This is a genomic window from Streptococcus sp. FSL E2-3494, from assembly GCF_038007085.1.
Classification (GTDB): domain Bacteria; phylum Bacillota; class Bacilli; order Lactobacillales; family Streptococcaceae; genus Streptococcus; species Streptococcus thermophilus.
The window spans coordinates 519045-749730 of the sequence record NZ_JBBOWN010000001.1; the positions used below are offsets into that span (position 1 = coordinate 519045).

Here is a 230686-nt window from a genome sequence, read left to right on the forward strand (position 1 = left end):
TGACGAAAAGCTAACATCTAGAGAGGACCGGATAGGTCCTTTTTTTATGTATGTTCAGTGTGATGAAGACACGCTTCTTAAAGTTGATAAAGTTTCTAAAACCGAAGCCCAAACGTTTGATGTCTTTGATCAACTTATTAGTCGCTTCAAGTTTCGCGTTTGAATAGTCCGTTTCTAGTGCGTTTTTGATGTATTGCTTGTGTCTAAGAAAAGTCCTAAAGACAGTTTGAAAATAATGATTGACCTTGCTCCTATTTTCCTCTATCAGTTCAAAGAACTCATCTACTCTCTTCTCCTGAAAGTGAAAAAGCAAAAGCTGATAAAGTGTATAGTAGTCAGTAAGCTCTTTTGAAAAAACTAGTGTCTTCGCAACAACTTCATGTGGTGCTAAAGTTTGGCGGAAAGTCTTTGAATAGAAAGAGTTGAGAGATAACTTACATCTGTCTTTTTGGAAGAGTCGCCAGTGATTTTTCAGGGCTCGATAGGGTAGTGACTTCTTATCGAACTGGTTCATAATTGCAATTCTTGTCTTTAAAAAGGCACGTCCAAGGTGCTGGATGATGTGGAAACGATCAAGAACGATTTTTGCGTTTGGAAAGAGCTTACGAGCCAGTGGAATATAAGCTCCAGACATATCCATCGTGATAAACTGTACCTGTTGTCGGACTTTCAGTGGATACTTCAAAAAGTAGTTTCGTATAGTAGTTTGGCGGCGATTATCAAGGATGGTTATGAGTTCGTTTGTCTCATAATTCTGCGCTACAAAAGCCAATTCCCCTTTCTTGAACCCAAACTCATCCCAGGACATAACAGCAGGGAGTTTGTCATAATGTTCCTTGAAAGTAAACTGATCAAGCTTACGATAGACAGTGGACGTCGACACGCGAAGTCTTCTTGCAATATCAGTTAGTGACACTTTCTCAGTTAGGAGTTGTGTAACTTTTTGTCGGACTAGATTGGAGATTTGGCAGTTTTTCTCAACGATAGATGTCTCAGCTACCGTGACACTTCTACAACTTTTACACTGGAAACGACGTTTTTTCAGACGTAGTAGAGTTGGCGTTCCCGCTTGCTCGAGAAGAGGGATTTTAGAAGGCTTTTGAAAGTCGTACTTGATCATCTTTCCATGGCAATGAGGACATGATGGTGCAGGGTAATCAAGTTTTGCTTGAATCTCGATATGAGTGTCAGTTTCAAAAACAAGTGAAATGTTGATATTTTGGTCTTTGATTCCGATTAATTCTGTGTTATTCTTAATAAGTCTCATAAGTTCTTCCTAATGATGGTTTGGTTGCTTTTCATTATAGTTCTTATGGGACTTTTTGTGTACACTCAAAAAGCTCTATAATCTCTACAGTAGTTTTACCCACTACAGAAATTATAGATCCAAAATCTGAAGCAAATGCTTCAGATTTTTTATGCTTAAAATTTTGAAAGTAGCAAAAACTGAGAAAGTTTTCTCAGTTACATGGGATTAGTCATTACTAGAATGGTAGCACCTAAGGTGAAAATATTCCATAGGATATGAAGCGAGATAGTTGCTGATAGATTTTCTCTTTTTTGGTAGACCATAGAGAGAGCCAATCCCATTTCAATATAGAGGAAGAGGGGAGCAAGGTTGGTGGGCATATGGAATAGGAAAAAGAGACTGGTACTCACTAAAGCAGTAACTATCGAATAAGGAGCCAACTAAGAGCAAACCGACTTACGAAAGAGTAGTTCTTGCAAGAAGGCTGTAGTCATCATGCTAATGGCTACTGGGAGGATAGACGTTGTCGTAAGAGTTCTTTGAAGTTCTGCATGGTAGTTGGTGTGGGTCAGTAGCATAAGATTACTCCCAATAACTCTCATCAAAAAATAAGAACAGCCCCCCAAGTAGTAAAAAGAATGCCTGATCGGCATGTCTAAACGCCAAATGTGATTGACGAAAGTTTTCAAAGTCTTTATTATATTCTAAAATGAAGAAATAGCGAGTCCTAAGGTAAAGATAATATAATGATTTTCCTAATTTATGTGAAAGAATGTAAAAAATTACAATCCTGTATTTTCTTAGGAAACTTCTTGTCACACAGACTCTTTTTGGATAAAATAGAAAAAATGGAGGGTATCATGACGCAATCAGGGAATCTTAAGTTTCACACACCAATTTTTCGTGTGAATAATAGACAAGAAAATATCGATTTTTACCAAAATACGTTAGGATTTAAGCTTTTGACTGAGGAAAATGCTCTTGCTGTCTTCACTGACTGGTCAGAACGTAACTCACTTTTTGTAATTGAGGAGTCTCCAGCTTACCGTTTCCGTGCAGTTGAAGGTCCTAAGAAAATTAATAAAGTGGTCATTAAGGTTTCAAATCCACTTGAGATTGAGTACCTTTTGGCGCGTGATGATAATCAAGCTAAGGCTATTTTCCAAGGGGAAAATGGTTACGCTTTTGAGACTATCTCACCAGAAAATGGTCTTATTTTGGTGCATGCCGAAGATGATTTATCAACTCTAAAGACAGTCGAGTACGCAGATGTTGAAGAAAAAAAAGATTTTAAAGGAGTTTCAGATTTTACTGTTCAGTCTTTGACTTTGAATGTTGTCGATACGGCTCAAGCGGCTTTTTTCTACGATAATCTGTTTGGCGAAGAATTGCCTTTATCTATCCACTTTGAAAAGGCAGAAGGTCCGGACCTTCAAGTAAGTTCAGATCAAACTTGGGATTTGGAAGTTCTAGAATTTAAGGTAGCTGAAGACTATGATTTGGCTGCCTTGCATGAGAAACTTGACAAGGAACAGTTCTCAAGTTATCTAGATCCTAAAGGAAGTCTACTCGCACTGACTGATATGAGTAATATTGAGGTTTGGTTAACAAAATAATGACTAATTTCAAACAAACATTGTTAACAATTACAGACTACATCAAGGCTGACATCTTCCCGGGTGCCAGCCTTGCACTCTATGACGGAAAGAATTGGCAAGAGTACTACTGTGGTACTCAGGATGGAAAGAATCCAGTAATTCCAGATTTAACCTATGATCTAGCTAGTGTCTCTAAGGTCGTGGGAGTTGGGACTCTTTGTATCTTCTACTTACAGTCAGGAAAACTGGATTTGGATGAGAAGTTCTCCACCTATTATCCTGAAGTAGCAGACAAGACGCTAACCCTTCGTCAGCTTCTTTCTCATAGTAGCGGAATTGATCCTTTTATTCCAAATCGTGATGAATTAGACCAAAAAGGATTGATTGCTGCAATAAATGCCATCAAAGTTAAGTCTGATAAACCATTCTTGTATACAGATATTAACTTTATTCTCCTGGGCTTGATGCTTGAGAAATTATTTGGACAAAGACTGGACAGGCTTTTTGACAGCGAAATTTTCCAACCTTTTGGTATGATTGACACACAGTTTGGTCCAGTTGACCTTGCTGTTCCAACTGTAGAGGGAATTCCGGGAGGAACTGTTCACGATCCCAAGGCTCGAGTGCTCAAAGAGCACACAGGTTCAGCAGGTCTCTTTTCAACCCTAAAGGACTTGGAAATCTTTGTTAACCATTATTTGAAGGATGATTTTGCTAAAAATCTGACGCAAAATATCAGTCAATCCAAGAAGGAGCGTAGTGTCGCGTGGGACCTTCAAGGCGATTGGATTATTCATACTGGTTATACAGGTACCTTTGTGCTTATCAATATCCCTCGTCAACGTGCGGGGATTTTCCTCAGTAATCGTACCTATTACAAGGATGAGAGGGCTCAATGGATTAAGGACAGAGATGCTTTGATTGAGATAATGAAGAAGGAGTTGGTTTGTGAAATGGTCGATCAAGGAAAATAATGATAAATTAAAAGTTCAATTAGAACCCCTCCGTAGTTATACGGAACACTTTGACTCAGGTATGATTCATAGGGCTTTGCCAATGGCTACACAGGTTCGTGTATTAATACATCAAACAGATAAGTCCAATTTATTGACTTCTGAGCACTTTTTCATCCGGCTGTTGTCGGCGCCGATCATTGTGCGATCGGGGGTGGGCGTATGAATTCATTGATTAGTTTAGAAAAAGTTAATTATAAAATCGCTGATCAACATATTTTACATGATATTGATTGGCAGATTCCAGCTGGGGCTCATATTACATTGACGGGACCATCCGGTGGTGGGAAAAGTACGTTATTGCGGATCATTGCGTCCATGATTTCTAAAACAAGTGGGACCTTGATTTTTGATGGGCAGCCGATTGAAAGTTATGACCCAACCATGTATCGGCGGCAAGTCTCATATTGTTTCCAACAACCGACGTTATTTGGTGAGACGGTGGCAGATAACTTAGCTTTCCCGTACCAAATTCGTAAGCAAGTCATGGATACGCAACGAGTGGTAACGGCGTTAAATAATGTTGGGCTGTCCGAACGAACCCTGCATCAGCCGATTATCGAGCTTTCCGGTGGTGAGCGGCAGCGGGTCGCGCTGATTCGCAATATCTTATTCTTACCAAAAGTGTTGTTATTAGATGAGGTGACAGCTGGTTTGGATGAAAATAATAAGCAAATCGTACACGCCTGGTTACGACAGTTAAATGAGCAGGATCACGTGACAACGATCATGATTACTCATGACGCGACAGAGATTGCTGCGGCAGATCAATTAGCGAAAGTGATTGCTGGCAGATTGGAGGTGCACGCATGAATTTAGCAGTTAATAATACGTCGCTATTTTTGGCAGCAATGTTAGTGCTCGTCGCGTTAGGAATTAGTTTGTGGCAGAAACTTGGCTTGGATAGGGACATCGTCATTGGTGTCGTGCGGGCTGTTGTACAACTATTTATCGTGGGTTACTTGCTAAAGTATATTTTCCGAGTCAACAATTTGTGGCTAACGCTGGCGATGATGGGCTTCATTATCTTCAATGCGGCTTGGAATGCGAAAAAACGGGGGGCGGGGATTGACCATGCATTAGCCATTTCGTTATTAGCCATTTTTGTTAGTACAGGGGTAACACTCGGCGTCCTCGTGCTATCTGGTGCGATTAAGTTTGTGCCATCGCAAATGATTTCCATTTCTGGTATGATTGCGTCGAATTCAATGGTCGCAGTTGGGCTGGCTTATCGCAGCCTCAATAGTCAGTTTCATGACCAGTGGCAAGGTGTGCTTGAATGGTTGGCGTTAGGGGCTGGTCTACTTGATGCTTCGATTGCCATCGTGCGTGAGGCGATTCGTACGGGGATGTCACCAACCATTGATTCGGCAAAGACTGTGGGTCTAGTCAGTCTGCCAGGGATGATGTCCGGTTTGATCTTTGCAGGGGTCAATCCAGTACGGGCCATTAGGTATCAAATTATGGTCACGTTCATGCTCTTATCAGCGACTAGTTTGGGGTCAGTCATTGCGTGCTATTTAGCTTACCGTAATTTCTATAATGAACAAAAACAGTTGAAGTAATGACTCCTGATTGCAGTCCCGCGGGGAGTCCTTTATGATGGAAGCTGAAATAAAACTTAATGCGGGGGTATTGATGTGAATGACGCAGCGGTTTGGGTTCCAGTTCCAGCAATGTTTTACTGGGGCTGGTTAGTACCACTCATATTTGGAACCATTTTTGGTTGGCGTTATCATCGCAATAAGGTTCGCCTAGGTAACGGTATTTGGTTTTCGCTATTTTTCTATTCTTTTTTAACCATGCTGGCGATTACAATTTTAGGTAGCAATATCCACTGGTTGATCATTATCAGTGGGGCGTTGTTTGTGTTGCTGATTCTGTTGATTGGGCTGATTTTTACCTTACAAGCTATCTTGCTCTTATGGAATGCGTGGATCATGTGGCGTCATGAGAGTCATACATTGGCGAATATGCTGACCTTGTACTTGGGACTGGGCATTCTGGTTTTGCCATTTTTAGGCAATCTGTTGAGTAGTCATGTGCCGCAGCCCGTGAGTTATTTTTTGACGGTATTTCCGAATCTGGTCATTTTTTACCTTGGTTTTTTGTTTTATAACTATCTGACGATGCTGACGATTTATCAATTCAATTGGCCCCGTCTGCGACAAGATTATATTATTGTGCTTGGGGATGGCTGGGCGGAGACGCAATCGAAGACGACCTTGCAAAATATGCAGTTTAGTAAGCAATTGATTGCACAGGGACCTGCTAAAAATCCACGCACGATTTTTGTTACAAATAATTACGGTAGATTGCAAATTTAATCCGAATTTTTTGACAAATTGGTCATTCATTGACAAAAGTGAACTAATTATAGGCAAGGACTGTTCTATTATTGAGGTTAAATAGATATGCAACAAATCGTACTCCCAATCAAAGACTCTAACGTCTTAAAAATGGTGCAAGACACCTTACCAGATAGTTTTCGGGCAGGTCGCCGTAACTACACCATCTTTCAAGTTGGCAAAGCCACCCTGCTGCGGGTGAGTGATGTGATGACATTAAAGAAATCCGATATCTATAATTCAGATGGCTCTGTTAAACACACGGCCTTTATTCATGATAAAAAGACGGGTAAAGCGAACACGTTATATTTAAAGCCCGTGCAACAAGACTTGCTGCAATATCATGATTGGCTAGTCCAAGAAAATATCAATTCTGAGTGGTTATTTCCCTCGACATCCCATCATAATCGACATATCACCGAGCAAACAGTTTTATAAAGTGATGGCGCGTGTTGGCGATCTACTAAGCATTAACTATCACTATCTAGGCACCCATACCATGCGCAAAACAGGCGCCTATCGCGTATACACGCAGTCGAATTACAACATTGGTTTAGTCATGCATTTATTGAATCACTCAAGTGAAGCCATGACGTTAACTTATCTTGGTTTAGATCAAGCTAGCCGGGAGACCATGTTAGATCAAATTGATTTTGGTTAAATATTTTAATTACAACTACAGCTATAGTTACACCTGTAATTGTAGTTGTAATTAAAATTTCCTTATCCTGAATACTGATCATAATTTTTGATTGAGATGATTACGATGAGGAATATATACGCACTCAGAATAAGTTGAGGTAGATACAGATACTATCTCAACTGATTTTTTTATGTGGTTAAGCTGACACCAGCTTGCCCCATGCGGGTAGCGTTCTGCATGACATGCTCCCACTGAAGGTGATCCTGCAATGATAAATTGCCCTGTCACGGCGTGACCCGCCGGAGGTTTTACAAGCCGGATAAGTGGCGCTGTAAAATAGCAGTTTCCCCAGAAGGAAGGGGAAACGCTACTGTCAGCGCTTGTCGATGACGCGCCTCGCAGAGCCTGTCCAAAATATCATTTTGGTATAACAGCTATACCAGATTTTTAACGGTGTTATCCTGGTCTTGGAAAATCTTTTTCGAGGAGGCATTTTTGATGGCGCATTTAAAGAAAAATACGCGTGGCGCAGTCCCTGGTTTAGCGGTCCATTTTGAACGTAAAACTGACCATCACACTAACAAAGAAATTGATGTGTCGAAAACCTATCTGAATCAAGAGCTCCTGGCTGATGGTTCTGATATGCTCTCACGATTCAATGCGCGTTTAAATGACGTTTATTGCATGCAAAGAGACGATGTAAAGGCGTTAGCCACTTGGATTGTCACTTTACCTGAAGAACTCGCAGAAGCGCCCTACGAGCAACAAAGCGCCTTTTTTGAAGAAACCACCAATTTTCTTAATGAACGTTATGGTCAAGAAAATACCGTGGCCGCTGTCATGCATTATGACGAAACAACCCCTCACTTGCACTATGCCTTTGTCCCCGTTGTTTTTGATAATAAAAAATCACGTTATAAAGTCTCGGCTAAAGAAGTGCTCACGCGCCATGATCTGCAAACCTTTCATGATGATTTAGATCAAGACCTAAAAAGGTGCTGCTATAATGACCAATAAAGTACGTATGTTGGGAGAAGATAGTTACATGGATACTAATATGATGGCCCTAGAACCAAAAGGTATTGATCCTGAGTATCGCTCTATACTTTTATCAATAAGACAGGATTGTACAAGATTGTAGACACATCAACTATTCCCCAAATCAATAATAAACACATCGAACCTTACTTATTATTAATTCCCAGCTTAGAAGAGCAACATAAAATCGGCTCATTCTTCAAACAGCTAGACGAGACTATCGCTCTTCATCAACGTAAGTTGGATTTGTTGAAAGAACAGAAAAAAGGCTTTTTACAAAAAATGTTTGTTTAGGGTCCATAATTATATAATGACCCCTAGGAAAGACTACTAAAACAGCCCCCATTATCTAATAATAGTTAGATAACGGGGGTTGTTTTTTTATAAAATGATATAATACTCCCTAGATAGGAGAAAACGTATGTCTAGACAAAAACGGTCGAGTAGACACTCTAAGAAAAGAAAGCTTGTCTCTTGTTTTTTTGGTTTACATGGGAGTGTTTGTACTTTTTTTAAAAGGATAGAAATACTGGAAAAAGATTGTAGAGCTATTAAAAAAAGAAAATGTGGCAGTTCTTGCTATCGAGCATGGCTATTCTATATTTTCAACAAAAGAAGAAGCTTAAGCAGAGTTGATCTACTGCTTAAGCTTTTTTACTTATTAAGGACTTTTCAACCGTAATGTGTTGGATACCAGCTTCTTCGAAGATTTGGCCGACTTCTTGATAGCCATTATTGAGATAGAACTTAAGTGCCCCTAGTTGGGCATGGAGAGAAATAGATTTGAAGCCCTGCTCTTGAGCGAAATCTTCAGCCTCTTTTAGGAGGATGCTACCCAGACCTTGACCTTGGTAGTCGTCGAGCACGGCCATGCGTTGGAGTGTAACTTGTGTCAAGTCTATGTTAGGAAGTAGTCGTACGGTTGCTGTAGCCTGGCCCTTGTCATCATAGAGGACAAAGTGAATGCAGTAGGCTTCATTGGCATCAATATCGATGAAGCGAGGAACTCCTTGTCCCTTAACGAAAACGGTGTTTCGAATAGCCACAGCATCTAGATAAGTCTCTGAAAGTGTATCTCTTGTATGTTTGATAATCATAGGAATAGTGTAGCAAAGATTATAGTCTATCATCAAGCTTTTGATAGGTTTTATGCTTTAATTTTTCGGCCGTTTGCATCTTGGATAGGACGGTTATTTTCAAATCCAAGAGTTTGAGAGAATTTTTCCACCTGTTCCTTACTAACAGTTTCTTGGCTTTTGAAGACAATCCAGTTAACGCCTTTAGTAAAAGGCGATGTTGTCAATGAGCCTTCAAAGTTGTAATAGTCCTTGTTTTCAGGATAGAAATCATCAGGTGAGATAGCCTGAGATAAATCCGTTTCAGTATTGGCGGCTTGAGGCATTTTATCCCAGATTAATTGCAAGGCTTGGTTTTTGTCTCCATAGTCATAGAGAGCTGAGACAACTGTGATTTTTCCATTATCCGTCTTGTAGACGAAATGCCCTTCGAGAGGATAGGTTTTGCCATTTATTTCATTCTAAGCTGGTGCGTGAAAATGGAATTGTTGCAACTTGTAAACTTCCTTACTAATCGTTATGGTATTCTTTGGATTTTTAAAGCTGACTTCAATGGTGTGACCGTTGTTCTTAACATGGGCTTCTGATTCTTGATTATTAAGGTTTAGTTCTGGAAAATCAACGTCCTCAGCTCCGGTGATATTAATGGGAGATTGTTCCTTACCCGTCTTGCTGAGTTCATAATCTTTAGAAAGGTCACCCCAATGTTCAGGACCAGTTATACCCGTATATCCCATTGGACCTCTTGAGACTTAGAGGTTTTACTTTTAGTTTCAGACTGGCAGGATACGAGTAGGATGGTAGCTGCTATAAGAGACAATAATCCAATTAGCTTAAAACTTTTCTTATTCATCTTTTCTCCCTATAGGCTGTTATTTTTGTCATGACTGCTAGTTGACCTGTTATTTGTAAACTAGCAGTCAGACGGTGACAGGGTGATATTTCTCTAAGGTACTTCTGAAAGTGAAGTGTTTTGAGATACCAAACGAAAATGCTTTTATTTTATAGCTAATCCGAGAAAAAGTCAAATGTAAATTATAGTAGATTTAGAAAAATATAATGAAAGCTAGTTTTTGGCAAAAATAAAAGAACCCGCTATTGCGAGCTCTTTTATTGTTTTATCCCAAAGCATCGTCCGTTGAAAGAACTTCGTGGAAGACACGTTGTGTCAATTCAGTTTTTTGTTCTGGAGTGAGGTATTTAGTGTTTACACAGTATCCAGAGATACGTACGATAACATCTTCACCGCTCATGATCTTTTTGTAAACAGCTGACAAGTCCATAACGTTCAAGTTAAGGTGTTGTCCACCGTTTTCGAAGTATCCGTCAAGGATAGTTACCAAGTTATCAACCTGTTCATCGAATGTTTTACCAAGGGCACGTGGAGAAACTTGAGTTGTAAGTGAGATACCATCTGCAGCGTATGAGAAGTCAAGGCTTGCAAGTGAGTTCAAGTTTTGCAACCAACCACCACGAGCCTTGTTAGATGGATTAGCACCTGGAGAGAAGAATTCAAGTTTAGAAAGGTTCACAGTACCATCTTCGTTAAGGTAAACACCTTTGTGGACCGGAGAGTTACCAGTTTGTTTAGAGTAAGCAACGTTAGAAGTGATTGTAAGAAGTGAAACTGTAGCTTCTGCATCTTTGTAGAGTTTGTGGCTACGAAGACGAGTAGTGTAAGCTTCAATCAACCATTCTGCCAATTCGTTTGAACGTGGGTCATCTTCACCCCAACGTGGGTATTCACCGATTGTTTCGTAGTCGTAGATGTAGCCATCTTCGTCACGGATTGTTTTAACTGTAGCGTACTTGATAGCTGCCAATGTATCAACAGTATTGGCAAAACCACAGATACCGAATCCCATGTTAGCACGTTGTTTAGTTGGCAAGAAGGCCATTTGGACAGCTTCGTAGTTGTACTTATCAGTCATGTAGTGGATGATGTTAAGGGCATCTACGTAAGTGTCAGTCAACCAGTCAAGAGATTTTTCTAAGTTAGCTTTAATAGTGTCAAAGTCAAGAACTTCATCACGGACTGGATCGATGTCAAATACTTTGTAGTCTTTATGAACATCGTCGTAACCACCGTTCAAACCAGTAAGAAGGGCTTTAAGAACGTTAACACGAGCACCAAAGTATTGGATGTTGTGACGTTGTTCTTCATTTTCTGGGTCAAGTGGTGATACACAACATGAGATACATGACATTTCACCATAACCGTCTTTAGCCATTGTTGTCACACCTTCGTATTGGATTGAAGAGTGTTTGTGTGACATTTTCATACAGTAGCGACGGAATGGATATGGCAATTTGTCAGTCCAGAGAACTGTCAAGTTTGGTTCTGGAGCGTTACCAATATTATCAAGTGTGTTCAAGAAACGGTAGTCCATTTTAGTAACACGGTGACGTCCGTCAGCACCCATACCAGCCATAGAAGTTGTGATGAATGTTGGGTCACCTGAGTAAAGTTCGTCGTAAGCTTTTGTACGTGCGAATTTTACAGTACGAAGTTTCAAGACAAAATCATCAACGAATTCTTGGATTTCTGATTCAGTGTAAGTACCACGAGCAAGGTCACGTTCTGAATATATGTCAAGGACGATTGGCACACGACCAAGTGAAGTAGCCGCACCATTGATAACACGACATACAGCCATAAAAGCAATGTTTGTCCATTGGATAGCTTCTTTAGTATCGAAGGCTGGACGACGAACATCTACACCGTAAAGGTCACCAAGGCGAACAACATCTTGAAGTGCTTGGTATTGAAGGTTAACTTCTTCACGAAGACGAATAGTTTCTTCGTTGATTTCTTCGATAGAGTTCCAGTCGTTTACTTTTTCTTGCATCAAGAAGTCAGCACCGTAAAGAGCAAGGCGAGCATAAACACCGATGATACGTCCACGAGAGTAAGCATCTGGAAGTCCAGTTACAGTGTGTGCGTGACGTGCACGACGGATATTTGATGTATAAGCACGGAAGATACCGTCATTTACTGTAGTTACATGTTTTGTAAAAATTTCGTGAACAGCTGGATCAGGTTCATAGCCATGTTCCTTGAGAGCTGTTTCTGCCATACGAATTCCGCCTTTTGGCATGAAATTCAATTTGAATAACTCATCATTTTGAATACCGTAGATTAGTTCGTCGTCTTTTGAAATATAGCCGGCAGGAATATCTGCAATTGATGTCGGACGAGTATCCATTGGGAAACGAGTTTCTTCGTAGTGAGCTTTAGTTTCTTCAATGATTTTTTTGATTTTAAGTGAGCGTTCAGTTGGTCCTGCAAGGAAGCTTTCATCACCATCATATGGTGTGTAGTTTGCTTGTACGAAGCGAGACACACTTGCTTTTTCTTTCCAGTCAGTTCCTTTAAAGCCTTCCCACGCTTTTTCAAAAACATCTGTGTTAGTTTTAACCGTTGCCATAGTTTGGATCTCCTATAGTACTTTCTAGAGAATGTAACAAAATCATCTGTTACATTCTCTAGAAGTATTATATCATACAGTAACCGCTTACATAACTTTAAAACTCCGTTTTTAGAGACATTCTTTTATAATACAGTTTTGAAAACAATAAATCTGTATTATAAATTTCTATTTTTTGATAGATTTTGGTATCATAAGGGGAGAATGCTTTGTAGTCCTAAAGTTTTATGTGAAAAGCTTTACAATGAGATAAATCTGAGAAAGGAGGCAGGGAGCCATGTTAGAGTTTCCTCTAATAAATGATACCAGTCGGAAAATCATCCATATTGACATGGACGCCTTTTTTGCTCAGGTTGAGATGAGGGATGACCCCAGTCTTAAGGAAAAGCCAGTTATTATCGGTCACGATCCTAGAAAAACAGGGGGACGTGGTGTGGTATCAACCTGTAATTACGAGGCTAGAAAATATGGTGTCCATTCAGCCATGTCTTCTAAGGAAGCCTATGAACGTTGTCCTAACGCTGTCTTTATCTCAGGAAATTATAGCCATTACCGAGAGGTAGGGATGCAAATTCGCGAGATTTTTAAACGCTATACCGACTTGGTTGAGCCTATGTCTATCGATGAAGCCTATCTTGATGTGACGATAAATAAGCTTGGTATCAAATCAGCGGTTAAGGTAGCCAAGTTTATCCAGTATGATATCTGGCAGGAACTCCATCTGACTTGTTCAGCAGGCGTTTCCTATAATAAATTTATCGCCAAACTCGCCTCTGATTTTCAAAAGCCTGCTGGTTTGACGGTGGTATTGCCAGAGGAAGCTCAGGACTTTTTGGAAAAGCTACCCATTGAAAAGTTTCATGGGGTAGGTAAAAAGTCAGTTGAACGTCTTCATGACATGGACATCTACACCGGTGCCGATCTTCTGAAAATTTCTGAGACAACCTTAATAGACCGCTTTGGACGTTTTGGCTTTGACCTCTTTCGCAAGGCTAGAGGCATTTCCAATAGCCCAGTAAAGCCTAATCGTGTCCGTAAATCTATCGGAAGTGAGCGAACCTATGGTAAGCTCCTGTATAATGAAGATGACATCAAGGCTGAGTTGACTAAAAATGCTAAACGGGTAGCGGAAAGCGCCCAGAAAGCTAAAAAAGTCGGTCGTATCATTGTCATCAAGGTTCGTTATTCGGACTTCTCAACCCTAACCAAACGTATGACCTTGGACAAATCAACCCAGGATTTTGACACCATCGATAGGATTTCTCATAGTATTTTTGATCAGCTGGAGGAAAATAGTAGTGGCGTTCGCCTGCTTGGTGTTACGCTGACAGGTTTGGAAGACCAAGAAGGTAGACAGTTAGACTTAGACGATTTGGCGTGATTCGTGATTATATAATAGTAGAGTTTTGACTTTTTGCGTTACTAGTTGACCTTAAAGCATCATTAGACCTGTGCTATCTTAATTAGTAAGTAATAGAAATGAGATAATAAAAGTAATGAAAAAGTTTTTACGTATCTGGGCTTGATTTTAGCAACATGCTTGGTTCTTGTAGCCTGTGCTTCAAATAAGTCAGCTGAAAAGAAAAAACGAATCAACTTCGACATAACGTGTCAAGGCTAATACTAAGACACCAACTCAAGTGTTTTCAAAGTTTCTCAGGGTAAGCCGTAATATGATTGGCAAGATTCAGGACTATAAACTGAAGGAAGTGAAAGTCAAGAAAGATGAAGCAACAGTGACTTTTACTTCACTCTCTGTTAGTTTCCATGGAGCTGAAGCTGCTGTTCGTACTCTCCTTATGAGTCCCTATGGTATTAATATTGACAAGTTGAAGTACTGGAACCAATCTGATAAGAGTAATGATGAAAAGGGTAAGGGCAAAGATCTCACAACAAAGTTCCTTTAGTGTGAAAACTTTAACGGTGATTTAACGCAATTTAAGGATATTGATAAAGAATTGTTCTGTATACCTTTGACAGGTTCAGATAATTTGGAAAGGAACTTCAATTTATCGAAGATAATGGGGTCAACTGGACTATCTCTACAAAAAATTATAAAGAACTTGTCGAGGATCTGGTTGACCATGCTGAATCAGGAAATAAAGCCGTTTACGCTGAACGTATCCATAAGGATTTGTCAGACTATCAACCTGAAGATAGTAGCGACTCAAGTAATAAGTTATCAGGTAAGGACAAGTAGTGTGGATAATAGATTATTTTTAGTTGTTTTCTCTCTTAGGATTATATAGGAGTGATAAGATGATAGTATTTCACATGAATATTAGACAATCAATATAATATAATGTAGTAAGTTAAAGATGAAAAGAGTTGTTACTGGTATGGTAACTTTTTTCTATCTTGTTATTTCTACCCTCACCCCTATAACCATTTTCTATCACCACTTAGGTTTTTATTATTAGACGAGTTGGGATAAATATGGTAAACTGTCATCACTTACTATTAATAAAAGTATTGAGGAATATAGATATGAAAAAATGGCTTGCAGGCATAGGGATTCTTGGTTTGTCGGTTTTGACTTTGGCAGCTTGTGGAAACAAAGGTGACAGTAAGGTATCTGGTGAAAAGCAGACGATTACTGTTGCGACTGACTCTGATACGGCACCTTTCACTTTTAAAAAAGGTGATGACTTCAAGGGTTATGATATTGATTTGGTAAAGGCTGTTTTTAAGGATTCAGACAAGTATGAGGTCAAGTTTGTAACGACGCCTTTTGATTCCATCTTGACAGGGGTGGATTCTGGACGTTATCAGATTGCAGCTAATGATTTTAACTACAATGAAGAGCGTGCACAGAAATATAGTTTTTCAGATCCAATTTCACGTTCTAACTATGCAATCATCAGTGCTGAGGGTACAAAGTATACTAGCCTAGACGATTTGTCTGGTAAGACAACAGAAGTGCTTCCTGGCACTAACTACGCTCAGTTGCTTGAAAACTGGAACCACGCCAATGCGGACAAGACACCAATTACAATCAATTACGCTTCTAGCTCGACGGGTCTTTCAACACGCGTTCAACACATTCAAGAAGGAAAAATTGATTTTATCCTTTATGATGCCATTTCGTCTGAGTACATTGTTAAAGATCAAGGCTATAAGTTGGCTGTAAACAAGCTTAAAGACGATATCGGTATGAAGACTGATGGTCTTGAATACCTTATTTTCTCAAAAAATAAGCAAGGTAAGGAACTCAAGACTTTTGTCAATAAACGTATCAAAGAGCTTAAGAAGGATGGAACCCTTGCCAAACTCAGTAAGGAATACTTCGGTGGCGATTACGTCAGTGATTTGAAATAAGACTGTTAAAAGTTGAGACTGCTGTCTCAGCTTTTTGACGTTAATAAAGCTGAATTATCAGTGATATGATTTCCTTATCACTTTGATAAGAAAAGACTATTTCACAGACTTTCTGAGTCGTGCTAAAATGAATATTATAAAATTTATGATAAGATATTTGAACGGTTAGCACTAGGCTAACCGACTTTTTTAGAAAGAAAGGGCGACATTGTGAAAAAGAGTATAGAAGCATTTAATCGGTCACCTTGGTATCTTCAAGTTATCCTTGGCTTGGTTGGTTTGGCAGTAGCTGTTGCTTTAGCCATTCCCTTATCATGGCTAGTGGAAATCCTTTGGGGCTATGTTTTGCAATTGGTTACAATTGTCTTCAAATGGATTTCATCTTGGATGCCAGCTGGTAAGCTCTTCTCATGGAAGGCTGTCTTCGATGCTGTCCCTAAGATTGTAGAACGCTTGCCTTTAACCTTGGGATTGACTATTGCAGGTGCCTTCTTCGGTTTGATTTTGGCCCTTGTCTTTGCGGTTGTTAAAATTAATCGAGTACGTATCCTTTATCCAATTCAAGCCGTTTTTGTGAGCTTCTTGCGTGGGACACCAATCCTTGTACAACTCATGTTGACTTACTATGGTATTCCACTCTTCCTTCGTTACTTGAATGGTGATTTCGGCTTAGATTGGAACATTAATGAGATTCCACCAGCTATCTTCGCTATTACAGCCTTTGCCTTTAATGAAGCAGCTTACATGAGTGAGACCATCCGTGCAGCGATTCAGGCCGTTGACGCTGGGGAAATCGAAGCTGCCCGTTCTCTTGGGATGACATCAGCACAAGTTTACCGTCGTGTCATCATTCCAAATGCGGCAGTTATTGCGACACCAAGTTTGATTAACAGTTTGATTGGTTTGACTAAGGGAACATCACTTGCCTTCAGTGCAGGTATCGTTGAAATGTATGCGCAAGCTCAAATCTTAGGTGGTGCTGACTACCGTTACTTTGAACGTTATATCTCAGTAGCTCTTGTATACTGGGCAATCTCAATCTTGATTGAGTACATTGGTCGTTCAGTTGAAAATCACATGGCCATTAAGGCTCCTGAAGCGACTGACATTTCTGGCATTGGAGGTGACCGCTAATGATTAGCATCAAAAATTTGACCAAGGAATTTTCAGGACAAAAGGTTCTCGATGGCATCGATATTGACATTGAAAAAGGTGAAGTTGTGGCTCTTGTTGGTGCCTCTGGTGCAGGGAAGTCGACTATCCTTCGTTGCTTGAACTATTTGGAACAACCTGATTCTGGTACTATTGCCATTGATGATTTCAAGGTGGATTTTGGAACAATTACCAAGGAGCAAATCCTTACCCTTCGCCGTAAGTTGGCCATGGTGTTCCAACAGTTTAACCTCTTTGAACGTCGTACAGCCTTGGATAATGTTAAGGAAGGTCTCAAGATTGTTAAGAAACTTTCTGACGACGAAGCTACCAAGATTGCTAAAGAAGAGCTCGCTAAGGTTGGGCTTTCTAATCGTGAAAATTACTACCCACGTCACTTGTCGGGTGGTCAAAAGCAACGTGTGGCTTTGGCTCGTGCCCTTGCAATGAGGCCTGATGTGCTCTTGCTTGACGAACCAACATCTGCCCTTGACCCTGAGTTGGTTGGTGAGGTTGAAAAATCAATCGTAGATGCGGCTAAATCAGGTCAAACCATGATTTTGGTCAGTCACGACATGAACTTTATTTATCAAGTGGCTGACAAGGTGCTTTTCCTTGAAAAAGGTCATATCCTTGAACAAGGAACACCTGATGAAATCTTTAACCATCCAAAAGAAGAGCGAACAAAAGAATTCTTCGCTTCTTATTCAAAACAATATCTTTAAGATGGGATTTTTGTTACAATAGAAAAGGTGATGGGATAGGACTACATTTCTAGTTCATAGTCAAAGTCCCACAAGGATGATTAGGAACTTTTGAATACTTCAAAGGCGACTAAGGAGTCTACTCGGTGACTGCCTTCTGTAGTTATTATTAATCGGATTCAGAGGTTGGAGAATGTTGTCTCAGCCTTTTCTATTTTTCACTTTAGGATGATTTATGTTATTAAATATTTTTAAATTTTATCTCTTAGGCCTTGTGATTGCTTTCTTTGTTTGTTTGGTTATTGGTGTCTTTTGGCTTGGATGGCGTGCCCTACGTCATTTAGACAAAACCGTTAAGGAGCGTCAGGGTGCCCTCTATGATGCTATTATGATATCGATGGTTTCGATCCCAGTATTGGCATTTGCTTTTATGGCGATTCTTATCGTACTTAATGCATAATGCTAGCTTTGTTGGCACATTAGGTGTAAGATATCTCTACAAGAAAATCATATAAGGAGTTACTCATGTACGATACAATTGTTATTGGAGCTGGTCCTGCGGGGATGACTGCAGCACTTTATGCAGCTCGTGCCAACCTTAAAGTGGCAACTTTGGAGCAAGGTGCTCCTGGTGGACAGATGAATAACACATCTGATATTGAAAATTATCCTGGTTTTGAAAGTATTTCTGGTCCAGAACTGTCCATGAAGATGTTTGAACCCTTGGAAAAATTGGGTGTTGAAAATCTTTATGGTATCGTGTCTGGTATCGAAGACAGGGGCAATTATAAAGTTGTCAAAACTGGTGACGAGGAGTACCAAACCAAGACAGTTATCATTGCGACGGGTGCTAAACACCGCCACATTGGTGTTGCTGGTGAAGAAGAGTACAACAGCCGTGGTGTCTCTTATTGTGCTGTATGTGATGGTGCCTTCTTCCGCAATCAAGACCTCTTGGTTGTTGGTGGTGGAGACTCTGCTGTTGAAGAAGGAATTTATTTGACACGCTTTGCCAATAGCGTGACCATTGTTCACCGTCGTGACGAATTGCGTGCCCAAAAAGTCCTTCAAGCCCGTGCCTTCACCAATGAAAAGGTCAAGTTTATCTGGGATTCCGTTGTTGAAGAAATCAAGGGTGATGACATCAAGGTTCGCAGTGTTGATATCAAGAATGTCAAAACTGGTGAGGTGACTAACCACGAATTTGGCGGTGTCTTTGTTTATGTCGGACTTGATCCTGTTTCAGATTACTTGACAGGCCTCGACATCACTGACCAAAATGGTTGGGTAATCACAGATGACAAGATGGCGACAAGTGTTCCAGGTATCTTTGCCATTGGTGATGTGCGTCAGAAAGATCTTCGCCAAATTACCACAGCCGTAGGGGAAGGTGCCATAGCCGGTATCGAAGCTTATAACTACGTGACTGCACTTGGTGATAAGTAACATAAATGGAAATTCGGGAGAATTTCGAGTTTTTTGTGTTTGTGTGATGATCTTTAGCTAGTCTAGCCTCCTTTGGAGTAACATCTATGTGTAGTTTTTTGTTATAATAGAGAAGTCTTACTAAAAGTCAGTAAAAACGAGGTGACCGACTTGCGTGTTGTAGCAGGTGATTTTGGCGGGCGTCCGCTTAAAACGTTAGAAGGCAAAACGACTCGTCCAACAACGGACAAGGTCAAGGGTGCCATTTTCAATATGATTGGTCCTTTCTTTGATGGAGGACGTGTTTTGGATCTTTTTTCTGGGAGTGGTAGTTTAGCTATTGAGGCTATTAGCCGTGGCATGTCGTCTGCTGTCCTCGTGGAAAAGGATCGTCGAGCACAGGCTGTTATTCAGGAAAATATCAAGATGACCAAGAGTGAGGAACAGTTCCAGCTTTTGAAGATGGATGCGGCGCGTGCATTGACACAATTGACAGGTCAGTTTGACTTGGTGCTCTTAGATCCGCCTTATGCGAAAGAGCAGATTGTGGCCAATATTACTCAGTTAGAGGAGCAGGGGCTCTTGTCTGAAGAGGTGATGTTGGTTTGTGAGACTGATAAGGATGTGGACTTGCCTGAAGAAGTTTCAAACTTTGGGATTTGGAAGCAGAAAACCTATGGTATCAGTAAGGTGACCGTTTACGTGCGTTAGCCTTTGGTAGGGAAATTGTAGAAAGGAAATGCTATGACCAAGATTGCTATGTTTACGGGGTCTTTTGATCCGATTACAAATGGGCATATGGATATTATTGTCAGAGCCAGCAAACTCTTTAACGAGCTCTATATAGGACTTTTTTATAATAAAAATAAGCAGGGCTTCTGGGATGTTGTGACTCGCAAGCGTATCTTGGATGAGGTTGTGGCAGATTTTCCTAATGTCAAGGTCATAACGGCCCACGATAGTCTGGCTGTAGATGTCGCCAGAGATCTTGGTGTAACTTATCTGGTTCGAGGCCTACGCAATGCGACAGACTTTGACTATGAGGCTAATATGGACTATTTCAATAAAGGTTTGGCGCCAGAACTTGAAACGGTTTATTTGATTGCTAGTCATGAGGTGACACCGGTGTCTTCAAGTCGTGTGCGTGAGTTGATTTATTTTGAGGGGGACATTAGCTCCTATGTTCCGCAAGCAGTTGTTAAGCAAGTGGAGGCCAAGCGTGGCAAACAAGACAAAATCTAAATCGCTATTAGAGAAAATGTGGCGTATTAAGTGGCGGTTATTAAGTATTTTTACGGTACTTTTCCTCCTTTTTGCCCTCTTTTTCCCGCTCAATAATTACTATGTGGAGCTTCCGGGTGGTGCTTTTGATACCAAGGAAGTCTTGACAGTGAATAAGAAAGCTGATGATTCTAAGGGCTCCTATAATTTTGTGGCGGTGGCTCAAACCAAGGCGACTTTGGCCTTGATGCTCTATGCTCAGTTTAATGATTTTGCAAAGCTTCAAACGGCTGAAGAGGCAACTGGAAATTACTCTGATGAAGATTTCATGCGCATCAACCAATTTTACATGGAGACTTCTCAAAACCAAGCGGTTTATCAGGGCTTGACTCTGGCTGGTAAGGAGGTTAGTTTGGAGTATATGGGTGTCTATGTGCTTCAGGTTGCTGATGATTCTAGCTTCAAGGGTGTCCTCAATATTGCTGATACGGTGACGGCTGTTAATGGTAAGACCTTTGATAATTCTACTGACATGATTAAATACGTTCAAGGACTTAAGCTGGGTTCAAAGGTCAAGGTCACTTATATGAGAGATGGCAAAGAAAAGACTGCTACTGGTAAGATTATTAAGATTGCCAATGGCAAAAATGGTATTGGTATCGGCCTAACGGACCATACTGAGATCAAGAGTCCTGAGAATGTTAAGTTTAAACTGGATGGTGTCGGTGGGCCAAGTGCTGGTCTTATGTTTACCTTGGCTATTTACGATCAGGTGTCTGGTCAAGACCTCAAGGCTGGCCGCAAGATTGCTGGTACAGGAACTATTGAAAAAGATGGGGCTGTCGGTGATATCGGTGGGGCCTATCTCAAGGTGAAATCTGCGGCTGATAGTGGCGCAGACATTTTCTTCGTGCCAAATAATCTAGTAACTAAGGAAATGAAAAAGGCTGATCCGGATGCCAAGACTAATTATCAAGAGGCCAAGGAAGCTGCCGAGAAACTGGGGACCAAGATGAAAATCGTCCCTGTTAAAACAGCTCAAGAAGCCATTGATTTTTTGAAAAAGACTAAATGAGAAGTGAGAGTAGGACAGACAGAAATCTATGATTTTGTCTCTGTCTTACTCTCTTTTTTAGACTAAAGTGTTATAATAGTCTGTATGAAAAAACGTTATAGAACAGTAAATGATTACTATCGCGAGATTTTTGGCGAAAAGATTTTCAAACTTCCTATAGATGCGGGCTTTGATTGTCCCAACCGTGATGGAACAGTGGCTCACGGTGGCTGTACCTTTTGTACAGTATCGGGGTCTGGGGACGCTATTGTAGCTCCTGAGGCACCGATTCGTGAGCAGTTTTACCATGAGATTGACTTTATGCACCGCAAGTGGCCAGAAGTTCATAAATATCTGGTTTATTTTCAAAACTTTACGAATACTCACGCACCACTTGAGGTTATCAAGGATCGCTACGAACAGGCTATCAATGAGCCTGGTGTTGTTGGGATCAATATCGGTACTCGCCCTGACTGTTTGCCAGACGATGTGATTGATTATCTGGCAGAACTCACAGACCGCATGCACGTAACGGTTGAACTTGGACTGCAGACGACTTATGAAGAAACGTCAGAGCTCATAAACCGAGCACACAGCTATGAACTCTATGTGGAGACGGTGAAGCGCTTGCGTGATCGTGCGCCCAAGGCTGAAATTGTATCACACCTAATTAATGGGTTACCGGGGGAAACTCATGAGATGATGGTGGAGAATGTTCGCCGTTGTGTGACTGATAATGACATTCAGGGGATTAAACTCCATCTCCTCCACCTGATGACTAATACGCGTATGCAAAGAGACTACCACGAAGGGGGTCTTAAATTGCTGAGTCAGGAAGAGTATGTGTCAATCATCTGTGACCAGTTGGAAATCATCCCTAAGGATATCGTCATTCATCGGATTACTGGTGATGCACCGCGAGATATGCTGATTGGACCTATGTGGAGTCTCAACAAGTGGGAAGTCCTTAATGCCATTGACAAAGAGATGGAACGTCGTGACTCATGGCAAGGGTGTAAAGAGTCGTTAGCAAGAAGGAGGAAAAAGCATGATTAAACGTCCCATTCATATGTCTCATGACTTTCTAGCAGAAGTGCTGGACGATGAGAGTATAGTTGTCGATGCGACCATGGGAAATGGTAATGACACAGCCTTTCTGGCTAGACTTTCCAAGAAGGTCTATGCTTTTGACGTACAGGAGCAGGCGCTTGGAAAGACCAGTCAACGCTTGTCAGACTTGGGAATTGAAAATACGGAACTCATTTTAGATGGTCATGAAAATCTGGACCATTATGTTAGGGAGCCTATTCGAGCAGCTATTTTCAATTTAGGCTATCTACCATCTGCAGACAAGAGTGTCATCACCAAACCTCACACGACCCTTGAAGCTATTGAGAAGATTCTTGACCGCTTAGAGGTGGGTGGTCGCCTAGCTATTATGATTTACTACGGTCATGATGGTGGTGATATGGAGAAGGATGCTGTTCTTGAGTATGTGATTGGTTTAGACCAGCGTGTTTTTACAGCCATGCTGTATCAACCTATCAATCAAATTAATACCCCGCCATTTTTGGTGATGTTGGAGAAATTACAATGATTACAGATATTAAAGAAAAACTTGCAGATATGCAGGCCAAATATATAGACAAGCAGAGTGCTGAAGATAACTTAAAAACGGTTTACAATTGCAAAACGACGAAAATCAAGAAGAAACTAGCCAGTCTTGAGGTTGAACGTTGCCATAAACTTTTAGCTAAGGAAGACGTGACTGCCATTGATAAAAAAATTCGCAAGCAAAAAGAACTATTTTCTAACTGTTGTCATAAGGAAGGTTAAGAGAAACTATGCATTTATCATTAGCTTTGCTTGTTCTTCTGCTTAGCTTAATCTTATCGAACGTTATCAACCGCATTTTTCCACGACTTCCCCTACCTTTGATTCAAATTATTTTTGGAGTGGGTATTGGTTTTCTTCTTAAGGGGGAAGTTTTTGAGCTTGAAACGGAACTTTTTCTAGCGTTTATTATTGCTCCCTTGCTTTTTCGTGAGGGCGAAGAGAGTGACATTACCAGTATTCTACGTAACTGGAAGCTCATTCTGTTTTTGATTTTTCCAGTCATCTTCGTCTCTACGCTAGGAATCGGCTATCTTGCTAAGGCCGTCTTGCCTGCTTCGGTGCCCTTGTCTGCCTGTCTAGCCCTCGGTGCCGCTCTTGGTCCAACGGATTTTGTTGCCTATTCCGCTATCTCCAAACGCTTCAGTTTTCCAAAGTGGATTAGCTATATTCTGCAGGGAGAGGGTTTGCTAAATGATGCCTCTGGCTTGGTCGCCTTTCGGGTAGCAGTAACGGCTTTGACAACGGGATCCTTCTCCCTCCTGGACGCGAGCTGGAATTTGGTTATCTCTGTAATTGGTGGTTTTTTGGTTGGCTTGATTACAGCTCTATTGAATCGTCTTTTTTTGACCATTTTAGATAATATGGATGCAGCAGATGTCACAGGTGCACTCTTACTAGAGTTAGTGCTACCGATTTCCTCTTACTTTGTAGCTGAGGAAATACATGTCTCTGGAATTATTGCTGTTGTTGTAGCAGGGATTTCGCTTGCTAGCCGTTTCAAAAAATCACCGTATTTGATGCCAAATTGGATAGTGTCTCCCATACGATTTGGGGAACCATTACCTTTGTTCTTAATGGTATGGTCTTTTTCCTTCTGGGGACGGAACTACCAACCTTAGCAACCCCAGTACTGTCTAGCAGTACTTATGATACGCTTTGGATGCTTCTTGCCATAGTCTTGTTAACAGCGATCATGTTTGGAATTCGTTTTGTCATGATTAGTGCAGTGCTTGCCCAAAGAGCTTGGCGGACCAAACGGTCACTGAAAAAAATATGGAAGGTTGCTACGATTTTGACTTTTTCTGGCGTAAAAGGAACGGTTTCGATTGCAACAATCCTTTTACTTCCGGTTGCTAATATGACTGCGCTAGAACACAGTCTCTTGACCTTTACAGTAGCGGGTGTTACACTATTGAGCTTCTTGATAGGTATTTTAATTCTACCTAGGTTAGCTACCGGACCAGCACATACGACCAACCATTACATGCAGATTGCTATTCTTAATGATGTGGTAAGAGAGCTAGAAAAAGACCTGAAGCAGTCTGCAAATCAAGGAGCTGTTTATGCTACCATTGACAACTATAACCAACGTTTGGAAGATTTAATCTTGGAGCAGGAATCAAATGATATCAAGGAAGAGTTAGCTAATATCCGTATCATGATTATGGAAATCGAGAGTGAGGGTTTGGAATATGCCTACAAGAAGGGGAAGATTTCAGAACTCGAATACAATCTATACCAACGTTATATCAAAGGCTTGGAGCGCCGTATCAACCGTGGTTTTGTTTCTAGTCTCTCTTATGCCTCTGCTGTTTTCGTTCTTGGTCTTCGTAGAATTTTGCACCTAGCTTTTACCTTCAAGTTTCGATTTGAACAAGAGGAGAATAGGCAAGGTCCTCGATTGACCGAGGAAAATCGTGATCATATGACTGAGCTTTATTTAACAAATACTGAGCAGGTTTTGGAAGCCTTGAGTAATCTGGAAGGTGTCTATAATTCAGATCTTTTGTCTTATTTGAAACGCAGTCGGATTCGAGAGGCTGAAATTATTCAATCTGGAGCCTTTGTCGAGCGGGTTATCACTCACTTAAATCCAGACTATGTTGACGAAATGTTGCGAGGCTATTTTTTGGAACGTAAGATTATCATCGAATATGAACAAGCTGGGCGTATTTCTAGTCGTTATGCCAGACAGCTTCGTAAGGAAGTCAATACTTTGGAGAACTATTCTCTCAAAGAAACAAGCAATACTTTGATATATGATATGATCAATCTAGCCCGAAGGGGAGCTTAAGAAAGAATTTAGAGTAGAAAAAGAAGCTAAGTTATTAATTTGGCTTCTTTTAATGTTTGCTTTTTTAATTATCGTGGTCAGGAAAGAGATAGCCCAATCCCTAGGCCTACTAGGATACCGGAAACAATCAGAGTTTCGGTAGGAATAGGGAATAGGGAGTAGGTCATAGATTGCATTAGCAATCATCAGCCCAATCAAGGCACTAATGAGGCTAGACTTATAATCTTTTTTCATGAAATTCTCAATTGTAAAGAAGATTAATAAGACAACTGGAAAGAGCGGCCATCGGACAATATCATATGTCTATGTGGTTAATCTTAGAATTTATTCGGTCAAAAAAGAACTGTTTTGTTATTGAATCGGTAAAAGTCAAAAGATTTCCTCACACAGTAAAACCTCTGACAAAATCTGTTTATATATAGTCGCTGCACAATTTATTTTATTCAAAAACGTCTATAGAACACCTTGTCCTTCCAGCCTTAATTTTGTATAGCGTATCTCAAATAAAAAAGAAGTAATGATGAAAGAACAAATCCCCCAGACTTATAGTCTAGGGGACTTGTTTCTTTAATGTTGTTCGTAAATTAGCCCTAAATCAAGCTACTTTATGACTGATCTCTATAAAAGAGGGTTAATGTAAAAACGATGGTCGTCAATTGGAATAATTTGAACAGGATTTTGATAGAAGTCAGCTAAGACTTCTGGTGTGATGACATCATTTTTGGGTCCTTGTGCTACGATTTTTCCTTGACGGAGTAGGAGAATATGGTCCATGTTTTCAGTGATTTCCTCAGCGTGGTGAGTGACGTAAAGAACCAGTGGAGCATGAGGAAGCGAGGTGATACGATCAATCTGACGCAAGAGTTTTTCACGAGCAAATAGGTCCAAGCCAACAGTCGCTTCATCAAGAATAATGATGTCAGGATCTTCCATGAGACTGCGAGCAATCAAACAAATTTGTTTTTCTCCTTGAGAGAGGCCATGGTATTTACGACCTATCAAATCCCCAGCACCAAGTGAGGTCAGCATGTCCTTGGCTTCTTGCAACTCCTTATCCCCATATGCCCTGTAGAGGATTGAGCTCTTGTATTTACCAGTAAGGACGATTTTTTCTGCAGTCATATGCTTAGGCAGACGCTCAGTGATGAAGAAACTGACAATACCGATATGTTTGCGAAGACCCGTGATGTCTCCATTACCAAAGGTATAGCCAAGTATTTCAGCATGACCTTCGGAAGGAAAGAACTCAGCTGTCAATAAGCGTAGAAGTGTTGATTTTCCTGCACCATTAAGTCCAAGGATAGCCCAGGTCTGGCCTTTTTCAACTGACCAGTTAAGATTGGACAAGAGTGTTTTTCCTTGGCGAGCCAAGCTGACATTTTCTAAGCGTATAAGTGACATAAGTCTCTCCTTCGATGATAAATTACTCTAATTATAGCATAAAATAGGAACCTATATTGGAAAATTGTGATATAATGAAAGTCAGAATTTTTTTTAGAGGAGAAGAAAAAATGGAAGACTCTAGCGGTCAGTCCTTATTATTTCAATTTATTTTATTACTAATTTTAACCTTACTTTCGGCCTTTTTCTCAGCGTCTGAGATGGCTTTAGTATCACTAAACCGTTCACGTGTGGAACAAAAGGCTGAAGAAGGCGACAAGAAATTTATTCGCCTGCTCAAGGTTCTTGAAAATCCCAATAACTTCTTATCAACTATTCAGGTTGGAATTACTTTTATCGGTCTTTTGCAAGGGGCCAGTCTCTCTGCTTCCCTAGGAGCAGTTATAGCGACCTGGTTTGGTAACGTAGCTTGGGCTAAAACAGCAGGTAGCGTGGTATCTTTGGTGGTCTTGACTTACATTTCTATCGTTTTTGGTGAGCTTTATCCTAAGCGTATTGCCATGAACCTAAAGGAAAATCTGGCCATCTACTCAGCACCTGTCATTATTGTAACTGGTAAGATTGTCAGTCCCTTTGTATGGATTCTTTCGGCATCAACCAACCTCTTGTCTCGTTTGACACCTATGACTTTTGATGATGCGGATGAGCCGATGACACGTGATGAGATTGAGTACATGTTGACCAAGAGTGAGGATACACTTGAAGCTGAAGAAATCGAAATGCTTCAAGGTATCTTTTCTCTTGATGAATTAATGGCGCGTGAAGTCATGGTTCCTCGTACAGATGCCTTCATGATAGATATTGAAGACGATACTCAGGAAAATATCCAAGCCATTCTAAAGCAAAGCTTCTCTCGTATCCCTGTCTACGAAGATAATAAGGATAAGATTATCGGTGTAATCCATACCAAAAACCTCCTTAAAGCGGCTTATGAGCTCGGTTTTGAGAATGTTAATCTTCGCCGTATCATGAATGAGCCCCTCTTTGTTCCAGAAACAATTTTCGTTGACGACCTCTTGGCAGCCTTTCGTAACACCAATAATCAAATGGCTATCTTACTTGATGAATATGGTGGTGTGGCTGGTCTGGTGACCTTCGAGGATCTTTTGGAAGAAATCGTCGGTGAAATTGATGACGAAACAGATAAAGCTAGTGTGGAAGTTCGTGAAATAGGAGAGAATACCTATATTGTTGAAGGATCTATGACTCTTAATGACTTCAATGAACACTTTGACACAGAGCTTGAAAGTGATGATGTTGACACTATCGCAGGCTATTATTTGACTGGTGTAGGAGCAATTCCCACTCAAGAAGTCAAGGAACATTACGAAGTTATCAACAAGGACAAACGTCTTGAATTTATTAACGATAAGGTTAAGGATGGTCGCGTAACCAAACTTAAGGTAATCATCACAGCTGCTCCAGAAGAAGCAGGAGAATAGAATTCACCAGCTTTAGATTAAAAAAGACTAGAGCTAAAAAGTAAGATAATGATAATTGAGCGCCTTCTTTCCTTTGGATTGAAAGTGCTTTTTATTATCTTTTTGATAAATATTTTTTAATATATAATTAGATTAAAAATATATGATAACCTCTATGCTATGCTTTATTATAAAAATAAAACATCTAGTTATTATTGACCTACGACATTTTTTTGAAGTAATTTAAACGGGTTTTGAAATTATGGTAGACTAAGAATAAAAATAAATAATATTTTGATTAAAACGCCTTTCTATTACTTTTTATGACAGAATATAAATTAACTGATAAATGATAAAGGAGAATCTTAATAGCTTCTAAAAAATCTCTATATTCTATACATAGTAGCTTACTTTTACTCACCCTTACTCTAGGAGACTTTCTACCAGTAACTTCTTTTGCAGATGCCGGCATTGCGACAATGATACTGTTCTTATGCAGCCAAAAACTGATACAGATACAAATACAAGTGAGGACCTCAATCACCTGAAGTTCCTTCAGTCAACGTTAATGGTTGACCTGTTGCTATTGTAACACCAGCAGCACCAGCTATAACGGCACCTGGTCAAACAATCCCTTCTAAACAAAATAGTCAGCTTGTTGTTGCCAATAATGACGGTACAACAAGTCTTGTTGTTCCATAAGTACAGGATTCAAAGTGAATGCTGACGGTACATTGACTGGTAAAGTATCAACTGTAATATTGACGCTTGTAGGAACATTCTTCCTTGTTCTTGCAGTTTTATTGGTATTCAAGAAACGTGCCTAATAGTATAGATAATAAAAAACCGGAAGAATCCAGTTTTTCCCTTTCTTCTTCTGGTATAGTATAGTTATATAGTAATTTTAGATGTATTATAGTATAACTTTTATCTTAAATTAGATAGACATGGAGCATGTTTCTGATAAAAGAGGTATAATAAAAAGTGTAAAAATCGTTTTTCAAGGAGGCTGACATGGCAGAAATTGATTACAGTCAGGTGACTGGACTTGTTCATTCAACCGAAAGTTTCGGATCCGTAGATGGTCCTGGTATCCGTTTTATTGTGTTTATGCAAGGCTGTAAGCTGCGTTGCCAATATTGTCATAACCCAGATACTTGGGCCATGAAGTCAAATAAGGCTGTTGAACGTACAGTTGAAGATGTCTTAGAAGAGGCTCTTCGCTTCCGTCATTTCTGGGGTGAGCATGGTGGAATCACTGTATCAGGTGGTGAAGCCATGCTTCAGATTGATTTTGTCACTGCCCTCTTTACAGAGGCTAAGAAGTTAGGGATTCACTGTACGCTTGATACGTGTGGCTTGTCTTATCGTAATACTCCAGAGTATCATGAAGTTGTCGACAAACTTTTGGCTGTAACTGACTTGGTTCTACTGGATATCAAAGAGATTGACCCCGAACAACACAAGTTTGTGACCCGTCAACCTAATAAGAATATCTTGGAATTTGCTCAATATCTGTCTGATAAACAAGTTCCGGTCTGGATTCGTCATGTCTTGGTACCTGGTTTGACAGATTTTGACGAACACTTGGTTAAGCTCGGCGAGTTTGTAAAGACCTTGAAAAATGTCGATAAATTTGAAATTCTTCCATATCATACGATGGGGGAATTCAAGTGGCGTGAACTTGGCATCCCTTATCCATTGGAAGGTGTCAAACCACCAACTGCAGATCGTGTTAAAAATGCTAAGGCTCTTATGCATACGGAAACTTATCAAGAGTATAAGAATCGTATCGGGGTTAAAACCTTGGATTAAAGAATAAGCTCTCAACAAGAGCTTTTTTATTTTGTTATTATTTAGGAAGCAATAAAAAGCAGGTAATTATGTTTCGTATTTTAAAAATTGATGATGACTTTGTTTACCTTAGTCATCCCGATGGGCGCTTGAAAAAATAGATCGTGCTCTTTTTGATTTTGATATAAATTTAGGGGATCGTGTTGAGGTCTATCAAGATGGAGAGTTGACAGTGGTTACTCCGGCGGAAGTTCAAATGGACTTGAGCCTTGAGGGAGATAAATCTGTTAAGTCTCATCTCTTACAAGGAATCTTAGATCTTTTCCTTGAGACCCTCAATATTTACAACAATCATTTGGGTGACTTGAAGAAGATTTCCACACAATTATTGATAACGCTTTTCATGGCTTGGAGCTTGTTGGGAGTTATTCTGGTTGAGCTTCTTCTCTTTGTGGAGTCAGTCATTGTGTTTGTATGGAGACTTTTGGTTCGACTTGTCAAATTAATGCGAATTAAAGATAATACTAAGGTCTTGATTGATGAGACGCAAAAACGCCATGCTAAGCGTGAACGTCAGAAAGCTCAAAGACGTGAGCAAGAAAGACGACGTCAAGAAGAGCAAGAAGAACGTGAGTATCTTCGTGAAACAAAACGTCAAAAGGAACTGATGATTGTTGAAGCAAGCCTTAGTCAGGAAGCAGAACGCGAGAGCCTTTCAACTAGTCTTGCTTTGGAGCAAGCAAGTGCCTCTAGTCAATCTGCTAGCGAAGCCTTGGTAGAAGAAAGCCAAGCAACTTCAGAGTCAGAAGCTGTGTCTGAATCAGCAACGTCTGAAAAATAGAACAAGAAAAAGAACCGAGATTAACAACTCAGTTCTTTTTATATGATAAATCACAAGAATAAGTGCAACATTTACTCGAACTCATCCTCTAGAGATTCACAAACAGTTCTGTAAGCTAAACATTTTCGTGGTCGATGATTGATATCATCTAAGGCCTTGTTCAAAACCTTATCAGAGATAGTAGCTAAATCTGTTTTCTTTGGGAAATATCCTCTTAGTAAGCCATTTGCGTTCTCATTGCTTCCTCTCTACCAGAGGATAGCATGCAAACTCTTTTCCCCTGTCTGAAGTGAAAGTTATAAGAGTCTCTTTTGGAAATAGCCTACAAAGTTGTTCGATGGCTGAAAATATGGCTTTGGTTGTTCTATCTGGTATCTTGGAAGCTAAGTAAAAACGTGTTTTTCGCTCTAGAAAGGCCACTAAACACCCCTTGTTTTTGCCTCTGGAAGACACCACAGTATCAAGCCTCCCAGTGACCAAAGGTCTCACGATTCCTGACCTCCTTAGGACGTTTGGCAATTGGCGTACCAATTCTAAATCTTCCACCTGTTTCTTTGGGTTGTCGACTGTTTCCTTTCCGACGAAGGACGCTCAAATCCAGATCAATCAAACCAGTATAGAGCCAGTTATAGATGGTTTTATAGGTTTCTATCTTTATTCAGTCGGTTATGGTAAGCTGGGAGTAGCTTATAGTTTTTCCTCGGGTTCTGTTTGTTTCGTTACTTACAGTTTACACCAATGAAACGCTATGAGTTTTTTTGTTGCACTATATTTTACAATCTATTATATGAGAAAAGCACCGTAGGTGCTTGTGAGAGGTGACTATAGCGTTTTTTCAGAATCACGAACAACGAGCAAGTCAACTTTTGCGTGACGGAGAATGTACTCAGAAGATGAACCGATAAGCAAACGCTCAAAAGTATTGAGACCAGTGGCACCAATCATAATAAGGTCAACATTTTCCTTATCAGGGATATCAACAGCCAAAAGGCTCTTAGGATTACCGAACTCAATAACTTTGCGAATCTTAGTTAAACCAGCTTCTCTGGCTTGACGTTCATAGTTAGCCAATACAGCTTTAGCCTCGTCTTCTAGTTTTTCATAGATATAAGAGTCGAAAGTCATAATGCTTTGAAGGGCGCGTGTATCGATAACGTGTACTAAAAGTAACTGTGCGTTATTACGTTTTGCAACGTGCACACCTTTGAGAAAGGCCAGCTCTGATTCGTGAGAACCGTCGATGGCTACCATAATATGTTTATATTGTTGAGACATAAGCTCTACCTCCTATCTTTAGTTTTATTATACTCCTTTAATCTTGAAAATGAAAATGTTGTTATGGGTTTTCTGAAATCTTTTTTGACTGCTTACTTTACGATACTATCAGTAATGGGAAGAGTTTGACCTTATCTAAAAATTGAATATTGTCTGAAAAAGAGGTATAATACAATCTGTTATTAGCTTCGTAAGAAACGAGATAATCAATGAGGAAGATAAATCTTCAGAAATGATGCCAAACGGCTAGGTCTAAGATGGTGTCAATGAAAGTAAAAATCCCCATCAGGTGTTGAATTTTCTTATTTTCTACTAGATGTATCTGCTTTAGTATCTTTTGAAAGGATTTACCTATGAAAACATTTGATAAATCATCAAAGTTGGAACACGTTGCCTATGATATTCGTGGTCCAGTTTTGGATGAGGCCAACCGTATGATTGCCAAAGGTGAAAAAATTCTCCGTCTGAACACAGGAAATCCTGCGGAATTTGGTTTTACAGCACCAGATGAAGTCATTCGTGACTTAATTATGAATGTTCGTAACAGTGAGGGGTATTCAGATAGTAAGGGGATTTTCTCAGCTCGTAAGGCTATTATGCAGTATTGCCAGCTTAAGGGTTTCCCAAATGTAGACATCGATGATATCTATATTGGTAACGGTGTGTCAGAGATGATTCCCATGTCTATGCAGGCCTTGCTTGATGATGGTGATGAAGTCTTGGTTCCAATGCCAGACTATCCTCTTTGGACAGCCTGTGTCAGTCTAGCTGGCGGTAACGCTGTTCACTATGTCTGTGATGAAAAATCTAACTGGTATCCAGACATTGATGATATCAAATCAAAGATTACATCAAATACTAAGGCTATTGTTATTATCAATCCGAATAACCCGACAGGTGCTCTTTACCCTAAAGATGTTCTTGAACAGATTGTCGATATTGCACGCCAAAATGATTTGATTATCTTTGCGGATGAGATTTATGACCGCTTGGTTATGGATGGTAAGAAGCACATTGCTATTGCAAGTCTTGCACCAGACGTTTTCTGTGTATCTATGAATGGTCTTTCTAAATCTCACCGTATTTGTGGTTTCCGTGTAGGTTGGATGGTTCTTTCTGGGCCTAAGAAGAATGTTCGGGGCTATATTGAAGGGCTTGATATGTTGTCCAATATGCGCCTTTGCTCTAATGTGCTCTCTCAACACGTAATTCAGACCTCACTTGGGGGCTACCAATCTGTTGATGAGCTCCTGATTCCAGGTGGTCGTATTTATGAACAACGTGAGTTTATTACAAACACAGTAAACGATATTCCAGGACTCACAGCTGTTAAGCCAGATGCGGGTCTTTACATCTTCCCTAAGATTGACCGCAACATGTATGATATTGACGATGATGAAGAGTTCTGTCTTCGTCTTTTGAAGAAGGAAAAGGTCCTCTTGGTTCCAGGTAAAGGCTTTAACTGGAATGAACCGGACCACTTCCGTATTGTCTACCTTCCTCGTGTAGAAGAATTGGCTGATCTTGGAAATAAAATCGAGCGTGTTTTGTCATATTATAAGCGCTAAATTCGTGAAAACTGGACAAAAAGACTTGTTCGGTTTTTATCTTGCTTAAAAAGGAGTCGTTTTTAGCTAAAATCCGAACGTTTTTCCTGAAAAAAGACATAATATAATGAATAGTAGAATAATAAATAATTTTCAGACAATTGTTTGCAATTTTTAGTTCAGGTATGCTATAATGATAGTGCTAGCGGATCTTAACGGATATGCTTGGTACAGGACCTGTGATTATTAAGATTATAAATAGAAAGTGAAGACAATAAAAATGGCAAATTTGCTTGATAAAACACGTAAAATTACTTCTATCTTGCAACGCTCAGTAGATAGTTTGGAAGGAGATCTTCCATACAACAACATGGCTGCTCAGTTGGCAGATATTATTGATTGTAATGCTGCTATTGTAAATGGTGGAGGTGCTCTCCTTGGTTTTGCTATGAAATACAAAACCAACAATGACCGTGTGGAAGAGTTTTTTAAAGCTAAACAACTTCCAGAGGAATACATACGTGGTATCAGCCGTGTTTATGATACTCAAGAAAATATCGGTATTGACAGTGACTTGACCATCTTCCCAGTGGAATTAAAAGATGATTTCCCTGACGGTTTGACTACAATTGCACCAATCTATGGTGGTGGTATGCGTCTTGGTTCTTTCATTATTTGGCGTAACGACCATGATTTTGTGGACGACGACCTTATCTTGGTTGAGATTGCATCTACAGTAGTTGGTTTGCAATTGTTGCATCTTCAAACAGAAAACTTGGAAGAAACGATTCGTAAACAAACAGCTATTAATATGGCTATTAATACATTGTCTTACTCAGAAATCAAGGCAGTTTCAGCTATCTTGAATGAGTTGGACGGTTTAGAAGGTCGTTTGACAGCCTCTGTTATCGCGGACCGTATCGGAATCACTCGTTCTGTTATTGTTAATGCTCTTCGTAAATTAGAATCAGCTGGTATTATTGAAAGTCGTTCGCTTGGTATGAAAGGTACTTACCTTAAAGTCCTTAACGAAGGTATCTACGACAAATTGAAAGAATACGAATAAAACATTGAATAGAAGTGAGGTAGGTTGAGGCTGCCCCACTTTTTTTAAAAGGAGAAGGTAATATGACAAAAGCATTGATTTCAATTGATTACTCTTATGACTTTGTAGCAGATGATGGGAAGTTGACGGCTGGTAAGCCTGCCCAAGCCATTGAAGATCGCATTGCTCAGGTAACGCAAGAAGCCTATGACAATGGAGATTATATCTTTGTGGCTATGGACCGACATGATGAGGGGGATACTTTCCATCCTGAGACTAAACTCTTTCCGCCTCACAATATTGCAGGGACAGCTGGGCGAGAACTTTATGGTAAGTTGGCTGGTGTATATGATGCCATCAAGGATGATCATCGTGTCTTTTGGATGGACAAACGTCACTATTCAGCTTTTTCAGGAACAGATTTGGATATTCGTTTGCGTGAGCGTCGTGTGACAACAGTCGTTTTGACGGGAGTTTTAACAGATATTTGTGTGTTACATACGGCTATTGATGCTTATAATTTGGGCTATGATATCGAGGTGGTAGAGAGTGCAACAGCCTCCTTGACGACAGAAGCACATGATTTTGCCATTGGGCATTTTAAAAATGTTCTTGGAGCGACAATTGTAGAGTAAGAGTTGGTTCTTACTCTTTTTTTGATAATTCCTCTCTATCAACTGATTAAGAATATGAATTAGTCAAGCGGATATATTCGTGTTAGACTAAAGGCATTGATTCATCTGAGAGGAGAAAAATGATGAAAATAAAACGATTATTAGGTTTTGTGGCTATCGCTGTTGCTTCTGTAGGTATTTTGGCAGCTTGTGGTAAGGATGCTGCTAAGGATCAGACGGTGGTTCGAGTAGGGACCATGGCTAAGAGTGAGTCTGAACAAGCACGCTGGGATAAGATCGAAGAAATCTTGAAAAAAGAGGGAATTACACTTAAGTTTAGCGAGTTTACGGACTATTCTCAACCAAACGTAGCCCTCAATAATGGTGATATTGATATTAATGCTTTCCAACACTATAATTTCCTTGATAACTGGAACTCGGATCATAAGACTGACTTGGTACCAATTGCTGAGACTTATTTCACAGCTTTCCGTGTCTATTCTGGTACAGAGGGTGGTAAGAACAAGTATAAGGATATTAAAGAGTTGCCAGAAGGTGCTACGATTGCCATTCCAAATGATGCCGTTAATGAAAGTCGTGCCCTTAATCTCTTGCAGTCTGCTGGCTTGATTAAACTTAGTGTAGGTGCAAATGACAAGGCTAAGTTGACTGATGTTAGTGAAAATAGCAAGAATTTAAATATCAGAGAAGTTGATGCTGCTCAGACAGCTGCCAACATTGATTCTGTCGATGCGGCCATTATTAATAATGACTTCGTTACAGAGGCTGGTATTGATCCTAAGACAGCTATCTACGTAGAGCCTGCTAGTAAAAATACCAAGCAATGGTACAATCTACTTGTAGCCCAAAAAGGTTGGGAAAAATCAGATAAGGCTGATGCTATCAAGAAAGTTATCAAGGCTTATCATACTGACGAAGTCAAAGGAATCATCAAGAAATCATCTCAAGGTTTGGATGAACCAGTTTGGTAAGAGAGGACGCTATGGAAAGAGCTATTTTTGCCGGAGGGTGCTTCTGGTGCATGGTGCAACCTTTTGAGGAGCAAGAAGGTATTCTATCTGTTCGCTCTGGTTATACTGGAGGACATGTACCAAACCCAACTTACGAGGAGGTATGTCGTAAAACGACGGGGCACACCGAGGCAGTGGAGATTATCTTTGATCCAGAAATTATTTCTTTTGCTGATTTAGTCGAAATTTATTGGGCACAGACCGATCCGACGGATGCTTTTGGACAATTTGAGGATCGTGGTGATAATTACCGTCCTGTGATTTATTATTTTGATGAGCGTCAAAAGAAAATTGCTGAACAATCTAAGGCTAATCTTCAAGCCTCAGGACGTTTTGACCGTCCAATCGTGACAAAGATTGAACCTGCGGAGACTTTCTACGAAGCCGAAGCTTACCATCAGGGATTTTATAAGACTAATCCTGAACGTTATGCGCAGAGTAGCACTATTCGTCACCAATTTTTAGAAGAAAATTGGAAATAAGTCATCATCGAGAGTAGGAAGTTATCCTACTCTCAATTCTTTGTCTGAAATCATAGGATAGTATCAGTTTTCCGTAGTTTACTATAAGAAAAGGATTACAGGCTATTGTATACTATTACTATATTAAGTCGAAATATATAAGAGGCAGAATAATGACTAAAAAATTAACGTTTCCTGACGGATTTTTTGTGGGGGTGGTGCTACAGCAGCCAACCAATGTGAAGGTGCCTATGATGCTGATGGGCGTGGGTTAGCCAATGTTGATGTGGTACCGATTGGTGAGGATCGCCTTTCGATTATTACTGGACGTCGCAAGATGTTTGATTTTGAGGATGGTTATTCTTATCCTGCTAAGGAAAGCATTGATATGTACCACCGTTACAAGGAAAATACTGCTCTCTTTGGTGAAATGGGCTTTAAGACTTATCGACTTTCTATTGCTTGGTCTCGTATTTTTCCTAAGGGTGATGAGGCTGAGCCAAATGAAGTTGGGCTAGCTTTTTACGAGGACCTATTCAAGGAATGTCACAAACATGGCATCGAACCCTTAGTAACTATTACGCACTTTGATTGTCCAATGCACTTGATTACAGAGTATGGTGGATGGCGTAATCGTAAGATTCTTGGTTTCTATGAAAATCTTTGCCGTACCCTTTTCACACGTTATAAAGGTTTGGTTAAGTACTGGCTCACTTTTAACGAAATTAACATGATTCTCCATGCACCATTTATGGGAGCAGGGATCTGTTTTGAAGAGGGTGAGAATGAGGAGCAGGTTAAATACCAAGCAGCTCACCAAGATTTGGTAGCTTCAGCTATGGCGACTAAGTTGGCTCACGAGATTGATCCTGAAAATAAGGTTGGTTGTATGTTGGCAGCCGGTCAGTATTATCCAAATACAGCCCACCCACGTGACTACTGGGCAGCCATGCAAGAAGATCGTAGTAACTATTTCTTCATTGATGTCCAGGATCGTGGAGAGTATCCAAATTATGCTAAAAAGCAGTGGGAGCGTGATGGTATTAAGCTTGAGATGACTGAAGAAGATTTGGAGCTTCTCAAAGAGCATACTGTTGATTTCATTTTCTTCTCTTATTATTCAAGTCGTGTGGCTTCAGGTGATCCAGAAGTTAATGAAAAGACTGCCGGCAATATCTTTGCCCCTATTAAAAATCCATATTTAGAATCTTCAGAGTGGGGTTGGGAAATTGACCCACTAGGCCTTCGTATTACCCTCAATGCTATTTGGGATCGTTACCAGAAACCGATGTTTATCGTTGAGAATGGGATTGGTGCTGTGGATACACCAGATGAAAATGGTTATGTTGAAGACGATTATCGTATTGACTACTTGGCAGCCCACATTAATACCATGAGGGATGCCATCAATGAAGATGGTGTAGAACTTTGGGGATACACAACCTGGGGTTGTATCGATCTTGTTTCTGCCGGAACTGGTGAAATGAAAAAACGTTATGGTTTCATCTATATAGACCGCGACAATGATGGTAATGGTAGCCTTAAAAGCTCTAAGAAAAAATCATTTAACTGGTACAAAGAAGTTATCGCAAGTAACGGTGCCTCTGTAGAATAGTGGATTTGAGCTGTGTGCTAGTCTGGGTTCAATTTTACGAATCTAGCAAGCACTGAAAGAAAATTGATCTCCGATTGAAGTCAGCCTTTGGACTGGCTTTTTTGTAAGGGGTAGAAATTGTAATGTTTTCTAAAAATGATATTCTTATTAAAGTTTGAGATGGAGAAAATTTGGGTAAAAAATCAGTTGTATTTATAGCAGAGCCATCTCTATATGGAAAAGTTAGAGCTGGATCTTTAGTCTTTACGTGCACACCAAGGGTAGTGGAAAATTTATGTGCTAAATGAGAATTTACCGACAGATTAGTTTTCCCTTATGAATAGTCGTTTGGCTGCTATTGATTCGGAAATTCTCAATTGCCGTATGTCTGCAGAAAGCTTTAAACAATTTTCGCTTCCGAGTACGTATATTCATTATACGACTTTTTTTCCGTTATGTGATTCCTGAGTTTGTTCAAGAAAATCGCGTTTTATATTTAGACTGTGATATGATTTTCACGCAGGATTTGTTACCACTTTTTGAAGTAGATTTAAACGGATTTGGCATTAGAGCTGTTGCTCTTGCCCATCAAAAAGAGCAAAATCTTCATCAAAGATGCTGAGAATGGGTATCTGGTCCCTTATAGCGAGACTATGGATGAGGATTTACTTGTTTCTCAGATGGCCGATAAGATTTTATTTGCCTTAGAAAGTGATCTTGAGTCTATGTACCAAGCCTCATACGACCTGGCAAAACATTATTTGAACCAGAAATGTTAGAAGCCTGGAGAAAGCTCTTGATACCCATACGATAACTGTTTTGAAAAAGCTGTATATTGGTAAACTGTAGTGACAAAAAAGTTGCTACAGTTTTTTTATCCTCCCAGCAAATTAGGCTAAATTATGGTAAAATAGAGGGTATTGAAAAATCATCATTTCACGAAAGGAAGCAAGATGAAAATTACGCAAGAAGAGGTAACCCACGTTGCCAATCTTTCAAAATTGAAATTCTCTCCAGAAGAGACAGCTGAGTTTGCGACAACCTTATCGAAGATTGTTGATATGGTGGAATTGTTGGAAGAAGTGGACACAACTGGTGTTGCCCCAACAACGACCATGGCGGACCGCAAGACTGTACTGCGTCCGGATGTTGCTGAAAAAGGGACTGACCGTGACCGTTTGTTTAAAAATGTACCTGAAAAAGACAATTACTACATCAAAGTACCAGCTATCCTAGAAGATGGAGGAGATGCCTAATGTCATTCAACAATAAAACCATTGAAGACTTGCACAATCTCCTTGTCTCTAAGGAAATTTCAGCAACCGAATTGACACAAGCGACCATTGACGATATCAAGGCGCGTGAAGAAGCAGTCAATGCCTTTGTGACAGTAGCAGAAGAAGCTGCCCTTGCACAAGCTAAGGCCATTGACAAAAAAGGAATCGATGCTGACAACCTCCTGTCAGGGATTCCATTCGCTGTCAAAGACAATATCTCTACTGACGGCATTTTGACGACTGCGGCCTCAAAAATGCTCTATAACTACGAGCCTATTTTTGATGCGACAGCGGTTGCTAATGCCAAAGCTAAAGATATGATTGTCATCGGGAAAACTAACATGGATGAATTTGCCATGGGTGGATCTGGTGAGACTTCTTACTATGGATCAACCAAGAATGCTTGGGATCACAGCAAGGTTCCTGGTGGGTCATCTAGTGGTTCGGCAGCAGCTGTAGCTTCAGGTCAAGTCCGTTTGTCTCTTGGTTCAGATACAGGTGGCTCTATCCGCCAACCGGCTGCCTTTAACGGGATTGTTGGCCTTAAGCCAACTTACGGAACGGTTTCTCGTTTCGGTCTCATTGCTTTTGGTAGCTCACTTGACCAGATTGGTACGTTCTCACAAACTGTTAAGGAAAATGCCCAATTGCTCAATGTTATTGCCAGTGAAGATGCTAAGGATTCAACATCTGCGCCAGTCCGCATAGCCGATTTTACTTCTAAGATTGGTCAAGACATCAAAGGCATGAAGATTGCTCTTCCTAAGGAATACCTTGGGGAAGGGATTGACCCAGAAGTTAAAGAAACCATCCTCGATGCGGCTAAGCACTTTGAAAAATTGGGAGCAACAGTCGAGGAAGTCAGCCTGCCTCATTCTAAATACGGGGTTGCTGTCTACTACATCATTGCTTCATCTGAAGCCTCTTCAAACTTGCAACGTTTCGATGGCATTCGCTATGGTTTCCGTGCGGAAGATGCCAAGAACTTGGATGACATCTACGTAAACACTCGTAGCCAAGGCTTTGGTGATGAAGTCAAACGTCGTATCATGCTGGGTACCTTTAGTTTGTCATCTGGTTACTACGATGCTTACTACAAGAAAGCTGGTCAAGTTCGTACCCTCATCATCCAAGACTTCGAAAAAGTCTTTGCGGATTACGATCTCATCCTTGGTCCTACAGCTCCAAGCGTAGCTTTCGATTTGGATACGCTCAATCATGATCCTGTTGCCATGTACTTGGCGGACTTGTTGACCACTCCAGTTAACTTGGCAGGTCTTCCAGGGATTTCGATTCCTGCAGGTTTTGCGCAAGGTCTTCCAGTTGGTTTGCAGTTGATTGGTCCTAAGTATTCTGAAGAGACCATCTATCAAGCTGCAGCTGCTTTTGAAGCTACAACGGATTACCATAAGCAACAACCCGTGATTTTTGGAGGTGACAATTAATGAACTTTGAAACAGTCATCGGACTTGAAGTCCACGTTGAATTGAATACAAACTCAAAAATTTTCTCACCAACCTCTGCTCACTTTGGGAACGAGCAAAATACCAATACTAATGTGATCGACTGGTCTTTCCCAGGGGTACTTCCTGTCTTGAACAAGGGTGTTGTGGACGCTGGAATCAAGGCCGCTTTGGCGCTGAATATGGATATCCACCAGCACATGCACTTTGACCGTAAGAACTACTTCTATCCTGATAATCCAAAAGCCTACCAAATTTCGCAATTTGACGAGCCAATCGGTTATAACGGTTGGATTGAAGTGCAATTGGAAGACGGAACAACTAAGAAAATCAGGATTGAACGGGCTCACTTGGAAGAAGATGCCGGTAAGAACACGCATGGAACAGACGGTTTCTCTTATGTTGACCTTAACCGTCAAGGGGTGCCATTGATCGAGATTGTATCTGAAGCCGATATGCGTTCTCCTGAAGAAGCCTACGCTTATTTGACAGCTCTCAAAGAAGTCATCCAATACACAGGCATTTCTGATGTCAAGATGGAAGAAGGATCTATGCGTGTGGATGCCAATATTTCCCTTCGTCCATATGGTCAAGAGGAATTTGGTACCAAGACGGAGTTGAAAAACTTGAACTCCTTCTCGAATGTCCGCAAAGGTCTTGAATACGAAGTGCAACGTCAAGCGAAAATCTTGCGCTCAGGTGGTGTCATTCGTCAAGAAACACGCCGTTATGATGAAGCCAGCAAGAGCACAATCCTTATGCGTGTCAAAGAAGGAGCAGCAGATTACCGTTACTTCCCAGAACCAGACCTTCCATTGTTTGAAATCTCAGATGAGTGGATTGAGGAAATGCGTACGGAGTTACCAGAATTTCCAAAAGACCGCCGTGCTCGCTATGTGGCAGAGCTTGGTTTGTCTGACTATGATGCCAACCAATTGACAGCTACGAAGGTTACTTCTGACTTCTTTGAAGCAGCCGTAGCCCTTGGTGGAGACGCCAAACAAGTCTCTAACTGGCTTCAAGGTGAAGTCGCTCAGTTCTTGAACGCAGAAGGCAAAACGCTTGAAGAAATCCAATTGACACCCGAAAACTTGGTAGAAATGATTGCTATCATCGAAGATGGCACCATCTCATCTAAGATTGCCAAGAAAGTATTCGTTCATTTGGCGAAAAACGGTGGCGGTGCGCGTGAATACGTCGAAAAAGCTGGATTGGTACAGATTTCAGATCCTGAAGTCTTGATTCCAATCATCCACCAAGTCTTTGCAGATAATGAAGCAGCCATAGCCGACTTCAAGTCAGGTAAACGTAATGCTGACAAGGCCTTCACAGGCTTCCTCATGAAAGCAACTAAAGGCCAAGCAAACCCACAAGTAGCCCTCAAGTTACTTGCCCAAGAATTGGCTAAGTTGAAAGAAGATTGATAAATAAAGAACCAGCCGAAAGGTTGGTTCTTTATTTGCAATATTTGTGTTAGACTAGTCAAGAAGTTTATTATAAATAGATTTTAGGAGTTACCCCATGAACAAATTCTTAAGAGTCCTTTTTATCCTCGTCATACTCGCCATGACTGGTGCTATTATTTTTCAGCTATTCTTCCCAACTTATATGGGAAGTCATTCGGGTTACGGCATTTCTGTCGGATGGCAGAGGGAGATTGGTATTTGGAACGTAACAGTTCTTGTCATCCTGATTACTGTTAATCTCAAGTACGATTGGTTTTATATGAGAGCTGTTCTAATGGCTTTGATTATTGGAGGTCTTGGGATTGGGACTAATCATTTCCTTAGCTATCTTCAATACCGTCACTCAGTCAACGCTATTGGTGCACTTGAAAATTATCTTTTAGTTCTTGGCTGGATTATAGGTTGGTGGCTTGAAAATTCCTCAAGAAAAAGAGTATAATTTTTCTGAAGTTATCTACTGATTTACGACTCCCTGTGTTATAATAAATAGGCATTATCATAATCGAGGAAAACACATGTCTAAACAATTAAAAGGGAGTCTGATGGTCTTGGTTGCTGGAATTGCTTGGGGATTTTCAGGAGTTTCGGGTCAATACCTGATGGCTCATGGGGTTAATGTTAATCTTTTAACGAGTTTACGTTTAATTCTAGCTGGGATTTTGCTGACAGCTTCGGTCTTTTTTAGGCAGTCAGACAAATTAGTTTCAGCATTTAAAGATAAGAAAACCTTAGTAAGTATCGCCTTATTTGCACTCTTTGGTTTGGTCTTGAATCAGTATGCCTATCTTAGTGCCATTCAGCATACCAATGCAGGGACTGCGACGGTCTTGCAGTATGTCACGCCAGTACTCATTCTGACTTTTGTGTGTGCTAAGAACCGTAGATTTCCAATGGTTTCAGAGTTGGTAGCGATTATCATGGCTATTGCGGGAACATTTATTATCGCAACGCATGGTCAGGTGACAGAGCTGGCCATTACGCCTATCGGCTTGTTCTGGGGCCTCTTTTCGGCAGTGACCTATGCACTTTATATCTTACTGCCTGCTAAGGCCATTGAAAAATGGGGCAGTCTGATTGTTATTGGCCTAGGCATGTTACTTGGTGGTTTGGTCTTTCCGATTGCTATCCAAGCTTGGAAGTATAAGCTTCCTTTGACCGGTGGAAATCTCTTAGCGCTTTTTGGTTTGGTCTTCATTGGGACACTCTTTGCTTACACCATTTTCCTTAAGGGGACGGCCATGGTTGGAGCTGTCAAAGGGAGTCTTTTAGCCTCGGTGGAACCCGTAGCATCGGTCATTTTGACCGTATTAATTATGGGTGACCGCTTCTTTGCCATTGATGTGGTTGGAATGATTTTAATTGTTCTTGCTGTCATCATCATATCGCTTAAGAATTTAGTTTCCCTAACAAAAGAAAAAATTCAGAGATAAGAATGGAGCCTGAGTGATTTTGGTTCTTTTCTTTATTGTTCTGTAAAGGTTGTTCTTAAAAAATAGGACTTAAGTTCCACACATAAACCTTAAAATTATGGTAAAATAAGAAGTAAACTAACACTTTGGAGAGAAAATGAGTATAGACGATTATAGGCCCCAGTTTATGGTGGAGGCTGTTTATGATTTGAAACCTGACCAGCTACGTGAACACGGTATTCGTACCGTCTTGGTCGATTTGGACAATACTTTGATTGCTTGGAACAACCCTGATGGGACTCCTGAGCTACGAGCTTGGTTAGATGAGATGACAGAGGCTGACATTCCAGTGGTTGTGGTCTCCAACAATAAACATAAACGTGTTGAACGTGCAGTTGCCAATTTCCATGTAGATTTCGTGAGTCGTGCCATGAAGCCTTTCACTAAAGGCATTAATGAAGCGATTGAACGCTATCACTTTAACCGTGAAGAGGTTGTAATGGTGGGTGACCAGCTCATGACTGACATTAGGGCTAGCCACCGAGCAGGTATTCGCTCGATTTTGGTTAAGCCTTTGGTGAAATCCGATTCTTGGGTAACCAAGTTTAACCGTTGGCGTGAACGTCGCATGTGGAAAAAGATTGAAAAAGCATATGGTCCAATGACCTTCAACAAAGGAATTTAATGGAAGAATTATTTTGTATTGGGTGTGGAGCCCAAATTCAAACAGAAGATAAAGAAAAAGCAGGTTTCACACCTGCTAGCTCTATTAAAAAGGTCGAGGAAACAGGTGAGCTATACTGCCAGCGCTGTTTCCGTCTTCGTCATTACAATGAGATTGTGGATGTCCATATCACTGATGATGAATTTTTAAAATTACTTCATGAAGTTGGTGATAGTGATGCCCTCGTTGTTAATGTTGTTGATATTTTCGATTTTAATGGATCAATCATCCCAGGCTTATCACGCTTTGTTTCGGGTAATGATGTGCTCTTGGTTGGAAATAAAAAGGATATCCTACCTAAATCCGTTAAAGACGGTAAGGTAACTCAATGGTTGACAGAACGTGCCCACGAAGAAGGGATGCGTCCTGTGGATGTCATGTTGACATCTGCTCAAAATCATCATGCTATTAAAGAACTGATTCAACGTATTGAAGCCCTCCGTAAGGGTCGTGATGTCTATGTTGTTGGTGTTACGAATGTTGGTAAATCAACCTTAATCAATGCCATCATCAAAGAAATTACTGGTGATAAGGATGTTATCACAACCTCTCGTTTCCCAGGAACGACCCTTGATAAGATTGAAATTCCATTAGATGATGGTAGCTATATTTTTGATACACCAGGAATTATACACCGTCACCAGATGGCGCACTATCTGTCAGCTAAGGACCTCAAATACGTTAGTCCTAAGAAGGAAATCAAACCGAAGACTTATCAGTTAAATGCAGGCCAAACCCTATTTCTAGGTGGACTAGGACGTTTTGACTTCATTGATGGTGATAAACAAGGTTTTACAGCCTTCTTTGACAATAATCTAAAGCTTCACCGTACCAAACTTGACGGCGCAGATGCCTTTTATGACAAGCACGTTGGAAGTCTCCTTATGCCACCTGGGCCTAAGGAATTGGCTGATTTTCCAAAACTAGTCCGTCACGAGTTCACTATCAAAGATAAGACAGACGTTGTCTTTTCAGGATTAGGCTGGATTCGTGTTCAAGGGAAAGCAGACCAACCAACCATCGTTGCTGCCTGGGCACCAGAAGGCGTTGGTGTCGTTGTGCGAAAAGCAATTATTTAAACCTAATGAAGCAGTTAAAAGTATAAAAAAGTCTTTTCAATGATCATAAAGTTTGCCTAGAGTTAAGCCATAAGCAAACAATGTGTTTTTCGCCCTGATAGTAATCTAAGCAACATACTATGTTACGTGGATTCGAAATTTTTGAAACTTTAAGCTCAAAAAATTAGCCATGGAACCCAAAGTTTACGAGCGACCCTATCATCTAAGAAAAACATCAAAAAATTAAAAAGGAATAAACATGTCACTAACATCAAAACAACGTGCCTTCCTCAAATCGGAAGCCCACACCCTTAAACCTATTGTACAAATTGGGAAAAACGGTCTTAACGATCATATCAAAACTAGCGTTCGTAACGCCCTTGATGCCCGTGAGTTAATTAAGGTAACCCTTCTTCAAAATACTATGGAAGATATCCATGAAGTTGCTGAAATTTTGGAAGAAGAAATCGGCTGTGATACAGTCCTCAAGATTGGACGTATCTTGATTCTTTACAAGGAATCTGCTAAAAAAGAAAATCGTAAGTTGTCACCAAATGTTAAAGCCATCCAAAAATAGTTGCTGACGTTACTTGGTGAAGGACAAATTAAGGTATAGAAACACTTTTAAAGCATTGAAGATGTTAAAAAAATCATATAATGCTTGAATAAGAGGAGACGAACATGGCATTAGATCTTGTAACCCCGTTTACAAAGGTTCAACTAGAGGAAGAAATTAAAGATACCGGCCGTAAGCAGGTTGGAATATTAGGTGGAAATTTCAATCCTGTTCACAATGCCCACCTGGTTGTTGCAGACCAGGTGCGTCAGCAGTTAGGTCTCGATGAAGTTCTTCTTATGCCTGAATTTGAGCCCCCTCATATCGATAAAAAAGAGACTATTGATGAAAAGCATCGCCTTAATATGCTTATGTTGGCTACTAACGGCATCGCAGGTTTGGATATTGAAACCATCGAGTTGGAACGTAAGGGAATCAGCTATACCTATGACACCATGAAGCTCTTGACAGAGGCTAATCCGGATACGGATTATTACTTTATTATTGGAGCTGATATGGTCGAGTACCTACCAAAATGGCACCGTATTGATGAACTTATCGAGATGGTTCAATTTGTTGGTGTACCGCGTCCTAAGTATAAGGCTGGAACCTCATATCCTGTTATCTGGGTTGATGTGCCCCTTATGGATATTAGTTCAAGTGCAGTCAGATCCTACATTAAGAAGGATCGTATACCTAACTTCATGGTGCCGCAGTCTGTACTTGCCTACATCAAGAAAGCGGGGCTCTATAAATGACCTATGAAAAATACCTTGACTTTTCTCGTGATGAACTCCTTGAAAAAGTTAGAACGGTTATGAGTCCTAAACGCTTTAGTCATGTTTTGGGTGTTGAGCAAGCTGCTATTGCTCTTGCTGAAAAGTATGGTTACGATACTGAAAAAGCTGGTTTAGCTGGCCTCCTTCATGATTATGCCAAGGAACTTCCAGACCAGGAATTCATAGAGCTAATCGATAAGTATGAGCTCGATCCTGAATTGAAAAAATGGGGAAACAATATCTGGCATGGCATGGTTGGGATTTACAAAATCCAAGAAGATTTGGGTTTAACTGATTCTGAGATTCTACGCAGTATTGAAATCCATACTGTCGGAAGTCATGAAATGTCAATCCTAGATAAAATTGTCTATGTGGCTGACTATATTGAGCATAACCGTAATTTCCCTTTGGTAGAGGAAGCTAGACAAGTAGCAAAGCAATCTTTGGATAAAGCAGTTGCTTTTGAAACAGTCCATACGGTAGAACACTTGGCGCACCAGGCCTTGCCGATTTATCCCAAAACTCTTGAAACCTATAATGCTTTTGTGAGTTACTTAAAAGATTAACAATTAATTACTGGAGAATACAATTGACTAAAGAAGAATTACTTGAATTGGTTGTCAAAGCTGCTGATGAAAAGCGAGCTGAAGACATCGTTGCCCTAGATTTGTATGGTCTTACTAGCCTAACAGATTACTTTGTTATTTTGAGTGCAATGAATAGCCGTCAGTTGGAAGCTATTGCCGACAACATCCGTGAGAAAGTTAAAGAAGCTGGTGTGGACGCTAGTCACATGGAAGGTGACAATAAGGGAGGCTGGATTCTTTTGGATCTTAACGACGTCGTTGTTCACATCTTTACAGAAGATGAGCGTGCACACTATAACCTCGAAAAACTCTGGCATGAAGCACTAATGGTAGATGTGTCAGCCTATTTGGCATAAGAAATTGAACTCAGTTAGCGATAACTGGGTTTTGTTGCTTAATTGAAAATCTAATGGAAAGAAAGGATAGGGTGTCGTGTTTAGTTAATTTTATAAACTTAACACGAGCTCAAAGCTATGAGAAAAAGAAAAACTTCCTTTGTATCTAGTGATACGGCAGAAAGTTTCCTATTTTCTCTCTGCTTTTAACGCTCTTTGTATCCTAGAAAGGATTTGAACCCGTCCTGTAATCGTCGGAAAATAGATAGCTTTGGCTTGGATCAGGATTCCAAGTCAAAGCTTCTAATTTTCATTCCAATTACAGACGGACTTGGTATCATGATTATGGCTACTTATGAAACTTTTGCGGCGGTCTACGACGCTGTTATGGATGACAGTCTTTACGATTTGTGGACGGATTTTTCCCTCCGTCATTTGCCAAAGACTATGGACAAAAAGAAATTGCTTGAATTGGCTTGTGGAACAGGGATTCAATCTGTACGTTTTTCTCAAGCTGGTTTTGATGTCACTGGACTTGATTTGAGTGCTGATATGTTGAAAATTGCTCAGAAGCGTGCGTCTTCTGCCAAGCAGAAAATTGATTTTATTGAAGGCAATATGTTGGATTTATCGCAAGCTGGCAAGTATGATTTTGTGACCTGCTACTCAGATTCAATCTGCTATATGCAGGATGAAGTAGAGGTTGGAGACGTCTTCAAAGAGGTTTACAATGCACTCAATGAGGATGGCGTCTTTATATTTGATGTACACTCAACCTATCAAACTGATGAAGTTTTCCCTGGATATTCTTACCATGAAAATGCTGGGGATTTTGCTATGCTCTGGGATACTTATGAGGATGCGGCTCCGCATTCTGTAGTTCATGAATTGACCTTCTTTCTCCAAGAGGAAGATGGAAGCTTTAGCCGTCATGATGAGGTGCACGAGGAGCGTACCTATGAGGTCTTGACTTATGATATCTTGCTAGAGCAGGCTGGCTTCAAATCTTTCAAGCTTTACGCCGATTTCGAGGATAAGGAACCGACTGAAACTAGTGCACGTTGGTTCTTTGTCGCCCAAAAGTAAGAGCTTATGACAGTTACAGGTATTATTGCTGAGTTCAATCCTTTTCATAACGGCCACAAGTATCTCTTGGATCATGCTGAAGGCATAAAAATTGTTGCCATGTCTGGGAACTTTGTTCAGCGAGGTGAGCCAGCTATTGTGGATAAGTGGATTAGAGCTCAGATGGCTTTGGAAAATGGAGCAGATCTCGTGGTTGAGTTGCCCTTCTTTACGGCAGTCCAGTCTGCCGATTATTTTGCATCTGGGGCTGTCGATATCTTGTCTCGACTGGGAATTGATAGTCTTACTTTTGGCACGGAAGAAGTCCTAGACTATCAGACTATAGCAGATGTCTATTCTGAAAAGTCAGAGGAAATGGAAGCCTTTGTGGAAAGTTTACCGAGTGACTTGTCTTATCCACAAAAGACGCAAAAAATGTGGGAAAAGTTTGCTGGTGTGGATTTTACTGGCAATACACCCAACCATATCCTAGGATTAGCCTATGCCAAAGCTTGTGCGGGTAAGGGCATTACGTTGAATCCTATCCAGAGACAAGGGGCTGGCTATCATTCCTTAGACAAGGAAGTATCTTTCGCCTCGGCGACCAGTCTACGTCTCCACAAAGAAGATAGTGATTTTGTGGATAAGTTCATGCCCAATAGCAAACTTTTTCAAACTTCTCCACAGGTCTCTTGGGATAATTATTTCCAATTGCTGGTTTATCAGATTCTTACAAACCCTGATTTGACCAGTGTTTTCCAGGTGAATGAAGAGATTGCCAGTCGTTTAAAAGCTGCTATTCGTGAGGTTTCTTCTGTTGAAGAACTGGTGGATAAGGTAGCAACCAAACGCTATACAAAAGCACGGGTACGTCGTATTTTGACCTATATCCTAGTCGGAGCTGTGGATAATTCTTTGCCTAAATCTATTCATGTGCTTGGATTTTCTCAAAAAGGGCAGTCTCATCTCAAATCTGTGAAGAAGTTTGTGGATACAGTGGTTCGGATTGGACGAGAACCTTGGGATATACTTACACAACAAGCGGATAATATTTATCAATTAGGCAACCCCGAACTTTCTGAACAAAACTTCGGACGCATACCGATTAGAGTAAAATAGTTTTATAAAAGGTCTACCTCTGGTAGGCTTTTTTACTTTCTGTAAATTATTTTCCAAAAGGTCAAATAAGATCAAACAAAACTATCGACCTTTGCTGACTAATGGTGTATTATGATTCCATAAGGATTTAGCTTCCTTATAAGATTGCAGGACTAGCTTAAATACTTGTAAAAAGGTAATTATAGCTTACCTGCAAAAAAATTACAATAAAGGTCAAAAAAGTCAAAAATACATTGACCAATACTGACCAATGTTGTACAATATAAACATAAGGAAATGAAATCCTTATGAAGGCTGTCAAAACAGTCCATATACCGATATGAAAAGATTGCAGCTTGTCTGCTTAAATTTTCATTAAAAAGTTCAGTAAAAGTCAAAGCTAAATTCTTGACCCAAGCATATGAAAGGTATATGATAAAGCTTAAGGAAAAGAGTTTCCTTAAGCTACAAGCATATTTCAGAAAGAAACTTGTAAGTTAGCTATTTTGAGAGATTCACAGAAAGAAGGTGGCTCTTATGCTGAATGATAATTAAATTAATTCAAGACTGTGAAAGTTCTCAGTCTTCTACCAAGAGCAAAACCGAAAATTATTAGAAGAGTAGTTGAGGCTCTGAAAATTTTTAGGGTTTTGGTCAGTAAAAGTCAATTTTTACACATTAACTAAAAAATAACACTTAAAAAATCACAAGAAAACACAGTATGAGGTGATTATATGAACAACAACTTTAATAATATGGATGATCTTTTCAATCAATTGATGGGTAACATGGGTGGTTTCCGTTCAGAAAGCCGTCGCTACATGATTAACGGTCGTGAAGTGTCACCTGAAGAATTTGCAATTTACCGTCAAACAGGTAAATTGCCTGGTAATCAAGGTGAAGCAGTGAACCCAACGCAACAACAGGGTAACGGACCTAAACAAGATGGTATTCTTGCTAAAATTGGTCGTAACTTGACTCAAGAAGCTCGTGAAGGTAAATTGGATCCTGTTATCGGACGTAACAAAGAAATCCAAGAAACTAGCGAAATCTTGGCTCGTCGTACTAAGAATAACCCAGTCCTTGTCGGTGATGCTGGGGTTGGTAAAACAGCTGTAGTTGAAGGTTTGGCACAAGCCATCGTTAATGGTGATGTCCCAGCTGCTATCAAGGACAAAGAAATCATCTCAATTGATATTTCTGCACTTGAAGCTGGTACTCAATACCGTGGTAGCTTTGAAGAAAACATTCAAAACTTGATAAATGAAGTCAAAGAAGCTGGAAACATTATCCTCTTCTTCGATGAAATTCATCAAATTCTTGGTGCCGGAAGCACTGGCGATGGTCAAGGTTCTAAAGGTCTGGCTGATATCTTGAAACCTGCTCTTTCACGTGGTGAAATAACAGTGATTGGTGCAACAACTCAAGATGAATACCGTAACACTATCTTGAAGAATCCTGCCCTTGCTCGTCGTTTCAACGAAGTTAAGGTCAATGCTCCTTCTCCTGAAGATACCTTCAAGATTCTTCAAGGTATTCGTGATCTTTATGAAAAACACCACAATGTTATCTTGCCAGATGATGTCTTGAAAGCGGCGGTTGATTTTTCAGTACAATACATTCCACAACGTAGCTTGCCAGATAAGGCTATTGACCTTTTGGACATGACAGCAGCTCACTTGGCAGCACAACATCCAGTAACTGATGTCAATGCTGTTGAACGTGAAATCGAAGAAGAAAAAGCTAAACAAGAAGCTGCAGTTGCTAAAGAAGATTACGAAGCAGCTCTAAATTCTAAGATTCGTATTGAAAAACTTGAAAAGGAAATTGCTAACCATGCAAAAGATCGCAAGGTGACTGCGACTGTAAACGATGTGGCTGAATCCGTAGAACGTATGACTGGTATTCCAGTATCTCAAATGGGTGCAACGGATATCGAACGTTTGAAAGATATGGGTAACCGTTTGCAAGCTAAGGTTATTGGTCAAGATAAGGCCGTTGAAGCAGTGGCACGTTCCATTCGTCGTAATCGTGCAGGATTTGACGAAGGTAACCGTCCAATCGGTAGCTTCCTCTTTGTAGGACCTACTGGTGTTGGTAAAACTGAGTTGGCTAAACAATTGGCCCTTGATTTGTTCGGTACCAAAGATGCTATCATCCGTTTGGACATGTCAGAATACAGCGACCGCACAGCCGTTTCTAAATTGATTGGTACAACAGCTGGTTATGTTGGTTATGATGATAATAGTAATACCTTGACAGAACGTGTTCGTCGTAACCCTTATTCAATCATCCTTCTTGATGAAATTGAAAAGGCAGACCCTCAAGTTATCACCCTTCTCCTCCAAGTTTTGGATGATGGCCGTTTGACTGATGGTCAAGGTAATACTGTAAACTTCAAGAACACAGTCATTATCGCAACTTCAAACGCTGGCTTTGGTTACGAATCTAACTTGACAGAAGATGCTGATAAACCAGAACTCATGGATCGTTTGAAACCTTACTTCCGTCCTGAATTCCTTAACCGTTTCGACGCAATTATTGAGTTCTCACACTTAGATAAGGAGGACCTTTCTAAGATTGTCGATCTTATGTTGAATGAAGTTAACAAGACTCTTTCTAAGAAAGGCATTGACTTGGCAGTTAGCGAAGCTGCTAAAGCCTATATGACAGAAGAAGGCTATGATGAAGTTATGGGTGCTCGTCCACTCCGTCGTGTGGTTGAACAACAAATCCGTGACAAAGTCACAGACTTCCACTTGGATAACCTTGATGCTAAACACCTAGAAGCTGATATGGAAGATGGTGTCTTAGTTATCAAAGAAAAAAAAGAAAAAGATGCTAAATAAAAAGCATAGGAACTCCTAATCCGATTAATGAAGCAGAGATGTTAGTAGACATCTCTGCTTTTTTCTTTTTTATTTAAGACTTTCCTTGGGTGCTACGGACGGAAGCGACTTTCTAACGGAATTCCATTCCTAAGATTTGAGCCTAAGTCTCAAATCTTCCGAGTGAGATAAGCAATATGGTTTCTCTCACCTTTAGCACAGCGGAAAATCTTGTTTTGGGTATTGCTATGACTTCCATGTTTATTCTTAATTTTAAAATGATATGAAATTATAATAATCTTATGATATGAATAGTTAAAAATACATTATATTTTTAAGAAAATATTGACAACGTATATGTATATATATAATATTATGGAAAATTAAATTTAGGTGAGGAATTCGGTAGTGTAAAATAAGTTGTGTAAACACAAAAAGGAATAAATCCGTTATAGTAGAGTTGCAAAACATTACTAGAAAGAGATTTATTCCTATGACTCAGTTTACCACAGAACTACTTAACTTCCTAGCCCAAAAGCAAGATATTGATGAATTTTTCCGTACTTCTCTTGAAACAGCTATGAATGATCTGCTTCAAGCAGAGTTATCAGCCTTTTTAGGGTATGAACCTTACGATAAATTAGGCTATAATTCTGGGAATAGTCGTAACGGAAGCTATGCACGGAAATTCGAAACCAAATATGGGACTGTTCAGTTGAGTATTCCTAGAGATCGTAATGGGAACTTTAGTCCAGCTTTGCTTCCCGCTTATGGACGTCGAGATGACCACTTGGAAGAGATGGTTATCAAACTCTATCAAACCGGTGTAACGACTCGAGAAATTAGTGATATCATCGAGCGAATGTATGGTCATCACTATAGTCCTGCCACAATTTCTAATATCTCAAAAGCAACTCAGGAGAATGTCGCTACTTTTCATGAGCGAAGCTTAGAAGCCAATTACTCTGTTTTATTTCTTGACGGAACCTATCTTCCCTTAAGACGTGGAACCGTTAGTAAAGAATGTATTCATATCGCACTTGGCATTACACCAGAAGGACAGAAGGCTGTTCTTGGATATGAAATCGCCCCAAATGAAAACAATGCTTCTTGGTCCACCCTGTTAGACAAGCTTCAAAACCAAGGAATCCAACAGGTTTCTCTTGTAGTGACCGATGGCTTCAAGGGGCTTGAAGAGATTATCAATCAGGCTTACCCATTAGCTAAACAACAACGTTGCTTAATTCATATTAGTCGAAATCTAGCTAGTAAAGTGAAACGAGCAGATAGAGCGGTTATTCTGGAGCAATTTAAAACGATTTATCGTGCTGAAAATTTAGAAATGGCAGTGCAAGCTTTAGAGAACTTTATCGCCGAATGGAAACCAAAGTATAGGAAAGTCATGGAAAGTCTGGAGAATACGGATAATCTTTTAACTTTTTATCAGTTTTCCTACCAGATTTGGCATAGCATTTATTCGACAAACCTCATTGAGTCTCTTAACAAAAAAATCAAACGTCAAACGAAAAAGAAGGTCCTTTTTCCTAACGAGGAGGCTCTGGAACGTTATTTAGTTACCCTGTTTGAAGATTATAATTTCAAGCAAAATCAACGCATCCATAAAGGATTTGGCCATTGTGCTGACACACTTGAAAGCTTATTTGATTAACATTCTTCAACTCTACTTGAGTGTTTACACATAATTATTGACAGTATCGAGGAATTCTTATTGAAAAAGAAAAAATGTTTATTTACTTTTTTTATGATTTTACTATCTATAGCACTAACAGGTTGTTCGGCTAGTAAAAACTTAATAAATACTGCAAAAAATATTTCAGAAGTCGTTACAAGTAAATCTTCAAGTTCTTCAACAACATCAAGCTCTTCAGGTTCTGTAAGTTCAAGTAATTTTAACCCTCAGGACACATCTGATGCCACAATTGAGAGTATTTCAACCTATAACGACTATCTAACGATGTATTCAAAAATTGTTGATGAATATCTAACGAATTATCAAAATGCTGTCGCTGGTACAGTACTAGATAATGCAAATACAATTGAGCAAATGAAACAAGAAACATTGAAATCTTTGGAAGAACAGAAGAAAGAATACGGTGCGATGGGAAACACGAAGATTATTGGTAAGGATAGTCTAGTTGAATGTTTGAAAAATTACCGTAATGGATTGAAGGAATATATAGTAAATATTTCAACCCAAATTCAATAATATAATTAAAGGAGATTAAATGAAAACAAAAACATTAGCCATAATAAATGGAGTAGTAGGATTAATCGGAGGAATCTTTCTTCTTTTTGCAATCTGGTTTATTTTAGGTGTAGCATCTTCGGGATCAGAAGCCGCGACTGGATTAACAACTTTGTTTGTATATCTTGTAAAGCTAGCACTACTAGTACTTGGAATAGTTGGTGCTGTATATTATAAAGGGGATACACCGGTAGGAACTGCTCCTAGTGTACTTTTGATTGTTGGAGGGGCGATTTCTCTTATTCCTTTCTTGGGATGGATTGGCGGAATATTAGGAATAATCTGTGGTTCATTGTATCTATCGAGCCTGAAAAAATTTCTTTAATATTTGAATATGAGAAAATCATTTCAAGGAGGGTAAGATGGATTTATTTTGGCCAATGTTTTTCCTTATGGCCATCATGGTAATTATCATGATTTTTGCGACAATTTCAGAGGTAATCAATAAAGTAGGTAATATAGCAAAATGGCTCGGTTTAGGTGCTATAGCTGGAAATGTGATAAATAATAAAATCAATTCAGACACTGCTATAAAACAAGGTAGAACTTGGAGGAAAAGTCGAAAACACCGTAATAACGGATTTTTAGATGATTTTGAAGAGTTTGTATCGCCATCTTATGAATCAGATGAAAAGCATGATTTGTCTGATGATGAAAGCTTTAGAGAATATCAGGAATTTAAAAAGTGGAAAGCAACAGAAAAAGGTAACTAGCACAGGCTACTTACCTTTATTATTTATCGTCACTTTGATATTTTTTCAAGTGTTCTTGGATGATGCTGAGTCGAGGTTCTAGGTCTTTTTGGAAGACGCGTGTTTTATAGTTGAGGTCTTGTTTGATGTCATCAAGCACAAGGTTTTGTTTCTTGATGATGTCAAGGTTGCGTTTGATTCTGTCCAGATCGTGAGAGATATTTTCTCGTGATTGGTTGAGGTCTAGGATCTCTTCTTTGATGTCTTCACGTCGTTTATGGGCGTAGTAGGCACCACAGGCAAGGGTTCCAAGAGCTAGAAGGCGTCCGAGTTTCATTCTGTTACCTCTTTAGCAATGCTGTCAGCAAGGTTTGCTAGAGCAGCGAAGTCAGGTTCATGCTCATCAAAGCTCATATGGATACCGTCGTCTGAACCGTAACGAGGTACTAGATGGATGTGGGCATGGAAGACAGTCTGTCCAGCTACTTCTTCGTTGTTGTTGAGAACATTCATTCCGATAGCTTTTGTTGCTTTTTGGACGGCACGGGCAATTTTAGGGACACGGCTAAAGACAGTCTCTGCGTTTTCAGCAGACATTTCTAAGATGTTGCGAACGTGTTCTTTAGGAATGACCAGAGTATGTCCTTTTGTAGCTTGGGAGATGTCGAGGAAGGCTAGAACCTTGTCATCCTCGTAGACTTTTGATGATGGAATTTCTCCAGATATAATTTTACAGAAAATACAATTATCCATAATAACGACCTTTCCATGAGTTTCTGTTATAATAGATTATATCATACCAAAGAGAGAAAAGATAATGCTTAAATTAGAAAAGGTGACGGGTGGTTATGCCAATATTCCCGTCCTAAAAGATGTCACTTTTGAGGTGGCTGATGGTGAATTAGTTGGCCTTATTGGTCTCAATGGTGCCGGAAAATCAACAACAATTAACGAGATTATTGGTCTCTTGACACCCTACGGGGGACAGATTGTTATTGATGGTTTGAGCATACAGCAAGATTCGGCTAGCTACCGTCAAAAGATTGGCTACATTCCTGAAACGCCAAGTCTTTATGAAGAATTGACGCTTCGTGAACATTTGGAAACTGTGCTTATGGCATATGGCCTTGATGTTACAGAAGGAATGGCACATGCAGACAAGTACCTCAAACTTTTTCGCTTAGATGAAAAGTTGGACTGGTTCCCGACTCAGTTTTCAAAAGGGATGAAGCAGAAGGTCATGATTATCTGCGCCTTTATTGTCAACCCAAGTCTTTTCATTGTTGATGAGCCCTTTTTGGGATTGGATCCCTTGGCGATTTCTGATTTGATTGAGCTTCTGGCTGAGGAAAAAGCCAATGGCAAGTCTATTCTCATGTCGACTCACGTTTTGGATTCAGCTGAGAAGATGTGTGATCGTTTTGTGATTTTGCACCATGGACAGGTCTTGGCACAGGGGACGATTGATGAGCTTCGTCAGACCTTTGGTGACAGTAGTGCTAGTCTTAACGATATCTATATGCAGTTGACTAAGGGAGAATTGTCATGATAGCTGAGCTTTTTAAGGAGCGTAGCAGACGATTCACCACCCGTTGTGCTAAGTATAGTCGCTACGTCTTTAATGACCACTTTATCCTGGTTCTTCTTTTTTTGCTGGGTTTTGTCTTGGTTCAGTATAGCCAGTTGCTCCGACATTTTCCAAAGAATCCATGGGCCATCATTCTTGGCTTACTTGTGCTTTGTTTTTTACTGCCTTTTTGGGGCAATATTGCCACCTATTTAGAGCCTGCAGACAAGCACTACCTCTTAGTTAAGGAAGAAGAGGTGCTAGACCATATTAAGAAGGCGACAGGGCGTGCTTTTAGATTTTGGGTACTCATCCAGACCTTGATTTTTATCTTGGTCGTCCCACTCTTTCTGGCCTTGGGTCTTCCAGTTTGGGGAGTTGTCCTTATAGCCGTGGCTATGGCTATTCTTAAGTATTTTATTTTCCAAAAGAAAGCACAACCTTTTTATAAGCAGTCTGGGTTGAATTGGACTGATGCTATTGCAGCGGAGAATAAACGACAACAATCAATCTTGAAGTTTTTCTCACTTTTTACCAATGTTAAGGGAATTACATCGAGTGTTAAACGCCGTGGCTATTTGGATGGCATTCTCAAGCGTACAAAGAAAGACAAGAAACATACGTGGTACAACCTGTACCTAAGAGCCTTCTTACGTTCAGGAGATTACTTTGCCCTTAGCCTACGCCTTTTTGCTTTAACACTTTTGGTTATTTTTTTGGTTCCTGAAAAATGGCTGGCTATGGTACTTGTGGTTGTTTTTGACTATCTCTTACTCTTCCAGCTCACAGTGCTTAAATCGCACTTTGCTTACCAAAGGATGGCCAACCTTATGCCAATTGGAAAAGACATGCAGGTGAGCAATCTTAAGCGCTTGATTAATCAAATTGTCCTTGTAATGACACTGATTCAGGCTCTTTGTCTCTTTGACCTTAAATTTAGCCTGATTTTGGTTGGAGTTATGCTAGTTTTGAGCCTTGTTTACCTACCAGCCAAGCTTAAGAAGATGATTGACTAATACCTATTAAATAAGTTAGAATAGAAGCAAAAGACTAAAGAAAAAGGAGATGCCTAGGTGACATCAACAGATAAAGATTTGAGCCTGACTCCTCTCAAAGGAAATAGTGGTAAGGCCTATATGGGGACTTATCCAAACGGAGACCGTGTCTTTGTGAAGATGAATACAACACCAATCTTGGCAGCTCTTGCCAAGGAACAGATTGCGCCCCAGCTCCTGTGGGCTAAGCGTCTGGGAAATGGTGATATGATGAGTGCACAGGAGTGGCTTGATGGTCGTATTTTGACCAAACATGACATGAACAGTAAACAGATTATCCAAATTCTTGGTAATCTGCACCGCTCTAAACACTTGGTTAATCAGCTCTTGCAGTTGGATTATCATATTGAAAATCCTTTTGATCTTCTACACGAGTGGGAGGAAAATGCTGCCTATCAATTGCGTGAGAATAGTTTCCTTCAAGATGTTGTTAGAGATTTGAAACGTCATCTTCCAGAGTTTCGTGCAGAGATTGCGACCATTGTTCATGGCGATGCGCGTCATAGTAACTTTGTTATTACAACCTCAGGATTGATTTATTTGGTTGATTGGGATTCTGTACGTCTAACTGACCGTATGTATGATGTAGCACAGATTCTTAGCCATTACATTCCTTTGGCTCACTGGCCACAGTGGTTGTCTTATTATGGTTACAAGAACAATGACCTTGTTTTGGATAAGATTTACTGGTATGGACAATTTTCATATTTGACACAAATTTCCAAATTCTTTGATAACCGTGATTTGGAACATGCCAATCGAGAAATTTATGAGCTGCGTAAGTTCAGAGAGACCTTGCACAGATATTAGAAAGTAAACATGCGAGTTAGAAAACGTAAAGGTGCAGAGGAACACCTAGCTAACCATCCTCAGTATGTTATCCTTGAGCCAGAAGCTGCTAAAGGTAAGTGGCACCAGATTTTTGGCAATGACAATCCTATCCATATTGAGGTGGGGTCTGGTAAGGGAGCCTTCATTACTGGAATGGCCCAACAAAATCCTGATATCAACTACATTGGTATTGATATCCAGTTATCTGTTTTGAGTTATGCCTTGGACAAGGTCTTGGCCTCAGGTGCTGAAAATGTCAAACTCTTGCGTGTGGATGGATCTGCTTTGACCAACTATTTTGAAGATGGTGAAGTGGACATGATGTATCTCAACTTCTCAGATCCATGGCCCAAGAGCCGTCACGAGAAACGTCGTTTGACCTACAAGACTTTCCTAGATACTTATAAGCAAATTTTGCCTAAAAATGGAGAGATTCACTTTAAGACAGACAATCGAGGATTTTTCGAATACAGTTTGACGAGTTTCTCACAGTATGGAATGATTCTTAACAAAGTGTGGTTGGATCTTCATGCAAGTGATTATGAGGGCAACGTTATGACTGAGTACGAGCGAAAGTTTTCAGAAAAAGGTCAAGCTATCTACCGAGTAGAGGCTCAGTTTAAAGATTAAATCTTGAAAATTCTAATTAAAATGAACGATTAGTCAGTAATGGGTTAATCGTTTGATATGGAGAGGTCGCATAGAGGCCGAGTGCGCACGCTTGGAAAGCGTGTAGTCCTTAACGGGGCTCGGGGGTTCGAATCCCCTCCTCTCCTTTTCAGAAATAGACAAAGTGTCCCTTCCAGAATAGAAGGGACACTTTTTGGGTAGAGTTATTCGAAAAATTTCGTTAGTCCCAAGGGCTCTGAATTCCTGCTACCCAACCAGTACAGAGGGCGCTTGTAATATTAAAGCCACCGGTGTGGGCATTGATATCAAGTACCTCTCCTGCAAAATGTAGGTGAGGGACTTTTTTACTTTCTAGGGTTTTAGGATTAATCTCCTTGAGGTCTACGCCACCTTTGGTTACAAAGGATTTGGCAAGTGACATTTTGCCCGTAATTGGAATTTCCATCCCCTTGAGTTGACTGATAAGATTTTCCAAATCTTTGGGATGGAGTTGTTTAATTTTGCTATCCGCCTTATCTCCTGCTAGAAATTCAGCGACACGCTCAGGCACTAGACCTTTGAGAGTGTTTTTAACAGATTTCTCGCGATTTTCCTCAAAGTAGGTCTTGAGATTTTCTTGGCATTGGTTAGGAAGAAAATCTAGATGAGCTATTTCACCGCCTTTGACAAAGCTAGATAAACGTAGGGCAGCCGGTCCAGATAGGCCAAAATGAGTGAAAAGAAGGTCATGAGTAATCTTGTGTTTTCCATAAGATAGCGTGACATCGTCAAGAGAAATTCCCTGTAAAGCCTTATGTGGAAAGTCGGTTAGGAGTGGACTTTCTGCAGCTTCAAGATCAGTAACATGGAGTTTGAAATGTCGGGCGATATCGTGACCAAAACCAGTTGAACCTGTTGATGGATAAGATTTTCCCCCAGTTGTGACGATGAGTTTATCACTAGTAAAAATCTGGTCTGCAGACTTAACTTGAAATTGTTCATCGACTTTTTTGACAGAGACAACTTCCGTATTAGTGAGAATAGTAGCACCTAGTTCTTGGATTTTATTTTCCAGAGCTTGGATAATAGTACGTGATTTATCTGTCTTAGGGAAAACACGACCGTGGTCCTCAACCTTGAGTTTGACACCATTGTCCTCGAAAAAAGCAATAATATCGTGATTATCAAATTGAGAAAAGACGCTATAGAGGAAACGTCCATTACCTGGAATACCTGCTAAGAGATCGTCCAGAGTTCCATTGTTAGTGACGTTACAACGTCCACCACCAGTACCAGCTAGTTTCTTACCGAGACGTTTATTTTTTTCAATCAGAAGGGTTTGTTGGCCATAAAAGGCTGAGGCGATGGTCGCCATCATGCCAGCAGGTCCCCCACCAATAACGATAGTATCAAAATATTCCATAGTTTTATTTTAGCATAATTTAAAAAGAGAAAATAGTTGGTAAATGGTCAGATTTTTTAGACAATTTATGTTAAAATAGGAGTACAATTTTAAATTAGAATGGTTACTAACTATGGAGGAAAATATCGTGTCTGAAAATAACATGAAACACCGTTCTTCTGTCTACGATAGCATGGTTAAATCACCTAACCGTGCTATGCTTCGTGCGACTGGGATGACGGATGATAGTTTTGAAAAGCCTATTGTTGGGGTTATCTCAACTTGGGCTGAGAACACGCCATGTAATATCCACTTGCACGGTTTTGGTCAAATTGCCAAAGAGGGTGTCAAAGATGCGGGTGCTTGGCCAGTTCAATTTGGTACAATTACCGTTGCAGATGGTATTGCCATGGGGACACCAGGGATGCGTTTCTCATTGACATCTCGTGATATTATTGCTGACTCAATCGAAGCTGCTATGGGTGGTCACAATGTCGATGCCTTTGTTGCTATTGGTGGCTGTGATAAGAACATGCCAGGTTCAATGATTGCTATTGCCAACATGGATATTCCAGCTATTTTTGCTTACGGTGGTACGATTGCACCGGGTAATCTTAACGGTAAGGATATCGACTTGGTTTCTGTTTTCGAAGGTATCGGTAAATGGAACCACGGAGATATGACTGCCGAAGAGGTTAAAAATCTTGAATGTAATGCCTGCCCTGGCCCTGGTGGTTGTGGTGGTATGTATACTGCTAACACAATGGCAACAGCAATTGAGGTTATGGGGATGAGCCTTCCAGGATCATCATCTCACCCTGCAGAATCAGCTGAGAAGAAGACTGATATCGAAGAAGCAGGTCGTGCAGTTGTAAAAATGCTAGAAATGGGACTTAAGCCATCAGATATCTTGACACGTGAAGCCTTTGAAGATGCCATCACAGTTACAATGGCGCTTGGCGGTTCAACAAATGCCACTCTTCACTTGCTTGCTATCGCTCATGCGGCTAACGTTGATTTAACGCTTGAAGACTTCAACGATTTCCAAGAGCGCGTGCCTCACTTGGCTGACTTGAAGCCTTCAGGTCAATATGTCTTCCAAGACCTTTACAATGTTGGTGGTGTGCCAGCCGTTATGAAATATCTTCTTAAGAATGGTTTTCTTCACGGTGATCGTATCACGTGTACTGGTAAGACTGTTGCAGAAAATTTGGAAGCTTTCGATGATTTGACACCAGGTCAAAAAGTTATCATGCCACTTGAAAATCCTAAACGTGCCGATGGTCCATTGATTATCTTGAAAGGTAACTTGGCCCCAGAAGGTGCTGTTGCCAAAGTATCAGGTGTTAAAGTGCGTAACATTACTGGTCCTGCTAAAGTATTTGACTCAGAAGAAGATGCCATCGAGGCAGTTCTTTCTGACGAAATCGTTGACGGCGATGTAGTTGTTGTACGTTTTGTAGGTCCTAAGGGTGGTCCTGGTATGCCAGAAATGTTGTCATTGTCATCAATGATTGTTGGTAAAGGACAAGGAGACAAGGTTGCCCTCTTGACTGATGGACGTTTCTCAGGTGGTACTTACGGACTTGTTGTAGGTCATATTGCTCCTGAAGCTCAAGTTGGTGGACCGATTGCCTACCTCCGTACAGGTGATATGGTTACAGTTGACCAGGATACCAAAGAAATCACTATGCATGTACCAGACGAAGAGTTGGCGAAACGTAAAGCAGAAACTGAGTTACCACCACTTTATAGCCGTGGTGTCCTCGGTAAGTATGCTCACATTGTTTCATCAGCATCACGTGGTGCGGTTACTGACTTCTGGAATATGGATAAATCAGGTAAAGCTTAATCACATACTATAAAACAAAATCACATCGTATATTTGTGCGATGTGATTTTTATGATTCTAAGTTTTAGGGTTTTGTGTGAGTTAGTAATGTCTATCCACTGTCTTCTTAATAAAAAACCGATTGGAAAAGTCCAATCGGTTTTGGTTTTATTTTCCGCCCCGAGGTGAGATACCTAGGGCAATACGGCCATAACGACTAATACGGGTCATCTTCCAGACTGGTGAGTAAGTGGTTTCTACTTTGACAGAATTAATGCCATCAATTGCTTTTAGTTTTTCAGCGATTTCATATGGCATGGTCTCTTCACAGCCACAGCCAGTATCGGTAAAGGTCATAAGGAAGTAGCAGTAACCATTTTCATCAATGTTGATTTCATAAATCAAACCAAGATTGTAGATATCTAGCTCAATTTCAGGGTCGAATACAGTAGTCATTTGTTCAATAATTTGCTCTAAGAAGGGCTGGGCCAAATCATTGATTTTGATATCATTACGGAAGTTTTTCATAGGACTCGTTCTTTCTATTTTGCTTTTGTTTATTATGGCATAATTTAGGGCTTTTTTCAATCCGGTTTGGTAATATGAGGCTATAGTGGGCTTTGGATTGGCAACAAAAAAACTCCAACAGTAAGACCGTTGAAGCTAATGTGCCTCTATAATAAGCAGTTTTGTAACGAGAGTTACGTGAACACTGTCAATAATTGGAGCAAGAATGAAAATCCCAAACCATGCAGAATTGTCCCACCATTCCTGAATAGGCAGATTCGGTAGCAACTACACTTACTATGGAAGTACCAATCAGTTAAGCCAAAGATTTTCCTTCTATAACATATTTATACCCAAAAATAGTTTATCAAAAGCCTGCCTTCCTATCTAAACTGTTTGAAAAATGAAAGGAAAAATAGATTCGTAAGTAATTTTTCAAATGTCCTGAATGACTTGTCAAATTGACAGACAGGTGTGATTATGATATTCTCATAGTAAGAAATTCCAAGAGGAAATGAGGCTATTATGAGTATTGAAATGACCGTCAGCGAGATTGCTGAAATCCTTGGCGTTAGTCGTCAAGCAGTCAATAATCGTGTCAAACAACTTCCAGAAGAAGATACTGAAAAAAATGCTAAAGGAGTTACTGTCGTTAAGCGTAGTGGTTTGATTAAGTTGGAGGAAATCTACAAGAAAACCATATTTGAAGATGAGCCAATTGATGAAGAAACAAAACAACGTGAGTTGTTAGAGATTCTTGTAGACGAGAAAAACTCTGAGATTGCTCGTCTCTATGCTCAGTTGAAGGCCAAGGATGAGCAGTTGTCAAACATGGACAATCAATTGCGTGTCAAAGACGTGCAAATTGCTGAAAAAGACAAGCAAATTGATCAGCAGCAGCAATTGACCTTGACTGCTATGAAGGATAAAGAAGAGCTTAAATTGGAGCTTGATGAAGCTAAGGTAGAGATTGACGAAGCCAAGGCTCAAGTGGAAAAAATCCAGATTAAACAAGAAGAAACTGCTAAAAAAGGTTTCTTTGGACGTCTATTTGGAAAATAAAAAAGAAGCTGAGACTCGGTCTCAGCTTTAACTATTGTAGGAGATTAAGATGGAAAATTTAGAAACATATATTGCCTTTGATTTGGAGTTTAATACGGTGGATGGCGTTAGCCATATCATCCAAGTGTCGGCGGTTAAAATGGGACAGCACAAGGAAGTGGACCAGTTTGATTCTTTTGTCTATTCGAATGTTCCTTTGCAGTCCTTTATCAATGGTTTAACAGGGATTACAGCAGATAAGATTGCCAAGGCTCCAAAGTTAGAGTCGGTTTTGGCAGAGTTTAAGGCATTTATTGGTAATACACCACTTATCGGTTATAATGCACTTAAATCAGATTTGCTTATTCTAGCTGAAAATGGTTTAAACTTGGAAGAGCAATATGCTTTAGATGTTTTTGACGAGGCTTTTGACCGTCGTGCTTCTGATTTGAACGGTATTGTTAACCTCAAGTTGACTAGTGTGGCAGATTTCTTTGGAATCAAGGGACACGGTCATAACAGCTTGGAGGATGCTCGTATGACTGCACAGATTTACGAGGAGTTTCTCGAATTAGATGAGAATACCAAACTTTTGGAGCAACAGGAAGAAGTCAGTAACAATCCTTTTGCTGCCTTAGGTTTGGGTGGCCTTTTCGACTAGGACTTTACAGAAGCTGTAAAGGGTGTAAAGAGTGATAGCTAACTTTTTCTGTAAGAAAAGAAAATCCTCTAGGGTTAGGGCTTGCATATTACCTTGCGTTATAAGGTAGAATCTAGGTATCAAGGGTGACCAAGGTCCTCCTTTGATAGAAAATCTTAAAAGGAGGTGACTGAGATGTCGCAGTTTTCAACAGGAGAGTTGGCTAAGGCAGCAGAAGTGTCTGTTAGGACTGTCCAGTACTATGATCAACGAGGTATCTTGACGCCGTCTGAAGTCACAGAAGGTGGTCGGAGAATCTATCACGAATCAGACTTGGAACGCCTGCAAGTTATTTGTTTCTTAAGAGATTTGGACTTCTCAATCAAACAAATCAAGAAACTCTTGCAAGAGGAGAATAGGGAACAGGTTTTAGAGCTTTTGTTGACAGACCAAATCGAGAGTTTGGAAAAGTCTTCGAAGGAAATAGAGGTCAAACTAAAACGTGCCCGTCACTTGCAAAAAGCAACTGCTAAGTGGCGTCAACTTTCACTGGACGATTTGTCAGACATTTCACGTCTTATGGAAAATCAAAAATCATGGCGTCATTTGCAGTTGAGAATGTATGGGAGTGTCGTTCTAACCTCCCTTCTTTATCTGATAGGTCTACTGATAGTTATTTATTATTTTAAGGATCCTAGAGGTTTGTTTATTGTCTGCCCTGCATTTTTAATAGCCATAAATTTAGTGGTGTTTCACTATAGAAAGCAGTTTGAATACCTCTGTCCTAACTGTCATAAGATCTTTGGTCCTAGTTTTAAAGAGTTTGCTCTTGCAAGTCATACACCAAGGACTCGTAAACTGACTTGCCCTCATTGTCATATGAAGGCCTACTGTCTGGAGTTGGCCAAAAGTCAAACAAAATGAGTTTTCGAACATAAAAACGCTTGGACTGGCACTGCACCCATAAAATGAGACACAAGAAAACACTCTTGTTGAATTCTGGTAAACTAGAAACAGGAGTGTTTTATTATGGTCAAAAAAGCATATTCAGTAGAAACTAAGCTAGCCTGTATCGAAATGAAGAAAGTAGATAAGTCAAATAAAGTTATCATGGATGCCCTCGGTGTCAAAAATGCTAGTCAGGTGAAGACCTGGTGGCGATGGCATCAGAATGATGAATTATACCGTTTCCACCAACCCGTGGGGAACCAATATACTTATGGTAAAGGGATGAAGCAGTTATCTGAAGTTGAACAGTTACGTTTGCAGGTAGATTTACTAAAAAAGTATCAGAGCTTGGTAAGAGAATCGACAAAGTAAGTTTTATCAAGCTAATTGAAGAGTATAAGAAAACTGGTCGCATGAGAGTTTTTCTCTTGTCCCATTATTGGGGTGCAGTATCTCTCTTGTTGTATATTATGGCTGAGTTGCTAAATGAGTATATAGATAAAGGAATCGTGAGATTCCTTTTTATTGTTTAGAATGGCAATTTGCCTGCAAAGGCACCCATTGATTTTTTAGTAGCTTCGTCGATTTGTCCAAGAGCATCGTTAAGGGCTTGAACAGTCATATCTTGAAGTGTTTCCACATCATCAGGATCCACAACAGCATCAGCAAAAGTGATGTTAACCACTTTTTTGTCACCAGTTAATTCAGCAACGACCAAGTCTTGGGCTGATTTTCCAGTGAAAGTTGTAGCAGCCAATTCAGCTTGACTTTTTTCCATTTGTTTCTGAAGCTTTTGTGCTTGCTTCATCATGTTTTGCATGTTCATCATAATAATTTCTAGATTCCTTTCATATAAAGGGTTTAGCCCCTTCTTGTTACTTTTTGATGCCTTATTTTTCCTAATAGAAGAGACAGTCGATACCTCAACTATTATACCATGTTTAGTTTGAATGACAAAGTGAGAGAGGGTCAAAGAGAATCCGTAATTATAAGAGAGTTAAGTTTGTTTACAACGATGGTATCACGAGGCTTTGTTAAAAAAGCTGTAGAAGCAATTACAGAATCCACAAATCCTTGAAGTTTTAAGACTTGTTATGAATAGTGTACAATGCTTAATTGTTAACCTAGTCAACATGTAATTGGAGATAGAAAAGGAGAGAGAAGATGACAATGCAAAAAAGAAATATTTTAGGGATGTCGGACTGCTTATAGTCTTGTGTATGAGTCTCTATACTTATTGTAATTTAAAATTTAACTCTGTTTATTATGCTCAGCATATCCCTCATAAGGAGGGGACAGAAACGGATTTAGTTATGTTGGTAAAGAATGTGGGGTGGATTTATACTCCTAAAATCGACAATATTATATATGATGATGGAACAAACGATATTATAAATACTAAAAGTAAATCTTTTCTAACAAAATCCTTAGGAAGCTTTTTATATGATAAGGATAATATGACTGTTGGTTTTAACAGTACGTTTAGATTTGAGGACGTCAGTTATTTTTCAGAAGAAGCAAAAAAATCAAGTTAATGAATCACAAATTAAACGAGAGATTAAGGAAGATTTTTCCTCAATCATGAAGGTTCATACAAAACCTTTTATCAATCTTCAATGGTTGTTTAATCTACTTTACCGAAGTAGGTTTAATTAGAGAATATAATCCTACAGAATATTTTTGTTGGGTTTATTGGCCTGGATGGCAGAGTGAAAAAAGCATGAGGGGTAATAGGTTTATTTCCTTGGTATTCATGACGGCTAACCTTTGAAAACACCTCGTTTTTATGCTACTATGAAAGTTGTGAAAAAACAGTTACAAGGCTTGACTCAGGTGGAGGTCAAGCAGCGGATAGATGCAGGTAAAACAAATTATTTTAAAGCAAAAGCTGGCTCCAGCAATTGGGAGATTTTTAGGCGTAATGTCTTCAACTCCTTTAATATGCTTAATTTTGCAATCTTTGTGGCCTTGATTGCTGTTCAGGCTTGGTCCAATCTATTTTTCTTCGGGATTATTGTGCTTAATGCCTTTACGGGGATGATGACAGAGTTGCGTGCCCGTCGCATGATTGATAAGCTCAATCTCATGAATCAGGATCAGATTCGTGTGGTGCGTGATGGACAGCTTGTTTCCATCGATCCTAAGGATATTGTCTTAGATGATATCATGCTCTTGTCTGCGGGTGAGCAGGTTCCCAGTGATGCAGTGGTTGTTGATGGAATGGCTGAGCTTAACGAGGCTATGCTGACTGGTGAGAGTGATCAGATTCTAAAGAAAGATGGGAAGGAGTTGCTCTCAGGTTCTTATCTTGTGAGTGGTCAAGTCTATGCTAAGGTCATTAACGTAGCCGAGGACAATTACGCCAACAAGCTTATGTTAGAGGCCAAGACTCATAAGCCAATCGTGTCCTGTATCCTTTATAACATGGACAAGATTGCTAAGTTTACGGGAAAGATTGTTATACCATTTGGGCTTGCACTCTTTTTCGAGGCTTACATGATTAAGCAGCTTTCTCTTCAAGAGTCGGTCGTTACCAGTTCAACAGCCCTTCTGGGAATGTTGCCTAAGGGAATTACCCTTTTGACTATTACATCACTTTTGACGGCTGTCATTAAGCTTGGGATGAAACACATCCTTGTGCAAGAGATGTACTCTGTTGAAACCTTGGCCCGTGTAGATGTGCTTTGTTTAGATAAGACAGGGACGATTACACAAGGAAAGATGACAGTTAAAGGTCTGGAGCTACTGTCAGAGCGTTTTACGAAAGAGGAGTTGGAACGTTTGCTTGCGGCTTATATGCAACATAGCAAGGATAAAAACGCAACAGCTCAGGCTATTCGAAATGCTTATGAGGGTCTGGAACATCATTATCAGGTAGGTGATGTTATTCCATTTTCAAGCAATCGTAAATGGGGTGCTGTGAGCATCAATGGGCTTGGAACTCTCTTTTTGGGAGCACCTGAGATGCTTCTTAAGGAGAATCCTAAAGAAGTCGATAAGGCTCAGGCGCGAGGGTCTCGTGTTTTGATTTTGGCTTGGAGTCAGTCAGGTATTGCCACAGAGACCATGATTTTGCCGAATGATATCGAGGCTTTGACCTTGCTTGAAATTGCCGATCCTATTCGTGAGGATGCTGCAGAAACTCTGGAATACCTGCGTTCAGAAGATGTGACACTTAAGATTATTTCTGGTGACAATCCAGTGACGGTTTCTCATATTGCTCATCAAGCTGGTTTTGCCGATTATCAAAGCTATATTGACTGTTCTAAGGTCAGCGATGAGGAGTTGGAGGCTTTGGCTGAGGATACTGCGATTTTTGGTCGTGTATCTCCGCATCAGAAAAAGTTATTAATCCAAACCCTTAATGCCAATGGGCATACCACGGCTATGACTGGTGACGGTGTCAATGATATCTTGGCACTGCGTGAGGCGGATTGTTCGATTGTTATGGCAGAGGGAGATCCGGCTACACGCCAGATTGCTAACTTGGTGCTAATGGATTCTGAGTTTAAGGACATTCCTGAAATTCTATTTGAGGGACGCCGTGTGGTTAATAATATTGCCCACATTGCACCTATTTTCCTCATTAAAACTGTTTATTCCTTCCTTTTGGGGCTTATCTGTATTGGCAGTATTGTTTTTGGAAAGGCGGAGTACCTCTTGGTCTTTCCATTCATTCAGGTTCAGATGACCTTGGCAGGTCAGTTTATCGAGGGTCTTCCACCATTTGTTTTGACCTTCGAACGTAATATTCGTCCTGTTGAGAAACATTTCCTCAGACGTTCGCTTCAGTTGGCTATTCCTAATGCCTTGATGCTGGTTATCAGTGTTCTTATTTTCCATCTGTCTCAGGTCTATCTTGGTATGAGTAGTACAGACATGCTGACGCTTTCTTATTATATGATGGGATCAACGGGTATTCTTGCCGTTATTCGTGCTTGTATCCCCTTAAATAAGGGGCGTGTGGCCTTGATTATCTACTCAGTCTTTGGCTTCTTAATCAGTTCCTACTATCTTCGAGATGTGATTGCAATCTCAACACTTAATAGCTACACATTGCCAATCTATCTGGTCGCAATGGCTATCTGTACACCGTTTTTCTTCTGGATTAGCTACAAACAAGGTGCTTTCCAAAAAGCACAAAGCAAAACTTAAGCTTGCTAACAGACTTTAGTTTTTTGATAGCTAAATAATAGGAAAATCCTTGATGGGCATTAGGTATGGTACAATAAAGGCATGAAAATAGTAGGGCACTTGACGCCAAAAGTCATTAAAGCTTTTAATTTAGACTACAAGCCTGGTGAAGACATCACGCAGTCTGCACAACGTAAGAAGCATATGGAAAAACATCGCCAGGAATTTAGTGATTTTGATGCCATCTATGAACGTATTCCAGAGATTATTGCTCATCCGGACTATATCGGTCGCCATCCTGATGGCCAGTCCTTGGAATACATCAAACGTATTGATGGTAATGTTTTAGTAGCGGTTACATTATGTGATAAACTTAATGTCCGTACCATGTTTGTGATTAAAGATTCTAAGCTGAAAAACTATCTAAATGCTGGTAGAGCGAAGAAAATGTGATATAACATGGGTAAGGAATAACAACGAGAGCGGAAGAGGTAGCCGCCGCACCTTCGGGACTGAAAGAGATGCAGGACTGTCACCCTGCCGTTGTTTATCAGCCCAAGAAGTCCCTTTCGGGGGCTTTTTTATTTTGTGTAGCTTAGGGGCAAGACTATCTCACTATCTGGATTAGGTATAGACTAAACCTATAGGAGAAGAATTGTCAAAATTAACAGAAAATTCTTGACATCTTTTTAAAAAGGAGTACAATAGTTAGTAAATCAGAAAGTAACTGGTCTTAGATTTTCAGGGAGCCTGCGGTGATTGTGAGTAGGTAATCGAGATGAGTGAACATTGGGCTGATTGGATGATAATGAGAAGGTAACACATATTCTTCTCGGTTGGCACCCCTTACCGTGCAACTCCTTGTTAGAGGAGATAGAGATGATGGTCGTTTTTTTGGAGACCATTAACTGAGGTGGTACCGTGTTAAACTAGATTTAATGCCCTCACAGAGTTTTTCTCTGTGAGGTTTTTTGCTTACTTTTATCTTTAAAGGTCTATTTACCTTAAAGGAGTATTATTTCATTATTCAATGAAAGGTTGGGTATTATGGATGCATTAAACGATATTCGAAGTGATATTGATAATATTGATAGTCAGTTAATTCGACTCCTGGCCCAACGTCAAATACTTGTGGAAAAGGCAGGGCGGCTGAAGCCAAAAGGAGATAAGTCCGCAGTCCGGGCGAATGATCGTGTTGCTCAAGTCATAGCTAACCGTCGCAAGGAGGCACTAGAGCTTGGCTTATCGCCAGATGTGGCTGAAAGTGTTTGGCGAAGCATGATTCAAGCCTTTATTGCTTTGGAAGAGAAAGTGAATAAAGAACACTAATGGTGCCGACACATCCTATAAAGGAGTCTTGTATCAGTCTTATTACTCTCGATAAACCAGTTTGAAAGGAAATACTATGAGAAAAATTTTACCAGCCGATACCTTAACACCAATCTTGGCTTATATGCGTGTTCAAGGGGAACACAAGGTTATCCTTGAATCTATTCCTCGTGAGAAGGAAAATGCACGTTTTTCTATTATTGCCTACAATCCGGTCTTTGAAGTAACCTTCAAGGATGGTGTTCTTTATGAAAATGGTAAGGCGATTGATCAGGATCCTTTCGAATACTTGGACCAAGTAACAGTCAAGGGCATCAAGTCTGACCTACCTTTCGCAGGTGGTGCTATCGGATTTGTAGGTTATGATATGATTGGTCTCTATGAAAATATCGGGGAGATTCCTGAAGATACGATTGGGACACCTGATATGCATTTCTTCATCTATGAGTCTTATTTGATTTTTGATCACAAAAAGGAAAAGGTTTATGTGGTTGAGGACAACATCTACTCTGACCGTGACAACGATGCGGTGCGTCAAGCTCTTGGTCAGGTGGTAACGATCCTACAGACTCAGGCGCCAAACGAGTTTACACCTCAGGCCTTGCAAGCTTTGCAATTTTCGAATCATATCGAAAAAGAGGTCTTCATGGATATGGTGGCTAAGGCTAAGAAACTCATTCGTGAGGGAGATATGTTCCAATGTGTGCTTAGTCAACGCTTTTCAGCGGACTTTGAGGGAGATCCTTTGGATTACTACCGTAACTTGCGCGTGACCAACCCATCAAACTACCTTTATTTCTATGATTTTGGAGATTATCAGGTGATTGGTGCCAGCCCAGAGAGCCTTGTTTCAGTGAAAAATGGAGAGGTGTTCACCAATCCGATTGCTGGAACTCGCCCTCGTGGCGCCAATGAGGCTGAAGATGCTGCCTTGGCGGATGAACTCTCACATGATGTTAAAGAAACTGCGGAACACCGTATGTTGGTTGACTTGGGACGTAATGATATTGGTAAGATTGCCAAAAATGGTACGGTCAAGGTGACCAAGTATATGGCGGTTGAGTATTTCCGCTATGTGATGCACCTTACTAGTGTGGTTAAGGGGCAACTCTTACCGGAGTTGACGTCCCTTGATGCTCTAAAATCAACTCTACCAGCTGGAACCGTGTCAGGAGCACCTAAGATTCGTGCTATGCGTCGTATCTATGAGCTTGAGCAGGAAAAACGTGGTATTTATGCGGGAGCTATTGGTTATCTGTCTGCGACAGGAGATATGGACTTTGCCATTGCTATCCGTACTATGATTCTCAAAAATCAAAAAGCCTATGTTCAGGCAGGTGCAGGTGTTGTCTATGACAGTGTTCCTGAAAATGAATTTTATGAAACGATTAATAAGGCGAAAGCTATGACAAGAATAGGAGATGTCCAATGATTTTACTAGTTGATAACTACGATTCTTTTACCTATAATTTGGCACAATACCTAGGGACATTTACAGAGGTGAAAGTCTTACGTAACGATGATGAGAAGCTCTATGAAGAGGCGGAAAAAGCTTACGGGCTAGTCTTTTCACCGGGTCCAGGTTGGCCAGCTGATGCGGGTAAAATGGAAGCCTTGATTAAGGATTTCGCTGGTAAAAAACCGATGATGGGAATTTGCTTGGGGCACCAGGCTATTGCGGAAACTTTTGGTGGTAAACTTGGCTTGGCTAAGAATGTCATGCATGGCAAACAAAGCAATATTACTTTTGAAACGCCATCGCCAATTTTCAAGGATATTGACAATGATGTCCCAATCATGCGTTACCATTCCATCGTTGTTGACCAAATGCCAGAGGGCTTTGATGTGACAGCCATCACAACTGATGATCAAGAAATCATGGCCATTCAACATAAGGAGCTACCAATTTATGGTTTGCAATATCACCCAGAGAGCATCGGAAGTCCAGATGGTCTCAAGATGGTTGAAAATTTTGTGAAAATTGTTGCAGGCTAGTTGGTTAGTCTTTTGACTAGATAAATCTAGGCTCAAAACATCTCCTCGTGCATCGGAAAATATTGAACCGTCTTTAGAAGGAAAACAGATATGAAAGAAATATTTCTACAAATCTCAAACCGACAAGACTTGTCTCAAGACCAAGTCCAAGCAGTCTTTGACCGCATTCTCAAAAATGAAGTCTCAGAAAGCCAAATCGCTTCCTTCCTTATGGGGCTTAAAATTAAGGGAGAAACATCAGATGAAATCACAGGTATCGTGCGTGCCCTCAAATCACATGCGACGGTCTTGCCTGAGACCTTCACAGATGCTATGTGTAACTGTGGTACTGGTGGAGACCAATCTTATAGCTTTAACATTTCAACAACGGCTTGCTTTGTCCTAGCAGCAGGTGGTATTCGTATGGCTAAGGCTGGTAACCGTTCGATTTCCTCTAAATCTGGTTCGGCAGATGTCCTTGAAGTCCTTGGAATCAACGTTGCGGCATCACCAGAAATCCTATCTAAAGCACTTGACGAGGTTGGTTTGGCCTTTATCTTTGCACAAACCATGCACCCAGCCATGCGTTTTATCGGTCCAGCTCGCCAAGCTCTTGGGATTCCAACGATTATGAACTTGGTTGGGCCACTGGCTAATCCGCTTGACCTTGAGACGCAACTCATGGGGCTCTATCGTGTGGAGCTGCAAGAGATTGTTGCTAATGCTATTCAACAGTTGGGAAGAAAACGTGCGGTTATTATCACAGGTCCTGACAATATGGACGAAGCTGCTCTCTATGGTACTAACACCTACACCCTTTTGGAAGATGGTCACATCAGCCAGCACACCTTTACTTATGAAGATCTGGGTATGGAAAAGGTTGAGTTGTCTGATATCACAGGTGGTGATGCCAAGGAAAATGCAGAGATTCTCCTTAGTGTCTTGAGAAATGAAGCTAGTCCTTATCTTGAAACAACAGTGCTTAATGTAGGTCTTGGTTTCTTTGCCAATGGTAAGGCTGGGACCATTAAAGAAGGTGTTGAGCTTGCTCGTCAATTAATTGCGGACGGATCAGCCCTAGAGAAACTTCGCAAACTCCAAGAGGTACAAGTATGAGTAAAGCTTTTCTTCCAACAATCCTAGAACAAAAAGAAAAAGAAGTGGCCCAGTTGGTCATGGAAGACTTACAGCCCTTGCGTCAGACCTATCGCCTTTATGATTTTCTCAAGTCAAATCAAAACAAGTTGCAAATTATTTCTGAAGTGAAGAAAGCCAGTCCAAGTATGGGTGATATTAACCTAGATGTGGATATTGTAGCTCAGGCCAAGACCTATGAGGAAAATGGGGCAGCCATGATTTCAGTTTTGACTGACGAAGTCTTCTTCAAAGGTGATATTTCCTATTTGAAAGAAATTTCGACACAGGTAGCGATTCCAACCTTGGCTAAGGACTTCATTATTGATGAGAAACAGATTGTGCGTAGCCGTAATGCGGGTGCGACAGTCATTCTCTTGATTGTAGCGGCCTTGCCAGAAGCTCGTCTCAAGGAGCTCTATGATTTTGCGACTAGCCTTGGCTTGGAAGTCTTGGTTGAAACGCATAATCTGCCAGAATTGGAAGTGGCTCACCGTATTGGTGCTGAAATTATCGGAGTAAACAACCGTAATTTGGTGACATTTGAGACAGATATCAATACCAGTCTTGAGTTATCGACGCATTTCAAGGATAAACCTGTTTATATTTCTGAGTCGGCTATTTTTACAGGTCAGGATGCTGACCTAGTTGCCCCATATTTTAATGGGATTCTGGTAGGAACTGCCCTTATGACGGCTGACAATGTAGCTAAAAAGGTCAAGGAGTTGCAAATTGACAAAGGTTAAAATTTGTGGACTGTCGACACCAGAAGCAGTAGCCACTGCAGTTAAAGCAGGTGCTGACTATATTGGTTTTGTGTTCGCCAAAAGCAAGCGTCAAGTGAGTCTTGAACAAGCTCACGAGTTGGCTAAAGGGGTGACAGGCCAGACAAAAATCGTTGGTGTCTTTGTTTCACCAATCCTTAAGGAACTGGAAGAAGCGATTAGTCAGGTTCCCTTAGATATCGTTCAGATTCATGGAACTTTTGATGAAGATCTGATTCCAAAGATATCAGTACCAGTTATTCGAGCAATTCAGATTTCGGATGGTGATTCTCAAGTCAAGAGCCAGGCGGGTTATCTTCTTTTTGATGCTCCTATTGCCGGCAGTGGTCAGACCTTTGACTGGCAACTCTTGGCTGACAAGCAGATTGAACAGGACTACTTTATCGCTGGTGGTTTGGCTGTGGATAATGTGGCAGAGGCCAAGGAAACCTTCCATCCCTATGCCTTGGATGTGTCCTCAGGTGTAGAGACAGATGGTTACAAGGATTTAAAGAAGATTAAAGCATTTATAGAAAGAGTGAAAGCATGACATATCAACAACCTGATGCAAAAGGATTTTACGGAAAATTCGGCGGTCAGTTCGTTCCCGAAACGCTGATGACAGCCGTTATTGAATTGGATAAGGCCTATCGTGAAGCCAAAGAAGATTCAAGTTTCCAAGCGGAATTGGATGACCTCCTTAAAAACTATGTGGGCCGTGAAACACCTCTTTACTACACCAAACGTTTGACAGATCATATCGGTGGAGCGCAAATTTACCTTAAACGTGAAGACCTTAACCACACTGGGGCCCACAAGATTAACAATGCCCTCGGTCAAGTCTTGCTTGCTAAACGTATGGGTAAGAAGAAAATCATCGCCGAAACTGGTGCAGGTCAACACGGTGTCGCAACAGCGACAGCCGCTGCTCTTTTCGACATGGACTGTACCATCTATATGGGTGAGGAAGATGTGAAACGTCAGGCGCTTAACGTTTTCCGTATGGAGTTGCTTGGTGCCAAAGTTTTCAGTGTTACCGATGGCTCACGCGTGCTTAAGGACGCTGTAAATGCTGCTCTTCGTGCTTGGGTTGCAGGTATCGAGGATACTCATTACATCATGGGATCTGCCCTTGGTCCAGCACCATTCCCAGAAATTGTTCGTGATTTCCAATCTGTTATCGGTCGTGAAGCCAAACGCCAATATGCAGAGATTTCTGGCGGGAAACTGCCTGATGCTGTAATGGCTTGTATCGGTGGTGGTTCAAATGCTATCGGCATGTTCTACCCATTTGTCAATGATAAATTAGTAGCTATGTATGGTGCTGAGGCTTCTGGTTTGGGACTTGATACTGAAAAACACGCCGCAACCTTTGCCAAAGGTCGCCCAGGTATCCTTCATGGAGCCCTTATGGATGTCCTCCAAGATGCTCATGGTCAAATAATGGAAGCTTTCTCTATCTCAGCTGGTCTGGACTACCCAGGGGTTGGTCCTGAGCACTGTTATTTCAACGAAATAGGACGTGCGACTTACGACTCTATCACAGATGAAGAAGCGCTAGAAGGGTTCAAACTGCTGTCACGTTTGGAAGGTATTATCCCAGCTCTTGAGTCTAGCCATGCCATTGCGCTTGCACAAAAAGTGGCAGCTAAGATGTCGCCAGATCAAAGCCTCATCGTCTGCCTCTCAGGTCGTGGGGACAAGGACGTTATGCAGGTTAAAGAACGTTTTGAAGCTGAAGCAGAAGGGAAATAAACCATGACAAAAACACTAACAAAACACCTACAAGCTATCAAAGACAGTAAACGCGGTATTTTCGTACCCTATATCATGGCTGGTGACCACGCTAAAGGTCTGGACGGCCTCTTTGAGACTATTACTCTCTTAGAAAATAGCGGTGTTTCAGCTATCGAGGTGGGTATTCCATGGTCTGACCCAGTGGCTGATGGTACCATTATTGAACTAGCAGGACAACGTAGTTTGGCTAAAGACGTGACTTTGACAGCTATCATCAAGAAGCTTCAAGAAAAAAAGACACAGGTGCCTTTGGTTATCATGACCTACATCAACCCAGTTTATCAGTATTGTATTGAAGCCTTTGTCAAAGATTTAGCAGAGACTTCTGTCAAGGGGCTCATCATTCCTGATTTGCCAAATGAACATGCTGACTTTATCACTCCTTATTTGAGAGACAGTGACATTGCTCTCGTGCCTTTGATCAGCTTGACTACAGGCATTGATCGTCAGAAACAGTTGATTGATGGTGCAGAAGGCTTTATCTACGCCGTTGCCATCAATGGTGCTACTGGTAAGACTGTTAATTACCGTGATGACCTTGATAAACACTTATCTAACTTGACTGCCTATGCAGACATTCCAGTTCTCACAGGTTTTGGTGTGTCAACAGAGGAAGACATTAAACGCTTTAATGCTGTGTCAGACGGTGTTATCGTGGGATCAAAAATTGTCCGTGACCTGCACGACGGTAAGGAAGAAGAAGTCGCTGAATTTGTTACATTCGGCTCACATTTTGAAAAATAGCAGATGATGCTCTCCAGAAATGGGGAGTATTTTTCATCAAAAATAAATCTACAAATGTAGATAAAATTCTTGACACCTTTCTATAATAGTGTTAAAATAAATCTACAAATGTAAACAAATAAAAGCATTCAGAAAGGAACTATTATGTTGGCAATTTCATCTGCAGAATGGGAAGTCATGCGAGTGCTCTGGGCTAAGGGGCAAGCGACTTCTTCAGAGATTATAGAGATTCTAGCTAAGAAGCTAGACTGGTCGGCTTCGACAGTTAAGACCTTGATTGGACGTTTGGCGGATAAGGGTTACCTAACCAGTCAGCGTCAAGGACGCGGGTTTATCTATCAAGCTAGCCTAGGTGAAGATGAGGCGAATTTTCAGGCTTTAGAGGCTGTTTTTGACAAGATTTGTTTGACCAAACATAGCGATTTATTGGGTCAACTCATCGCAAAGACACCAATGACGCAAGCTGATGTGGATAAGTTGCAGGCCTTGCTTTTAGCAAAAGCACCTGTGGATCAGGTGGTTTGTGACTGTGTGCCTGGCCAATGCGCTTGTGGGCATCATATGGAGGTGAATTAGAAAATGTCAAAAGAAACTTTTGTGGTTAATGGGATGACTTGTGCGTCCTGTGTGGCCAATGTTGAAAATGCTGTGAATAATTTGGATGGTGTGGACAAGGCTGTTGTTAATCTGACCACGGAAAAAATGTCTGTGGATTACTCTGGGAACAAGGTTAGTCCAGAAGCTATTGAAAAAGCTGTGGCTGACGCTGGTTATGAAGCCCAAGTCTACAATCCAGATACAGCTAAAAGTCAGGAAGAACGTGAAGAAGACAAAATCCACAAGGTGCGTGAGCGCCTCATTTGGTCATCGGTCTTCACCATTCCTCTCTTTTATCTAGCTATGGGGCCAATGGTCGGTTTGCCTGTGCCAAACTTCTTGTCTCCTCACCATGCAGCCTTGACCTATGCCTTGGTGCTTTTGATTTTGACAGTGCCCGTTATGTGGTTGGGTCGTTCCTTCTATAGTAATGGTTTTCGTACTTTGGCCAAGGGTCATCCTAACATGGACGCTTTGGTAGCCTTGGCAACTTCAGCGGCCTTTCTTTATAGTCTCTTTGGTACTTATCACATTTCTTTGGGGCATGTCCATCACGCCCACCAACTTTATTATGAGTCGGTAGCTGTTATCTTGACCCTGATTACTCTAGGTAAGTATTTTGAAACCCTCTCTAAAGGTCGGACTTCAGATGCTATCAAGAAACTCATGCACTTGTCAGCCAAGGAGGCAACCGTTCTTCGGGACGGTAAGGAAGTCAAGCTTCCTGTGGATAAGGTTGTTCTTGGTGACCATATTGTGGTCAAACCTGGGGAAAAGATAGCCGTGGATGGTCAGGTGATTTCAGGTAGCTCTGCGATTGATGAGAGTATGCTAACAGGTGAGTCCCTCCCTATTGAAAAATCTGTTGGTAAACCAGTGTTTGCAGGTTCTATTAATGGTCAAGGTAGCTTAATTTATGAGGCTGAAAAGATTGGTAAGGACACCTTGCTTTCCCAAATCATTAAATTGGTTGAAGATGCCCAACAAACCAAGGCACCTATTGCCAAGATAGCCGATCAGGTGTCAGCAGTCTTTGTTCCTGTTGTCATGGCTATCGCCTTTGTATCTGGCCTCTTTTGGTACTTTATCATGGGACAAACCTTTACTTTTGCCATGACTGTAGCAGTTAGTGTCTTGGTCATTGCTTGTCCATGTGCATTGGGACTTGCGACACCGACAGCTATCATGGTTGGTACAGGGCTTGGCGCTGAGCACGGTATTCTCTACAAGCGTGGGGATGTGCTCGAGCTAGCTCACAAGGCTGACGTCCTCGTTTTTGACAAGACAGGAACCATTACTCAAGGGAAACCTCAGTTGGTTTCTAGCTATACCTATGGCAATAGTGGAGTAGCCTTACAACTTTTGGCATCATTGGAAGCCAAGTCTGAACACCCCTTGGGTCAAGCAATTCTTTTAGCAGCAGAAAATGCTAACTTGGACGTGTTAGAGATGGACAATTTCTCAAGTTTGACTGGACGAGGACTTACTGCCAGCTATGCAGGCAAGACTTATCTAGCTGGGAACCAAACTCTTATGGCAGAGGAAAAAGTCGACTTGACTTCAGCACAAACTGATTTCCAAAACTTGACAGCTGATGGTGAAACTCCTATATTCCTAGCTGAAGATGGCAACTTAATCGGACTCTTTGGTGTATCCGATCAGGTTAAAGCAGATAGTGCAGATATGGTGGCGGCTCTTCATCAAATGGGCAAGGAAGTCATCATGTTGACTGGTGATAATGACCAAACAGCCCAAGCCATCGCTCAAAAGGTTGGCATCAAACGTGTCATCAGTCAAGTGCTTCCGCAAGAAAAATCTAGAGTGATTAGCGACCTCCAAGTAGAAGGAAAATCAGTCATCATGGTTGGTGATGGTATCAATGATGCCCCAGCCCTTGCGACTGCTGATATCGGTATTGCCATGGGATCAGGGACAGAAATTGCCATGGAAAGTGCGGATATGGTCCTTATGAAACCCAACCTCATGGATGTGGTCAAGGCTTTGAAAGTTAGTCAGGCGACTATCACAACGATTAAAGAAAACCTCTTTTGGGCCTTTATCTACAATATTTTGTCTATCCCAGTGGCTATGGGTGTCCTCCACCTCTTTGGAGGTCCCCTTCTTGATCCAATGATAGCAGGACTTGCCATGAGCTTTAGCTCTGTTTCGGTCGTTTTTAATTCTCTGCGTCTCAAGCGCTGCAAAATTTAAGTGTCAATTACTTACAACTCCCGCCGCTTAAGGTGTATTGAAAACTAATTAAAGAAAAGGAAGAAAGAAAAATGACAAAAACTTATAAAATCACAGGAATGAAATGCCAAGGATGTGTTAACACCGTTACTGAAAGACTCTCCGCTGTCAAAGGTGTAGACAAGGTCCAAGTTGACCTCGAAAACAAACAAGTCACTATCGAAGGGAAACCTTGGAAATGGTCTCTCAAACTTGCCCTAAAAGGCACTAAGTTCGAGCTTGGTGACGAAATTTAAGATAGGAATGAAACAGCTCTTAGGCTGTTTTTTCTGTCCATAATCTTTTTGAAAAACTCTTCCTTTTGTGATATGATTAGGGTAATTATGTTCTCAAAAAGGAGACTGTTCTCTCTTTAAACTGAGACTAGAAAATCAAGAAAAGAAAACGGTGTACCTATGTCTAAACAAACCCTTATCCTTCTCTATGGTGGACGTTCAGCAGAACGTGAAGTGTCTGTACTCTCAGCTGAGAGTGTTATGCGTGCAGTAGATTACACCGCATTTGAGGTTAAAACCTACTTTATCACTCAGTCTGGTGATTTTATCAAAACACAAGAATTTATAGAAACCCCAGGTGATGATGAGAAGCTCATGACTAATGACACAGTTGAGGCTAGTCAGGTTATTAAACCAAGCGATATCTACGAAGAAGATGCTGTGGTCTTCCCTGTGCTTCATGGTCCTATGGGTGAGGATGGTTCTATCCAAGGTTTCCTTGAAACCCTCAAGTTGCCATACGTGGGGACCAATGTTCTTTCATCAAGTGTAGCTATGGACAAGATTATGACCAAGCGTATTCTTGAAGTTGCTGGAGTACCACAGGTTGCCTACACAGTCTACATCGAGGGTGAAGATTTGGAAGCAGCAGTAGCAGAGACGCTTGAAAAATTGACCTTTCCAGTTTTTGTCAAACCAGCCAACATGGGGTCATCTGTTGGGATTTCTAAAGCTGAAAATGAATCAGAGCTTCGTTCAGCGATTGATCTTGCTCTCAAATATGATAGCCGTATCTTGATTGAGCAAGGTGTAGTTGCTCGTGAAATCGAAGTTGGTATCCTTGGAAATACGACTGTCAAAACGACTGATCCGGGTGAAGTGGTCAAAGACGTGGCTTTCTATGATTACCAAGCCAAGTACATTGACAATAAGATTACCATGGATATTCCAGCTCGCGTGCCTGTCGAAGTCATGACGCAAATGCGTGCCTACGCGGCCAAGGCCTTTCGTGCTCTAGGGGGTTGCGGTCTTGCCCGCTGTGATTTCTTCCTGACAGAGGATGGAGCCATCTACCTTAATGAGCTCAACACCATGCCAGGTTTCACTCAATGGTCAATGTACCCACTACTTTGGGAAAATATGGGACTCTCTTACTCAGATCTTATCAAGGAATTGGTAGCCTTGGGACAAGAAATGTTCGACAAACGTGAAAGTCATTTGATTTAAGAACGATGATTTATAAGACAGACATCTTAGTCTCGGAGAAATCTCTGAGATTGAGATGTTTTTTTCTTTATAGAAATCCAGATTGTATTTATATCTTTTCTTTATCACCTTGATAAAAAATACATATTATCCAAAAAAACTCAGCGGTGGTAGAATAAAGCTAACGTTTCAAATGACATAAAGCAATTCGTTCCTTTTTGATGAAGATTCACCTATCGTAAATATCGTCAGAGACGAGTGATGGTCAAAGGGCTAGAAGTAGATGTCAGTGGGTGCTCACGGATTTTTACACACCCTTTGTATCTTGTGGAATTGAACACAGGCTAAATTCCTAGAGCAAAGGATAAACTTCCTAGTGTGCCAGCACACGTCGTCAGTTTCCTATTTGCTTTATGAAATTTCACACGCCCTTTGTATCTTGTTTTGAGGAGGTAAGTTTTGGACTGGTCCATTGTTCAACAGTATTTGCCCTTCTATCAGAAGGCATTCTTTTTAACCTTACATATTGCTGTTATGGGGATTATTGGGTCCTTTCTTTTGGGCTTGGTGGTGAGTGTTATTCGTCATTACCGAGTGCCAATTTTGAGTCAGCTTTCGACGGCTTATATTGAGCTGTCTCGTAATACGCCATTTTTGATTCAGCTCTTCTTTCTCTACTTTGGTTTGCCTCGTATCGGTTTGGTTCTATCCTCAGAGGCTTGTGCTGTGGTAGGTTTGATTTTCTTGGGTGGTTCCTATATGGCGGAGTCCTTCCGAAGTGGTCTAGAGGCTGTTAGTCAGACCCAGCATGAAGTGGGCCTATCTATTGGCTTGACGCCGTTTCAAGTCTTTCGCTATGTGGTCCTTCCTCAGGCAGTGGCTGTGGCGCTTCCGTCATTTACTGCCAACGTTATTTTCCTTATTAAGGAAACATCAGTATTCTCAGCGGTAGCCTTGGCGGATTTGATGTATGTAGCCAAAGATTTGATGGGTCTTTACTACGAAACTGATGTGGCTCTAGGAATGTTGGTGGTGGCTTATCTCTTGATGTTGCTACCGATTTCTCTAGTCTTTAGTTGGATTGAAAGGAGGTTACGATATGCAGGATTCGGGATTTCAGGTTCTTCTTCAGGGGAATAATTTCCTACGTATCTTACAAGGTTTAGGCGTGACTATTGGAATTTCAATCGTTTCGGTTCTTCTTTCCCTTTTACTAGGAACTCTTTTTGGGATTGTCATGACTTCGAAGTCTAAGATTGTTCGGTTTTTGTCACGAATTTATCTAGAATTTATTCGTATCATGCCTCAATTAGTCTTGCTCTTTATTGTCTATTTTGGTCTTGCTAGGAACTTTAACATCAATATCTCAGGTGAGCTATCGGCTATTATCGTCTTTACCCTTTGGGGAACGGCTGAGATGGGCGATTTAGTGCGTGGGTCAATCACGTCGCTACCGAGACACCAGTTTGATAGTGGAAGGGCTCTTGGCTTGACCAATGGGCAACTCTACACCTATGTCATTATTCCGCAAGTCCTGCGTCGCTTGTTGCCTCAGGCTATTAACCTGGTGACACGGATGATTAAGACCACATCTTTGGTGGTTTTGATTGGCGTGGTTGAGGTGACCAAGGTTGGTCAGCAGATTATCGATAGTAACCGCCTGACTATTCCAACAGCTTCTTTCTGGATTTATGGTACAATTTTGATTCTTTATTTTGCCATTTGTTACCCAGTATCTAAGCTGTCTACATATCTTGAAAATCGTTGGAGGAATTAAGATGACAGAAAGCATTTTACAAATCAAGGATTTGAAAAAGTCCTTTGGGGACAATCAAATTCTCAAAGGCATCTCCTTAGATGTTAAGCAAGGTGAAGTCGTTGTTATCCTGGGTTCCTCAGGTTGTGGGAAATCGACTTTGCTACGCTGTATCAATGGCTTAGAGACTATCCAAGGAGGCGATATTCTCCTAGATGGTAAGTCTATCACTGGTAGTAAAAAGGATTTCCACCTGATTCGTCAGAAAATCGGAATGGTCTTTCAAAGTTATGACCTCTTCCCGCATTTGGATATCCTGCAAAACCTGATTTTGGGGCCAGTCAAAGCTCAAGGGCGTAACAAGAATGAAGTCATTGCAGAGGCTGAGAAACTCTTGGACCGTGTGGGACTTTTGGATAAGAAACACAGCTTTGCGCGACAACTATCAGGTGGTCAAAAGCAACGGGTAGCCATAGTCCGTTCCCTGCTCATGCATCCTGAAGTTATCCTCTTTGATGAAGTGACGGCTTCACTTGATCCTGAGATGGTTCGTGAGGTTCTGGAATTAATCAATGACCTGGCTCAAGAAGGATGTACCATGTTGATTGTAACCCATGAACTTCAGTTTGCGCGTGCCATCGCTGACCGTATTATCTTTATGGATAAGGGTGTCATCGCTGAGGAAGGTACTGCTGAAGAATTCTTCAATCATCCAAAGACACAGCGGGCTCAAGAGTTCCTCAATGTCTTTGATTTCAGTCAGTTTGGTGCCTATTTGTAACCCATTGTTTTTAGTGAAAGTAAATTATTTTAGGAGAGAATTATGAAACTAACAAAGAAAATTTTTGCCCTATTAGCCCTCGTCTTTGCCTTGGTGGCAGTGACTGCTTGCTCAAGTAACAGTAGCTCTGGTAAATCAACAGCCAAAGCACGTACTATTGAAGAAATTAAGAAGAGTGGTGAGCTTCGTATCGCCGTCTTTGCGGACAAGAAACCTTTCGGTTATGTAGATAACAAGGGTGCTTACCAAGGTTACGATATTGAACTTGGTAACCGTTTGGCCAAAGACTTGGGTGTTAAACCGAAATACGTCTCAGTAGATGCGGCCAACCGTGCAGAATTCTTGATTTCAAACAAGGTAGATATTACGCTTGCCAACTTTACAGTAACTGATGAACGTAAGAAACAAGTGGACTTCGCCCTTCCTTACATGAAAGTCTCAATCGGTGTAGTGTCACCTAAAGACAAGGTCATTAAGGACGTCAAAGAGCTTGAAGGCAAGACCTTGATTGTTACTAAGGGGACAACTGCTGAAACTTATTTTGAAAAGAACTACCCAAATATCAAATTGCAAAAGTATGATCAATATAGCGATGCCTACCAAGCACTCCTTGATGGTCGTGGCGATGCCTTCTCAACAGATAATACAGAAGTTCTTGCTTGGGCTTTAGAAAACAAAGGCTATGAAGTTGGAATCACATCACTTGGTGACCCAGATACTATCGCTCCAGCCGTTCAAAAAGGTAACAAAGAACTCCTTGACTTTATCAATAAAGACATTAAGAAACTTGGCGAAGAGAATTTCTTCCACAAAGATTATGAAAAAACACTTCACCCAACTTACGGTGATGCTGCTAAAGCTGATGACCTCGTTGTTGAAGGTGGCCAAGTGAAATAAGACCGACACCCTCTTAGAGAGGTAAGTCTTGCTTAATAAAAATAAACAACCACTCCTGCTTATATCTAGTCTAGCTAGAAGCAGGAGTGGTTTTACTTGTTTTTATAGTTTCTTTTGATCTTCCATTCAACGAAAAGGACATATATAAGAAAGCCACCCAACATTCCAAATACGATATAAGGTCTCAGACGATCAAACAAGGTCTTTCATTGACATAAGGGGATTTTGAACCGTCTTTTCAGGTAATACTTTTGTCCTTATCATCCACTAGTTTGTGGGATTTGCCATTATAGGTCAGATAATTGTCTTTACGAACATACATCTTCAAATAGTTGTAGCCATTCTTAGCGGGAAGGTCTGAAAGAAGGTGCTCCCTGGCATAAATTTCAATGAGGGTGCCGTCCATTAAAGCTTTCAATCTCATCAATGCGTGCATTTTTGATGAGGACATTTCCATCTTGAACAATCTCCCAATCAATCTTACTTCCCTCGCCACCTCTTTCGTAGGATATGGCAAGCTGATGGCTTTTAGATTGCCAAAGACCGTAGATATCGTCTTTATAAACGTCATGACCAAAGAAAATACCATAGATAATGACTACAGGTAAGAGGATTAGGAAATCTATGCCAAAAATGTTAGCTAAACGGTCTGTAAATTTATCCCAGCGTGCTCGCCATCCCGTTTTGCGTTTCTGTTGTTTCCGATATGCTTTTGTGGATGATATTTTCGATTGAGATTCTTTCGGTCAGCGTATTTTCTTTTTGTTTGGTGTCTCATTGAGCTTCTCTCTCCTCTTTTGCCGAGCCTCTATAATGATAAGAAATGAGCAAATACCAATAAGTATCAAATAGAAGGATTCAAAAACTTCATCTATAGTGGTTTTCCGTTGACCATAAGGGCTGGTGGAATCATCTTTCCAAGTGATGGACCTGTTTCCGGAGTCTATTCGTTTGTAGGACTCGCCATCATAGGTAATATAATTGTTTTTACGAAGATAGAAATCCATATAGCTGAAGCCGTTCTTGGTGGGGAGGTCTGTTAGGTAGCCTTCCACAGTGTAGAGCTCCATGTGAAGAGTTCCGTCATTAAGCCGCTTGACTGGGCGAGTTCTAGTAGCATAGATAATATTCTTACCATCCTGTGTGACCTGCCAGTCAATATTTCCTCGTTTCCGAATATGCTTACAGGAAGTCGCTAACTGATGATGATCAGACTGCCAGAGACCATAAATATTATCTTTGTTGACGGTATAATGATTGTAATAATATAAACCACCATATAGCAGTGCTAGTATTAATAAGATGATCAATCCAGATGTTGGCTCTAGTAGAACTACCATTCTCCAATTAAAGCGCTGGCTTTAGGTTCTTCAATACTTTGGCAGTCACTTATTCTGTCTTTTTCTTTGTTAGAGAAACTGATTGATTTTTTTCTTTGTCATGCCTAATCCTTTCATCAACCATTGTAACAAATTCATCTCCCAAGCAAAAGCTAGCCCGATTTGTGATATAATTGGGAGTGATTGAAGTCAAGAAAATCTTATTTCTTGTCAGACTTGTAAAAAATATAATAGAGGATTTTAAGATGAAACTGACACTCCATGAAATTGCCAAGGTTGTTGGTGCTAAAAATGATGTCACTGCCTATAAAGATGTCGCCCTAAACCAGATTGAATTTGACAGCCGTAAGATCACAGCGGGGGATCTCTTTTTGCCGCTCAAAGGTGCGCGTGATGGGCATGATTTTATCCAAACAGCCTTTGACAACGGTGCTATAGCGACATTCACAGAAAAAGAATTACCGGCTGATCAAGCCCACATCCTAGTCGATGACGCTCTTGAAGCCTTCCAAGAACTAGCTGCCTACTATCTTGAAAAGACTGGTGTTGATGTTATTGCTGTGACTGGTTCTAACGGTAAGACAACCACCAAGGACATGATTCATGACATTTTGGCAACGACCTACCGCACTTATAAGACACAAGGCAATTACAACAATGAGATTGGTCTTCCTTATACAGCCCTCCACATGCCTGATGATACGGAGAAAATTGTCCTTGAGATGGGGCAAGACCATATGGGAGATATTCATCTCTTGTCAAACTTGGCTAAGCCAAAAACAGCCGTTGTTACCTTAATCGGAGAAGCTCACTTGGAATTCTTCGGTAGCCGTGACAAGATTGCTCAAGGTAAAATGCAAATGCAAGACGGTATGCCTGATGGTAGTCTCTTGCTTGTGCCATGTGATCCAATCGTTGATCCTTTCTTGCCAAGCAATCTTGAAGTGGTACGCTTTGGAGATGGTGCAGAGCTTACAGTCTCTGAGTTGACGGAATACAAGGATCATCTTACCTTTTCAACAAAGTTCCTCGACGGACAAGTTACCTTGCCAGTCACTGGAAAATACAATGCCACAAATGCCATGGTTGCTGCCTATGTCGCAAAACACTTGGGTGTAACTGAGGAAAATATCCTCTCAGCTCTTGCTAACTTGCAACTCACAAAAAACCGTACCGAATGGAAAAAAGCGGCTAATGGAGCGGATATTCTTTCTGACGTCTACAATGCCAATCCAACAGCTATGAAGCTCGTTTTGGAGACCTTCTCAGCCATTCCTAAGAATGAAGGAGGCAAGAAAATCGCTGTCCTAGCTGATATGAAAGAACTCGGTGAACAGTCTGTACAACTTCATACACAGATGATTTTAAGCCTGACACCAGATGCTATTGATACGGTGATTTTCTATGGTGAAGACATTGCAGAATTGTCACAACTTGCCAGTCAAATGTTCCCACTTGGTCATGTTTATTATTTCAAGAAGACATCTGATGAAGACCAATTTGATGCTATGGTCAAACAAATCAAAGAAAGTCTAGGCGAATACGATCAAATCTTGCTTAAGGGCTCTAACTCTATGAACCTAGCCAAGGTTGTGCAAGAACTCCAAGCTAAGGATTAAGTTCTCTAACCTGCTCTCTAAGCAGGTTTTTGATTTACCCTGAAATTTGATATAATAGCAGGCATAGCAATTTCATCAGGAGAAGAGAATGAAGGATTTTTTGACAATGACCCCAACTCATCCCCCCCATATACCTCTGCCCTATTATTTGCTTATGCTCTTGGCGATGGTACTCTTGAGTTACCTGAGTTGGCTTTGGCATAACAATAATGTATGGCGTTGGACCTTTATCACTATTCAAGCCATTCAACTCTTTGCCCTCTACACCTGGTACCTCTGGCAAGGCTTTCCTCTTTTTATTAGTCTGCCCCTTTACCATTGCCGTATGGCCATGTTTGCTGTTCTCCTCTTGAAAAATAGTAGGACAAAGACCTACTTCGCTATTATGGGAGTCGTCGGAACCTACTGTGCATTGATTTACCCAGTATTTGATCCCTATGAGTTTCCTCATATCACAGGATTTTCTTTCCTAATTGGTCACTATGCCCTACTTGTCAATAGCCTGAATGTCATTTTTAACAGTTATAAAACCCATCCCATCAGCCTAGGACTGATCGTGGTGGCTACCTTCCTACTAAATCTAGGTCTGGTAATAGTTAATCAGACCATCGGTGGAAACTATGGGATGCTTAAACACACGCCATTTATTATGGGACCCCCCTTAGTTGTCAAATACCTTGCTGTTTCAGGAACTTTGATTATTCTTATGATAATTATGAAAAAGAGTCTGGAATATTTTGAAGATAAGTATTGAATAAATGAAGAAACACGCCATCAGAAAGCTGATAGCATGTTTTGTCATTTTATTTGTTTTATTCTAACACAAAACGCTTTCAAAATTGCTTTCACACTGTAATTTGGATATAATAAAAGAGTTATGCCTGCGAGAATTATTGCAAGCCTCGACAACAAATGTAGCTTTTAAAAGACAGAAATTTTCTGAAAGAAGTGCTACAACTATCTTACTTTTCAATCTGGTTAAAACCTATTACTGTCAGTAGCTATGGAACGTAGAAGTTTTGCGATTCCTAAGGAAGCTGCTAACGTTCGATACCACTAAGGAAAAGTACCAAAAAGATTATTTTTAAAGAAGAAAGAAAACTATGAGCATTCGAGACGAAATCAAAAAACGCCGTACTTTTGCCATCATCTCTCACCCCGATGCTGGTAAAACAACAATTACTGAACAATTGCTTTACTTTGGGGGTGAAATCCGTGAAGCTGGTACCGTAAAAGGTAAGAAGACCGGAAATTTTGCCAAATCAGACTGGATGGATATTGAAAAACAACGTGGTATCTCAGTAACCTCATCTGTGATGCAGTTTGACTATGCCGGCAAACGTGTTAATATCCTTGATACCCCAGGGCACGAGGACTTCTCAGAAGATACCTACCGTACTCTTATGGCGGTTGATGCTGCCGTAATGGTCGTTGACTCAGCCAAAGGTATTGAGGCCCAAACCAAAAAACTTTTCGAAGTTGTCAAACACCGTGGTATTCCTGTCTTCACCTTCATGAACAAATTGGACCGTGATGGACGTGAGCCACTTGACCTCTTGGAAGAGTTGGAAGAAGTGCTTGGTATTGCCAGTTACCCAATGAACTGGCCTATCGGTATGGGGAAAGCCTTCGAAGGTCTTTATGACCTTTATAATGAACGATTAGAGCTTTACAAGGGTAACGAGCGCTTTGCCAAGATTGAAGATGGTGATACTCTATTTGCCAACAATCCATTCTATGAGCAAGCTAAAGAAGATATCGAACTCTTGACAGAAGCAGGAAATGAATTCTCTGAAGAAGCTATTTTAGCTGGTGAATTGACTCCGGTCTTCTTCGGTTCTGCCCTTACAAACTTTGGGGTTCAAACCTTCCTCGATACCTTCCTCAAATTCGCGCCAGAACCACATGGCCATAAGACAGTAGATGGTGATGAGATTGATCCTCTTAACAAGGATTTCTCAGGTTTTGTTTTCAAAATCCAAGCCAACATGGACCCACGTCACCGTGACCGTATTGCCTTTGTTCGTATCGTGTCTGGCGAATTCGAGCGTGGTATGAGTGTTAACCTAACCCGTACAGGTAAAGGAGCTAAGCTCTCTAACGTCACTCAGTTTATGGCCGAGTCCCGTGAAAATGTCGAAAATGCTGTGGCTGGAGATATTATCGGGGTTTACGATACAGGAACTTACCAGGTTGGTGATACCCTTACTGTAGGAAAAAATAAGTTTGAATTTGAGCCACTACCAACCTTTACGCCCGAGTTGTTCATGAAAGTTTCTGCTAAAAATGTTATGAAACAGAAGTCTTTCCACAAGGGAATTGAACAATTGGTGCAAGAAGGAGCCATCCAGCTCTACACCAACTACCAAACTGGCGAATACATGCTTGGTGCTGTTGGTCAACTTCAGTTTGAAGTTTTCAAGCACCGTATGGAAAATGAATACAATGCTGAAGTCGTCATGACACCAATGGGTAAAAAGACCGTACGTTGGATTCAACCTGAGGATCTTGACGAACGCATGTCATCAAGCCGAAACATCTTGGCCAAAGATCGCTTTGACCAACCAGTCTTCCTCTTTGAAAATGACTTTGCCCTTCGTTGGTTTGCGGATAAATACCCAGATGTAACATTGGAAGAGAAGATGTAATGTACTAAGATTGCTTGGCTATTTCATAGCTTAAGCAATCTACACCACGTCCTATGGGACCGTGGCTAAGTCCCTTACTAACTCGAAAACGGAAAAAACATCGTTTCCGTTTTCTCATGTCGTAACACGATGACTATTTAGTTTTTGCAAATCGTTCATCTTTTGACGCTAGCCCCTATTAGGTGTCTAGCTAGCCGTCTCACTAACTGCGTCAGACGAATAATATCGATTCGTCTGACTTCGTGTCGTAATATTCCATAAAAACAAGAAAAACCATAGGACTACCAATTAAGAGGCTCTATAATTTCTGTAGTGGGTAAAACTACTGTAGGGATTATAGAGCTTTTTGAGTGTACACAAAAAGTCCCATAAGAACTATAATGAAAAGCAACCAAACCATCATTAGGAAGAACTTATGAGACTTATTAAGAATAACACAGAATTAATCGGAATCAAAGACCAAAATATCAACATTTCACTTGTTTTTGAAACTGACACTCATATCGAGATTCAAGCAAAACTTGATTACCCTGCACCATCATGTCCTCATTGCCATGGAAAGATGATCAAGTACGACTTTCAAAAGCCTTCTAAAATCCCTCTTCTCGAGCAAGCGGGAACGCCAACTCTACTACGTCTGAAAAAACGTCATTTCCAGTGTAAAAATTGTAGGAGAGTCACGGTAGCTGAGACATCTATCGTTGAGAAAAACTGCCAAATCTCCAATCTAGTCCAACAAAAAGTTACACAACTCCTAACTGAGAAGGTGTCACTAACTGATATTGCAAGAAGACTTCGCGTGTCGACGTCCACTGTCTATCGTAAGCTTGATCAGTTTACTTTCAAGGAACATTATGACAAACTCCCTGCCGTTATGTCCTGGGATGAGTTTGGGTTCAAGAAAGGGGAATTGGCTTTTGTGGCGCAGAATTATGAGACAAACGAACTCATAACCATCCTTGATAATCGCCGCCAAACTACTATACGAAACTACTTTTTGAAGTATCCATTGAAAGTCCGACAACAGGTACAGTTTATCACGATGGATATGTCTGGAGCTTATATTCCACTGGCTCGCAAGCTCTTTCCAAACGCAAAAATCGTTCTTGATCGTTTCCACATCATCCAGCACCTTGGACGTGCCTTTTTAAAGACAAGAATTGCAATTATGAACCAGTTCGATAAGAAGTCACTACCCTATCGAGCCCTGAAAAATCACTGGCGACTCTTCCAAAAAGACAGATGTAAGTTATCTCTCAACTCTTTCTATTTAAAGACTTTCCGTCAAACTTTAGTACCACATGAAGTCGTTGCGAAGACACTAGTCTTTTCAAAAGAGCTTACTGACTACTATACACTTTATCAGCTTTTGCTTTTTCACTTTCAGGAGAAGAGAGTAGATGAGTTCTTTGAACTGATAGAGGAAAATAGGAGCAAGGTCAATCATTATTTTCAAACTGTCTTTAGGACTTTTCTTAGACACAAGCAATACATCAAAAACGCACTAGAAACGGACTATTCAAACGCGAAACTTGAAGCGACTAACAAGTTGATCAAAGACATCAAACGTTTGGGCTTCGGTTTTAGAAACTTCATCAACTTTAAGAAGCGTGTCTTCATCACACTGAACATACATAAAAAAAGGACCTATCCGGTCCTCTCTAGATGTTAGCTTTTCGTCACCCACTACAGTTGACAAAGAGCCAATTAAGACTGTCCTATGGTTTCTTTTATTTTTCCGTATTGAGTAATCTGCCTAGGAATCGTTGCAGGGCGAAGAAAACAATAAGGCTTGCCAATGTTTCTCCTAGGAAAGATGAGCTATTGACAATGAATGAATAAAGATAAGGGCTTTGCCCTTTAGGAGCATAGCTTCCCCAAAAGATGACACCAGCTATAAAGTGGATGAGGTAACGAGCAGAGCTACCAAGCAGAATCCCCCCAGTGATATACATCAGAGATTTAACTTTATAGCCTTGTTTAATGGCTTTATCTAGGGCTGGCTTGACCACACCACTAATCCCAATAAGGCTAAAGGCGACAAAATACTCCAGAAAACCTTGTGTTAATGTTAGCCAACCACCGGCTGCTTGTCCCGTCGCCACTTGGAGAAGCCCCCAGATAAGGCCTCCCATAGCACCGGCTTTAAGCCCCCAGCGAAAACTGAGGAGAAAGATAGGCACCATTTTAAAGGAAAGGGAAATCCAAGGGCCTAGGGATATTGGCTGGGTAACTAGGTCCAGGATATAAGCAATGGTCGCCAAAAGGGCGATATCAATCATTGGTCGAATACTTGTTTTCGACATAAAAAACCTCCTATACCAATCGTCTTGATTGGCTATTTTTTTGCCACATCAAAACGACATCATAGAAGTCTATTTCAATCTATTTTGAGACACATCCCTACGCAGGTTCTAACCTGATCAGGTGGTAAGAGTTTAGGCGAGTCTTGAAGAAAAGATTCAAGCTAGCCATTCTCAGCAATTGCTCCTCTTGTGACTCTTTTATTGTACTACCAGAAACCAATTTCTGCAAGTGTATTAAATCTTAAAATGTGGTATAGTTAAAGCAAGAACTATCTTTAAAGTAAAAAAAGGAGCAACAACTATGGGAATTTTTTCAGGATTGCTTGGCAATGCGTCTAAGAAAGATAATGACAAGGTTGAGCGTCAATTGGAGAATATCTTGATTCCAGGTGAACAGGTGGACTTAGCCTATGTCCTTGTTCGTGACTTGATTGTCTTTACAGAGAAACGCTTGATTTTAGTAGATAAGCAAGGTGTTACAGGAAAGAAGACTTCCTATAAATCTATCCCTTATCACTCAATCTCTCGTTTCACTGTAGAAAGCTCGGGGAACTTTGACCTAGATGCTGAACTTAAGATTTGGATTTCATCAGCACTTGAGCCTGCAGAAGTGCTTCAATTTAAGAGCGATAATAATGTCTTTGAAATTCAGCAAGCTTTAGCAACAGCAGTGCTAGAGTGAAGAGGAGTTGACTATGTTTATTGAAAAGGAACTTGGTTACAAGCGTCACTGGATTAATATTGACTCAGACATTGTATCTGAGCAATCCTACCTTTATACTAAGTACGATATTGACCAAGAAACCGTAGAGTATGCCTTGGATAAAAATGAACAAGCCCACATGGATTACAACCGTGAGAATGGGACAATTACCTTTATCTATAATGTTCTGGCGCTTGAAAAGGACAAGGAATACTATGAGACTATCCCTCTGACTTTTATTGTACAAGATACGCGTTTGGTGACCATTAGTAACGAGGATAACGCTTATGTGATAAGAAAGATGCAAGACTATGTGGATAACCATGAGGATTTGTCTATCTACACGTTGCTTTTTGCAGGATTTGAGATGATTTCAAATGCTTATTATCCCGTTATTGAACGCTTGGATCAGCAAAAAGATGAAGTTAGTCGACGCCTAAGGCAGACCACGACAAGTAAGAATCTTTATGATCTTTCAGATTTGGAAATAGGCATGGTCTATTTGGTGACCGCAGCTAAAAAAAACCGTCTCCTTTTGGAATACATTAATGGGCATGCCATTTATCGTCGTTTCAATGAGGTCGAAAAAGAGCAGTTTGATGATGCTATGATTGAAGCCAGGCAGTTGGTTGCCATGACGGATCTTATTTCAAAGGTCTTACAACAACTATCAGGTTCTTATAATAATATCCTAAACAACAATCTGAATAATAACTTGAGTAATTTGACTATTATCGGGGTACTCTTGGGAGTTCTTTCCGTCATTACCGGTTTCTTTGGGATGAATGTTCCTATACCTTTTATGACTGTCAGTTCAGCCTGGATTTTCATCGTTTTTGGTAGTATCATTCTTTGTTTGGTCTTGGCCCGCTATCTGCGTTGGTTGGTTCATAAAAAATAATCAGTGAGTGAAACCGTCTTCTCAAATTGGAGGCGGTTTTAAAACATTATTTTCTGTCTTTTTATCCTTAAATATGATAAAATAGATAAGTTGTTAAATTAACGACTGTAAAATACAAGCAGATGCTTTATCTGCTCATCCAAGTCTCATAAGGTAGCTTCGCACTACCTTCAATAGAAAGAAGAATACTTTGAAATTTACAGATTTAAACCTATCAGAAGACATCCAATCAGCTGTTGTAGCTGCCGGTTTTGAACAACCATCACCTATCCAAGAGTTGACAATTCCACTTGCTCTTGAAGGTAAGGATGTCATCGGTCAGGCACAAACTGGTACTGGTAAAACAGCTGCCTTTGGTTTGCCTACCCTAGATAAAATTCGTACAGAAGAAAATACAATTCAAGCCCTTGTTATTGCCCCAACACGTGAGTTGGCAGTGCAATCTCAAGAAGAGCTTTTCCGTTTTGGCCGTGATAAGGGCGTTAAGGTTCGCTCAGTATACGGTGGTTCTAGCATCGAGAAACAAATCAAGGCCCTCCGTTCAGGTGCCCACATTGTAGTAGGGACACCAGGTCGTCTCCTAGACCTTATCAAACGTAAAGCCCTTAAACTTAACAATATCGAGACTTTGATTTTGGATGAAGCTGATGAAATGCTTAACATGGGCTTCCTAGAAGACATTGAAGCAATTATCAGTCGAGTACCAGAGAAACGTCAAACCCTTCTCTTCTCAGCAACTATGCCTGATGCCATCAAACGTATTGGTGTTCAGTTCATGAAAGATCCTGAGCATGTGAAAATCAAGGCTAAGGAATTGACCAATGTTAACGTTGATCAATACTTTATCCGAGTGAAGGAACAAGAGAAGTTTGATACTATGACTCGTCTTATGGATGTTGACCAACCTGAATTGTCAATCGTCTTTGGACGTACCAAACGTCGTGTGGACGAGTTGACACGTGGTTTGAAACTTCGTGGTTCCCGTGCAGAAGGTATCCACGGAGACCTTGACCAAAACAAACGTCTTCGTATTATCCGTGACTTCAAGAACGGCCAAATCGATATCTTGGTTGCAACAGACGTTGCGGCGCGTGGTCTTGACATTTCAGGTGTTACTCACGTCTACAACTACGATATTCCACAAGACCCAGAAAGCTACGTTCACCGTATTGGACGTACAGGCCGTGCAGGCCAATCAGGTCAATCGATTACGTTCGTTTCTCCAAACGAAATGGGTTACTTGGGCATCATCGAAAATTTGACTAAGAAAGGCATGAAAGGCCTTAAGTCACCAACAGCTCAAGAAGCCTTCCAATCTAAGAAGAAAGTTGCCCTTAAGAAAATTGAACGTGACTTTGCGGATGAAGCTATCCGTGCTAACTTTGACAAGTTTAAGGACGATGCTGTTAAATTGGCTCAAGAATTCACACCTGAAGAATTGGCGCTTTATATCTTGAGCTTGACCGTTCAAGATCCAGAGACAATGCCAGAAGTGGAAATTGCGCGTGAAAAACCATTGCCATTTAAACCATCAGGTGGTGGCTTTGGTGGTAAAGGTGGCAAAGGTGGCCGTGGCCGTGGTCGCGATAACAACCGTCGTGGTGGATACCGTGGCGACCGTAACCGTGATGATCGAGACGGTGGCCGTCGAGACTTCAAACGCAAGTCTAAGAATAACAGTCGTGACTTCGAAAATCGTGGCAACAAACGCCCACACCGTGCTTCAAGCGAAAAGAAAAATGGCTTTGTTATCCGTAACAAGGGTGATAAGTAAGAATTAAAATGCTCTAAAAAATAGAGCGTTTTCCTATACCTTGAATATACAATATAAGTACATAATAAAAACTCATAAGTTTTTCTATAACCAACCAGTGATTGATGCTCAACCAAAACTATTAATCAATCTTCAGTGGTTGTTTAATTTAATTTATCAAAGTAGGTTTAATTAGAGAATAAGATAGCTTAGAAGCATTTTGTAAGATTATTTATACCTAAAGATGAGTTTATCTATATTATGGCATTTACTGCGGATATAATTCAGGACACCTTTCAGGGTGTCTTTTTTATTTACTAAATTTGGAGTAATACTACTGATTTTAAAGCTTTTTAGATCATGTAGAATTACTCACGCGCGTGAGTTGTACTACTATGAGAGCAATATTCCAAATGGAAGTGATCTAACATTGGTTGATAATCAGATCATTCAGCTGTGAGAGAACAAACTTAATAATAAGGTGCGAAAATGTCATAACTGGAAAAACATCTTATGAAGTCTTATAAGAGGAAAGTATGCACTTAATTTGATAATTCAAGACCAAAAAACACACGGTTATTTTTCCGTGTGTTCTTTGATATAGGCCAATTTTTTCTCTCGGCTTTTTTTCTTAAAGAGTGCTTCGGCGCTCATGGCCTCTGGTTTGCTGGCGAAAGCTTCTGAGTAGAGGAGTTTAACTGGTAGGCGAGCTCTGGTATACTTGGCGCCTTTGCCTGCGTTGTGGGTTTTGAGGCGGCGTTCGACGTCTGTAGTATAGCCTGTATAGAGGGTGCCATCGGCACACTCAACCACATACATGTAGGCCTTGCTATCCTTTTCTGTCATCGATTAGGACTCACCCTCAGTCTTTTTTCCAAAGTAAATCTCAAAGATTTCATCGGTATAGTCACCATTTTCCTTGTGAACGAAGAGAGGTGGAAGAATTTTCAAGCCATCTGTCGAGCCGTCTTTAATGGCTTCAATCAGGAGCATATTTGCCTCACGTCCCATCTTAGGATAGATAAACTGGATGCGTTTAGGTGCTAGATTGTACTGGCGCATGGTGTCGATGATATCCAAAAAGCGGTCAGGGCGATGCACCATGGCAATACGTCCATTAGATTTTAGGGCATGACGAGCGACCTGGCAAATTTCTTCTAAATTCGTCGTGATTTCGTGGCGGGCCAAGAGGTAATGCTCTGACAGATTTTTCTTAGACGTTTCTGTCGCCTTAAAGTAGGGAGGGTTACAGAGGATAAGGTCCACCTGAGATCGTGGGGCATGGTCAAGCAAATTTTTTAGGTCGTCATTGACAACAGTCACCTGATCTTCTAATTGATTAAGAGTTACGGAACGCTTGGCCATATCAGCCAGGCGTTCTTGCAACTCAACCAAGGTAATCGGTGCCTCAGTGCGTGTGCTGGCAAAGAGGCCAACGGCACCATTTCCGGAACAGAGGTCGACGATTAACCCCTTCTTTGGAATTTTTGGGAATCGCGAGAGAAGGACACTATCGATAGAATAGCTGAAGACTTCCTTGTTTTGAATGATTTTTACATCTGTGGAGAAGAGTTGGTCAATGCGTTCTCCGTTTTTTAAAATTGGATTTGTCATAACTTTTATTGTAGCAAAAAACAGCTCCCAAAGGAACTGTTGCGAGTGATTACTCTAGGACACCGAAGGTATATCCTTGATTTTTGAAATATTCGATAATTTGTGGAAGGGTCTGAACAGTCAGCTCCTTACCAGCTGTATCGTGCATTAGTACAACTTTAACAGTAGTTTCAGGGAAATATTTCTGTGAACCGTCCATATAAGCCATCATGCTTTCAGATGTGGTTGGACGAACAGAGAGTGGTTCTGCATCTCCACAGAGCATGTTCCAGTCAATCCACTGGATACCTTTATTGGCAAGAGCTTGGTCAGTTGACTCTAATCCTTGCCATGACATATGACTACCAGGGTAACGGAAAATTCTTGTTTTGAAGTCCTTACCTAAGATTGCCTTGAAATTAGCCATAGTTTGGTCAACCTCAGAAATAATTTGACTTTGATTTGGAACACGTCCTGGATAAAGCAGATTGAAATTATGGCTAAGACTGTGGTTGGCAATGGCATGTCCTTCAGTAATTTGGCGTTTGAGGATGTCCCCATTTTCAGGTGTGATGGTATAGCCAATGTGGAAGAAGGTTGCGTGAACGCCATACTCTTTCAGAATATTCATGACTTGTGGTGTCAAAGTGGGATCAATCCCATCATCAAAGGTTAAAAAGACTACCTTACCCTTAACATCATCTGATTTCCCTCGGATAGTGTTATTAACGGCAGTGACATCATAGGCGTAGTCAGACTCCTCAATGCTGTGGTTACTACCTTTCTTGAGTTGTGTTTCATCATCTTCCTTAGCTTTTTCTGAAGATGAGCTTTTGCTATTAGCGACTTGTTCAGTCTTTTCAGCCTTGGCTACTTGTTTATATTTCGTGTTATGGCGTTGGAATAGGACAAAGCCTAGGATAGCCAGAACAGCCAAGTTTGCAATAATAAGGCAAAGATTAAGTGCCTTTCTATTTTTCCCTATAATCTCAAGACTTTTTTTTCATAGTTACATTATAGCTCAAACCATTAGAAAGTACCACACCATTTTCAATAGTTTACAAAGAAATTCGATGAAACTAGCGCTCCTTTTTTTGGTATAATAGAAAAAACTTGTAGAAAAAGAGGTAAAAACGTGTTTTACGCTTATTTACGTGGGCTTGTTGTCTTTCTTCTATGGATTATCAATGGGAATGCCCATTACCACAATCGCGATAAATTATTGAACAAGGACGAAAACTATATCTTGGTTGCTCCGCACCGAACTTGGTGGGACCCTGTTTATATGGCTTTTTCAGCTCGTCCTAAGCAGTTTATTTTCATGGCTAAGAAAGAACTCTTCAAGAGTCGTATCTTTGATTGGTGGATCCGTATGTGCGGAGCCTTCCCAATTGACCGTGAAAATCCTGGTCAAGAAGCTATCAAGTACCCTGTTAACATGCTTAAGAAGAGTAACCGTAGTTTGATTATGTTCCCAAGTGGTAGCCGCCATTCATCTGATGTTAAGGGGGGGGTTGCAGTTATCGCTAAGATGGCTAAGGTTAAGATTATGCCGGTTGTCTATCAAGGACCTCGTGAACTTAAGGGGCTCTTGACAGGTGAACGTGTGGATATGAACTATGGTAATCCTATTGATATTTCAGATTTAAAGCGTTTGAATGACGAAAATATCCAAGAGGTTGCTCGTCGTATCCAGTCTGAATTTGATCGCCTTGATGAGGAAGCTTTGAGCTATCAAACAGGCAAGAAACCCAATCCTTTGACTTATATTTATCGAGTACCTCTCGGTATTGTGGCTATCATTGCGGTACTTTTGACCATGGTTTTCTCATATGTAGCTAGCTTTGTTTGGAATCCTGAAAAACACCGTGCCAAAGAAACTCAGAAATAGGCTAATAACTCTGTCAGACATAGATCTGATGGAGTTTTTTTCTTTTTGATATATTTTTCAAGTTTTTTACGAATAAGAAAGAAAATGTATCAATTAAGGAGAATAGCGTGAAGGAAAAGATTCTAGCCTATGTCAAAGATAATCGTCTGTTTGTGAGTGTCATCGCTGTACTGATGGTGATTTTTTGCTTCTTTTTATGGATGACTTGTGGTGCCGGCAACAGCATGGAGGCGGAGACGTCTTATACAGATGTGACAGCTTTGTCAACGTCTTCATCCAAACAAAGTTCACAGTCTCTTTCTGAGGCGTCTTCCCAGTCAAAGACCGAAGGAAGTGAAAAAGTTAAGTCAAAAGTAACGGTAGATGTTAAGGGGGCTGTGGTCAATCCAGGTGTCTATACGCTAAAGGCAGGCGCTAGGGTGACAGATGTCATTCAGGAAGCTGGAGGAATGACAGAAGATGCAGACGCTAAGAGTGTTAACTTAGCCGCAAGCTTGTCAGATGAAGAGGTTATTTATGTAGCCAATAAAGATGAAAATGTTTCTGTCCTTGATCAAACAGGTACTGGTCAGGTCTCTGACAAAGGAGGGCAGGCTGTATCTAAGGATGGCAAAATTAACTTAAATACAGCGACCTCAGAGCAGTTGCAAACCATTTCTGGAATTGGAGCTAAGCGGGCAGAGGATGTCATTGCCTATCGTGAAAGTCATGGCGGCTTTCAGTCCGTAGATGACTTGAAAAATGTCTCAGGAATTGGTGATAAAACATTAGATAAAATCAGAGAGTCCCTCTATGTGGCTTAAAAAAGCTCCAATCAATCTTTTTTCCCTAGCGCTTTTAATAGTTGCTCTTTATTTTACTATTTTTGTATCTAATTTCTATGCTATTGGGACTTTTGTCTTTCTGATGATATGTTTTTTGAGGCATCATTGGAAGAATAGAGCAGCTCTAAAGTTGGTGGGACTTATAGGTGGTTTCTTTTTGGTCTACTTTTTATTTTTATACCATATAGCTATCATGCAAGATAAACAAGCTCCTGCTGAAATTCATCAGGTGACACTGGTTGCAGATACGCTCTCAGTTAATGGTGAGCGATTATCAGCAATCGGGAAGTCAAATGGACAAACCTATCAGGTCTTTTACCGGCTAAAATCTGATAAGGAGCAGCATTTTTTTAAGACTACGAGTCAAACGCTTGTTTTAAAAGGGAAAATAAAGTTGTCCTCGGCAACTGGTCAACGTAATTTTCAAGGCTTTGATTATCAGTCTTATCTAGCTAGTCAGGGCATTTATAGGATTACTCAGATTGAGCGTCTGGAACATGTCGTAACCCCAAAATCGATATCTCCAATAGCTTTTTTTCATCAATTGAGGAGGAAGGCTCTAGTTCATATTCAGACGCATTTTCCTAATCCGATGAGACACTACATGACAGGACTGCTCTTTGGGTATTTGGACAAGGAGTTTGATGAGCAGAGTCAACTCTACACTAGCTTGGGGATTATTCATCTTTTTGCGCTATCGGGTATGCAGGTTGGATTTTTTCTTGGCTGGTTTCGCTATGGACTTCTCCGTTTGGGGCTTCCCAAAAATTATATCCTTGCTATCTTATTACCTTTTTCGATTTTCTATGGCTTAATGACTGGTTGGACGGCTTCAGTCTTACGTTCTTTGATTCAAAGCCTCTTGGCTGAGTGTGGTATTAAAAAACTGAACAATATGGGCATAACGCTACTTCTATTTTTTCTAGTCTTGCCTCATTTTCTTTTAACGGTAGGAGGTGTTTTAAGTTGTTCTTATGCCTTCTTGTTGTGTTTATTTAATTTTGAGGAGATGCCGTCCTTTAAAAAGTCAATTTATATGAGTTTAGTATTGAGTCTTGGGACTTTGCCTTTTTTGACCTACTATTATGGAACTTCTCAACCATTGAGTTTGATTCTGACGGCAATCTTCTCTCTAGTTTTTGATAGCTTTCTCTTACCTGTCTTAACAGTACTTTTTACACTTTCAGGAATGGTAATTTTTTCTCAATTTAATCCACTTTTTGAATGGATGGAGTTCTTTTTGACTTGGGTACAATCTTGGGGAGTCCAGCCATTGATTTTAGGAAAACCTAGCTTGTTTCAGTTTGTCTCAATGATATTTGTATTGGTTTTGCTCTTTGATTTTTGGAAAAAGCCTCAGTTTAGAATATCCCTCTTGATGATTTTTAGTCTTTTGATGGTCTGGGTCAAACATCCTTTAATAAATGAAGTAACGGTGGTCGACGTTGGTCAAGGAGATAGTATTTTTTTAAGGAGTATGAAAGGTGAGACGGTCCTAATAGATGTAGGTGGCAAGGTGACTTTCGGCTCTAAGAAAAAATGGCAAGAGGGGAGCCAGACGAGTAATGCGGAGAAAACCTTAATTCCCTATCTACAGGCAAGGGGAGTGTCTCAAATTGACTATCTGGTTCTGACTCATACGGATACAGACCATATTGGTGATTTGGAGGTAGTGGCTAAACGGTTTAAGATTAAGAAAATTTGTGTCAGTGAGGGGGCTTTGACTAAGCCTAGTTTTGCCAAACGTATTCGATTTCTTAAATGTCCCGTTCGCACTTTAAAGGCTGGTGATAAGCTGCCTATGATGGGAAGTAACCTAGAGGTTCTTTATCCCAATAAAATTGGTGATGGTGGTAACAATGATTCACTTGTTCTCTATGGAAAGTTATTGGGAACCAGTTTTCTGTTTACTGGTGATTTGGAAAAAGAAGGAGAAGAGGAATTGATGGCTAGCTATCCAAATTTAAAAGTAAGGGTCCTCAAAGCAGGACATCACGGTTCTAAAGGCTCTTCATCAGAAGCTTTTTTGGATCAGCTAAAGCCATCACTTGCTCTTGTCTCAGCAGGTGAAAATAATCGTTATAATCATCCAAATGATGAAACATTAGAGCGATTCAAGGAACGTCACATTAAGGTTTTACGCACAGACCAGGATGGTGCCATTCGGTTTAAGGGATGGTTCCAACTATCAAGTGAAACTGTCCGATAATTGTTTGGATTCTTAATTTGTCATGCACCTCAATCTATGGTAGAATGTAAAGGTTAATATTCAAGTATAAGAAAGATTGAGCAGTATGCGTAAAATTATCATCAATGGTGGTAAGAAACTTCAAGGAGAAGTTACAGTATCAGGAGCTAAAAATTCAGTTGTTGCATTGATTCCAGCCATCATTTTATCTGATGGAGTGGTTACTCTTGACGGGGTACCAGCAATCAGCGACGTCGATAATCTAATTGAGATTATTGAAGTAATGGGTGGTTCTGTTAAGCGTGATGGCGAAACACTTGAAATCGACCCTCGAGGCGTTAAAGATATGCCAATGCCATTTAGTAAGATTAACAGCCTTCGTGCTTCATATTATTTCTATGGTAGTTTGCTTGGGCGTTATGGTCAAGCTATAGTAGGTTTGCCTGGTGGATGTGATTTAGGACCACGTCCTATTGACCTTCACCTTAAGGCCTTTGAAGCTATGGGTGCTAGCATTTTCTATGAAGAAGAAGCTATGCGTATTGCTATGGATGCCGGCCAACGTATCAAGGGTGCTCACATCTATATGGATACGGTTAGTGTGGGGGCGACTATCAATACCATGTTGGCAGCGGCTAAGGCTGACGGTCGTACTGTTATTGAAAATGCGGCTCGTGAACCTGAGATTATTGATGTGGCAACGCTTCTCAACAATATGGGTGCGCGTGTACGTGGCGCTGGTACAGAAGTCATCACGATTGAGGGTGTAGAGAGCCTACATGGTACTCGCCATCAAGTTATTCCAGACCGTATTGAAGCAGGCTCATACATTGCCATGGCGGCAGCTATCGGTAAGGGAATTAAAATTAAAAATGTTCTCTATGAACACCTTGAAAGTTTTATTTGTAAGCTTGAAGCAATGGGTGTTCGCATGACCGTTGAAGAGGATGCAATCTTTGTGGAAGAACAGGGTGATTTAAAACCTGTTGACATTAAGACATCACCTTATCCAGGTTTTGCGACGGATTTACAACAACCAATGACACCATTGTTGTTGAAAGCAAGTGGCCAAGGAAAAATCATTGATACGATCTATGAGAAGCGTGTAAATCACGTTCCTGAACTGGCTCGTATGGGTGCTGATATTCAAGTACTTGGTGGTCAGATTGTTTATAATGGTCCAACGCAACTTTCTGGTGCACCTGTGAAAGCTAGTGATTTGCGTGCGGGTGCTGCACTCGTTACTGCAGGACTTATGGCAGATGGTCAGACTGAAATAATAAACATTGAATTTATCCTTCGGGGGTATTCAAATATCATTGAGAAACTTTCTGATCTTGGTGCGGATATTCGTTTGATTGAAGATCAAGTCTAAGGTTTAAGGCTCTTTGTCAACTATAGTGGGTGACGAAAAGCTAACATCTAGAGAGGACCGGATAGGTCCTCTTTTTATGTATGTTCAGTGTGATGAAGACACGCTTCTTAAAGTTGATAAAGTTTCTAAACCGAAGCCCAAGCGTTTGATGTCTTTGATCAACTTATTAGTCGCTTCCAGTTTTTCGTTTGAATAGTCTGTTTCTAGTGCATTTTGGATGTATTACTTGTGTCTAAGAAAAGTCCTAAAGACAGTTTGAAAATAATGATTGACCTTGCTCCTATTTTCCTCTATCAGTTCAAAGAACTCATCTACTCTCTTCTCCTGAAAGTGAAAAAGCAAAAGCTGATAAAGTGTATAGTAGTCAGTAAGCTCTTTTGAAAAGACTAGTGTCTTCGCAACAACTTCATGTGGTGCTAAAGTTTGGCGGAAAGTCTTTGAATAAAAAGAGTTGAGAGATAGTTTACGGCTGTCCTTTTGGAAGAGTCGCCAGTGATTTTTCAAGGCTCGATAGGGTAGTGACTTCTTATCGAACTGGTTCATAATTGCAATTCTTGTCTTTAAAAAGGCACGTCCAAGGTGCTGGATGATGTGGAAACGATCAAGAACGATTTTTGCGTTTGGAAAGAGCTTGCGAGCCAGTGGAATATAAGCTCCAGACATATCCATCGTGATAAACTGTACCTGTTGTCGGACTTTCAATGGATACTTCAAAAAGTAGTTTCGTATAGTAGTTTGGCGGCGATTATCAAGGATGGTTATGAGTTGGTTTGTCTCATAATTCTGCGCCACAAAAGCCAATTCCCCTTTCTTTAACCCAAACTCATCCCAGGACATAACAGCAGGGAGTTTGTCATAATGTTCCTTGAAAGTAAACTGATCAAGCTTACGATAGACAGTGGACGTCGACACGCGAAGTCTTCTTGCAATATCAGTTAGTGACACTTTCTCAGTTAGGAGTTGTGTAACTTTTTGTCGGACTAGATTGGAGATTTGGCAGTTTTTCTCAACGATAGATGTCTCAGCCACCCTTACTCTCCTACAACTTTTACACTGGAAACGACGTTTTTTCAGACGTAGTAGAGTTGGCGTTCCCGCTTGCTCGAGAAGAGGGATTTTAGAAGGCTTTTGAAAGTCGTACTTGATCATCTTTCCATGGCAATGAGGACATGATGGTGCAGGGTAATCAAGTTTTGCTTGAATCTCGATATGAGTGTCAGTTCCAAAAACAAGTGAAATCTTGATATTTTGGTCTTTGATTCCGATTAATTCTGTGGTATTCTTAATAAGTCTCATAAGTTCTTCCTAATGATGGTTTGGTTGCTTTTCATTATAGTTCTTATGGGACTTTTTGTGTACACTCAAAAAGCTCTATAATCCCTACAGTAGTTTTACCCACTACAGAAATTATAGAGCCAGGTTTAACCGCTAGTGGTTGAGCCTTTTTCCATTTCTAAAACTGTGTTATAATACTATCATGGATATTTGGACTAGTCTGGGTGCTTTTGCCTTCTTTGAGTCGGAGCGCCTTTCTTTTAGACCACTCGTCTTTTTAGATCGTTTTGACTTACATGAGATTGTGTCAAATCCAGAGAATTTACAATTTTTCTTTCCTGCTACGCAAACTCAGTATGAAACAGATTGCCTCTTGGTACATTATTTCATGAAGGAGCCTTTGGGTGTTTGGGCAATTGTAGATCGAGAGTCTAATAAGTTGATTGGGATTGTTCGCTTTGAAAAGATAGATGTCCAGAAAAGGACTGCAGAGCTCGGTTATTTTTTGAATGCTTTATACTGGGGTAGAGGTATAATGACTGAGACAGTTACTTGTTTGTCAGATTTGGCATTGACAGCTATGGGAATGGAACGCATTATCCTTATTGCTCATTTGGAAAATAAGACATCGATTCGTGTGGCAGAAAAGTCTGGCTTTAAACTGGTGTCTCGTTTCAAAGGAGCAGACCAATACACCCGTACCATGCGAGATTATCTCCGCTTTGAGAAGGAGAAGAACTGTGAGTAAACATCAAGAAATTATGGATTATCTAGAGGCTTTGCCCATCGGTAAACGAGTTAGTGTGCGTAGTATTTCTAACCACCTGCAGGTTTCTGATGGAACTGCTTATCGAGCCATTAAAGAAGCTGAAAATCGAGGGCTAGTTGAAACGCGTCCTCGAAGTGGAACAGTTCGAATTGAAAAGAAAGTTCAAGTACGGCTTGACAAACTGACCTTTGCGGAGATTGCAGAGATTACAGAGTCTGAGGTGATTTCGGGTCATGAAGGTTTAGAACGTGTCTTCAGTAAGTTTTACATTGGGGCCATGACTATTGAGAATATCACCCGTTATCTAACAAAAGGCGACCTTCTCATTGTTGGAGACAGGGAAGATATCCAGTTATTAGCTTTAGAATACAATAATGCTATTCTGGTAACTGGAGGCTTTCGGGTTTCTGATAGGGTTAAAGAGCTTTCTCGTTTGAAGCAGTTTCCAGTCATGGTCACTACTTACGACACATTTACTGTGGCGACTATGATTAATCAGGCACTTTCGAATGTTCGTATTAAAACAGAAATTAAAACAGTTGCTCAAGTCTATACTAGACGAGAAGAATACAACTATATGACTCCAGAAATGACAGTCAAAGATTTTCAAAATTTGGTTAAACGGACTAACCTTGTTCGTTTTCCTATTGTGTCTGAGGATGACAGGGTTATTGGGATTGTGACCATGCGTGATGTGGCTAATCAGCTTCCGACCACTATGGCTAAGGCTATTATGACAAAACCGACAGTAACTCGTTTGGAGGCTAGCCTTGCGACTGTGGCACAAAAGATGATTTTTGAAGACTATGACATGATTCCTGTTGTGGATGACGAAAAACATTATCTAGGAACTATCACTCGTCGTCAGGTTTTAGAGGAACTTCAAGATAATAACCGTGGTGATCTCCATACATTTAGCGATCAAATGATAGCTAACCTTAATTGTGAAAAGAATGCCTTTAGTTTTGAGGTAGAACCGACCATGATTGATAATTCTGGGAACCTTACACAGGGTGTTCTTGTAGAAATGGTTAAACAGGTTGTTTACCGAACGATGGAGAAACAAGAACAAAATAGTCTGGTGTTTGAAGAGATGATGTTTTACTTTCTGCAGGCGGCTCAAATTGATGATAAGGTGAAGATTACACCCAGTATCATTGCGGAAACCAGACGCAGAGCTCATTTAGACCTTATGGTTACTCATGGCAATCATACGGTTTGTAAGTCAGTAGTAGTGGTCAAGAAAACTTAATAAGCCATTTAAAATTAAAGAAATAAAGAAAACGGAGAAAATAATGATTACACTGAAATCAGCACGTGAAATTGAAGCGATGGATAGAGCGGGAGATTTTCTTGCAAGTATCCACATTGGCCTACGTGATCTCTTGAAACCAGGAGTGGATATGTGGGAAGTAGAAGAGTATGTTCGTCGTCGTTGTAAAGAAGAAAATGTTCTGCCACTTCAGATTGGGGTTGAAGGAAGCATCATGGACTATCCTTATGCGACATGTTGTAGTCTTAATGATGAAGTAGCACACGCTTTTCCACGTCATTATATTTTGAATGATGGAGACCTCTTGAAAGTTGATATGGTCTTGTCAGAACCTATTGATAAGTCAGTGCTTGATGTATCAAAATTGGACTTTGATAATGTTGCCCAGGTAAAAAAATATACAGAATCATATGCTGGTGGTTTGGCTGACTCATGTTGGGCATATGCGATTGGAACGCCTTCTGATGAGGTTAAAAACCTTATGGAAGTAACCCGTGAAGCCATGTATCTTGGTATTGAACAAGCGGTAGTTGGTAATCGTATCGGGGATATCGGTGCAGCTATCCAAGAATACGCTGAAAGTCGAGGCTATGGTGTCGTACGTGATTTGGTCGGACACGGAGTTGGACCAACAATGCATGAAGAACCAATGGTTCCTAACTATGGCGTGGCTGGACGTGGTCTTCGCCTTAAAGAAGGAATGGTCTTGACCATCGAGCCAATGATTAACACAGGAACTTGGGAAATCGATACAGACCTTGAAACTGGTTGGGCTCATAAGACACTTGACGGTGGCCTTTCATGCCAATATGAGCACCAATTTGTAATTACTAAAGATGGTCCAGTAATTTTGACTTCTCAAGGGGAAGAAAGAACTTATTAATATGAAACGACAAGGCATAATGGCCCGTCTCCTAGATAAGCTTCAATGGCGCCCTTTTCAGGTTTATCTTAGTCATTATCGTAGTGCTGAGATAGATATTTCTAGCATTGCCGTGGCTTATTATTTGATTTTGACGGTCTTTCCGCTCATTGTCATTGCTGCCAATGTCTTTCCCTATCTGAATATTCATACGACTGATCTCTTGAAGTTTATGAATGAGCATCTTCCTAAGCATTTTTATGCACCTGCAGCTAATGTTGTTCAGGATATCTTCTCCACACCTTCTGGACGGTTGTTGGGAGTGGCCTCTTTGACGGGATTTTGGACCATGATTAAGTCCTTATCTTCGCTTCAAAAAGCGATTGACAAGGTATATGGTGCTTCAGAACACCGTGATGTCTTTATCAGTCATATCATTGGTGGACTCTTGAGTTTGGTTATCTTGTTTTTGTTAACCTTTGCGCTCATGTTATCTACAATTATTCAGTCGGTCCTTCGGGTAATCAATCAGACCTATCCTATTGGGTCTAACCTAACTCAACTGATTTTGAATAGTATTCAGCCCTTGAGTGTTGCAGTTGTCTTCCTGGGAATGATGGTACTTTATTTCATTCTTCCGAATGTAAAGATTCGAAAAATCCGCTACATCATGCCAGGGACTATCTTTACGACTTTGGTGATTGGGTATCTGAGCAATTTGTTTGGAACTTACGTGATTCATACCTTGAGTAGATTGGTTGATATCAAGCTGTTCGGATCGATTATGATTTTCATCTTCATGCTTTGGTTCATCTTCCTAGCTAGAATATTGATTTTTGGTGCCGTCTTTAATGCGACCTATCAGGAACTTAAACAAGGTGAACTACACAGTAGGAGGGGTGACGTACTTACCATAATTCAGAGTTTTTCTGGAGACGGTAGTGACAGCAAAAAAACAAAAAAATGATAGGGATAAGTCATAGAGCATAAAGAGAGCTTGGCTAAGCCCAGGCTCTTTTGATGGATTAGTTGGTCCTTGTTAGTAGAAAAACATCTCATTTATGGAGGAAAAGATGAAAAACAAAACTGTTCGTGATTTAACACATATTGCGATTGTGGCGGCACTTTACGTGGTCTTGACCATTGTGCCACCTTTCAACTTGATTTCGTATGGTCCTTACCAGTTCCGTATTGCGGAAATGTTCAATCTTTTAGGATTTTATAATCGCAAGTATATCATTGCTGTTACTTTGGGATGTGTGATTGCTAATTTCTTTAGTTTTAACATGATTGATGTGGTTGTTGGCAGTCTCTCAACGCTAGTTTTTGTTGGTTCAGGTGTTTATTTCTTTGACCGCTTTAAGAATCAAGATATTTTGGGTGGTCTCTTTGATAAGGCTCATGTTTATTTTGCCTTTTATTTCTCATTCTTCATGGTGACCATCGCTGCAGAGTTGACCTTAGTTGCTCAAGCGCCATTTTGGGCTACTTGGTTCACTGTCGCTTTAGGAGAACTGGCGTCACTCTTAGTTGGTGCGGTCCTTATCAAGAAATTAGCCAAAGTAATCGATTTTGTTTCTTAAATTAACGTCTGTAAAGGCGTTTTTTTCTGCTTTTATGTTAAAATGTTCCTATGGAAAAACGAATGAAAGAGCTGGTTGACAAACTTAACCAGTATGCAAAAGAGTATTATACCGAGGATAATCCATCGGTGTCAGATGCCGAGTATGATAAGCTCTATCGTGAGTTAGTAACTTTAGAGGCTGAACACCCAGAACTTGTTCAGGCGGATAGCCCTACGCACCGTGTGGGTGGCCTGGTTCTTGATGGTTTTGAGAAATACCAACATGAGTATCCGCTTTATAGTTTGCAGGATGCTTTTTCACGAGAAGAGCTAGATGCCTTTGATAAGAGGGTCAAGTCCGAATTTCCTAACGCTGACTATATGGCCGAGCTCAAAATTGATGGCCTTTCAATTTCTCTAACCTATGTGGATGGTATTCTTCAAGTAGGTGCAACGCGAGGTGATGGTTCTGTTGGTGAAAATATCACTGAAAATGTTAAGCGAATCTCAGATATTCCTCTGAAGTTGGATCAACCGCTTAATATCACCGTTCGGGGTGAGTGTTATTTGCCACGAGCTGAGTTTGAACGCATCAACACCCAGCGCCAGGAGAATGGTGAGGCCGAATTTGCCAATCCACGTAATGCTGCAGCAGGAACTCTTCGTCAATTAGATACGAAAGTAGTTGCTGAGCGTCGTTTGGCCACCTTCTTTTATCAAGAAGCTAGTCCCACTGAGCGCCTGACACAAAATGATGTCTTGAATGAAGTGGCAGAACTTGGCTTCTCCGTTAATCCACGCCGTATTGTGACATCATCGATGGATGAGATTTGGGACTTTATTCAAGCTGTTGGGCAAGATCGTGATCACTTGGCTTATGATATTGATGGAGTTGTTATCAAGGTCAATAGTTTGGCCATGCAGGAAGAACTTGGCTTTACCGTTAAGGCACCACGTTGGGCCATTGCCTATAAATTCCCAGCTGAGGAAAAGGAAGCAAAACTTCTCTCGGTTGATTGGCAGGTGGGTCGTACAGGTGTAGTAACGCCGACGGCTAATTTGACCCCAGTACAATTGGCCGGGACAACAGTTAGCCGAGCTACCCTACACAATGTAGATTATATTACGGAGAAAGACATTCGTATTGGTGATACCGTTATTGTTTATAAGGCTGGTGATATTATCCCTGCTGTTCTTCGTGTGGTAGAAAGTAAGCGTACAACACAAGAAGCGATGCCAGTTCCGAGTCAATGTCCATCTTGTGGTAGTGGTCTCTTACATTTTGAAGATGAAGTAGCCCTACGTTGTATCAATCCATCTTGTCCTGCTCAGATTAAGGAAGGTCTTATTCATTTTGCTTCTCGTGATGCCATGAACATCTCAGGTATGGGACCTTCAGTGGTTGAAAAACTCTTTAAAGCTGAATTGGTTAAAGAGGTGGCTGATATCTATGGTTTAAATAGTCAGGATTTCCTCCAATTAGAAGGTTTCAAGGAAAAATCAGCTGAAAAACTATATGCAGCTATTCAAGCATCAAAAGAAAATTCTGCAGAGAAACTGCTCTATGGTTTGGGAATTCGCCATGTTGGTGCCAAAGTTAGTAAGCAATTGCTAGAATCTTTTGGAACTATCAAGGAGTTGGCAAGTGCAGATGTCCAAGCTATTGCTGCTGTAGATGGTTTGGGAGAGGTTATCGCCAAGTCAATCCAGCGTTATTTTGCCAAGGAGGAGGCTCAAGTTCTTCTTAAAGAACTGGAATCCTATGGTGTTAATTTATCCTATCTTGGTCAAAAAGTAGCAGATGATGCCATTCTATCTGGTAAGACTGTTGTTTTGACAGGGAAATTGGAGCATCTTAAACGTAGTGAAGCGAAGGCAAAACTAGAGGCCCTGGGTGCTAAGGTGACGGGTTCAGTCTCTAAGAAAACAGATTTAGTGGTTGCTGGTAGTGATGCCGGAAGTAAGTTGGAAAAAGCACAAAGCCTAGGAATTGAAGTAAAAGATGAGGCTTGGTTGCTGGATTTATAGGAGTTCAATATGAAACAAAAACGTGCCCGCTTAATTTATAATCCAACATCTGGACAAGAAATTATGAAGAAAAATGTTGCTGAGGTCTTGGATATCCTGGAAGGTGCTGGTTTTGAGACATCTGCTTTTCAAACAACCCCGGATGAGAACTCAGCCAAAAATGAGGCCACTCGTGCAGCAGAAGCAGGCTTTGATTTGGTTATTGCGGCTGGTGGTGATGGAACAATTAATGAGGTTGTTTCTGGGATCGCCCCTCTTGATAAACGTCCTCAAATGGCTGTTATTCCCACAGGGACAACAAATGACTTTGCACGCGCCTTGAAGATTCCAAGGGGAAAACCTGTTGAAGCAGCCAAGGTTATTGCTAAAAATCAAACCCTTCAGATGGATATTGGTCGTGCCTATGATGATAAATACTTCATCAATATTGCGGCTGCAGGGTCATTTACGGAACTAACCTACAGTGTTCCTAGTCGACTTAAGACAGTCCTTGGTTATTTGGCCTATCTTGTTAAGGGAGCCGAATTACTTCCTCAAGTTAAGAAAGTTCCGGTCCGCATTACGCACGATCAAGGTGTCTTTGAAGGCGACCTTTCTATGATTTTCGTTGCCTTGACCAATTCAGTTGGTGGTTTTGAAATGATTGCTCCAGATGCTAAATTGGATGATGGTCAATTTACCCTAATTATGGTTAAAACGGCCAACCTCTTTGAATTGGTTGACCTTATTCGTCAGGTTCTTCAAGGTGGCAAGCACATCTACGATAAGAGAGTTGCTTATATCAAAACAAGTTCGCTAGATATCGAGCCTTTAGGTGAAGATCGTATGATGATCAATCTGGATGGGGAATACGGTGGCGATGCCCCAATTCACCTCCAAAATCTTAAGAATCACATTGAATTCTATGCTAATATTGATGAGATTTCTGATGATGCTATCACGCTTCCCGATACAGACAAATTGGCTCTCGAAGCTATTGTACAAAAATTCAGTACAGAAGCTGAAAAAATCGAAAATGATTAATATTAATCTTTTAAGCAATCTAGGTCAGGTTGCTTCAGATTGAAGACAAAGTCCTTAGAAGTTATACTTCTGGGGACTTTTATTGATTTGAAGGAGTATAATAAAAGAAAAAGGTATTTGATGTGGTAGGTTTCACAAGGAAGTCTTTGTTTATAATGCTCAGGTAGATTGTTATAAACACGGTTGGGCCTTGGATTTTACAGTTGAAGCAGATAACATCCATGATAGTCAGTTCTTTCCTGCTCTTTTAGCCAAGTTAGAGCCCTTCTCACCTGAATTCATTATTGCGGATTCAGGCTACAAAACACCTAGTGTTGCTAAGTTTCTTTTAGAAAATTGGATTATACCGGTATTCCCTTACACTAGGCCAAGAGGTAGGAGAGACTTTCTACGTCTTAAAGACTTTGTCTATAACAAGTATTCTGACTGCTATCTTTGTCTAGAGAACCAGGTATTAACTTATCGTACAACGACACGTGAAGGTTATAGAGAATATAAAAGCAATTCCAAAATTTGTAAGATCTATCTCTTGTTAGCGATTTGTACTGAAAGTCGCCGGAACCAAAAAGTTGTTGTGCGTCATATTTGGAAAGACGCCCTAGAAGTCTGCGAAGATATTCGTCATCAAAGTGGGATGAAGGAGCGGTATCAACACTGTAAAGAAACGATAGAATGGTTATTCGGAACATCTAAAGAATATCACAACTTGCGTTATACCAGAGAAAAAGGAAAGTCCAAAATGGAAGATAAGGTTGGGCTTACTTTGGCATGTTTAAATATCAAAAAATTGGTAAAAATGATGGTAGGAAAGACCTGGTATTTTATCTAAATACCCCAATATTATTCGATTATGGAAGAATTAAGTGTGAATATAAAAAGAGACAAACATCGTTTTTGATGTTTGTCTTTATTCTGACATCTCTGCAATTGCAGAGATGTTTTTGTTTGTCAGTCTTTGTATCCGCGTTTAGCTAGCTCGTGTACAAGTACAGCTCCCAAGATTGCAGGAACTAATTGCCCTAAGATAAGGTTAATAACGAGAGCGACATAAGGAAGTTTAAGTAGGGCACTAAGCCATATTGGTACTACTAAGGATGGAACGAGCAGGATTGGGAGTACGATAAACCAGCTAGATAGCTTAATTTTACGGATGAGGTAGATGCTACCAGTTGCTAAAAAGCTGGCACAGAAACCACCGACAACATCAATCAATCCCAGGCCACCAAAAGAGTTAGCAATAGCATTTGCGAGACTGAGTGGGACAACCAAAAATGGAAAGATATAGGTTAATCCATATAAAGCCGTGGCCAGACGCATCTGAACAGCACCAAAGGAAATAGCTTGAGAAATAAAGAGGATGGCGATATATAGGGCCATGATAATAGCTGAGAGAACAAGCTTTTGTGTAGGGTTAAGTTTATTTTTCATCATTTCTCCTTAGTTGGGTAAAGTAAAAGAGTAGTGGTTCTACTCTTTTTAGGGGGTTAGGTCTAGAGTTATTTTATAAGTCAATCTCTAAGACAATAGGTGTGTGGTCTTGGCGATCACCAGAGTCAATCATGTTTGATTTTGTGACCTTATCGGCAATACGATTTGAAGTCAACCAGTAGTCAATTCTCCAGCCTGTATTATTAATTTTAGATGTTTTGCTACGTTGGGCCCACCATGTATAGGCACCTGTAACATCACCATTGAGGTGACGGTAAGTATCTGTAAAACCTTTATTGAGGAGATTAGTGAAGCCAGCACGTTCTTCATCTGTAAAGCCTGGTGAACGACGATTACTTGAAGGGTTGGCCAAGTCGATTTCCTTGTGGGCAACGTTGTAATCACCAGTAGCAAGGACTGGTTTCTGAGCGTCCAATTCAGCTAGGTAATCCGCATATTTTTCATCCCAGATTTGACGTTCGAGTAGACGTTTGAGCCCGTCACCAGCGTTTGGTGTGTAGACCTGTGTCACAAAGAAGGTGTCAAATTCGAGAGTTATGATGCGTCCTTCACAATCCATGGTTGAAGGTGCTCCGATTTCAGGATAAGTGATGACTGGTGTCAATTCTTTTTTATACAAGAACATGGTTCCAGCATAACCTTTACGGGCAGGTTCAACAGATGAACGCCAAGTAATGACATAGTCAGGGAAGTAGTCTTCTAAGATTTGCAAATGCTTTTTAGTTGGCCCTTTAGCAGATAATTTTGTCTCTTGAATAGCAATGATATCCGCATTTTCAGTGACCAAAGTATCGATAACGGCGCGTGATAATTGAGCACGCGCAGAGTCACCGGTAAGAGCAGCATTTAGGGAATCAATATTCCAAGAAATTAATTTCATATGTACAGTTTCCTTCTTTGAATTGTTTTTTTCTATTGTAGCAGAAAATAAGATGTCAGACGAGTCATGGGATTGATAAGTGAAGATAGGAGGACTATACTTAACCTAGATGGAGGTGACAATCAATGAAAAAAATAAATATGCATTTATGATTTGTTTTTGGTTTTCTTCTTTGTACAAATCATTCTTAGTGTTATGATTTGGTGGTTACAGGGGCTAGTGCTTCCTCTTGTCGTTTTTCCAGGGATGAGTTTCTTCTTCCTGATTTATCCAAGGTATCTCTTACACTACAACCTTAATCAGTCTCCTACTGATCATGGGTTTCCTGATTTCCTTCTTTTGACTGAATCTGTCTGCTCTTATAAGTCTTTAATCCCCCTGCTAAGAGTAAGTTCAGGGACGTAAGCCAAAATCTGATGAACTACAACTGGCTTATTAGTTTGGCCTTATTGAAGTCTCGAAACATTATAAGTATATCTATACACTCTTAGAATACCTCGTAGCAATCGTAGTAGCCATTAGTCTGACTCTTGAACTATAAAGAGACTAAGTCATCTTTCACAGTGGCTAGCTTGATATTCGCATCAACAGAGGATACTATCACTTCATCTAGTGAAAATAATAAGCCAAACGAATCTAGCAGTGCAAGTATTGATACACCTGATTCTAATCATGCCAAGGAAGCCTAGACTGAAAATCTGAGTTGGTCCAATGACAGGGCTAGTCAATCTGCTAGTTTGATTGTTTCTTGGGGAAAGTAGATGAATAAGTCTAGATACAAAGAAATTACAAATGAATCCTCTTCTTTGCCTATCCGTTGGATGTAGGACAATAGTCTGTCTTTGGATGCAACCTATGGCTACAACTGGTAATAGCAATTCTGAGTATACCATTATTTCGGTTTATGAGAGATGGTGAAATGCTTCTGTTCACCACTGTTTCTTTACGACTAAAAAAGACGAAACGCCCATTGTTCTTTACTCACCAACTACTAATAGTAGCGTGTATTATGTCAAAAAAACAGAAAACGCAGACCTTAAATCAGGGGATGCAGATATTGTAAACAATTAAAAACTAGAAATTTAGCTGGATTTCTAGTTTTTAATTTGAAGATAAGTCAAGCTGTAATCAGTTCTTTTACAGTCATTCGTTCTTATGTTACCTTCTTGGCTAACATGGTCGCAAATTGAAGGGCGATTGGATTGCCATGCTCATCTAAACGGTGAAGGTGACCAAGATTTTCATTGTACTTGATTAATTCCCAGTCACTATAGTAGTTTTTCAACTCGCCTTCTTCAAAAGTAAATGGGAAAGGCATGGTACAAGGGTGCTCTTCTGTATCCATGGCACAAACAATTAGGTTGTAACCACCAATGGCTGTACGCTCTTGCATATTTTGGATAATAGCTGGAATTTGATTAGGATCTAGGAACATGAAGACCACTGTTGAGAGGATGAAGTCAAAGGTTTCAGACTCAGGAAGAGCAGAAACATTGATATCGTAGTAGCCAGCTCTAACATTGTAACTTTCTTCATCAGCAATCATTTGGATACGTTGTGTGGCTTCATTGTTAATATCAACGGCAGTAACTTCGTGTCCAAGTGATGCCAAATAAAGAGCGTTACGACCATGGCCACAGCCTAAATCAAGGGTACGACCAGGTTTAATATGTCCAGACTGGACGGCTTCAAGAACCTCAGAGTGGGCTTTAGTATCATACTTTTTAGCCATGTAGTCCTCTGGCTTGCAGTAGAAGGAAAGATAGCATTCTAAATTATCTGAAGCAGCAGCGATTCGATGCCAAGATTGTGGTTCGACAAAAGGAATTTCTGTTTCAGGTGTGAAGAGGTGCTCTGCAGTAATCTCTCCCTGTTCATCTAATTCATAAAAGTGAAGAGTTCCTGATAGAATAGTCAGTTTAGCCCAGGTTCCAACCTTAGTGTTATGTTTTTGAGTCACCATTTCTGGGAGTGTTGTGGCTGTCCAGTTTGGAAGGCGTTTGTAGCAAACAAGTTGCTGATCTATTATCATATGTTGAGTTCCTTTTGATAGGTATGGCTCTATTATAGCAAAAGTATGGAAAAAAAAAGGCCTAGTCAAACTTGAACTGCACCCCAAAAGTTAGATAGAGAAAGTCTAACTTTTGGGGTGTTTTTATTATGAAATTGATTTATGAAGATAAAAGTTCAAATATATGAACTGAGAAAGCTTCTAAAGCGACAGTTAATGGCTTAGAAGTCGAGTATGCTGAAGCAAAGGTGGCTTATGAAAAAAATCATAATAGTACTACCAAGAAATAGTCCTATAAGGAAGTTAGAGCTTGTCTCTAGTTTTTTGTAGAAAATTTAAATCTGTCAAGTTTTTTTCTTGACACATAAAAATGATATGGTATACTAGTTAAGGTAAAGAGGCAGTAAGTGCCTCCACCATAATAAAAAAACTAAAGAAAAGAGAAATTAAAAATGGCAGTAAAAATCCGTTTGACTCGTATGGGTTCTAAGAAAAAACCTTTCTACCGTATTAACGTTGCAGACTCACGTGCTCCACGTGATGGACGTTTCATCGAAACAGTTGGTACTTACAACCCACTCGTTGAAGAAAACCAAGTAACACTTAAAGAAGAACGTGTTCTTGAGTGGTTGTCTAAAGGTGCACAACCTTCAGATACAGTTCGTAACATCCTTTCAAAAGAAGGCGTTATGAAAAAATTCCACGAATCAAAATTCTCAAAATAATTTTTTAGCCTATGGATACCATTGAAAATCTTATTATCGCTATCATTAACCCCTTAATTACTTCACCAGATCAGTTGACCATCAAGATTATTGACGGTCCTGAGTTTTTGGAGTACCATCTTGATCTTGCCCCATCCGATATTGGGCGTGTTATCGGGAAAAAGGGACGTACTATTAAGGCGATAAGAGCGATTGTCTATTCGGTACCTACTCAAGGTAAAAAAGTTCGTCTTGTTATTGACGAAAAAGAGAAAGCTTAAGAGGTGACCCTAGGGTTGCCTTTTTTATATTTTGGTTATAGCTAGCAATCTTTGGTATAATAAGAGGGTTAAAGTGGTATTAGGCTCATAGAAAAACTAGTTTAATGGCTAAGTCAAAGCATTAGCTTAAAAAGGAGCAATTATGATTTATCAAGAAGCATTGGATTGGATTCATGGTCAATTAAAATTTGGCATTAAGCCTGGCTTGGAACGTATGGCCTGGATGCTTGAAGAACTAGGAAACCCACAGGACAATCTTAAGGCTGTGCATATTGTGGGAACAAATGGTAAGGGATCTACTGTCAATGCCTTACAAACGATTTTTTCTCAAGCCGGCTATGAAGTTGGAACATTTACCTCACCCTATATTATTGATTTCAAAGAACGCATTTCTATCAATGGTCAGATGATTTCAGAAGAGAATCTACTTGGCTTAGTTGAGCGTGTTAAGCCGGTGGTTGAACGTCTCCCAAAAGAGACAGAGCACGAAAATGCGACAGAGTTTGAGATTATCACAGTCTTGATGTTCCTCTACTTTGGGCAAGTCCATCCTGTTGATATTGCTTTTATTGAAGCTGGAATGGGTGGCCTGCATGATTCTACCAATCTATTTAGTCCTCTAGCGGTCATCTGTCCATCGATTGGCTTAGATCATCAGGCGGTCTTGGGCAATACTCATGCTGAAATTGCTACAGAAAAGGCTGGTGTTTTAAAAAATGGAGCGTCTTTTATTTATGCGACTGACCGTACTGACGTTCGAGATGTTTTTAAACAGAAGGCGAATGAAGAAGGTTCTAAGACCTATGAGTTGGGTAAAGATTTCACCGCTGAAGGGTCTAGCCATTCCTTTGATTTTATTTACAAGGAGCAGAGGTTGGAGGGTATAGCCTTGGCTATGGCTGGTCAACATCAGGTGGCAAATGCTAGTTTGGCTATCATGGCTAGTCTTTTGCTTCAAAAGGATTATCCTAAAGTAACTCCTGAACTCATAAAGGATGCACTGGCTCATGCTAGTTGGTTAGGTCGGACAGAGTTCTTGATGCCTAATCTTATGATAGATGGTGCTCATAATAACGAAAGTGTTAAGGTCTTAATTGATTTGTTAAGGTCAGAGTATGCGGATAAGGATATCGAATTGCTTTTCGCAGCTATTGATACTAAGCCTATTGATAGTATGTTGGCTCAGTTAGAGTCAGTCGGTGATTTGACAGTAACAAGCTTTGAGTATCCAAATAGTGTAAAATTGGACAAGTACCCAGTTACTTATAAACAAGTGTCAGACTTCCAGACATGGATTGAGGAACACGTGACTGCTAATGATGATAAACTTTATGTTATTACAGGATCTCTTTATTTTATTTCTCAAGTTCGAAAATGGATTTTAGAGCAGGAAAGTGCTGTTTAAGACTTGAAGGATAAGAATTAGGGGCGTATAATACTTCATGTGTTTTAAAAGTAAGGAGAAAAAATGTTACAACGTCTGAAAAACTTTTTAATAGGTGAACCCTTGACCCATGATAATAGCAGTGATGATCACTTATTATCTAAGGTTCAGGCATTAGCTATGTTGTCGAGTGATGCTCTATCATCTATCGCATACGGCCCTGAGCAAGTCGTATTGGTTTTGATGGCTGTATCAAGAGCTGCTATTTGGTGGTCTATCCCGATTGGGATTTTGGTTTTAGTCCTTTTGATTAGCCTTACCATTTCTTACAGACAGGTAATTAAGGCCTATCCACAAGGTGGTGGAGCCTACATGGTAACTTCGGAAAATCTGTCACCTAAATTTGGTTTGATAGCTGGAGGTAGCCTCCTAGTCGACTATATGTTGACAGTTGCCGTTTCAGTTGCCGCAGGTGCAGATGCCATTACCTCAGCCATTCCATTACTTCACCCCTATAATCTTCAAATCTCAATAATTTTGGTGCTTGTTTTAATGGTGTTGAACCTCAGGGGAATGCGTGAGTCGGCAAAGTCTTTGATGGTTCCTGTTTATCTCTTTATTGCCTCAACGCTGTTCCTATTAGGATATGGTTTCTTACAGATCTTAACGGGGCATATGCCTTATGCGGCTACGGCGCATTTAGGCCAACCGATTACAGGTGTGTCAGTGATTCTTATTTTAAGGGCCTTTACTTCAGGTTCGGCTTCATTGACAGGGGTGGAAGCTATCTCTAATGCAGTGCCTTTCTTTAAGAAACCTAAGTCTAAGAATGCGGCATCAACCCTCTTTATCATGTCAAGTATTTTGGGAATTATGTTTACTGGAATTACCTTTCTTAACTGGTGGACTGGTATTACACCTCATTCAGGTGTGACAATGTTGGCGCAACTGGCTAGGGAAATTCTTGGTGATTCATGGTTTGGCAGTATCTTATTTTATATTTTTCAGTTCTCAACTGCCATGATTCTTGCAGTGGCAGCAAATACTGGTTTTTCAGCCTTTCCGATGTTGTCCTTTAACATGGCTAAGAATAAATACATGCCTCATATCTATCTTGAAAAAGGTGCACGTATGGCCTACTCTAACGGTATCTTGACGCTGGCTATTGGGGCCATTACTCTCTTATTCATTTTCCGAGGAAATACGGAACGTTTGATTCCGCTTTATACAATAGGGGTGTTCGTTCCTTTTGCACTTTCTCAAACAGGTATGGTTGTTCATTGGAGTCGTGAATATGGTAAGGGTTTCTGGAAGCATTCTTTAGCTAATATTTTAGGTGCCTTAATTTGTTACGGTATTGTTCTCATTCTCATTCTCTTCCGTTTAGGGGATATTTGGCCATTCTTCCCAATTATTGCTATTTTGATGTGGATGTTTCTTAAGATTAAGAAACATTACGATGGGGTTGCTCAACAGTTGCGTATTGATGGCCCAGTCAAAGAACATCATTATCAAGGTAACATTGTCCTTATCTTGGTGGGAAATGTTACAAAGGCTAATATTGGTGCCATTTCTTATGCACGTTCTATTGGTGATAAGGTTATTGTTATGCACGTGTCTACTAAAGATACAGAGAATAAGGATAAGGAAATCGAACAAGAGTTTAAAAAATATTTCCCAGAAATCGAGATGGTTCATATCCGATCACCTTACAGCTCAATTACACAGTCAACTATTCAATATGTAGACGAAGTGGCTACTCAGGCTGATAAGGATAATGCGACTCTGACTGTTTTGATTCCACAGTTTGTTCCGAAAAAATCATGGCAAAATATACTTCACAACCAGACGAGTTTACGATTGAAATATTATCTCAAATGGCGTGAAAATATTGTCATTTCATCATATTCTTACCACTTAAAAGATTAAATAAAGACAAGCGAAAACGGTTCTCGTGTGACGGGGAGTTTTCGCTTTTTTGGTTAGAATTCAGCTAGACAATTTTATTTTTTGCAAGAAAAATCAAGCAAAATGAGTTATAATAGGTAGTATTATAAGGTTTCAAGAGGAAATTATGGAAAATCAAGAAAAAGTAGAACAAGCAGTCTATCAATTATTGGAAGCTTTGGGTGAGAATCCTGAGCGTGAAGGTCTTTTGGATACGCCAAAACGTGTGGCTAAGATGTATGCTGAGATGTTTTCAGGTTTAAATGAAGACCCGAAAGATCAGTTTACAGCGGTTTTTTCAGAGGTTCATGATGAAGTTGTACTTGTTAAGGATATTCCTTTTTACTCTATGTGTGAGCATCACTTGGTTCCTTTTTATGGCATGGCTCATGTAGCCTATTTGCCAAGTGGGGATAAGGTGACAGGACTATCAAAATTGGCACGTGCTGTTGAAGTGGCAGCCCGTCGTCCACAATTGCAAGAACGTCTCACAGATCAAGTCGCTACAGCGCTTGAAGAAGCCCTTAATCCTCGAGGGGTCTTTGTTATGGTGGAAGCTGAGCACATGTGTATGACTATGCGTGGTATTAAAAAACCAGGAAGTAAGACCATCACAACGGTTGCTAAAGGCATCTATAAAGAAGACCGTGAAGAACGTAAGGAAATTCTTTCTTTGATGCGTGATTTTTAGGAGTTAATAGGAGTTAAAATGTTTATTGGTAAACATGAAATTGCAGGTAAGGCCTGCATTATGGGAATCTTGAATGTCACCCCAGACTCTTTCTCAGACGGTGGGGATTTTGACACAATTGAAGATGCATTGGCCCAGGTTGAGCGTATGATTTCCCAAGGGGCTAGCATTATCGATGTAGGTGGTGAATCTACAAGACCTGGAGCGGAATTTGTAACCGAGGAAGAAGAGATTGCTCGTATAGTACCAATTATACAAGCTATTAAGGAAAAATATGATGTTCTTATCAGTATTGACACTTACAAGACAGCCACTGCCAGAGCTGCTCTTGAAGCAGGTGCAGATATTCTTAATGATGTCTGGGCAGGACTTTATGATGGTCAGATGCTAGCCTTATCAGCTGAAAAAAATGTACCGATTATCCTCATGCATAATCAAAAAGAAGAAAAATACAATGATGTCACAGAGAATGTCTGTACTTTCCTTAGTCAACGTACGCAAGCTGCCTTGGAAGCAGGTGTAGCTAAAGAAAATATTTGGATTGATCCTGGCTTTGGTTTTGCCAAGAATGTTCAACACAATATTGACCTGCTTAGGGGCTTGGACAAAGTTGTTGGACTTGGGTATCCTGTTCTTTTTGGGATTTCTCGTAAGCGTGTTGTGGATTTTCTCCTAGGTGGAAATATTCCTGCCAAGGACCGTGATCAAGGGACAGCTGCTTTATCTGCTTATGCTGTTAGCAAAGGATGTCAGATTGTCCGTGTCCATAATGTTGAAGCCAATCGTGATGTCGTTAAGACTATCTCAGGAATTTTATGAAATTAAAAAAAGCTCAAATCGAGCTTTTTTCTTAGTCTTGAATTGTCCAAACGCTGACAGATTTTTCAGAGACTGGGAAGTCTCCCCACCCGTCTTCGTCAATTGTTACAGTATCAGAGCAGTTTCCAAGAATATCATAGAAAGTTTGTCCAGCCCAATCACTTCCAATTTCCATAGATTTGTTGTTGGCAGCATCATTAGAAATGGTTACGGCTAATGGAGTACAGTCTTCATTACCAGAGCGTGTCCATCCAATACAGTTAGGGTCGTCAAAGTAGTCTGTTTGCTCTCCATAAGCCAAATCTTTACGAGCGTAAAGTAAGGTGTCTAGGACCTCTTTGAAACTTTCTTGAGCAAACTCACCATCAATGCCATAGTAGTCACCATAAAATAGGCAAGGAAGGCCGTCTTTACGAAGAAGGATGAGGGCATAGGCAGATGGTTTAAACCATTCTTCAACAGTAGATTCCAATGCTTGTCCACGTTGGGTGTCATGGTTCTCTACGAAGGTTACCGCATGCTCAGGGTGATTTTTGACCAATGTTTGTTCGAAAATAGTCGTCAAATCGTAATCTGCTCCTTTGAGGCTGGCATCATATAAATTGTAATGAAGGCGAACATCCACAAGATCAAAGCGGTTTTCAGTTTTTTCGAGATAAGTATTATTATCCTCTTCCTTGGCATTCCAAAATTCACCAAAAACATAGAAATTTTGACCTTGTTTTTCTTTGACGTCGCGAATAAAATTACGCATAAAGAAATAATCAATGTGCTTGACAGCATCCATTCGGAAACCTTGGACACCAGTTGTTTCGACGAACCAGTCAGCCCATTCGTAAATATTTTCTATAACTTCAGGATGCCTATAATCTAGGTTAGCAAACATAAGGTAGTCAAAGTTACCATTTTCATTGTCAACCAAGTCATTATGTGCCCAGCCTTTGTTGTCACCTTGGATAAGATAGATACCTTTTTTATTTCTTTTGGCATCAAAGTCAATCCCATTAAAGTGGTACCAGTGCCATTCAAAGTCGTTGTAAGCTTTCTGACGTCCGTCAAAAGTGAAATGAGTCCAACCCTCGATTTCAAACGGTTCGCTGATTACTTTGGTACGGTCCTCAGGGTCAACTTCTACCACATAAAAGGTTTCAAGTTTATCCGCGGCTGCCTTGTGGTTGAGCACAACATCGGCCATAGGGATGATACCAACATTTTTGAGTTGGTTGATGGCATTAAGGTATTCTTCCTTGAGACCATATTTGGTGCGTATGGTTCCCTTTTGGTCGAATTCCCCAAGGTCAAAGAGGTCATAGACTCCGTAACCAACATCATCTTTGTTAGTAGCTTTGAAAGCAGGTGGCATCCAAACATGGCTGATGCCAAGGTCTGCTAGATGTTGGGCATCTTCAGCTAAGTTGTTCCAATGCTGGCCGTCACTTGGGAGATACCATTCAAAGTATTGCATTGCAGTTTGATTTGTCATAGTTTCTTCCTTATTAGTTGACATAGTCTTGGTTTAGATATCAGGGAGTTTTTAAACTTCTGTGCCTTTATTTTACCAAATCAGAAGAATTACGCAATCGATTGTATGGCCGAAAAAACAATAACTTCAGATTTGTCTAAAATATCATACTAATTAGAGCCCAACTTTTCAACTTTTTTGTGCTAGAATAAAGATGAGTTTAGTCGTCTTAAGGAGAAAATATGGATAAAATTATTTTAAATGGTTGCCGTTTTTATGGCTATCACGGGGCTTTTGTTGAGGAGCAAACCCTAGGGCAAATTTTTGTGGTAGATCTGGAGCTGGTTGTTGATTTGACCAGGGCTTCACAAAGTGACAATCTAGCAGATACGGTTCATTATGGTTTAGTTTTTGAAGCCGTACAGAGACAGGTGGAAGAAGAAAAGTATATTTTGATTGAGCGTTTAGCTGGTGCTATTTGTGAGGACTTGTTTGATCAATTTGTGCCAATCCAATCTATTAAAATTCGAATTATTAAAGAAAATCCACCAATTAATGGGCACTATAGAAGTGTTGGAATTGAATTGGAGCGTAGTCGATGACAAAAGTTTATTTAAGTTTGGGATCTAATATGGGAAATCGTCAAGACTATCTTAAAAAAGCGGTGGAGTCATTGGATCGCTTGCTTGAGACGGAAGTTAAAGCAGTGTCCTCTTATTATGAGACGGCTGCTTGGGGATTAACTGACCAGGCTGATTTTTTGAATCTCGCTTTAGCACTTGACACTCAGTTGCCGGCTGAAAGCTTGCTGAGTGCTTGTCAGGCAATTGAGAAAGATTTAGACCGCGTTCGCCATGAGCATTGGGGCCCTCGAACTGTGGATATTGATATTCTTTTATATGGGCAGGAAATCTGGGGGACTGAGCACCTTAAAGTGCCTCATCCTCTCATGACTCAAAGGGCCTTTGTTTTGGTTCCTCTGCTAGAAATTGCCGAGAATTTAGTTGAGCCTCAAACTGGTCAAGCCTACAAAAAATATTTGAGTCAAATAGACACTAGTGATGTCCGCAAATTGGAGCAAGTGGACTAGTTTTTACTAAAATTCCTTGTCGTCAAGATAGGGATTTTTTGCTATAATTAATTTTGGCTTTTTGTGGTATTTTTCTTTTAATTGTTAGGGAAAATACTAACTCATTTTTAGGTTGTGATAGTAATAAGGGGAAATTTTTCACAATACCTACAAAGAAATAAATGTATAGAAAAAGTATGGGAATTAACATGTTAGATGAACTTAAAGAAGATTTAGTTGGGATTGATATTCGTTTCGACGAACCCTTAAAACGTTATACTTACACCAAGGTTGGAGGTCCAGCGGATTATTTGGCCTTTCCACGTAACCGATATGAGCTTTCTCGTATTGTCAAATTTGCCAACAAGCACAACATTCCATGGATGGTGCTTGGTAATGCCAGTAATTTGATTGTTCGTGACGGTGGTATCCGAGGTTTTGTGATTATGTTTGACAAGCTTAATGGTATCGCTGTCAATGGTTATCAAGTTGAAGCAGAAGCGGGAGCTAATTTGATTGCAACAACCAAGGTGGCTTGTTTCCATAGTTTGACCGGTTTTGAATTTGCGGCGGGAATTCCAGGTAGTATTGGTGGTGCTGTCTTTATGAATGCGGGTGCCTATGGTGGCGAGATTGCACATATCTTGGTTTCTGCTCAGGTTCTTACAAAAGATGGTGATATTCGTACGATTGATGCAAGAGATATGCGTTTTGGTTATCGTCGTTCGGTGCTCCAAGAAACAGGTGAAGTGATTATTTCAGCAAAATTTAACCTCAAACCAGGAGACTACGAACAAATCAAACATGAGATGAACCGCCTTAATCACTTACGAGAACTTAAACAACCTCTCGAATACCCATCATGTGGTTCGGTCTTCAAACGTCCGCCAGGTCATTTTGCTGGTCAGCTTATTATGGAAGCTAACCTCAAGGGACATCGTATCGGTGGTGTTGAGGTTTCAACCAAGCACGCTGGTTTCATGGTCAATGTCGATCAAGGAACAGCGAAAGACTATGAAGATCTTATTGCAGATGTTATCGCTAAGGTTAAGGAAAATTCGGGTGTTACACTAGAGCCTGAAGTTCGCATCATTGGCGACAAATTAAATTAATAATACTAACCCTATTTTTGATATCCATGGAGGATTTATGACAATTGACTAATCCGATTATTGCCTTTCAAAACGTCTCGAAAGTATTTGAAGACAGTGGCACACAAGTTTTAAAAGACATCAACTTTGAACTGGAAGAAGGTAAGTTCTATACCCTGCTTGGGGCTTCTGGTTCTGGTAAATCAACTATCTTGAACATCATTGCTGGTCTCTTAGATGCGACCAGTGGTGACGTTCTTTTGGATGGAAAGCGTATTAATGATATCCCTATCAATAAAAGGGATGTTCACACCGTTTTCCAATCTTATGCCCTCTTTCCACACATGAATGTCTTTGACAATGTGGCTTTTGCGCTTAAGTTAAAAAAAGTGCCTAAGAAGGAAATTGAAGAGCGTGTAAAAGAAGCATTGAAAATGGTTCAACTAGATGGTTATCAAAAGCGCTCGATTCAAAAATTATCGGGTGGTCAACGCCAACGTGTAGCTATTGCCCGTGCGATTATCAATCAGCCACGTGTGGTCCTTTTGGATGAGCCCTTGTCAGCACTGGATTTGAAGTTACGTACTGAAATGCAATACGAGTTGCGTGAACTACAGAAACGTCTAGGGATTACTTTTGTCTTTGTCACCCACGACCAGGAAGAAGCCTTGGCCATGTCAGACTGGATTTTTGTTATGAACGATGGTGAAATTGTTCAATCAGGAACGCCTGTTGATATCTATGACGAGCCTATCAACCATTTCGTTGCAACCTTTATCGGAGAATCTAATATCCTACCAGGAGTCATGATTGAGGACTATTTGGTCGAGTTCAACGGAAAACGTTTCGAATCTGTTGATGGAGGAATGCGTCCAAATGAACCTGTCGAAGTGGTTATCCGTCCTGAAGATTTACAAATCACGCTTCCTGAGGAAGGTAAGCTTCAGGTTCGTGTAGAAACACAGCTTTTCCGTGGGGTCCACTATGAAATCATTGCCTATGATAATCTTGGCAATGAATGGATGATTCATTCAACCCGTAAGGCGATTGAGGGTGAGATTATTGGCCTTGATTTTACGCCTGAAGATATTCATATCATGCGTCTTAATGAGACAGAGGAAGAATTCGATGCTCGTATTGAAGAATATGTGGAAATGGAAGAGCCTGAGGATGGCTTGATTAATGCCATTGAGGAGGAGCGTCATGAAGAAAACAGCTAGCCTCTTCTCGGTACCATACCTTCTTTGGCTTCTACTTTTCGTAGTTGCTCCAGTACTCATGCTGCTCTACCAGTCATTTTTTGACATCAGTGGCAATTTTACTTTGGACAACTATGGAACCTTCTTTTCCAGTTGGACTTACTTGAGGATGAGCTTTAACTCGGTCCTTTATGCGGCCATCATAACCTTAGTGACACTCCTCATCTCTTATCCGACCGCATATCTCCTAACCAGACTGAAGCATAAACAACTTTGGTTGATGTTAGTTATTTTACCAACCTGGGTCAACCTTCTTCTAAAAGCTTATGCCTTTATGGGGATTTTTGGCCAACAAGGTGGAATTAACGCCTTTCTTGGTTTCTTTGGGATTGCTCCCATGCAAATTCTCTTTACAGATTTTTCTTTCATTTTTGTAGCCAGTTATATTGAAATTCCATTTATGATTCTACCGATTTTTAATGCTCTGGATGATTTGGATGAAAATATTGTCAATGCAAGTAAGGATTTAGGAGCTAATGATTGGCAGACCTTTACCAAGATTATCTTTCCTTTGTCGCTTAATGGGGTACGCTCGGGTGTACAATCGGTCTTCATTCCTAGTCTTAGCCTCTTCATGCTAACACGTTTGATTGGTGGGAACCGAGTTATTACACTAGGAACGGCTATCGAACAGCATTTCCTCACAACACAAAACTGGGGAATGGGTGCGACCATTGGTGTTGTGCTTATTGTTACTATGATTGCAATCATGTGGTTAACAAAGGAGAGACGTCAATGAAAAAATTTGCAAATCTCTATTTAGCTCTAGTCTTTGTTATCATCTACCTGCCAATCTTTTATCTAATCGCCTTTTCTTTCAATAGTGGTGGCGATATGAATAGTTTCACAGGATTTACTCTTGATAACTATCAGAGCATGTTTTCAGATAGTCGACTCATGTTGATTTTAGCTCAAACCTTCTTTTTAGCTTTTCTTAGTGCCCTCTTGGCGACGATTATTGGTACCTTTGGGTCAATTTTTATCTATGAGAGCAAGCAGAAGCAGCAGACTGGAATCTTATCCCTAAATAACGTGCTAATGGTTGCACCGGACGTTATGATTGGTGCGAGTTTCTTGATTCTCTTTACCTGGATTGGTTTCCAACTTGGCTTTGTATCGGTTTTGTTGAGTCACATTGCCTTCTCAATCCCAATCGTGGTTCTCATGGTTTTGCCGCGCCTCAAGGAAATGAATCGAGACATGGTGAATGCAGCTTATGACCTGGGTGCGACCCAATGGCAGATGTTACGCGAGGTCATGTTGCCATACTTGACACCTGGTATTATCGCTGGTTATTTCATGGCCTTTACCTATTCTTTGGATGACTTCGCAGTAACCTTCTTTGTAACGGGTAATGGTTTTTCAACACTTGCTGTGGAAATTTACTCACGTGCTCGTAAAGGGATTTCCTTGGAAATCAATGCCCTATCAACGGTTGTCTTCCTCTTCTCTATTCTTCTAGTCATTGGATATTATATGATTACCCAGGAGAGAAAGGAGGAGCATGATGCGTAAACTCTATCAATTTCTGTCAGGGATTTTAGCAATTATTTTCTTCCTTTGGGGAATTTCTGCCTACATGCAAAGTCGCACCGGAAGTGCTTCGGACAAACTGGTTATTTATAATTGGGGTGACTACATTGACCCTGATCTCTTGACCAAGTTCACTAAAGAGACAGGAATAAAAGTCCAGTATGAAACCTTTGATTCTAACGAAGCTATGTATACTAAAATTAAGCAAGGTGGTACGACTTACGACATCGCTGTACCTTCGGACTACACCATTGATAAGATGGTCAAGGAAGACCTTTTGGTGAAGTTGGATAAATCTAAAATCCATGGCTTCGATCAGATTGGCTCAAGCTTTAAGGGTCTTAGTTTCGATCCCAATAATGACTATTCTATTCCTTATTTCTGGGGGACAGTCGGAATTGTCTATAATACGAAATTGGTGAAAAAAGCACCTCAGCACTGGAATGATCTTTGGTCACCTGAATACAGAAACCAGATTATGATGGTTGATGGTGCGCGTGAAGTCATTGGTTTTTCTCTCAATAGCTTGGGTTACAGTTTGAATACCAAGAACATGACGGAATTGCGTCTGGCTGAAACTAAACTTAATAGCCTTACACCGAATATTAAAGCTATTGTGGGTGATGAGATGAAGGGCTACATGATTCAAGGTGATGCAGCTATTGGAGTAACCTTCTCAGGGGAAGCCAGTGAGATGCTTGATAAAAATGAAGATCTTCGTTATGTTGTTCCATCTGAAGGCTCAAATCTGTGGTTTGATAATCTGGTCATTCCTAAAACAGTGAAGCATGAAAAAGAAGCTTATGCTTTTATCAACTTCATGTTTAAACCGGAAAATGCAGCGCAAAACGCTGAATATATCGGCTATGCCACACCTAACGAGGCAGCTAAAACCTTACTTCCAAAGAGTATTACTAATGATAAAGCCTTTTACCCATCAGAATCAACCATCAAAAACCTTGAAGTCTATAATAACTTAGGTAAAAAATGGCTTGGGATTTATAATGACATTTACCTTCAAGATAAGATGTATCGTAAATAAAAAGTTTCCTTTTGGACTGTTGGGTTTTAAGCTTAGTCACAAAATACAAGAGGCTGAAACGCTAGTGTTTCAGCCTCTTTTATGATTGTCAAAGCTCTTGAAAAAGATATACTATTTTTCTTGAATAGTTGTATTACTGTGCTATAATAAAGCAAAGAAATCTTTAATGTTTATTTTGGAGGACTTAACATGCAGGCAGCATTTCTCTTTTTACTGATTTTATTCTTGATTATCTTGGGAATTCTCATCAGTATGCTTTATGTCGTACGTCAACAGTCAGTAGCCAGTCAGTAGCCATCGTTGAACGTTTTGGACGCTATCAAAAAATCGCAACGAGTGGTATTCATATGCATTTGCCATTCGGTATCGATAAAATTGCAGCTCGTATTCAACTACGTTTGCTTCAAAGTGAGATTGTGGTTGAAACCAAAACAAAGGACAATGTCTTTGTTATGATGAATGTGGCTACTCAGTATCGTGTAAATGAACAAAATGTTACAGATGCTTACTATTGTTTTGCTTGGTTGCCTTGGTTCAGCAGATTGCCTTTCCTACTGACTGGGTCGTTACATTTGTTACCTTTCTTCTGTCCTTTGTGGTTATTGCGTCCCTTTATGGTCTAGGCTTTCTCTTTGCCAGTTTTTCCTTTGTCTTTACAAAAATTTCCAGTATTACTAGCCTCCTTGCTTACGGGATTCTCTTTTTGGTTGGTTTTCAGGAACAATCGAGTCATTTGATTGCTACTTTAACTCGTTTCTTGCCTTTCCATCTCTTGGTGAGTTTTATCCGCCAGCCAAGTTGGTTCGTTCTTTTATTATTACTGGGATACGGTTTGATTTACTGGCTCTTGGGTTACTTGTGCTTTCAAACTTGTTTGACCTATGCCAAAAAGAAGGGAAGTTTGTTCCATGTATAATGAAGTGAAGCGATTTTATCTCTTTCGCAGGAGACGCTGGGCGGATACCCTGTTTGACACCCTCTACCACGTCATTTTCATTCTTGGTTTTTATAGCCTTTTGAGGGGAAATTCTGACTTTCAGTTGTCCTATTTCTATTATTATTTCATCTTGACCCATGTGGTTTCCTTGGGAAATGAAGAGTTGGAGTACGAGATTCGGTCTGGGCAATCTTTTGGCACCCAGTATGCTTTGCAATCAGTGTATAGAATTTACCTGCAACGAGCAGTGGTTTACTTTGTTTGGTTGTCTTTGATCTTCTGGATTGCCCTATTGTTGATTCGTCAGGATTTACTACCCCACTTTTCTTTGAAGGTCATCAGTTTCCAGGAACTGCTCGTGGTATTGGTTGCTTTCCTGATTTTCATCGGCTATTACTTTGTCATGATTCGACTTACTATCCGCTTTCAACGGATTTCAGTCTTGGTAGATTTTCTAAACACCGTGCTCTTATTCTACTCAGGGCTCGTATTTCCAGTGGTGAGTTTTGGGAATTTGAAGAAATTATTTGATTGGCTTATAAGAAATTAAGGATTCTTTTTCAATACAGAGTCCTTTTTCTATTGTGATACTTTTTTCAAGATTTATCTGTTATGCTTGACCTAGTTTTTATAGAAAGAAGGTCTAAGATGTTAAATAAAGTCAAAACTAAAGCCTTAATTAGTGTTGGAGCAGTAGCCACAACTAGCTTTATTCTCATGATGGGATATACTGCTGGTCAACATTCTACTGCCAAACAAAGTCGAAAAGAAATCGAATTGGCTGCAGCTAAACTTGTAGAGGACAAACAAGCAGAAGATAAAGCAAGTATTTTATCATCAGATACTGTAAAAGAATTTTTGACACAGTACTATACGAAAGAAAAACTAGGGGAAAATAATACACGTATTCAACCTTATATGACTGAATCGGCCTATTCTCAAGAATTGACAAGTCAAAATGATGCCATGAACCAAGTGTATAAGGACTATATTTTGGATTATCATTTTGAAAAAGCAGATATCTTTGTCAATCAGACTACGAATCAAGCCATTGCCATGGTCTCTTATAATGTAACTTATGTATCTGATTTAAAGAATGCCAACCAATCAAAGACAAACCAAACAGAAACCAGAACGGTTAATTTGAACTATTCGAAACTACCTGGTAAGTTATTGGTCAACCAAGTACAGGTTTGGAAATCTGGGTTAGATGATCTAGATAAGGCAACTCCTAAAACTTTAGAAGAATCCTCATCTGTTCCATCATTGCCGAATACTACGACAAAATGATGATATTTTATGAATATAGAGGAATGTAAGCAAATTTCAATTCTTGATGTAGCCAATCGATTAGGTATCTCCTTTAAACAAGTTTATGATAAAGCAGTTTACTGGATCTATAGTGGTGTTAAAGGACAATATGAATATTAGAAGGAGAAAAAATGACTAAACATAGTTATGTTGCGAAATTTAAGCGTAAAGACGAAACCGTCTTTACGAAAAGGTTTCTAGCTTCAGATTTATTTGAGGCTGTTGAACATGCGCTAGAGTATGCCACTAAGCGAGATATTCTCTATCTCGACTTAGGGCATGCAGGATAGTAGTCAGTAGAAAGTAGAGGCTGGGACAAAAAGTTCTCAGTCACAAAAAAGCTAGAGATTTCCAATTGTGGAACTCTAGCTTTTTAAATTCGAGTCACTCTCTTGTTATATTTCAGAAGATTTTTGGTCAATTCTATTTCACCAAGTCTATCACAATCATGCAAAAAGCAACGGTTTTATGAACTGCACCCCAAAAGTTAGACAGAAAAAATCTAACTTTCGGGGTGTTTTTATTATGAAATTGACTTATGAAGATAAGGTTCAAATCTATGAACTTAGAAACCAAGGATATAGCTTAGATCAGCTTTCAAATAAATTTGGGATAAACATTTCTAATCTTAGCTACATGATTAAATTGATTGATCGATACGGAATAGAAATCGCTAAAAAAGGAAAGAATCGTTACTACTCTCCTGAATTAAAACAAGAAATGATTGATAAAGTCCTATATAAAGGCTATTCTCAAGATAGAGTTTCTCTTGAATATGCTCTCCCAAATCGTGGGACGCTTCCTAACTGGCTCGCACACTATAAGAAAAACGGGTATACTATTGTTGAGAAAACAAGAGGAAGGTTATCTAAAATGGGACGTAAGCCAAAGAAAAAACTGGAAGAAATGGAACGTCTTCAAGCAGAAAATGAGTACCTTAGAGCGGAGAATGCAGTTCTTAAAAAGTTGAGAGAACTCCGATTGAGGGAAGAAAAAGAGCAAGAAGAAAAACGGAAATTGTCCGAGGATTGGTAACTGAGTTTTCTTTAGATATGCTTCTAAAGATTATTAAGCTTGCTCGTTCAACCTATTATTACCACTTAAAACAGCTGGATCAAAATGATAAGGATTATGACATTAAAGCTGAAATTCAAGCCATTTTTACTGAGCATAAAGGAAATTACGGCTATCGTCGAATGACTCTTGAATTGAGAAATCGAGGAATTGTGATTAATCATAAGAGAGTTCAACGTCTTATGAAAGTACTTGGTTTAACCGCTAGAATTCGCCGTAAACGTAAGTATTCTTCATATCAAGGAGAGGTTGGTATGAAAGCAGAGAATCTCATCCAACGCCAGTTCGAAGCATCCAAACCATTGGAAAAATGCTACACAGATGTAACAGAATTTGCCATTCCAGCAAGCAGCCAAAAACTCTATTTGTCGCCAATTTTAGATGGCTTCAATAGTGAAATTATCGCCTACAATCTTTCTAAGTCACCGAACTTGATACAAGTGAAAGCTATGTTAGAACAAGCCTTTACAGAGAAACATTACAAAAATACAATTCTCCATAGTGACCAGGGATGGCAATATCAACATGATTTCTATCATCATTTTTTAGAGGAGAAAGGAATCCAACCATCCATGTCACGTAAAGGCAATAGTCCAGACAACGGCATGATGGAATCCTTCTTTGGCATTCTTAAGTCTGAGATGTTTTATGGTTATGAGAAGACGTTTAAGTCAATTGAGCATTTGGAACAAGCAATTGCAGACTATATTAATTATTACAACAACAAACGCATTAAGGTAAAACTAAAAGGACTCAGTCCTGTACAATACAGAACTAAATCCTTTACTTAAATTATTTGTCTAACTTTTTGGGGTCAGTACATTATGCCGTTGCTTTTTGGAGCTAAAGGACTTTTGTCCCAGACTCTTTATCCCACGACGATAACGATAATGCCTTCAAATACGACAAGAAGAAGTGTTAGTAAAATTTGCTTTTTCATGTGATAATCCTCACTTTTGTTTTTCTTTATTGTATGATATGATGAAAGCAAATGAAAATTATTCCCATATATGCGTGATGGAGGTGTAGTATGAAAAAATTTGGAGAAATTTTTAAAAAGTTTCGAGAATCGAGAGGATTACGATTAAAAGACGTCGCAAAGGCTGGTATATCAACGTCTCAGCTCTCTCGATTTGAGAAAGGAGAAACAGATTTAACGATTTCAAAGTTCATGTTTATTTTAGATGAAATCAATATGCCAATAGATGAATTTATGTATGCGGTCCATGATTTTCATAGAGATGAGTTAAACGAACTGTTATCGAAAGTACGTCATTTTGTGTCAACACGTGACGTAGAAGGTATGAAAAAATTACTTTATTCTCAGATGGAACTGGAAGATAGGCGAGAAAAATTTCATCAAATCAATATTATTTTATTGAAAATTCGTCTACAGGATTTATCAGGAGAAACTTACTATACAAAGGATGATTTGACATATTTAACAGATTATCTCTTTAGTGTAGAATACTGGGGGTACTATGAGTTATTGATTTTCTCGAATACTTTAGATGTATTAAATCATGATGTTTTCATGGTCTTAGCAAGAGAAATGTTTAGGCGTTCTGATTTTTACAATGAAATTCCAAATAACAGACGATTAATTTCAACGATGCTTTTAAATGGATATATTACATGTGTTGAAAGAGAAAAATTTATGGATGCTTTATATTTTGAAAAGCAGCTAAATCAATGCTTTTTTATTGAGACAGAAGTATATGAACGTTTAGTCTTTAAGTATGCACAAAATCTTTATCAATATAAAGAGGATGGAAATGTGAAAGCAATTATTGAAATGAAGAAGTGTGTTGGAGCGATGAAATTAGCAGGAAGTCATCACTTAGCAAAGACTTATGAAGGACATTTAGAAAAAATTTTAGCTAGTAGTTAGAAAATGCAAATATGGGAATATTTTATTGTAAGTGTTGAAAAGAAATATAATCACAGTATCATATTCGAAAGGAGTACCAAATATGTCTAAAGAGCTTGAAAAAGTCCTTGAGTCTAGTTCAATGGCAAAAGGTGACGGCTGGAAGGTGATGGCAAAAGGTGACGGCTGGGAGTGATAAAGTAATTTATCCCATAAGTTAAGCAGAGGCTATATTTTCCTCTGCTTTTTTAGAAAGGTATTCAATATGATGACAATTTCAGAAGATTTTTTATTTAGACTAGAAAAGTTTGGTGGAATTTTGATAAATAAAGTAACTTTTGACCGAATTGAGTTAGATGAGAGTGAAGCTTATTTTCTTTATTTGGTTCAAAATCATGGTTTTGAAATTGCTACGTCCTTTTTTAAGAAAGAAATAAAAGCAGGGAAACTAGAGCGAGTACTCTTATTAAATATCTATTCTGATAATAATATTGAGGGATCATCGAAAAATCCTGACGAGACTCTTCAAAATGCGAGAAAGCATGTAGCAAAATTAAAAAAACATAACATATTGAGTTTTCCGCTTGAACTAGTAATATACCCCAGTATGTACTGTGATTTAAAATGTGGTTTTTGTTTTTTAGCAAATCGTGAAGATAGAAATGCCAAACCTGCTAAAGATTGGGAAAGAATTTTGCGCCAAGCAAAAGATAATGGAGTGTTAAGTGTTTCAATTTTAGGAGGGGAACCGACTAGATATTTTGATATTGATAATTTGTTGATAGCTTGTGAAGAACTGAAGATAAAGACTACTATAACAACTAATGCCCAATTAATAAAGAAAAGTACAGTGGAAATTCTAGCTAAATCTAAATATATTACACCGGTTTTATCTTTGCAGACTTTAGATCCTAAATTAAATTTTGAATTAATGGGGGTGAGACCTGATAGACAAATTAAATTAGCGAAGTACTTTAAAGAGGTTGGAAAAAAATGTAGAATTAATGCAGTGTATACAAAGCAAAGCTATGAGCAGATTATAGAATTGGTTGATTTTTGTATAGAGAATAAAATAGATAGATTTTCAGTAGCTAATTATTCTGAGGTAACAGGATATACGAAAATAAAGAAAAAATACGATTTAGCTGATTTGAGAAGGTTGAATGAGTATGTTACAGATTATATAACTCAACGGGAAGCTAATTTAAATTTTGCTACTGAGGGATGTCATCTTTTCACCGCTTATCCGGAGTTGATAAATAATTCAATTGAATTTTCAGAGTTTGGCGAAATGTATTATGGATGTCGTGCAAAATATACTAAGATGGAAATAATGTCTAATGGGGATATCTTGCCTTGCATTGCTTTTTTAGGAGTTAATCAAACTAAGCAGAATGCCTTTGAAAAAGATTTGTTAGATGTTTGGTATGATGATCCGTTGTATGGAGGGATTCGTTCTTTTAGAACGAAGAATTCTAAGTGTTTATCTTGTGGATTGTTAAAAATTTGCGAGGGTGGCTGCTATGTTAACTTGATTAAGGAGAAGAGTCCAAAATATTTTAGAGACCCAGTTTGTAACTTATGAGTAAGAAGATTTTTAATTTATACGGAATGAATATGTTTCTATCTGGATTACCGTACTACTTTGTAGGAATTTTACTATTAAAGCACTTAGGTTTTTCGTTCACAGAAATAGCTACTTTATCAGTTATTACTGAGCTATGTGGCTCAGTTTTTGATATTCCTTTAAGTTATATTTCAAGTAAGATTGGTTACAAGAAAATTTTGGCTATTTCAAATTTATTATTAATTTTAGCATTATGGGGCCTATTGTTTGGAAAATCAAATATAATATATATTTCAGCGATATTTTTTGGATTGTCAGAATCATTATCTTCAGGAGTTCTTATTTCTTATAATTTTGAAATAATTGATGACGAAGTTGTATATAAATCATTTTTGAAAAATCTCAACACATTAAAATATATTTTTATTGCTATTATTACGATTATATCTCCACCTTTATTGCATAGGAATTATATTTATCCTATTATTATATCCATTGTATTTGTAATTTTCAGTTTATTATATTTAATAGGATTACCCGAGATTAAAAAGGAACAAAATAATAAACAAAAATTTTTTAGCCTCGATAATATTCAAAATATTCCATGGTTATTAATAATATTAGGAGTAGCATTCTCAACTCTAATTATGATTAGCAATTCTTATGCAGGGATATTCTTAAATGAACAGGGACTTTCACTAGATATGCTGGGAATTATACTATTTATGTTTAATATATCTATGGCTTTGGGGAGTTATCTAAAAATTAAGTTTGAAGTAAGCTTGATGTTACCAGTATTAGCTATACTCATGTTTTTTCAAACTAATCTAATCATCCAAATTATAATCCTTTTATTAATGCGTGTTCTTAATTCCAACTACAATAATCATTTTTATTATAAATTTAATATGTCAATAGAAAAAAATAGAGCAGTATCATGGTCAGTATATAATTTGTTTATTTCGATTAGTTTTATGTTAGCTGATTTCCTAGCTGGTATTTTTGCTGATAACTTTAGTATTAGGAGCAATTATTTAATATTTGGTATAGTAGCTCTTTGTTGCTTAGTATCTTATTCATTTTCTAACAGAGAGAAAAGAACTTAAAAGTTGTATTTCTAATTCATTTGCCAAATTATTGATAGCACAATTGTTTGCAAATTTAGCAGATATTTTCTTTAGAGTATAAGATTGAATGATATGCTTGGTATTGAGTATATGTCAGTTATGGTTATTTGTCCTACTGGTAGGGCTAATGACGGTAGTATTTTAGCAGATAAAAAACAATGGTATCCTGTTTTTCTTGATTTAACAGAGCGGATTTCTAAAGGAGAGTTCAAAGTTAAATTTAAAATTGTTCCTCCTAATGAAAGTGATGTTTTTTTGACACATTATTTTCCGCTTGCATTTTATAATAGATCAGATTTATTAGAAAATGTTTGGCATCAAAAAGTAGATATAAATTTTGATAAGCCAAGGGAAATATCTTGTCAAGCTGGAGTTAGAGCATGTTCAATTAATCATAAAGGAGATGTATACGGGTGTGACTTGATGAATGGTATAGATGAATTAGTTGCTGGAAATGTTAAAGAACAAAAGTTTAGCGAAATTTGGCACCATTCTGCTGTATTTAATAAACTAAGATCAATTACATTTGATGATATTTCTGGGAAATGTTCAGAATGTCCCCTACCATGGTGTGGTGGGGGATGTCGATGCAGTGCCTTGGAATTAGATGGAACGTTACTGGGCTCTGATTTAGCCTGCTTTTATGAACAAAAAGGAGGTGGAGTAGTCGTATGAAAGAACATTTTGTGATAAGAGGTAAGAGAGATTTCATTGTAAATAAAGTAGCAGATGAATACATAGGATACGATCTACTTGATTAGAGTACTATTCATTTGATGAAATAGGAGCAGAAATACTTTATTGCATTTCTAAAAATTTTTCTTTAGACAAGATTGTAGAACTATTACAGCAAGATTATGAGGTATCTGCTAATGATTGTAAGCAGGCAATTATTTCATTTTTAGAAGAAACTCCTATTTTGCATATTATTTATGCAAATTTAGTTAAATCTGATCTTTACTTACATTTGAAGCCTTTTAGAGAGGAAAAATGATAGATTCAAAAGAAATTAACAAATTTGCCTTTCCCTTAGTTTTAACAAATATTGGTCAAGTAATTATTGGGCAGATAGCATTGCATTTTGCTGTGAACAATTCCTCAATTGCTCTGTCAGGAATTTCCATTATTCAGAATCTCTTATTTGCTTTTGGTGGACTTTTAGGAGCATTCAGTTTGTCATTTAATATTAAAAGCTCTAAGGCGTACTCTAATCGGCAAACTAACAGGTTTGATGATTTATTGAAATCAAATCTAACCTTAGATTTAATTATCGGAGTTGCCTTTGCGGTTTTTGTCATTATTTTTGGAAATGTAATCTTGAAGCAGCTCTATGGATTTAAAGGGCAACTATTGTCCTTATCCACCATTTATTTAGTCTTCATGTCTCCATATATCGGATTGACATTATTAAACTTTTCGCTGACAAATTTATTAAGAGTTCAAAAGAAAACAAAACCAATTATGTGGGTTGGACTTATCAGTTCATTAATAGATGTTGTGTTAAATTATGTACTGGTACCACAAATCGGAATTAAGGGAGCAGCCATATCAACGATTGTATCCTTAGCTTTCATATCGCTTAGTTACTTGTTTATGGTTTATCCAATGATTTTGAAGGCTTTATCCATTACATCTACAACTAAATTTGAATTAATAACATTTGGTATTCCTTTGGTTGGTCAAGAAATTCTGGAGAGTGTTTTGTTTATTATGGTGTTTGATGCCTTGATGTCGAGATTAGGAGTAGAATTGTTGGCTATTTATGCAGTTATTAGTCAATTGCTTTCAATTGTGAGTGTACCTTCTTTTGTTTATTCGACAACCGTTTCTATCTATTTACCTGAAGCAGAGAAAATAGGAGAGGTTAACGTATTTTTAAAAAACATATTTAAAAATTCATATGGTGTTAGTCTGTTATTAGCTTGTCCTATTGTTTTATCATCAAATGTCTTAGCTCATTTTCTTTCAGATGAAATAACCTCAAATATTATTCCTTTAACTTTGTACACATTTATTATTATGGGAATATTTCCAATTTATGAAAGTTCTAAAATGTTATTACAAGGCACAGAAAATGAGAAATTTGTTTTGCAGGTATCGATTTGGATAAATCTTATTTGTGTTGCAATAATGATTTTATTTCAATTTTTAAGAGTACAGACATATTTTTCATTGTACTTTATCTATGGTTTAAGTCTGACCGTTTTATCTATAATATTTTTACAACATGCTTCTTCAGAAAAAATTATATAAATGATAATATAATAAGATTTAGTCTTAAAATTACAGGCTAAATCTTTTTTTCTTGTGATAACTTTTCCAAGTTAATCTTGTTATGATGGGGCTATCTTAATATAAAGGAGATAGCAACAATCATGTTAAATAAAATAAAAGCTAGGCTTTTAATTGGCTTGGGTGGACTAGCTGTAACCAGTTTTATCGTAATGATTGGCTATACCATTGGTTCTCAGTCTGTGACCAGTCATACGCATAAGCAAATCCAGTCATAGGCTCACAAACTACTGACAAAAGAGAAACAAAAGGAAAAGGCAGACGTCTTATCTGATGATCTGGTTAAAAAAGTTTCTCACTCAGTATTACACCAAGGAAAAGCAAGGACTATATTTTAGATTATCGCTTTGATACAGCTCGTATCTATGTTAATACGGAGAATAATGAAGCTCTCGCAGAAGTTTCTTATCAAGTTGTTTATGTGTCTGATGTGAGTGAAAAGGCGCAGAAAAGTACTCAGACAGAGACGAAAACTTTCAAGCTGATGTTAGTATGATTTTATGGACACGTTTTGGTAGAATAGTATCTACCTAAAGGAGATGTCCAAATGAGCCAAAAATATACCAAAGAGTTCAAGGAAACTATTGTTCAATTACATGAAACAGGCTATCCTGTTTCAGATCTAGTCAAAGAGTACGGAGTTGCCAACCAAACTATATACAAATGGCTTCAACTATACGGGAAGTCTGGCAAATCTAAAGCTGAAAATGTATCCCTTCATGAACTCCAACAAATGCGCAAAGAGATGGCACAATTTTTGATAAAATTATATCAAAGTGACGAAGTTGTTGGTTTAGTTGATGTTAAAAACTTTGAGTTCCACCTTAGTGGGCCATTGTTTAACCATTGATTGTTACATGTGATAAAAAAGCTGATGAATTTATATTTCATCAGCTTTTTTGAGAGCTTAATTTGATTATTAGCTTATTTTGATAGTTAGATTTTTATTCAGAGCAAGTGCAATTTTGCTCATTGTTTCAATGCTTGTGTTATGTCCACGTTCAATGCGAGCAATGGTAGACTGTGGGACATGAGATAGGGAAGCTAGCTCCCTTTGGGTGAGACCTGCTGTTTGTCGTGCGTCAGAAACTGCAATAGCACTTTCCAAAATAGCTTTTTCAGTTAAAAAGCCTTCTTTAAAATTTTTGTCTGCTAGTTCGTTTTCTAAAAAATCATCAAATTTAATTGTGGTCATGGTTGTTGTCCTCAAATTCTTTCTTTAAATCCTTAGCGTGTTTTATCTCACTCTGGGGTGTTTTTTGTGTTTTTTTGGTAAAGCCATGGGTGATGATGTAGCGTTCATTGATAACATGAAAATAAAGTGCCCTTTGAATGTTAGAAGCAACCTTTGAGCGGATTTCAAAGATGTCGTCATCTAGCTTTTTCACCCATTCCATACGTTGAGCAACTAAAAGACCATGCTCTTGTATAGTGGCGATAGTTGCCAGTAATTTTTGTTTGTCTTTAATTGGTATAGTTTGTAAAAATTCTAGGAACTCGGTGTGTCCATTTAACCGAGTATAAAACTCAAATTTTGGCTTTTTCATTGTATCTCCATGATAGCATATATTGTTCTTTTCTTCAAGAATAATGGTGTGAACTTTATCCAAATGCTATGTTGCAATCATATAGTAATTATGTATTTTTTATTCTTAATCTTAGTTTTGGTTGTGAAAATAGTTGCGAAAATAGTAGTAAATTTATTCCATCTGTTGACGGTTGAGATAAACTCTAAGTGACATATATGTATGCCAAAGGAACACTTTGGGTATTTCTTGTAATTTTAGATTAATTTCTATATTCGGATAGTGTTGTAGTATGTCACTAAATAAATGGAAATTATAACTAAAGTAGAATTGGATTTGGTATAATAGTAATTGAATTCACTGCACAGTAATTTTATGTATAACTTGAAAATTATTGACAGTATCGAAAATCAAAAACTGTTAGAGCAAATGAAGCAAGATGTTTTTTCAAACTTTTCTCGTTTTGCTAGAAAGCAGTTGTTAAAACCTGATTTTGAAACATTGATAAGATGAATTTACAAGCTTTTGTTAATGACAACTATGATGTTTTAGATATCAGTACAGGTCAAACTGAAATTATACAGGATTTCATTTCTATACAAGAGATTTCAGAGACACTAAATTATTACATGGAAAATATGTTAAAGTTAAATTGTAAAGGCAAATTTAGCTGAAAGGAGCACTCATGACACCGCAAGAAATGTGGAATGCATACAAGAAAATTAACCCCTCTATCGGAGATGAGATAGATGCCTGGGCTTTTGGGGTGGAAGCTGATCTCTTGGCAGACTTGGTTTTAAAAGGTGAAAAGACGGCAACTGCTTCAGCTTACGATCTTTACGCTCTAGCGGATGAAGCCCTTCCACAAGAAGGGACCTTTGATATCATTTTAGATAGCCAAGATCAGGCTGTCTGCATTGTCGAAATAACAAAGGTTTCTGTTCAGCCTTTTCATCAAGTGTCAGCTGACCATGCCTTCAAGGAAGGGGAAGGTGACAAATCCCTAGCCTATTGGCGTCAGGTTCATGAGGACTGTTTCGCTGAGTGGCTGAGAGAGGCAGGAATGACTTTTACACCTAATAGCAAGGTTGTTTTAGAAGAATTTCGCAAGGTTTATCCATTATAGAACATGAGAGTGGGACAGTTGAGTAGGACTGTAAAAGCTGATGAAATCAGCGTAGTAGAGCCCACTCAACCATTGCGTCTTGCTCGGCAATCCAAAGACAATTGAGAGGCTAGGACTTTTGTCCCAGTCTCTTTTTAAAGGGGATATTCGAGATGCGTTTTAATTCTAAAAGTGACAGAGATTTGGCTTTTGAATAGGCTCTTTTGAGATATGATATCATAAAAAAGGGGCTACTTAAGATTTCGAAAGAAGAGCTGTCATCGGCACAAGAGACAACAAACTCATGCGACCAGAGGCTCAAATTAAATCATACATTGATGCCCTTCGTTCATCAGTTCCTAAATTGACGCTTGATGAGCTTTTTGAGAAGAAAGATGAAATCGCTCTTGAGGTTCAACATCAAGTAGCCTAAGAAATGACAGCTTATGGATACATCATTGTTAAGACCTTGATTACCAAGGTTGAGCCAGATGCTGAAGTTAAGCAGTCTACGAACGAAATTAATGCTGCTCAACGTAAGCGTGTAGCAGCCCAAGAATTGGCAGAAGCTGATAAAATTAAGATTGTCACAGCTGCTGAAGCCGAAGCCGAAAAAGACCGTCTTCATGGTGTTGGTATTGTCCAACAACGTAAAGCCATCGTTGATGGTTTAGCTGAATCTATTGCAGAACTTAAAGAAGCCAATGTTGGTATGTCTGAGGGACATATTATGTCTATCCTCTTGACCAACCAATATCTAGATACCCTTAATACTTTTGCGGATAAAGGTAATCAAACTTTATTCTTGCCAAATAATCCAAATGGCGTGGATGATATTCATACCCAAATTTTGTCATCCTTAAAGGTCGATAATAAAAAATAAGTAAAAAAGGAGCCAGAGTTGAGATAATCTGACTTCTTTTTCATTATTTTTCCAAGAACTGAGCTAAACGGATGACCTCGATTTTATAGCCATCTGGATCAGTAATAAAGTAGTACATTTTTGGTTTACCAGGTAGACCTGAGAGATCAGTAACATTATAGCCAGCCTCTTTGTGGGCTTGGTGTGTGGCCTCTAGGTCATCAACACCAACAGCGATGTGTCCATAACCATTCCCAATATCATAAACTTCATGATCGTAGTTGTATGTCAATTCCAACTCGTAATCAGGATCATCTTCTAGTTGCATGTAGACAAGAGTGAACTTATATTCTGGGAAATCGTTACGACGGACTTCCTTAAAACCAAGCGCTTCTTGATAAAATTGTAGTGAAGCTTCTAGGTCTTTAACACGGACACAAGTGTGTAGAAATTTAGTCATGTGAGAGACTCCTTTTATCTAGTTTTCTAAAACCATTATAGCATTTTGATAGCGTTTTTTCTAGTTTTAGCAATTGATTTTGGAGGGACTCAGGTAAAGTCTGCTCTTGTTTCAGAGGACCTTGTCCTCTGAAAGAGTTTGCCAACGCAATCATCCCCTCAGACCTTGGATAAGGCTCTCGATGTTATTGATCATTTAGTAACTTCGGTTGAAGTAGCTTTATCAGGCAGTGCAATTAGTGTTCCTGAAACTGTTGATACGGAAGGAGGGTGTGATTTATCACGGCGGTTTGTTGAGATTCTTTCATGGTTTTCGTGTCAAAGAAACCCTGCAAGCTAAGTATCATTTTCCAGTAGCTGCGCTTAATGATGGTAAAGCAGCAGCCTTGGCTGAACTAGCCACAGGTCATTTGAAAGGAGTGACTAACGGTGCTGCTCTTGTTTTAGGGTCAGGCCTTGGTGGAGGTATAATAATCAATGGTAAACTTTTTCAGGGAAGCCATTTCCAGGCAGGAGAGTTGACCTTTCTCCTTCCTCTTCAAATGGAAAAACTTGATCCTTCATTGATGCAAGGAACAACTCTTTCAGCTGTTGGTTTGATTACTAAAGTTAATGAAATTTTAGCTAGTCTTGATTAAAAGATGGTTTGCTAGCCTTTAAGGCAATTAATGCTAAAAAGGAAGCAGTTTATCCAATCTTTGAGACCTATTGTCGAAACCTAGCTATTACTATATTGAATCTTCAAACTATCTTTGATATGGAAACCTTTGTTCTTGGAGGTGGTATTTCAGCTCAGTCTATTCTGATAGAAAAAGTCAACCGCCAGTTTGATAAGGTTCACCATGAGATTGATTTTATCGGTAAAATTATTAAACGTCCAAAGATTGTAGCCTGTCATCATCATAATGGAGCAAATCTAATCGGTGCAGCCTATTTTCTTAAGCAAGGATAACGGATAGTAAATCTGATTACTTGCAAAAATATACATAAAATACCTAACTTTTTTTGTGACGAACGGGCAATTCCGTTCGTTTTTTACTATTAACACTTTACAATATTCAGAAAATTCGCTATAATGGGCCCATTAAAATTTTGGAGGTGTCTTTATGACAATTTATAATTTCTCAGCAGGACCTGCTACATTACCAAAACCTGTGCTCGAAAAAGCACAAGCTGAATTGCTTAACTATCAAGATTCCGGTATGTCCGTGCTAGAAATGTCCCACCGTTCTCCAGAATTTGACAAAATCATTAAAGATGCGGAAGCGACACTTCGCGAGCTTATGGACATTCCTGATAACTATAAGGTTATTTTCTTGCAAGGGGGCGCTTCAACGCAATTCACAATGGTTCCACTGAACCTTGCTCAAGGTAAGAAAGCTTACTACCTTGTAGGTGGTTCATGGGGTAAAAAAGCCTATACTGAAGCTGTCAAGCTTTCAAAAACTATTCCTTTTGAACCAATTCTTTTGGCGTCATCTGAGGATACTGTTTACGATCATATCCCAAGTTTTGATCCTTCAACGATTGATCCAGAAGCCGCTTATGTTCACTTGACTACCAATAATACAATTGAGGGAACATCTATCTATGATTTGCCTGATACTAATGGTGTGCCAATTGTAGCAGATATGTCTTCAAATATCTTAGCAGCTCGCTATAATGTTGAGGATTTTGCTCTTATCTATGCTGGTGCTCAGAAAAATATTGGACCTGCGGGTGTGACGGTGGTTATCGTCCGTGAAGACTTCCTTAACGACCAACCACAATTGTCTGCCATGTTGGACTACCGTATTCAAGCTGAAGCAGGATCACTCTACAATACACCACCATGTTTCAATATCTATATTTCAAAACTCGTTTTTGACTGGGTAAAAAATGAGATTGGTGGCGTAGATAAGATGGCGGAAATTCAACGTGAAAAATCAGATCTTCTTTATGACTATATCGAATCATCTGATTTCTACACCAATCCTGTTAAAGATGCCAAGGATCGTTCTGTCTGCAACATTCCATTTGTCACACCAAGTAAAGACTTGGATGCCAAATTTGTAGCAGAAGCAGATGCTCTTGGTTTCAAAAATATCAAGGGACACCGTTCAGTGGGTGGTATGCGTGCCAGTGTTTATAACGCCTTTCCGCGTCAAGGTGTGCTTGATTTGATTGACTTTATGAAGAAATTTGAAGATGAAAATAAATAATTAGGAAAGAGATGGAAATTAGACAAGCTTTCCCAAATGAAATTGGTGCTATCATGACCGTGATTGAGAGTGCTAGAATTGCTTTAGCGGAAGCTGGTAGTTCTCAATGGCAAGGGGCTGATGGTTATCCTACAGAAGAAATCATCTTTGATGATGTCCTTAAAGGACAGGCCTATGTCGGTATCATTGACGGTCAAATTGTTTCTTATGCTGCGGTGGTTACTGATGGAGAGCCCGCCTACGAAAAAAATCTATGATGGAGATTGGAAGCATCATAATAAGCGCTATGTTACCTTTCATCGAATTGCCGTTTTAAGAGAATTTACGGGACAGAAAAATGCTCAAACCTTTATTCAAGGTCTTATTGAGGGAACTGACGCTCATGATTTTCGTTGCGACACGCATGAAAAGAATCTTGTCATGCAGCACATTTTGGAGAAACTTGGCTATGTCTATTGTGGTAAGGTTCCTATTGATGGTGAACGACTTGCCTATCAGAAAATCAAAACCAAGAGGGAGAAGGCTTTTTATCAAGAAGTTGATGAAGCTACTCACCACGGAATTCATTAATTTAAGAGGAATAAAATTATGGTATTTAGCGTAAAAACATATAATAATATTAACCAAATTGGTTTGAAGGAACTTGGAAATCATTTTCAAATTGATGGTGATTTAGCGGAAAATCCGGATGCTTACATTATTCGTAGTCAAAATCTCCATGATACAGTTTTCCCTGAAAATTTGAAAGCTATTGCGCGTGCTGGTGCTGGGACTAACAATATCCCAGTTGATAAAGCAACTGAAAAAGGAATTGTTGTCTTCAATACTCCAGGAGCTAATGCTAATGCAGTTAAAGAAGCTGTCTTAGCTTCTATCTTGCTTTCAGCACGTGATTATATTGCGGCCAATACTTGGGTTAACAAACTTAGCGGTGATGATGTGCCTAAACAAATCGAAGCAGGTAAGAAGCAGTTTGCGGGTAGCGAGATTGCAGGTAAGACACTGGGTGTTATTGGCTTGGGTGCCATTGGTGCGCGTATTGCTAACGATGCCTATCGTTTGGGAATGAAGGTCTATGGCTATGACCCATATGTTTCTATTGAAGCAGCTTGGAATATTTCTCACCACGTTAAACGTGTTTCTGATCTCAAAGAAATCTTTGAAAACTGTGATTATATCACTGTTCACGTTCCATTGACACCTGATACGAAAGGTACTTTCAATGCAGACGCCTTTAGCCTCATGCAAAAAGGAACAACAATCATCAACTTTGCCCGTGCAGAATTAGTAGAGAATGATGCGCTCTTTGATGCTTTGGAAACAGGTGTAGTAAAACGTTATATCACTGACTTCGGGACAGAAGAACTACTTAACAAGCCTAATGTGACAGTCTTCCCACACGTTGGTGGTTCAACGGGTGAAGCAGAGCTTAACTGTGCTATTATGGCTGCTCAGACCATCCGTCGCTTCATGGAAACAGGTGAAATTGTCAATTCTGTTAACTTCCCACGTGTACAACAGGTTTTGAGTGCTCCATATCGTATCACTTTGATTAATAAAAACGTGCCTAACATTGTAGCCCGTATTTCAACAGCGGTCTCTGATTTTAATATCAATATAGATAATATCATTAACCGTTCAAAGGGAGAGTATGCTTATACCCTTCTTGACCTTGATGAGACAGACAAGTCTAAGATTGATGAATTGGTCGCTAAGTTTGAGGCGAGCGATAACATCGTACGAGTACGTTTGATTAAAGGTAAATAATTCAGATAAGCTGACAGGAACAAGGCTTTCCTGTCTTTTTTTGGAACAATTAAAATATGTTTTATCGTCAGTATTTTGTATCACCTATTGGTCGCCTGTCCTTGGTTGCAAGTGAGCAAGCCCTCTATGGTATGTGGTTAGAAGGACAAAATCATTTTAGGCTGGTTTTAAGGAAGAGGAGTTAGTAGACATCTCAAATCCTATTTTAGAAGTGACCAAGAAGTGGTTGCAGGCCTATTTTAAAGGTGAGAATCCAAGTCCAGATGACCTTCCTTTAGCTGAACAAGGAACAGCTTTCCAACAAAGAGTTTGGTTGGCTTTAAGTGAAATACCTATGGGGCAAATCAGAACCTATGGTCAGATTGGTAAGGCAATCTCTTGTCAATCCGCACAGGCTGTAGGAACTGCTGTTAGTAAGAATCCCTGGCTGATTCTTATCCCTTGTCATCGTGTTTTGCCTAGTAGTGGTCACTTAGGAAATTATGCGGTAGGAGAGGATGTCAAGTGTTTCTTACTTCGTTTGGAAGGTCTTAGGTTTGACAATCCTTAGATAGATTGCTTATGCTAGAGAAAAGGAGAAAAACATGTACACTTTTTATGAATATCCAAAATGTAGCACTTGTCGTAAGGCAAAAGCTGAACTCAATCAATTAGGTCTCGAGGTCGAGTCTGTCAACATTAAGGAAAATCCACCCTCAGCTCAATTTTTAAGAGAGCTTCTAGAGGGGGCAGATTTAGAGCTTAAGAAATTCTTTAATACGAGTGGACAATCCTACCGTTCTTTAGGATTGAAGGACAAACTTCCAACCTTATCACAAGATGAAGCCGTAAAACTCTTATCATCAGATGGTATGTTGATTAAACGTCCTATCTTGATTAAGGATGGAAAGGTTTTACAGGTTGGTTACCGTAGTCCTTACAAAGACTTAAATTTATAAATAATAAGCAAAAACTCTTGCCACAGTAAGTGGAAATATGATAAGATAGAAACAGTTGCCGCTATAGTTAAATGGTATAATAGAGCAATGGTAATGCTCCGTTCCGAGTTCAATTCTCGGTGGTGGCATCTGTGAATGAATCCAGCCTCGGGGTTGGATTTTTTATGTGTTAAGGAGTTGATTAACGATTGCTGATTTTTCAAAAAAATCTACTGAAAACTCTTGAAATTCAAAATAAAAGGAGTAGACTAATAGGTGATTAAACCTAGGAGGCGACTCGTGAAATACTACATTCAATTCATGTTGATTTGTTTGTTTGCTGTGATTGGTGAAGCTCTTTCAACCTTTTTTAAATTACCTGTACCTGGAAGTATCATTGGCTTATTCTTGCTTCTGATTGCTCTACAGCTTAAGTGGATTCGTCTACGTCATATCCATGCTGTAGCAGAGTTTTTAATAGCCAATATGACTATCCTTTTTTTGCCAGCAGGTGTCGGTATTATGGAACGATGGAATGCTATTTCGGCGAATATTGTTCCAATTATTTTGATTATTATGGGTGCCTTGGTTCTTAATATTGTAGTGATTGCCGTAGTTGTCGTCTTTATCAAAAAGCACTTTGAAGGCGATTATGAGGAGGTTAATCATGGCTAATTTTTTTAACACACCCTTGTTTGGTTTAACTCTTTCAGTATTGGCTTACACGCTGGGGCTTTTGCTTTATCGCCGTTTCCCTAATCCTTTGACAACGCCTCTTCTTGTGTCAACTGCCTTAATTATTGTCATTTTGCACTATACAGGCATTTCTTACAGGGATTACTATGTAGGTGGTTCTTACCTTAATAGTTTGATTATTCCTTCAACTGTTGCTCTAGCTGTCCCTTTTTATAAAAATCTCCACCTCATGCGTCATCACTATAAGAGTATCTTAATTGGGTCAACAGTTGCCTGTATTCTTAACACTACTTATACCGCTTTGATTGCTAAGCTTTTTGGTATGGATTATTTCCTTGCTATCTCACTCTTTCCTAAGTCTGTAACGACTGCCATGGCTGTAGGGATTTCGGAAAAAATGCAGGGGATTACAACAGTGACTTTGGTCGTAGTTGTTATTACAGGAATCTTGACATCAGTTTTAGGACCTGTCTTTTTAAAGATGATTGGTATTAAAGATCCAGTTGCTATTGGTCTTTCCCTAGGAGGAACTGGGCATGCCGTTGGTACTGGAACTGCCTTCAGATATGGTCAGGTTGCAGGTGCCATGGGTGGTCTATCAATCGCTGTAACAGGAATTTTATATGTCTTTATTAGTCCTATTGTGGCTAGTTTAATTCTGAGATAAAAAATTAAGGTTTGGATAGGTTTTCCAAGCCTTTTTAGCTATGAAAAACAAGCAAAATCTGACCTTTTATGTTATAATTAAGATTATGAATTATGGAGATTATATCTGGGATTTAGGTGGTACCTTGTTGGATAATTACCAGATATCAACCCAAGCCTTTCTAGCGACTTTAGAACGGTTTGAGCGTACAGCAGAATTTCAAGCAGTCTATGATGCCCTTAAGGTGTCGACCAGTACTGCCATTGCCATGTTTGCGCCTGATATAACTGATTTTCGAACCCTCTATAAGCAGGAGGAAGCCAAGCATTTGCAAGAACCTGTGCTTTTTGAAGGTGCTAAGGATGCCCTCGCTAAGATTGTGGCTGAGGGTGGACGTAATTTCTTGGTTAGTCACCGCAATCACTTGGTGCTAGATATCCTTGATAGAGTAGAGATTGCTCATTATTTTACAGAGGTCGTAACTTCTGAAAATGGTTTTGCTAGAAAACCTAGTCCAGATAGTTTCCTTTATTTAATTAAAAAATACGATATTAAACATGGCTTGGTCATTGGTGACCGCCAGATAGACATAGAGGCTGGAGAAGCAGCGGGTTTGGATACCTTGCTAGTTGATGGCCATAAATCATTATTGGAGATTGTGACATAGATGACTGATGAATTAAAAAATCTTGAAGAAAAAGCGCAAGAATATGATGCCAGCCAGATTCAGGTCTTAGAGGGACTTGAAGCGGTACGTATGCGCCCAGGAATGTATATTGGATCGACCTCCAAAGAAGGCTTGCATCACTTGGTATGGGAGATTGTCGATAACTCAATTGATGAGGCCTTAGCAGGCTTCGCCTCGCATATCAAAGTTTTTATTGAACCGGATAATTCTATCACGGTTGTTGATGATGGTCGTGGTATCCCAGTCGATATTCAAGAAAAAACAGGTCGTCCTGCTGTTGAGACAGTATTTACAGTTCTTCATGCTGGTGGTAAATTCGGTGGAGGCGGTTATAAGGTCTCTGGTGGTTTGCACGGGGTTGGTTCTTCGGTCGTTAATGCCCTCTCAACTCAGCTTGATGTTAAGGTTTATAAAAACGGTCATATTCACTTCCAAGAGTATAAACGAGGAGTTGTGGTAGACGACTTAAGGATTATTGGTGAAACTGAAGAACATGGAACGACTGTTCACTTTATTCCAGATCCAGAAATTTTCCAAGAAACAACGGAGTTTGACTTTGGAAAGTTAGCTAAACGTTTCCAAGAGCTAGCTTTTCTGAACAAGGGTCTACGTATCTCTATTACAGATAAGCGTGAAGGTCTTGAACAAGAGAAACATTATCACTATGAGGGTGGAATCACATCTTATGTGAAGTACATCAATGAAAACAAAGACGTTATCTTTGATGAGCCTATCTACACATATGGTGAGATGGATGGCATTTCAGTCGAAGTTGCTATGCAGTATACGACCGGCTACCATGAAACGGTGATGAGTTTTGCCAATAATATCCACACTCATGAAGGTGGTACTCATGAACAAGGTTTCCGTACGGCTCTTACTCGTGTTATCAATGATTATGCACGTCAGAATAAGATTCTCAAAGAAAAAGATGATAATCTGACTGGTGATGATGTTCGTGAAGGCTTGACTGCTATAATCTCTGTCAAGCATCCCAACCCACAGTTTGAAGGGCAAACCAAGACCAAACTTGGAAACTCAGAAGTGGTTAAGATTACTAATCGTCTCTTCAGTGAAGCCTTAAGTCGCTTCCTCTTGGAAAATCCTGCTATTGCTAAAAAGATTGTTGAAAAAGGAATTCTGGCTTCTAAGGCCCGTATCGCCGCTAAGCGTGCTCGTGAGGTGACACGTAAGAAGTCAGGTCTTGAAATTTCAAACCTTCCAGGTAAGTTGGCAGATTGTTCGTCAAACAATCCCGAAATGAATGAGCTCTTCATTGTCGAAGGGGACTCAGCCGGTGGTTCTGCTAAATCGGGTCGTAATCGTGAATTCCAAGCTATCTTGCCAATTCGTGGTAAAATTTTGAACGTTGAGAAGGCTAGCATGGATAAGATTCTAGCCAACGAAGAGATTCGTTCTCTTTTCACAGCTATGGGAACCGGTTTTGGATCAGAATTTGATGTCAGCAAAGCTCGCTATCACAAGTTGGTTATCATGACCGATGCCGATGTTGATGGGGCTCACATTCGTACCTTGCTCTTGACCTTGATTTACCGCTTTATGCGTCCAGTCTTGGAAGCTGGCTATGTCTACATTGCACAACCACCAATTTATGGTGTTAAGGTTGGTTCTGAGATTAAAGAGTATATCCAGCCAGGTGCGGATCAAGAAGAAAAATTGTGTGCTGCTCTTGAAAACTACAGTGTGGGGCGTTCAAAACCTACGGTACAACGTTATAAAGGCTTAGGTGAAATGGATGACCACCAACTTTGGGAAACTACCATGGACCCTGAAAATCGTTTATTGGCACGTGTTTCTGTGGATGATGCTGCAGAGGCCGATAAGATTTTTGATATGCTGATGGGAGATAAGGTTGAACCTCGCCGCGAATTTATCGAAGAAAATGCCGTTTACAGTACTCTGGATATCTAATATTCTTTTAGAAAAGGGTGCAATGCTAGGATAACTATGTTATAATCGTAACATTACTCTACATTTATGAACATAATAGACGATTAAGGAGAAACTATGTCTAGCGGAATTGTTTTACTGATTGTAGTGGCAGTTATACTTGTAATTGTCGCTTACTTAGTCGGTATTCTTATTAGAAAACGAAATGATTCGCGGATTGCACAGCTTGAAGAACGCAAGCAAAAATTGTTTGACTTGCCAATTAACGAAGAAATTGAAGAAGTTAAAAATCTTCATTTAATTGGACAAAGTCAAACAACTTTCCGTGAATGGAATCAGAAATGGATAGATATCTCAACAAATTCATTCGCAGATATTGAAAATCATATTTTTGAAGCTGAAAATATGAATGATAACTTTCATTTCTTCAAAGCTAGTGCTGAAATCAATAATATTGAGAGTCAATTAGATCTTGTGGAAGAAGACATTAAGTCTGTCCGTGAGGCACTCTCAAGCTTGAAAGAACAAGAAGAAAAGAACAGTGCTCGTGTTAAACACGCACTTGACTTGTACGAAGAGTTGCAAAATTCTATTGAAGAAAACTCTGATAATTTTGGCTCTACTTTGGATGAGATCACTAAACAGCTTAAAAATATTGAATCGGAGTTTGCCGAATTCGTGACTCTTAATTCATCAGGTGACCCTGTTGAGGCATCGAGCATTTTGAACCGTGCAGAGGAGCACACCATTGCTTTGGGCCAAATTACAGAGAAAATTCCAGCCATTGTAGCTAAGTTGGAAGATGATTTCCCAGATCAGTTGGATGATTTGGAATCTGGCTACCGCAAGTTGATTGAGCAAAATTACCACTTCCCTGAGAAAAATATCGAACGTCACTTCCAGGAAATTCGTGAAGCTATCCGTTCAAACTCAAGTGAGTTGGTTTCTCTTGATCTGGATCGTGCGGAAGAAAAAAATGCTGATATTCAAGAAAAGATTGACAACTTGTATAGTATTTTCGAACGTGAAATTGCATCATACAAGGTTGTTATGCGTCAAAAGAAAATTTTGCCAGATTATCTCAAGCATGCTAAAGAAAACAACAAGAAACTTCAAGAAGAGCTTGAGCGTCTCATGTTGACTTACATTTTCGATGAAACTTATGAAGCAGATGTACGTAGCTTTACTTCAGATATTTCGAGTGTTGAAACAGCAGTTCTTCCAACACTTGAAAACTTTGATAATCAGGTGAAACCTTTCTCAGAACTTGAAAAGATCTTCGAAAGGAGTCTCAACACCTTGTCTGCTGTTGAAAATGGACAGGTTGAGGTTTTTGAAAATCTTCGAGCTATCGAGAAAAATGAAGCTAAGGCGCGTGATGAGCTTGATGTTTATATTGATAAATTGCATGTTATCAAGCGTTACATGGAAAAACGTAATCTTCCAGGTATTCCTGAATCCTTCTTGAGTGTATTCTTCTCAACAAGTGCACAAATTGAAGCTCTAATGGATGAGCTCAGCCGTGGACGTATTAATATTGATGCAGTAATGCGTTTGACTGAAACGTCAAAAAATGCTATTGAGCATTTGGAAGAGACTGCTTATTTGGTTGTTCAAAATGCAACCTTGACTGAACAACTTTTGCAGTACTCAAACCGTTACCGCTCTTTCGAACCTGCTGTTCAAAGTAGCTTTGAGCATGCGCTTAAGTTGTTCGAAGTCGACCATGACTACGATGCATCTTTGGAAGAAATCTCTTACGCCCTGGAAACAGTAGAACCAGGTGTAACAGATCGTTTTGTATCGTCTTACGAAAAAACACGCGAACAAATTCGTATGTAGAAGAAAGATTCTGGGCCTAGGTCCAGAATCTTTTTTGAAGAACCTTATCTCTTTTTAGATTAATGAGAAGCTTAATAAAAGTTATATAGGTATTAAAGAATAGAGGAATTTATGTCAGAAGTAAAAGGCTTATTAGTTATGGATGTAGACTCAACTCTGGTCCAAGAAGAAGTAATTGATTTATTGGGGGAAGAGGCTGGTGTTGGTCGAGAGGTCGCTGAAATCACAGAGCGGGCCATGCGTGGAGAATTAGATTTCAGACAGGCTTTGAATGAGCGTGTGGCAACCCTTAAGGGATTGCCTGACAGTATATTTGAGAAGGTCTATGCCCGCATTCACTTCAACAAGGGAGCCAAGGAACTTGTGGATGAACTCCACTCACGTGGCTTCAAGGTAGGTTTAGTTTCTGGTGGTTTCCATGAGACAGTTGATAGACTGGCAAAAGAGGCAGGTATTGATTATGTGAAGGCCAATCACCTTGAGGTGATCGATGGTTTCTTAACTGGAAAGGTTTATGGTGAGATTGTTACCAAAGATGTCAAGGTAGCTAAGCTTAAAGATTGGGCAGCGGAAAATGGACTTAAACTCTCTCAAACCATTGCTATGGGTGATGGAGCCAATGATTTGCCTATGATTAAGACAGCCGGCATAGGCATCGCCTTTTGTGCCAAACCAATTGTCCGTGCACAAGCTCCTTATCAGATCACAGAACCAGATTTGTATAAGGTCATTGAGATCTTGGATGAGGTGGAAAAATAGTAGAGATAAAAGAGTCCTTTGGATGATTCCAAGGGACTCTTTGTGTATAAAAAAAACACCGAATCGGTGCCACCTTTTCAAGTTGAATACGGACTAAGCCTTATTTTAACTCGCTGTGTTGTTTCGAATGGTTCCAAAACTTCATTTCTTCCTCAACCTCATACCCAAACGTTTTAGAGCTGTGTTGTTTCGAATGGTTCCAAAACTTTTGTTATCACAATTTTCGGTTGACATTTCTTAGAACTCATCTTATCATAAAGGAGTCTAGTATTGAAATGTGAGAAGGGACATGTTATACGAATATCCAGCTATTTTTCACACGATTGAGGAAGCTTGCAGGATTAGTTTTCCCAATTTGGGTCGGATTATTCAGGTAGCTTCTTTATTTAATGTTATGACGAAATCGTCAGTATTTTTGGCTTATATTATTTATTATTATGTGGACCAGGTCTTGCCTGATTTGACGGCAGTAAGTAGTATTCCTAATGAGAAAGAGCTTGTGGTTTTGATTCAGTTAGAACTTGATTGACAGCAAAAAACTCTTGGAGGATAAATTTCCAAGAGTTTTAATTTTTATTAGCCACATAGACTCCAAGGACTACCAAGATTCCCGCTAAGATTTGTAACTGTGAGAAGGGCTCTCCTAAGAAGACTACAGCAGCTAGAATTGAGATAATCGTTGATATGCCAATGAAAGAAGCAGTTCGGTTAACCCCGATAGTTGCGATAGCAAAATTTGAAAGGATATACCCTATAACACTACACCCCAATCCTTGGTACAGGATGGTTATGGCGAACTTTGGATTACTCCAAGGGAGCGTTAAAAGCTCTTTCAAGTTACCCGCTAGAAAGCTATGGCTTAGTGCAAAGAGTCCAAATGTAAGGCAACCACTGGCTAACATAAAATAGGTAATCTCAAAGCTAGTGAATTGACTGGCTTTTTCAACGTCAACGCAATAAAGGGCATAGGAGACAACGGCTAAACCTAAAATGAAGTATCCGACAAGTGAGAAGTTGGTGGAGCCACCCGCAGCGAATATGGCAATAATGATACCGATGAGGGTTGTAGCGACACCTACCACTTGCCAACGACTTGGCCATTCTTTCAAAATAAGACTAGACATGATAAGTGCGACGACCGGAATGAAAGCGAGGAATGCTCCACTTTCAGAGGCAGTAGTCATACGAATCCCAATCGTTTCGCAGATAAAATAGATAATAGGATTAAGGATGGCAATACGTATCAGTGGTTTGAGATTTCTGCCATTTATGACTACCTTTTGTCTTTTTGTGAGAAGATAAAGGTTGACAAAGAAGAAGGCTGTGACAAAACGCCAAGAGATTAAAGCAAGGCCACTGGCCTGTGCTGTAATCGATTTGGTAAATATAAAACTGAGCCCAAAAAGGATCTCGCAGGCAGCTGCAGCCAAACATCCCAAGATGATTTTATGTTTCATTCTCTCACCCCCTGATTATGGATTTCCACCCCTATTATAGCATCTTTAGGTAACGATTTTATTATTCTGAATCTAAAAAGATTAGCAGAATAGCTAGCCTATCTTATATTAGTTACCAATTGAGACAGTTCCGTCTGAGCCAACTTTTATATTTGTATCGTCTTGGCTTAAACAGCATTTTCACCATTTATTTTGGCTGAATTACCGTTCTCGCCGTTCAATTCAGTTGAACCGTCTTTGTTAACTTTAACTGAGGCACTTGAGTCGGTAGAAGAAGAGTCTTTTCTCACCCTACTTGATGATGAAGATGATGATGAGTTACTTTTATCTTTGGAGTTACCACATGCTGCTAGGGTTAACAAGGCGAGAACTGAGACAGATGCTAAAGTTAATTTAGAAAAAACTCTCATAATAATCTCCCTTTTTTATTAGTAGATTTAATTTAATGAAAACTCATCAAATTAAAAGCACTTCCAGTTGTTTTTACCTAATTGTAATCTCTTAGTAATGTAGGTATTGTATAAGATTAATCTGTTGAAAAGTAAGAGGATTCCTTAAGGGTTGTGATAGATATTTCAAGTGTTCGGTTCGGTTGTTAGGCTTCTCTTTGTTATAATAAAAAAACAAATGTAGGTGCATTACGTATCAAACGACGATTAAAGTTGACAACGCTATTATTCAGTTTCAGAGGGTTACGGAGTGTCTGTGAAACCTTCGGATATACGGAAGATGGGATGACACCTATGAGTTGGGTGAATATTGCTTTAGCCTCTTGCGTGACCATGTGTCTACAGAGTTATTTTTCCAATTATCAGGAAATAGAGGAGCTTGCAATTCAGGTTGATTCTAGCTATGAAGAAGGGCATTTCAAGCTTGACATTCATCTACCTAAGGACTTGAATAGTGATAATGAGCAGGAAATCTTGTCTTTTTTAGATACTTATTGCCGAGCGAAGAATTTTTTTCGTGAGGATATAGATGTTGATATCAGCTTAGTCAAATAAGCTTGTTATCCGTTGAGAAATTCGTGTTATACTAGTAGCTATAGACAACCTGTTTCACTTGTGGTGGAATGGGTATTGATAGGAGGGCTTGCTATGCAAGACAAACTACATGAAATCCGTGTGTTTGAGAATTTTAAAGAAGAACTATTTGAAACTGGGCATGTGATTGTCACTACTGAGGTAGTCGAGAAGTCCTTAAATTATTTTGGTAATGCTCATGGTGGTTATTTATTTACGCTCTGTGATCAGGTGGCAGGACTTGTGGCACTTTCAACAGGAGACTACGCTGTAACTCTTCAGTCCAATATCAATTATTTAAAGGCAGGTCATTTGTCTGACCAACTCAAGATTGAAGGTCTTTGTGTGCATAATGGTAAAACGACCAAGTTGGTAGAAGTCCTCATTACTAATCAGGAGGAAAAAATTCTTACTAGAGCGACCTTTACCATGTATGTGACGGGCTCGATTTCGGAGTAGAGAAGGAATCTTATGTCAGATTTTTAAACTATGGATGACTTTGCAGTCTTTGTAAATGACTACCTGACACCAGACCAATTGAGTATTCAGGAATATTCTTGTGCCTCTGATCAGCAGGAATTTTCTCTTCTTGTAACTATTGATGATTATGAGATGATGTGTCGTTGGCATACCGTCTGGACTTTTTCTAGTATACACCGGATCTTTTTTCAGTCCGTAATGGATTTGGATAATAGTTTTACTATATATGCTGAAAGTCTGACGATGAAGGTACGACTTAGGGACCAAGAACTTATATTTCAAGTGACTGGGCTGGAGATGGTGGTTATTGGTTTGTCTGAATCCCTTTATTGTTTAGTTGATGGGTCATTCAATGAGAGAGGCAAGCATTTTAGCTACCTTTTTGAAGATAAGAGTGTGAGATCTGAAGGTTGGGTGTTGGATCTTGAAATGTTGAAAAAGAAGCATTTGTAGAAAAAAATTCCTATATACTAGATGATGAGGTTCCAGTTGAGCTGACAAAGCTTAAAAAAGTGATACAAAAGTTAGATTTAGTAACCGTTCGCCATGATGTGAAGGTTGTTCGAAAAGTTTTTTGAGTTTTTCAGGGATGGCTTTTGAAGGCGAGGAGCTAGGTAAGCCAACAGACTTCCTTTGGGTACAATTTTTGGCAGAGCAAGATGATTTGGCTGTTCCTACCTATGGGATTCGGATCAATGATGGCAGTCGCAAGACTTATGTAACGGCCTTGGCTGGTGAGGATGATAGTATGGAAATGTTTGCTCTTGCACCAGCCACTTATGCGGTTTTTAAACTTAGAGGGCCTGCAACAGCAGCTGTTTGGGAGAGTTTTCATTATGCTAAGAACCATTTTGAAATGATTGATCAGCCAACTGTAGAGGTTTATCCACCAGGGAATCGTCAGGCTGAAGATTATGAAATGGAAGTTTGGATTCCAATAAAGGAGGAAGTATAGATGCGTCTGGACAAGTTTTTGGTAGACTGTGGTGTCGGGAGTCGTAGTCAAGTCAAGACCTTTCTGAAAAAGAAGCAAGTGACCGTAAATGGGCAGGTGGAGACATCACCTAAGACTCAGATTGATGAGGATAAAGACCAAATTGCATACTTGGGTCAGGAGTTGACATATGAGACCTTTGTTTACTATCTCTTAAATAAACCGCAAGGTGTCATTTCAGCAACGGAAGACTCTCGTCATAAGACTGTCCTCAATTTACTCGATGAGACAGCAAGACATAAGCAGGTTTTTCCAGTTGGTCGCTTGGATATTGATACTCATGGTCTTCTTCTATTGACCAATAATGGAGACTTAGCCCACGCTATGCTGTCTCCCAAAAAGCATGTGGACAAGATTTATCAGGCCAAGGTGGCTGGTATTATGGATGAAGAGGATATCTTGGCTTTTGAAAAAGGGATCAAGCTTAAAGACCATACTTGTCAGCCAGCGAAATTAGAGATTGTATCAGTCGACAGGAATGCGAGTACTAGTTTGGTTCAAATTACCATTGCTGAGGGAAAATTCCATCAGGTTAAGCGTATGGTAGCCGCTTGCGGTAAGGAAGTGGCGGATTTACAACGTTTGAAAATGGGACCTTTAAGCCTGCCAAATGATTTAGAGCTTGGTGCTTGGCGACGTTTGACACAGGAGGAGTTAGACGCTCTAACTATTTTTGGAGTTCCTTTGACCTAAGATAGTCTAGTAGTTGCGAAATAGGCGGATTTTTGTTACTATTATTGTGATATTCTAGAAGAAAAAACGAGGTAAATTCAAGTGGCATTTGGAGATAACGGACCACGTAAGAAATCATTTTTTGAACGTCTAACAGTATTAGTCGTTTTGATTATGCTAGTAGTAACAGTTGGGGCATTGATTTTCCAAGCAGTCTCAGTTGTCCGTTAAGACGCTATCAAGCGTTTTTTTGTGTATGTCGGAGATTCTTTGGTCTGAGATCAAATTAGAACACAGCATACAAATCAGAAAGAGAGAATATAAATGAGTATGTTTTTAGATACAGCCAAGATCAGTGTCCAAGCTGGTCGTGGTGGCGATGGGATGGTTGCCTTCCGTCGTGAAAAATATGTGCCAAATGGCGGTCCTTGGGGAGGTGACGGTGGTAAGGGTGGCTCAGTCATTTTCAAGGTTGACGAAGGCTTGCGCACCCTTATGGATTTCCGTTATAACCGTAAGTTCAAAGCTAAGAACGGTGAAAAAGGGATGACCAAGGGTATGCATGGTCGAGGAGCTGAGGACCTTATCGTTAGCATCCCGCCTGGTACGACAGTGCGTGACGCTGAAACAGGTAAGGTTATTACTGATATGGTCGAGGATGGCCAAGAGTTTGTCGTTGCTCATGGTGGACGTGGTGGACGTGGAAATATCCGTTTTGCGACACCTCGTAATCCTGCCCCTGAAATCGCTGAAAATGGTGAACCAGGTGAAGAGCGCGAACTTCAATTGGAATTGAAGATTTTGGCTGATGTTGGTTTGGTTGGCTTCCCATCTGTTGGTAAATCAACAATTCTCAGTGTGGTAACGGCAGCAAAACCAAAGATTGGTGCTTACCACTTTACGACAATTGTTCCTAACTTGGGAATGGTCCGTACAAAGTCAGGAGAGAGTTTTGCCATGGCTGACCTCCCAGGATTGATTGAAGGTGCTAGCCAGGGGGTTGGCTTGGGAACACAGTTCCTCCGCCACATCGAGCGTACACGTGTTATCCTTCATGTTATTGATATGTCAGCGAGTGAGGGGCGTGATCCTTACGAGGATTATCTTCAAATTAACAAAGAGCTGGAAACTTACAACTTGCGCTTGATGGAACGTCCACAAATTATTGTTGCTAATAAGATGGACATGCCTGAGGCTGAGGAAAACTTGAAAGAGTTTAAGGAAAAATTGGCTGCTAACTATGATGAATTTGATGAGTTGCCACAAATTTTCCCTATTTCAAGTTTGGCCCATCAAGGTTTGGAAAATCTTTTGGAAGCTACTGCTGAACTACTTGATCAAACAGATGAATTCTTGCTCTATAACGAAGATGATATGGAACAAGAAGAAGTATACTATGGCTTTAACGAAGAAGAACGTCCATTTGAAATCAGTCGTGACGATGATGCGTCATGGGTGCTTTCTGGTGAAAAACTTGAAAAACTCTTTGTCATGACTAACATGGAACGTGATGAATCTATTATGAAATTCGCTCGTCAATTGCGTGGTATGGGAGTTGATGAAGCCCTTCGTGAACGTGGTGCTAAGGACGGCGATATTGTTCGTATTGGTAACTTCGAATTTGAGTTTGTGGATTGACGTTGAAAGACTATCAAGTGCTTCAACACTTGATAGTCTACGGCGGCCGCTATGGCAACCTCATTACCTGCCTAAAGTGGGGGTTAAGGATTGACTTGTGTCGCATGGATTAGTGTGATATAAATACATGTTGAATACAACAAATTATTGAAAGGAGAGGTTTACAATGGGAAATAAACCAATATCCTTCAAGGATAAAGATGGGAATTTTGTTTCTGCGGCTGATGTCTGGAATCCGAAGAAACTTGAAGAACTCTTTACGCGATTAAACCCTAACCGAAAACTCCGTCTTGAGCGTGAGCGTTTGGCAAGGAAAGAAGCGGCAAAACACCCTGAATTAAATGAAGAAACAGAGCAAGTGTAGTACTTGCCCTGTTTTTTTATTTAAATTGGTAATCAAAAACAGTTACCTCATCAGGAGTAACTGTTTTAATAATTAGGCATTTAAAATTTTGTCCAAGAATTCTTTCAAACGTGGGTGTTGTGGGTTATCGAAGATTTGATCTGGTGTACCATCTTCAAGGAACTCACCGTCTGCAGTAAAGATGACACGGTTAGCAACCTGACGGGCAAATCCCATTTCGTGAGTAACGATAATCATGGTCATACCTTGCTCTGCCAATTCTTTCATAACGTTAAGAACGTCTCCGACCATCTCAGGGTCAAGGGCAGAAGTAGGTTCGTCAAAGAGCATGATGTCAGGATTCATTGCCAAACCACGTGCAATTGCCACACGTTGTTTTTGTCCACCAGATAGGCTATCTGGTGTAGCATCAGCTTTGTCAGAAAGTCCGACACGGTCTAGAAGATCCATAGCTAATTTATCAGCTTCTTCTTTAGTCATGCGTCCCAGTTCAACTGGTGCGAATGTCACATTTTCAAGGACAGTCATGTGTGGGAAGAGGTTGAAATGCTGGAAAACCATCCCGATATTTTCACGGGCTTTGTCAAGGTTTGTCTTAGGGTTTGATAATTCATAGCCATCAACGACTACTTTACCAGAAGTTATTGGTTCAAGTAGGTTAAGAGTACGAAGGAAGGTTGATTTACCTGAACCTGAAGGACCGATGATACATACAACGTCCCCTTCGTAGAATTTGGCGTCAATGCCTTTAAGGACTTCATTGTCGCCGTATGATTTGTGCAAGTCCTGCACATTGATTTTCAATTCAGCCATTATTTAAGTCTCTTTTCTAGTCGTTTAGCCAATTTCGTCAAGCATGTGATGATGACCAAGTAAATGATGGCCAAAATCGCATACATACGGAATGATTGGTAGTTACGAGCAATGATGATTTTACCAGTTTGGAAGAGTTCGACCAAACCGATAGCTGATACGATAGTCGTATCTTTCAATGAGATAACAAATTGGTTGATGAAGTTTGGCAACATCAAACGAACAGCCTGTGGCAAGATGATCTTACGCATTGTTGTATTGTATGGGACACCCAAGCTTCGGCTGGCTTCCATCTGACCAATAGGGACAGCTTCGATACCACCACGCACAATTTCAGCAATGTAAGCACCACCATTAAGTGAGAGGGCTATAGTCGCAGCCACGAAGTCATTGATTGGTGACTGGTGACCGGTGATATTTTCAATCAAGTTCGGAATACCCCAATAGATGAAGGCTGCAACGATCATCAATGGAATACCACGGACAACGTCAACAAAGATTTGTGAAATCACACGAAGGGTCTTGTTTGGTGCAACTGCCATCATACCGAAGATAATACCGATAATCATGGCAATAGCAAATGAAAGAAGGGTCAATCCAAGGGTAATTCCAAGACCTTGGAGAAGTTGTTTATAGTTGTTTTTAATTAAGCCTACGATTGTAGTTTCATCGGCAACATTGGTTGAGCTCTTTTCTTTAGATTTGTTATTGTCAAGGTATTTGTTGATAATCTTATCGTAAGTACCGTCTTTAACAATAGCAGCTAAACCATTGTTGAACATTTCAATCAACTCAGGGTTAGCCCCTTTTTTAACAGCAAAGCCAACTTTACCAGTAGAGATTCCCTTAATAGGTGTTTCAAAGTTACGTCCTTGTTGGATAGCGTATAGAAGTACGGCTTCATCATCCATAAGGGAATCGATTGAACCAGAGTTCAAGCTATCATACATAGTAGAAGCTTCATCGTATGCACGAAGCGTGAAGCCATATTTGTCGGCATTCTCTTCTAACCAAGAGTAAGAAGATGTTCCGTTTTTGGCACCAACAGTCTTACCTTTGAGATCTTCGTATTTCTTAATGTTAGAGCCTTTTTTCACAGCTAAACGAATGTTTGAAGTGTAGTAAGGATCTGAGAAATCAAAGATTTGTTTACGGGCATCAGTGATGGTCATACCAGCCAATACCGCATCGGCTTGGCTAGATTGAACGGCATTAAGTGATGCATCGAAACCAGGGTTAGTTAATTTAACATTGAAACCTTGGTTTTTAGCAATGGCATTGATGATGTCAACGTCGATACCAACATACTTACCAGAACCATTTTGATATTCAAATGGTGCAAACGATGAGTCCATTGAGATGGTGTAAGTTTCCTTAGTAGGAGTAGCTTTTGCATTAGCATCACCAGTCAAGTTAAGAGCTTCCGACGGTTTTGACGATGAAGATTTTGAAGAAGCTTTTGCTGAGTCACCCAACCATTTGGTCATGATTTCATCGTAGGTGCCGTCTTCCTTCATTTCCTTAAGGGCTTCATTGAAATCCTTGATAAGACTTTCGTGCTTTCCACCTTTTTTTACAGCGAAAGCGAAGCTACCGATAGATTCAGGCTTTATGTTGATAGCATAGTCTTTACCTTGACCAATAGCATATTGAACAACTGGTGTGTCGTCCATGGCTGCATAAACTGAACCAGAGTCCAAACTGTTGTTCATCAAGTCACTAGTGTCAAAAGTTTTAACAGTGAAACCATACTTGCTAGCGTTTTTATCAAGCCAGGTTTGAGCGGCGGTACCATTTTTAACACCAACCGTTTTACCTTTCAATTGTTTGTAGTCGCTGACTTTGTCGTTGCTACGAGTGTAAATAACAATTGATGTGTCGTAATAAGTGTCTGAAAAAGTGAAGACCTTCTTACGTGCATCGGTTACAGTTGTACCTGCCATGAGGGCGTCTGCTTGTCCTGACTGAACTGCGTTAACGGCTGCATCAAAACCAGGATAAGTTTGGTTAACATCCCAATTCTTACGTTTGGCAACTTCGTTGATAATATCAACATCGATACCCTTGTAGGTCTGATCAGAGTCTTTGAATTCAAATGGGGCATAGGCTGTATCTGAAACTACTGAAATCGTGCTAGCAGATGCCTTAGCTCCGAAAACAAAGAGAGCTGACATGACACTCAAAAAGAGTGTCAGAAGTTTTTTCTTCATTATAAAAAGTTCTCCTTTATAAAATACCTTTCTATTCTATCAAAAAAAGCCCTTGTTATCAAACTCTGAGAAGCTTCATGTTATAAAATATAACAATAATTGTTAATTGTGAGAGTTGTTTTAGAAGAAGTTGACAAGTTTGTGTCAATTCGTTATACTGTACCCTAATACAGGGAAGATTAGTTACAGGAGCTGAAAATGAAGAAAAGTATGCTTGAGAAATACACCAGCCGATATGATAAAGTCCCTAGTTGGCTGATGATTATGCTTTCCTGTTTTATTGCCTCTGGATATGTCCTTATAGGTGGATTTCTAGCAGGGATTGTTGTGGGAGTTCCCATGACTGTTATTCTCTCATTCTTGATATTTAATGGCAACATTCAGTTTCGGAATATAAATACGATTTCCACTAAACTGTTTTCAAGCTTGTATTTTCAGATGGGAACCTTTGTCTTTACTGCCTTAGTTATCTTTATCTGAGTTAAAGTTGTTTAAAAAACGTCCCATTCGTACACTCGGATTTTTTAAGGGGAATATTTGCTTGAACTTACTTAAGGGGTGGGGCTTTGGGACTCTACTCTTGTTAGCGAGTTTCCTTGGGACTTCTTTACTTGGTGGTTTATCCAGGGCGGGACTGAGGAATTGGTGACACGTGGTTGGCTACTTCAGACGGTGACTAGTAAATTGAACCTTTCCTGGGGAATTGCTATTTCAAGTTCTCTCTTTTCAATACTACACCTAGGAAATCAAGGTGTCACTGCCTTGTCTCTTATCAGTATTATTCTAGTAGGAGTCCTCATGGCTCTTTACATGCTCAAGACAGATAATATCTGGGGAGTGGCATCCCTTCATGGTGCTTGGAACTTTACGCAAGGAAATCTAGTTGGCGTGGCAGTCAGTGGACAGAATGCAGGTGATAGCCTATTGCGCTTCCATACCAAGTCAGGTGTACCGGGATTGGTTATCAGGTGGAGCCCCTTGGTCTAGAAGGTAATATTATTACCTGTATCGTTCTCCTGATTGGTATTGTTATTCTTCGACTACAATTGAAAAAAGAAAATTCTTAAGGCTGAGTTCTAAAGACTCGGTCTTTTTACTTCTATGTTAAAATAGAAGAAAGATTTGAAAAAGGGGACGAGATGATAGTAAAGCTTGATGGGCTCATATTGAAATTGAAAATAGTGGTTAGCCTTATATTTTCCGTCTTGTCTCTATGGATCCTTTTTCCTGAGCTTATTAGAGGTTCCCTTCGTGAAGATCTAGTCAAGCAGTTCCTTGGTCTCATTGTTTTATTTTGGCTCTTATTATCCATTGTTCTTCTCATAGATGGTATTGTAAATCTCAAAGGTCATGGAAAACTGTTGGAACTTGATGACAATTCTTTGACCTACTACGGCCAAGTATTTGGACGCAAAACCTTTGAAATTCCCTTATCAGAGATTGAGTTTGTCAAGAAGGCTTGGTCAACGCAGATGGGGGATATTGAACGCTCTTCGACGGTGAGATATTCTTTGAAATGCATCGAGCATGTCTTTGACTTGATGCTGAAGTTGATGATAAAAAGAGATATCAGGTCTTGCTTATCTTCTTCAAAAATGGTGAGATAGCCATTACCTATGACAAAAACTTGGTCATCAATCACGGAAGAAACGTACCTATGTCGCAAAGATGCGAATGATTGAGATTCCACTTACAAGTGGGGAGATTTTCTCCGATCAAGAGATAAATGATTGCATAAATGAAAGGAAAAACCATGATAGATAGAAAAGAAGACAACCAATTTCATTTGGTTTCTAAATACGAACCCTCAGGAGATCAGCCCCAGGCTATCGAAACCTTGGTTGATAATATCAAAGGTGGGGAGAAGGCTCAAATTTTAAAGGGTGCGACAGGGACAGGTAAGACCTATACCATGAGTCAAGTCATCCAACGTGTTAATAAGCCAACTCTGGTTATCGCCCACAATAAGACCTTGGCAGGCCAGCTCTATGGTGAGTTCAAGGAGTTTTTCCCAGACAATGCTGTAGAGTATTTTGTTTCCTATTATGATTATTACCAGCCAGAGGCTTATGTGCCGTCATCAGATACCTATATTGAAAAAGATAGCTCTGTTAATGATGAAATTGATAAACTCCGTCACTCAGCGACATCAGCCCTATTGGAACGCAATGATGTAATTGTTGTGGCTTCCGTGTCTTGTATTTACGGTTTGGGTTCGCCAAAAGAATATGCGGATTCAGCTGTTAGCCTGCGTCCTGGTCAAGAAATTTCTCGGGACAAGTTGCTCAATGACTTGGTTGATATCCAGTTTGAGCGTAACGATATTGATTTTCAACGCGGAAAATTCCGTGTACGTGGCGATGTGGTTGAAATTTTCCCTGCCAGCCGTGATGAAAATGCTTTTCGAGTGGAATTTTTCGGTGATGAGATTGACCGTATCTGTGAAATTGAAAGTTTGACAGGACGTAATCTCGGTGAAGTTGAGCACCTTGTTCTTTTTCCGGCTACTCACTTTATGACCAATGAAGAGCATATGGAAGAAGCTATCAAGAATATTATGGAAGAAATGGAGGTTCAGGTTAATCAATTTGAAGCCGAGGGTAAACTCATCGAGGCTCAACGTATTCGTCAACGGACAGAATACGATGTCGAAATGCTTCGTGAGATGGGTTACACCAATGGTATCGAAAACTACTCACGTCACATGGATGGTCGTAAAGAAGGTGAGCCACCATTTACTCTACTTGATTTCTTCCCAGAAGATTTCCTCATCATGATTGATGAAAGTCACATGACCATGGGACAGATTAAAGGAATGTATAACGGAGACCAAGCCCGTAAGAAGATGCTTGTCGATTACGGCTTCCGTTTACCATCGGCTCTTGATAACCGTCCCCTTCGTCGTGAAGAATTCGAAAGTCATGTGCATCAGATTGTCTATGTGTCAGCGACACCAGGTGACTACGAGATGGAGCAGACTGAGACTGTCGTTGAGCAAATCATCCGTCCGACAGGACTTCTTGATCCAGAAGTCGAAGTTCGTCCAACTATGGGTCAAATGGATGACCTCCTTGGTGAAATCAATGCCCGTACTGAAAAAGGAGAGCGTGTCTTTGTAACAACTTTGACTAAGAAGATGGCTGAAGACTTGACCGATTACCTCAAGGAAATGGGAGTCAAGGTCAAATACATGCACTCTGATATTAAGACTTTGGAGCGTACTGAGATTATCCGTGACTTGCGTTTGGGTGTCTTTGATGTTCTTATTGGGATTAACCTTCTTCGTGAGGGTATTGACGTTCCTGAAGTTAGTCTGGTTGCTATTTTGGATGCTGATAAGGAAGGTTTCCTTCGTAATGAACGTGGGCTTATCCAAACGATTGGACGTGCTGCCCGAAATAGTGATGGGCACGTTATCATGTATGCGGATAAGATTACGGAGTCTATGCAGAAAGCTATGGATGAAACTGCTCGTCGTCGTGAAATCCAAATGGCCTATAATAAGGAACACGGTATCACTCCGCAGACAATTGAGAAAGAAATTCGTGACCTTATTTCGATTACCAAGACCAATGATGCAGAAGTGGCAGAGGATACTGTGAACTACAGTGCCATGAACAAGAAAGAACGCCAAGAAGCCATCAAGAAACTTCAAAAGCAAATGCACGAAGCGGCAGAACTGCTTGATTTTGAATTGGCAGCCCAAATTCGTGATATGGTTCTAGAGCTGAAGAGTATGGATTAAGGCTAGGTTCATTACTTAGGAAATATAAGTAAGAAAGGAAATATATGTCACGTTCACAAGCAACTATTTTGACCAACATGTGTCTCATTGAAGATGGCCGTGGAAACATTGTCATGCAAATCCGCGATCCAAAGCGTTATTCTTGGTCGGGAGCAGCCCTACCCGGTGGCCATATCGAAGCACATGAAGGTCTAGTAGAATCAGTTATCCGTGAGGTAAAGGAAGAAACTGGTTTGACCATCAAAAGTCCTAAATTGGTCGGTATGAAGCACTGGTACACGACAGATGACGAACGGTACTTGGTTTTCCTCTATAGAACCTCGGATTTTGAAGGGGATCTTCGTTCAACGGAAGAGGGAGAAGTCCGGTGGGTTGCTCGAGAGGAGGTAGTTCATATGGATTTAGCCTATGACATGCTTAATCTCCTTCGTGTGTTTGAAGAGGATAATCTTTCAGAACTCTTCTATCGTGAGCGCCTTGAAAATGACTTCTTAAGAGAATTTTGGTGAAAATGAACTATTTATTCAAATGAATGAATAGTTTTTTTAGTCTTTAAAATTAGATAGAAGACTTTAAAACAAACGATTTTCGGCATTTATAACGATTCTGAAATTAATAAAAATAAAAACAAATCAATAAAAGTCTATTTTTGCGTTGACAAAAGTATAATAATACATTATTATACTTACATAGTTAATAAATATAGAAAAGAGATTGATTATGAAACCATGGAAAAAACTTTTATTGGGCCTTGCAGGTGTCTTTGCTTTTACATCTTTAGCGGCTTGTTCTTCATCGACTAACACATTAGATAAAGTAAAAAATAAGGGGACTTTGACTGTCGCTCTTAATCCCCACTTTGCCCCTTTTGAATTTAAAACAATCCAAGATGGTAAGGATACTATTGCTGGGGCAGATATCGAAATTGCCAAGGCTATTGGTGATGAACTAGGTGTGAAAGTCAAATTCTCTGAAATGTCTTTTGACAATGTCCTAGCCAGCGTTCAATCTGGTAAAGCTGATATTGCCATTTCTGGTATATCAGCTACTAAAGAACGTCAGAAAATTTTCGACTTTTCAGATACTTACTATGATTCTGAAACGGTTCTTCTTGTCAAAAAAGATGCCACAGAAACCTACAAACAAATCAGCGACTTTTCTAAGAAATCTATAGCTGTTCAAAAAGGCTCAATTCAAGAAAATATTGCCAAAGCTAATTTGTCGGATGCCAATGTGGTTTCCTTGGCGCAACCTGGTGAAGCTATCAATGAGTTGAAATCAGGTCAAGTCGAAGGAGTGGTGCTAGAAAAGGCTATCGCGAAAGGTTATGTGGACCAAAATAGTGATTTAACTATGTCAGATATTGCTCTAAAATCAGATTCAAACGATGCTTACGCTGTAGCGATGCCTAAGGGCAGTGATGATCTTAAAACCAAGGTTAATAAGATTATCGCTAAACTCAAAAAAGAAGGTAAAATTGACAGCTATGTTCAAGATGCCTACGCTCTTTCACTTAAGAGTTCTAGCAAATCAGGAGTCACAATATGAAGAAATTTTGGTTTATGCTTACAGCCCTAGTTGCCACGTGTTTTCTTGTTGCTTGTAGGGGGAGTCAAGGAGTGAGCACAAAAACGATTAAGGAAAATAAGAAAATTGTCGTAGCGACAGAGTCTGAATTTGCACCATTTGAATTCAAATCGTTGGTCAATGGCAAGGATACCTTAGTTGGAGCAGACATCGAGTTGGCTAAAGCTATCGGGAAAAAACTTGGTGTGAAAGTTGAATTTTCTGTTATGTCTTTTGACAATGTCCTTGCTAGTGTGCAAAGTGGTAAAGCAGACATTGCCATTGCAGGGATCTCGGTAACAGACGAGCGTAAAAAAGTCTATGATTTTTCTGATAGCTACTATACCTCTGAAAATGTAGTGATTGTCAAAAAAGACAAGGTAAATGATTTTACAAGTGCTGATAGTCTCGCTAAACAAACTGTCGGTACGCAAAAAGGGTCTGTTCAAGAAACAGTTGCTAAGAAACAATTCTCTAAGGCAAGTGTGGTTTCACTCGCTTCAAATGGTGAGATGATTAACGAACTCAAGTCTGGACAGATTCAAGCGGTTGTCCTTGAAAAAGCTATTGCAGAAGGTTATATCGCACAAAATGATGATTTAACCCTTTCCAGCTTTAACCTTAAGTCAGATGGTTCAGATGCTTATGCAGTCGCGATACGTAAGGGTTCGGACGATTTACTTAAAGAAATCAATGCTGTCATCAAAGAGACCAAGGAGTCTGGAAAATTTGACCAATGGTTAAAAGAAGCATCAAGTTACAAACAAAGTAAGTAAACTCAAAAGATTTTCTATTTTGCATTGAATAAAAGTTCTTTTAGAAACTTTTATTAGGTAATGTCGGACGTTAGCGAACTTCTTTGAAGTTTCATGACTAAGTTCTCGAAATTTTCGAGCATCTGAAACAAGCCCGCTTCAGGTGTTTTCATCACGGCGAAAAGTCTCGATTAGAGCTCGCTTTGGCAGCTAAAGGGAATTCTCAAAACATTCTTAAATCTAAAATGAGGAATACCCCATTTTTTATTGAATTCTCTGATAAAAACAGTTATTATCAAAGTAGGTAAGTCTTCCAAAAATGACAAATAAAATTGTAAACAGAGCTCGATAAAAGCAAGGAGAAACGATGAAGCTACCACGTTTTGGTGTTGAAGAATGGCTTAATGTCCATGAAAAATCTGCCATTTGTGATATCGCAGGAGTTTCAATTAAGGCCCTTACAATGAGAGAATTATTTGACCTATCAGGCCTTGATAAGGATGCCTTTTTTGCTCAATTACTAAAGAAAAAAATGGATTACGGCTGGATTGAAGGTTCACCAGAGTTCAAAACTCAGGTAGCTAGCTTATACAAGAACATGCCAGTTGATAATATCCTCCAAACCAACGGAGCTACAGGAGCTACTATGTTAGCGCTTTATGCTCTCATTGAGCCTGAGGACCATATCATCTCCATGTATCCAACCTATCAACAGCTCTATGACATTCCCAAGTCACTAGGAGCGGAAGTGGATCTCTGGGAAGTTGAGGAGGACAAGGGCTGGTTGCCTGATTTGGACCAACTACGTCGTCTGATTCGTCCCAATACCAAGATGATTTGCATTAACAATGCTAACAATCCGACCGGTGCCCTTATGGATGCTGCTTACCTTGGGGATCTAGTGGCTATCGCTAAAGAAGTGGGAGCCTATATCTTTTCAGATGAGGTCTATCGTAGTTTTGACCAGCCTGCACCTTCTATCGTCGATTTATATGAAAAGGGAATTGCGGTTAACAGTCTTTCAAAGACTTATTCGATTCCTGGTATTCGAGTCGGCTGGGTGGCTTCTAATACTAAGGTGGCAAACATACTACGTGACTACCGCGATTACACAATGATTTGCGCCGGTGTCTTTGACGATATGGTGGCTACCCTTGTTTTGGAAAATAAAGAAGCCATCTTGGAACGTAATCGTCAGATTATAGAGGAAAATCTAGCTCTTATGGATGAGTGGATTGCCAAAGAGCCTAAGGCTAGCTGGATTCGTCCTGCCAGTGTGTCAACCTCCTTCGTCAAATTAGATGTTGATCGTCCCATTGAAGTGTTTGCCTTAGAGCTTCTACAGGAGTACGGTGTACTTGTGGTTCCAGGTAACCGTTTTGACAAGGAGTCACATGTCCGTATTGGTTATTGTTGCGATAAGGAAGTTCTTCAAAAGGGCTTGGAAAAACTGTCGCAATTTCTTAATAAATGTTGACAATGCTACTAATTTTAAATAAAATAAACAAGCAAAAAATATATTTATACAGGAGTTTCTTATGAAAAAACTTTTCCTCGGGGCGATGGCTTTCCTTGTTGCTGTAACTTTGGTAGCTTGTGGGTCAAAAAAAGACGCTGACGAATCTATTAAAGAAAATAAAAAACTTGTCGTGGCTGTCAGCCCAGACTATCCACCATTTGAGTTCAAAACTTTGGTGGATGGTAAAGACCAAGTAGTTGGTTCAGATATCAAGTTGGCACAAGCTATTGCGAATGAACTCGGTGTTAAGCTTGAAGTTACAACAATGAGCTTTGATAACGTGCTCTCAAGCCTTCAATCAGGTAAGGCTGATCTTGCTATTTCAGGTATCTCAGTAACAGACGAACGTAAGAAAACCTTTGATTTCTCAGATCCTTACTACGAAACACAAAATGCTATCATCGTTCGTAAAGATCAAGAGTCTACTTACTCAAGTCTTGATGCTCTCAAAGGTAAGAAAGTAGCAGTTCAAAAAGGTACCATTGAAGAAGGACTTGCTAAGAAACAATTGAAAGATTCAACAGTCATATCACTTACAGCAATGGGTGAGGCGATTAACGAGGTGAAATCTGGTCAAGTTGATGCTGTTGACCTTGAAAAACCAGTAGCAGAAGGTTACGTGGCACAAAATTCAGATTTGGCCTTGGCAAGTGTTGCCCTCAAAGTTGATGATGGCGATGCAAAAGCAGTCGCTATGGCTAAAGGCAACGACAAATTGAAAGAAGCAGTCAATAAAGTCATCAAAAAATTGAAAGCAGATGGTACTTACGACGAGTATATCAAGGATGCTTCTAAATATACAGCAGCTGAATAAATCAGTAGCTAGGGGAGATGAATCCTCTAGTTTTTTGTATAGGAAAAACCTTGGATAGTTTTAGTAGACTTAGAAGTCAACTGTAATAGCAAAAAGTTCCTAAACTTAAATATATTCTTGACAGAAAAAGGCGAGTCATGTATACTTGGATAGAACGTGTAAAATGTTACATTATCTTGAGGAGGTGAATTCATTGTCAAAAACAGTAGTACGTAAAAACGAATCACTTGACGACGCTCTTCGTCGTTTCAAACGTTCTGTGACTAAAGCTGGTACTCTTCAAGAGGCTCGTAAACGTGAACATTACGAAAAACCTTCTGTAAAACGTAAACGTAAATCAGAGGCAGCTCGCAAACGTAAAAAATTCTAATTAAGAATGAAATTAACATAAAAAAGCTTGAGTATTTTCAAGCTTTTTTCTTTTTATCGAATAAATAAGTCAGTTAGTAGTCATGAGAAACAAAAAATAGGACGTCTGAGATTTCAGACGTCCTAAGTTTCATGTGTCTTTAGTTGAACAAATAAAGATTATTTGTTTGCAAGAAGGTCGCGGATTTCAGCAAGCAATTCTTCTTGTGATGGACCAGCTTCTTCAGCAGCTTCTTCAGCTTGTTTTTGACCATGAGCTGTTGCATTACCAGCAGCTTTAACAACGAAGAAGAGAGTAGTACCAACGATGATGAAGTTGATAACTGCGCTCAAGAAGCTACCGTATGCGATACCGTTCCATGACAATTTAGAGAGGTTTTCAACGTTAGCAGCCTTAACAACTGGGTTAAGGATAAGTGGTGTGATGATATCACTTACAAGTGAAGTGACAATAGCGTTGAAAGCAGCCCCCATAACAACAGCTACAGCAAGATCAAGGACGTTACCCTTGAACAAAAAGTCTTTAAACCCTTTAATCATTTTGACAATTAAGCCCTTCTATTATTTACTTTTAATATTTTATCTGAATTTGTAAATCTTGACAAGAGATTTGCTCATGAAAAAATCTATTTTATTTTACTTTCATTTTTCATCGTGTTATAATTAGGGGTATTGCAATTATGGTAAGATAGGGGGCGATTAGATAGTGATTGATAAAGCTTTAATAGAAGATATTAAGAGCATTACCAACATCGTCGACGTAATTGGTGAAGTTGTCAGTCTTAATCGTGCTGGCCGCAATTACCTTGGTCTCTGCCCCTTCCATAAGGAGAAAACCCCCTCATTTAATGTTATTGAGGACAGACAGTTTTACCATTGTTTTGGTTGTGGCAAGTCTGGCGACGTCTTCAAATTTTTAGAAGAATATCGTCAGATTTCTTTCCAAGAAAGTGTCAAGGTTCTGGCAGACCGCTTAGGTATTGCAGTTACAATAGATGCACCAAGACAGGCTCAGCAGCAGAACTCTCCTAATCAAGCCCTCTATGATCTTCATGAGGATGCGCTGAAGTTTTATCACGCAGTCTTGACGACGACTAAGATAGGAGAAGCGGCGCGTGCCTACCTCTATGAGCGTGGCATGACTGACGATTTACTTAAGACCTTTCAGATTGGTCTAGCCCCTGACGAACCAGATTATCTCTATCAGTCTGTATCAAAAAAATATGACGAAGAGGTACTGACAGAATCAGGTCTTTTTAATCTTTCTGAAAATAATCGTATTTTCGATACTTTTAAAAATCGAATCATGTTTCCACTCAAAAATGAGTTTGGAAAGACAATCGGTTTTTCAGGACGTGTTTGGACTAAGGAAGATATTGAAAAAGGACAGGCCAAGTACAAGAATACTAGGGCTACCCGTATTTTCAATAAGTCCTATGAACTCTACCACTTGGATCAGGCTAAACCAGTGATACAGAAGACACATGAGGTTTATCTGATGGAGGGGTTCATGGATGTCATTGCCGCCTATAGAGCTGGGCATGTTAATGCAGTGGCTTCTATGGGAACGGCTCTGACTCCTGAGCATGTCAATCGTCTTCGTAAACTGACTAAAAAAATAGTTCTAACCTATGATGGTGATAAACCTGGGCAAAATGCGATTGCCAAGTCTTTGGAACTGTTATCGGATTTTCAAGTTGATATAGTTAAAATTCCAGACAGTATGGACCCTGATGAATATCTACAGAAAACATCCGAAAAGGCCTTGGGTAAACTCTTGGTTGAGTCCCGCATTTCAGATGTGGAATTTTGGATTGGACAGCTCAAGCCTGCTAATGTAGACAACCTTCAAGCGGAGATTGCCTATGTCGAGCAGATTGCAAAGATTATTGCTAAGTCGCCTTCTGTAACGGCACAAAATTCCTACATTTCTAAGGTGGCTGACCTTTTGCCAGACTTTGATTTTTTCCAAGTTGAGCAAGCGGTCAATAACGCACGGTTGACCATGAGAAATCAGCAGACGGCTCAATTATCAGCTGCTAGTAATAGTGCTTACGAGTCTTCAGCATCAGGACTTAGAGGGACGGTCAAACTACCTTCTACACCTAAGATTACAGGTCTTCGTCGCGCGGAAAATCAACTCTTCCATCGCATGCTTAATCATCCTATGATTTTAAATGATTATCGTATGCGGGATGACTTTTTCTTCCAAACACCTGAGTTAGAAGAACTCTTTCAGATTTTGAAGCGAGATGGTCAAATTGATACGGTAGCCTTGTCTGTGCTTTCTCAAGAAGTACAAACAGCCTATTATCAGGTTTTAGAGGAAATTTTGCCACCTGAAACCAATTTAGAGGAAGTCCAGGCTATTGAAGAGCGTAGAAATCATTTTCTGAGGGAACAGGACTTCCGTAAGCAAAGTAAACAAATAAGAGAATCAAGTAACCACGGTGATGTGGATGCAGCGGTGGAAGCCCTGCAAATGCTCATCGCCCAAAAACGAGATATGGAGTAACACATGGCAACGAAAAAACAAAATACAGCATTTAACGTTCAAGTCGCTGATTTCATTCGTAATCACAAAAAAGCTGGTACAGCAATTGATGATGAAATCACAGAAAAACTAGTTATCCCATTTGTTTTAGATGCTGATGGGATTGATGACCTTTTGGAACGTTTGACAGATGGTGGTATCTCTATCACTGATAAAGATGGAAATCCTTCATCTAAATATGTTGTTGAGGCACCAAAACCAGAAGAGCTTACAGACGAGGAGCTTCTTGGTTCAAACTCAGCTAAAGTCAATGACCCTGTTCGTATGTATCTCAAAGAGATTGGGGTAGTGCCTCTCTTGAGTAACGAAGAGGAAAAAGAATTGGCTATCGCTGTTGAAAATGGTGATTTGGAAGCTAAACAACGTTTGGCAGAAGCCAACCTTCGTTTGGTAGTCTCAATCGCTAAACGCTATGTCGGACGTGGCATGCAGTTCTTGGACTTGATTCAAGAGGGTAACATGGGACTTATGAAAGCCGTTGATAAATTTGACTACTCAAAAGGTTTCAAGTTTTCAACTTATGCGACATGGTGGATTCGTCAAGCAATTACACGTGCCATCGCAGACCAAGCACGTACGATCCGTATCCCAGTTCACATGGTTGAAACTATCAATAAATTGGTACGTGAGCAACGTAACCTCTTGCAAGAGTTGGGACAAGACCCAACACCTGAGCAAATTGCTGAGCGTATGGATATGACACCAGATAAGGTTCGTGAAATCCTTAAGATTGCTCAAGAACCAGTCTCGCTTGAAACACCTATCGGTGAAGAGGATGACAGCCATTTGGGTGATTTTATCGAAGATGAAGTTATCGAAAATCCAGTAGATTACACAACTCGTGTCGTTCTTCGTGAACAATTGGATGAGGTGCTTGATACCCTTACAGACCGTGAAGAAAATGTTCTGCGTCTCCGTTTCGGTCTTGATGATGGTAAGATGCGTACCTTGGAAGATGTTGGTAAAGTCTTCAACGTTACGCGTGAACGTATTCGTCAGATCGAAGCTAAAGCCCTTCGAAAATTACGCCATCCAAGTCGCAGCAAACAACTTAAAGACTTTATTGAAGACTAAGATAGAGTAAATGGAAGGGGCCTGATTGTTAGGCCCTGATTTTGGAGGAAAAGCTATGTCTGAAGTGAAATACACTGAAGAAGAAATTGAAAAAATCAAAGACCGTATCTTGGAAGCCTTAGAAATGGTTATTGACCCGGAGTTGGGGATTGATATTGTCAACCTAGGCCTTATTTACGATATTCGTTTCCAGCAAGATGGCTATACTGAAATCGATATGACCTTGACGACTATGGGATGCCCCTTAGCAGATCTTTTGACAGACCAAATCTATGACGCTATGAAAGAAGTACCTGAAGTCACTAAGACTGAGGTTAAGTTGGTCTGGACACCAGCATGGACTATTGAAAAGATGAGTCGTTATGCCCGTATTGCCCTAGGTATCCGTTAGGAGAAGGTTTATGAAAACACTGGCTATCGTGGTCCCTTGTTACAACGAGGAAGAGACTATCCATCCTTTCCTAGAAGCCTGTCAAGCAGTTGAACGACAAATGGCCAATCAGTTGACTTTCAACTACTATTTTGTCGATGACGGTTCTAAAGATCGAACTTTAGATGTTTTGAGACAGGTTTCAAAGCAATTTGAAAATGTTCACTACCTCTCTTTTTCTCGGAATTTTGGGAAAGAGGCTGCGCTGTATGCAGGACTTCAGCGTGCTACAGGTGACTACGTTACCGTTATGGATGCCGATCTTCAGGATCCACCTGAACTTCTTATCGAGATGTATGCCAAAATCCAAGAAGGTTATGACGTTGTCGGGACTCGACGTGCTGACCGCAAAGGTGAGCCACCTATTCGTTCACTCTTTGCTAAGGCTTTCTATTGGTTGATTAATAAAGTTTCTGACACAGAATTGGTAGATGGGGCGCGTGATTTCCGTTTGATGACGCGTCAAGTTGTTGATGCCATCCTAGAGCTTAAAGAAGTTAACCGTTTTTCAAAAGGGCTCTTTTCATGGGTTGGCTTTGATGTAGCCTACGTCTCTTATGAAAATCGAGAACGCGTTGCCGGAGAAACCTCGTGGTCTTTCTGGAAATTATTAAACTATTCTCTTGATGGCTTTATCAACTTTTCCGAAGTGCCTTTGAAACTTGCTACTTGGGCAGGAACCTTTTCATTCTTAATTTCTTTGGTTGGAATTTTCTTTGTCGTTATTCGAAAACTAACCATAGGTGGGAGTGTTGCAGGCTGGGCAAGCCTTGTCTCAATCATTCTCTTTATCGGAGGAATCCAACTCTTAGCCTTAGGTATCATCGGGAACTACATTTCAAAGATTTTCCTAGAAACCAAGAAACGGCCGGTGTATATTGTTAAAGAAAAAGGGTGAAGAAAGCCAATTATTTATACAAATGAATTAGTTGAATAGAATTATAAATGAAAGCAGATTTTTTCTGCTTTTTTTGTTAGAATGAATCCAAAATCTATATTTGGGAGAAAAAATGAAAGAAAAAAACAACAAAGAGATAGTTTATCTCCTTGTATGCCTCGTTGTAGTCACTTTAATTTATTTATTAAATCACTTCACTCTCTATACATCTGATGATTTTGTATATAGATTTATTTATAAGGAACCATTTCCATCAGATAATGAACAACCAGTAAGATCATTATTTGATTTGATTACTTCTCAAATGAATCATTGGAAAGTTTGGAATGGTAGGTTTACTGGACATTCTATCGTTCAGATATTTATGCAATATAATAAGGAAGTTTTCAATGTATTTAATTCCTCTGTATTTTTGTCATTGGGAATATTAATAGATAGTTTAAGCTTTGAAATAGTTTCAAATAAGCATAGGAAACACCAAGTTTTATATTTAGCGATAATCTTTTTGATTTTATGGTGGTTTCTTCCAGAAATCGGAAAAACTGTATTATGGATTTCAGGATCAGGTAATTATTTATGGACAGCTGTCCTAGACTTACTATGGTTGAAGGTTGTATTGAGACGAAACCAATCTCCATATAATATATTATGGACAATTCCATTGGCTTTTTTTTCAGGTGCAGGGAATGAAAATACCTCTCCAGCATTTATTCTGTTGATTAGTTTAATAATATTGTATGATGCTGTTTCTGAAAAAAGAGTAAGTGTTTCAAGAGTTTTAGAAATTGTAGCGGCTTGTATTGGTTTTCTTTTAATGCTAGCATCTCCTGGGTCTCAAAAGAGAGCAGGTGATATTCCCTTGTTTTACGACCTCAGCAATAAATTAGCTAATTTATTTCAAATGAGTTGGCAAAAATATTCGATATTATATATTGCTATATTAGTACTTTTAATTTATTCTCTTGTTAAATCTTATTTGAACAGAAAGCAATTTTTTTATTTCTTGTTTATAATGTGTGCTCACTTTGCTTGTATATACAGTTTAGTAGCAACAAATGAGCTTCCTGACAGGGTATTTTTTGGGGCAAGTGTATTACTTTGCTTAGCATTACTAATTTTGTTACGTTTAATTTTGGAAGAGGTATTATTTCTCAAGAAACTGGCCTTGGTATTTTTATTACTACTAGTGATTAAATTTGGATTTTCTTATACTAAGGCGTTTAGTGATATAAATAGTACCTACAAAGTTGTGAGTATGCAATATCGTGAGATTTATCAAGCTAAAGAGAACGGACAATCCACTATTATTTTGAAACGTTATCCTAAACCTAAAACTTTATTTAATGCATATAATGGTACGAATAATTTAGGGGAGTCAAGAGATGCGTGGTTTAATAGATGGATGGCGGTATATTTTGGTATTGATAGTATCGAAAGTAGAGAATAATATTGAGTAAAAGCAGATTTTTTCTGCTTTTTTTGTTAAAATAAAACTAATATTATTGAATTACGAGGAGAAAAATATGATTCTAGTAACAGGTGCAAATGGCCAACTCGGAACCGAGCTTCGTCACCTACTTGATGAACGTAACGAAGAGTATGTAGCAGTAGATGTGGCAGAAATGGACATCACAGATGCTGACAAAGTAGATGAAGTGTTTGCGGAAGTAAAACCAACCTTGGTTTATCACTGTGCTGCTTACACAGCTGTCGATGCTGCTGAAGATGAAGGCAAAGAGCTTGACTACGCTATTAATGTGACAGGTACTGAAAATGTTGCTAAGGCTGCAGAAAAACATGGTGCAACGCTTGTTTATATTTCAACGGACTACGTTTTCAATGGTGAAAAACCAGTCGGTCAAGAGTGGGAAGTTGATGATAAACCAGATCCACAGACAGAGTACGGTCGTACAAAACGTATGGGTGAAGAGCTAGTTGAAAAACATGTGACTAACTACTACATTATCCGTACTTCCTGGGTGTTCGGTAACTATGGTAAAAATTTTGTCTTCACTATGCAAAACCTTGCTAAAACTCACAAGACGCTGACAGTCGTTAATGACCAACATGGCCGTCCAACTTGGACACGTACTTTAGCAGAATTTATGACTTATTTGGCTGAAAACCGTAAGGAATATGGTTATTATCATTTATCAAACGATGCAGCAGAAGATACAACTTGGTATGACTTTGCGGTCGAAATCCTCAAAGATACTGATGTTGAAGTGAAACCTGTTGATTCAAGCCAATTCCCAGCTAAAGCTAAACGTCCTCTTAACTCAACAATGAGTTTGGCTAAGGCTAAGGCAACAGGATTTGTCATCCCAACATGGCAAGATGCTTTGAAAGAGTTTTACAAACAAGAAGTGAAATAAAAACCAAGGTCAGTTGAATTAATCTGAAATATATTTGGCTGCCCTTTTTCAATAGAGTTTTCAGGAGAAACTACGTATAAAAATGTCAGATTTACTCATTATTATTCCAGCCTATAACGAAGAAGGATCGATTGAAAATGTTGTTAACAACATCATTCAAAACTATCCTCAATATGACTATGTTATCATCAATGATGGCTCTCGTGATAAAACTTCACAAATTTGCCATGAGAATCATTACAATATTGTAGATTTACCAGTGAATCTCGGTCTTGCTGGGGCTTTCCAAACAGGTTTAAGATATGCGTATGAGCATGGTTATAAAAAAGCGGTGCAATTTGATGCCGATGGTCAACACTTACCAGAATATATTCAAAGTTTGGAAGAAAAGATCGATGATGGTTTTGATCTAGTGATTGGTTCTCGATTTGTCACAGAAAAACGACCAAATTCTTTACGAATGTTAGGCAATATCTTAATTAGTTCAGCTATTAAACTCACTACTGGTAAGACAATTAAGGACCCAACTTCAGGAATGAGAATGTTCTCAGAAGAGTTAATAAAAGAGTTTGCACTCAATATTAACTATGGTCCAGAGCCAGATACTGTTTCTTATCTCATCCGTAATGGTGTAAAAGTTGCGGAAACACAAGTTAGAATGGAAGATAGACAGGCAGGAGAAAGCTACTTGACTCTTTCTCGTTCGATTAAATATATGACACATATGTTTGTGTCAATCCTACTCATTCAAAACTTTAGAAAGCGAGGCTAGACTCCATGACCATTTGGTTTCAAATTGTTCTAATTTTTGTATCTCTAGCAACTGTTACCTTTATTCTTAAGGGAATTCGAAAATCTCAAGTCCAAATTAATGACTCACTATTTTGGATTTTCTTTTCACTAGTTTTACTTGTATTTAGTGTCTTTCCAAAATTAGCTGAGATTATCGCGAGAGCATTAGGAATTGTTTCGGCGGTAAACTTTATTTTCCTCTTTATCATTTTCCTTCTACTGATTAATCAATATCAATTAACAGTTCGCTTATCTAAACTTGATACAAAGTTCAAAAACTTAGTACAAACAATTGCCTTGAGAGGGAAAGATGAGTAAAAAAAATCAGCTTCCAGATGCAAAAACGATATATCTTTGGAATCTATTGGGAAATTTAGCAGCTTCGGGTGTGTCGGTTTTATATCTTTTAATCGTTACTCGATTGACTGCGGCGTCTGTTGCTGACCAATTTAGTTTGGTATGGTCCATCGGGACTCTTTGGGTGGTTATAGGTCTTTTTCAAGTACGAAATTATCACGGAACAGACGTAAGGCAAAAGCATTCGTTTAGAGCATATTTTCAAGCCCGTATTTTGACGATACTTGCCATGATAGTAACACTGTTACCTTATTTAAAGATAGTAGGAGGTAATAGATATCCCTCGTCTGTTATCCTAATGGCATTCCTAATGATTCTATATCGAGCTTGGGATGCGGTTTCTGATCTTTTTCAGGGATTATTTCAACAACGTGAGCGTATGGATATTGCAGGGAAGACCATGTTCTATCGTTATTCGACTAGTGCAGTGGTCTTGTTTCTTTCTTTATTTGTTTCAAAATCTCTTATAACATCCTTGTTAACTTTAACTGTATGGAATGGGCTATTTATTCTTTTGTACGAGTTTAGATTTGTTCATCATTTTGAGTCAATTAAGTGGAGAAGAGTATTTGATTTAAAAAGGCTTCATGAAGCCTTGGATATTTTGAAGGAGTGTTTCCCTCTTTTCTTGAATGGTTTCATATTACTCTATGTCTTGAACGAGCCAAAATTAATCATTGAGCGAGGTCTTTCTGAGGGAGTATTGCAAACAGGAATGCAAAGAGATTTCAATATCCTCTTCATGCCTGTCTTTTTCATGAGTCTTATCATTCTAATGGTTCGTCCCTTGATTACACAACTTGCTTTTCTTTACGTGGATAAAGAATACGATAAGTTTGATATGATTGTTAAAAAGTTATTGCTTTATATTTTGGGCGGTGGGCTTTTGGTTGTTTGCATAGCCTGTTTATTTGGAGTTCAGGTGTTAGGACTAGTTTTTGGGTTAGATTTAGCATCTTATCAGGTACCGTTTACGTTATTAATTTTGTCTGGTGTTTTATATGCTGTTGCGATTATTTTTGAAAATATTCTTACCATTATGCGAAAACAACACTTACTGATAGCAATTTATGTTGCAATGTTGATTGTTACTTTATTAATCACAAAGATGTTCATCTATTCATGGGGAATGCTGGGTGCCTCATTAGCATTTTTAGTGGTTATGATTGTGTACCTATTGGGGATTTCAATCATTTATTATAGAGAAAGAATTAAAGAGAGAAGATAATGGCTTATGATTTGACTGTAATAATTCCAGTTTATAATACTGAAAAATATCTACGAAGATGTTTGGAAAGTATTGTGAATCAAGATGATATCGAACAGTGTTCCATTAAAGTAATTTGTATAAATGATGGGAGTACTGATGAATCTCGAAAAATAATAGAAGAATTTGTTGAGAAATATTCTTATATAGAGATTTTTAATAAAGAAAATGGTGGGTTAGCTGATGTCAGAAATACTGGACTACAGTTTATAAACGATAGTCTTTATACTGTATCACTTGATTCAGATGATTTTTGGGATAAATCCTTTTTAACAGAGTTTAACAAATATAAATCAAGTAACTATGATTTAATATTTTTCGATATCAATTTAGTAGACTATGATGGAAATCCGGTAAAAGAATTAATTGTAAATCCTAAATTCGATAAGTATAATAAGAAAAAAGATTTCATGGTTGTAAAACATGCGGCATGGTCAAAGATTTGTAGAACCAACCTATACGATAATATTAATTTTCCCAAAGGTAAGTTATACGAGGACCTTGCAGTTATGCCTTATTTAACTAGTAGAGCTGAAAGAATCCATTATATTCAGAAACCACTTATTAATTATGTTATTAATACTCCTGGATCAATTATGAATTCAAGTAAATCTAATATCTTTGATATTTATGATTCGTTAATTCATTTATTTAATTTATTTGGAAATCATTTTGAGAAGTATAGAAATGAACTACAATATTTAGCAATTGAGCACTTATGTGTTGGGCATACTTATCGTTTGTTAAATTACCCTGAGGCTACAAAACAAGATTTTAAAGACATTGTTATCTTTATGGAAAAATATTTTGGAAAACACTGGGATAAAAATAAGTATGTTAAACGTGGGGTTCAAAAAGTAAATATCAATTCATCCCTATCCTATGTTGTCCCCGTCTTTTTGAAATTTCTGAGATATGGCGGATTTAGTGTTTGGCCTGTTATCAAAAAAGTGAAAGGTAGTTGAGTAATAATGCGAACAGATTTAATTGCTTCAAAAATACAGGAAGTTTTTTCTGAATTTTTGAAGAATTTACGCAAACACTGGATACAAGTTATCCTTGTTTGGCTTACGATTGGAGTAATATATATATATTTAGGTGGGAGTCTTGTTAATCTACCTAAAAGTTTATTATTAGTTACAGGAATCTTTTTTTCTATCATAATTCTATTACCAGGAAAATTCTATAATAAAATAGCCATTGCTATTGTACTATCAGGAAGTTTATTTGTTGTTTCTTCTCCTAACCTTGATATTCCTGATGAGAATGCGCATTTTGCTCGTGCCTTGTATGTAGCAGATTTCCATGCTTATCTACCGAAAAAAGACAAAGATTCAAAAGTTTCAGATGATGTTGAGAAGGTTACGAAAGAATTCAAAGTTCCTTTAAAGCAAACTGGTTTAGATAGGATTAAAGTATCTTTTAAAAAAGTACATTCTTCGCTTTTCATTGTTACGAATGCGTCATCATTTATTCCATACATTCCTCAAGCAATTGGCATTTGGATTGCGAGAATCTTAGGACTTAGTCTCCTCTGGTTAGTTATTTTAGGAAGGTTTTGTAACTTAGTTTGTTATGCTTTAATTACTCGTCTTGCTATCAAAAAAGCCAAAGGTTTTGAAATTCTTTTCGGAGCAATTGCTTTATTACCAATGTGTGTCTATTTAGCGGCTTCTTTCAGTACTGATGGAATGGTTAATGCAGTAACATTTTATCTGATAGCACAATTCTGTTATTTGATTAATAGAAAGCAAAAAGTAAGTCTAAAAGATATGGTTATTTTTGCTGTATTGAGCTTGGTTTTAGCAACAATGAAATTACCTTATGTTCTTTTAGTGGGCTTATTGTTGTTTATTCCGAAGGAAAAAATGGAAGTTAAAAAGAACTATCTTTACGCAGCTCTATTAATATTTGTTACAGCAGTTTTAAGTTTCTTATGGTTGAAGCAGTCAAGTGATATTAATGCAAGTAGGGTGACGCATGGTGTAAACCCTGTGGAAAAGATAAAATTCACTATTGCTCATGCCAATATTTTTTTCAAGACCTTCCTTCGAGAATGGATTGATTTGATTCCAAGCAAGATGGGATCGCTATTTACTTTTGGTTGGCTAACCTATGGTTTGGGTAATATTTCTTGGTATTATCTTATTTTTGTAAGTTCTATTCTCCTAATGATTCCCCAACCTTTGCCTTTACCAAAAATTAGTAAAGTTGGTACAGCACTTATAGCGACTGGGATTTCATTTGGTATTTTAATGACTTCGTATTTAATGTGGGGGAAAACTGCTGATATTAGTTTTGCAGGTGTACAAGGCCGCTATTTTACAGGTGTGTTACTCCTATTAGGTTTATTTATCAACTGTTCCAATGTATTTTACCCTCAAAATAACATAAATTCTGAGGAAGCAATAGATAAACGAGAATATTCTGTTTATGTTATCGCCAATCTATTTATATTGATGTCGGTAGTATTGACAATCCTTCAGTACTATGGTGTGAAAAATAATTTTTAACTTTTTTTCAAGCAGTCCTTTGTGGCTGCTTTTCTGTTTGCAATAGGCAAAAGCGTTGTAAAATGGTATAATTGATTAGATTATAGACTTGTTAGAAAGGGGATTTATGCAACACGTATTCATTATTGGAAGCCGTGGACTTCCAGCAAAATACGGTGGTTTTGAGACCTTTGTAGAGCAATTAGTCTCCAACCAAATTTCATCCCAAGTTAAATATCATGTTGCCTGCCTTTCTGATGAAAAGGCCTATGAGCATTTTGAGTATAAGGGTGTCGATTGTTTCACAATTAAGGCACCCAAATTAGGACCTGCTCGCGTTATTGCATATGATATGATGGCTATCAACTATGCCTTAAAGAAAATCCGTGAGCAAAATATAAAAGAACCAATTTTCTATGTTTTAGGAAATACTATAGGTGCTTTTGTAGCTCCCTTTGCTCGCAAGATTCATAAACTTGATGGCAAATTTTACATTAATCCAGATGGTTTGGAGTGGAAACGAGCTAAGTGGCCAAAGCCAGTACAAGCTTATTTAAAGTATTCTGAAAAAGTGATGACAAGATATGCTGACTTAGTTATCTCGGATAATCCAGGAATTGAAACCTATATTCAGGATGCCTATCCGTGGTCTAAAACAACTTATATTGCTTATGGAACGGATCTGTCACCGACAACACTTACAAATCAAGATGCTAAGGTTAGAGATATTTACAAGACGTGGAACACTTACGAGAAAAATTATTATTTGATTCTTGGTCGTTTTGTTCCAGAAAACAATTATGAAACTGCTATTCGTGAGTTTATGAGTTCCTCAACAAAACGTGATTTAATTATTATTTGTAATCACGAGAGTAATGCTTATTTTGAGGAATTGCGTTCCAAAACACAGTTTGATAAGGATCCACGTGTGAAGTTTGTTGGAACAGTTTATGACCAAGATCTATTAAAGTATATTCGCAAAGAAGCTTTTGCCTATATTCATGGTCATGAAGTTGGTGGAACCAACCCCGGCTTATTGGAGGCTATGGCACAAACTGATTTGAATTTAGTATTAGGAGTCTCATTTAACCGTTCTGTAGCACAAGATACAGCTCGTTACTGGAAAAAAGATGAGGGTAATCTGTCGCATTTGATTGACCAAGTAGATGCTATTTCAGATTACTCTGAACTAGGTAAGTTAGCTAAGGAGATTATGAAACAGAACTTTACTTGGGAAAAAATTGTGGGTGAGTACGAGGAGTTATTTTTATCATGAAAGTAAATATCTTACTGTCAACCTACAATGGTGAGCAGTTTTTAGCGGAACAAGTAAAAAGTATTCAAGAGCAAACCTATCAGAAATGGCAACTTCTCATTCGTGATGACGGTTCATCAGATGGAACAGTGGAAGTTATTAAACAGTTAGCCGCTCAAGATTCACGTATTCACTTTATTAATGAGAATCAAGTTGAGAATGTTGGTGTTATCAAAAGTTTCCACGCCCTACTTAAGCATAGTGAGGCAGATCTATACTGTTTCAGTGACCAGGATGATTTTTGGCTTCCTGAAAAAATTTCACTTCAGGTGGCAGAAGCCAAAAAGTATTCACAGGATAAACCTCTACTCATTTATACTGATTTAAAGGTAGTGGATGAAAATTTATCTGTCCTCCATGAGAGTATGATTCGTACTCAGTCAGACCATGCCAATACGGAGCTTATTCAAGAGTTGACTGAGAATACAGTTACTGGTGGTGTTGCTATGATTAACCATGCTTTAGCGGACTTATGGACTGGTGAGGAAAAGCATGATTTACTGATGCATGACTGGTATCTGGGTTTGCTAGCTTCTGCCTTTGGTAACCTAGTCTATATTGATGAGCCAACGGAGCTTTATCGTCAGCATAGCAGTAATGTCCTTGGAGCTCGAACATTGCGAAAAAGGATGAAGAATTGGGTTAGACCCCACATCCTGTTTGCCAAATATTGGAGTCTTATCAAAGCTAGCCAAGACCAGGCTAGAAATTTGCTAGAACTCCCGTTAAGTTCAGATAATAAGGAAATCGTTGAAAACTTTGTGACAATTTTGGATGTTCCATTTAGAGAACGTTTAGCACGTATCCAAAAATATGGTTACCGAAAAAATAGAGCTTTTCACACAACTGTATTTACGACATTAATTCTTACAAAGTTTGCATATAGAGGAGAAAAAGATGTTAGACTTTTTTAGTCAGAAAAATCGTATTTTATTACGAGAAATGGTTAAAACCGATTTTAAATTGCGCTATCAAGGTAGTTTAATCGGTCATTTGTGGTCTATTTTGAAACCACTTATGCTCTTTACAATTATGTACCTAGTGTTTGTTCGCTTCTTGCGTTTTGATGACGGAACACCGCATTATGCTATCGGTCTCTTAATCGGTATGGTTACATGGAGTTTCTTTTCAGAAGCGACAAGTATGGGAATGATGTCAATCGTTTCTAGGGGCGACTTATTACGAAAATTGAATTTTTCGAAAGAGATTATCGTTATTTCATCTGTTGTTGGAGCTTCAATTAACTATGTGATTAACCTCCTTGTTGTCTTTGTTTTTGCCTTGGTCAACGGTGTTAATTTTTCAGTAGGTTGGCTAACTGTTATTCCATTGTTCCTAGAACTCTTCCTTTTTTCAGCTGGTATTGCCTTTATCTTAGCAACACTCTTTGTTAAGTACCGTGATATCGGTCCGATTTGGGAAGTAGTAATGCAAGCTGGTATGTATGCTACGCCGATTATCTATTCGTTGACCTTTATTTTGCAACGTGGACAAGTTAAAATTGCAAAATTGATGATGTTGAATCCTTTAGCACAGATTATCCAAGACTTGCGACACTTTATTGTCTTCTCGGGTAGCTTACGTGGTTGGGATTTAATTGGACATAAAGCTATTGCCATTATTCCTTATTTCCTACCATTTATCATCTTTGCTATTGGTTACTACATTTTCCATCATCAAGCTAAAAAATTCGCGGAGATTCTCTAATGACAGAAAAGAAAATTGCAGTTAAAGTGGACCATGTAAGTAAGTTTTTCAAATTACCGCTTGAGTCTACTCAAAGTCTTCGAACGGCCTTAGTAAATAGATTTAAAGGAATCAAAGGCTATAAAGAACAACATGTTTTGAAGGATATTGACTTCGAAGTTGAAGAAGGAGATTTCTTTGGAATCGTAGGACGAAATGGTTCAGGAAAATCAACATTACTAAAAATTATTTCTCAGATTTATGTTCCTGAGCAAGGGACAGTTACCGTAAATGGTAAAATGGTCTCATTTATTGAGCTTGGTGTAGGATTTAATCCGGAATTAACTGGACGTGAGAATGTTTATATGAATGGAGCCATGCTTGGATTTACGACAGCAGAAGTGGATGCCATGTATGATGAAATTGTTGAGTTTGCGGAGCTTGAAGATTTTATGAACCAAAAACTCAAGAATTATTCATCAGGTATGCAGGTACGCCTGGCCTTCTCTGTGGCTATCAAGGCTCAAGGAGATGTTCTTATCCTTGATGAAGTTCTTGCGGTAGGTGATGAAGCTTTCCAACGTAAGTGTAATGACTACTTTATGGAACGTAAGAAATCAGGCAAAACAACAATTCTTGTAACCCACGATATGGGTGCTGTTAAGAAGTATTGTAATAAAGCTATTTTAATTGAAGATGGGTACATTAAAGCCAAAGGCGAGCCTAGAGATGTTGCTAATCAATATAGCTTTGATAATACAGAACAAGTAATCACCTCAGATCAACCGGGAATTGAAAGAAGTGGTTCAGTTGTTGAAAATCTGAAGTTATCACTATTGTCTTCTAAAAGAGCTACACCAAATGAACCAATTTCATTTGATTTGACGTATACCTTACTAGAAGATGTGCCGACTTATATTGCTATCTCATTTACAGATATTGATCGTAATGTTTGGATTTATAATGATAATACGATGGATAATTTAACAAGTGGCAAGGGTGATATTAAAGTAAATTATCAGTGTTCACTAGCAGGACTAAATGATATTAAGTTAAAACTTGAAGTTACTGTTAGGGATGCGAATAATCAAGTTTTAGCCTTTCTTCCGGCTGATGAGATTCCAGTTATTGTTCTAAATAGGGACGATATTGATGAGGATGATGAATCAGCCAAAGATTCAGCAACTGGTATTATTCAAAGAAATGGAAAGTGGAGCTTTTCATAAGAGAGCAAGGGAAGTTTGAATGAAAGTATCGATTATTTGTACTAATTTTAATAAGGGAGATTGGGTACGAGAGGCTATAGATAGCTTTCTCAATCAGGAAACAAATTTTGATTTTGAGATTATTATCATTGATGATGCTTCAACAGATCATTCGTATGAGATTATTCAAGAGTATCAAAATAAGTTTCCTGAAAAAGTTAGAACTTTTCGTAACGAAGTGAATCTAGGTATTACTAAAACTTGGAAAAAAATTTGCCGAGAAGCTAAAGGTCAATATATCGCAAGATGTGATAGTGATGATTTTTGGACTGACCCATTAAAACTTCAAAAGCAAGTTGATTTGTTGGATGCTTCAAGCGATTCACTTTGGTCAAATACCGAATTTGATATGGTAGACCTAGACGGGAATCTTATCCAAAAAGATGCCTTTGCTAACAAGGCACTTCCTTTAATTGATTCCTATGAAGAGATGCTTGTCATGAAAGGTATGACGATGGCCTCAACCTGGCTGGTTGATACCGCTCTTATGCAAGAGGTATCTGCTCAAATTAGCGATACTGCCGTAGACGATACATTTGAGTTGCAACTTGAATTATTCAAACGTACTAAGATTTCTTTTTTGAGTGATTCCACCACTGTATATCGTATGAATTTAGGATCTGATTCAAAACCTATGACATTGGAAACTGCTGAAAAGCGGTTCACAGGGATCTTGAATTCTCAAATTAAATATCTCAACAAGTATCCAAATCAGGATATTAAAAGAATGTTACACTTAGCGCTTGTTAAGGACCGTGATTTAGACATTTTAGTCTTTAAAAAAGATCGTCAGATAGAAGACTTAAATCGTCAGATAGAAGACTTAAATTCAAGGCTGAATCAGGTGTCACGAATTTCTCATGATCAAAGTGAGTATATTGAAGTGTTAAAAAAAGAGAAAGAAGAAATACTTACAAATATGACTAGTGAGTTGAATCGTATACAGATTTTATATGATGACTTACAAAAACAATATAACAGTGTTGTTACTTCAAAAAGATGGACAATACCAACTAAAATTATTAATTTCTTTAGGAGAAGTAAATGAAACGTCTATTGCTTTATGTCCATTTCAATAAATATGATCATATTAGTCGACATGTATTTTATCAACTTGAACATATGAGACCATTGTTTGATAAATTAGTTTTTATTTCAAATAGTCGTCTTAGTGAAAGTGAAGTACAAAAACTTCGTGATAAGCACCTGATTGATGATTTTATCCAACGTGAGAATAAAGGTTACGATTTTGCTGCTTGGCATGATGGTATGGAATTTGTTGGATTTGAAAACTTGAAACAGTACGATTCTGTTACTGTTATGAATGATACTTGTTTTGGCCCACTTTGGGACATGGCACCAATCTATGATAACTATGAATCAAACCCAAATGTAGATTTTTGGGGTATGACTAATCATCAAGGAATCAAAGCTGGTGATATTTATATTCATGAACATTTGCAATCTTACTTTATTTCCTTTAAAAAACGTTTAGTTGAGTCCAGTGTTTTCCAAAAGTTCTGGAAATCAGTTGAGAGTTTCGAAGATGTTCAAAAGGTCATCGATAATTATGAAACTCTTTATACCAAGAAATTTAGGGATGCTGGATTTAACTATGAATCTATTCTCAATACGATTCCATTAAATGACAAGTTTTTCCATAGCAATTTCACTATTCATTATCCTCATGTTTTGCTTGATACAGGAGTGCCGTTCATCAAGGTTAAAACATTTGATTTAACTCAACATCTAGCTCCTTATTTGCTTAAGGAAATCGAGAAAAGAACGGACTATCCAGTAGAATTAATCTTATCTCATATGTCGGATATGAGTTTACCAACACCACCTTATTTACTTGATCGCAAAGTTATTGAGAAAAGTTCACAGACATATTCAGACACTAAAAGAATTGCTGTACATCTTCATACCTACTATGTTGACTTATTAGAAGATTTTTTAAAGCAATTTGAGAATTTTCACTTTACTTATGACCTCTTCCTGACTACGGATTCAGAAGAGAAAAAAGCAGAAATTCAGTCTATTCTGGATAAGAATGGAAAAGTTGCTCGAATCTTTATTACTGGGAATCGAGGACGTGATGTTATTCCAATGCTTAAGTTGAAAGATGAGCTTTCTGCTTATGATTATATTGGACATTTCCATACGAAAAAATCACCAGAATACCCTTATTGGGTTGGAGATTCATGGCGAAATGAACTTTTCTCAATGTTGATTCAGCCTGCTGATAATATTATCGCAAATCTTGAACGTGATGATAGATTGGGGCTTGTAATCGCTGATATTCCGAGTTTTTTCCGATATACTAAAATTGTAGATCCTTGGAATGAGAATCGTTTTGCCAAAGGAATGAATGATTTATGGGAGCGGATGGATCTTGGTCGAGATATCGACTTTGATAAAATGAATACTTTTATCATGAGTTACGGGACATTCATTTGGTTCAAATACGACGCCTTGAAACCGTTGTTCGATTTGGACTTACAAGATGAAGAGATTCCAGCAGAACCAATTCCTCAACATACTATTTTGCATTCAATTGAGCGTATTCTGGTGTATCTAGCTTGGGCAAGACGTTATGATTATGCTATTGCAAAAAATGATATCTATATCACGCCATTTGTAGATAACGTTGTATTGAATATTCGTCCTGATACTTTACCAAATACCTATATTAATTTTGATAATATCGGTGGAATTAAAGGTGCTCTCAAATATATTATTGTAGGTCCAGGAACCGCTGTGAAGTATATTTTGAGAAGGGTAAAACGTAGATTTACATCAAAGAGTAGAAAAAATACTTTGAAATAGTAACTTCCCCCTCCCACTTACGAATAAGTAAGTAGGAGGTTTTTTTCTTATGTATAGTATTGTAGCTGAGGAGTCGGAGCTTTTGCCTCGTGAGCGTCTCTTACAAAAGGGTGCAGAGGTCTTGTCTGACCAGGAACTGTTGGCGATAGTGCTGCGAACGGGGACGAGGTCTGAGTCGGTCCTATCTATGGCCAACCGTATTTTAAAAGGAATGACGAGTTTGGCGGATTTGTCTCGCTTGTCTCTGAATGAGCTTCAGGAGATTCCTGGTATTGGACGTGTGAAATCCATTGAGCTGAAGGCTATGGTGGAGTTGGCTAAGCGTATTGAGAAGGCTGAGTTGGCTCGTTCTGAGCAGATTATGTCTAGTCAGCAGGTGGCGCGTCGCATGATGTTAGATATTGGTGACAAGCCTCAGGAGCATTTGGTGGCCATCTACCTTGATACGCAGAATCGTATTATTCAGCAAAAGACGGTCTTTATCGGTGGAGTTCGCCGTTCGATTGCCGAGCCGCGTGAGATTTTACATTATGCTTGTCATCTGATGGCAACTTCCTTGATTGTGGTCCACAATCATCCTTCGGGGGAAGCCTATCCTAGTCGCAATGATATTGATTTTACTCAAAAGATTAAGAGGTCCTGTGACGACTTGGGAATTTGTCTTCTTGACCATCTGATTGTTGGAAAATCAACTTATTATTCCTTTCGTGAGGAGAGGGAGGATTTTGAACTTTAAGTAGAGTCTATAAAGACACAAGAAAAGCAACTGAGTGCAGTATCAGTTGCTTTTAAAGTTCGTTTACAACGTATTCAAAGAGTTTGAGGTCTTCTTTACGTTTGTTTAGGAGATGTTCTGGATGCCACTGAACACCAAGGTAGCGAAGATCTGGTGTGTTTGATTCAACAGCTTCGATAGTATTATCCTCAGGGTCACGTGCAATAACACGGAGGTCAGAGGCCAAGTGTTTAATACTCTGATGGTGGAAAGAGTTGATAGAGGTTTCTAGGCCGTAAATCTCCGCTAACTTACTGTTTTTGTTGATAATAATTTCGTGGTAAAGGTATTCGGAAGGCTTATCCTGCCAGTGCCCTTCAATATCCTGATGGAGACTACCACCAAGGGCAACATTCATGAGTTGTGTTCCACGACAGATTGAAAAAATCGGTTTCTTTTGTTTGGTAGCTTCTTCAATTAGAGCCATCTCGAAGAGATCACGTTCGAGGAAAAAGTCATCCTCACAGGCATGATTTTCTTCGTTGTAGAATTTAGGGTCAACGTTTTGACCGCCGATGAGGATAAGCTTGTCAATCATGGAGATATAGGTTTTAGCCTCCGAAGGATCAGATACTGGTAGAAGGATTGCTAGACCACCAGCTTTTTGAACTCCTTCCACAAAACCAGATGGGGCATAAGACCAGTTCATATCTTCATGGTCTGGATTAGGTCTTACATTAGTTGTGATACCTATGATTGGTTTAGTCATTGTTTCTCCTTGCTTTTTCTTCTTCTTTCATGAAATAGAGTAGGGTTTGTAGTTCACTAGTCAGGTCTACGTATTGGAGAACCACGTGGCGTGGAAGGTTGAGGTTGACTGGGGAGAAGCAGAGGATGCCTTCGATTCCAGCATCAACCAAAAGCTCAGCCACCTCCTGTGCCTTGACTGATGGCACTGTCAGGATGGCCGTTTTGATATCTTCCTGGGCAATCTTGTCCTTGATTTGAGAGATACCATAGATAGGAATATTGTCTTCAGTCTGGCTTCCTACCAGTTCGTTATCGTCTGTATCAAAAGCCATAACCAGCTGCATGCGGTTACGTTCTTGAAAACGGTAGTGAAGAAGAGCACGTCCGATATTTCCTACTCCTACAAGGACCACCTTAGTTGTCGCATTATCATTAAGGAGTTCTGCGAAAAATGTCATCAGCTTACTAACGTTATAACCAAAACCACGACGACCTAACTCACCAAAATAGGAGAAGTCACGACGCACTGTAGCAGGATCAATTCCAATTGCTTCAGCAATTTGTTTGGAACTTGCTTTGTCGATATTTTCACGATGAAATCGTTTGAAAATTCGATAATAGAGAGAGAGACGTTTAGCAGTAGCGTTTGGAATGTTTTTCTCAAATGTCATTGATCGCATTTCCCTTCTTGAATTAATATGATTCACTTATATTATTTTAGGAAAAGTTTGTGAAGATTGCAACAAAATAGTATAAATGATGCGATATAAATAACCTATCACTAGGATAGGTTATTTATATATCTAAAAATGGTTTAGACCTCTTCTTGCTCAAAAACTTGACGGTCTACCAAACTCTGCATCAAGAAGTAGAATTTTTCTTGTAAGATATGGTGGTCTTCATTGTTAAAGATATTAATGTTACGAAGGCCAGATTTGTCTGTGATTGACAATTTGAAACCTGTCAAATATTTGTTAATAGTGATCTTTAGTGGGAAACCTTCACCTGAGTTAGGCACTTTTTCGAGTAGACGGTGTAACTCGTAGTTTCCGATTTTATTTTGTACAAAAGTTGTATCACGAAGAGTGAATTTTTTGACATTAGAGCTGATGGTATAACGGTATTTACAGTCAGCCAAATGAATGCTTTTTTCAAATGCCATCTTAGTCTCCTATGATTTGATTAAGTTTTTCTGCTAGGGCTTGAAGTTCTTCAGCAGTGTTTTCTTCTGATAAACTAACGCGGATAGCTGTTTTAAGCTTGTCAGAATCCTTGCCATATAGGGATTGGATGACATGGCTTGGGTCAACAGTTCCTGCAGTACAAGCAGATCCAGTTGAGACAGCAAATCCAGCCAAGTCTAACAGGGTTAAGAGAGATCCATTTTCCTTGCCAGAAAAACTAATGTTGATAATATGAGGTAGACTGGGTCCTACACTGTTAATCTCGTAAGGAACAGTGAGAGAATTAAGGAACACCTGACGGATTGTTTCAACATGCTTGTAATTGTCTTGGTAGTTCTTACTAGCTTGTTTGTAAGCTGCGGTCATGCCTGCAATACCGACAAGATTTTCAGTGCTGGCACGACGCTTTTCCTCTTGTTCACCACCGTGGAGTAGGTTGTCAAAGTGCAAATCATTATGATAGAGCAGGCCGACACCTTTAGGTCCATGAAATTTATGAGCACTGATTGAGAGAAAATCGACACCGAGTTCTTCTGGGTGAATTGGAAGTTTTCCTGCAATCTGAACAGCATCCACGTGGAAAGCAGCCTGGTGGTTGGTGAGCAGGTCACCAATTTCCTTAATAGGAAGTAACTGACCAGTTTCATTATTGGCATACATGACAGAAACCAGAATAGTATCGTCACGTAAGGCCTCAGCAATCTGTTGGGCTGTAATGACCTGATTGACCGGCTGGATATAAGTAACCTCAAAACCAAAACGCTCTTCCAGGTAGGCCATGGTGTGAAGGACGGAATGATGTTCGATAGCAGTCGTAATCAAATGTTTTCCACTAGCTTGATTGGCAAGGGCATAACCTTTTATAGCTGTATTGTTACCCTCAGTCCCACCAGAGGTGAAAATGAGTTTTCGAGCAGGAACTTGAAATTGCCTGGCCATTTCTTCACGAGCCTCACGGAGTTCCTTAGAAGCCTGACGACCATAAGCATGTAGGCTGGATGGATTTCCAAAGGTTTCAATCATGACATGTGTCATCGCTGAGATAGCAGCAGTATTCAAAGGAGTGGTTGCTGCATTATCCAAATAAACCATAAATTAGTCCTCGTTGGCAGTATATGCAAAAAGTGGGCTAAGTGGTTGACGTTCAAAGATACGGGTAATAGCATTAGCGATAAGCTCACTTGCTGAAAGGTACTTAACACTTGTAGGAACATTTTCTTTAGTTGCAACTGAATCTGTAACCAAGATTTCTTTGATTGGAGAAACTTTGAGGACTTCACCGGCACCACCAGCAAAGAGCCCATGACTAGCTACTGCATAGATGTCATTAACCCCACCACGTTCTAGGATTTTAGCCGCTTCGGCAAAAGTTTTACCCGTATTAAGGATATCATCAACCAAGATCGCAGTTTTACCTTCAACCTCACCGATTATGTAGCCTTCTTCACGTCCCGTATCATCTTGAGCATAATCAATAATAGCGATTGGAGCATCAAGATATTCAGCCAAGCTACGAGCACGTTTAACACCAGAATTTTTAGGGCTAACAACGACAACGTCTGCACCAGTCAACCCTTTTTCGTTGTAGTATTCAGCAAAAAGAGGGATAGTAAAGAGATTATCCACGGGGATGTCAAAGAAGCCTTGAACTTGGACAGCGTGAAGGTCAAGCGTCAAGACACGGTTGACACCAGCTTTAACTAACATATTGGCAATCAATTTAGCAGTGATTGGTTCACGTGAAGCAGCGATACGGTCTTGACGTGCATAACCAAAATAAGGCATAACTACATTGACAGAGTTAGCGCTGGCACGTTTGCAGGCATCAATCATGATGAGCAATTCCCAAAGGTGGTCGTTAACAGGGTTGCTAGTAGATTGGATGATGTAAATATCGTCTCCACGAACAGATTCTTCAATGTTAATCATGATTTCACCGTCAGAAAATTGACGTGAAGATACTTTTCCAAGTGGCAATCCGGTATTCTCAGCAATTTTTTCAGCAATTTCTGGATTTGAGCTGAGCGAGAACAATTTCAATTTTGGGTTTGCTTTTTGATGTACCATGACGATGGTGACTCCTTTAAAAAAATAAGATGCGAAGCCCAATTAGGGCTATTGTAATAAAACTACAGATACTTCTATTTTAACAAAAAAAAATAGAAATTTCAGCCTTCAGAAAGCGATATTGATGAAAATTGACGAACCATAAATCACTGAATCAATTTTGTATGCGTTTTTAGACAGAAGAGAGCGATTGTGGAAGTTGCCACAAGTACCAAATTGTTTTTGCATATATAAAAAAAGACAAGGGTTAATCCTTGTCTTAAAATGAGGTAAATGGTTTTTATAGACGTTTTGACGGTGGAAGGTCCGCCTCAGAACGGATCAAAAAAGACTAGCAGAATTTCTATAAACTCACATTTCACCAACTAGTCTTTATCTCGCTTTAGGGTTGCTATAAAACGTGCAACCTTACTCTTGGCATACTTAAAGTTAATATTATTTTCCTTAAGAAAGGCATAAAAGTCGTCTTTACCTCTCTTGGCATCTGAAACTTCCAACTCAAGCTCATAGTCTTTCTTATCAGCATAGACATTGACATCAAGTGCCATGAGACCAATATTGGTCTGGTATTCACGACGGGTTGTGGTTAAATGTCCTAGGATGGTTAGATCCTCTAACTTAACACCACGTTCCAGAAGAATGGACTTGATTTGGCAATCAGGGAAGTCAAGAGACTTGGTCATAGCCTTAGCCTCTGAACAGTCCATGGTGACATTGTATTCCATATTTCCGACCTTTTCAGGAATTTTCAAGGTCAACTCACCATGAGTGGGAAGGGTTCTGATACGTAAAGACAACCTTTTATTCCTCATGTCACCTTGGGGTGTATCAATGTAGTAATTGGTTTGCGTAACAGGTGTTACATGGGAGAAAAGCACTGCTAAACGATTATACTCGTCTTTGGTGAGCAGAGTCTTGTACTCTATCTCTAAATGGTTCATGTGTGTCCTCCCTTGTTCTTTTAAATGTGGTATAATATAACAGATTATATTTATTTTATAAAAAACTAAAGCTTTTGACAAGGAGGAGTCCTATCTTGACCATGGATTGGGAACAATTTTTAGACCCCTATATTCAGGCCGTAGGTGAGCTCAAAATCAAGCTCCGAGGCATTCGTAAACAATTTCGTAAGCAAAACCGTCACTCGCCTATTGAGTTTGTGACGGGACGTGTGAAGTCAGTGGCTTCCATTGAGGAGAAAATCGCCCTTCGTGGTCTTTCAATTGAAAATTTGGCTCAAGATATGCAGGATATCGCTGGTCTCCGAGTCATGGTCCAATTTGTCGATGATGTGGATGAGGTTTTGGCTTTGCTTCGTCATCGTAGTGATATGACGATTGTTTCAGAGCGAGACTATATCAGAAACCGTAAAAATTCGGGTTATCGCTCTTATCATGTTATTATCTCTTATCCCGTTGATACCATAGATGGTCGTAAGGAAATTCTTGCAGAGATTCAGATTAGGACTTTGGCCATGAACTTTTGGGCCACCATTGAACATTCTCTTAATTACAAGTATCAGGGGAATTTTCCTGAGGAAATTAAACTTCGCTTGGAAACTACGGCCCGCATGGCTTATGAGCTTGACGAAGAAATGCGGAAGATACGTGATGATATTAGAGAAGCCCAGTTGCTCTTTGATCCAATTAATAGAACTTTGAAGGATAGTGTAGGAAATAGTGATGACACAGATGAAGACCTCTTCGGATGAGATGAAGGTAGCTATTATTGCCAATGGCAAACCCCAAAGTAGGCGTGTTGCCTCGAAACTTTTTAATGCCTTTCGAGATGATCCTGATTTTTATTTGACCAAGAAAAATCCAGATGTGGTCATCTCAATTGGTGGTGATGGTATGTTGCTATCGGCCTTTCATATGTATGAAAAAGAGCTTGCGCGTGTGCGTTTTGTAGGGATTCACACGGGTCATCTAGGCTTTTATACGGATTATTTGGACAGTGAAGTGGATCAATTAATCGAGACGCTTCGAAAAGATAGTGGTGCAAAGATTTCTTACCCTCTTTTGAATGTCAAATTGACCCTGGCTGCTGGTCGTTCTTTTACGTCAATTGCCCTCAATGAAGCAGCAATTAAGCGTAATGAGAAAACCATGGCAGCAGATGTTTGCCTTAATGATGTCTTGTTTGAGAGCTTCCGTGGAGATGGATTGTCGGTGTCAACGCCTACAGGATCAACCGCCTACAATAAATCTTTGGGTGGTGCGGTACTTCATCCCACTATTGAGGCTTTGCAGTTGACAGAAATTGCTAGTCTTAATAATCGTGTTTACCGTACCTTAGGTAGTCCACTTATCGTGCCAAAACATGAGAAGATTACTGTCTATCCTACTCGAATGGGGAGCTACACTCTGTCGGTTGATAATAAGACCTATACCAACCGGAATGTGAAAAAGGTAGAATTTTCGATTGACCAACGTAAGATTTCTTTTGTTGCTAGTGCTAGTCACACAAGTTTTTGGGAACGTGTCCGTGAATCCTTTATTGGAGACATGGAAGAATGAGATATGAATTTACTGTAGGACGTTCATGTCGAGTTAAAACCTTTTTGAAGGAGCACGATATTTCAAAAGGACTTCTAGCCAAAATTAAGTTTGAGGGAGGTCACATCTGGGTCAATGGTGAGGAGCAGTTTGCGACTTATCCTGTCCATGAGGGAGACGTGGTTGCCATAGAAATCCCTGATGAGGCCCCGCATGAAACCTTGAAGCCAATTCCTTTTGACTTGGATATAGTCTATGAGGATGATAACTTCTTGGTGATTAATAAACCCTATGGCTATGCTAGTATTCCAAGTGTTAACCATGATAATACCATGGCTAACTTTGTCAAACATCACTTTGTCAGCAATAATTATCCCAACCAGCGTGTCCATATCGTGACACGTTTGGATAAGGACACATCTGGTCTCATGCTGTTTGCCAAGCATGGTTACGCCCATGCTCGTATGGATAAACAGTTACAACAGAAGTCTATAAAAAAACATTATTATGCCTTGGTTGAAGGTGAGACCAAGCTTGAGCAGCAGGGTGAAATCATTGCACCGATTGCGCGTGATGTGGATTCCATTATCACACGTCGAGTCCATAAATCGGGGAAATATGCCCACACTAGTTATCGTTTGGTAGGTGATTATGGTAGGGTTAAACTGGTTGATATCAATTTGCATACTGGGCGTACCCACCAGATTCGTGTCCACTTTGCCCATTTGGGACTCCCCCTTTTAGGAGATGACCTTTATGGTGGTTCTCTAGACTATGGTATTGAGCGCCAGGCCTTGCATTGCCACCGACTTGCATTTGTTGATCCTTTCACCAAAAAAGAAATGGTCCATGAGTCTTCCTTGACAGATGATTTCGAAACCGTTATCATGGGCTTGAAAACTAAAAAAGATTGATTGAGGAATTTTTATGCGTAGTCTATTTGGTGAACTTCGTGAACATATTTCAGGGAAAGGTGTTAGGATTGTTTTCCCTGAGGGTAATGATGACCGTGTGGTTCGTGCAGCTGCCCGTTTGAAATTTGAAGAATTAGTTGATCCTATTATTTTGGGAGACCCAACAGAGGTTCACAAAATCTTGAACGATCTTGGTTTTGTAGACTTTAACTGTACTATTATTAATCCTGAAACCTATGAAGGCTTCGAGGAAATGAAGGAAAAATTTGTTGAAGTCCGTAAAGGGAAAGCGACAATTGAAGATGCAGACAAGTTGCTTCGTGATGTCAACTATTTTGGTGTTATGCTAGTTAAACTTGGTTTAGCAGATGGAATGGTTTCAGGCGCGATTCACTCAACAGCGGATACCGTTCGTCCTGCTCTTCAAATTATCAAAACGAAACCTGGTGTTTCTCGTACATCAGGTGTCTTCCTTATGAACCGTGAAGACACCAATCATCGCTTGATGTTTGCCGACTGTGCTATCAATATTGAACCAAATTCTCAAGAATTAGCAGAAATTGCAATTAATACTGCAGAAACAGCTAAAGTTTTTGGTATTGATCCTAAAGTGGCGATGCTTAGCTTCTCAACAAAAGGTTCCGCTAAATCACCAAAAGTTGACAGGGTTGTTCAAGCAACAAATATTGCTAAAGAAATGCGTCCTGACTTGGCTATTGATGGTGAGTTGCAGTTTGATGCAGCCTTTGTTCCAGCAACAGCAGCTATTAAGGCACCAGACAGTGACGTAGCAGGACAAGCTAACGTCTTTGTCTTCCCATGTTTACAGGCTGGTAATATTGGTTATAAGATTGCCCAACGTTTGGGAATGTTTGAGGCTATCGGACCAATCTTACAAGGTCTTAATAAACCAGTAAACGATCTTTCTCGTGGTGCTAGTGCTGAAGATATTTACAACTTAGCTATTATCACAGCTGCTCAAGCTCTTAATAATTAAAAGCAATAATAAAAGAAAGTCTGGCTAAGTGAACTGCACCCCAAAAGTTAGATAGAAAAATCTAACTTTTGGGGTGTTTTTATTATGAAATTAACTTATGAAGATAAAGTTCAAATATATGAATTGAGAAAGCAAGGTCAAACCTTCAACCAACTTTCAAAACGATTTGGTGTGGGTGCTTCTGGATTAAGATATATGACGAGATTGATTGAACGTTACGGAATAGAAATTATCAAGAAAGGTAAGAATTGTTACTATTCTCCAGAATTAAAACAACAAATGATTGATAAAGTGCTACTTGAAGGTCGTTCACAAAAAAGTGTAAGTCTTGATTATTGTCTTCCAAGTGGTGGAATGTTGCCTAACTAGATAGCACAATATAAAAAAATGGGTATACAATTCTTGAGAAAAGAAGAGGCAGAGTACCTAAAATGGGGCGTAAACGTAAGAAAGCTTGGGAAGAAATGACAGAACTAGAGCGATTCCAAGAGGAGAATGAACGCTTACGTACCGAGGTGGCCTACCTAAAAAAGTTAAAAGAGTTAGAGGAAAGGGACGAAGCCTTACAGCGAGAAAGGCAGAAACAGTTAGAGAAAATGGTTTCAGGAGGATTTCGACTAGATTTACTTCTTGAAACAGCACGTTTAGCTCGCTCGACTTACTATTATCAGTTGAAACAACTAGATGGGCACGACAAAGATGAAGAGACTAAAGGCTAAATTCAAGAAATTTATTATGAGCATAAAGGAAATTATGGCTATCGCCGAATAACTCTTGAATTGAGGAATCGTGGTTTTGTAGTGAACCAGAAGAAGGTCCAACGTCTGATGAAGCTCTTTGGTTTAAGTTCCCAAATTCGTCGTAAACACAAATATTCTTCATACCAAGGAGAAGTTGGCAAGAAAGCAGATAACCTTATTCAACGCCAGTTTGAAGCAGCCAACCCAATGGAAAAGTGCTACACAGATGTGACAGAGTTTGCCATTCCAAATAGCACACATAAATTGTATTTATCGCCTGTTTTAGATGGTTTCAACAGCGAAATTATCGCTTATAATCTCTCAACTTCACCAAACTTAGAACAAGTGAAATCTATGTTAGACCAGTCCTTCACAGAGGAGCATTATGAAAATACAATTCTCCATAGTGACCAAGGTTGGCAATACCAACACCAGTTTTATCATGATTTTCTTAAGCAAAATGGAATTCGTCCATCCATGTCCCACAAGAGAAACAGTCCAGATAACGGTATGATGGAATCTTTCTTTGGCGTCTTAAAATCTGAAATGTTTTATAGTTTTGAGAAACAATTCAACTCACTTGACGAGCTCAAACAAGCCATTATCAATTACATTGATTATTACAACAACAAACGAATTAAAGCAAAACTAAAAGGACTCAGCCCTGTAGATTACAGGACTAAATCCTTTCAATAATTAATTGTCCAACTTTTTGGGGTTAGTACATTGTAGGGGGTTATTTTTATGACAAATATTTATTTTCTTTTTTGTGATTTTAGACAAAGTGTAATAGCTAGCGCAAATAGATAAAGTAGGATGAAGACGACAAGAGTGCTTGTGTATGATTTGGTTGCTGAGTATATGACAGCAAGCAACATTGGACCTGCTAGCGCAGCCATTCCCCAAGCTGTTAAAATATAACCGTGCATGGTTGCTAGCTCTTTAGCACCGAAAATATCGCTAAGATACGGTGGAATGAGTGAGAAGCCAGCTCCGTAGCAAGTCATGAGCACAGCCATGGCAATGGTGAATAATGCTGGCGCGTGAAGGAATATGAGAGATATAGTCATGAGGATATTAACAACAAATAAAATAGTGCAGGTCAGCGGACGACCAATATAGTCTGACAAGCTAGCCCAGAGCAATCTTCCAAAGCCATTGAAAATTCCCATAAGCCCGACGATAATGGCAGCTTGGTTAGCAGTCATGCCAGCTACATCTTGTGCCATAGGTGAGACAACAGAGATTAAGGCAAGCCCACAAGAAATGTTGATGAAGAGAATTAGCCAGAGCAGGTAAAATTCAACCGTTTTTAAGGCTTTTTTAGCCCCAATACCTTGGCTTAATTGCTTATGACTGTCGTTAGTATCCTGTTCACTGTAGTATGGAAATTTGAGAAATTGTGAGACGATAAGCATAACCAGAAAATAAGCCACACCTAACAGGTAAAAGGTGTTGATAACATCATATTTGGTGATTAAGAAATACGAAATTGGACTGGTTAAAAGAGAGGCAAAGCCAAACCCCATGATAGCTAGCCCAGTTGCCAGCCCACGTTTATCAGGAAACCACTTGATAATCATTGATACGGGTGTGACATAGCCCGTACCAAGCCCGATACCGCCAAGAACACCATAGCCTAGATAAAGTAGTAAAAGACTATGATTAGCAAGTGCAACACCGGTTAAAATATTTCCAGATGCGTACAGGATAGCTGAGATGGTCCCAGTCACCCTAGGACCAAATTTATCAACAACTTGTCCCATAAAGGCAGCAGACATGCCCAGACAGAAAATCGCAAGTGAGAAGGCAAAAGCAATTGACGATTGATTCCAGCCAGTTTCAGCGATAATAGGATTACGATAAACACTCCAAGCATAAGTAGATCCCAACATTAAATGCAAGATAACACCGCAGCTTGCGATGAGGTAACGATTTTTGGCTAACATATTTTCTCCTTTTTACGAATATTAAACCAATTAATTTTTATAAACGATAGGATATTATTGTATATTATTTTTTTAAATAAGTAAAGTAGTATTTATTTTTAAATAAACACGTACAATATAAAAAGAATGAATAATAACGTTCAGAGTTTGATGATTTGGTTAAATAAGTTTTTATTTTTTGATGATAAAGTTATCAACATGTGAAAAACTTAAAATGTTTTTAAAATAGTCATTATCCACAGAACGACCAAGGGTGAGAGATTTTAAGGTAAAATAAGGGGAACTTTCCCCCCATTTTCCTCACACTTGCTTTGGTGTCTTTTGTGGTGTGTGTTATAAAAAAAGCATGGAAATTTTCGATACACATACGTATCTTAACGCTGATGATTTTGCTGGTCGTGAAGCAGAAGAATTAGCCCTCGCTAAAGAAATGGGCGTTACTCGACACAACGTCGTTGGTTTTGATGCACCAACCATTAAACGAGCTATTGAATTAGCTGAAGAATACCCAGAAATTTATGCCACAATCGGTTGGCACCCAACTGAAGCTGGCTCTTATAATCAAGAGGTTGAGGATATGATTGTCGCCAACCTATAGCATCCAAAAGTGATTGGTCATGGTGAGATTGGACTGGATTATTATTGGATGGAAGATCCAAGAAATTGGTGTTGGTCCACGTAGTGGCATTATTCACTCACTTTCTGGGGGACAACGTCAACGTATGGGGATTGCGAGTTCTTTGGTCATGCAGCCTGATTTGATTATCACTGATGAACCAATCTCAGCCCTTGACGTGTCAGTTCGTGCTCAAGTTTTGAATTTGCTTAAGAAATTCCAAAAAGAGTTGGGGTTAACCTATCTCTTTATCGCTCACGATTTGTCAGTGGTTCGTTTCATTTCTGACCGTATCGCTGTTATCTAAAAGGGGACAATCGTGGAAGTTGCTGAGACAGAAGAGCTCTACAACAATCCTATCCATCCTTACACCAAGTCACTCTTGTCTGCTGTTCCTATTCCAGATCCAATCTTGGAACGTAAGAAAGTCTTGAAGGTTTATGATCCAAACCAACACGACTATTCGGTTGATAAACCAGAAATGGTATGATGGGATCCTTCTTTGGTATTCTTAAGTCTGAGATATTTTGTGGTTACGAGGCTACCTTTCAGTCACTTGAGCATTGAAATAAGCTATTGTAGACTATATTGATTATTACAACAACAAACGTATTAAGGTAAAATTAAAAGTACTCAGTCCTGTGCAATACAGAACTAAATCCTTTGGATAAATTAGTTGTCTAACTTTTTGGGGTCAGTACAAAGCGACTGGGCTTTTTTGTGGAACTTTTGTAATTAAAAATAAATCAATGTTAACTAAATGAGAACCTTTATTGATAAGGAATTACAGTTGTTATCGTGTTTACATTATGTTATCGAATTTTACAAAATTTTCTGATAAAAAGCTAGACTGCTTGATTATTTATGCTATAATAAAGTTGTAAAAAATTTTTTTGGAGGCATTTTATGAAAAAAAGCAAATGGTTGGCCCTCGCGGGTGTAGCACTTCTAGGTGTTGGTGTGTTAGCGGCTTGTTCATCTAAATCAAACACTAGCGGAACTACTTATGGTTACGTTTACAGTTCGGATCCAGAAACTTTGGATTATATTACATCAAATACGGGACCTACAAAATCTGTTGTGACAAATGGTGTAGATGGACTTATGGAAGCGGACAAATATGGTAATCTTGTTCCATCAGTAGCTGAAGACTGGTCTGTGTCTAAAGATGGTCTTACTTATACCTATAAAATTCGTAAAGGGATCAAATGGTATACTTCTGAAGGTGAAGAGTACGCTAATGTTACTGCTAAGGACTTTGTAACGGGTCTTAAACATGCTGCGGATTCCAAAGCAGGTGGTATCTATTTGGTTCAAGATTCTATTGCTGGATTGTCTGACTATCTCTCTGGTACCAATAAAGATTTCTCGAATGTGGGTGTCAAGGCAATTGATGACTATACTTTGCAGTACACGCTTAAGCAACCAGAACCATACTGGAACTCTAAGACAACTTATAGTTTGCTTTTCCCAGTAAATGAAGACTTCCTCAAGAATAAGGGAAAAGATTTTGGTAAATCAACAGACCCAACCTCTATCCTTTATAATGGACCTTTCCTTCTCAAATCTTTGACAGCTAAATCTTCAATTGAGTTGGTTAAGAATGAACATTATTGGGACAAGAAAAATGTACACTTTGATGCCATCAAATTCTCATATTATGATGGTTCGGATCAAGATGCTCTAGTACGTGGTTTCACTGATGGTGCTTATAATTTTGCTCGTGTCTTTCCAACAAGTTCAAACTATGCTTCTGTAGAGAAGAAATATAAAGATAATATTTTTTACACAGAACCAGGTGCATCTACATTGGCTATTGGTGTAAACATTGACCGTCAAAGCTATAAATTCTCAGCTAAGAAGACAGATGCTGAAAAGACATCAACTAAGAAGGCTCTTCTAAACAAAGACTTTCGTCAATCAATCAACTTCGCTATTGATCGTACAGCCTATCAATCACAAGTAAACGGTAAAGATGGTGCAACTCTAGCTGTTCGTAACCTCTTTGTGCCTTCTGATTTTGTGAGTGCAGGTGATAAGACCTTCGGAGATCTTGTAACAGAGAAAATGTCTTCATATGGGGATGAATGGTCAGGTGTGAATTTTGCTGATAGTCAAGATGGCCTCTACAATGCTGAAAAAGCTAAGACTGAGTTTGCCAAAGCTAAGGATGCTCTCCAAGCAGATGGTGTTCAATTCCCAGTTCATTTGGACCTTCCAGTTGATCAAAGTTCTAAACTTAATGTTGCCCAAGCCCAATCTTTGAAACAAACCATTGAAAAATCATTGGGTAGCGAAAATGTTGTTATAGATATTAACCAATTGTCATCTGATGATTTGGAAAATGCAACAGTTAATGCAGCCAACGCAGCAGCAGAAGACTGGGATATTTCAAATAGTGTCGCTTGGGCGCCAGATTACCAAGATCCATCAACCTACCTTGATATCTTTAAGACAACTTCAAGTGAAAACACTAAGGATTTCATGGGTTATGATGATCCAAATAATGCGGCAGCAGCCCAAGTGGGACTCAAAGACTATGATGCCTTGCTGAATTCTGCAGCTTCAGAAACAAGTGACCTTAATGTTCGTTACGATCGTTATGCTCAAGCTCAAGCATGGTTGGAGGACAGTTCGCTTGTGATTCCATTGACTGTTGGTAATGGTGCGGCACCAGTTATCTCACGCTTGACACCGTTTACCGGTGCTAGCATCCAGGTGGGTGATAAAAACTCATCAGACTACTTCAAATATGTGAAACCACAAGAAAAAGTAGTTACTAAGAAAGAATATGAACAAAGTCGTGAAAAATGGCTTAAAGAAAAGAAAGAATCTAACGAAAAAGCTCAAAAAGATCTTGAGAAACACGTTAAATAAAAGAACGATGGAACTTTCTCATTTGATTGGGAAAGTTCTTTTGGAATTAATGGAAGAGACATGAAAAGATATATTTTATTGAGAACCCTCCGTTCTATATTGTCAATATTTGTCGTGACGGCCTTGACCTAGACGATTATCTATACCATGGTGCCGAGGCGTCTGATTTTCAGACAGGACCCTAACTACAATAAGATTGCAAAGACAGCTGATTCTAAGATAAACTATGAAAATACAATCTTTGAACGTATGGGGTACATTGATTACTATGACACCAAGGAGTTGCAGGAGAATGCCAGCACACTTGATAAGTCGGTAACAACTAAGCCAACAAAAGCCAATAAAGCTATCTACCAAAAATATGTGGATAGTTTGGGACATGGCTGGCGTTTGCATCAGTTCAAGCAAAGTAAGCAATTCTATGCGACACGTGATGTGCCAGTGCTTGAACGTGTGTTTGAATTCTACACGCACCTCTTTGAATTTGACAATACTGGATGGGTTAAAGATAAAACAAATCCAAACTTGAAGCGTTACATCCGTATTGAAAATGATCCAGCTATTGGTTGGTCGGTTGTTGGTTCAGGGACTAAGCACAAATATTTGCTTTACTTTAACAGTCAGTTCCCGTTTGTTCACCAAAATTTTGTGAAGATGAATCTTGGAACTTCATACCCAACTTATGCTGGGCAAGGTGTTCTTGATGTTATTACACAAGGCCAAGGACAGACAAAAAGCTCTGTGGTTAACTTCCCTACTGGTAAGAAAATATCTTCAGTAGATATCTATTCTCGTACTTATAAATCACCTAGTCAGGCTGACGCTAGAGATCGTTCTTACTATGGTGATGATCCGTACACATCTACTAAGAGTCGTTATCAGTACCCATCAATGGTGACAAGCTCTGCCATTGCTGGTTTGATTGGTTTGGTCTTGTCTTATGCCTTAGCGATTCCATTGGGATCTTACATGGCACGCTTTAAAAATACACTCTTTGATAGTGTGTTAACAGGCGTCTTGACTTTCTTGCTTTCGCTACCGACGATTGCCTTGGTATATATCATTCGCTTGATTGGTTCTGAGATTGGTCTTCCGGATTCTTTTCCTATCTTGGGTGCGGGTGACTGGCGTTCATACGTCTTGCCATCTGTTATTCTCGGTCTCTTGTCAACACCAGGTCTTGCGATTTGGATTCGTCGTTACATGATTGACTTGCAATCACAAGACTTTGTTCGTTTTGCACGTGCCAAAGGGTTGTCAGAACAAGAAATTTCAAATAAACACATTTTAAAAAACGCTATGGTTTCCTTGGTTTCAGGGTTCCCAGCATCTATTGTTGGGGTTATCACAGGGGCAACCTTGACAGAAACAATCTTCGCCTACCCTGGTATGGGTAAAATGTTGATCGATTCTGTTCGTGCTTCTAATAATGCTATGGTCGTTGGGCTGGTATTTATTTTTACAGCTCTCTCCATCTTCTCATTGCTTGTGGGTGATATCCTTATGACTATTATTGACCCACGTATCAAATTGACATCTAAAGGAGGTAAATAATGGCTTCAATTGATAAAAGTAAGTTCCAATTTGTAAAGCGCGATGATTTTGCCTCTGAAACAATTGATGCACCGTCTTACTCATACTGGAAATCAGTGATGCGTCAATTTTTTAAAAAGAAATCAACAGTTGTAATGTTGGGAATCTTGATTGCTATTGTTTTGATGAGTTTCATCTACCCAATGTTTTCTAAATTTGACTTCAATGATGTCTCAAAAGTAAATGATTTCAGTTTGCGTTATGTACATCCAAACGCTCAATACTGGTTCGGTACTGACGGTAATGGTAAGTCTCTATTTGACAGTGTTTGGTTTGGGGCTCGTAATTCTATCCTTATCGCTGTTATCGCTACCTTCCTGAATGTTATAATTGGTTTGCTTGTAGGTGCTGTTTGGGGGATTTCTAAGACCTTCGATATGATTATGATGGAAATCTACAACATCATCTCAAATATTCCCTCTCTCCTTGTGGTTATCGTCTTGACTTACTCATTAGGTGCTGGTTTTTGGAATATGATTTTTGCCATGACCGTAACAGGTTGGATTGGTATTGCCTACACAATCCGTATTCAAATCATGCGTTATCGTGATTTGGAGTATAACTTGGCTTCTCGCAATTTGGGAACACCAACGGCTAAGATTGTGATTAAAAATATTATGCCACAACTTGTGTCAGTTATTGTAACCATGGCTAGTCAACTTTTGCCAGGATTTATCTCTTATGAGGCCTTCCTTTCATACTTTGGTTTGGGTCTTCCTGTTACTACGCCTAGTCTTGGTCGTTTGATTTCAGACTATGCACAGAATGTTACAGTCAATGCCTATCTCTTCTGGATTCCATTGACTACCTTGATTCTTGTTTCTCTTGCTCTCTTTATTATTGGTCAAAACTTAGCGGATGCTAGTGACCCACGTACGCATAGATAGGAGTCCAATATGACAGAAAATAAAAATGTAATATTATCGGCTCGCGATATCGTCGTGGAATTTGACGTTCGTGACCGTGTTTTGACAGCTATTCGAGGGGTTTCTCTTGATTTAGTTGAAGGTGAAGTTTTAGCCTTGGTTGGTGAGTCTGGTTCAGGGAAATCAGTCTTGACTAAAACTTTTACAGGGATGCTGGAAGAAAATGGTCGTGTAGCTAGCGGATCTATCGACTACCGTGGCAAAGACTTGACTAAATTTAAGAGTCACCAAGATTGGGCAGCTATCCGTGGAGCTAAGATTGCAACTATTTTCCAAGATCCAATGACCAGTCTTAACCCAATTAAGACTATCGGAAGTCAAATTATTGAAGTTATTGTTAAGCACCAAGGGAAAACAGCCAAGGAAGCTAAAAAAATGGCAATTGATTACATGGACAAGGTTGGTATTCCAGATGCTGAAAAACGTTTCAATGAATATCCTTTCCAATACTCTGGTGGGATGCGTCAACGTATCGTTATTGCCATTGCCTTGGCTTGTCGTCCTGATGTCCTTATCTGTGACGAACCAACAACTGCCCTTGATGTGACCATTCAAGCTCAAATCATTGACCTCTTGAAATCACTCAAAGAGGAGTATGGTTTCTCGGTCATTTTCATTACCCATGACCTTGGCGTCGTAGCAAGTATCGCGGACAAGGTTGCTGTCATGTATGCTGGCGAAATCATTGAATACGCAACTGTTGAGGAAATTTTCTATGAGCCTTGTCATCCATACACGTGGAGCTTGCTTTCAAGTCTGCCACAATTGGCTGGTGATAATGGAAAACTCTTCTCAATTCCAGGGACGCCACCATCACTTTATACACCAGTTGTTGGGGATGCCTTTGCCTTGCGTTCAGATTATGCTTTGCAGATTGATTTTGAGGAAAAAGCACCACAATTCCAAGTTTCAGATACTCACTGGGCTAAGACCTGGCTCTTACATGAGGATGCGCCAAAAGTTGATAAACCTGCGGTTATCCAAAATCTACATGAAAAAATCCTAGCCAATATGGGATTTGCACATTTAGGAGATGAGGAGGAAGGCAATGCCTGAGAAATTAGTTGAAGTAAAAGATGTGGAAATTTCCTTCGGCGAAGGAAAAAAGAAGTTCGTTGCTGTCCACAATGCTAATTTTTTCATCAACAAGGGTGAAACCTTCTCCCTCGTTGGTGAGTCTGGTAGTGGTAAAACGACTATTGGACGTGCCATTATCGGTTTAAATGACACAAGTAATGGTGAGATTATTTTTGACGGTAAGAAGATCAATGGATACTTATCACACTCTGAGAAAAACGACCTTATCCGTCGTATTCAGATGATTTTCCAAGACCCTGCGGCTAGTTTGAATGAACGTGCGACAGTCGATTATATCTTGTCTGAGGGCTTGTACAATTTCCATCTTTATAAAGATGAGGAAGAACGTAAGGCTAAAATCAAGGAAATCATCAAAGAAGTAGGACTTCTTGAGGAGCACTTAACACGTTACCCTCACGAATTTTCTGGGGGACAACGTCAACGTATCGGGATTGCGCGTTCTTTGGTCATGCAGCCTGATTTGGTTATCGCTGATGAACCAATCTCAGCCCTTGACGTGTCAGTTCGTGCCCAAGTTTTGAATTTGCTTAAGAAATTCCAAAAAGAGTTGGGGTTAACCTATCTCTTTATCGCTCACGATTTGTCAGTGGTCCGTTTCATTTCTGACCGTATCGCTGTTATCTATAAGGGAACAATCGTGGAAGTTGCTGAGACAGAAGAGCTCTACAACAATCCTATCCATCCTTACACCAAGTCACTCTTGTCTGCTGTTCCTATTCCAGATCCAATCTTGGAACGTAAGAAAGTCTTGAAGGTTTATGATCCAAACCAACACGACTATTCGGTTGATAAACCAGAAATGGTGGAAGTACGCCCAGGTCACTTCGTTTGGGGTAATAAGACAGAAATTGAGACTTATCGTAAAGAACAAAGTAAGTAAGTCTTTTCAATGCAAAAAAATCGTGTTCCAAAAGGAACACGGTTTTTCTTTAGTCCAAATTTAAATGCTTTGTCATGATATAGTAGGTACCAAAGTAACTTGCTGCGATGAGAACAAGAGACTGGACTAGACTAAAGATATATGACGAGTTATTAATTACAGTATTTGTTGCATTTCCGGTCAAGGCTGCACCGATTCCAAAGAAGAAACCAATAAAGAATAGGATGGCCTGAATGGTGAAATAGGCGACAAATCCCATACGAACTTTGTTGGTATTGAAGAGGTTTCCAATACTAATACAGAGGTAATAGAATAGGATACCGCTAATTTTTCCTAAAATTATAGAAGGGATGAAGAGGTAGAGGGCCCCCATTTCTTTTAAGATTTGACCGAAGTAGCTGGTAGTCAGGAGGATATCTTTTATATCAAGGTTGAAAGCGGCTATAATGCCAATTGAAGCGAGTACAACGAGAGATGAAATCGTATCTAAAATAAAAGCTGCCAAAAGTTTAGACAAGATTAATTGGTGGGCAGAAACTGGGAGTGTATTGGTTAGGTAGCCTTCTCGTCCAAAGACACTAGTCGCAAAGCGTTTGATAATGAGAACAATGGTTGCGATATAGATGGTTCCCCAAACAACAATGGTGGCAATCACAATCAGTGTAAAGAAAGCCATAAACAGTAAGCTTGGTTCCTTGTGGATGTGTTCAAAGGTGACCGTTAGTTTTTGAAGCATTAAGCCCAAAGGTATGGACAGTAGGATGGCAATTCCATAGATGCCAAGATACCACTTACGGACTGATTGTAATTCATATTTAACTAATTTCCAAAACATGCTCATACCTCCTAATTGTGGAACATCTCTCTGAAGAGTTTGTCAATAGACTTGCCATGGGCTTGACGGATATTATCTGTATCACCTTGAAGTTCGATCTGACCGTATTTTAAGAAGACAACTTCATCTAAGACAGATTCAATGTCTGCAATCAAATGGGTTGAAATAATAACAGAAGCATCTTCAGAGTATTGGTTGATAATAGTTTTTAGGATATAGTCACGTGATGCAGGATCGACCCCACCAATAGGTTCATCAAGGAGATAGAGTTTAGCCTCACGACTCATAACTAAAATCAACTGAACTTTTTCTTTATTACCTTTTGAAAGGTCTTTAAGTCGCAAATCAGGTTGGAGCTTTAGATCCTCCAAGAGTTGCAAGGCAAGAGGATAGCGGAAATCAGCGTAAAAATCTTGGAAGAAATCCAAGTAGTACTGGATTGTCTTACTTTCATCTAAATAGGTAATGTCAGGCAAATAAGCTACTTGCGCCTTAGTGATAGGTGACGGATGAAATCCATTAATGGTCACTAAACCAGAAGTCGGTTGAAGGAGACCGTTTAAAATTTTGATTAGGGTTGTTTTACCACTACCGTTCGGACCTAAAAGGCCAACAATTTTTCCTGACGGGATGGACATGGTCACATCTCTAAGGGCTGGAATACCGTTATAGGTCTTGGTGAGATTTGTTAGAGTTACAATATCAGTCATTGGTCTATAAGTCCTTTCCTGTTTGTTCGATGTAGTCAGTGATGATAGTCTTGATTTCAGGTGAGCTAAAACCAATGGCTGTCATTTCAGTGACAAAGTTTTTCATGAGAGTTTGAGCAATCTCGTGTCTTTTTTGATCAATGAGTTTCTCATCTTCAGTAACGAAGCGACCGGACGTACGGGCAGAATAAACCAACCCCTCTTTTTCAAGTTCTTGGAAGGCTCTTTGTACGGTGTTGGGATTGACACCGGCTTCCTGAGCAAACTCTCTCACGGGTAAAAGTTGTTGTCCCATACTTAATTCTTTGGAAACAATCTTCAATTTCACACGATAGGCGATTTGGAGATAAATTGGTGATTTTTCATCAAATGTCCAAGCCATAAGAGACTCCTTTCTAAGAGATATAAAAGTATTATTTTTTTGTACTAAAGTAATGATACAACTAAAAAGGTGATTTTGCAAGTAATAATCCATATTTTCTCTAATTTCTTTAGCTTTTCCCTAACTTATATCCTTATTTTTGGTACAATAGGGGCAAGTATATTCGACCTGAAGGGAGTTTATTTTGAATATTTTAGCGACAGATATGGATGGTACTTTTTTGGACCACCTTGGTTCCTATGATAAGGTGCGTTTAGATAAGCTTTTGGATGCTTGTGAAGCTAAAAATTACGTCTTTACAGTAGCTTCTGGTCGATCTCTCTTAGCTTTGGAAGAACTCTTTGACGGCTTTGTGGACCGCATTGCTATTATTGCGGAAAATGGGGCCTTGGTTCAGTACAAGGGTGAAGTCTTGTTTGAGTCTAAGCTAGAACCTAAAGACTATTTGGAAATTGCAGATACGACCTCAGCTTTACCAACTTGTGAGGGAATTCTTTTGTCAGGACGTCGAGGAGCCTATGCACCAGAAGATGCAGATCCAGCCTATCTTAAGGCCATGGAACGCTACTATGAAAATGTCATGGCAACAAACCTTGAAGGGGTTACAGATGATATTTTCAAGGTTACTGCTAAGTTTCAAGGGGATACCATCATGGAACGTGGTGACTATCTCAATACGATTTTTGAGGATATAACAGCTGTAACTACTGGCTTTGATTCTATGGATATTATCCTTAAAGGTGTAGACAAGGGATTTGGGCTTTACCATCTTTGTCAAGAGTTGGGGCGTCAGGCTTCAGATGTCGTTGCTTTTGGTGATAATCTCAATGATATGGAGATGCTGACATTTGCAGGATGTGCGGTTGCTACGGAAAATGCGCGTGATGAGATTAAGGAAGTGGCAGATGAGGTGATTGGTCACCATAGAGATGGTGCAGTCTTTGACTACATGGAAGGATTGGTAGGTTCAGATGGCTGAGATTAAATTGTTGGCCTTGGATTTGGATGGGACGCTATTTACCAAGGATAAGCAAGTGACTGCTGAAAATAGAGCTGCTCTTAAGGCGGCAGAAGCTAAGGGGATTCACGTGGTTATCACGACCGGTCGTCCCCTTCCAGCTATTAATCATGTCTTGGGAGACTTGGGTTTGTTAGACGACAAGCACTACAGCGTAACCTTCAATGGTGGGTTGGTTCAGCGTAATAACGGCGATATTTTAATCAAGAAAGAGATGACCAGAGATGATTTAAAGCAGATTTATGCTGTTTTTGAACCTCTGGGACTCCCTATGGATGTTCTTAGTGATGGTATTGTCTATGGAGTGCCTAGTAAAGGGAATCATTCGCTCTATCGTCAGGCTAATCCTACTTTGACTTTTGTTGATGTGGATAGCATTGATGACATTCCGCAAGATATCGTCTATAATAAGGTAGTTACGGTTTGTGAGGGAGACTTTTTGGATTCCCAAATTGGAAAACTACCTGACCATCTATACCAAGCGTTTGAGGTCTTTAAGTCTCGTGAAATTATCCTAGAGGTTATGCCAAAGGGTGTTCATAAAGCTGCGGGTTTGAGACTCTTGACTGATTATCTCGCTCTTGACAGAAGTCAAGTCATGGCTATGGGAGATGAAGAGAATGATTTGTCCATGCTAGAGTGGGCTGGTCTGGGTGTCGCTATGGCGAATGGTGTTCCTCAGGTTAAGGCTGTTGCTAAGGCTGTAACGACAAAAACAAATGAAGAATCTGGAGTGGCTGAGGCCATCCATAAATACATTCTAGAGTAATAAGGAGAACCAGATGGGTCTATTTGATCGATTATTTGGACAAGAGAAAACCGATTCACAGGAAACTCTTGCTAATAAAGAGCTTACAGAGGTGATTTCAGAAACGGATTCTATTGCTGATCAAGATTTGTCATCAAGTGAATTAACAACTGGAAATCAAGCAGGACAGTTTAGCAAGACTGATACTCAAGTAGAAGAAGATTTATCCACAGAATCTGTTGTGACAGATGAAAGTGAAGAGGCACTTACTGAAGAACTTTCTGTGGATAATCAGCCCTCAAGCGAATCAGAAATAGCTTCAGAATCAGTCGATAGTCAAGCAACTGTGGATAGCCACTTTGCGGATGTCATGGCTGATTACTATGCTAAGAAGGCTCAAGTAGCTGCAGCTGCGGAAAAAGGTGAGACAGTTACTTTTGAAGCGGTCCAAACCCGTAAGGTTGAGGAAACAGCTACAGAATTACCTGATTCCAAGACTGAAACAGAGCAAGAAAAGTATAATCGTACGCTTAAGAAGACGCGTACTGGTTTTGCTGCTCGCTTGAATGAATTCTTCGCTAATTTTCGTCGTGTTGATGAAGAGTTTTTCGAACAATTGGAAGAAATACTGATTCTCTCTGACGTTGGGGTCAATGTTGCGACGCAATTAACGGAAGACTTGCGCTATGAAGCTCGACTTGAGAATGTCAAAAAGACTGAGGATTTGCAACGCTTGATTATTGAAAAACTTGTGGATATCTACGAGAAGGAAGATGTTTACGAGGAGCAGATTAATTTCCAAGATGGTTTGACAGTTATACTTTTTGTTGGTGTTAATGGGGTTGGTAAAACGACTTCTATTGGTAAGTTGGCAAATAAATACAAACAAGAAGGCAAAAATGTCATGCTAGTTGCTGCTGATACTTTCCGTGCGGGAGCTGTTGCTCAATTGGTCGAGTGGGGACGTCGTGTTGATGTGCCTGTAGTGACTGGTGCTGAAAAGGCCGACCCTGCTTCCGTGGTTTTTGATGGTATGGAGAAGGCTCTTGCTGAAGGTGTTGATGTTCTTATGATTGATACTGCGGGACGTTTACAAAACAAAGACAACCTTATGGCAGAGCTTGAAAAAATTGGCCGTATTATCAAGCGTGTGGTGCCAGAAGCACCCCATGAAACCCTCTTGGCTTTGGATGCTTCAACAGGTCAAAATGCACTTAATCAGGCTAAGGAATTTTCAAAAATCACACCTCTTACGGGTCTTGTTTTAACCAAGTTGGATGGTAGTGCCAAGGGTGGTGTGGTTCTAGCCATTCGCCAAGAGTTGGATATCCCAGTTAAGTTGATTGGTTTCGGTGAGAAGATTGATGATATTGGCGAGTTCCATTCAGAAGAATTCATGCAAAGTCTCTTGACTGGACTGGTTTAAAAAGATATTTAAAAAGAGTGAATACTGGGAAAAGGTATTCACTCTTTTTAATAGTGTCCTCACCTTGAAAAAAGTCGCTTTTATTGATAGAATGGTAAGAGAATAAGGCTGCTTTGAAAAGTGAGCTGTAACTTAATCACTGAACAACCCCTAAACCATAAAAAGAGATGATTTACTTCTCTTTTTAAGGTGAGTCATAATAAGAATTTTAATCTTAGTTTAAGGAGAAGACATGTCTGAACGTGGACTTTTAATTGTTTTTTCAGGGCCTTCTGGTGTCGGAAAAGGAACTGTTCGTCAGGAGATTTTTTCAAAACCTGACCACAAATTTGAATACTCAGTATCAATGACCACACGTGCTCAACGTCCTGGTGAAGTTGATGGGAAGGATTATTTCTTCCGTTCGCGTGAGGAATTCGAAGAGCTTATTCGTAATGGTCAAATGCTGGAATATGCTGAGTATGTAGGCAACTACTACGGAACACCTTTGGCCTATGTCAATGAAACCTTGGATAAGGGAATTGATGTTTTCCTTGAAATCGAGGTTCAAGGAGCCCTACAGGTTAAGAAAAAGGTTCCAGATGCTGTCTTTATCTTTTTGACACCACCAGATTTGAACGAACTTGAAGAACGTTTAGTTGGCCGTGGGACAGACTCTGAAGAAGTTATTGCTCAACGTATTGAACGTGCGCGTGAAGAGATTGCTCTCATGAGCGAATACGATTATACCATTGTCAATGACGAGGTGCCTTTGGCTGCCGAGCGTGTAAAGCGTGTTATTGAAGCGGAACACTTCCGAGTTGAACGTGTGATTGGCCACTATCGTAATATGATTTCAGATAAGAGATTATCAGATAAATAAATTAGAAATAGGTATAGAATTATGATGTTGAAACCCTCTATTGATAAACTTTTGGATAAAGTGCCTTCAAGATATTCATTAGTTATTTTGCAAGCAAAACGTGCCCGTGAATTGGCAGCTGGTGCTGAACCTACTCAAGAATTTTCGTCTGTAAAATATACGCTTCAAGCCCTTGAAGAAATTGAATCTGGTAATGTCATTATTCACCCAAATCCAGAAGCTAAACGTAAATTGGCACGTTTGAAAGTTATCAAAGCGCGTCTTGCTGCTGAGGAAGAAGAACGTAAAATCAAAGAACAAATCGCTAAAGAAAAAGAAGAGGGAGATAAAATCTAAAATCAAAGTCTTGCTTTGGTTTACGAGGATAAGAGGAGCTGAGGCATAGTGTCTCAGCTTCCTTCTTTATGATGCATATCACTTAGTTCAGGATTTCTGGAGTTTAGGAAATCGCTGGACCAAAGGTGAAGAGAGGAGATATATGGTTTTAGTTGCACAAATAATTGTAGATGTTCCTCTAATGCAGACGGACAGGCCTTATGGTTACCTTGTACCAGAATCCATGCAGGGGCAAATTGCCATCGGTATGAGGATTCATGTGCCTTTTGGTAAAGGAAATCGTCTCTTGCAAGGGTTTGTTATTGGCTTTGGAGAGCAAGAAAATGTAAGAAATCTGCCAGACTTGAAGCCAATTGCGGAACTTTTGGATTATGAACCAGTCCTTAATCAGGATCAGCTGGATTTGGCTGACCAAATGCGACACACGGTTTTTTCCTATAAGATTTCCATCTTGAAGTCTATGCTTCCGGGTCTCCTTAATTCACAGTATGACAAAGTTATCATGGCAACTGATAAACTGAGCGAAGAGGAGAGGGACATTTTTCTTCAGGGGCGAGACCATATTCTCTTCTCTCAATTGTCGAAAAAACAAGGTCAAGCCATTCCGCGTTTGGTGGGATCTGGTCGCGTAACGGTTGATTACATTGCTAGGGATAAACAAAATATAAAAACGGAGAAACATTATAGTGTTCAAAGAGGTATTTTAGAGACTTTGGATATTTCGCAACGAGCCAAGAAGCGGCTGGAGTTGCGGGACTTCTTGTTAGAAAAGAATGAGCCTGGAAAGTTAGTAGACCTGCATAAACTTTTTTCTCGAGATGTGGTGAAGTTTTTCATTGAGGCTGGAGCTCTAGCCATCACTGAAGTTGAGGTCAATCGTGCTGATAGCTACTTTGAAAAGGTAGAGAAGACGGATTTTCTAGAGCTTAATGCTCAGCAAGCACATGCTGTTGAAGTAATGACAGGTCAGATTGGTCATGGTGGGAAGCCGTTCTTGTTGGAAGGAGTGACGGGGTCAGGTAAGACTGAGGTTTACTTGCATCTTATTGAGAGAACCTTGGCTATGGGAAAAACTGCCATTGTCTTGGTTCCAGAAATTTCTCTGACGCCACAAATGACCAATCGTTTCATCTCCCGTTTTGGTGACTTGGTAGCAATCATGCATTCAGGCTTGTCAGATGGTGAAAAATTTGACGAGTGGCGTAAGGTTAGGTCTGGTCAAGCAAAGGTCGTTGTAGGAGCACGTTCTGCTATCTTTGCTCCCTTGGACAATATTGGAGCAATCATTATCGATGAGGAGCACGAGGCGACCTATAAGCAGGAATCCAATCCTCGCTATCATGCTAGAGATGTGGCCTTGCTTAGGTCCAAAAGCCATGGCGCTATTCTTGTACTTGGTTCAGCCACGCCTTCTATTGAGTCGCGAGCGAGGGCTCAGAAAGGGGTCTACCATTTTTTTGAATTGACGGAGAGGGCCAATCCTAGTGCTAAAATTCCGCAGGTTGAAGTGGTGGACTTTAAGGACTTTGTCGGTAGACAAGAGGCGAGTGATTTTACGCCACCTCTCTTGGAGAAAATCCGAGAGCGATTGGCACGTAAGGAACAAGTCGTTTTGTTGTTGAATCGTCGTGGGTATTCTTCATTTGTCATGTGTCGTGACTGTGGCTATGTGGATGACTGTCCGAACTGTGATATTTCACTGACTTTGCATATGGATACCAAGACCATGAATTGTCACTACTGTGATTTTCAAAAAGCTATTCCTAATGTCTGTCCTAATTGCCAGAGTCGTCAGATTCGCTATTATGGGACTGGGACACAGAAGGCTTATGATCAATTGACGGAACTTTTTCCAGAAGCCAGAGTGATTCGTATGGATGTTGATACTACACGTAAAAAAGGCGCTCACGAGAAACTTTTAGAGACTTTTGGGAGTGGCAAGGCTGATATTCTGCTAGGCACCCAAATGATTGCCAAGGGCTTGGATTTTCCCAATGTTACCTTGGTAGGGGTCTTAAATGCGGATACGTCGCTAAATTTACCAGATTTTCGTTCGGCTGAGCGCACTTTCCAGCTGTTGACTCAGGTGGCTGGTCGTGCTGGTCGTGCGGACAAGGAAGGGGAGGTTATTATTCAGACCTATAACCCTAGTCATTATGCCATTCGTTTTGCTCAGCAACAGGATTATGAGGGATTCTATGCCTATGAGATGGGGATTCGCCGTCAGTTGGCCTACCCGCCATATTTTTATACGGTAGGGATCACTCTTTCCCACAAGGATGAAGAGTTTGTAGTCCGTAAGAGCTATGATGTCATGGCTTGTTTAAGAGAACATTTGTCGGACAAGGTGACTTTCTTGGGACCAACACCAAAACCTATTGCCCGAACACATAACCTTTATCATTATCAGATTATTATCAAATATCGTTTTGAGGATAGCTTGGAAGAGACGCTTAATAGGATCCTTGATATGACTCAGGAACCTGAAAATAAGGATCTACGTTTGATTATCGATCATGAGCCTCAGAATTTTACCTAATTTAGAAAAGGAAGAATATGACAAAAATAATATTTATGGGAACGCCGGCCTTTTCAGCGACAGTGCTGGAGGGACTTTTGACAGATGAGCGTTACGACATTGTCGCTGTTGTCACACAGCCAGATCGTGCTGTCGGCCGAAAAAAAGAAATTCGCATGACACCAGTTAAGGAATTAGCCTTGGCGCATGAGTTGCCAATCTATCAGCCTGAAAAATTATCAGGCTCTGAAGAAATGGTCCAACTGATATCACTTGGAGCTGATGGTATTGTTACTGCGGCTTATGGTCAATTTTTGCCAAGCAAATTGCTTGATAGCATGGACTTTGCGGTTAATGTTCACGCATCGCTCTTGCCAAAATATCGTGGTGGTGCACCTATCCATTATGCCATCATCAATGGTGATGCAGAAGCTGGTGTGACCATTATGGAAATGGTCAAGGAAATGGACGCTGGTGACATGGTCAGCCAAAAGGCCTTGCCAATTCTGGACCAAGATAATGTCGGTACTATGTTTGAAAAATTGGCAGTTTTGGGTCGTGACCTCTTGCTTGAAACCTTGCCTGCCTACATTGCAGGAGAAATCAAACCCGTTCCTCAAGATGCCAGTCAGGTAACGTTTTCACCAAACATTAGCCCAGAAGAGGAGCGCCTTGATTGGAATAAGTCGGGTCGTGACATTTTCAATCAAATCCGAGGTATGTATCCATGGCCTGTGGCACACACTCTGCTTAATGGCAAACGTTTCAAAATTTATGAGGGAGACTTAGTAGAAGGACAAGGACAGGCTGGTCATATTATCGAAAAAACTAAGAAGAGTTTGGTCGTTGCGACTGGTCAGGGGGCTATTTCGCTTAAGAGTGTTCAGCCTGAAGGTAAACCTCGTATGGCTATTGCTGATTTCCTTAATGGAGTCGGTCGCAATCTTGAAGTAGGTGATGTCTTTGGCCAATGATTGGAAAAAAACAGCCCGTGGACAGGCACTTGAAGTTTTAGAAGAAGTCTTTCAAGAAGGGGCTTACTCAAATATTGCCCTCAATGCACGTCTGAGCAATTCATGTCTAACAGATAAGGACAAGGCCCTGGTAACGGAAATTGTTTATGGAACTGTTGCCCGTAAGATCACTTTGGAATGGATCTTAGCCCATGTCATTGAGGATCGAGATAAACTTGAAGCTTGGGTCTATGACCTATTGCTTTTGAGTCTTTACCAGTTGGCCTACTTGGATAAGATTCCATCCCATGCGGTGGTTAACGATGCCGTTTCTATTGCCAAAAATCGTGGCAATAAAAAAGGAGCTGAGAAGCTGGTGAATGCAGTTCTTCGCAAACTATCTAGCCAGCCATTGCCAGATCCAAGCAAGATTAAACGTGTCAATAAACGCTATTCTGTTCAATATTCCCTACCTGTATGGTTGGTGAAAAAGCTTATTGAGCAGTATGGGGAAGAGCGAGCCCTTGCTATTTTCCAAAGTCTCTTTGTGAGAAACAAGGCCAGTGTCCGTGTGACGGATGTGTCCCATATGGAAGAAATTGCGGAGGCCACTGGAGCTGAGCGTTCAGATTTGTCACCAGTTGGGCTTGTTAAGTCTTCGGGTTATTTTGCTGGGACTGATTATTTTAAAGAGGGGTTATTGACCATTCAGGATGAGACTAGTCAGCTAGTTGCACCAACTTTAGCAATTCAAGGTATGGAAGAAATCCTGGATGCTTGTGCGGCACCCGGAGGTAAGACTGTCCATATGGCATCATACATGACGAGTGGACATGTGACGGCTCTTGACCTTTATGATCATAAGCTTGCTCTTATTAAAGAAAATGCACAACGACTTGGTCTGGCTGATAAGGTTAAAACTCAGAAACTAGATGCTCGTCAGGTGCATCAAGTCTTTCCGACTGCTAGTTTTGACAAGATTCTAGTGGATGCTCCTTGCTCAGGGATCGGTCTCATTCGTCGAAAACCAGACATAAAATACAATAAGGATCTCCAAGACTTTAAATCCCTCAAGTCTGAGCAATTGGATATATTATCCAGTGTTTGTCAAACCCTACGAAAAGGTGGTATAATAACCTACAGTACTTGCACCATCATAGCAGAAGAAAATCAAGAGGTAATTCAGGCCTTTCTTGAGAGCCATCCTGATTTTGAGCAAGTTGCCTTGGATCATCCATGCAAGGACATCGTGGTCAATGGCTATTTGGCTATCACCCCCGAACAGTATCTAACTGATGGTTTTTTTATCGCTCAGTTGCGTAAGAAAGTCTAGGGTTACAGAGGAGGAAACACTGACGCAAGTCAGAAAGAAAATTATGGAAATATCATTATTAACGGACATTGGCCAAAAACGGTCAAACAATCAAGATTTTGTTAATAAATTTGTCAACAAGGCTGGTGTTACACTTGTCATTGTTGCAGATGGAATGGGTGGACACCGTGCTGGAAATATTGCCAGTGAGATGTCAGTATCTGACCTTGGTCGTGACTGGATTAATACTGATCATCGTGAGTTGAGCCATATTCGTGATTGGATGATTGCTGCCATCGATGAAGAAAATCGTAAAATCTATGAGCTTGGTCAAAATGAAGAATATAAAGGAATGGGAACGACTATCGAGGTTCTTGCCTTAGTTGATAATGCTGTGATTTTCGCTCATGTTGGGGATTCACGTATTGCCCTTATCCGTAATGGTGAGTATAAGCAATTAACGAGCGATCACTCCTTGGTCAATGCTCTTATCAAGGCTGGTCAGTTGACAGAAGAAGAAGCTGCAGTTCACCCACAGCGTAATATTATTACGCAATCTATAGGGCAAGCTGCTCCAGTTGAAGCAGATCTTGGTGTTCAACAATTGGAACCGGGAGATTATATTTTGGTCAATTCAGATGGATTGACTAATATGATTTCAATTGAACAGATTATTCATATTGTTAACAGTCCTGGTCTTGTCGAAGAAAAAGCCAGTCGTTTAGTTGCTGCTGCCAATGAAGCCGGTGGTCATGATAATATTACAGTTGCTCTCATCGAAGTAGAAAGTGAGGAAGGATAATGATCCAAGTTGGCAAATTGTTTGCTGGACGTTACCGAATCCTTAAATCTATCGGACGTGGTGGTATGGCGGATGTTTATCTGGCTAACGACCTGATTCTGGATAATGAAAGTGTAGCTATTAAGGTGCTACGTACCAATTATCAAACTGATCAGGTTGCTGTGGCGCGTTTCCAGCGTGAAGCACGTGCCATGACTGAGCTTAGCCATCCGAATATCGTTGCGATTAGAGATATTGGTGAAGAAGACGGTCAGCAGTTCTTGGTGATGGAGTATGTGGATGGTTCGGACTTGAAGAAATTCATTCAAGACCATGCACCATTGTCTAACCAAGATGTTGTGCGTATTATGGGGGAAGTCCTTTCCGCCATGACTCTTGCCCACCAAAAGGGTATTATTCACCGTGACCTTAAGCCACAGAACGTTCTATTAACTAAGGATGGTAGAGCTAAGGTTACAGACTTTGGTATCGCAGTAGCATTTGCTGAAACCAGCCTGACACAAACTAACTCAATGTTGGGGTCAGTCCATTATTTGTCACCAGAACAGGCACGTGGTTCTAAAGCCACTATCCAAAGTGATATCTATGCTATGGGGATTATGCTCTTTGAAATGTTGACAGGGCATATCCCTTTTGATGGCGATAGTGCAGTAACCATTGCACTTCAACATTTCCAAAAGCCCCTGCCATCGATTTTGGCTGAGAACCGTAACGTTCCTCAAGCTTTAGAAAATGTTGTTATTAGAGCAACTGCTAAAAAGCTTGAAAATCGTTACAACAGCACTTTGGAAATGAGTCGCGACCTAGCAACTAGTTTGCATCCTAGTCATAGTCGTGATTCTAAGGTAGTTTTTGATGACATGACGGATACTAAGACCCTGCCAAAGGTCGATTCAGTTCCATCAGTAGGTCCTGAGAAAAAGATTTCTCCTAAACCATCAGAGCCTACACCGGCTCCAAGCAAACAACCGAGGGAAAAAGCTTCTCTATCTAAAAAAAAGAAAAATCTCTTTTTAACTCTACTCAAGGTTTTACTAGGCTTCGTCTTTATAGGAATTATCATTTTTGCCTATCTTGTTTTTACCAATCCTGACAATGTCCAAGTACCAAATGTTGTAGGTCAAGAGTTGTCAACAGCTCAGACGAAACTTGAAAGTGCAGGCTTTAAGGTTGGCGATGTTAAAGAAGTCGAAAATGATTCAGTCAATAAGGGCAAAGTTATCAAGACCGACCCTACAGCTGGGACAATGCGTAAAGAGGGAGCAAGCATTGATGTCTATGTTTCTTCTGGTAGCAAAGGTTTCACTCTGAAAAACTACAAGGGGAAAAATTATAAGGATGCCATTGAGGATTTAACCTCGAATTATGGGGTTTCCGAGGATCAGATCGATATTCAACATGTCGAAGACGATAATGCTAAAGAAGGCGAAATTCTATCTCAAAGTCCGGAGAAAAACAAGTCCTTCAATCCTAAAGATAGTAAGGCAAAAATCAAGTTTCGTGTGGCAACTCCTAAGACTATAACTATGCCTGATGTGACTGGTTTAACTGTCTCGACAGCAGTCCAAACCTTGAATAGTAAAGACATTTCAAGTAGCAGTATTGAGTATCATGACTATAATACTGGTGTTAAGTTGGATAAGAGTAAGGTACCTAGTAATACAGAGGTCCTTTATCAAGATCCTCAAGTTGGTACTGCTGTTGATGGCACAGTGATTCTCTATGTTTCAGTCGTAACTAAGAGTTCAAGTATTCAACAGTCAAGCTCAGCAAGTACGACACAATCGCCGTCATCTACAAGTTCTAGTTCTGAAAGTAGTACAGCTTCTAGTACCGAAACAGCTACAGAAGCTACTCACACAGAGCAATAATGAGTTTGAAAATTTTAGATATAAGAAAAAGAGAGGCTTTCTGACTCTCTTTTTGATTCAATTGCTTGGGGATTTTAAAGTGGCTGCTTGTCAGGAATGGCAGATTCTTTTATAATGAACGCGTCATATAGAGGAGAGGCGTAATGAGAAACCGTAGAAAACTGAAAAAGGTATATTATTAGCTACGATATTGTCATGACGGTTCTAGCCCTTCTTTTCATAGGGAGAGTAATTTTTTGATTTGGTTGGGTTGATTACTATTGGGAGACATTCTTTTCTATTTATTAATCAGACCATTACCCTTAAATTTGCTTTAGATTATACTATTCGTTTTTCCTTGGCACTTCGGGAGCGGATTTTTGTTAAAACGCATGTGTTGGACTTGTTGACCATCATTTCTTAAAATGTAGTATTCACCTTCCTTTGTTTTTCAAGGCTGGAACGCTTTGATCGTTTGGAAAAAATCTCACGTTGAATTGGTCTAAGTAGTAAGTTTAAGCATAATTCAAATCGTATTAATCGTAGAAATGGTTTTCACTTTTTGTTTTCGGCTAATAGTATTATCATCCTTATCAGTAGTAGTATTATTGCCCGTGTGGAGCATCATAATTTTATAGATGATATTTGGTGATCTGTGGCAACAGTTACCACAGTAGGTTACGGGGATATTGTCCCTAAAAACCTCGTAGGTAAGGCAGTTGCTGTTGTGCTCATGTTTAGTGGAATTGCTACTCTGGGGTTGTTGACAGCTCTCTTAATAATATTTTTGTGCGTTCAGGTCGCTAAACTGAACGAAAAATAGCTGAGCTTGAGAAGGAGTTGGCTGAACAACGTGTCATTCTTGAGGAAATCAGAAGTACGGTGCTTGCTATGAGTAGGAAAATGAATAAGAACGACGACTAGGTTTTCTGTAGATTAAAGATTGTGCTTCCTATGATGGGGGTGCTTTTTTGTCGCTATCTCGTATAGCCAGTAATCTCTCGAAATAGTCCTCTTTGTCAATTAGTCCAAAATTTGATAGAATGAACCCTGTATACTTTTATTTGAGAGGTCCTTATGACCAAATTTAATTTTTTCTTAGTGGTGGAGGCTCTTCTTTTAACTCTAGGCTTAATCACCATCTTTAATAATGATATTATCCGTTTTATTTTCATACTGGTTTTAACCTCGTTGGCCGTTCGCTTTTTTAACAAGGAGTCCAAGAGCGACTTTGTCTTGACGATCTGCTTGATTTCACTTTTTTTGGTTTCCATGTGGAATATCTATGTGGTTCTTGCTATCTTAGTGGGTGTGGCCTATGTCATGATTAATCATTTTTCACAGGTCAAGAAAAAGAATCGCTACGCTCTCATTCAATTTAAGGAAGATGACTTGAATCCACAGGCTGTGCGAAATCAGTGGATTGGAACTCGTATGGAACCCGTCAGTGATCGCTATGACTTTGATGATATTAATATTATCCGTTTCTTTGGGACAGATGTAATTGATTTGACCCAGGTTATCGTTTCAGGTCGAGAAAATGTCGTCATTTTACAGAAACTTTATGGACCAACGACAATCTTGGTACCAATTGATATTTCCGTTAAGTTGAATATATCAGCTATCTATAGCTCTGTGACCTTCTTTGATGAAGATGAATACGACCTCCGTTACGAAAGCTTGACCTTACAGGGGGCAGAGTATGAGCATGCCCATCGAACGCTTAAATTGATTCTCAATGTGGGAGCTGGACCAGTGGAGGTACGTCGTAAATGAAGAAACAGTACCTATTTTTAATCCTAACTTATTCAGTTGTTGTTTTAATTGGGGTTACCCTTGTGGTTATGGATAGCTTTAACCTCAACTTTTCACTGGTTTTCGGTAGTATCTCTCAGGTATTTCACTTCCTTTTTAACATGTTTTTTGTGGTTCTGAGTTTGCTCATTTTGCTGTATATTCTTTGGGCCATTGCAAATGATAATAGTATGCGTTCGGTCAATCAAGACTTGCGTCGTATTATCAATAACCAACCTGTCAAACGTCAGGGAGATAGTGAGTTGGACAAGAATATGATGCGTCTATCTCATAAAATGCGTAAATTGACCAAGGATCTGCAAAAAACGGAAAATGCTCAGGCTTTGAAAAGTCGTGATATTATTAAGAAAGAGCGAGGTCGCATTGCTCGAGATCTTCACGATACCGTTAGCCAGGAGCTTTTTGCGGCTAGTATGATTCTATCTGGTGTTTCTCAGATGGTGGACCAGCTAAGTAAGGAAGATTTACATCATCAGATTCAGGCAGTCGAGGCCTTGCTGACTGATGCTCAAAATGATATGCGTGTCTTGCTTTTGCACCTTCGTCCGACAGAACTTGAGAACAAGACTTTACAGGAAGGCTTGCAGATGATTCTTAAAGAATTAACTGATAAATCCAATATCCGTGTTGTCTATA

General features: G+C 39.6%; 220 protein-coding genes, 2 tRNA genes, 30 pseudogenes and 1 riboswitch (1 of these 253 running past the window's edge). Of the genes and pseudogenes, 207 read left to right on the forward strand and 45 right to left on the reverse strand.

Annotated features, from left to right (window positions below):
* Positions 1-17: 17 nt before the first annotated feature.
* The 3 genes and pseudogenes from NST05_RS02715 to NST05_RS02725 form a co-directional block, all read right to left on the reverse strand.
* Positions 18-1267 (reverse strand): annotated as a pseudogene (locus tag NST05_RS02715) (ISL3 family transposase).
* A gap of 197 nt (positions 1268-1464) precedes the next feature.
* Complete coding sequence (locus NST05_RS02720) at positions 1465-1689, reverse strand: CPBP family intramembrane glutamic endopeptidase (RefSeq protein ID WP_255135309.1); 225 nt, start codon at positions 1687-1689, stop codon at positions 1465-1467.
* On the reverse strand, positions 1690-1827 hold the full coding sequence (locus NST05_RS02725) for a hypothetical protein (RefSeq protein ID WP_223899682.1): 138 nt from the start codon (positions 1825-1827) through the stop codon (positions 1690-1692). It lies immediately after the preceding gene.
* A gap of 282 nt (positions 1828-2109) precedes the next feature.
* Here NST05_RS02725 and NST05_RS02730 point away from each other — a divergent pair, with 282 nt between their 5' ends.
* The 8 genes and pseudogenes from NST05_RS02730 (at position 2110) to NST05_RS02765 (ending at position 8183) form a co-directional block, all read left to right on the forward strand.
* On the forward strand, positions 2110-2865 hold the full coding sequence (locus NST05_RS02730; RefSeq protein WP_084829080.1) for a CppA family protein: 756 nt from the start codon (positions 2110-2112) through the stop codon (positions 2863-2865).
* On the forward strand, positions 2865-3821 hold the full coding sequence (locus NST05_RS02735) for a serine hydrolase domain-containing protein (RefSeq protein WP_084829079.1): 957 nt from the start codon (positions 2865-2867) through the stop codon (positions 3819-3821). The genes NST05_RS02730 and NST05_RS02735 overlap by 1 nt, the downstream gene beginning before the upstream one ends.
* A 201-nt stretch (positions 3822-4022) precedes the next feature.
* Entirely contained in the window at positions 4023-4673 is a 651-nt protein-coding gene (locus tag NST05_RS02740) for an ABC transporter ATP-binding protein (protein WP_084829078.1), read from the forward strand.
* Positions 4670-5425 carry an ABC transporter permease gene (locus NST05_RS02745; protein WP_084829077.1) on the forward strand — a complete coding sequence of 252 codons (756 nt, stop codon included), beginning with the start codon at positions 4670-4672 and terminating at the stop codon, positions 5423-5425. The genes NST05_RS02740 and NST05_RS02745 overlap by 4 nt, the downstream gene beginning before the upstream one ends.
* 75 nt (positions 5426-5500) lie before the next feature.
* The gene (locus NST05_RS02750) at positions 5501-6187 is read left to right on the forward strand and encodes a hypothetical protein (protein ID WP_084829076.1); all 687 of its coding nucleotides are present in this window, start codon (positions 5501-5503) and stop codon (positions 6185-6187) included.
* An 87-nt stretch (positions 6188-6274) separates the two neighbouring features.
* Positions 6275-6869, forward strand: a pseudogene (locus tag NST05_RS02755) (site-specific integrase).
* 480 nt (positions 6870-7349) lie between these two features.
* Positions 7350-7847: pseudogene (mobV, locus tag NST05_RS02760) on the forward strand (MobV family relaxase); the annotation flags it as partial.
* A 129-nt stretch (positions 7848-7976) separates the two neighbouring features.
* Complete coding sequence (locus NST05_RS02765; protein WP_232694043.1) at positions 7977-8183, forward strand: restriction endonuclease subunit S; 207 nt, start codon at positions 7977-7979, stop codon at positions 8181-8183.
* A gap of 350 nt (positions 8184-8533) precedes the next feature.
* Here NST05_RS02765 and NST05_RS02770 read toward each other — a convergent pair whose 3' ends face one another.
* The 3 genes and pseudogenes from NST05_RS02770 to pflB all read right to left on the reverse strand — a co-directional run bounded on the left by NST05_RS02770 (position 8534) and on the right by pflB (position 12393).
* The gene (locus NST05_RS02770; RefSeq protein ID WP_167740672.1) at positions 8534-8986 is read right to left on the reverse strand and encodes a GNAT family N-acetyltransferase; all 453 of its coding nucleotides are present in this window, start codon (positions 8984-8986) and stop codon (positions 8534-8536) included.
* 50 nt (positions 8987-9036) lie between these two features.
* Positions 9037-9818, reverse strand: a pseudogene (locus NST05_RS02775) (carbonic anhydrase).
* Between the two features lie 265 nt (positions 9819-10083).
* Positions 10084-12393, reverse strand: coding sequence for a formate C-acetyltransferase (pflB, locus tag NST05_RS02780; protein ID WP_084829073.1), 2310 nt, complete (start codon positions 12391-12393; stop codon positions 10084-10086).
* A gap of 277 nt (positions 12394-12670) precedes the next feature.
* Here pflB and dinB point away from each other — a divergent pair, with 277 nt between their 5' ends.
* From dinB to NST05_RS11035, 14 genes and pseudogenes are all read left to right on the forward strand, one after another.
* Positions 12671-13774, forward strand: coding sequence for a DNA polymerase IV (dinB, locus tag NST05_RS02785; protein ID WP_084829072.1), 1104 nt, complete (start codon positions 12671-12673; stop codon positions 13772-13774).
* Positions 13775-14066: 292 nt separating this feature from the next.
* Complete coding sequence (locus tag NST05_RS02790; RefSeq protein ID WP_065972545.1) at positions 14067-14300, forward strand: hypothetical protein; 234 nt, start codon at positions 14067-14069, stop codon at positions 14298-14300.
* A 580-nt stretch (positions 14301-14880) separates the two neighbouring features.
* Complete coding sequence (locus NST05_RS02795; protein ID WP_084829071.1) at positions 14881-15711, forward strand: transporter substrate-binding domain-containing protein; 831 nt, start codon at positions 14881-14883, stop codon at positions 15709-15711.
* Positions 15712-16098: 387 nt separating this feature from the next.
* Entirely contained in the window at positions 16099-16845 is a 747-nt protein-coding gene (locus tag NST05_RS02800; protein WP_100262472.1) for an amino acid ABC transporter permease, read from the forward strand.
* Positions 16845-17588: an amino acid ABC transporter ATP-binding protein gene (locus tag NST05_RS02805; RefSeq protein WP_084829069.1), complete on the forward strand. Its 744-nt coding sequence runs from the start codon at positions 16845-16847 to the stop codon at positions 17586-17588. Before NST05_RS02800 ends, NST05_RS02805 begins: the two co-directional genes overlap by 1 nt.
* A gap of 214 nt (positions 17589-17802) precedes the next feature.
* A complete protein-coding gene (locus tag NST05_RS02810) occupies positions 17803-18027 on the forward strand; it encodes a DUF4059 family protein (protein ID WP_084829068.1) in 225 nt (74 codons plus the stop codon).
* 32 nt (positions 18028-18059) lie between these two features.
* Positions 18060-19013 (forward strand): thioredoxin-disulfide reductase, encoded by a 954-nt coding sequence (gene trxB, locus NST05_RS02815; protein ID WP_259700003.1) that lies wholly within the window; start codon positions 18060-18062, stop codon positions 19011-19013.
* A gap of 90 nt (positions 19014-19103) precedes the next feature.
* A pseudogene (gene rsmD, locus NST05_RS02820) lies at positions 19104-19703 on the forward strand (16S rRNA (guanine(966)-N(2))-methyltransferase RsmD); the annotation flags it as partial.
* A gap of 33 nt (positions 19704-19736) precedes the next feature.
* Entirely contained in the window at positions 19737-20234 is a 498-nt protein-coding gene (coaD, locus tag NST05_RS02825; protein ID WP_084829065.1) for a pantetheine-phosphate adenylyltransferase, read from the forward strand.
* Complete coding sequence (locus NST05_RS02830; RefSeq protein ID WP_171815041.1) at positions 20212-21288, forward strand: SepM family pheromone-processing serine protease; 1077 nt, start codon at positions 20212-20214, stop codon at positions 21286-21288. The genes coaD and NST05_RS02830 overlap by 23 nt, the downstream gene beginning before the upstream one ends.
* Positions 21289-21372: 84 nt before the next feature.
* Entirely contained in the window at positions 21373-22323 is a 951-nt protein-coding gene (locus NST05_RS02835; protein WP_084829064.1) for a TIGR01212 family radical SAM protein, read from the forward strand.
* Positions 22316-22864 (forward strand): tRNA (mnm(5)s(2)U34)-methyltransferase, encoded by a 549-nt coding sequence (locus NST05_RS02840; RefSeq protein WP_084829063.1) that lies wholly within the window; start codon positions 22316-22318, stop codon positions 22862-22864. The genes NST05_RS02835 and NST05_RS02840 overlap by 8 nt, the downstream gene beginning before the upstream one ends.
* Positions 22861-23103, forward strand: coding sequence for a hypothetical protein (locus tag NST05_RS02845; protein WP_011226461.1), 243 nt, complete (start codon positions 22861-22863; stop codon positions 23101-23103). The genes NST05_RS02840 and NST05_RS02845 overlap by 4 nt, the downstream gene beginning before the upstream one ends.
* 8 nt (positions 23104-23111) lie before the next feature.
* A pseudogene (locus NST05_RS11035) lies at positions 23112-25177 on the forward strand (cation:proton antiporter).
* A 64-nt stretch (positions 25178-25241) separates the two neighbouring features.
* Here NST05_RS11035 and NST05_RS02860 read toward each other — a convergent pair.
* Positions 25242-25474: pseudogene (locus NST05_RS02860) on the reverse strand (hypothetical protein); the annotation flags it as partial.
* Positions 25475-25795: 321 nt separating this feature from the next.
* Entirely contained in the window at positions 25796-26578 is a 783-nt protein-coding gene (locus NST05_RS02865; protein ID WP_084829061.1) for an ABC transporter ATP-binding protein, read from the reverse strand.
* Between the two features lie 110 nt (positions 26579-26688).
* On the opposite strand from NST05_RS02865, the gene NST05_RS02870 reads away from it, so the two are divergent.
* The 4 genes from NST05_RS02870 to NST05_RS02885 all read left to right on the forward strand — a co-directional run bounded on the left by NST05_RS02870 (position 26689) and on the right by NST05_RS02885 (position 30634).
* A complete protein-coding gene (locus NST05_RS02870; protein WP_024703987.1) occupies positions 26689-28020 on the forward strand; it encodes a hemolysin family protein in 1332 nt (443 codons plus the stop codon).
* A 695-nt stretch (positions 28021-28715) separates the two neighbouring features.
* The gene (locus tag NST05_RS02875; protein WP_014621906.1) at positions 28716-28826 is read left to right on the forward strand and encodes an LPXTG cell wall anchor domain-containing protein; all 111 of its coding nucleotides are present in this window, start codon (positions 28716-28718) and stop codon (positions 28824-28826) included.
* 187 nt (positions 28827-29013) lie between these two features.
* Complete coding sequence (gene pflA / locus NST05_RS02880; protein ID WP_002946980.1) at positions 29014-29814, forward strand: pyruvate formate-lyase-activating protein; 801 nt, start codon at positions 29014-29016, stop codon at positions 29812-29814.
* Between the two features lie 211 nt (positions 29815-30025).
* Entirely contained in the window at positions 30026-30634 is a 609-nt protein-coding gene (locus NST05_RS02885) for a hypothetical protein (RefSeq protein WP_223899685.1), read from the forward strand.
* A 71-nt stretch (positions 30635-30705) separates the two neighbouring features.
* Here the strand turns inward: NST05_RS02885 and NST05_RS02890 are convergent.
* Positions 30706-31280: pseudogene (locus tag NST05_RS02890) on the reverse strand (IS30 family transposase); the annotation flags it as partial.
* A gap of 176 nt (positions 31281-31456) precedes the next feature.
* Complete coding sequence (locus tag NST05_RS02895) at positions 31457-31909, reverse strand: universal stress protein (RefSeq protein ID WP_084826116.1); 453 nt, start codon at positions 31907-31909, stop codon at positions 31457-31459.
* A gap of 353 nt (positions 31910-32262) precedes the next feature.
* Here NST05_RS02895 and NST05_RS02900 point away from each other — a divergent pair, with 353 nt between their 5' ends.
* The 26 genes and pseudogenes from NST05_RS02900 (at position 32263) to NST05_RS03025 (ending at position 55825) form a co-directional block, all read left to right on the forward strand.
* Positions 32263-33477, forward strand: a complete 1215-nt coding sequence (locus tag NST05_RS02900; RefSeq protein WP_002951721.1) for a pyridoxal phosphate-dependent aminotransferase — start codon at positions 32263-32265, stop codon at positions 33475-33477.
* Positions 33478-33736: 259 nt separating this feature from the next.
* Positions 33737-34522 (forward strand): GTP-sensing pleiotropic transcriptional regulator CodY, encoded by a 786-nt coding sequence (gene codY, locus NST05_RS02905; protein ID WP_084826115.1) that lies wholly within the window; start codon positions 33737-33739, stop codon positions 34520-34522.
* A gap of 62 nt (positions 34523-34584) precedes the next feature.
* The gene (locus NST05_RS02910; RefSeq protein WP_002946999.1) at positions 34585-35136 is read left to right on the forward strand and encodes a cysteine hydrolase family protein; all 552 of its coding nucleotides are present in this window, start codon (positions 34585-34587) and stop codon (positions 35134-35136) included.
* A gap of 122 nt (positions 35137-35258) precedes the next feature.
* Positions 35259-36107, forward strand: a complete 849-nt coding sequence (locus NST05_RS02915; protein WP_041828318.1) for a MetQ/NlpA family ABC transporter substrate-binding protein — start codon at positions 35259-35261, stop codon at positions 36105-36107.
* Positions 36108-36118: 11 nt separating this feature from the next.
* On the forward strand, positions 36119-36628 hold the full coding sequence (gene msrA, locus NST05_RS02920) for a peptide-methionine (S)-S-oxide reductase MsrA (protein ID WP_024703984.1): 510 nt from the start codon (positions 36119-36121) through the stop codon (positions 36626-36628).
* Between the two features lie 152 nt (positions 36629-36780).
* Positions 36781-38222: pseudogene (locus NST05_RS02925) on the forward strand (6-phospho-beta-glucosidase).
* Positions 38223-38658: 436 nt separating this feature from the next.
* Positions 38659-38823, forward strand: coding sequence for a glycosyltransferase (locus NST05_RS02930; RefSeq protein ID WP_231838381.1), 165 nt, complete (start codon positions 38659-38661; stop codon positions 38821-38823).
* On the forward strand, positions 38762-38980 hold the full coding sequence (locus NST05_RS02935; RefSeq protein WP_014621899.1) for a glycosyl transferase: 219 nt from the start codon (positions 38762-38764) through the stop codon (positions 38978-38980). The genes NST05_RS02930 and NST05_RS02935 overlap by 62 nt, the downstream gene beginning before the upstream one ends.
* 174 nt (positions 38981-39154) lie before the next feature.
* A complete protein-coding gene (gatC, locus tag NST05_RS02940) occupies positions 39155-39457 on the forward strand; it encodes an Asp-tRNA(Asn)/Glu-tRNA(Gln) amidotransferase subunit GatC (protein WP_002884769.1) in 303 nt (100 codons plus the stop codon).
* Positions 39457-40923 carry an Asp-tRNA(Asn)/Glu-tRNA(Gln) amidotransferase subunit GatA gene (gatA, locus tag NST05_RS02945; protein ID WP_084829060.1) on the forward strand — a complete coding sequence of 489 codons (1467 nt, stop codon included), beginning with the start codon at positions 39457-39459 and terminating at the stop codon, positions 40921-40923. Before gatC ends, gatA begins: the two co-directional genes overlap by 1 nt.
* Complete coding sequence (gene gatB / locus NST05_RS02950; protein ID WP_084829059.1) at positions 40923-42365, forward strand: Asp-tRNA(Asn)/Glu-tRNA(Gln) amidotransferase subunit GatB; 1443 nt, start codon at positions 40923-40925, stop codon at positions 42363-42365. Before gatA ends, gatB begins: the two co-directional genes overlap by 1 nt.
* Before the next feature lie 97 nt (positions 42366-42462).
* On the forward strand, positions 42463-42846 hold the full coding sequence (locus NST05_RS02955; protein ID WP_084829058.1) for a hypothetical protein: 384 nt from the start codon (positions 42463-42465) through the stop codon (positions 42844-42846).
* Positions 42847-42922: 76 nt separating this feature from the next.
* The gene (locus NST05_RS02960) at positions 42923-43837 is read left to right on the forward strand and encodes a DMT family transporter (protein WP_084829057.1); all 915 of its coding nucleotides are present in this window, start codon (positions 42923-42925) and stop codon (positions 43835-43837) included.
* Positions 43838-43973: 136 nt separating this feature from the next.
* Complete coding sequence (locus NST05_RS02965) at positions 43974-44501, forward strand: YqeG family HAD IIIA-type phosphatase (RefSeq protein ID WP_002951705.1); 528 nt, start codon at positions 43974-43976, stop codon at positions 44499-44501.
* Positions 44501-45619: a ribosome biogenesis GTPase YqeH gene (gene yqeH, locus NST05_RS02970; protein WP_084829056.1), complete on the forward strand. Its 1119-nt coding sequence runs from the start codon at positions 44501-44503 to the stop codon at positions 45617-45619. Before NST05_RS02965 ends, yqeH begins: the two co-directional genes overlap by 1 nt.
* A 238-nt stretch (positions 45620-45857) precedes the next feature.
* Positions 45858-46175 (forward strand): ribosome assembly RNA-binding protein YhbY, encoded by a 318-nt coding sequence (yhbY, locus tag NST05_RS02975; protein WP_002951701.1) that lies wholly within the window; start codon positions 45858-45860, stop codon positions 46173-46175.
* A 104-nt stretch (positions 46176-46279) separates the two neighbouring features.
* Positions 46280-46912, forward strand: coding sequence for a nicotinate-nucleotide adenylyltransferase (locus tag NST05_RS02980; protein WP_065972527.1), 633 nt, complete (start codon positions 46280-46282; stop codon positions 46910-46912).
* Positions 46909-47499 carry a bis(5'-nucleosyl)-tetraphosphatase (symmetrical) YqeK gene (gene yqeK, locus NST05_RS02985; RefSeq protein ID WP_084829055.1) on the forward strand — a complete coding sequence of 197 codons (591 nt, stop codon included), beginning with the start codon at positions 46909-46911 and terminating at the stop codon, positions 47497-47499. Before NST05_RS02980 ends, yqeK begins: the two co-directional genes overlap by 4 nt.
* A 23-nt stretch (positions 47500-47522) precedes the next feature.
* The gene (gene rsfS, locus NST05_RS02990; protein WP_011227491.1) at positions 47523-47876 is read left to right on the forward strand and encodes a ribosome silencing factor; all 354 of its coding nucleotides are present in this window, start codon (positions 47523-47525) and stop codon (positions 47874-47876) included.
* 324 nt (positions 47877-48200) lie between these two features.
* Positions 48201-48941: a class I SAM-dependent DNA methyltransferase gene (locus tag NST05_RS02995; protein ID WP_290367015.1), complete on the forward strand. Its 741-nt coding sequence runs from the start codon at positions 48201-48203 to the stop codon at positions 48939-48941.
* A gap of 6 nt (positions 48942-48947) precedes the next feature.
* Positions 48948-50039 carry a nucleotidyltransferase gene (locus NST05_RS03000; RefSeq protein ID WP_084829053.1) on the forward strand — a complete coding sequence of 364 codons (1092 nt, stop codon included), beginning with the start codon at positions 48948-48950 and terminating at the stop codon, positions 50037-50039.
* Positions 50040-50752: 713 nt separating this feature from the next.
* A complete protein-coding gene (locus NST05_RS03005; protein ID WP_084829052.1) occupies positions 50753-52867 on the forward strand; it encodes an ATP-dependent Clp protease ATP-binding subunit in 2115 nt (704 codons plus the stop codon).
* A 472-nt stretch (positions 52868-53339) separates the two neighbouring features.
* Positions 53340-54515 carry an IS256-like element IS1191 family transposase gene (locus NST05_RS03010; protein WP_340742897.1) on the forward strand — a complete coding sequence of 392 codons (1176 nt, stop codon included), beginning with the start codon at positions 53340-53342 and terminating at the stop codon, positions 54513-54515.
* A gap of 60 nt (positions 54516-54575) precedes the next feature.
* Complete coding sequence (locus NST05_RS03015) at positions 54576-55073, forward strand: hypothetical protein (protein ID WP_223899742.1); 498 nt, start codon at positions 54576-54578, stop codon at positions 55071-55073.
* Positions 55074-55092: 19 nt separating this feature from the next.
* Complete coding sequence (locus tag NST05_RS03020; RefSeq protein ID WP_084829048.1) at positions 55093-55437, forward strand: hypothetical protein; 345 nt, start codon at positions 55093-55095, stop codon at positions 55435-55437.
* A gap of 37 nt (positions 55438-55474) precedes the next feature.
* A complete protein-coding gene (locus NST05_RS03025) occupies positions 55475-55825 on the forward strand; it encodes a ribonuclease (protein ID WP_084829047.1) in 351 nt (116 codons plus the stop codon).
* A gap of 19 nt (positions 55826-55844) precedes the next feature.
* Here NST05_RS03025 and NST05_RS03030 read toward each other — a convergent pair whose 3' ends face one another.
* Positions 55845-56141, reverse strand: coding sequence for a hypothetical protein (locus NST05_RS03030; protein WP_084829046.1), 297 nt, complete (start codon positions 56139-56141; stop codon positions 55845-55847).
* Entirely contained in the window at positions 56138-56557 is a 420-nt protein-coding gene (locus tag NST05_RS03035; protein WP_084829045.1) for an HIT family protein, read from the reverse strand. The genes NST05_RS03030 and NST05_RS03035 overlap by 4 nt, the downstream gene beginning before the upstream one ends.
* Positions 56558-56621: 64 nt before the next feature.
* Here NST05_RS03035 and NST05_RS03040 point away from each other — a divergent pair, with 64 nt between their 5' ends.
* The 5 genes from NST05_RS03040 to NST05_RS03060 all read left to right on the forward strand — a co-directional run bounded on the left by NST05_RS03040 (position 56622) and on the right by NST05_RS03060 (position 60033).
* Positions 56622-57353, forward strand: coding sequence for an ABC transporter ATP-binding protein (locus tag NST05_RS03040; RefSeq protein ID WP_084829044.1), 732 nt, complete (start codon positions 56622-56624; stop codon positions 57351-57353).
* Positions 57353-58387, forward strand: coding sequence for an ABC transporter permease (locus NST05_RS03045; RefSeq protein WP_372450197.1), 1035 nt, complete (start codon positions 57353-57355; stop codon positions 58385-58387). The genes NST05_RS03040 and NST05_RS03045 overlap by 1 nt, the downstream gene beginning before the upstream one ends.
* Before the next feature lie 57 nt (positions 58388-58444).
* Positions 58445-59236, forward strand: coding sequence for a cell cycle regulator CcrZ (ccrZ, locus tag NST05_RS03050; RefSeq protein ID WP_002951667.1), 792 nt, complete (start codon positions 58445-58447; stop codon positions 59234-59236).
* 9 nt (positions 59237-59245) lie between these two features.
* On the forward strand, positions 59246-59887 hold the full coding sequence (trmB, locus tag NST05_RS03055) for a tRNA (guanosine(46)-N7)-methyltransferase TrmB (RefSeq protein ID WP_046206494.1): 642 nt from the start codon (positions 59246-59248) through the stop codon (positions 59885-59887).
* Positions 59888-59946: 59 nt separating this feature from the next.
* Positions 59947-60033, forward strand: a tRNA-Ser gene (locus NST05_RS03060).
* Between the two features lie 74 nt (positions 60034-60107).
* Here NST05_RS03060 and NST05_RS03065 read toward each other — a convergent pair.
* The gene (locus NST05_RS03065; RefSeq protein WP_002951656.1) at positions 60108-61289 is read right to left on the reverse strand and encodes a BaiN/RdsA family NAD(P)/FAD-dependent oxidoreductase; all 1182 of its coding nucleotides are present in this window, start codon (positions 61287-61289) and stop codon (positions 60108-60110) included.
* Positions 61290-61401: 112 nt separating this feature from the next.
* Here NST05_RS03065 and ilvD point away from each other — a divergent pair, with 112 nt between their 5' ends.
* Positions 61402-63120, forward strand: coding sequence for a dihydroxy-acid dehydratase (ilvD, locus tag NST05_RS03070; RefSeq protein WP_023909890.1), 1719 nt, complete (start codon positions 61402-61404; stop codon positions 63118-63120).
* Between the two features lie 147 nt (positions 63121-63267).
* On the opposite strand, the gene NST05_RS03075 is transcribed toward ilvD, so the two are convergent.
* Positions 63268-63627, reverse strand: a complete 360-nt coding sequence (locus NST05_RS03075) for a metal-sulfur cluster assembly factor (protein ID WP_014727662.1) — start codon at positions 63625-63627, stop codon at positions 63268-63270.
* Positions 63628-64131: 504 nt separating this feature from the next.
* On the opposite strand from NST05_RS03075, the gene NST05_RS03080 reads away from it, so the two are divergent.
* The 4 genes from NST05_RS03080 (at position 64132) to NST05_RS03095 (ending at position 66607) form a co-directional block, all read left to right on the forward strand.
* Positions 64132-64668: a DUF536 domain-containing protein gene (locus tag NST05_RS03080; protein ID WP_002951646.1), complete on the forward strand. Its 537-nt coding sequence runs from the start codon at positions 64132-64134 to the stop codon at positions 64666-64668.
* A gap of 49 nt (positions 64669-64717) precedes the next feature.
* A complete protein-coding gene (locus NST05_RS03085) occupies positions 64718-65308 on the forward strand; it encodes a 3'-5' exonuclease (protein WP_340742898.1) in 591 nt (196 codons plus the stop codon).
* A 174-nt stretch (positions 65309-65482) separates the two neighbouring features.
* Entirely contained in the window at positions 65483-66211 is a 729-nt protein-coding gene (locus NST05_RS03090; RefSeq protein ID WP_084829042.1) for a MerR family transcriptional regulator, read from the forward strand.
* A 105-nt stretch (positions 66212-66316) separates the two neighbouring features.
* Positions 66317-66607: a transposase gene (locus tag NST05_RS03095; protein ID WP_084829041.1), complete on the forward strand. Its 291-nt coding sequence runs from the start codon at positions 66317-66319 to the stop codon at positions 66605-66607.
* A 157-nt stretch (positions 66608-66764) separates the two neighbouring features.
* Here the strand turns inward: NST05_RS03095 and NST05_RS03100 are convergent, their stop codons facing one another.
* Positions 66765-67064 carry a YbaB/EbfC family nucleoid-associated protein gene (locus NST05_RS03100; protein ID WP_002884818.1) on the reverse strand — a complete coding sequence of 100 codons (300 nt, stop codon included), beginning with the start codon at positions 67062-67064 and terminating at the stop codon, positions 66765-66767.
* A gap of 335 nt (positions 67065-67399) precedes the next feature.
* Here NST05_RS03100 and NST05_RS03105 point away from each other — a divergent pair.
* The 19 genes and pseudogenes from NST05_RS03105 to NST05_RS03195 all read left to right on the forward strand — a co-directional run bounded on the left by NST05_RS03105 (position 67400) and on the right by NST05_RS03195 (position 85813).
* Positions 67400-67891, forward strand: a pseudogene (locus tag NST05_RS03105) (hypothetical protein).
* A 138-nt stretch (positions 67892-68029) separates the two neighbouring features.
* Positions 68030-70390, forward strand: a complete 2361-nt coding sequence (locus NST05_RS03110) for an HAD-IC family P-type ATPase (RefSeq protein ID WP_084829231.1) — start codon at positions 68030-68032, stop codon at positions 70388-70390.
* Between the two features lie 81 nt (positions 70391-70471).
* The gene (locus tag NST05_RS03115; protein ID WP_084829037.1) at positions 70472-70822 is read left to right on the forward strand and encodes a PBECR3 domain-containing polyvalent protein; all 351 of its coding nucleotides are present in this window, start codon (positions 70472-70474) and stop codon (positions 70820-70822) included.
* A 594-nt stretch (positions 70823-71416) separates the two neighbouring features.
* Positions 71417-71698: a chorismate mutase gene (locus NST05_RS03120; protein ID WP_011681522.1), complete on the forward strand. Its 282-nt coding sequence runs from the start codon at positions 71417-71419 to the stop codon at positions 71696-71698.
* A gap of 76 nt (positions 71699-71774) precedes the next feature.
* Positions 71775-73130 carry an anthranilate synthase component I gene (gene trpE, locus NST05_RS03125; protein ID WP_084829036.1) on the forward strand — a complete coding sequence of 452 codons (1356 nt, stop codon included), beginning with the start codon at positions 71775-71777 and terminating at the stop codon, positions 73128-73130.
* Positions 73127-73693: an aminodeoxychorismate/anthranilate synthase component II gene (locus NST05_RS03130; RefSeq protein WP_011681520.1), complete on the forward strand. Its 567-nt coding sequence runs from the start codon at positions 73127-73129 to the stop codon at positions 73691-73693. Before trpE ends, NST05_RS03130 begins: the two co-directional genes overlap by 4 nt.
* Before the next feature lie 90 nt (positions 73694-73783).
* Positions 73784-74788: an anthranilate phosphoribosyltransferase gene (gene trpD, locus NST05_RS03135; RefSeq protein ID WP_011681519.1), complete on the forward strand. Its 1005-nt coding sequence runs from the start codon at positions 73784-73786 to the stop codon at positions 74786-74788.
* Positions 74785-75552, forward strand: coding sequence for an indole-3-glycerol phosphate synthase TrpC (gene trpC / locus NST05_RS03140; RefSeq protein WP_084829035.1), 768 nt, complete (start codon positions 74785-74787; stop codon positions 75550-75552). The genes trpD and trpC overlap by 4 nt, the downstream gene beginning before the upstream one ends.
* Positions 75539-76120: a phosphoribosylanthranilate isomerase gene (locus tag NST05_RS03145; RefSeq protein ID WP_011681517.1), complete on the forward strand. Its 582-nt coding sequence runs from the start codon at positions 75539-75541 to the stop codon at positions 76118-76120. Before trpC ends, NST05_RS03145 begins: the two co-directional genes overlap by 14 nt.
* Entirely contained in the window at positions 76117-77325 is a 1209-nt protein-coding gene (trpB, locus tag NST05_RS03150) for a tryptophan synthase subunit beta (protein ID WP_084829034.1), read from the forward strand. The genes NST05_RS03145 and trpB overlap by 4 nt, the downstream gene beginning before the upstream one ends.
* A 3-nt stretch (positions 77326-77328) precedes the next feature.
* On the forward strand, positions 77329-78111 hold the full coding sequence (gene trpA / locus NST05_RS03155; protein ID WP_084829033.1) for a tryptophan synthase subunit alpha: 783 nt from the start codon (positions 77329-77331) through the stop codon (positions 78109-78111).
* Between the two features lie 144 nt (positions 78112-78255).
* A complete protein-coding gene (locus NST05_RS03160; RefSeq protein ID WP_014608622.1) occupies positions 78256-78687 on the forward strand; it encodes a CopY/TcrY family copper transport repressor in 432 nt (143 codons plus the stop codon).
* 3 nt (positions 78688-78690) lie between these two features.
* Entirely contained in the window at positions 78691-80919 is a 2229-nt protein-coding gene (locus NST05_RS03165; RefSeq protein WP_084829032.1) for a heavy metal translocating P-type ATPase, read from the forward strand.
* A gap of 71 nt (positions 80920-80990) precedes the next feature.
* Positions 80991-81194, forward strand: coding sequence for a heavy-metal-associated domain-containing protein (locus tag NST05_RS03170; RefSeq protein ID WP_084826109.1), 204 nt, complete (start codon positions 80991-80993; stop codon positions 81192-81194).
* A gap of 159 nt (positions 81195-81353) precedes the next feature.
* The gene (locus tag NST05_RS03175) at positions 81354-82400 is read left to right on the forward strand and encodes a D-alanine--D-alanine ligase (RefSeq protein WP_084829031.1); all 1047 of its coding nucleotides are present in this window, start codon (positions 81354-81356) and stop codon (positions 82398-82400) included.
* A 438-nt stretch (positions 82401-82838) separates the two neighbouring features.
* A complete protein-coding gene (locus tag NST05_RS03180) occupies positions 82839-83519 on the forward strand; it encodes an amino acid ABC transporter permease (protein ID WP_164178260.1) in 681 nt (226 codons plus the stop codon).
* Positions 83479-84156 (forward strand): amino acid ABC transporter permease, encoded by a 678-nt coding sequence (locus NST05_RS03185; protein WP_002951610.1) that lies wholly within the window; start codon positions 83479-83481, stop codon positions 84154-84156. The genes NST05_RS03180 and NST05_RS03185 overlap by 41 nt, the downstream gene beginning before the upstream one ends.
* 1 nt (position 84157) lies before the next feature.
* The gene (locus tag NST05_RS03190; protein ID WP_004197293.1) at positions 84158-84916 is read left to right on the forward strand and encodes an amino acid ABC transporter ATP-binding protein; all 759 of its coding nucleotides are present in this window, start codon (positions 84158-84160) and stop codon (positions 84914-84916) included.
* Positions 84917-84958: 42 nt separating this feature from the next.
* Entirely contained in the window at positions 84959-85813 is an 855-nt protein-coding gene (locus tag NST05_RS03195; protein ID WP_004197296.1) for a cysteine ABC transporter substrate-binding protein, read from the forward strand.
* Positions 85814-85905: 92 nt separating this feature from the next.
* On the opposite strand, the pseudogene NST05_RS03200 reads toward NST05_RS03195, so the two are convergent.
* Positions 85906-86591 (reverse strand): annotated as a pseudogene (locus NST05_RS03200) (hypothetical protein).
* Positions 86560-87153: a hypothetical protein gene (locus NST05_RS03205; protein WP_084829029.1), complete on the reverse strand. Its 594-nt coding sequence runs from the start codon at positions 87151-87153 to the stop codon at positions 86560-86562. Before NST05_RS03205 ends, NST05_RS03200 begins: the two are co-directional and overlap by 32 nt.
* A 245-nt stretch (positions 87154-87398) precedes the next feature.
* On the opposite strand from NST05_RS03205, the gene NST05_RS03210 reads away from it, so the two are divergent.
* The 4 genes and pseudogenes from NST05_RS03210 (at position 87399) to NST05_RS03225 (ending at position 93085) form a co-directional block, all read left to right on the forward strand.
* Positions 87399-88772 carry a UDP-N-acetylmuramoyl-tripeptide--D-alanyl-D-alanine ligase gene (locus tag NST05_RS03210; protein ID WP_014727658.1) on the forward strand — a complete coding sequence of 458 codons (1374 nt, stop codon included), beginning with the start codon at positions 87399-87401 and terminating at the stop codon, positions 88770-88772.
* Between the two features lie 88 nt (positions 88773-88860).
* Entirely contained in the window at positions 88861-89526 is a 666-nt protein-coding gene (locus tag NST05_RS03215) for a YwaF family protein (protein ID WP_084829028.1), read from the forward strand.
* Positions 89527-89875: 349 nt separating this feature from the next.
* The gene (locus NST05_RS03220) at positions 89876-91420 is read left to right on the forward strand and encodes a peptide chain release factor 3 (protein ID WP_011681503.1); all 1545 of its coding nucleotides are present in this window, start codon (positions 89876-89878) and stop codon (positions 91418-91420) included.
* A 415-nt stretch (positions 91421-91835) separates the two neighbouring features.
* Positions 91836-93085 (forward strand): annotated as a pseudogene (locus NST05_RS03225) (ISL3 family transposase).
* A 65-nt stretch (positions 93086-93150) separates the two neighbouring features.
* Here the strand turns inward: NST05_RS03225 and thiT are convergent.
* Positions 93151-93726, reverse strand: a complete 576-nt coding sequence (gene thiT, locus NST05_RS03230) for an energy-coupled thiamine transporter ThiT (protein WP_002951583.1) — start codon at positions 93724-93726, stop codon at positions 93151-93153.
* A 77-nt stretch (positions 93727-93803) separates the two neighbouring features.
* Positions 93804-93924: riboswitch (TPP riboswitch) on the reverse strand.
* 103 nt (positions 93925-94027) lie between these two features.
* On the opposite strand from thiT, the gene NST05_RS03235 reads away from it, so the two are divergent.
* From NST05_RS03235 to NST05_RS03245, 3 genes are all read left to right on the forward strand, one after another.
* The gene (locus tag NST05_RS03235; protein WP_002944579.1) at positions 94028-94408 is read left to right on the forward strand and encodes a PH domain-containing protein; all 381 of its coding nucleotides are present in this window, start codon (positions 94028-94030) and stop codon (positions 94406-94408) included.
* Between the two features lie 13 nt (positions 94409-94421).
* The gene (locus NST05_RS03240) at positions 94422-95330 is read left to right on the forward strand and encodes a magnesium transporter CorA family protein (protein WP_340742899.1); all 909 of its coding nucleotides are present in this window, start codon (positions 94422-94424) and stop codon (positions 95328-95330) included.
* A 190-nt stretch (positions 95331-95520) separates the two neighbouring features.
* The gene (locus tag NST05_RS03245) at positions 95521-97104 is read left to right on the forward strand and encodes a DEAD/DEAH box helicase (RefSeq protein WP_084829027.1); all 1584 of its coding nucleotides are present in this window, start codon (positions 95521-95523) and stop codon (positions 97102-97104) included.
* A 555-nt stretch (positions 97105-97659) separates the two neighbouring features.
* Here NST05_RS03245 and NST05_RS03250 read toward each other — a convergent pair.
* Genes NST05_RS03250 through NST05_RS03260 form a run of 3 tightly spaced genes read right to left on the reverse strand, consistent with a single transcriptional unit; the run spans position 97660 to position 99622 of the window.
* On the reverse strand, positions 97660-97929 hold the full coding sequence (locus NST05_RS03250) for a GIY-YIG nuclease family protein (RefSeq protein WP_011226404.1): 270 nt from the start codon (positions 97927-97929) through the stop codon (positions 97660-97662).
* 3 nt (positions 97930-97932) lie between these two features.
* Positions 97933-98697 (reverse strand): tRNA1(Val) (adenine(37)-N6)-methyltransferase, encoded by a 765-nt coding sequence (locus NST05_RS03255; protein ID WP_011681498.1) that lies wholly within the window; start codon positions 98695-98697, stop codon positions 97933-97935.
* 49 nt (positions 98698-98746) lie between these two features.
* Positions 98747-99622 (reverse strand): polysaccharide deacetylase family protein, encoded by an 876-nt coding sequence (locus NST05_RS03260; RefSeq protein ID WP_370869446.1) that lies wholly within the window; start codon positions 99620-99622, stop codon positions 98747-98749.
* A 189-nt stretch (positions 99623-99811) separates the two neighbouring features.
* Here NST05_RS03260 and NST05_RS03265 point away from each other — a divergent pair, with 189 nt between their 5' ends.
* The 4 genes from NST05_RS03265 (at position 99812) to NST05_RS03280 (ending at position 104954) form a co-directional block, all read left to right on the forward strand.
* Positions 99812-100567 carry a lysophospholipid acyltransferase family protein gene (locus NST05_RS03265; RefSeq protein ID WP_011681497.1) on the forward strand — a complete coding sequence of 252 codons (756 nt, stop codon included), beginning with the start codon at positions 99812-99814 and terminating at the stop codon, positions 100565-100567.
* A 107-nt stretch (positions 100568-100674) separates the two neighbouring features.
* Positions 100675-101370: a helix-hairpin-helix domain-containing protein gene (locus tag NST05_RS03270; RefSeq protein WP_011681496.1), complete on the forward strand. Its 696-nt coding sequence runs from the start codon at positions 100675-100677 to the stop codon at positions 101368-101370.
* The gene (locus tag NST05_RS03275) at positions 101360-103600 is read left to right on the forward strand and encodes a DNA internalization-related competence protein ComEC/Rec2 (protein ID WP_084829026.1); all 2241 of its coding nucleotides are present in this window, start codon (positions 101360-101362) and stop codon (positions 103598-103600) included. Before NST05_RS03270 ends, NST05_RS03275 begins: the two co-directional genes overlap by 11 nt.
* Positions 103601-103685: 85 nt before the next feature.
* Entirely contained in the window at positions 103686-104954 is a 1269-nt protein-coding gene (locus tag NST05_RS03280; protein ID WP_084829025.1) for a UDP-N-acetylglucosamine 1-carboxyvinyltransferase, read from the forward strand.
* Between the two features lie 47 nt (positions 104955-105001).
* Here the strand turns inward: NST05_RS03280 and NST05_RS03285 are convergent.
* Positions 105002-106250, reverse strand: a pseudogene (locus NST05_RS03285) (ISL3 family transposase).
* Positions 106251-106431: 181 nt separating this feature from the next.
* On the opposite strand from NST05_RS03285, the gene NST05_RS03290 reads away from it, so the two are divergent.
* From NST05_RS03290 to NST05_RS03325, 8 genes and pseudogenes are all read left to right on the forward strand, one after another.
* The gene (locus NST05_RS03290) at positions 106432-106977 is read left to right on the forward strand and encodes a GNAT family N-acetyltransferase (RefSeq protein WP_084829230.1); all 546 of its coding nucleotides are present in this window, start codon (positions 106432-106434) and stop codon (positions 106975-106977) included.
* Positions 106970-108250, forward strand: a complete 1281-nt coding sequence (gene spxR / locus NST05_RS03295) for a CBS-HotDog domain-containing transcription factor SpxR (protein ID WP_084829024.1) — start codon at positions 106970-106972, stop codon at positions 108248-108250. The genes NST05_RS03290 and spxR overlap by 8 nt, the downstream gene beginning before the upstream one ends.
* Before the next feature lie 43 nt (positions 108251-108293).
* The gene (locus NST05_RS03300; RefSeq protein WP_002951571.1) at positions 108294-109154 is read left to right on the forward strand and encodes a methionyl aminopeptidase; all 861 of its coding nucleotides are present in this window, start codon (positions 108294-108296) and stop codon (positions 109152-109154) included.
* A gap of 1 nt (position 109155) precedes the next feature.
* A complete protein-coding gene (locus NST05_RS03305; RefSeq protein ID WP_100262350.1) occupies positions 109156-110100 on the forward strand; it encodes a YihY/virulence factor BrkB family protein in 945 nt (314 codons plus the stop codon).
* Positions 110101-110206: 106 nt separating this feature from the next.
* Positions 110207-110716: a QueT transporter family protein gene (locus NST05_RS03310; protein ID WP_002946153.1), complete on the forward strand. Its 510-nt coding sequence runs from the start codon at positions 110207-110209 to the stop codon at positions 110714-110716.
* A 50-nt stretch (positions 110717-110766) separates the two neighbouring features.
* Positions 110767-112725 carry an NAD-dependent DNA ligase LigA gene (gene ligA, locus NST05_RS03315; RefSeq protein WP_084829023.1) on the forward strand — a complete coding sequence of 653 codons (1959 nt, stop codon included), beginning with the start codon at positions 110767-110769 and terminating at the stop codon, positions 112723-112725.
* Between the two features lie 9 nt (positions 112726-112734).
* On the forward strand, positions 112735-113748 hold the full coding sequence (locus tag NST05_RS03320) for a diacylglycerol kinase (RefSeq protein WP_011681488.1): 1014 nt from the start codon (positions 112735-112737) through the stop codon (positions 113746-113748).
* 133 nt (positions 113749-113881) lie between these two features.
* A pseudogene (locus tag NST05_RS03325) lies at positions 113882-114719 on the forward strand (transposase); the annotation flags it as partial.
* Here NST05_RS03325 and NST05_RS03330 read toward each other — a convergent pair.
* Both NST05_RS03330 and NST05_RS03335 read right to left on the reverse strand, forming a co-directional pair.
* Positions 114697-115176 carry a QueT transporter family protein gene (locus NST05_RS03330; protein ID WP_002944734.1) on the reverse strand — a complete coding sequence of 160 codons (480 nt, stop codon included), beginning with the start codon at positions 115174-115176 and terminating at the stop codon, positions 114697-114699. The pseudogene NST05_RS03325 and the gene NST05_RS03330 sit on opposite strands and share 23 nt — an antisense overlap.
* Before the next feature lie 73 nt (positions 115177-115249).
* Positions 115250-116077, reverse strand: a complete 828-nt coding sequence (locus NST05_RS03335; protein ID WP_022096998.1) for an exodeoxyribonuclease III — start codon at positions 116075-116077, stop codon at positions 115250-115252.
* 530 nt (positions 116078-116607) lie between these two features.
* Between NST05_RS03335 and NST05_RS03340 the strand changes: the two genes are divergently transcribed.
* Complete coding sequence (locus NST05_RS03340; RefSeq protein WP_014727655.1) at positions 116608-116766, forward strand: hypothetical protein; 159 nt, start codon at positions 116608-116610, stop codon at positions 116764-116766.
* A gap of 464 nt (positions 116767-117230) precedes the next feature.
* On the opposite strand, the gene tehB is transcribed toward NST05_RS03340, so the two are convergent.
* Positions 117231-118109 (reverse strand): SAM-dependent methyltransferase TehB, encoded by an 879-nt coding sequence (tehB, locus tag NST05_RS03345; RefSeq protein ID WP_002951563.1) that lies wholly within the window; start codon positions 118107-118109, stop codon positions 117231-117233.
* A gap of 431 nt (positions 118110-118540) precedes the next feature.
* Between tehB and rpsP the strand changes: the two genes are divergently transcribed.
* The 6 genes from rpsP (at position 118541) to folP (ending at position 123914) form a co-directional block, all read left to right on the forward strand.
* Positions 118541-118813 (forward strand): 30S ribosomal protein S16, encoded by a 273-nt coding sequence (gene rpsP, locus NST05_RS03350; RefSeq protein ID WP_002884675.1) that lies wholly within the window; start codon positions 118541-118543, stop codon positions 118811-118813.
* A gap of 11 nt (positions 118814-118824) precedes the next feature.
* Entirely contained in the window at positions 118825-119073 is a 249-nt protein-coding gene (locus NST05_RS03355) for a KH domain-containing protein (RefSeq protein ID WP_002951562.1), read from the forward strand.
* A gap of 142 nt (positions 119074-119215) precedes the next feature.
* Positions 119216-120478, forward strand: coding sequence for a bifunctional folylpolyglutamate synthase/dihydrofolate synthase (locus NST05_RS03360; protein WP_022097000.1), 1263 nt, complete (start codon positions 119216-119218; stop codon positions 120476-120478).
* 63 nt (positions 120479-120541) lie between these two features.
* Entirely contained in the window at positions 120542-122386 is a 1845-nt protein-coding gene (locus NST05_RS03365; RefSeq protein WP_340742900.1) for an APC family permease, read from the forward strand.
* A gap of 145 nt (positions 122387-122531) precedes the next feature.
* The gene (gene folE, locus NST05_RS03370) at positions 122532-123095 is read left to right on the forward strand and encodes a GTP cyclohydrolase I FolE (RefSeq protein ID WP_011226385.1); all 564 of its coding nucleotides are present in this window, start codon (positions 122532-122534) and stop codon (positions 123093-123095) included.
* Positions 123096-123113: 18 nt separating this feature from the next.
* Complete coding sequence (folP, locus tag NST05_RS03375; protein ID WP_002953386.1) at positions 123114-123914, forward strand: dihydropteroate synthase; 801 nt, start codon at positions 123114-123116, stop codon at positions 123912-123914.
* Between the two features lie 31 nt (positions 123915-123945).
* Here the strand turns inward: folP and NST05_RS03380 are convergent, their stop codons facing one another.
* Complete coding sequence (locus NST05_RS03380) at positions 123946-125397, reverse strand: alpha-amylase (RefSeq protein WP_082309085.1); 1452 nt, start codon at positions 125395-125397, stop codon at positions 123946-123948.
* A 221-nt stretch (positions 125398-125618) separates the two neighbouring features.
* Between NST05_RS03380 and folB the strand changes: the two genes are divergently transcribed.
* The 8 genes and pseudogenes from folB to NST05_RS03420 form a co-directional block, all read left to right on the forward strand.
* Entirely contained in the window at positions 125619-125978 is a 360-nt protein-coding gene (gene folB / locus NST05_RS03385; RefSeq protein WP_084829021.1) for a dihydroneopterin aldolase, read from the forward strand.
* A complete protein-coding gene (gene folK / locus NST05_RS03390) occupies positions 125975-126466 on the forward strand; it encodes a 2-amino-4-hydroxy-6-hydroxymethyldihydropteridine diphosphokinase (RefSeq protein ID WP_011681480.1) in 492 nt (163 codons plus the stop codon). Before folB ends, folK begins: the two co-directional genes overlap by 4 nt.
* A 188-nt stretch (positions 126467-126654) precedes the next feature.
* Positions 126655-127557: a UDP-N-acetylmuramate dehydrogenase gene (murB, locus tag NST05_RS03395; protein WP_014608604.1), complete on the forward strand. Its 903-nt coding sequence runs from the start codon at positions 126655-126657 to the stop codon at positions 127555-127557.
* A 44-nt stretch (positions 127558-127601) separates the two neighbouring features.
* Positions 127602-128756 (forward strand): ABC transporter ATP-binding protein, encoded by a 1155-nt coding sequence (locus tag NST05_RS03400; protein ID WP_002953381.1) that lies wholly within the window; start codon positions 127602-127604, stop codon positions 128754-128756.
* Positions 128740-129534 (forward strand): ABC transporter permease, encoded by a 795-nt coding sequence (locus NST05_RS03405; protein WP_002951547.1) that lies wholly within the window; start codon positions 128740-128742, stop codon positions 129532-129534. The genes NST05_RS03400 and NST05_RS03405 overlap by 17 nt, the downstream gene beginning before the upstream one ends.
* Positions 129531-130310: an ABC transporter permease gene (locus tag NST05_RS03410; protein WP_011681478.1), complete on the forward strand. Its 780-nt coding sequence runs from the start codon at positions 129531-129533 to the stop codon at positions 130308-130310. Before NST05_RS03405 ends, NST05_RS03410 begins: the two co-directional genes overlap by 4 nt.
* Positions 130303-131370: an ABC transporter substrate-binding protein gene (locus tag NST05_RS03415; RefSeq protein WP_340742983.1), complete on the forward strand. Its 1068-nt coding sequence runs from the start codon at positions 130303-130305 to the stop codon at positions 131368-131370. The genes NST05_RS03410 and NST05_RS03415 overlap by 8 nt, the downstream gene beginning before the upstream one ends.
* A 189-nt stretch (positions 131371-131559) precedes the next feature.
* Positions 131560-131882, forward strand: a pseudogene (locus NST05_RS03420) (SPFH domain-containing protein); the annotation flags it as partial.
* Positions 131883-132152: 270 nt separating this feature from the next.
* On the opposite strand, the gene NST05_RS03425 reads toward NST05_RS03420, so the two are convergent.
* Positions 132153-132446 (reverse strand): hypothetical protein, encoded by a 294-nt coding sequence (locus NST05_RS03425; protein WP_157795602.1) that lies wholly within the window; start codon positions 132444-132446, stop codon positions 132153-132155.
* A 122-nt stretch (positions 132447-132568) separates the two neighbouring features.
* Here NST05_RS03425 and NST05_RS03430 point away from each other — a divergent pair, with 122 nt between their 5' ends.
* The 15 genes and pseudogenes from NST05_RS03430 to NST05_RS03500 all read left to right on the forward strand — a co-directional run.
* A complete protein-coding gene (locus NST05_RS03430; RefSeq protein WP_157795601.1) occupies positions 132569-132838 on the forward strand; it encodes a hypothetical protein in 270 nt (89 codons plus the stop codon).
* A 117-nt stretch (positions 132839-132955) separates the two neighbouring features.
* Positions 132956-133597 (forward strand): peptidylprolyl isomerase, encoded by a 642-nt coding sequence (locus NST05_RS03435; protein WP_084829019.1) that lies wholly within the window; start codon positions 132956-132958, stop codon positions 133595-133597.
* Positions 133598-133749: 152 nt separating this feature from the next.
* Positions 133750-133908, forward strand: coding sequence for a hypothetical protein (locus NST05_RS03440; protein WP_011681388.1), 159 nt, complete (start codon positions 133750-133752; stop codon positions 133906-133908).
* A gap of 235 nt (positions 133909-134143) precedes the next feature.
* Positions 134144-135483, forward strand: a protein-coding gene (locus NST05_RS03445; RefSeq protein WP_095559508.1) for an IS3-like element ISSth6 family transposase whose coding sequence is annotated in 2 segments (ribosomal slippage) — positions 134144-134585 and positions 134585-135483 — 1341 coding nt in all. Because the reading frame shifts where the segments join, the coding sequence is not laid out codon by codon here.
* Positions 135484-135722: 239 nt separating this feature from the next.
* A complete protein-coding gene (locus tag NST05_RS03450) occupies positions 135723-136583 on the forward strand; it encodes an Rgg/GadR/MutR family transcriptional regulator (RefSeq protein ID WP_084829018.1) in 861 nt (286 codons plus the stop codon).
* Positions 136584-136665: 82 nt separating this feature from the next.
* Positions 136666-136758, forward strand: coding sequence for a KxxxW-cyclized peptide pheromone (locus NST05_RS03455; RefSeq protein WP_011681384.1), 93 nt, complete (start codon positions 136666-136668; stop codon positions 136756-136758).
* A 69-nt stretch (positions 136759-136827) separates the two neighbouring features.
* Entirely contained in the window at positions 136828-138147 is a 1320-nt protein-coding gene (gene kwcM, locus NST05_RS03460; RefSeq protein WP_011681383.1) for a KxxxW cyclic peptide radical SAM maturase, read from the forward strand.
* Positions 138144-139235, forward strand: a complete 1092-nt coding sequence (locus tag NST05_RS03465) for an MFS transporter (RefSeq protein WP_011681382.1) — start codon at positions 138144-138146, stop codon at positions 139233-139235. The genes kwcM and NST05_RS03465 overlap by 4 nt, the downstream gene beginning before the upstream one ends.
* Before the next feature lie 7 nt (positions 139236-139242).
* A pseudogene (locus NST05_RS03470) lies at positions 139243-139314 on the forward strand (MFS transporter); the annotation flags it as partial.
* Positions 139311-139931: pseudogene (locus NST05_RS03475) on the forward strand (SPASM domain-containing protein); the annotation flags it as partial. The pseudogenes NST05_RS03470 and NST05_RS03475, both read left to right, overlap by 4 nt.
* Positions 139928-140250: pseudogene (wgkC, locus tag NST05_RS03480) on the forward strand (PqqD family peptide maturation chaperone WgkC). The pseudogenes NST05_RS03475 and wgkC, both read left to right, overlap by 4 nt.
* Positions 140247-141509: an MATE family efflux transporter gene (locus NST05_RS03485; RefSeq protein ID WP_084829017.1), complete on the forward strand. Its 1263-nt coding sequence runs from the start codon at positions 140247-140249 to the stop codon at positions 141507-141509. Before wgkC ends, NST05_RS03485 begins: the two are co-directional and overlap by 4 nt.
* Positions 141510-141631: 122 nt before the next feature.
* Positions 141632-142023, forward strand: a pseudogene (locus NST05_RS03490) (peptidylprolyl isomerase); the annotation flags it as partial.
* 72 nt (positions 142024-142095) lie between these two features.
* Positions 142096-142284: pseudogene (locus NST05_RS03495) on the forward strand (transposase); the annotation flags it as partial.
* A gap of 3 nt (positions 142285-142287) precedes the next feature.
* Positions 142288-142398: pseudogene (locus NST05_RS03500) on the forward strand (SDR family NAD(P)-dependent oxidoreductase); the annotation flags it as partial.
* A gap of 69 nt (positions 142399-142467) precedes the next feature.
* Here the strand turns inward: NST05_RS03500 and NST05_RS03505 are convergent.
* Both NST05_RS03505 and NST05_RS03510 read right to left on the reverse strand, forming a co-directional pair.
* A complete protein-coding gene (locus tag NST05_RS03505; RefSeq protein WP_070839416.1) occupies positions 142468-142743 on the reverse strand; it encodes a helix-turn-helix domain-containing protein in 276 nt (91 codons plus the stop codon).
* A complete protein-coding gene (locus NST05_RS03510) occupies positions 142730-143095 on the reverse strand; it encodes a type II toxin-antitoxin system RelE/ParE family toxin (protein ID WP_061597416.1) in 366 nt (121 codons plus the stop codon). Before NST05_RS03510 ends, NST05_RS03505 begins: the two co-directional genes overlap by 14 nt.
* Before the next feature lie 664 nt (positions 143096-143759).
* Here NST05_RS03510 and NST05_RS03515 point away from each other — a divergent pair.
* On the forward strand, positions 143760-144200 hold the full coding sequence (locus NST05_RS03515; RefSeq protein WP_070839414.1) for an ASCH domain-containing protein: 441 nt from the start codon (positions 143760-143762) through the stop codon (positions 144198-144200).
* Between the two features lie 277 nt (positions 144201-144477).
* Positions 144478-145062 (forward strand): annotated as a pseudogene (locus tag NST05_RS03520) (SPFH domain-containing protein); the annotation flags it as partial.
* Between the two features lie 43 nt (positions 145063-145105).
* On the opposite strand, the gene gloA reads toward NST05_RS03520, so the two are convergent.
* Positions 145106-145501, reverse strand: coding sequence for a lactoylglutathione lyase (gloA, locus tag NST05_RS03525; RefSeq protein ID WP_084829016.1), 396 nt, complete (start codon positions 145499-145501; stop codon positions 145106-145108).
* Positions 145502-145549: 48 nt separating this feature from the next.
* On the opposite strand from gloA, the pseudogene NST05_RS03530 reads away from it, so the two are divergent.
* From NST05_RS03530 to NST05_RS03595, 14 genes and pseudogenes are all read left to right on the forward strand, one after another.
* Positions 145550-146452, forward strand: a pseudogene (locus NST05_RS03530) (ROK family protein).
* Positions 146453-146606: 154 nt separating this feature from the next.
* Complete coding sequence (gene serC, locus NST05_RS03535) at positions 146607-147701, forward strand: 3-phosphoserine/phosphohydroxythreonine transaminase (RefSeq protein ID WP_084829015.1); 1095 nt, start codon at positions 146607-146609, stop codon at positions 147699-147701.
* An 11-nt stretch (positions 147702-147712) separates the two neighbouring features.
* Positions 147713-148271: pseudogene (locus tag NST05_RS03540) on the forward strand (GNAT family N-acetyltransferase).
* A gap of 18 nt (positions 148272-148289) precedes the next feature.
* Positions 148290-149468: a 3-phosphoglycerate dehydrogenase family protein gene (locus tag NST05_RS03545; RefSeq protein ID WP_011227454.1), complete on the forward strand. Its 1179-nt coding sequence runs from the start codon at positions 148290-148292 to the stop codon at positions 149466-149468.
* A gap of 226 nt (positions 149469-149694) precedes the next feature.
* Positions 149695-150018, forward strand: a complete 324-nt coding sequence (locus NST05_RS03550) for a methylated-DNA--[protein]-cysteine S-methyltransferase (protein WP_372430037.1) — start codon at positions 149695-149697, stop codon at positions 150016-150018.
* 34 nt (positions 150019-150052) lie between these two features.
* Positions 150053-150406, forward strand: a complete 354-nt coding sequence (locus tag NST05_RS03555) for an arsenate reductase family protein (protein WP_002951532.1) — start codon at positions 150053-150055, stop codon at positions 150404-150406.
* A gap of 57 nt (positions 150407-150463) precedes the next feature.
* Positions 150464-150534, forward strand: a tRNA-Thr gene (locus NST05_RS03560).
* A gap of 151 nt (positions 150535-150685) precedes the next feature.
* Positions 150686-151060: a CidA/LrgA family protein gene (locus NST05_RS03565; protein WP_011681474.1), complete on the forward strand. Its 375-nt coding sequence runs from the start codon at positions 150686-150688 to the stop codon at positions 151058-151060.
* Positions 151053-151748 (forward strand): LrgB family protein, encoded by a 696-nt coding sequence (locus NST05_RS03570; RefSeq protein ID WP_011681473.1) that lies wholly within the window; start codon positions 151053-151055, stop codon positions 151746-151748. Before NST05_RS03565 ends, NST05_RS03570 begins: the two co-directional genes overlap by 8 nt.
* Before the next feature lie 85 nt (positions 151749-151833).
* Positions 151834-152394, forward strand: a complete 561-nt coding sequence (locus NST05_RS03575) for an HAD-IA family hydrolase (RefSeq protein ID WP_024703964.1) — start codon at positions 151834-151836, stop codon at positions 152392-152394.
* Positions 152395-154347, forward strand: coding sequence for a DNA topoisomerase (ATP-hydrolyzing) subunit B (gene gyrB, locus NST05_RS03580; protein WP_023909846.1), 1953 nt, complete (start codon positions 152395-152397; stop codon positions 154345-154347).
* A 96-nt stretch (positions 154348-154443) separates the two neighbouring features.
* Positions 154444-156168 carry a septation ring formation regulator EzrA gene (gene ezrA, locus NST05_RS03585; RefSeq protein WP_084829013.1) on the forward strand — a complete coding sequence of 575 codons (1725 nt, stop codon included), beginning with the start codon at positions 154444-154446 and terminating at the stop codon, positions 156166-156168.
* Between the two features lie 111 nt (positions 156169-156279).
* On the forward strand, positions 156280-156927 hold the full coding sequence (gene serB, locus NST05_RS03590) for a phosphoserine phosphatase SerB (protein WP_084829012.1): 648 nt from the start codon (positions 156280-156282) through the stop codon (positions 156925-156927).
* A gap of 289 nt (positions 156928-157216) precedes the next feature.
* A complete protein-coding gene (locus NST05_RS03595) occupies positions 157217-157456 on the forward strand; it encodes a hypothetical protein (RefSeq protein WP_071417312.1) in 240 nt (79 codons plus the stop codon).
* A gap of 37 nt (positions 157457-157493) precedes the next feature.
* On the opposite strand, the gene NST05_RS03600 is transcribed toward NST05_RS03595, so the two are convergent.
* Positions 157494-158384 (reverse strand): DMT family transporter, encoded by an 891-nt coding sequence (locus NST05_RS03600; RefSeq protein WP_340742901.1) that lies wholly within the window; start codon positions 158382-158384, stop codon positions 157494-157496.
* Between the two features lie 167 nt (positions 158385-158551).
* The gene (locus NST05_RS03605; protein WP_014621840.1) at positions 158552-158794 is read right to left on the reverse strand and encodes a hypothetical protein; all 243 of its coding nucleotides are present in this window, start codon (positions 158792-158794) and stop codon (positions 158552-158554) included.
* 333 nt (positions 158795-159127) lie between these two features.
* Between NST05_RS03605 and NST05_RS03610 the strand changes: the two genes are divergently transcribed.
* From NST05_RS03610 to NST05_RS03645, 8 genes are all read left to right on the forward strand, one after another.
* A complete protein-coding gene (locus tag NST05_RS03610; RefSeq protein ID WP_227972275.1) occupies positions 159128-159388 on the forward strand; it encodes an OsmC family protein in 261 nt (86 codons plus the stop codon).
* Between the two features lie 93 nt (positions 159389-159481).
* Positions 159482-159865: a PaaI family thioesterase gene (locus tag NST05_RS03615; protein ID WP_084829011.1), complete on the forward strand. Its 384-nt coding sequence runs from the start codon at positions 159482-159484 to the stop codon at positions 159863-159865.
* A gap of 30 nt (positions 159866-159895) precedes the next feature.
* The gene (locus NST05_RS03620) at positions 159896-160339 is read left to right on the forward strand and encodes a hypothetical protein (protein WP_084829010.1); all 444 of its coding nucleotides are present in this window, start codon (positions 159896-159898) and stop codon (positions 160337-160339) included.
* Between the two features lie 136 nt (positions 160340-160475).
* On the forward strand, positions 160476-160841 hold the full coding sequence (locus tag NST05_RS03625; protein WP_223899626.1) for a GyrI-like domain-containing protein: 366 nt from the start codon (positions 160476-160478) through the stop codon (positions 160839-160841).
* Positions 160842-161573 carry a pseudouridine synthase gene (locus tag NST05_RS03630; RefSeq protein ID WP_084829009.1) on the forward strand — a complete coding sequence of 244 codons (732 nt, stop codon included), beginning with the start codon at positions 160842-160844 and terminating at the stop codon, positions 161571-161573. It abuts the gene before it with no gap.
* Positions 161574-161654: 81 nt separating this feature from the next.
* Positions 161655-161783, forward strand: a complete 129-nt coding sequence (locus tag NST05_RS03635) for a DUF4044 domain-containing protein (RefSeq protein ID WP_084829008.1) — start codon at positions 161655-161657, stop codon at positions 161781-161783.
* 93 nt (positions 161784-161876) lie between these two features.
* On the forward strand, positions 161877-163190 hold the full coding sequence (gene obgE / locus NST05_RS03640) for a GTPase ObgE (protein ID WP_011681460.1): 1314 nt from the start codon (positions 161877-161879) through the stop codon (positions 163188-163190).
* A 166-nt stretch (positions 163191-163356) separates the two neighbouring features.
* Positions 163357-163554 (forward strand): hypothetical protein, encoded by a 198-nt coding sequence (locus NST05_RS03645; protein ID WP_002953361.1) that lies wholly within the window; start codon positions 163357-163359, stop codon positions 163552-163554.
* 72 nt (positions 163555-163626) lie between these two features.
* Here NST05_RS03645 and NST05_RS03650 read toward each other — a convergent pair whose 3' ends face one another.
* Together NST05_RS03650 and NST05_RS03655 are read right to left on the reverse strand one after the other, a co-directional pair.
* The gene (locus NST05_RS03650; RefSeq protein WP_024703961.1) at positions 163627-164367 is read right to left on the reverse strand and encodes an amino acid ABC transporter ATP-binding protein; all 741 of its coding nucleotides are present in this window, start codon (positions 164365-164367) and stop codon (positions 163627-163629) included.
* A complete protein-coding gene (locus NST05_RS03655; RefSeq protein WP_014727645.1) occupies positions 164367-166577 on the reverse strand; it encodes an ABC transporter substrate-binding protein/permease in 2211 nt (736 codons plus the stop codon). Before NST05_RS03655 ends, NST05_RS03650 begins: the two co-directional genes overlap by 1 nt.
* 198 nt (positions 166578-166775) lie before the next feature.
* Here NST05_RS03655 and NST05_RS03660 point away from each other — a divergent pair.
* The 9 genes and pseudogenes from NST05_RS03660 (at position 166776) to rpsU (ending at position 175346) form a co-directional block, all read left to right on the forward strand.
* Positions 166776-167644, forward strand: a pseudogene (locus NST05_RS03660) (CPBP family intramembrane glutamic endopeptidase).
* Positions 167645-167716: 72 nt separating this feature from the next.
* On the forward strand, positions 167717-168184 hold the full coding sequence (locus NST05_RS03665; protein ID WP_065972467.1) for a hypothetical protein: 468 nt from the start codon (positions 167717-167719) through the stop codon (positions 168182-168184).
* A gap of 146 nt (positions 168185-168330) precedes the next feature.
* Positions 168331-170322, forward strand: a complete 1992-nt coding sequence (gene uvrB / locus NST05_RS03670) for an excinuclease ABC subunit UvrB (RefSeq protein ID WP_084829007.1) — start codon at positions 168331-168333, stop codon at positions 170320-170322.
* Positions 170323-170366: 44 nt separating this feature from the next.
* Positions 170367-170831 (forward strand): 8-oxo-dGTP diphosphatase, encoded by a 465-nt coding sequence (locus tag NST05_RS03675; protein ID WP_011681454.1) that lies wholly within the window; start codon positions 170367-170369, stop codon positions 170829-170831.
* A 211-nt stretch (positions 170832-171042) separates the two neighbouring features.
* Positions 171043-171870 (forward strand): transporter substrate-binding domain-containing protein, encoded by an 828-nt coding sequence (locus NST05_RS03680; protein ID WP_100262342.1) that lies wholly within the window; start codon positions 171043-171045, stop codon positions 171868-171870.
* Positions 171867-172664: a transporter substrate-binding domain-containing protein gene (locus NST05_RS03685; protein ID WP_084829005.1), complete on the forward strand. Its 798-nt coding sequence runs from the start codon at positions 171867-171869 to the stop codon at positions 172662-172664. Before NST05_RS03680 ends, NST05_RS03685 begins: the two co-directional genes overlap by 4 nt.
* A gap of 346 nt (positions 172665-173010) precedes the next feature.
* Positions 173011-174120 carry an aminotransferase gene (locus NST05_RS03690; protein ID WP_084829004.1) on the forward strand — a complete coding sequence of 370 codons (1110 nt, stop codon included), beginning with the start codon at positions 173011-173013 and terminating at the stop codon, positions 174118-174120.
* A 61-nt stretch (positions 174121-174181) separates the two neighbouring features.
* Positions 174182-174976, forward strand: coding sequence for an ABC transporter substrate-binding protein (locus tag NST05_RS03695; RefSeq protein ID WP_082309069.1), 795 nt, complete (start codon positions 174182-174184; stop codon positions 174974-174976).
* 193 nt (positions 174977-175169) lie between these two features.
* Positions 175170-175346, forward strand: a complete 177-nt coding sequence (gene rpsU, locus NST05_RS03700; protein ID WP_002884573.1) for a 30S ribosomal protein S21 — start codon at positions 175170-175172, stop codon at positions 175344-175346.
* Positions 175347-175504: 158 nt separating this feature from the next.
* On the opposite strand, the gene mscL is transcribed toward rpsU, so the two are convergent.
* On the reverse strand, positions 175505-175885 hold the full coding sequence (gene mscL, locus NST05_RS03705) for a large conductance mechanosensitive channel protein MscL (RefSeq protein WP_084829003.1): 381 nt from the start codon (positions 175883-175885) through the stop codon (positions 175505-175507).
* A gap of 163 nt (positions 175886-176048) precedes the next feature.
* Here mscL and dnaG point away from each other — a divergent pair, with 163 nt between their 5' ends.
* The 18 genes from dnaG (at position 176049) to radC (ending at position 195415) form a co-directional block, all read left to right on the forward strand.
* Positions 176049-177860, forward strand: coding sequence for a DNA primase (dnaG, locus tag NST05_RS03710; protein WP_084829002.1), 1812 nt, complete (start codon positions 176049-176051; stop codon positions 177858-177860).
* A gap of 3 nt (positions 177861-177863) precedes the next feature.
* A complete protein-coding gene (gene rpoD, locus NST05_RS03715) occupies positions 177864-178973 on the forward strand; it encodes an RNA polymerase sigma factor RpoD (RefSeq protein WP_011227440.1) in 1110 nt (369 codons plus the stop codon).
* 55 nt (positions 178974-179028) lie between these two features.
* Positions 179029-179364: a metal-sulfur cluster assembly factor gene (locus NST05_RS03720; protein ID WP_002891474.1), complete on the forward strand. Its 336-nt coding sequence runs from the start codon at positions 179029-179031 to the stop codon at positions 179362-179364.
* A gap of 10 nt (positions 179365-179374) precedes the next feature.
* Positions 179375-180301: a glycosyltransferase family 2 protein gene (locus NST05_RS03725; RefSeq protein WP_024010023.1), complete on the forward strand. Its 927-nt coding sequence runs from the start codon at positions 179375-179377 to the stop codon at positions 180299-180301.
* A gap of 112 nt (positions 180302-180413) precedes the next feature.
* Positions 180414-181748, forward strand: coding sequence for a DUF3329 domain-containing protein (locus NST05_RS03730; RefSeq protein ID WP_084829001.1), 1335 nt, complete (start codon positions 180414-180416; stop codon positions 181746-181748).
* 76 nt (positions 181749-181824) lie between these two features.
* Positions 181825-182676 (forward strand): dTDP-4-dehydrorhamnose reductase, encoded by an 852-nt coding sequence (gene rfbD / locus NST05_RS03735; protein ID WP_014621820.1) that lies wholly within the window; start codon positions 181825-181827, stop codon positions 182674-182676.
* A gap of 76 nt (positions 182677-182752) precedes the next feature.
* Entirely contained in the window at positions 182753-183448 is a 696-nt protein-coding gene (locus NST05_RS03740; RefSeq protein ID WP_024703954.1) for a glycosyltransferase family 2 protein, read from the forward strand.
* A 5-nt stretch (positions 183449-183453) separates the two neighbouring features.
* Complete coding sequence (locus tag NST05_RS03745; RefSeq protein WP_084829000.1) at positions 183454-183786, forward strand: DUF2304 domain-containing protein; 333 nt, start codon at positions 183454-183456, stop codon at positions 183784-183786.
* On the forward strand, positions 183779-185053 hold the full coding sequence (locus NST05_RS03750; protein WP_084828999.1) for a lipopolysaccharide biosynthesis protein: 1275 nt from the start codon (positions 183779-183781) through the stop codon (positions 185051-185053). The genes NST05_RS03745 and NST05_RS03750 overlap by 8 nt, the downstream gene beginning before the upstream one ends.
* Positions 185053-186057 (forward strand): glycosyltransferase family 2 protein, encoded by a 1005-nt coding sequence (locus NST05_RS03755; protein ID WP_084828998.1) that lies wholly within the window; start codon positions 185053-185055, stop codon positions 186055-186057. Before NST05_RS03750 ends, NST05_RS03755 begins: the two co-directional genes overlap by 1 nt.
* A 6-nt stretch (positions 186058-186063) precedes the next feature.
* Positions 186064-187605, forward strand: coding sequence for a DUF2142 domain-containing protein (locus NST05_RS03760; protein ID WP_084828997.1), 1542 nt, complete (start codon positions 186064-186066; stop codon positions 187603-187605).
* A gap of 106 nt (positions 187606-187711) precedes the next feature.
* Positions 187712-188860 carry a beta 1-4 rhamnosyltransferase Cps2T gene (cps2T, locus tag NST05_RS03765; protein WP_084828996.1) on the forward strand — a complete coding sequence of 383 codons (1149 nt, stop codon included), beginning with the start codon at positions 187712-187714 and terminating at the stop codon, positions 188858-188860.
* Positions 188857-189813 carry a glycosyltransferase family 2 protein gene (locus NST05_RS03770; protein WP_084828995.1) on the forward strand — a complete coding sequence of 319 codons (957 nt, stop codon included), beginning with the start codon at positions 188857-188859 and terminating at the stop codon, positions 189811-189813. The genes cps2T and NST05_RS03770 overlap by 4 nt, the downstream gene beginning before the upstream one ends.
* Complete coding sequence (locus tag NST05_RS03775) at positions 189797-190606, forward strand: ABC transporter permease (protein WP_084828994.1); 810 nt, start codon at positions 189797-189799, stop codon at positions 190604-190606. The genes NST05_RS03770 and NST05_RS03775 overlap by 17 nt, the downstream gene beginning before the upstream one ends.
* Positions 190606-191811: an ABC transporter ATP-binding protein gene (locus NST05_RS03780; protein ID WP_084828993.1), complete on the forward strand. Its 1206-nt coding sequence runs from the start codon at positions 190606-190608 to the stop codon at positions 191809-191811. The genes NST05_RS03775 and NST05_RS03780 overlap by 1 nt, the downstream gene beginning before the upstream one ends.
* 19 nt (positions 191812-191830) lie before the next feature.
* Positions 191831-192898, forward strand: coding sequence for a glycosyltransferase family 2 protein (locus NST05_RS03785; protein ID WP_024703947.1), 1068 nt, complete (start codon positions 191831-191833; stop codon positions 192896-192898).
* Positions 192895-194679, forward strand: a complete 1785-nt coding sequence (locus tag NST05_RS03790; protein WP_084828992.1) for a rhamnan synthesis F family protein — start codon at positions 192895-192897, stop codon at positions 194677-194679. The genes NST05_RS03785 and NST05_RS03790 overlap by 4 nt, the downstream gene beginning before the upstream one ends.
* A 49-nt stretch (positions 194680-194728) precedes the next feature.
* Entirely contained in the window at positions 194729-195415 is a 687-nt protein-coding gene (gene radC, locus NST05_RS03795; protein ID WP_084828991.1) for a RadC family protein, read from the forward strand.
* 52 nt (positions 195416-195467) lie between these two features.
* Here radC and NST05_RS03800 read toward each other — a convergent pair whose 3' ends face one another.
* The 6 genes from NST05_RS03800 to NST05_RS03825 all read right to left on the reverse strand — a co-directional run bounded on the left by NST05_RS03800 (position 195468) and on the right by NST05_RS03825 (position 200336).
* Complete coding sequence (locus NST05_RS03800; protein ID WP_084828990.1) at positions 195468-196163, reverse strand: gamma-glutamyl-gamma-aminobutyrate hydrolase family protein; 696 nt, start codon at positions 196161-196163, stop codon at positions 195468-195470.
* Complete coding sequence (locus tag NST05_RS03805) at positions 196156-196815, reverse strand: redox-sensing transcriptional repressor Rex (protein WP_084828989.1); 660 nt, start codon at positions 196813-196815, stop codon at positions 196156-196158. Before NST05_RS03805 ends, NST05_RS03800 begins: the two co-directional genes overlap by 8 nt.
* Before the next feature lie 143 nt (positions 196816-196958).
* Positions 196959-197306 carry a DUF1831 domain-containing protein gene (locus NST05_RS03810; RefSeq protein ID WP_084828988.1) on the reverse strand — a complete coding sequence of 116 codons (348 nt, stop codon included), beginning with the start codon at positions 197304-197306 and terminating at the stop codon, positions 196959-196961.
* A gap of 1 nt (position 197307) precedes the next feature.
* Positions 197308-198420 (reverse strand): cysteine desulfurase family protein, encoded by a 1113-nt coding sequence (locus tag NST05_RS03815; RefSeq protein ID WP_084828987.1) that lies wholly within the window; start codon positions 198418-198420, stop codon positions 197308-197310.
* A gap of 3 nt (positions 198421-198423) precedes the next feature.
* Complete coding sequence (locus NST05_RS03820) at positions 198424-199395, reverse strand: ribose-phosphate diphosphokinase (protein WP_084828986.1); 972 nt, start codon at positions 199393-199395, stop codon at positions 198424-198426.
* Positions 199396-199760: 365 nt separating this feature from the next.
* Positions 199761-200336 (reverse strand): CYTH domain-containing protein, encoded by a 576-nt coding sequence (locus tag NST05_RS03825; protein WP_084828985.1) that lies wholly within the window; start codon positions 200334-200336, stop codon positions 199761-199763.
* A 95-nt stretch (positions 200337-200431) separates the two neighbouring features.
* Between NST05_RS03825 and NST05_RS03830 the strand changes: the two genes are divergently transcribed.
* From NST05_RS03830 to NST05_RS03850, 5 genes and pseudogenes are all read left to right on the forward strand, one after another.
* Entirely contained in the window at positions 200432-201106 is a 675-nt protein-coding gene (locus tag NST05_RS03830) for a GTP pyrophosphokinase (RefSeq protein ID WP_049554140.1), read from the forward strand.
* A complete protein-coding gene (locus NST05_RS03835) occupies positions 201078-201914 on the forward strand; it encodes an NAD kinase (protein ID WP_082245815.1) in 837 nt (278 codons plus the stop codon). Before NST05_RS03830 ends, NST05_RS03835 begins: the two co-directional genes overlap by 29 nt.
* Positions 201911-202807 carry an RluA family pseudouridine synthase gene (locus tag NST05_RS03840; RefSeq protein WP_014727627.1) on the forward strand — a complete coding sequence of 299 codons (897 nt, stop codon included), beginning with the start codon at positions 201911-201913 and terminating at the stop codon, positions 202805-202807. Before NST05_RS03835 ends, NST05_RS03840 begins: the two co-directional genes overlap by 4 nt.
* Positions 202808-202820: 13 nt before the next feature.
* Positions 202821-203804: a phosphate acetyltransferase gene (gene pta / locus NST05_RS03845; RefSeq protein ID WP_084828984.1), complete on the forward strand. Its 984-nt coding sequence runs from the start codon at positions 202821-202823 to the stop codon at positions 203802-203804.
* Between the two features lie 84 nt (positions 203805-203888).
* A pseudogene (locus tag NST05_RS03850) lies at positions 203889-205240 on the forward strand (IS3 family transposase).
* Positions 205241-205299: 59 nt separating this feature from the next.
* Here the strand turns inward: NST05_RS03850 and NST05_RS03855 are convergent.
* Entirely contained in the window at positions 205300-206493 is a 1194-nt protein-coding gene (locus tag NST05_RS03855; RefSeq protein WP_100262689.1) for an L-lactate MFS transporter, read from the reverse strand.
* A gap of 346 nt (positions 206494-206839) precedes the next feature.
* Here NST05_RS03855 and NST05_RS03860 point away from each other — a divergent pair.
* The 8 genes and pseudogenes from NST05_RS03860 to NST05_RS03895 form a co-directional block, all read left to right on the forward strand.
* A pseudogene (locus NST05_RS03860) lies at positions 206840-207154 on the forward strand (TatD family hydrolase); the annotation flags it as partial.
* A gap of 31 nt (positions 207155-207185) precedes the next feature.
* Positions 207186-207596 (forward strand): annotated as a pseudogene (locus NST05_RS03865) (ABC transporter ATP-binding protein); the annotation flags it as partial.
* Positions 207590-207780 (forward strand): annotated as a pseudogene (locus NST05_RS03870) (IS3 family transposase); the annotation flags it as partial. The pseudogenes NST05_RS03865 and NST05_RS03870, both read left to right, overlap by 7 nt.
* Positions 207781-208015: 235 nt before the next feature.
* Complete coding sequence (locus NST05_RS03875) at positions 208016-209986, forward strand: peptide ABC transporter substrate-binding protein (RefSeq protein ID WP_064355565.1); 1971 nt, start codon at positions 208016-208018, stop codon at positions 209984-209986.
* 60 nt (positions 209987-210046) lie between these two features.
* A pseudogene (locus tag NST05_RS03880) lies at positions 210047-211540 on the forward strand (ABC transporter permease).
* On the forward strand, positions 211540-212466 hold the full coding sequence (oppC, locus tag NST05_RS03885; protein ID WP_084828982.1) for an oligopeptide ABC transporter permease OppC: 927 nt from the start codon (positions 211540-211542) through the stop codon (positions 212464-212466). Before NST05_RS03880 ends, oppC begins: the two are co-directional and overlap by 1 nt.
* Positions 212467-212475: 9 nt before the next feature.
* On the forward strand, positions 212476-213561 hold the full coding sequence (locus tag NST05_RS03890) for an ABC transporter ATP-binding protein (protein ID WP_084828981.1): 1086 nt from the start codon (positions 212476-212478) through the stop codon (positions 213559-213561).
* Positions 213554-214483: an ATP-binding cassette domain-containing protein gene (locus tag NST05_RS03895; protein WP_082245810.1), complete on the forward strand. Its 930-nt coding sequence runs from the start codon at positions 213554-213556 to the stop codon at positions 214481-214483. Before NST05_RS03890 ends, NST05_RS03895 begins: the two co-directional genes overlap by 8 nt.
* A gap of 49 nt (positions 214484-214532) precedes the next feature.
* On the opposite strand, the gene NST05_RS03900 is transcribed toward NST05_RS03895, so the two are convergent.
* From NST05_RS03900 to NST05_RS03910, 3 genes are read right to left on the reverse strand one after another with little or no spacing between them, the layout of a single operon-like run.
* Complete coding sequence (locus tag NST05_RS03900; protein ID WP_011681414.1) at positions 214533-215318, reverse strand: hypothetical protein; 786 nt, start codon at positions 215316-215318, stop codon at positions 214533-214535.
* An 11-nt stretch (positions 215319-215329) separates the two neighbouring features.
* Entirely contained in the window at positions 215330-216028 is a 699-nt protein-coding gene (locus NST05_RS03905) for an ABC transporter ATP-binding protein (RefSeq protein WP_011226301.1), read from the reverse strand.
* 4 nt (positions 216029-216032) lie between these two features.
* Positions 216033-216410, reverse strand: a complete 378-nt coding sequence (locus tag NST05_RS03910) for a GntR family transcriptional regulator (protein ID WP_011681413.1) — start codon at positions 216408-216410, stop codon at positions 216033-216035.
* A gap of 184 nt (positions 216411-216594) precedes the next feature.
* On the opposite strand from NST05_RS03910, the gene NST05_RS03915 reads away from it, so the two are divergent.
* From NST05_RS03915 to NST05_RS03975, 13 genes are all read left to right on the forward strand, one after another.
* Positions 216595-217389: an HAD-IIB family hydrolase gene (locus NST05_RS03915; protein WP_011681412.1), complete on the forward strand. Its 795-nt coding sequence runs from the start codon at positions 216595-216597 to the stop codon at positions 217387-217389.
* On the forward strand, positions 217382-218197 hold the full coding sequence (locus NST05_RS03920; RefSeq protein WP_024010001.1) for a Cof-type HAD-IIB family hydrolase: 816 nt from the start codon (positions 217382-217384) through the stop codon (positions 218195-218197). Before NST05_RS03915 ends, NST05_RS03920 begins: the two co-directional genes overlap by 8 nt.
* Positions 218198-218210: 13 nt before the next feature.
* Complete coding sequence (gene ftsY, locus NST05_RS03925; protein WP_084828979.1) at positions 218211-219602, forward strand: signal recognition particle-docking protein FtsY; 1392 nt, start codon at positions 218211-218213, stop codon at positions 219600-219602.
* A gap of 232 nt (positions 219603-219834) precedes the next feature.
* Positions 219835-220464 (forward strand): guanylate kinase, encoded by a 630-nt coding sequence (gmk, locus tag NST05_RS03930; RefSeq protein ID WP_002951416.1) that lies wholly within the window; start codon positions 219835-219837, stop codon positions 220462-220464.
* A 21-nt stretch (positions 220465-220485) separates the two neighbouring features.
* The gene (gene rpoZ / locus NST05_RS03935; RefSeq protein ID WP_084828978.1) at positions 220486-220800 is read left to right on the forward strand and encodes a DNA-directed RNA polymerase subunit omega; all 315 of its coding nucleotides are present in this window, start codon (positions 220486-220488) and stop codon (positions 220798-220800) included.
* Between the two features lie 142 nt (positions 220801-220942).
* Positions 220943-223339, forward strand: a complete 2397-nt coding sequence (locus tag NST05_RS03940; RefSeq protein ID WP_084828977.1) for a primosomal protein N' — start codon at positions 220943-220945, stop codon at positions 223337-223339.
* A 17-nt stretch (positions 223340-223356) separates the two neighbouring features.
* The gene (gene fmt, locus NST05_RS03945; RefSeq protein WP_084828976.1) at positions 223357-224292 is read left to right on the forward strand and encodes a methionyl-tRNA formyltransferase; all 936 of its coding nucleotides are present in this window, start codon (positions 223357-223359) and stop codon (positions 224290-224292) included.
* Positions 224282-225604: a 16S rRNA (cytosine(967)-C(5))-methyltransferase RsmB gene (rsmB, locus tag NST05_RS03950; RefSeq protein ID WP_084829228.1), complete on the forward strand. Its 1323-nt coding sequence runs from the start codon at positions 224282-224284 to the stop codon at positions 225602-225604. The genes fmt and rsmB overlap by 11 nt, the downstream gene beginning before the upstream one ends.
* 43 nt (positions 225605-225647) lie before the next feature.
* On the forward strand, positions 225648-226385 hold the full coding sequence (locus NST05_RS03955; protein ID WP_014727615.1) for a Stp1/IreP family PP2C-type Ser/Thr phosphatase: 738 nt from the start codon (positions 225648-225650) through the stop codon (positions 226383-226385).
* Complete coding sequence (pknB, locus tag NST05_RS03960) at positions 226385-228256, forward strand: Stk1 family PASTA domain-containing Ser/Thr kinase (protein ID WP_084826071.1); 1872 nt, start codon at positions 226385-226387, stop codon at positions 228254-228256. Before NST05_RS03955 ends, pknB begins: the two co-directional genes overlap by 1 nt.
* 634 nt (positions 228257-228890) lie before the next feature.
* Positions 228891-229058: a potassium channel family protein gene (locus NST05_RS03965; RefSeq protein ID WP_014727613.1), complete on the forward strand. Its 168-nt coding sequence runs from the start codon at positions 228891-228893 to the stop codon at positions 229056-229058.
* 254 nt (positions 229059-229312) lie between these two features.
* The gene (liaF, locus tag NST05_RS03970) at positions 229313-230011 is read left to right on the forward strand and encodes a cell wall-active antibiotics response protein LiaF (protein WP_014621793.1); all 699 of its coding nucleotides are present in this window, start codon (positions 229313-229315) and stop codon (positions 230009-230011) included.
* Positions 230008-230686, forward strand: the 5' portion of a protein-coding gene (locus NST05_RS03975) for a sensor histidine kinase (RefSeq protein WP_014621792.1). 332 nt of this gene lie beyond the right edge of the window; the window shows 679 of its 1011 coding nt (coding positions 1-679); it begins with the start codon at positions 230008-230010; its stop codon lies off the right edge, out of view. Before liaF ends, NST05_RS03975 begins: the two co-directional genes overlap by 4 nt.

Excerpts from the sequence above, each read along its gene's own strand:
- NST05_RS02725 (WP_223899682.1), bottom strand. The coding sequence starts at position 1,827 with ATGCTACTGACCCACACCAACTACCATGCAGAACTTCAAAGAACTCTT.
- NST05_RS02730 (WP_084829080.1), top strand. The coding sequence starts at position 2,110 with ATGACGCAATCAGGGAATCTTAAGTTTCACACACCAATTTTTCGTGTG.
- NST05_RS02735 (WP_084829079.1), top strand. The coding sequence starts at position 2,865 with ATGACTAATTTCAAACAAACATTGTTAACAATTACAGACTACATCAAG.
- NST05_RS02740 (WP_084829078.1), top strand. The coding sequence starts at position 4,023 with ATGAATTCATTGATTAGTTTAGAAAAAGTTAATTATAAAATCGCTGAT.
- NST05_RS02745 (WP_084829077.1), top strand. The coding sequence starts at position 4,670 with ATGAATTTAGCAGTTAATAATACGTCGCTATTTTTGGCAGCAATGTTA.
- NST05_RS02770 (WP_167740672.1), bottom strand. The coding sequence starts at position 8,986 with ATGATTATCAAACATACAAGAGATACACTTTCAGAGACTTATCTAGAT.
- pflB (WP_084829073.1), bottom strand. The coding sequence starts at position 12,393 with ATGGCAACGGTTAAAACTAACACAGATGTTTTTGAAAAAGCGTGGGAA.
- dinB (WP_084829072.1), top strand. The coding sequence starts at position 12,671 with ATGTTAGAGTTTCCTCTAATAAATGATACCAGTCGGAAAATCATCCAT.
- NST05_RS02790 (WP_065972545.1), top strand. The coding sequence starts at position 14,067 with ATGATTGGCAAGATTCAGGACTATAAACTGAAGGAAGTGAAAGTCAAG.
- NST05_RS02795 (WP_084829071.1), top strand. The coding sequence starts at position 14,881 with ATGAAAAAATGGCTTGCAGGCATAGGGATTCTTGGTTTGTCGGTTTTG.
- NST05_RS02800 (WP_100262472.1), top strand. The coding sequence starts at position 16,099 with ATGCCAGCTGGTAAGCTCTTCTCATGGAAGGCTGTCTTCGATGCTGTC.
- NST05_RS02805 (WP_084829069.1), top strand. The coding sequence starts at position 16,845 with ATGATTAGCATCAAAAATTTGACCAAGGAATTTTCAGGACAAAAGGTT.
- NST05_RS02810 (WP_084829068.1), top strand. The coding sequence starts at position 17,803 with ATGTTATTAAATATTTTTAAATTTTATCTCTTAGGCCTTGTGATTGCT.
- coaD (WP_084829065.1), top strand. The coding sequence starts at position 19,737 with ATGACCAAGATTGCTATGTTTACGGGGTCTTTTGATCCGATTACAAAT.
- NST05_RS02835 (WP_084829064.1), top strand. The coding sequence starts at position 21,373 with ATGAAAAAACGTTATAGAACAGTAAATGATTACTATCGCGAGATTTTT.
- NST05_RS02840 (WP_084829063.1), top strand. The coding sequence starts at position 22,316 with ATGATTAAACGTCCCATTCATATGTCTCATGACTTTCTAGCAGAAGTG.
- NST05_RS02845 (WP_011226461.1), top strand. The coding sequence starts at position 22,861 with ATGATTACAGATATTAAAGAAAAACTTGCAGATATGCAGGCCAAATAT.
- NST05_RS02865 (WP_084829061.1), bottom strand. The coding sequence starts at position 26,578 with ATGTCACTTATACGCTTAGAAAATGTCAGCTTGGCTCGCCAAGGAAAA.
- NST05_RS02870 (WP_024703987.1), top strand. The coding sequence starts at position 26,689 with ATGGAAGACTCTAGCGGTCAGTCCTTATTATTTCAATTTATTTTATTA.
- pflA (WP_002946980.1), top strand. The coding sequence starts at position 29,014 with ATGGCAGAAATTGATTACAGTCAGGTGACTGGACTTGTTCATTCAACC.
- NST05_RS02895 (WP_084826116.1), bottom strand. The coding sequence starts at position 31,909 with ATGTCTCAACAATATAAACATATTATGGTAGCCATCGACGGTTCTCAC.
- NST05_RS02900 (WP_002951721.1), top strand. The coding sequence starts at position 32,263 with ATGAAAACATTTGATAAATCATCAAAGTTGGAACACGTTGCCTATGAT.
- codY (WP_084826115.1), top strand. The coding sequence starts at position 33,737 with ATGGCAAATTTGCTTGATAAAACACGTAAAATTACTTCTATCTTGCAA.
- NST05_RS02910 (WP_002946999.1), top strand. The coding sequence starts at position 34,585 with ATGACAAAAGCATTGATTTCAATTGATTACTCTTATGACTTTGTAGCA.
- NST05_RS02915 (WP_041828318.1), top strand. The coding sequence starts at position 35,259 with ATGAAAATAAAACGATTATTAGGTTTTGTGGCTATCGCTGTTGCTTCT.
- msrA (WP_024703984.1), top strand. The coding sequence starts at position 36,119 with ATGGAAAGAGCTATTTTTGCCGGAGGGTGCTTCTGGTGCATGGTGCAA.
- gatC (WP_002884769.1), top strand. The coding sequence starts at position 39,155 with ATGAAAATTACGCAAGAAGAGGTAACCCACGTTGCCAATCTTTCAAAA.
- gatA (WP_084829060.1), top strand. The coding sequence starts at position 39,457 with ATGTCATTCAACAATAAAACCATTGAAGACTTGCACAATCTCCTTGTC.
- gatB (WP_084829059.1), top strand. The coding sequence starts at position 40,923 with ATGAACTTTGAAACAGTCATCGGACTTGAAGTCCACGTTGAATTGAAT.
- NST05_RS02955 (WP_084829058.1), top strand. The coding sequence starts at position 42,463 with ATGAACAAATTCTTAAGAGTCCTTTTTATCCTCGTCATACTCGCCATG.
- NST05_RS02960 (WP_084829057.1), top strand. The coding sequence starts at position 42,923 with ATGTCTAAACAATTAAAAGGGAGTCTGATGGTCTTGGTTGCTGGAATT.
- NST05_RS02965 (WP_002951705.1), top strand. The coding sequence starts at position 43,974 with ATGAGTATAGACGATTATAGGCCCCAGTTTATGGTGGAGGCTGTTTAT.
- yqeH (WP_084829056.1), top strand. The coding sequence starts at position 44,501 with ATGGAAGAATTATTTTGTATTGGGTGTGGAGCCCAAATTCAAACAGAA.
- yhbY (WP_002951701.1), top strand. The coding sequence starts at position 45,858 with ATGTCACTAACATCAAAACAACGTGCCTTCCTCAAATCGGAAGCCCAC.
- NST05_RS02980 (WP_065972527.1), top strand. The coding sequence starts at position 46,280 with ATGGCATTAGATCTTGTAACCCCGTTTACAAAGGTTCAACTAGAGGAA.
- yqeK (WP_084829055.1), top strand. The coding sequence starts at position 46,909 with ATGACCTATGAAAAATACCTTGACTTTTCTCGTGATGAACTCCTTGAA.
- NST05_RS02995 (WP_290367015.1), top strand. The coding sequence starts at position 48,201 with ATGGCTACTTATGAAACTTTTGCGGCGGTCTACGACGCTGTTATGGAT.
- NST05_RS03000 (WP_084829053.1), top strand. The coding sequence starts at position 48,948 with ATGACAGTTACAGGTATTATTGCTGAGTTCAATCCTTTTCATAACGGC.
- NST05_RS03005 (WP_084829052.1), top strand. The coding sequence starts at position 50,753 with ATGAACAACAACTTTAATAATATGGATGATCTTTTCAATCAATTGATG.
- NST05_RS03010 (WP_340742897.1), top strand. The coding sequence starts at position 53,340 with ATGACTCAGTTTACCACAGAACTACTTAACTTCCTAGCCCAAAAGCAA.
- NST05_RS03020 (WP_084829048.1), top strand. The coding sequence starts at position 55,093 with ATGAAAACAAAAACATTAGCCATAATAAATGGAGTAGTAGGATTAATC.
- NST05_RS03025 (WP_084829047.1), top strand. The coding sequence starts at position 55,475 with ATGGATTTATTTTGGCCAATGTTTTTCCTTATGGCCATCATGGTAATT.
- NST05_RS03030 (WP_084829046.1), bottom strand. The coding sequence starts at position 56,141 with ATGAAACTCGGACGCCTTCTAGCTCTTGGAACCCTTGCCTGTGGTGCC.
- NST05_RS03035 (WP_084829045.1), bottom strand. The coding sequence starts at position 56,557 with ATGGATAATTGTATTTTCTGTAAAATTATATCTGGAGAAATTCCATCA.
- NST05_RS03040 (WP_084829044.1), top strand. The coding sequence starts at position 56,622 with ATGCTTAAATTAGAAAAGGTGACGGGTGGTTATGCCAATATTCCCGTC.
- trmB (WP_046206494.1), top strand. The coding sequence starts at position 59,246 with ATGCGAGTTAGAAAACGTAAAGGTGCAGAGGAACACCTAGCTAACCAT.
- NST05_RS03065 (WP_002951656.1), bottom strand. The coding sequence starts at position 61,289 with ATGGAATATTTTGATACTATCGTTATTGGTGGGGGACCTGCTGGCATG.
- ilvD (WP_023909890.1), top strand. The coding sequence starts at position 61,402 with ATGGAGGAAAATATCGTGTCTGAAAATAACATGAAACACCGTTCTTCT.
- NST05_RS03075 (WP_014727662.1), bottom strand. The coding sequence starts at position 63,627 with ATGAAAAACTTCCGTAATGATATCAAAATCAATGATTTGGCCCAGCCC.
- NST05_RS03080 (WP_002951646.1), top strand. The coding sequence starts at position 64,132 with ATGAGTATTGAAATGACCGTCAGCGAGATTGCTGAAATCCTTGGCGTT.
- NST05_RS03085 (WP_340742898.1), top strand. The coding sequence starts at position 64,718 with ATGGAAAATTTAGAAACATATATTGCCTTTGATTTGGAGTTTAATACG.
- NST05_RS03090 (WP_084829042.1), top strand. The coding sequence starts at position 65,483 with ATGTCGCAGTTTTCAACAGGAGAGTTGGCTAAGGCAGCAGAAGTGTCT.
- NST05_RS03095 (WP_084829041.1), top strand. The coding sequence starts at position 66,317 with ATGGTCAAAAAAGCATATTCAGTAGAAACTAAGCTAGCCTGTATCGAA.
- NST05_RS03100 (WP_002884818.1), bottom strand. The coding sequence starts at position 67,064 with ATGATGAACATGCAAAACATGATGAAGCAAGCACAAAAGCTTCAGAAA.
- NST05_RS03110 (WP_084829231.1), top strand. The coding sequence starts at position 68,030 with ATGAAAGTTGTGAAAAAACAGTTACAAGGCTTGACTCAGGTGGAGGTC.
- NST05_RS03115 (WP_084829037.1), top strand. The coding sequence starts at position 70,472 with ATGAAAATAGTAGGGCACTTGACGCCAAAAGTCATTAAAGCTTTTAAT.
- NST05_RS03120 (WP_011681522.1), top strand. The coding sequence starts at position 71,417 with ATGGATGCATTAAACGATATTCGAAGTGATATTGATAATATTGATAGT.
- trpE (WP_084829036.1), top strand. The coding sequence starts at position 71,775 with ATGAGAAAAATTTTACCAGCCGATACCTTAACACCAATCTTGGCTTAT.
- NST05_RS03130 (WP_011681520.1), top strand. The coding sequence starts at position 73,127 with ATGATTTTACTAGTTGATAACTACGATTCTTTTACCTATAATTTGGCA.
- trpD (WP_011681519.1), top strand. The coding sequence starts at position 73,784 with ATGAAAGAAATATTTCTACAAATCTCAAACCGACAAGACTTGTCTCAA.
- trpC (WP_084829035.1), top strand. The coding sequence starts at position 74,785 with ATGAGTAAAGCTTTTCTTCCAACAATCCTAGAACAAAAAGAAAAAGAA.
- trpB (WP_084829034.1), top strand. The coding sequence starts at position 76,117 with ATGACATATCAACAACCTGATGCAAAAGGATTTTACGGAAAATTCGGC.
- trpA (WP_084829033.1), top strand. The coding sequence starts at position 77,329 with ATGACAAAAACACTAACAAAACACCTACAAGCTATCAAAGACAGTAAA.
- NST05_RS03160 (WP_014608622.1), top strand. The coding sequence starts at position 78,256 with ATGTTGGCAATTTCATCTGCAGAATGGGAAGTCATGCGAGTGCTCTGG.
- NST05_RS03165 (WP_084829032.1), top strand. The coding sequence starts at position 78,691 with ATGTCAAAAGAAACTTTTGTGGTTAATGGGATGACTTGTGCGTCCTGT.
- NST05_RS03170 (WP_084826109.1), top strand. The coding sequence starts at position 80,991 with ATGACAAAAACTTATAAAATCACAGGAATGAAATGCCAAGGATGTGTT.
- NST05_RS03175 (WP_084829031.1), top strand. The coding sequence starts at position 81,354 with ATGTCTAAACAAACCCTTATCCTTCTCTATGGTGGACGTTCAGCAGAA.
- NST05_RS03185 (WP_002951610.1), top strand. The coding sequence starts at position 83,479 with ATGCAGGATTCGGGATTTCAGGTTCTTCTTCAGGGGAATAATTTCCTA.
- NST05_RS03190 (WP_004197293.1), top strand. The coding sequence starts at position 84,158 with ATGACAGAAAGCATTTTACAAATCAAGGATTTGAAAAAGTCCTTTGGG.
- NST05_RS03195 (WP_004197296.1), top strand. The coding sequence starts at position 84,959 with ATGAAACTAACAAAGAAAATTTTTGCCCTATTAGCCCTCGTCTTTGCC.
- NST05_RS03205 (WP_084829029.1), bottom strand. The coding sequence starts at position 87,153 with ATGGTAGTTCTACTAGAGCCAACATCTGGATTGATCATCTTATTAATA.
- NST05_RS03210 (WP_014727658.1), top strand. The coding sequence starts at position 87,399 with ATGAAACTGACACTCCATGAAATTGCCAAGGTTGTTGGTGCTAAAAAT.
- NST05_RS03215 (WP_084829028.1), top strand. The coding sequence starts at position 88,861 with ATGAAGGATTTTTTGACAATGACCCCAACTCATCCCCCCCATATACCT.
- NST05_RS03220 (WP_011681503.1), top strand. The coding sequence starts at position 89,876 with ATGAGCATTCGAGACGAAATCAAAAAACGCCGTACTTTTGCCATCATC.
- thiT (WP_002951583.1), bottom strand. The coding sequence starts at position 93,726 with ATGTCGAAAACAAGTATTCGACCAATGATTGATATCGCCCTTTTGGCG.
- NST05_RS03235 (WP_002944579.1), top strand. The coding sequence starts at position 94,028 with ATGGGAATTTTTTCAGGATTGCTTGGCAATGCGTCTAAGAAAGATAAT.
- NST05_RS03240 (WP_340742899.1), top strand. The coding sequence starts at position 94,422 with ATGTTTATTGAAAAGGAACTTGGTTACAAGCGTCACTGGATTAATATT.
- NST05_RS03250 (WP_011226404.1), bottom strand. The coding sequence starts at position 97,929 with ATGACAGAAAAGGATAGCAAGGCCTACATGTATGTGGTTGAGTGTGCC.
- NST05_RS03255 (WP_011681498.1), bottom strand. The coding sequence starts at position 98,697 with ATGACAAATCCAATTTTAAAAAACGGAGAACGCATTGACCAACTCTTC.
- NST05_RS03275 (WP_084829026.1), top strand. The coding sequence starts at position 101,360 with ATGTGGCTTAAAAAAGCTCCAATCAATCTTTTTTCCCTAGCGCTTTTA.
- NST05_RS03280 (WP_084829025.1), top strand. The coding sequence starts at position 103,686 with ATGCGTAAAATTATCATCAATGGTGGTAAGAAACTTCAAGGAGAAGTT.
- NST05_RS03290 (WP_084829230.1), top strand. The coding sequence starts at position 106,432 with ATGGATATTTGGACTAGTCTGGGTGCTTTTGCCTTCTTTGAGTCGGAG.
- NST05_RS03300 (WP_002951571.1), top strand. The coding sequence starts at position 108,294 with ATGATTACACTGAAATCAGCACGTGAAATTGAAGCGATGGATAGAGCG.
- NST05_RS03305 (WP_100262350.1), top strand. The coding sequence starts at position 109,156 with ATGAAACGACAAGGCATAATGGCCCGTCTCCTAGATAAGCTTCAATGG.
- NST05_RS03310 (WP_002946153.1), top strand. The coding sequence starts at position 110,207 with ATGAAAAACAAAACTGTTCGTGATTTAACACATATTGCGATTGTGGCG.
- ligA (WP_084829023.1), top strand. The coding sequence starts at position 110,767 with ATGGAAAAACGAATGAAAGAGCTGGTTGACAAACTTAACCAGTATGCA.
- NST05_RS03320 (WP_011681488.1), top strand. The coding sequence starts at position 112,735 with ATGAAACAAAAACGTGCCCGCTTAATTTATAATCCAACATCTGGACAA.
- NST05_RS03330 (WP_002944734.1), bottom strand. The coding sequence starts at position 115,176 with ATGAAAAATAAACTTAACCCTACACAAAAGCTTGTTCTCTCAGCTATT.
- NST05_RS03335 (WP_022096998.1), bottom strand. The coding sequence starts at position 116,077 with ATGAAATTAATTTCTTGGAATATTGATTCCCTAAATGCTGCTCTTACC.
- tehB (WP_002951563.1), bottom strand. The coding sequence starts at position 118,109 with ATGATAATAGATCAGCAACTTGTTTGCTACAAACGCCTTCCAAACTGG.
- rpsP (WP_002884675.1), top strand. The coding sequence starts at position 118,541 with ATGGCAGTAAAAATCCGTTTGACTCGTATGGGTTCTAAGAAAAAACCT.
- NST05_RS03355 (WP_002951562.1), top strand. The coding sequence starts at position 118,825 with ATGGATACCATTGAAAATCTTATTATCGCTATCATTAACCCCTTAATT.
- NST05_RS03360 (WP_022097000.1), top strand. The coding sequence starts at position 119,216 with ATGATTTATCAAGAAGCATTGGATTGGATTCATGGTCAATTAAAATTT.
- NST05_RS03365 (WP_340742900.1), top strand. The coding sequence starts at position 120,542 with ATGTTACAACGTCTGAAAAACTTTTTAATAGGTGAACCCTTGACCCAT.
- folE (WP_011226385.1), top strand. The coding sequence starts at position 122,532 with ATGGAAAATCAAGAAAAAGTAGAACAAGCAGTCTATCAATTATTGGAA.
- folP (WP_002953386.1), top strand. The coding sequence starts at position 123,114 with ATGTTTATTGGTAAACATGAAATTGCAGGTAAGGCCTGCATTATGGGA.
- NST05_RS03380 (WP_082309085.1), bottom strand. The coding sequence starts at position 125,397 with ATGACAAATCAAACTGCAATGCAATACTTTGAATGGTATCTCCCAAGT.
- folB (WP_084829021.1), top strand. The coding sequence starts at position 125,619 with ATGGATAAAATTATTTTAAATGGTTGCCGTTTTTATGGCTATCACGGG.
- folK (WP_011681480.1), top strand. The coding sequence starts at position 125,975 with ATGACAAAAGTTTATTTAAGTTTGGGATCTAATATGGGAAATCGTCAA.
- murB (WP_014608604.1), top strand. The coding sequence starts at position 126,655 with ATGTTAGATGAACTTAAAGAAGATTTAGTTGGGATTGATATTCGTTTC.
- NST05_RS03405 (WP_002951547.1), top strand. The coding sequence starts at position 128,740 with ATGAAGAAAACAGCTAGCCTCTTCTCGGTACCATACCTTCTTTGGCTT.
- NST05_RS03410 (WP_011681478.1), top strand. The coding sequence starts at position 129,531 with ATGAAAAAATTTGCAAATCTCTATTTAGCTCTAGTCTTTGTTATCATC.
- NST05_RS03415 (WP_340742983.1), top strand. The coding sequence starts at position 130,303 with ATGCGTAAACTCTATCAATTTCTGTCAGGGATTTTAGCAATTATTTTC.
- NST05_RS03425 (WP_157795602.1), bottom strand. The coding sequence starts at position 132,446 with ATGGGTCAAGATGAAATAATAATAGAAATAGGACAACTGAAAGTCAGA.
- NST05_RS03435 (WP_084829019.1), top strand. The coding sequence starts at position 132,956 with ATGTTAAATAAAGTCAAAACTAAAGCCTTAATTAGTGTTGGAGCAGTA.
- NST05_RS03440 (WP_011681388.1), top strand. The coding sequence starts at position 133,750 with ATGACTAAACATAGTTATGTTGCGAAATTTAAGCGTAAAGACGAAACC.
- NST05_RS03450 (WP_084829018.1), top strand. The coding sequence starts at position 135,723 with ATGAAAAAATTTGGAGAAATTTTTAAAAAGTTTCGAGAATCGAGAGGA.
- NST05_RS03455 (WP_011681384.1), top strand. The coding sequence starts at position 136,666 with ATGTCTAAAGAGCTTGAAAAAGTCCTTGAGTCTAGTTCAATGGCAAAA.
- kwcM (WP_011681383.1), top strand. The coding sequence starts at position 136,828 with ATGATGACAATTTCAGAAGATTTTTTATTTAGACTAGAAAAGTTTGGT.
- NST05_RS03465 (WP_011681382.1), top strand. The coding sequence starts at position 138,144 with ATGAGTAAGAAGATTTTTAATTTATACGGAATGAATATGTTTCTATCT.
- NST05_RS03485 (WP_084829017.1), top strand. The coding sequence starts at position 140,247 with ATGATAGATTCAAAAGAAATTAACAAATTTGCCTTTCCCTTAGTTTTA.
- NST05_RS03505 (WP_070839416.1), bottom strand. The coding sequence starts at position 142,743 with ATGACCACAATTAAATTTGATGATTTTTTAGAAAACGAACTAGCAGAC.
- NST05_RS03510 (WP_061597416.1), bottom strand. The coding sequence starts at position 143,095 with ATGAAAAAGCCAAAATTTGAGTTTTATACTCGGTTAAATGGACACACC.
- NST05_RS03515 (WP_070839414.1), top strand. The coding sequence starts at position 143,760 with ATGACACCGCAAGAAATGTGGAATGCATACAAGAAAATTAACCCCTCT.
- gloA (WP_084829016.1), bottom strand. The coding sequence starts at position 145,501 with ATGACTAAATTTCTACACACTTGTGTCCGTGTTAAAGACCTAGAAGCT.
- serC (WP_084829015.1), top strand. The coding sequence starts at position 146,607 with ATGACAATTTATAATTTCTCAGCAGGACCTGCTACATTACCAAAACCT.
- NST05_RS03545 (WP_011227454.1), top strand. The coding sequence starts at position 148,290 with ATGGTATTTAGCGTAAAAACATATAATAATATTAACCAAATTGGTTTG.
- NST05_RS03555 (WP_002951532.1), top strand. The coding sequence starts at position 150,053 with ATGTACACTTTTTATGAATATCCAAAATGTAGCACTTGTCGTAAGGCA.
- NST05_RS03570 (WP_011681473.1), top strand. The coding sequence starts at position 151,053 with ATGGCTAATTTTTTTAACACACCCTTGTTTGGTTTAACTCTTTCAGTA.
- NST05_RS03575 (WP_024703964.1), top strand. The coding sequence starts at position 151,834 with ATGAATTATGGAGATTATATCTGGGATTTAGGTGGTACCTTGTTGGAT.
- gyrB (WP_023909846.1), top strand. The coding sequence starts at position 152,395 with ATGACTGATGAATTAAAAAATCTTGAAGAAAAAGCGCAAGAATATGAT.
- ezrA (WP_084829013.1), top strand. The coding sequence starts at position 154,444 with ATGTCTAGCGGAATTGTTTTACTGATTGTAGTGGCAGTTATACTTGTA.
- serB (WP_084829012.1), top strand. The coding sequence starts at position 156,280 with ATGTCAGAAGTAAAAGGCTTATTAGTTATGGATGTAGACTCAACTCTG.
- NST05_RS03595 (WP_071417312.1), top strand. The coding sequence starts at position 157,217 with ATGTTATACGAATATCCAGCTATTTTTCACACGATTGAGGAAGCTTGC.
- NST05_RS03600 (WP_340742901.1), bottom strand. The coding sequence starts at position 158,384 with ATGAAACATAAAATCATCTTGGGATGTTTGGCTGCAGCTGCCTGCGAG.
- NST05_RS03605 (WP_014621840.1), bottom strand. The coding sequence starts at position 158,794 with ATGAGAGTTTTTTCTAAATTAACTTTAGCATCTGTCTCAGTTCTCGCC.
- NST05_RS03610 (WP_227972275.1), top strand. The coding sequence starts at position 159,128 with ATGAGTTGGGTGAATATTGCTTTAGCCTCTTGCGTGACCATGTGTCTA.
- NST05_RS03615 (WP_084829011.1), top strand. The coding sequence starts at position 159,482 with ATGCAAGACAAACTACATGAAATCCGTGTGTTTGAGAATTTTAAAGAA.
- NST05_RS03620 (WP_084829010.1), top strand. The coding sequence starts at position 159,896 with ATGGATGACTTTGCAGTCTTTGTAAATGACTACCTGACACCAGACCAA.
- NST05_RS03625 (WP_223899626.1), top strand. The coding sequence starts at position 160,476 with ATGGCTTTTGAAGGCGAGGAGCTAGGTAAGCCAACAGACTTCCTTTGG.
- NST05_RS03630 (WP_084829009.1), top strand. The coding sequence starts at position 160,842 with ATGCGTCTGGACAAGTTTTTGGTAGACTGTGGTGTCGGGAGTCGTAGT.
- obgE (WP_011681460.1), top strand. The coding sequence starts at position 161,877 with ATGAGTATGTTTTTAGATACAGCCAAGATCAGTGTCCAAGCTGGTCGT.
- NST05_RS03645 (WP_002953361.1), top strand. The coding sequence starts at position 163,357 with ATGGGAAATAAACCAATATCCTTCAAGGATAAAGATGGGAATTTTGTT.
- NST05_RS03650 (WP_024703961.1), bottom strand. The coding sequence starts at position 164,367 with ATGGCTGAATTGAAAATCAATGTGCAGGACTTGCACAAATCATACGGC.
- NST05_RS03655 (WP_014727645.1), bottom strand. The coding sequence starts at position 166,577 with ATGAAGAAAAAACTTCTGACACTCTTTTTGAGTGTCATGTCAGCTCTC.
- NST05_RS03665 (WP_065972467.1), top strand. The coding sequence starts at position 167,717 with ATGATAGTAAAGCTTGATGGGCTCATATTGAAATTGAAAATAGTGGTT.
- uvrB (WP_084829007.1), top strand. The coding sequence starts at position 168,331 with ATGATAGATAGAAAAGAAGACAACCAATTTCATTTGGTTTCTAAATAC.
- NST05_RS03675 (WP_011681454.1), top strand. The coding sequence starts at position 170,367 with ATGTCACGTTCACAAGCAACTATTTTGACCAACATGTGTCTCATTGAA.
- NST05_RS03680 (WP_100262342.1), top strand. The coding sequence starts at position 171,043 with ATGAAACCATGGAAAAAACTTTTATTGGGCCTTGCAGGTGTCTTTGCT.
- NST05_RS03685 (WP_084829005.1), top strand. The coding sequence starts at position 171,867 with ATGAAGAAATTTTGGTTTATGCTTACAGCCCTAGTTGCCACGTGTTTT.
- NST05_RS03690 (WP_084829004.1), top strand. The coding sequence starts at position 173,011 with ATGAAGCTACCACGTTTTGGTGTTGAAGAATGGCTTAATGTCCATGAA.
- NST05_RS03695 (WP_082309069.1), top strand. The coding sequence starts at position 174,182 with ATGAAAAAACTTTTCCTCGGGGCGATGGCTTTCCTTGTTGCTGTAACT.
- mscL (WP_084829003.1), bottom strand. The coding sequence starts at position 175,885 with ATGATTAAAGGGTTTAAAGACTTTTTGTTCAAGGGTAACGTCCTTGAT.
- rpoD (WP_011227440.1), top strand. The coding sequence starts at position 177,864 with ATGGCAACGAAAAAACAAAATACAGCATTTAACGTTCAAGTCGCTGAT.
- NST05_RS03720 (WP_002891474.1), top strand. The coding sequence starts at position 179,029 with ATGTCTGAAGTGAAATACACTGAAGAAGAAATTGAAAAAATCAAAGAC.
- NST05_RS03725 (WP_024010023.1), top strand. The coding sequence starts at position 179,375 with ATGAAAACACTGGCTATCGTGGTCCCTTGTTACAACGAGGAAGAGACT.
- NST05_RS03730 (WP_084829001.1), top strand. The coding sequence starts at position 180,414 with ATGAAAGAAAAAAACAACAAAGAGATAGTTTATCTCCTTGTATGCCTC.
- rfbD (WP_014621820.1), top strand. The coding sequence starts at position 181,825 with ATGATTCTAGTAACAGGTGCAAATGGCCAACTCGGAACCGAGCTTCGT.
- NST05_RS03745 (WP_084829000.1), top strand. The coding sequence starts at position 183,454 with ATGACCATTTGGTTTCAAATTGTTCTAATTTTTGTATCTCTAGCAACT.
- NST05_RS03750 (WP_084828999.1), top strand. The coding sequence starts at position 183,779 with ATGAGTAAAAAAAATCAGCTTCCAGATGCAAAAACGATATATCTTTGG.
- NST05_RS03755 (WP_084828998.1), top strand. The coding sequence starts at position 185,053 with ATGGCTTATGATTTGACTGTAATAATTCCAGTTTATAATACTGAAAAA.
- NST05_RS03760 (WP_084828997.1), top strand. The coding sequence starts at position 186,064 with ATGCGAACAGATTTAATTGCTTCAAAAATACAGGAAGTTTTTTCTGAA.
- cps2T (WP_084828996.1), top strand. The coding sequence starts at position 187,712 with ATGCAACACGTATTCATTATTGGAAGCCGTGGACTTCCAGCAAAATAC.
- NST05_RS03770 (WP_084828995.1), top strand. The coding sequence starts at position 188,857 with ATGAAAGTAAATATCTTACTGTCAACCTACAATGGTGAGCAGTTTTTA.
- NST05_RS03775 (WP_084828994.1), top strand. The coding sequence starts at position 189,797 with ATGTTAGACTTTTTTAGTCAGAAAAATCGTATTTTATTACGAGAAATG.
- NST05_RS03780 (WP_084828993.1), top strand. The coding sequence starts at position 190,606 with ATGACAGAAAAGAAAATTGCAGTTAAAGTGGACCATGTAAGTAAGTTT.
- NST05_RS03785 (WP_024703947.1), top strand. The coding sequence starts at position 191,831 with ATGAAAGTATCGATTATTTGTACTAATTTTAATAAGGGAGATTGGGTA.
- NST05_RS03790 (WP_084828992.1), top strand. The coding sequence starts at position 192,895 with ATGAAACGTCTATTGCTTTATGTCCATTTCAATAAATATGATCATATT.
- radC (WP_084828991.1), top strand. The coding sequence starts at position 194,729 with ATGTATAGTATTGTAGCTGAGGAGTCGGAGCTTTTGCCTCGTGAGCGT.
- NST05_RS03800 (WP_084828990.1), bottom strand. The coding sequence starts at position 196,163 with ATGACTAAACCAATCATAGGTATCACAACTAATGTAAGACCTAATCCA.
- NST05_RS03805 (WP_084828989.1), bottom strand. The coding sequence starts at position 196,815 with ATGACATTTGAGAAAAACATTCCAAACGCTACTGCTAAACGTCTCTCT.
- NST05_RS03810 (WP_084828988.1), bottom strand. The coding sequence starts at position 197,306 with ATGGCATTTGAAAAAAGCATTCATTTGGCTGACTGTAAATACCGTTAT.
- NST05_RS03815 (WP_084828987.1), bottom strand. The coding sequence starts at position 198,420 with ATGGTTTATTTGGATAATGCAGCAACCACTCCTTTGAATACTGCTGCT.
- NST05_RS03820 (WP_084828986.1), bottom strand. The coding sequence starts at position 199,395 with ATGGTACATCAAAAAGCAAACCCAAAATTGAAATTGTTCTCGCTCAGC.
- NST05_RS03825 (WP_084828985.1), bottom strand. The coding sequence starts at position 200,336 with ATGAACCATTTAGAGATAGAGTACAAGACTCTGCTCACCAAAGACGAG.
- NST05_RS03835 (WP_082245815.1), top strand. The coding sequence starts at position 201,078 with ATGACACAGATGAAGACCTCTTCGGATGAGATGAAGGTAGCTATTATT.
- NST05_RS03840 (WP_014727627.1), top strand. The coding sequence starts at position 201,911 with ATGAGATATGAATTTACTGTAGGACGTTCATGTCGAGTTAAAACCTTT.
- pta (WP_084828984.1), top strand. The coding sequence starts at position 202,821 with ATGCGTAGTCTATTTGGTGAACTTCGTGAACATATTTCAGGGAAAGGT.
- NST05_RS03855 (WP_100262689.1), bottom strand. The coding sequence starts at position 206,493 with ATGTTAGCCAAAAATCGTTACCTCATCGCAAGCTGCGGTGTTATCTTG.
- NST05_RS03875 (WP_064355565.1), top strand. The coding sequence starts at position 208,016 with ATGAAAAAAAGCAAATGGTTGGCCCTCGCGGGTGTAGCACTTCTAGGT.
- oppC (WP_084828982.1), top strand. The coding sequence starts at position 211,540 with ATGGCTTCAATTGATAAAAGTAAGTTCCAATTTGTAAAGCGCGATGAT.
- NST05_RS03890 (WP_084828981.1), top strand. The coding sequence starts at position 212,476 with ATGACAGAAAATAAAAATGTAATATTATCGGCTCGCGATATCGTCGTG.
- NST05_RS03895 (WP_082245810.1), top strand. The coding sequence starts at position 213,554 with ATGCCTGAGAAATTAGTTGAAGTAAAAGATGTGGAAATTTCCTTCGGC.
- NST05_RS03900 (WP_011681414.1), bottom strand. The coding sequence starts at position 215,318 with ATGTTTTGGAAATTAGTTAAATATGAATTACAATCAGTCCGTAAGTGG.
- NST05_RS03905 (WP_011226301.1), bottom strand. The coding sequence starts at position 216,028 with ATGACTGATATTGTAACTCTAACAAATCTCACCAAGACCTATAACGGT.
- NST05_RS03910 (WP_011681413.1), bottom strand. The coding sequence starts at position 216,410 with ATGGCTTGGACATTTGATGAAAAATCACCAATTTATCTCCAAATCGCC.
- NST05_RS03920 (WP_024010001.1), top strand. The coding sequence starts at position 217,382 with ATGGCTGAGATTAAATTGTTGGCCTTGGATTTGGATGGGACGCTATTT.
- ftsY (WP_084828979.1), top strand. The coding sequence starts at position 218,211 with ATGGGTCTATTTGATCGATTATTTGGACAAGAGAAAACCGATTCACAG.
- gmk (WP_002951416.1), top strand. The coding sequence starts at position 219,835 with ATGTCTGAACGTGGACTTTTAATTGTTTTTTCAGGGCCTTCTGGTGTC.
- rpoZ (WP_084828978.1), top strand. The coding sequence starts at position 220,486 with ATGATGTTGAAACCCTCTATTGATAAACTTTTGGATAAAGTGCCTTCA.
- NST05_RS03940 (WP_084828977.1), top strand. The coding sequence starts at position 220,943 with ATGGTTTTAGTTGCACAAATAATTGTAGATGTTCCTCTAATGCAGACG.
- fmt (WP_084828976.1), top strand. The coding sequence starts at position 223,357 with ATGACAAAAATAATATTTATGGGAACGCCGGCCTTTTCAGCGACAGTG.
- NST05_RS03955 (WP_014727615.1), top strand. The coding sequence starts at position 225,648 with ATGGAAATATCATTATTAACGGACATTGGCCAAAAACGGTCAAACAAT.
- pknB (WP_084826071.1), top strand. The coding sequence starts at position 226,385 with ATGATCCAAGTTGGCAAATTGTTTGCTGGACGTTACCGAATCCTTAAA.
- liaF (WP_014621793.1), top strand. The coding sequence starts at position 229,313 with ATGACCAAATTTAATTTTTTCTTAGTGGTGGAGGCTCTTCTTTTAACT.